The 185,542-nt window shown below is 46.6% G+C and carries 179 protein-coding genes; 122 read left to right on the forward strand and 57 right to left on the reverse strand.

The annotated features are described in order from the left end of the window. Positions 1-340 precede the first annotated feature (340 nt). Entirely contained in the window at positions 341-1,411 is a 1,071-nt protein-coding gene (locus A8708_RS17455; protein ID WP_068665705.1) for a branched-chain amino acid aminotransferase, read from the reverse strand. A 131-nt stretch (positions 1,412-1,542) separates the two neighbouring features. Between A8708_RS17455 and A8708_RS17460 the strand changes: the two genes are divergently transcribed. Then, the gene (locus A8708_RS17460; RefSeq protein WP_068665707.1) at positions 1,543-2,433 is read left to right on the forward strand and encodes a LysR family transcriptional regulator; all 891 of its coding nucleotides are present in this window, start codon (positions 1,543-1,545) and stop codon (positions 2,431-2,433) included. Between the two features lie 35 nt (positions 2,434-2,468). Continuing rightward, entirely contained in the window at positions 2,469-3,500 is a 1,032-nt protein-coding gene (locus tag A8708_RS17465) for a TRM11 family SAM-dependent methyltransferase (protein ID WP_082927595.1), read from the forward strand. 6 nt (positions 3,501-3,506) lie between these two features. Here the strand turns inward: A8708_RS17465 and A8708_RS17470 are convergent, their stop codons facing one another. The 5 genes from A8708_RS17470 to A8708_RS17485 all read right to left on the reverse strand — a co-directional run bounded on the left by A8708_RS17470 (position 3,507) and on the right by A8708_RS17485 (position 8,230). Beyond that, on the reverse strand, positions 3,507-4,136 hold the full coding sequence (locus A8708_RS17470; protein WP_239696744.1) for a DUF3298 and DUF4163 domain-containing protein: 630 nt from the start codon (positions 4,134-4,136) through the stop codon (positions 3,507-3,509). Between the two features lie 159 nt (positions 4,137-4,295). Beyond that, positions 4,296-4,460, reverse strand: a complete 165-nt coding sequence (locus tag A8708_RS35510) for a hypothetical protein (protein WP_157264846.1) — start codon at positions 4,458-4,460, stop codon at positions 4,296-4,298. Between the two features lie 130 nt (positions 4,461-4,590). Beyond that, complete coding sequence (locus tag A8708_RS17475; protein ID WP_068665709.1) at positions 4,591-5,691, reverse strand: Ger(x)C family spore germination protein; 1,101 nt, start codon at positions 5,689-5,691, stop codon at positions 4,591-4,593. Next, positions 5,688-6,785, reverse strand: a complete 1,098-nt coding sequence (locus tag A8708_RS17480) for a GerAB/ArcD/ProY family transporter (RefSeq protein ID WP_068665711.1) — start codon at positions 6,783-6,785, stop codon at positions 5,688-5,690. Before A8708_RS17480 ends, A8708_RS17475 begins: the two co-directional genes overlap by 4 nt. Beyond that, positions 6,782-8,230, reverse strand: coding sequence for a spore germination protein (locus A8708_RS17485; RefSeq protein ID WP_068665713.1), 1,449 nt, complete (start codon positions 8,228-8,230; stop codon positions 6,782-6,784). The genes A8708_RS17480 and A8708_RS17485 overlap by 4 nt, the downstream gene beginning before the upstream one ends. A 193-nt stretch (positions 8,231-8,423) precedes the next feature. Here A8708_RS17485 and A8708_RS17490 point away from each other — a divergent pair, with 193 nt between their 5' ends. Next, on the forward strand, positions 8,424-8,993 hold the full coding sequence (locus A8708_RS17490) for a pyridoxamine 5'-phosphate oxidase family protein (RefSeq protein WP_068665996.1): 570 nt from the start codon (positions 8,424-8,426) through the stop codon (positions 8,991-8,993). Between the two features lie 60 nt (positions 8,994-9,053). Here A8708_RS17490 and A8708_RS17495 read toward each other — a convergent pair whose 3' ends face one another. Then, on the reverse strand, positions 9,054-9,446 hold the full coding sequence (locus A8708_RS17495; RefSeq protein WP_068665715.1) for an acyl-CoA thioesterase: 393 nt from the start codon (positions 9,444-9,446) through the stop codon (positions 9,054-9,056). A gap of 232 nt (positions 9,447-9,678) precedes the next feature. On the opposite strand from A8708_RS17495, the gene fumC reads away from it, so the two are divergent. Beyond that, the gene (gene fumC / locus A8708_RS17500; RefSeq protein ID WP_068665717.1) at positions 9,679-11,115 is read left to right on the forward strand and encodes a class II fumarate hydratase; all 1,437 of its coding nucleotides are present in this window, start codon (positions 9,679-9,681) and stop codon (positions 11,113-11,115) included. A 411-nt stretch (positions 11,116-11,526) separates the two neighbouring features. Here fumC and A8708_RS17505 read toward each other — a convergent pair whose 3' ends face one another. Both A8708_RS17505 and A8708_RS17510 read right to left on the reverse strand, forming a co-directional pair. Continuing rightward, the gene (locus A8708_RS17505; protein ID WP_068665719.1) at positions 11,527-11,940 is read right to left on the reverse strand and encodes a hypothetical protein; all 414 of its coding nucleotides are present in this window, start codon (positions 11,938-11,940) and stop codon (positions 11,527-11,529) included. 47 nt (positions 11,941-11,987) lie between these two features. Then, positions 11,988-12,311, reverse strand: coding sequence for a YtxH domain-containing protein (locus A8708_RS17510; RefSeq protein ID WP_068665722.1), 324 nt, complete (start codon positions 12,309-12,311; stop codon positions 11,988-11,990). Between the two features lie 260 nt (positions 12,312-12,571). Here A8708_RS17510 and A8708_RS17515 point away from each other — a divergent pair, with 260 nt between their 5' ends. From A8708_RS17515 to rsbW (A8708_RS17525), 3 genes are all read left to right on the forward strand, one after another. Continuing rightward, complete coding sequence (locus A8708_RS17515) at positions 12,572-13,717, forward strand: PP2C family protein-serine/threonine phosphatase (RefSeq protein ID WP_068665724.1); 1,146 nt, start codon at positions 12,572-12,574, stop codon at positions 13,715-13,717. A 69-nt stretch (positions 13,718-13,786) separates the two neighbouring features. Continuing rightward, positions 13,787-14,119 (forward strand): STAS domain-containing protein, encoded by a 333-nt coding sequence (locus tag A8708_RS17520; RefSeq protein ID WP_068665726.1) that lies wholly within the window; start codon positions 13,787-13,789, stop codon positions 14,117-14,119. After that, complete coding sequence (rsbW, locus tag A8708_RS17525) at positions 14,116-14,559, forward strand: anti-sigma B factor RsbW (RefSeq protein WP_068665728.1); 444 nt, start codon at positions 14,116-14,118, stop codon at positions 14,557-14,559. The genes A8708_RS17520 and rsbW (A8708_RS17525) overlap by 4 nt, the downstream gene beginning before the upstream one ends. Positions 14,560-14,682: 123 nt before the next feature. Here rsbW (A8708_RS17525) and A8708_RS17530 read toward each other — a convergent pair whose 3' ends face one another. Next, on the reverse strand, positions 14,683-15,147 hold the full coding sequence (locus A8708_RS17530; RefSeq protein WP_239696746.1) for a Dps family protein: 465 nt from the start codon (positions 15,145-15,147) through the stop codon (positions 14,683-14,685). Positions 15,148-15,316: 169 nt separating this feature from the next. Between A8708_RS17530 and A8708_RS17535 the strand changes: the two genes are divergently transcribed. From A8708_RS17535 to A8708_RS17565, 8 genes are all read left to right on the forward strand, one after another. Beyond that, positions 15,317-15,775, forward strand: coding sequence for a DUF948 domain-containing protein (locus A8708_RS17535; RefSeq protein ID WP_068665733.1), 459 nt, complete (start codon positions 15,317-15,319; stop codon positions 15,773-15,775). 16 nt (positions 15,776-15,791) lie between these two features. Continuing rightward, positions 15,792-16,163 (forward strand): STAS domain-containing protein, encoded by a 372-nt coding sequence (locus tag A8708_RS17540; protein ID WP_239696748.1) that lies wholly within the window; start codon positions 15,792-15,794, stop codon positions 16,161-16,163. Beyond that, positions 16,160-16,606, forward strand: a complete 447-nt coding sequence (rsbW, locus tag A8708_RS17545) for an anti-sigma B factor RsbW (RefSeq protein WP_068665737.1) — start codon at positions 16,160-16,162, stop codon at positions 16,604-16,606. Before A8708_RS17540 ends, rsbW (A8708_RS17545) begins: the two co-directional genes overlap by 4 nt. After that, entirely contained in the window at positions 16,603-17,376 is a 774-nt protein-coding gene (locus A8708_RS17550) for a sigma-70 family RNA polymerase sigma factor (RefSeq protein ID WP_068665738.1), read from the forward strand. The genes rsbW (A8708_RS17545) and A8708_RS17550 overlap by 4 nt, the downstream gene beginning before the upstream one ends. Positions 17,377-17,473: 97 nt before the next feature. Next, positions 17,474-20,266, forward strand: a complete 2,793-nt coding sequence (locus A8708_RS17555; RefSeq protein WP_068665739.1) for a CHASE3 domain-containing protein — start codon at positions 17,474-17,476, stop codon at positions 20,264-20,266. A gap of 23 nt (positions 20,267-20,289) precedes the next feature. Next, complete coding sequence (locus tag A8708_RS17560) at positions 20,290-21,129, forward strand: CheR family methyltransferase (protein WP_068666000.1); 840 nt, start codon at positions 20,290-20,292, stop codon at positions 21,127-21,129. 645 nt (positions 21,130-21,774) lie between these two features. Continuing rightward, on the forward strand, positions 21,775-21,939 hold the full coding sequence (locus tag A8708_RS34905) for a DUF1328 domain-containing protein (RefSeq protein ID WP_082927597.1): 165 nt from the start codon (positions 21,775-21,777) through the stop codon (positions 21,937-21,939). Between the two features lie 66 nt (positions 21,940-22,005). Next, entirely contained in the window at positions 22,006-22,398 is a 393-nt protein-coding gene (locus A8708_RS17565) for a YflT domain-containing protein (RefSeq protein WP_068665741.1), read from the forward strand. Between the two features lie 79 nt (positions 22,399-22,477). On the opposite strand, the gene A8708_RS34910 is transcribed toward A8708_RS17565, so the two are convergent. From A8708_RS34910 to A8708_RS17590, 6 genes are all read right to left on the reverse strand, one after another. Further along, complete coding sequence (locus tag A8708_RS34910) at positions 22,478-22,678, reverse strand: cold-shock protein (protein WP_081787428.1); 201 nt, start codon at positions 22,676-22,678, stop codon at positions 22,478-22,480. A 65-nt stretch (positions 22,679-22,743) separates the two neighbouring features. Next, positions 22,744-22,944 carry a cold-shock protein gene (locus A8708_RS17570; RefSeq protein ID WP_028555458.1) on the reverse strand — a complete coding sequence of 67 codons (201 nt, stop codon included), beginning with the start codon at positions 22,942-22,944 and terminating at the stop codon, positions 22,744-22,746. A 173-nt stretch (positions 22,945-23,117) separates the two neighbouring features. Further along, positions 23,118-24,713 (reverse strand): copper amine oxidase N-terminal domain-containing protein, encoded by a 1,596-nt coding sequence (locus A8708_RS17575; RefSeq protein WP_068665745.1) that lies wholly within the window; start codon positions 24,711-24,713, stop codon positions 23,118-23,120. A 165-nt stretch (positions 24,714-24,878) separates the two neighbouring features. After that, positions 24,879-25,232: a hypothetical protein gene (locus A8708_RS17580; protein ID WP_082927598.1), complete on the reverse strand. Its 354-nt coding sequence runs from the start codon at positions 25,230-25,232 to the stop codon at positions 24,879-24,881. Between the two features lie 111 nt (positions 25,233-25,343). Next, entirely contained in the window at positions 25,344-26,858 is a 1,515-nt protein-coding gene (locus tag A8708_RS17585) for a copper amine oxidase N-terminal domain-containing protein (RefSeq protein WP_068665747.1), read from the reverse strand. 97 nt (positions 26,859-26,955) lie between these two features. Continuing rightward, entirely contained in the window at positions 26,956-28,722 is a 1,767-nt protein-coding gene (locus A8708_RS17590; protein WP_068665749.1) for an O-antigen ligase family protein, read from the reverse strand. Between the two features lie 164 nt (positions 28,723-28,886). On the opposite strand from A8708_RS17590, the gene A8708_RS17595 reads away from it, so the two are divergent. The 4 genes from A8708_RS17595 to A8708_RS17620 all read left to right on the forward strand — a co-directional run bounded on the left by A8708_RS17595 (position 28,887) and on the right by A8708_RS17620 (position 36,762). Next, entirely contained in the window at positions 28,887-32,252 is a 3,366-nt protein-coding gene (locus A8708_RS17595; protein ID WP_068665750.1) for an S-layer homology domain-containing protein, read from the forward strand. A gap of 105 nt (positions 32,253-32,357) precedes the next feature. Then, the gene (locus A8708_RS17600) at positions 32,358-32,903 is read left to right on the forward strand and encodes an NfeD family protein (RefSeq protein ID WP_068665751.1); all 546 of its coding nucleotides are present in this window, start codon (positions 32,358-32,360) and stop codon (positions 32,901-32,903) included. A gap of 51 nt (positions 32,904-32,954) precedes the next feature. Continuing rightward, entirely contained in the window at positions 32,955-34,400 is a 1,446-nt protein-coding gene (locus tag A8708_RS17605; protein ID WP_068665752.1) for a flotillin family protein, read from the forward strand. An 871-nt stretch (positions 34,401-35,271) separates the two neighbouring features. Then, positions 35,272-36,762: an HD domain-containing phosphohydrolase gene (locus A8708_RS17620; protein ID WP_068665758.1), complete on the forward strand. Its 1,491-nt coding sequence runs from the start codon at positions 35,272-35,274 to the stop codon at positions 36,760-36,762. Between the two features lie 684 nt (positions 36,763-37,446). Here the strand turns inward: A8708_RS17620 and A8708_RS17625 are convergent. Beyond that, positions 37,447-38,784: a hypothetical protein gene (locus tag A8708_RS17625; RefSeq protein ID WP_068665761.1), complete on the reverse strand. Its 1,338-nt coding sequence runs from the start codon at positions 38,782-38,784 to the stop codon at positions 37,447-37,449. Then, the gene (locus A8708_RS17630; protein WP_068665764.1) at positions 38,771-39,337 is read right to left on the reverse strand and encodes an RNA polymerase sigma factor; all 567 of its coding nucleotides are present in this window, start codon (positions 39,335-39,337) and stop codon (positions 38,771-38,773) included. The genes A8708_RS17625 and A8708_RS17630 overlap by 14 nt, the downstream gene beginning before the upstream one ends. Before the next feature lie 291 nt (positions 39,338-39,628). Here A8708_RS17630 and A8708_RS17635 point away from each other — a divergent pair, with 291 nt between their 5' ends. From A8708_RS17635 to A8708_RS17645, 3 genes are all read left to right on the forward strand, one after another. Further along, positions 39,629-40,078 carry a hypothetical protein gene (locus A8708_RS17635; protein WP_239696749.1) on the forward strand — a complete coding sequence of 150 codons (450 nt, stop codon included), beginning with the start codon at positions 39,629-39,631 and terminating at the stop codon, positions 40,076-40,078. 208 nt (positions 40,079-40,286) lie between these two features. Continuing rightward, the gene (locus tag A8708_RS17640; protein WP_157264848.1) at positions 40,287-41,516 is read left to right on the forward strand and encodes an S-layer homology domain-containing protein; all 1,230 of its coding nucleotides are present in this window, start codon (positions 40,287-40,289) and stop codon (positions 41,514-41,516) included. Between the two features lie 212 nt (positions 41,517-41,728). After that, positions 41,729-42,220, forward strand: a complete 492-nt coding sequence (locus tag A8708_RS17645) for a GAF domain-containing protein (RefSeq protein ID WP_068665772.1) — start codon at positions 41,729-41,731, stop codon at positions 42,218-42,220. Positions 42,221-43,067: 847 nt separating this feature from the next. On the opposite strand, the gene A8708_RS17650 is transcribed toward A8708_RS17645, so the two are convergent. The 3 genes from A8708_RS17650 to A8708_RS17660 form a co-directional block, all read right to left on the reverse strand. Further along, positions 43,068-43,349, reverse strand: a complete 282-nt coding sequence (locus tag A8708_RS17650; RefSeq protein WP_068665774.1) for a helix-turn-helix domain-containing protein — start codon at positions 43,347-43,349, stop codon at positions 43,068-43,070. A 142-nt stretch (positions 43,350-43,491) separates the two neighbouring features. After that, the gene (locus A8708_RS17655) at positions 43,492-44,127 is read right to left on the reverse strand and encodes a thiamine diphosphokinase (protein ID WP_068665776.1); all 636 of its coding nucleotides are present in this window, start codon (positions 44,125-44,127) and stop codon (positions 43,492-43,494) included. 123 nt (positions 44,128-44,250) lie between these two features. After that, positions 44,251-44,487 carry a hypothetical protein gene (locus A8708_RS17660; RefSeq protein ID WP_057311376.1) on the reverse strand — a complete coding sequence of 79 codons (237 nt, stop codon included), beginning with the start codon at positions 44,485-44,487 and terminating at the stop codon, positions 44,251-44,253. Between the two features lie 116 nt (positions 44,488-44,603). Between A8708_RS17660 and A8708_RS17665 the strand changes: the two genes are divergently transcribed. Continuing rightward, entirely contained in the window at positions 44,604-45,338 is a 735-nt protein-coding gene (locus A8708_RS17665) for a DUF554 domain-containing protein (RefSeq protein WP_068665778.1), read from the forward strand. A gap of 3 nt (positions 45,339-45,341) precedes the next feature. Here the strand turns inward: A8708_RS17665 and A8708_RS17670 are convergent, their stop codons facing one another. Together A8708_RS17670 and A8708_RS17675 are read right to left on the reverse strand one after the other, a co-directional pair. Next, the gene (locus tag A8708_RS17670; RefSeq protein WP_068665780.1) at positions 45,342-46,043 is read right to left on the reverse strand and encodes a response regulator transcription factor; all 702 of its coding nucleotides are present in this window, start codon (positions 46,041-46,043) and stop codon (positions 45,342-45,344) included. A 236-nt stretch (positions 46,044-46,279) separates the two neighbouring features. Further along, complete coding sequence (locus A8708_RS17675) at positions 46,280-47,740, reverse strand: alpha/beta fold hydrolase (protein ID WP_068665781.1); 1,461 nt, start codon at positions 47,738-47,740, stop codon at positions 46,280-46,282. A gap of 124 nt (positions 47,741-47,864) precedes the next feature. On the opposite strand from A8708_RS17675, the gene A8708_RS17680 reads away from it, so the two are divergent. The 3 genes from A8708_RS17680 (at position 47,865) to A8708_RS34920 (ending at position 56,967) form a co-directional block, all read left to right on the forward strand. After that, complete coding sequence (locus A8708_RS17680) at positions 47,865-55,157, forward strand: S-layer homology domain-containing protein (RefSeq protein ID WP_068665783.1); 7,293 nt, start codon at positions 47,865-47,867, stop codon at positions 55,155-55,157. Positions 55,158-55,337: 180 nt separating this feature from the next. After that, complete coding sequence (locus tag A8708_RS34915; RefSeq protein WP_082927599.1) at positions 55,338-56,264, forward strand: glycosyl hydrolase family 18 protein; 927 nt, start codon at positions 55,338-55,340, stop codon at positions 56,262-56,264. After that, positions 56,227-56,967, forward strand: coding sequence for an S-layer homology domain-containing protein (locus tag A8708_RS34920; RefSeq protein ID WP_204787581.1), 741 nt, complete (start codon positions 56,227-56,229; stop codon positions 56,965-56,967). Before A8708_RS34915 ends, A8708_RS34920 begins: the two co-directional genes overlap by 38 nt. Positions 56,968-57,275: 308 nt before the next feature. On the opposite strand, the gene A8708_RS17690 is transcribed toward A8708_RS34920, so the two are convergent. The 5 genes from A8708_RS17690 to A8708_RS17710 are packed head-to-tail and all read right to left on the reverse strand — an operon-like array spanning position 57,276 to position 59,264. Further along, positions 57,276-57,794, reverse strand: a complete 519-nt coding sequence (locus A8708_RS17690; RefSeq protein ID WP_068665788.1) for a spore germination protein GerPE — start codon at positions 57,792-57,794, stop codon at positions 57,276-57,278. Between the two features lie 2 nt (positions 57,795-57,796). Beyond that, entirely contained in the window at positions 57,797-57,979 is a 183-nt protein-coding gene (locus A8708_RS17695; RefSeq protein WP_068665790.1) for a spore gernimation protein GerPD, read from the reverse strand. A 47-nt stretch (positions 57,980-58,026) separates the two neighbouring features. Further along, complete coding sequence (gene gerPC, locus A8708_RS17700; RefSeq protein ID WP_068665792.1) at positions 58,027-58,737, reverse strand: spore germination protein GerPC; 711 nt, start codon at positions 58,735-58,737, stop codon at positions 58,027-58,029. A gap of 58 nt (positions 58,738-58,795) precedes the next feature. Further along, positions 58,796-59,005 carry a spore germination protein GerPB gene (locus A8708_RS17705; protein WP_068665793.1) on the reverse strand — a complete coding sequence of 70 codons (210 nt, stop codon included), beginning with the start codon at positions 59,003-59,005 and terminating at the stop codon, positions 58,796-58,798. A gap of 34 nt (positions 59,006-59,039) precedes the next feature. After that, complete coding sequence (locus A8708_RS17710) at positions 59,040-59,264, reverse strand: spore germination protein (RefSeq protein WP_056610720.1); 225 nt, start codon at positions 59,262-59,264, stop codon at positions 59,040-59,042. Positions 59,265-59,393: 129 nt separating this feature from the next. Here A8708_RS17710 and A8708_RS17715 point away from each other — a divergent pair, with 129 nt between their 5' ends. Then, positions 59,394-59,852 carry a hypothetical protein gene (locus A8708_RS17715; protein WP_068665794.1) on the forward strand — a complete coding sequence of 153 codons (459 nt, stop codon included), beginning with the start codon at positions 59,394-59,396 and terminating at the stop codon, positions 59,850-59,852. 105 nt (positions 59,853-59,957) lie between these two features. Here A8708_RS17715 and A8708_RS17720 read toward each other — a convergent pair whose 3' ends face one another. Continuing rightward, entirely contained in the window at positions 59,958-60,386 is a 429-nt protein-coding gene (locus tag A8708_RS17720) for an SRPBCC family protein (protein WP_068665795.1), read from the reverse strand. 50 nt (positions 60,387-60,436) lie between these two features. Then, a complete protein-coding gene (locus A8708_RS17725; RefSeq protein WP_068665796.1) occupies positions 60,437-61,432 on the reverse strand; it encodes an acrylyl-CoA reductase family protein in 996 nt (331 codons plus the stop codon). Between the two features lie 131 nt (positions 61,433-61,563). On the opposite strand from A8708_RS17725, the gene A8708_RS17730 reads away from it, so the two are divergent. Next, entirely contained in the window at positions 61,564-62,451 is an 888-nt protein-coding gene (locus A8708_RS17730) for a LysR family transcriptional regulator (protein ID WP_068665798.1), read from the forward strand. A gap of 343 nt (positions 62,452-62,794) precedes the next feature. Here A8708_RS17730 and A8708_RS17735 read toward each other — a convergent pair whose 3' ends face one another. The 8 genes from A8708_RS17735 to A8708_RS17770 all read right to left on the reverse strand — a co-directional run bounded on the left by A8708_RS17735 (position 62,795) and on the right by A8708_RS17770 (position 70,626). Further along, a complete protein-coding gene (locus tag A8708_RS17735; protein ID WP_068665799.1) occupies positions 62,795-63,337 on the reverse strand; it encodes a C40 family peptidase in 543 nt (180 codons plus the stop codon). A gap of 272 nt (positions 63,338-63,609) precedes the next feature. Beyond that, a complete protein-coding gene (locus A8708_RS17740) occupies positions 63,610-64,974 on the reverse strand; it encodes a sensor histidine kinase (RefSeq protein WP_068665800.1) in 1,365 nt (454 codons plus the stop codon). Then, on the reverse strand, positions 64,971-65,714 hold the full coding sequence (locus A8708_RS17745) for a response regulator transcription factor (RefSeq protein WP_068665805.1): 744 nt from the start codon (positions 65,712-65,714) through the stop codon (positions 64,971-64,973). Before A8708_RS17745 ends, A8708_RS17740 begins: the two co-directional genes overlap by 4 nt. Before the next feature lie 45 nt (positions 65,715-65,759). Further along, the gene (locus A8708_RS17750; RefSeq protein ID WP_082927602.1) at positions 65,760-66,653 is read right to left on the reverse strand and encodes a PIG-L deacetylase family protein; all 894 of its coding nucleotides are present in this window, start codon (positions 66,651-66,653) and stop codon (positions 65,760-65,762) included. A 49-nt stretch (positions 66,654-66,702) separates the two neighbouring features. Continuing rightward, positions 66,703-66,912 (reverse strand): hypothetical protein, encoded by a 210-nt coding sequence (locus A8708_RS17755; protein ID WP_068665809.1) that lies wholly within the window; start codon positions 66,910-66,912, stop codon positions 66,703-66,705. Then, complete coding sequence (locus A8708_RS17760; RefSeq protein ID WP_068665811.1) at positions 66,912-68,081, reverse strand: Ger(x)C family spore germination protein; 1,170 nt, start codon at positions 68,079-68,081, stop codon at positions 66,912-66,914. Before A8708_RS17760 ends, A8708_RS17755 begins: the two co-directional genes overlap by 1 nt. Continuing rightward, positions 68,081-69,517 carry a spore germination protein gene (locus A8708_RS17765; RefSeq protein WP_068665812.1) on the reverse strand — a complete coding sequence of 479 codons (1,437 nt, stop codon included), beginning with the start codon at positions 69,515-69,517 and terminating at the stop codon, positions 68,081-68,083. The genes A8708_RS17760 and A8708_RS17765 overlap by 1 nt, the downstream gene beginning before the upstream one ends. Positions 69,518-69,531: 14 nt before the next feature. Next, a complete protein-coding gene (locus A8708_RS17770; protein WP_068665814.1) occupies positions 69,532-70,626 on the reverse strand; it encodes a GerAB/ArcD/ProY family transporter in 1,095 nt (364 codons plus the stop codon). 212 nt (positions 70,627-70,838) lie between these two features. Here A8708_RS17770 and A8708_RS17775 point away from each other — a divergent pair, with 212 nt between their 5' ends. Further along, complete coding sequence (locus A8708_RS17775) at positions 70,839-71,138, forward strand: hypothetical protein (protein WP_204787583.1); 300 nt, start codon at positions 70,839-70,841, stop codon at positions 71,136-71,138. Between the two features lie 92 nt (positions 71,139-71,230). Here the strand turns inward: A8708_RS17775 and A8708_RS17780 are convergent, their stop codons facing one another. Then, positions 71,231-72,196, reverse strand: coding sequence for an aldolase catalytic domain-containing protein (locus A8708_RS17780; RefSeq protein WP_068665819.1), 966 nt, complete (start codon positions 72,194-72,196; stop codon positions 71,231-71,233). 168 nt (positions 72,197-72,364) lie between these two features. On the opposite strand from A8708_RS17780, the gene A8708_RS17785 reads away from it, so the two are divergent. The 11 genes from A8708_RS17785 (at position 72,365) to A8708_RS17840 (ending at position 84,979) form a co-directional block, all read left to right on the forward strand. Further along, complete coding sequence (locus A8708_RS17785; RefSeq protein WP_068665821.1) at positions 72,365-73,216, forward strand: inositol monophosphatase family protein; 852 nt, start codon at positions 72,365-72,367, stop codon at positions 73,214-73,216. A 193-nt stretch (positions 73,217-73,409) separates the two neighbouring features. Next, complete coding sequence (locus A8708_RS17790; RefSeq protein ID WP_068665822.1) at positions 73,410-73,826, forward strand: BRCT domain-containing protein; 417 nt, start codon at positions 73,410-73,412, stop codon at positions 73,824-73,826. A gap of 59 nt (positions 73,827-73,885) precedes the next feature. Next, a complete protein-coding gene (locus A8708_RS17795) occupies positions 73,886-74,077 on the forward strand; it encodes a hypothetical protein (RefSeq protein WP_068665824.1) in 192 nt (63 codons plus the stop codon). Between the two features lie 627 nt (positions 74,078-74,704). Next, positions 74,705-75,496: a hypothetical protein gene (locus A8708_RS35515; RefSeq protein WP_157264853.1), complete on the forward strand. Its 792-nt coding sequence runs from the start codon at positions 74,705-74,707 to the stop codon at positions 75,494-75,496. 130 nt (positions 75,497-75,626) lie between these two features. After that, positions 75,627-77,330 (forward strand): cache domain-containing sensor histidine kinase, encoded by a 1,704-nt coding sequence (locus A8708_RS17810; protein ID WP_068665829.1) that lies wholly within the window; start codon positions 75,627-75,629, stop codon positions 77,328-77,330. A gap of 4 nt (positions 77,331-77,334) precedes the next feature. Next, the gene (locus A8708_RS17815) at positions 77,335-78,894 is read left to right on the forward strand and encodes a response regulator transcription factor (RefSeq protein WP_068665830.1); all 1,560 of its coding nucleotides are present in this window, start codon (positions 77,335-77,337) and stop codon (positions 78,892-78,894) included. A gap of 146 nt (positions 78,895-79,040) precedes the next feature. Next, positions 79,041-80,210: an acyl-CoA dehydrogenase family protein gene (locus A8708_RS17820; protein ID WP_068665831.1), complete on the forward strand. Its 1,170-nt coding sequence runs from the start codon at positions 79,041-79,043 to the stop codon at positions 80,208-80,210. Positions 80,211-80,237: 27 nt separating this feature from the next. Beyond that, positions 80,238-81,587 carry an ABC transporter substrate-binding protein gene (locus tag A8708_RS17825; protein WP_068665832.1) on the forward strand — a complete coding sequence of 450 codons (1,350 nt, stop codon included), beginning with the start codon at positions 80,238-80,240 and terminating at the stop codon, positions 81,585-81,587. A gap of 81 nt (positions 81,588-81,668) precedes the next feature. Next, complete coding sequence (locus A8708_RS17830) at positions 81,669-82,583, forward strand: carbohydrate ABC transporter permease (RefSeq protein ID WP_068665833.1); 915 nt, start codon at positions 81,669-81,671, stop codon at positions 82,581-82,583. Between the two features lie 5 nt (positions 82,584-82,588). Continuing rightward, a complete protein-coding gene (locus A8708_RS17835) occupies positions 82,589-83,437 on the forward strand; it encodes a carbohydrate ABC transporter permease (RefSeq protein WP_239696751.1) in 849 nt (282 codons plus the stop codon). Between the two features lie 186 nt (positions 83,438-83,623). Further along, a complete protein-coding gene (locus tag A8708_RS17840) occupies positions 83,624-84,979 on the forward strand; it encodes a dicarboxylate/amino acid:cation symporter (RefSeq protein ID WP_068665835.1) in 1,356 nt (451 codons plus the stop codon). 73 nt (positions 84,980-85,052) lie between these two features. On the opposite strand, the gene A8708_RS35880 is transcribed toward A8708_RS17840, so the two are convergent. The 4 genes from A8708_RS35880 to A8708_RS17855 all read right to left on the reverse strand — a co-directional run bounded on the left by A8708_RS35880 (position 85,053) and on the right by A8708_RS17855 (position 89,102). Next, positions 85,053-85,211 (reverse strand): hypothetical protein, encoded by a 159-nt coding sequence (locus tag A8708_RS35880; RefSeq protein WP_167355901.1) that lies wholly within the window; start codon positions 85,209-85,211, stop codon positions 85,053-85,055. 410 nt (positions 85,212-85,621) lie between these two features. Then, positions 85,622-86,881, reverse strand: coding sequence for a BaiN/RdsA family NAD(P)/FAD-dependent oxidoreductase (locus A8708_RS17845; protein WP_068665837.1), 1,260 nt, complete (start codon positions 86,879-86,881; stop codon positions 85,622-85,624). Positions 86,882-87,255: 374 nt separating this feature from the next. After that, positions 87,256-87,606, reverse strand: coding sequence for a hypothetical protein (locus A8708_RS17850; RefSeq protein ID WP_068665839.1), 351 nt, complete (start codon positions 87,604-87,606; stop codon positions 87,256-87,258). Between the two features lie 566 nt (positions 87,607-88,172). Continuing rightward, complete coding sequence (locus A8708_RS17855) at positions 88,173-89,102, reverse strand: FAD:protein FMN transferase (RefSeq protein ID WP_068665841.1); 930 nt, start codon at positions 89,100-89,102, stop codon at positions 88,173-88,175. A gap of 212 nt (positions 89,103-89,314) precedes the next feature. On the opposite strand from A8708_RS17855, the gene A8708_RS17860 reads away from it, so the two are divergent. Genes A8708_RS17860 through A8708_RS36160 form a run of 3 tightly spaced genes read left to right on the forward strand, consistent with a single transcriptional unit; the run spans position 89,315 to position 91,736 of the window. Further along, positions 89,315-89,998, forward strand: a complete 684-nt coding sequence (locus A8708_RS17860; protein WP_068665843.1) for a response regulator transcription factor — start codon at positions 89,315-89,317, stop codon at positions 89,996-89,998. Then, complete coding sequence (locus A8708_RS17865) at positions 89,995-91,509, forward strand: sensor histidine kinase (RefSeq protein ID WP_068665845.1); 1,515 nt, start codon at positions 89,995-89,997, stop codon at positions 91,507-91,509. The genes A8708_RS17860 and A8708_RS17865 overlap by 4 nt, the downstream gene beginning before the upstream one ends. A 53-nt stretch (positions 91,510-91,562) precedes the next feature. Beyond that, positions 91,563-91,736: a hypothetical protein gene (locus A8708_RS36160; protein WP_204787585.1), complete on the forward strand. Its 174-nt coding sequence runs from the start codon at positions 91,563-91,565 to the stop codon at positions 91,734-91,736. 427 nt (positions 91,737-92,163) lie between these two features. On the opposite strand, the gene A8708_RS17870 is transcribed toward A8708_RS36160, so the two are convergent. Further along, complete coding sequence (locus A8708_RS17870) at positions 92,164-92,556, reverse strand: DoxX family protein (RefSeq protein ID WP_068665847.1); 393 nt, start codon at positions 92,554-92,556, stop codon at positions 92,164-92,166. Between the two features lie 240 nt (positions 92,557-92,796). On the opposite strand from A8708_RS17870, the gene A8708_RS17875 reads away from it, so the two are divergent. The 5 genes from A8708_RS17875 to A8708_RS17895 all read left to right on the forward strand — a co-directional run bounded on the left by A8708_RS17875 (position 92,797) and on the right by A8708_RS17895 (position 100,105). Then, positions 92,797-93,615 carry a hypothetical protein gene (locus A8708_RS17875; protein WP_068665849.1) on the forward strand — a complete coding sequence of 273 codons (819 nt, stop codon included), beginning with the start codon at positions 92,797-92,799 and terminating at the stop codon, positions 93,613-93,615. A 626-nt stretch (positions 93,616-94,241) separates the two neighbouring features. Further along, positions 94,242-95,936, forward strand: coding sequence for an efflux RND transporter periplasmic adaptor subunit (locus A8708_RS17880; protein WP_068665850.1), 1,695 nt, complete (start codon positions 94,242-94,244; stop codon positions 95,934-95,936). Between the two features lie 32 nt (positions 95,937-95,968). After that, entirely contained in the window at positions 95,969-96,694 is a 726-nt protein-coding gene (locus A8708_RS17885; RefSeq protein ID WP_068665852.1) for an ABC transporter ATP-binding protein, read from the forward strand. Continuing rightward, positions 96,691-97,866: an ABC transporter permease gene (locus A8708_RS17890; RefSeq protein WP_068665854.1), complete on the forward strand. Its 1,176-nt coding sequence runs from the start codon at positions 96,691-96,693 to the stop codon at positions 97,864-97,866. Before A8708_RS17885 ends, A8708_RS17890 begins: the two co-directional genes overlap by 4 nt. Positions 97,867-97,885: 19 nt before the next feature. Beyond that, positions 97,886-100,105, forward strand: a complete 2,220-nt coding sequence (locus A8708_RS17895) for a hypothetical protein (RefSeq protein WP_068665856.1) — start codon at positions 97,886-97,888, stop codon at positions 100,103-100,105. A gap of 56 nt (positions 100,106-100,161) precedes the next feature. Here A8708_RS17895 and A8708_RS17900 read toward each other — a convergent pair whose 3' ends face one another. Continuing rightward, a complete protein-coding gene (locus tag A8708_RS17900; protein ID WP_068665858.1) occupies positions 100,162-100,524 on the reverse strand; it encodes a hypothetical protein in 363 nt (120 codons plus the stop codon). Positions 100,525-100,663: 139 nt separating this feature from the next. Between A8708_RS17900 and A8708_RS17905 the strand changes: the two genes are divergently transcribed. The 7 genes from A8708_RS17905 to A8708_RS17935 all read left to right on the forward strand — a co-directional run bounded on the left by A8708_RS17905 (position 100,664) and on the right by A8708_RS17935 (position 108,167). Continuing rightward, positions 100,664-100,972, forward strand: coding sequence for a hypothetical protein (locus A8708_RS17905; RefSeq protein ID WP_068665860.1), 309 nt, complete (start codon positions 100,664-100,666; stop codon positions 100,970-100,972). 123 nt (positions 100,973-101,095) lie between these two features. Continuing rightward, on the forward strand, positions 101,096-101,863 hold the full coding sequence (locus A8708_RS17910; RefSeq protein WP_239696752.1) for a response regulator transcription factor: 768 nt from the start codon (positions 101,096-101,098) through the stop codon (positions 101,861-101,863). Between the two features lie 43 nt (positions 101,864-101,906). Then, positions 101,907-103,658 (forward strand): sensor histidine kinase, encoded by a 1,752-nt coding sequence (locus tag A8708_RS17915; RefSeq protein ID WP_239696754.1) that lies wholly within the window; start codon positions 101,907-101,909, stop codon positions 103,656-103,658. Between the two features lie 134 nt (positions 103,659-103,792). Further along, positions 103,793-104,749, forward strand: coding sequence for an ABC transporter permease (locus A8708_RS17920; protein WP_157264871.1), 957 nt, complete (start codon positions 103,793-103,795; stop codon positions 104,747-104,749). Then, positions 104,743-105,603 (forward strand): carbohydrate ABC transporter permease, encoded by an 861-nt coding sequence (locus A8708_RS17925; protein ID WP_068665868.1) that lies wholly within the window; start codon positions 104,743-104,745, stop codon positions 105,601-105,603. The genes A8708_RS17920 and A8708_RS17925 overlap by 7 nt, the downstream gene beginning before the upstream one ends. Positions 105,604-105,697: 94 nt before the next feature. Beyond that, positions 105,698-107,236 carry an extracellular solute-binding protein gene (locus A8708_RS17930; RefSeq protein ID WP_068665869.1) on the forward strand — a complete coding sequence of 513 codons (1,539 nt, stop codon included), beginning with the start codon at positions 105,698-105,700 and terminating at the stop codon, positions 107,234-107,236. Between the two features lie 103 nt (positions 107,237-107,339). After that, positions 107,340-108,167 carry a phytanoyl-CoA dioxygenase family protein gene (locus tag A8708_RS17935; RefSeq protein ID WP_068665871.1) on the forward strand — a complete coding sequence of 276 codons (828 nt, stop codon included), beginning with the start codon at positions 107,340-107,342 and terminating at the stop codon, positions 108,165-108,167. Between the two features lie 30 nt (positions 108,168-108,197). Here A8708_RS17935 and A8708_RS17940 read toward each other — a convergent pair whose 3' ends face one another. Beyond that, entirely contained in the window at positions 108,198-109,178 is a 981-nt protein-coding gene (locus A8708_RS17940; protein ID WP_068665873.1) for a hypothetical protein, read from the reverse strand. A gap of 309 nt (positions 109,179-109,487) precedes the next feature. Between A8708_RS17940 and A8708_RS36495 the strand changes: the two genes are divergently transcribed. From A8708_RS36495 to A8708_RS17965, 5 genes are all read left to right on the forward strand, one after another. After that, positions 109,488-110,381, forward strand: coding sequence for a shikimate kinase (locus A8708_RS36495; RefSeq protein WP_239696755.1), 894 nt, complete (start codon positions 109,488-109,490; stop codon positions 110,379-110,381). Positions 110,382-110,739: 358 nt separating this feature from the next. Then, on the forward strand, positions 110,740-111,198 hold the full coding sequence (locus tag A8708_RS17950) for a hypothetical protein (protein ID WP_068665875.1): 459 nt from the start codon (positions 110,740-110,742) through the stop codon (positions 111,196-111,198). A 77-nt stretch (positions 111,199-111,275) separates the two neighbouring features. Beyond that, a complete protein-coding gene (locus A8708_RS17955) occupies positions 111,276-111,551 on the forward strand; it encodes a hypothetical protein (RefSeq protein ID WP_068665877.1) in 276 nt (91 codons plus the stop codon). A gap of 194 nt (positions 111,552-111,745) precedes the next feature. Next, positions 111,746-112,828: a CHAP domain-containing protein gene (locus A8708_RS17960; RefSeq protein WP_239696756.1), complete on the forward strand. Its 1,083-nt coding sequence runs from the start codon at positions 111,746-111,748 to the stop codon at positions 112,826-112,828. Between the two features lie 39 nt (positions 112,829-112,867). Beyond that, on the forward strand, positions 112,868-113,098 hold the full coding sequence (locus tag A8708_RS17965) for a hypothetical protein (protein WP_068665879.1): 231 nt from the start codon (positions 112,868-112,870) through the stop codon (positions 113,096-113,098). Positions 113,099-113,771: 673 nt separating this feature from the next. Here A8708_RS17965 and A8708_RS17970 read toward each other — a convergent pair. Continuing rightward, positions 113,772-114,785 (reverse strand): metallophosphoesterase family protein, encoded by a 1,014-nt coding sequence (locus A8708_RS17970; protein ID WP_068665881.1) that lies wholly within the window; start codon positions 114,783-114,785, stop codon positions 113,772-113,774. A 408-nt stretch (positions 114,786-115,193) separates the two neighbouring features. Here A8708_RS17970 and A8708_RS17975 point away from each other — a divergent pair, with 408 nt between their 5' ends. From A8708_RS17975 to A8708_RS17985, 3 genes are read left to right on the forward strand one after another with little or no spacing between them, the layout of a single operon-like run. Continuing rightward, positions 115,194-115,553: a GntR family transcriptional regulator gene (locus A8708_RS17975; RefSeq protein WP_420848574.1), complete on the forward strand. Its 360-nt coding sequence runs from the start codon at positions 115,194-115,196 to the stop codon at positions 115,551-115,553. Next, on the forward strand, positions 115,553-116,449 hold the full coding sequence (locus A8708_RS17980; RefSeq protein ID WP_068665883.1) for an ABC transporter ATP-binding protein: 897 nt from the start codon (positions 115,553-115,555) through the stop codon (positions 116,447-116,449). The genes A8708_RS17975 and A8708_RS17980 overlap by 1 nt, the downstream gene beginning before the upstream one ends. Continuing rightward, the gene (locus A8708_RS17985) at positions 116,446-117,129 is read left to right on the forward strand and encodes a hypothetical protein (protein ID WP_068665885.1); all 684 of its coding nucleotides are present in this window, start codon (positions 116,446-116,448) and stop codon (positions 117,127-117,129) included. The genes A8708_RS17980 and A8708_RS17985 overlap by 4 nt, the downstream gene beginning before the upstream one ends. A 147-nt stretch (positions 117,130-117,276) precedes the next feature. Here A8708_RS17985 and A8708_RS17990 read toward each other — a convergent pair whose 3' ends face one another. After that, entirely contained in the window at positions 117,277-117,807 is a 531-nt protein-coding gene (locus A8708_RS17990) for an SRPBCC family protein (RefSeq protein ID WP_239696757.1), read from the reverse strand. 48 nt (positions 117,808-117,855) lie between these two features. Beyond that, positions 117,856-118,188 carry an ArsR/SmtB family transcription factor gene (locus A8708_RS17995; RefSeq protein ID WP_068665887.1) on the reverse strand — a complete coding sequence of 111 codons (333 nt, stop codon included), beginning with the start codon at positions 118,186-118,188 and terminating at the stop codon, positions 117,856-117,858. 275 nt (positions 118,189-118,463) lie between these two features. On the opposite strand from A8708_RS17995, the gene A8708_RS18000 reads away from it, so the two are divergent. From A8708_RS18000 to A8708_RS35885, 19 genes are all read left to right on the forward strand, one after another. Beyond that, positions 118,464-119,171 carry a 3D domain-containing protein gene (locus A8708_RS18000; protein ID WP_068665888.1) on the forward strand — a complete coding sequence of 236 codons (708 nt, stop codon included), beginning with the start codon at positions 118,464-118,466 and terminating at the stop codon, positions 119,169-119,171. Between the two features lie 223 nt (positions 119,172-119,394). Further along, positions 119,395-119,691 (forward strand): LiaF transmembrane domain-containing protein, encoded by a 297-nt coding sequence (locus tag A8708_RS18005; protein ID WP_068666014.1) that lies wholly within the window; start codon positions 119,395-119,397, stop codon positions 119,689-119,691. Positions 119,692-119,741: 50 nt separating this feature from the next. Then, complete coding sequence (locus A8708_RS18010; RefSeq protein WP_068665890.1) at positions 119,742-120,437, forward strand: PspA/IM30 family protein; 696 nt, start codon at positions 119,742-119,744, stop codon at positions 120,435-120,437. Next, on the forward strand, positions 120,406-120,900 hold the full coding sequence (locus A8708_RS18015; RefSeq protein WP_068665892.1) for a PspC domain-containing protein: 495 nt from the start codon (positions 120,406-120,408) through the stop codon (positions 120,898-120,900). The genes A8708_RS18010 and A8708_RS18015 overlap by 32 nt, the downstream gene beginning before the upstream one ends. Positions 120,901-120,903: 3 nt before the next feature. Beyond that, positions 120,904-121,590: a PspA/IM30 family protein gene (locus A8708_RS18020; protein WP_068665894.1), complete on the forward strand. Its 687-nt coding sequence runs from the start codon at positions 120,904-120,906 to the stop codon at positions 121,588-121,590. 177 nt (positions 121,591-121,767) lie between these two features. Beyond that, the gene (locus A8708_RS18025) at positions 121,768-123,318 is read left to right on the forward strand and encodes a response regulator transcription factor (protein ID WP_068665896.1); all 1,551 of its coding nucleotides are present in this window, start codon (positions 121,768-121,770) and stop codon (positions 123,316-123,318) included. Between the two features lie 2 nt (positions 123,319-123,320). Further along, positions 123,321-125,120 carry a sensor histidine kinase gene (locus A8708_RS18030; protein ID WP_068666016.1) on the forward strand — a complete coding sequence of 600 codons (1,800 nt, stop codon included), beginning with the start codon at positions 123,321-123,323 and terminating at the stop codon, positions 125,118-125,120. 180 nt (positions 125,121-125,300) lie between these two features. Then, on the forward strand, positions 125,301-126,608 hold the full coding sequence (locus tag A8708_RS18035) for an ABC transporter substrate-binding protein (protein WP_068665898.1): 1,308 nt from the start codon (positions 125,301-125,303) through the stop codon (positions 126,606-126,608). A 124-nt stretch (positions 126,609-126,732) separates the two neighbouring features. After that, the gene (locus A8708_RS18040) at positions 126,733-127,599 is read left to right on the forward strand and encodes a carbohydrate ABC transporter permease (RefSeq protein ID WP_420848575.1); all 867 of its coding nucleotides are present in this window, start codon (positions 126,733-126,735) and stop codon (positions 127,597-127,599) included. Then, positions 127,596-128,420 carry a carbohydrate ABC transporter permease gene (locus tag A8708_RS18045; RefSeq protein ID WP_068665901.1) on the forward strand — a complete coding sequence of 275 codons (825 nt, stop codon included), beginning with the start codon at positions 127,596-127,598 and terminating at the stop codon, positions 128,418-128,420. Before A8708_RS18040 ends, A8708_RS18045 begins: the two co-directional genes overlap by 4 nt. 51 nt (positions 128,421-128,471) lie before the next feature. Further along, positions 128,472-131,528: a beta-galactosidase, LacZ type gene (lacZ, locus tag A8708_RS18050; RefSeq protein WP_068665903.1), complete on the forward strand. Its 3,057-nt coding sequence runs from the start codon at positions 128,472-128,474 to the stop codon at positions 131,526-131,528. 680 nt (positions 131,529-132,208) lie between these two features. Then, positions 132,209-133,222, forward strand: a complete 1,014-nt coding sequence (locus A8708_RS18055) for a prolipoprotein diacylglyceryl transferase (RefSeq protein WP_068665905.1) — start codon at positions 132,209-132,211, stop codon at positions 133,220-133,222. Further along, positions 133,219-133,608, forward strand: coding sequence for a DUF3905 domain-containing protein (locus tag A8708_RS18060; RefSeq protein WP_068665907.1), 390 nt, complete (start codon positions 133,219-133,221; stop codon positions 133,606-133,608). Before A8708_RS18055 ends, A8708_RS18060 begins: the two co-directional genes overlap by 4 nt. Before the next feature lie 130 nt (positions 133,609-133,738). After that, the gene (locus A8708_RS18065; protein ID WP_068665909.1) at positions 133,739-134,176 is read left to right on the forward strand and encodes a BrxA/BrxB family bacilliredoxin; all 438 of its coding nucleotides are present in this window, start codon (positions 133,739-133,741) and stop codon (positions 134,174-134,176) included. Positions 134,177-134,247: 71 nt separating this feature from the next. Next, positions 134,248-134,718, forward strand: coding sequence for a hypothetical protein (locus tag A8708_RS18070; protein WP_157264857.1), 471 nt, complete (start codon positions 134,248-134,250; stop codon positions 134,716-134,718). An 18-nt stretch (positions 134,719-134,736) separates the two neighbouring features. After that, complete coding sequence (gene nadE / locus A8708_RS18075; protein ID WP_068665913.1) at positions 134,737-135,546, forward strand: ammonia-dependent NAD(+) synthetase; 810 nt, start codon at positions 134,737-134,739, stop codon at positions 135,544-135,546. A gap of 183 nt (positions 135,547-135,729) precedes the next feature. Then, entirely contained in the window at positions 135,730-136,062 is a 333-nt protein-coding gene (locus A8708_RS18080; protein ID WP_420848579.1) for a BlaI/MecI/CopY family transcriptional regulator, read from the forward strand. A 75-nt stretch (positions 136,063-136,137) separates the two neighbouring features. Further along, positions 136,138-137,592 (forward strand): M56 family metallopeptidase, encoded by a 1,455-nt coding sequence (locus A8708_RS18085; protein ID WP_204787587.1) that lies wholly within the window; start codon positions 136,138-136,140, stop codon positions 137,590-137,592. A gap of 414 nt (positions 137,593-138,006) precedes the next feature. After that, positions 138,007-138,144, forward strand: coding sequence for a hypothetical protein (locus tag A8708_RS35885; protein ID WP_167355902.1), 138 nt, complete (start codon positions 138,007-138,009; stop codon positions 138,142-138,144). A 104-nt stretch (positions 138,145-138,248) separates the two neighbouring features. Here the strand turns inward: A8708_RS35885 and A8708_RS18090 are convergent, their stop codons facing one another. Next, positions 138,249-139,226, reverse strand: a complete 978-nt coding sequence (locus tag A8708_RS18090; protein WP_068665918.1) for an aldo/keto reductase — start codon at positions 139,224-139,226, stop codon at positions 138,249-138,251. A gap of 201 nt (positions 139,227-139,427) precedes the next feature. On the opposite strand from A8708_RS18090, the gene acpS reads away from it, so the two are divergent. From acpS to A8708_RS18135, 10 genes are all read left to right on the forward strand, one after another. After that, complete coding sequence (gene acpS / locus A8708_RS18095) at positions 139,428-139,814, forward strand: holo-ACP synthase (RefSeq protein ID WP_068665920.1); 387 nt, start codon at positions 139,428-139,430, stop codon at positions 139,812-139,814. Between the two features lie 309 nt (positions 139,815-140,123). Continuing rightward, positions 140,124-144,995, forward strand: a complete 4,872-nt coding sequence (locus A8708_RS18100; protein WP_068665922.1) for a fibronectin type III domain-containing protein — start codon at positions 140,124-140,126, stop codon at positions 144,993-144,995. Between the two features lie 102 nt (positions 144,996-145,097). After that, a complete protein-coding gene (locus tag A8708_RS18105) occupies positions 145,098-146,129 on the forward strand; it encodes a glycoside hydrolase family 88/105 protein (protein ID WP_068665924.1) in 1,032 nt (343 codons plus the stop codon). 916 nt (positions 146,130-147,045) lie between these two features. Continuing rightward, entirely contained in the window at positions 147,046-148,632 is a 1,587-nt protein-coding gene (locus A8708_RS18110) for a helix-turn-helix domain-containing protein (protein ID WP_239696758.1), read from the forward strand. Between the two features lie 235 nt (positions 148,633-148,867). Beyond that, positions 148,868-149,848, forward strand: a complete 981-nt coding sequence (locus A8708_RS18115) for an ABC transporter permease (protein ID WP_239696759.1) — start codon at positions 148,868-148,870, stop codon at positions 149,846-149,848. A 19-nt stretch (positions 149,849-149,867) separates the two neighbouring features. Next, the gene (locus tag A8708_RS18120) at positions 149,868-150,743 is read left to right on the forward strand and encodes a carbohydrate ABC transporter permease (protein ID WP_082927609.1); all 876 of its coding nucleotides are present in this window, start codon (positions 149,868-149,870) and stop codon (positions 150,741-150,743) included. Positions 150,744-150,811: 68 nt separating this feature from the next. Then, a complete protein-coding gene (locus A8708_RS18125) occupies positions 150,812-152,380 on the forward strand; it encodes an extracellular solute-binding protein (protein ID WP_068665930.1) in 1,569 nt (522 codons plus the stop codon). A gap of 205 nt (positions 152,381-152,585) precedes the next feature. Beyond that, the gene (locus A8708_RS35520; protein ID WP_157264859.1) at positions 152,586-152,762 is read left to right on the forward strand and encodes a hypothetical protein; all 177 of its coding nucleotides are present in this window, start codon (positions 152,586-152,588) and stop codon (positions 152,760-152,762) included. Positions 152,763-153,607: 845 nt separating this feature from the next. Then, entirely contained in the window at positions 153,608-156,295 is a 2,688-nt protein-coding gene (locus A8708_RS18130) for a fibronectin type III domain-containing protein (RefSeq protein WP_157264861.1), read from the forward strand. 15 nt (positions 156,296-156,310) lie between these two features. Continuing rightward, positions 156,311-157,180 carry an alpha/beta hydrolase gene (locus tag A8708_RS18135; protein ID WP_068665934.1) on the forward strand — a complete coding sequence of 290 codons (870 nt, stop codon included), beginning with the start codon at positions 156,311-156,313 and terminating at the stop codon, positions 157,178-157,180. Positions 157,181-157,761: 581 nt separating this feature from the next. Here the strand turns inward: A8708_RS18135 and A8708_RS18140 are convergent. After that, complete coding sequence (locus tag A8708_RS18140) at positions 157,762-158,334, reverse strand: hypothetical protein (RefSeq protein WP_239696760.1); 573 nt, start codon at positions 158,332-158,334, stop codon at positions 157,762-157,764. A 104-nt stretch (positions 158,335-158,438) separates the two neighbouring features. On the opposite strand from A8708_RS18140, the gene mutY reads away from it, so the two are divergent. Next, the gene (mutY, locus tag A8708_RS18145) at positions 158,439-159,563 is read left to right on the forward strand and encodes an A/G-specific adenine glycosylase (protein WP_068665936.1); all 1,125 of its coding nucleotides are present in this window, start codon (positions 158,439-158,441) and stop codon (positions 159,561-159,563) included. Between the two features lie 22 nt (positions 159,564-159,585). Here mutY and A8708_RS18150 read toward each other — a convergent pair whose 3' ends face one another. Further along, positions 159,586-160,269 (reverse strand): Crp/Fnr family transcriptional regulator, encoded by a 684-nt coding sequence (locus tag A8708_RS18150; protein WP_068665938.1) that lies wholly within the window; start codon positions 160,267-160,269, stop codon positions 159,586-159,588. A gap of 179 nt (positions 160,270-160,448) precedes the next feature. Between A8708_RS18150 and A8708_RS18155 the strand changes: the two genes are divergently transcribed. Together A8708_RS18155 and A8708_RS18160 are read left to right on the forward strand one after the other, a co-directional pair. Next, the gene (locus A8708_RS18155) at positions 160,449-160,793 is read left to right on the forward strand and encodes a DUF805 domain-containing protein (RefSeq protein WP_068665940.1); all 345 of its coding nucleotides are present in this window, start codon (positions 160,449-160,451) and stop codon (positions 160,791-160,793) included. A 136-nt stretch (positions 160,794-160,929) separates the two neighbouring features. Next, on the forward strand, positions 160,930-161,865 hold the full coding sequence (locus A8708_RS18160) for an NPCBM/NEW2 domain-containing protein (RefSeq protein ID WP_068665942.1): 936 nt from the start codon (positions 160,930-160,932) through the stop codon (positions 161,863-161,865). A gap of 39 nt (positions 161,866-161,904) precedes the next feature. On the opposite strand, the gene A8708_RS18165 is transcribed toward A8708_RS18160, so the two are convergent. Together A8708_RS18165 and A8708_RS18170 are read right to left on the reverse strand one after the other, a co-directional pair. Next, positions 161,905-162,516 carry a superoxide dismutase gene (locus A8708_RS18165; RefSeq protein WP_028555379.1) on the reverse strand — a complete coding sequence of 204 codons (612 nt, stop codon included), beginning with the start codon at positions 162,514-162,516 and terminating at the stop codon, positions 161,905-161,907. A gap of 96 nt (positions 162,517-162,612) precedes the next feature. Next, positions 162,613-162,837, reverse strand: a complete 225-nt coding sequence (locus A8708_RS18170; RefSeq protein WP_068665944.1) for a hypothetical protein — start codon at positions 162,835-162,837, stop codon at positions 162,613-162,615. Between the two features lie 541 nt (positions 162,838-163,378). Here A8708_RS18170 and A8708_RS18175 point away from each other — a divergent pair. The 9 genes from A8708_RS18175 to A8708_RS18215 all read left to right on the forward strand — a co-directional run bounded on the left by A8708_RS18175 (position 163,379) and on the right by A8708_RS18215 (position 170,542). Next, entirely contained in the window at positions 163,379-163,810 is a 432-nt protein-coding gene (locus tag A8708_RS18175; protein WP_068665946.1) for a GNAT family N-acetyltransferase, read from the forward strand. Between the two features lie 142 nt (positions 163,811-163,952). Next, on the forward strand, positions 163,953-164,507 hold the full coding sequence (locus A8708_RS18180) for a DUF402 domain-containing protein (protein ID WP_068665948.1): 555 nt from the start codon (positions 163,953-163,955) through the stop codon (positions 164,505-164,507). After that, positions 164,508-165,107: a signal peptidase I gene (lepB, locus tag A8708_RS18185; protein ID WP_068665949.1), complete on the forward strand. Its 600-nt coding sequence runs from the start codon at positions 164,508-164,510 to the stop codon at positions 165,105-165,107. A 31-nt stretch (positions 165,108-165,138) separates the two neighbouring features. Further along, complete coding sequence (gene queG / locus A8708_RS18190; RefSeq protein ID WP_082927610.1) at positions 165,139-166,329, forward strand: tRNA epoxyqueuosine(34) reductase QueG; 1,191 nt, start codon at positions 165,139-165,141, stop codon at positions 166,327-166,329. Position 166,330: 1 nt separating this feature from the next. Continuing rightward, the gene (locus A8708_RS18195; protein WP_068665953.1) at positions 166,331-166,867 is read left to right on the forward strand and encodes a methylated-DNA--[protein]-cysteine S-methyltransferase; all 537 of its coding nucleotides are present in this window, start codon (positions 166,331-166,333) and stop codon (positions 166,865-166,867) included. A 34-nt stretch (positions 166,868-166,901) separates the two neighbouring features. Beyond that, entirely contained in the window at positions 166,902-167,933 is a 1,032-nt protein-coding gene (locus A8708_RS18200; RefSeq protein ID WP_068665955.1) for an HD-GYP domain-containing protein, read from the forward strand. Positions 167,934-168,102: 169 nt separating this feature from the next. Beyond that, positions 168,103-168,324 carry a YneF family protein gene (locus tag A8708_RS18205; RefSeq protein WP_028555371.1) on the forward strand — a complete coding sequence of 74 codons (222 nt, stop codon included), beginning with the start codon at positions 168,103-168,105 and terminating at the stop codon, positions 168,322-168,324. Positions 168,325-168,368: 44 nt separating this feature from the next. Next, entirely contained in the window at positions 168,369-168,956 is a 588-nt protein-coding gene (gene folE, locus A8708_RS18210) for a GTP cyclohydrolase I FolE (protein ID WP_056617551.1), read from the forward strand. A gap of 236 nt (positions 168,957-169,192) precedes the next feature. Then, on the forward strand, positions 169,193-170,542 hold the full coding sequence (locus tag A8708_RS18215) for a deoxyguanosinetriphosphate triphosphohydrolase family protein (RefSeq protein WP_420848576.1): 1,350 nt from the start codon (positions 169,193-169,195) through the stop codon (positions 170,540-170,542). A 1,216-nt stretch (positions 170,543-171,758) separates the two neighbouring features. Here the strand turns inward: A8708_RS18215 and A8708_RS18220 are convergent. The 3 genes from A8708_RS18220 to A8708_RS18230 all read right to left on the reverse strand — a co-directional run bounded on the left by A8708_RS18220 (position 171,759) and on the right by A8708_RS18230 (position 175,020). Further along, positions 171,759-172,787, reverse strand: coding sequence for an alpha/beta hydrolase (locus A8708_RS18220; protein ID WP_068665959.1), 1,029 nt, complete (start codon positions 172,785-172,787; stop codon positions 171,759-171,761). Positions 172,788-173,122: 335 nt separating this feature from the next. Further along, on the reverse strand, positions 173,123-174,337 hold the full coding sequence (locus A8708_RS18225) for a tyrosine-type recombinase/integrase (RefSeq protein ID WP_068665961.1): 1,215 nt from the start codon (positions 174,335-174,337) through the stop codon (positions 173,123-173,125). Between the two features lie 11 nt (positions 174,338-174,348). After that, positions 174,349-175,020: a LexA family protein gene (locus A8708_RS18230; protein ID WP_068665963.1), complete on the reverse strand. Its 672-nt coding sequence runs from the start codon at positions 175,018-175,020 to the stop codon at positions 174,349-174,351. 160 nt (positions 175,021-175,180) lie between these two features. On the opposite strand from A8708_RS18230, the gene A8708_RS18235 reads away from it, so the two are divergent. The 18 genes from A8708_RS18235 to A8708_RS18315 all read left to right on the forward strand — a co-directional run. Beyond that, the gene (locus A8708_RS18235) at positions 175,181-175,450 is read left to right on the forward strand and encodes a helix-turn-helix domain-containing protein (RefSeq protein WP_239696762.1); all 270 of its coding nucleotides are present in this window, start codon (positions 175,181-175,183) and stop codon (positions 175,448-175,450) included. A 35-nt stretch (positions 175,451-175,485) separates the two neighbouring features. Continuing rightward, entirely contained in the window at positions 175,486-175,710 is a 225-nt protein-coding gene (locus A8708_RS18240; protein WP_239696764.1) for a helix-turn-helix domain-containing protein, read from the forward strand. 138 nt (positions 175,711-175,848) lie between these two features. Continuing rightward, positions 175,849-175,980 (forward strand): hypothetical protein, encoded by a 132-nt coding sequence (locus A8708_RS36860; RefSeq protein ID WP_275667909.1) that lies wholly within the window; start codon positions 175,849-175,851, stop codon positions 175,978-175,980. 233 nt (positions 175,981-176,213) lie between these two features. Continuing rightward, on the forward strand, positions 176,214-176,573 hold the full coding sequence (locus A8708_RS18245) for a hypothetical protein (protein ID WP_068665966.1): 360 nt from the start codon (positions 176,214-176,216) through the stop codon (positions 176,571-176,573). Next, a complete protein-coding gene (locus A8708_RS18250; RefSeq protein WP_068665968.1) occupies positions 176,563-176,772 on the forward strand; it encodes a hypothetical protein in 210 nt (69 codons plus the stop codon). The genes A8708_RS18245 and A8708_RS18250 overlap by 11 nt, the downstream gene beginning before the upstream one ends. A gap of 10 nt (positions 176,773-176,782) precedes the next feature. Next, entirely contained in the window at positions 176,783-177,730 is a 948-nt protein-coding gene (locus tag A8708_RS36505; RefSeq protein WP_068665970.1) for a hypothetical protein, read from the forward strand. Positions 177,731-177,743: 13 nt separating this feature from the next. Beyond that, a complete protein-coding gene (locus tag A8708_RS18260) occupies positions 177,744-178,430 on the forward strand; it encodes an ATP-binding protein (protein WP_239696765.1) in 687 nt (228 codons plus the stop codon). A gap of 3 nt (positions 178,431-178,433) precedes the next feature. Continuing rightward, positions 178,434-179,177: a hypothetical protein gene (locus A8708_RS18265; protein WP_068665972.1), complete on the forward strand. Its 744-nt coding sequence runs from the start codon at positions 178,434-178,436 to the stop codon at positions 179,175-179,177. A 105-nt stretch (positions 179,178-179,282) separates the two neighbouring features. Further along, positions 179,283-179,471 (forward strand): hypothetical protein, encoded by a 189-nt coding sequence (locus A8708_RS18270; protein WP_068665974.1) that lies wholly within the window; start codon positions 179,283-179,285, stop codon positions 179,469-179,471. Then, positions 179,471-180,139, forward strand: coding sequence for a hypothetical protein (locus tag A8708_RS18275; RefSeq protein ID WP_068665976.1), 669 nt, complete (start codon positions 179,471-179,473; stop codon positions 180,137-180,139). Before A8708_RS18270 ends, A8708_RS18275 begins: the two co-directional genes overlap by 1 nt. A gap of 46 nt (positions 180,140-180,185) precedes the next feature. Next, a complete protein-coding gene (locus A8708_RS18280) occupies positions 180,186-180,743 on the forward strand; it encodes a stalk domain-containing protein (protein WP_068665978.1) in 558 nt (185 codons plus the stop codon). A gap of 129 nt (positions 180,744-180,872) precedes the next feature. Further along, the gene (locus tag A8708_RS18285) at positions 180,873-181,442 is read left to right on the forward strand and encodes a tyrosine-type recombinase/integrase (RefSeq protein ID WP_068665980.1); all 570 of its coding nucleotides are present in this window, start codon (positions 180,873-180,875) and stop codon (positions 181,440-181,442) included. Positions 181,443-181,457: 15 nt separating this feature from the next. Then, entirely contained in the window at positions 181,458-182,009 is a 552-nt protein-coding gene (locus A8708_RS18290; RefSeq protein WP_068665982.1) for a site-specific integrase, read from the forward strand. A 411-nt stretch (positions 182,010-182,420) separates the two neighbouring features. Then, positions 182,421-182,753, forward strand: a complete 333-nt coding sequence (locus A8708_RS18295; RefSeq protein ID WP_068665984.1) for a hypothetical protein — start codon at positions 182,421-182,423, stop codon at positions 182,751-182,753. Further along, a complete protein-coding gene (locus A8708_RS18300) occupies positions 182,747-182,974 on the forward strand; it encodes a hypothetical protein (protein WP_068665986.1) in 228 nt (75 codons plus the stop codon). Before A8708_RS18295 ends, A8708_RS18300 begins: the two co-directional genes overlap by 7 nt. Before the next feature lie 255 nt (positions 182,975-183,229). After that, the gene (locus A8708_RS18305) at positions 183,230-183,787 is read left to right on the forward strand and encodes a recombinase family protein (protein ID WP_068665988.1); all 558 of its coding nucleotides are present in this window, start codon (positions 183,230-183,232) and stop codon (positions 183,785-183,787) included. A 212-nt stretch (positions 183,788-183,999) separates the two neighbouring features. After that, positions 184,000-185,091 (forward strand): hypothetical protein, encoded by a 1,092-nt coding sequence (locus A8708_RS18310; protein ID WP_068665990.1) that lies wholly within the window; start codon positions 184,000-184,002, stop codon positions 185,089-185,091. 27 nt (positions 185,092-185,118) lie between these two features. After that, on the forward strand, positions 185,119-185,542 hold a 424-nt coding region (locus A8708_RS18315), incomplete at its 3' end, for a hypothetical protein (protein WP_157264865.1).

The raw sequence follows: 185,542 nt of genomic DNA on the forward strand, positions 1-185,542 counted from the left end.
ACACTACACTACACTACACTACACTACACTACACTACACTACACTACACTACACTACACTACACTACTCTACTCAACACTACACTACACTACTCTACTCTACTCAACACTACTCTACTCTACTCTACTCTACTCTACTCTACTCACTCACCTTACCCCAACTCAGCTTTACACCCCAACTCAACTCCCCCCCCAACCACAGACATGAAACATTAATTTGTTTACAAGCCAACCTGCGCACATACAGCCTGGATGCCAAAAACCGACGAATTGGCATATTCGTCGGTCTGTGATTGCACATTTAGTTAGTTTGGTAATTTGAATTTCACGATGATCCGGACTTAAACCTTTAACAACCAATCGAAAGTGTCTGGCAGTTTACCGCATTGAATTCCTGTAATCGTTGTATACAGTCGCTCCACAAGCTGGCCAATCTCACCATGGTTCACAACCATCGGTGTACCGTTCCACAGCAGGCTGCCAATTGGTGAGACAACTGCAGCGGTGCCGGTGCCGAAAGCCTCTTCCAACGTTCCATCTGCATGAGCTTGAACGATGTCATCGATTGAAATTTTTCGCTCAGAAACGGAGATACCCCATTCTTTCAGCAGGTGGATGATACTTCCACGCGTGATTCCTTCCAGAATGCTGCCGCTGAGGCTAGGCGTGACGACTTCTCCATTAATTTTGAAAAAGACATTCATACTGCCGACTTCTTCTAAATACTTCTTCTCAATCGCGTCGAGCCATAGCACTTGAGCACAGTTATGTTCTTTTGCCAGCGTTTGTGCCTTTAAGCTAGCGGCATAATTGCCGGCTACTTTGGCATTGCCTGTTCCACCTTGCACGGATCGAGCATAGTAACTTTCTACAAGGATGTTAATCGGCTGTAGACCCTCATCATAGTAAGCATCAACAGGTGACATAATGATGATAAAGGAATACTTCATAGATGGGCGGACACCTAGAATCGCTTCTGTTGCAATAATGAAAGGACGAATGTATAAGGATGAGCCCTTTTTCTTCGGCACCCAAGCCGCATCAACACGAACTAATTCCTGAATGGCGCGGACAACGAATTCTTCATCCATTTGCGGGATGCTCAGACGTTCGCTAGAGCGGTTCAATCGTTTAGCATTTTGATCGGGGCGAAATAAAACGACTTCATCGTTCTCGGTGCGAAATGCCTTCATGCCCTCGAAAACAGCTTGCCCATAATGGAAAACCATTGCCGCGGGATCATGGGAGATCGGACCGTAAGGAATGATGCGCGGATCATGCCAGCCTTGGCCTTCTTCATAATCCATCATAAACATATGATTGGTAAAAAGTTTTCCAAACCCCAGATTTTCGTCTAAATTGGGCAGGGGCTTGCTATGCAAATTGGGTTCAATGCGAATGCTTCCGTACATATATTTGTGCCACCTTTCAGGTTGAGGTTCTCACAATCTTTTACCCTTAACTATAGAAAATCCGCAATCATTGATCAATTGCGATTTATCAATTACTATCATAGTTAATAGCTATGATCGGGGGGCTTCAGGTGGATTATCGGTTATTGGTGTATTTTTTGGCGGTGTGCGAGGAGCTGCACTTCACCAAAGCGGCAGAAAGGCTGGGTATTAGTCAGCCTACACTGAGTCAACAGATCCGGTTACTTGAGGATCGAGTGGGTTCCCCACTTTTTCAACGCATCGGCAAAAAGATTTATGTCACGGAAGCGGGCGAGATTTTGCGCAAGCATAGCCGTAATATTTTTCATGAGCTGGAGCAAGCGCAGACGGCGATGAATGAGCTCCAAGGGATGCAGCGCGGGCGATTGCGAATCGGTTGTTCAGGGAATCATTTGCTGACAGCGACGATCATGACGTTTCATGCCAAATACCCCAAAATCGAGCTGTCGGTGATGGAGCTGGCAACGGAGGAGACGAAAGAAAAGCTGCTGAGCAATGAGTTGGATGTGGGTGTGGTTTTTTTGCCAGAAGAGGACGAGCAGCTGCGGTGTATGCCGTTGTACCAAGAGAAGCTCCAGCTCGTGGTATCGACTCAGCATGCATTTGCCCAAGCGCAGGTAAAGGAGATCCGATTGGCGGAGTTGACAAATATTCCTATTGCAATGCTGCAGCAGAAGTTCTATGTTCGGCAAATGATGGATAACTGCTGCACGCAGATCGGTCTTGCTTGGAAGCCCATTGTGGAACTATCCACACTTGAATCCCTGTTGCAAATGGCGAGGCATCATGTGTGTGGCGCGATTTTGCCTCAATCCTATGTAGCTGGTATGGGCGATCAGATGCGTGAGCAGAAGCTGTGCGCGATTCCTATTATTGATCCCATTCCGCAGAAGGAAGTGGGTATTGTGTATCGGAAGGATATGTTTCTGTGTAAAACGATGGATACGTTCGTGAAGCAGGTTATCCAAGAATTTGCTTAGCGTGAGGGAATAGTGAGGGTTTGGAGTTGATGAGTATGGAAGGTAAAAGCACAGAACTTAGAAGTGCAGAAGAAAAGAGAATAGAACCTAAGAGTCCAGAGGAAAAAAGCGGGAAATATGTGTATGTATTTGCCTGTCATGAAGATGAACAGGCGTTGTGTCAATTGGAGCTGCGCACATTGCTGGGCGCAGAGGCTGTCATCGGCGCGCGCTACGCGGTCAGCGCGCACAAGGTAGAGCCGAGCCGCAGCCCGTTTCTGAAGCTGCGGCTGGATGTTGCCTTCGAGGCCGACAGCCTAACGGAGCTGGCCTCGGAACTGGAGACGTTGACCGTGCGCGGCGCAACGTTCAAGGTCGTGTTCGCGGAGACGGACACGGCGGTCAGCTATGACCGCCAGCGAAGCGTCGAGCGTGAACTAGGGCTGGGGCTGCGCGGCAAGGCCGAGATGCGCAGGCCAGAGCAATATTTCGCCGTGACGGAGCTGGACAGCCGGTGGCTGTTCGGCGAATGTCGCTACGGCGAAGCCGTGTGGCTTCAGCATCAGTCGAAGCCACAGAACTACTCCACCGCCCTTGGTACGCGTCTCGCGCGGGCGGTGGTGAACATTGCCGTGCCCGAAGTCGCGGGCACGCGGGTCATTGACCCGTGCTGCGGCATCGGCACGGTGCTGGTGGAGGCGATGTCGATGGGGATCGACATCGTGGGTTACGACATCAACCCGCTGGCCGTGCGCGGCGCGCGGGTGAATTTGGACCACTTCGGCATGCCGGACGTGGTCCAGATCGCCGACATGCGGACGCTCGTTCCGCATTCTACAGCCCTGCAGGGCAGCCCAGAGCCGATCTACGATGCGCTCATTCTGGACATGCCGTACAATCTTTGTTCCGTTCTGCCGGAGTCAGAGAAGCTGGAGAAGCTGCAAACCGCTCGACGATTAGCGCGGCGTGCGGTCATTATTACAACTGAGCAGATGGACCCGCTGCTATCGGAAGCCGGGTTTCATATCGACGCACGCTGCACCGTGAACAAAGGCAATTTCAGTCGGCAAATTATCGTCTGCGTCTAGCCTGGTTTAGTACATCATTTTCCCGAGCGGACCGTCTTCAGCAATGATATCCTGGAGCGCGTACACCGAAATCGGGAAGTACAGGAACCCATACACATAAGCGGCTAGCTCATACAGTTGGAAATAGATAACAAGGGATTTATCTGCCACATAGAAATCTTGATCAGGGCGAATACTTGTAAATTCGACTAACAAAGGAATCTCACGCCGCTTAATTTCGTCAGCAATCATGGCGCTAAGTCTGGCAACATAATCGCTGCCAGGCTTAAATAACTCGCTCAGCGTATAGTTTTTACCCGTTTCAGTACTGAACGTTAATGATTTCTGTATCGTGTTGCCATGTGCGCCGCCAGAGAAAGCATAATTGATCAAAGATAAACTAAGTACGCGGCGTTCATTTGTTTTAATCTCGTAGTAGGCCGTTACATCCGTTGATGGGTTATGCGGGTAGCCTTGATCGTGTAACTGCTGGTTCACGGCATCGACAATCGTAGTGTTAATGGTATGCTGCACCTTAGGCGAATTCATATGAATCACAGCCGGGTACAACAGGTTTAATTTGCTCTTTAGCACTTTATAGGTTTGTATACTAACGGGTTGGTGTTCCAATTCTAAGTCCTGGTCCATGTCTCTCATGTTTCATCATCCCTACGTTTTTGCTACACCATATTCCAAAGATGGGCGTTTGGTTCAATGAATGAGACCAATTCGTGCCATTGTCAAAGAAAAAGAGCTTCCCCTGCATCGCGATTAGCGTGAGGGAAAGCTCTTTATTTGATACGGAACTGAACCGAATTATTCCTGTGAGGTGTTTTCCTCATCACTAGCATCGGATGTTGCACTTTGCAGGGCAGCAGACAATTCCTCTACCTGTTGTTGGGATTGGCTGTCTTCAGCATTTGCCTGAGCCGCATTAATTGCATGACTTACTACGTCGTCATTACTGTTAGTTGTTGACATGGTACAATCACCTCCTTCGCGTTTTCGCCAGAAATCCGGCGTCGTAAACATAAGCTAAGATTCAACCAACTAAGTATTCTTCGAATAGAGGAAAAATATGCAAAGGGAATAGAAGTTTTTCTCACTGACGTTACTCCAAAATACCTGTATTCAGAATCTTGACCTTCACTTGTGGTTGAATGGGGAGGGTTGGATACTGCTCGCGCCACCAGTGGATACCGCCAAACAGCTTGGGATGATAGGCGGACACTTCATGTCCAAGCTGCAGATAATCGCAATTCGTCTTCTGCAGGGTTGCAATTACGTTAGTTGCCTTTGGTAGGAGATCAGCTGTAATTTGCTTTTCGAGCTCGGCGAGCATGTCTTTCGTATGTCGTTTACTCTCTAATCCAGCTTCAATGAGTTTCAGATCCAAATCTAACGAGATTGCAATGTCATGAAGGCGGCCATCCTTAGCGTTAATATGGAAATCGCGATGAGCGTTCTGTACTAAAGCAGTGTAGTGCTTGTCGTTCACCTTACCTGTGATGAGTTGATTTTTACCGGATGTACCGTCCAGCAGCATGGCTAAGAGGGTATTATCATCATCGAGATTGACGCCTGTATACCTTCCGTCTCGAAATAAAGCCGTACCTGCGAGACGAACGCCATTCTCGAAAGGCTCCAACCGATTAAGTGCAAAGTCGTTAAGGAAACCTGCGCCTCCGAGGATATATTGAACTATTTTATTCAAGGGGATTTTCCCCCTCTTTTTATCATCTTCCAATAAACCTACAAGAAATTCCGACAAGGTCTGATCATTTATTTTTTTCTTACGCAGCAGTTTAGTTAGATCGCCGTCATACACGGCTAGATAGCCATACAAAGGATTGGCGATGAATTGGCTGATACTATTGAGGTAGTTCAGCGGCTGATCTTTGGCGAATGCGGTGCTTATCAGAAATAACCGGGTTTCTAGCACAGTAAGAATGCCAGGAAATTCTTTATTTGTTTTACTCACAGCATCATAAATCGTATCACCTGTCGACTCCACGAATACGTTGTTGGGATTGCCTCCCCCTAGATTAGCATTCTGAAGAGAGGAAATGACACAGCTGACCTGGAGCTCCTTGCTGTCACCTGAGTAATCTACGCCGATGACATCGACGAAGAGCAGTTTCTTCAGTTGCGACTGATCCCAACAACCTGTCAGCAGTAAACAGATAAGAAGTGCCGCTACCGATTTCTTCATGTTTCATTCCTCCTCGTGCCACGCAGCCCAGAAATGATGAGCAGAACAACTGGCAGAGCAACCACCAACGCAATCGACATAATATCCTGTATCGTACCGATCTGCAGAATGTCGTTACGCTTCGTTAAGAAGAAACCTCCAAGCAGACAGAGAGCGACTGTCATCCATACCCAAAAATACTGTTTACCCAAGCCACGGCCGCGTAAGTGCAGGAATGCTTTGGCAGCCATGAAGAAATAGGTATAAATCGTTGCCGATACAATACATACATAGAAAATCAAGAACAAGATATCAATGCTCTGCAAAATATCAACGCGATAATTTTTTAATATAAAAATAATAGGTTCCGGAATAACTTCCAGTTGTTTTAAGTTGAACTTCATGGAGCAGATCAGGCAAACGGCAATATAAAATACGGCAGTAGCAGCATTCGCTAATGTCATCGAAAGCAGCACCTTTTTTTTACTGTCAGACTGTACATAGGGGTAAGCATAAAGAAGCAGCTCATAACCAACATAAGAACTAAAAGCAGAGTAGGCACCTTTCAGAAGCGGGTACCATCCATTGAGTAGAACAGGCAACAAATTTCTCGCATCAAGACCGTAGATTCCGCTAAATACGATGAGCAAAAAGCTGATGTAAGCGAAGATCATGAAGGTTTGGGATATATTGGCCAACTGCCTGAGTGTTGACGTAGCTGCATAGCCGCACACGAGGAGAAGCATAAGAATAAGAACCCATCTCGGCGTGAGCAGAAAGAGCCATCTTTTTAAGATGTCACTATACAGTAGTGTTAACAGTAGTCCCGAAAAGGCGTAATAGCATCCCAGCAACAAATTGATGCTGGCTCCAATTGGTTTCCCTACAATAAGAGGGATGTAGGCGTAGAAGTTGAGCTTGGGGTAGCGACTGCCAAGCCACCAGAGCAGCGTGATGCCTGCTTGTGAGGCTAATGCAGCTAGCAAGACAGCCAGCCATGTATCATGGCCTGCTGATCCTGCTTCGACATGTGGCAGAGACAGTACCTCAATTCCGAGCTGAACCATAATAACTAGCGAAATCAGCTGTCTTCTTGTGATGGTTTCTTCTTTCATGGGCGTTTCCAACTCCTTGGATTCCTTAACCTAGTGCGATTGCTCGAAATCGTTTCAATGGGGCGTTTAAGCAATCTCCAAATGGGAACCCGAAATAGCGTATCCTTCGTATCAGTTAAGGAGAACGGCGGTGTAAAGTAAGGGAGTCCCATGGTTGTCATTTGGCATAGATGTATACAAAGCATCATGAAGAAGAACGCAAGGCCGAACAAGCCGAACAACGCGGAAAGAAGGAGCGCAGGATAGCTTAACAAGCGAACTGCACTACTCATCTCGTAAGAAGGCAGGACGAAGGAAGCCAAGCCTGTTAGGGCAGTAACGATAACGATTGTATTGGAAACCAAGTTGGCTTGCACGACAACCGTTCCGATCACGATCCCCCCAACGACGCCAATGGTTTGGCCGACAGGACTCGCTAGTCTAATGGTTGCTTCTCTTAATATCTCAAGCATGAACATCATGGAAAGCGCCTCTAGAACGGGCGGAAACGTGACGTATTTCAGAGAGCTCTGGAGTGTATTGACGAAGTTGATTGGTAACAGCTGTGGGTTAAAGGCGCTGACAGCCACATACAAGGCGGGCAGGCCAATCGTAACGAAAAGGCAGCATATGCGCAAAAGGCGAAAGAATGTACCTATCAGCCAGCTTACTTGATAATCATCAGGACTTTGCAGGAAGGACCAAAACGTTACAGGCATAATGATGACATCTGGTGACCCTGCCGTTCCGATGACGACCTTACCCTCCATCAGATAGGAGCGCGCGCGATCAGGCCGTTCCGTAATGAGCAGTTGTGGAAATAGACTGAACTTCTTCTCTCGGATCAATTCGTCGACAAATCCTGGCGCCTCGACATAGTCAATGTCAATGCTAGCAAGCCTTCTCTCCAGCTCAGTGACGATCGCTGTTGTGGCAGCCGACTTGATGTACATGACAGCGACCTTCGTCCGCGAAAGGCGTCCAATCGTGTATGTTTTTACAACGAATTCTGTAGAATTGATTAATTTGCGCATCAAATTAATGTTGGTATCTAAATTCTCAATGAAAGCTTCGTTCGCACCGCGAAGAACTCGTTCATTGATCGGGATATTAATGGAACGCTCCTTCTTCAAATCGACGCCGAGTAGGTACAGTTTACTTTCTCCGTTTTGATAGAGTACAACTTTACCGTACAATAGGGCTTGAACGGCTTCCTCCCAATGATCTGTTTCAGCATAGTCGAGAATCGACACTACTTGGCGAATACCATCCTGAGGGCGGAGAAGCAGCGGCTTTAGAATGAAATCTTGAACAAGGTTCAAATCGACAAGCGATTCGAAATAAAACAGTTTAAATAATGCTCCTCCCATGAGCAATTCTTTCGATTGAAAGTCGCTTTGTTCGGAGAAAATTTGGTTGAAATAGGCCTCTGCTGTTTCGATCGTCGGATTTTGTTTCACGCGCATTCCCTCCCTTATCATCAGTTCTCCTTACTCTTTCCTGTAATGCCAGAAATATGTAACTTCATGGGGGGAGTGATAGAGAGAGGGTTCATATTTATCTATAGGTATTACCTATAACTAACATGTAATTTATGTATTTTACAAATAGACCTAAGGGGTACATAATAGAAGAAAATGGGAAGTGAGTGAGTACGAAATGGGGAAATCATTCGAGGCACTGCTGCCGGAACACGAGGCGTTCATCGCTAAGCAACACATCTTTTTCGTAGGATCAGCTCCGCTAACTGCGGAAGGACATGTGAATATTTCGCCAAAGGGGCACGATGTGCTGCGGATTCTATCGGCCAATCAAGTGGCCTATCTGGATTTAACGGGGAGTGGGAATGAAACTAGCGCTCACCTTGCGGAGAATGGCCGTATTACCATCATGTTCATGGCTATCGAGGGGCCGCCACAGATTATCAGGCTTTATGGCAAAGGCCGTGTGATACTTCCTGGATCCGACGAGTGGGATCAATTGGCGCCGAAGTTCGAGTTACTGCCAGGGGGGCGGCAAATCATGGTTATTGATATTCATGAGGTGAAGTCATCCTGCGGGTTTAGTGTACCTTTCTACACGTATGAGGGGGAACGGAATACGCTGCAGAATTGGGCAACGAAGCAAGGAGAGGAAGGTTTGCACGCCTATTGGGAGAAGAAGAACATGACGAGTATGGACGGACTACTGACACCAATTGGCCAAAAGTTATCCACAGAGAATAGATGAAGCGGCCGCGCCGCCACTCGGTAACTGTCCCCTAACACGGCCTTCCCTTATGAGGAACGATTAGACGAAATATGCTCGTAATGCTGCCGGGGCTTCCCGGCTTTTGCGCGTCACGCTGTCCATCGTCACGCTGGTCACAAGCGCATCTGCACACAGTTCACCTTGCCCATTGCGAATCTCCTGGCGCAGTACATAGCTGGTGTTGCCGATCTTCTCCGGGCGACAGCTCACCGTTAAGTGCTCGCCTTGCTTGCATTCTTTCCGATAATTGATGTTGATATTGACGGTTACGGTTTGAATATCGAGCGCACCAAAAGCCTCGTAAGACAATTCACAAGCCTCATACCACTCCTCGCGACCCCATTCGAGGTACTCCAAATATTTGGCATTATTCACATGCCCGTTCACATCGATTTCAGTGGAACGGACGATAATCGCTAATTTCGTTTCCATATGTGTAATCTCCTTTGTTCGAGTTTGAATGTGCAGGTAGCCACGATCCTTCATTATTATAGCTTTATTATAGCTTTTCTGCTGCTGGGATAACCAGTCGCGACTCATAAGGATCCAACATTTGGGGACACTATGCGATGCGTGTTTATGTGTTTCCAAGTATGGGTAGTAGTGGGTACGGTCCTCAGTAAAATAGAAGTAGTTAGTTGGCATGATCAAGGAGGGAATTGAGATGACGGAATATCGCATAGAACGGGATACCATGGGGGAAATCAGAGTACCTGTGGATAAGTTGTGGGGAGCACAGACACAGCGCAGCTTCGAGAATTTCAAAATCGGTACGGAGCGAATGCCGCCACGCTTGATAAGCGCCTTCGCGCTGCTCAAAAAAGCAGCCGCCCACGTTAACCGCGATCTCGGCGGATTGTCGGCGGATAAAGCGGAGGCGATCGCCCAAGCGGCCGATGAAATCGTGCAAGGCCGCTGGGACGACGAGTTTCCGCTGGTCGTATGGCAGACTGGGAGCGGGACGCAGTCGAACATGAACGTCAACGAGGTGATCGCCCACCGTGGCAGCGAACTGCTCGCGGATGGCGCTTCGCGGATCCATCCCAATGATGACGTGAATCGTTCGCAGAGCTCGAACGATACGTTCCCGACCGCGATGCACGTGGCCGGTGTCATCGCGGTAGAGCAAGAGCTGCTGCCTGCCCTGGAGGGGCTGCAGGCGACGCTTCACACCAAGATGTCGGCCTTCGCCGACATCGTCAAGATCGGCCGCACCCACCTGCAGGACGCGACCCCGCTGACGCTGGGTCAGGAGATCAGCGGGTGGTGGGCGATGCTGGACACGGCGTCGCGCATGGTGCGCAGCGCCGTGGATACGATGCGCGAGCTCGCAATCGGCGGGACCGCCGTCGGCACGGGGCTGAACGCGCATCCCGAATTCGGCGCCCGCGTCGCCGAAGCCCTGACTCGCGAGACGGGCACGCGCTTCGTCACGGCTGAGAACAAGTATCATGCGCTGACCAGCCATGATCAGATCGTTTACGCCCACGGCGCGCTCAAGGCGCTCGCGGCGAACTTAATGAAGATAGCCAACGATGTTCGGTGGCTATCGAGCGGTCCCCGCTGCGGAATCGGAGAAATTACGATTCCGGAGAACGAGCCCGGCAGCTCGATTATGCCGGGCAAGGTCAACCCCACGCAGAGCGAAGCGATGACGATGGTCGTGTGCCAGGTGATGGGCAACGATGCGGCCATCGGCTTCGCCGCTAGTCAGGGGAATTTCGAGCTGAACGTGTTCAAGCCCGTTATCATCCACTGCTTCTTGCAGTCTGTACGCCTGCTGGCGGACAGCATGCGCTCGTTTAATGACCATTGCCTCGCAGGCATGGAACCCAATCGCGCGGTGATTCAGCGCAACCTCGAGCAATCGCTGATGCTGGTAACGGCACTCAACCCGTATATCGGGTATGAGAAGGCGGCCAGCATCGCGAAGCAGGCGCATAAGGAAGGGCTGACGTTGAAGGAGTCGGCGGTACGCAGCGGCTACTTAACCGCTGAACAATTCGACAGCTACGTGAAGCCAGCGGATATGGTACATCCGACTGAAAACAGCAGGGCGCAGCTTGGATTTAACGTCATTAGTGATGAAAAACATCACTAATGATCGAAAACAGCAGGGCGCAGCTTGGATTCAACGTCATTAGTGATGAAAAACATCACTAATGATCGAAAACAGCAGGGCGCAGCCAGGATTCAACGTCATTAGTGATGAAAAACATCACTAATGACCGAAAACAGCAGGGAGCAGCTTGGATTCAACGTCATTAGTGATGAAAAACATCACTAATGACCGAAAACAGCAGGGCGCAGCTTGGATTCAACGTCATTAGTGATGAAAAACATCACTAATGACCGAATCATCGGAGCGCAGCCTGGATTCAAGGATATGGTACATCCGAAGGCATAAGCCAGAACGAACAGAAGAGGGTATCCCACAGCCACCTATGTGACGGGATACCCTCTTCTGTTGTCTATCTTCCGATTGTGGTTTCTCTCCACCCTCACCAATCCACTACGGCATCGGATCAGGAACTAGATTATTCTCTATGAGCTCGCTATTGGTTTTCATGTGTTTCATTTCATTTCCGAGCTTCTTCATTTCATCCATGTCCTGAGCCATAGAGCCATTGTTGGCTTCTTCAAGGGATTTCCCAGTCGATCCGTTACAGATCTGCTCAAGCTCAATTAATTTATCCAACGCGGCCCGGCGAACTTGCAGAGGGACGAATTGGTTGTCAATGAAATCAGCCTCATGGAAATGCACGGTTGTATTCCCGAGTTCGGAAGTTATCGTGGTTAACGTCAACGGATAAGCTGCTGAGGTGGCATCGTTATAAATATCAATGCGGTACACAGACTTCTCGACGTATTCTATACGTTCAAGTCCGCGGTCAGTTAACTGTTGGTGCAGAACATGTTTGTCCATCGTAAAGCACTCCTTTAAGTAGGGGGTACCCCCCAGTACAACTAGGATTAATTATTTTGAAAAGTCGTTTTGGCTGCCTGAATCGTGTCAGTCACACGATGCTGACTTTCTTTGGCTGTTTCTTTCGCTGTATCGACAAGATCCTCTGTCTTTTGGCTAACGCTTTCCGCAATGGCTTTGGAGCCCTCGCTGACGGAAGTGGCGATTTCTTTCGTTTTTTCCTGCCAAGTCCGATAAGTGTTCATAAGGTCTTCGCGCAGCTTATTCCCCGCTTTAGGGGCAATTAACAATGAGGTGATCGCGCCGACAGCACCACCAATCATTAGACCTAACCATAATCCGCCTTTGTTCGTCTCGACTACTTCACTCATACGTCATCTCTCCTTTAATTTGGGGTTTAGGTGTTTCATGTCCATACTTGGATGTACCCGTCTAGAGAAAAAGTGAAACAGGTGGAAGAGAAAAATGTTAATCATATAGGTTTCTGATACCATACGTAACAGGGATATTATAGTTAATTTTGTGAAGTTTCTTCATTACCTGATTGAAAAGTCTGCAATAGGGTTATAGGATATATAGTAGATTATACATAGGGAAATCTGTTCCTATTTACCCGAAAGGGGTTAGCGTGATGAGTATTGTTATTGTGGATGATAATAAGACCAATTTGTTAATTATTGAAAAAATTCTGGAAAAAGCGGGCTACACGGAATTAATATCGCTATCTTCAGCCAGAGAGCTCTATCACTTACTTGGTATGAATACACCCGATCAAGCGAAAATAACGGTTGATCTCATTCTTATGGATATGATGATGCCGGAAATAGATGGGGTAGAAGCGTGTCGGACAGTACAAGCTGATGAGCGCTTAAGAGATATTCCGATTATTTTCGTAACGGCGATGGGGGATTCCAATAAGTTGGCAGAGGCTTTGGACGCAGGAGCGTTGGATTATGTCATGAAACCGATTAATAAGGTGGAGCTTCTAGCCCGGATTCGCTCTACACTTCGTTTGAAATACGAGAAGGATTGGCATAAAGAGCGTGATAAACGAATCAAGTATGAGCTTGATTTGGCTAAACAGGTCCAGCTTAGTGTGCTTAGCCATCCACTGAAGAATGAGAATATCGAGATTTCGGCGGTGTATCGGCCTTCGTCAGAACTGGCAGGTGATTTCTATGCGTGGTACCCAATCGGACCGCATCAATATGGCATTATTTTGCTCGATATGATGGGGCATGGTATTTCTTCATCCTTAGTGTGTATGTATATTTACTCGGCTTTGAAGGATACCATTACGACGATAGGCGATCCAGAGTTGGTGATGCAGGAACTCAATAGGCGAATGAATCAGCTCCATGTCACAGATAGTCTTATTAATTATTACTTTACCGCGATCTATCTCGTACTTGATACCGAGAAGCGCACCATAGAATATGTGAATGCCGGCCATCCGGCTGGTGTTGCTGTGCTTGATGGCGAAGTGCAACTGCTCTCTGAAGGGTGCTGTGCAATTGGCTTTTTTGAAGGGATTGAAGTTACCAAAGGGTTCGCGACTTACGAGAAAAGGGCTCAAATTGTCTTGTATACCGATGGATTGACGGAATGGATCTCAGATGAGGAGCATGATGGTTTGGCTGAAATCAAGAACAACGTCATAGATCGGAATGGGCATGACCCGGAAGGATTAGTCGAAAGGCTGGCTGCTACCACGAAGAACAGCCCTTCGCAGGATGATATGTGCTTAGTCATGATCTCTGCCTCTAGATTTGTGTAATTTCGTGAAACTTGTATACGAGCAGTGGTCTTGGTACGATACAACAATAATGACGAAGGAGTGTGGCTTATGTCCTCAGAAAGATTTGAAGTTACTCTTGAAGAATCAGAGAAGTCAATACAGCTCATTATTCGTGGGGAGCTTGATTTGGCAGCAGCGAAAGCTTTCCGCCAAGCACTTGAGGCCGTCGTTCATCGTGAAGACAAAGCATTAATTCTTAATTTAAAGGATTTAAACTATATCGATAGTACAGGCATCGGCATCGTGGTATCTACCTTGAAGATCCGCGATGAAATCAAATCGCCGTTCGCCGTCCATGATATTCCGCCAGGGATCAGGAAACTGTTTGATTTGACAGGGATTACTGGATTTCTGAATGAAGGGATCGAAGGCAGCGTATGAATGTCATTCGCCTACATATCCCAGCAGCAGCGGAGCATTTGGAAATCGTGAGACTTAGCTTGTATGGTGTAGCAACGAAACTGGGTTTCTCGTATGAAGACATTGAAGACATGAAGGTGGCTGTATCTGAAGCTTGTAATAATGCCATTCTGCATGCGAACCCTGGAGATACCGGCGGTCACATCGACATTAGCTATGAACTTAGTGATGATGCTCTCCGAGTGAAAGTGAAGGATAACGGGACTAGCTACGGGGCATCTAGTGAAAGCCGGCAAACGGGTCCTTTCACAGGGACGATGCCAAGCGAGCTTACAAGTGGTGGTCTGGGCATTTATCTGATGGAAGCGTTGATGGATGAAGTTCTGGTCGACACAACGAGTGGCACTGAGGTTACTTTAGTTAAATATATGGACAATAAAAACCACGGAATGACGGATTAACCGCCAAACCGTGGTTTTTCTTAAAATATCAGAATTTATAAGTTTTACTTACTAATTATGCTGAATTTCTAGATAAACGCTCCTGTCCTTCAAAGGACGGTGCAGCCGTTTATTTTGCTTGTCCTATTTGCCGAGATAAGCTGCCAGCATCCAACTGTGCTTCTCCAAGGAGGAGCGGATGGCAATCAGCATGTCCGCTGTTGGCTGATCCTTGTTATCTTCAGCCAATTCAATTCCTTCGGTCAACTCGGCGCATATCATCGTGAAATCATCGACGAGCTGTTTTACCATGGAACTAGCATCACTTTCAGTCTTCTTGGCTTCTTTAATTGAAGCCATCTGCAGATGCTCTTTCAGGGTAGCAGTCGGAACTGCACGCAGGGAAAGCATTCTCTCTGCTATCGTATCCAAATGGAGTGTGGCCTCCGTGTACAGTTCTTCGAATTTAATATGTAGGGTGAAGAAATTCTCACCTTTCACATACCAATGATAATTATGCAACTTCATATAGAGTACCGAGAAGTTGGCGACTTGTTTATCGAGCATCTCTGTTAGCGGGCTAGCCTTCGTTATCGTTGAATTAACCATGATCATTCCTCCACTTAAATTAATTTAGTTGTGTCTACAAGAAATAAGTACCCTTGCTGGAGCAAAGTGAAACAGTCATTTAGGAAACGCATATTTCTTATGAAAGGTGATTCAACTTTCTCTACCATGGGTAACTACGTAATAACAAGGCAAAATAGGAGGGATTCCCATGTTGCTTCAAATTAGTGTATGTGTTGTAGCCGTAGCGTTTGTATTTCTGGTGTTTTATTTGATCCAAACCTTAAAATCATTAAAGCATTCCCTTGATGAGATCACCTCAACAATGGGGCAGATGAAAACTGAAGTGACGGAGATCAGTTCTGATGTGAAGGATGTCATTCTCAATACGAATGAGGTTGCGATCGATATGCGAATGAAACTTTCCACACTTAATCATCTATTTGGAACTGTGCAGGATGTTGGTCAAGTACTTCATGAGCTATCGTCTTCTGTTAAACAATCAGCTTCAAGCCTGATCGCTTCTGTGAAACCAACAGAGGTATCCAAGAAAACATCCCCGTTAAATGGGAAGTTAAAGGCTATTCTGCAAGGAGCAACTATGACGCTCGAGATTTGGGATAAAATTAAAGTAAAGAAGTCATCACCGCAAACCGGTTCGATGAAATAGAGAGGGGTCATCAGGCGTGAACGCAATACGTAAATTTATGTTTTATAAACAATCGAATGGGAAAGAAAATAGGATATATTTAAGTGGAGAGCTAGATCTTTCAGCAGCGTCTTCACTAGCGAATGTGCTGGATTCTGTTGTCAGAAATGAGGAAGAAACGCTTATCTTAGATTTAAAGGAATTGAAATATATAGACAGCACGGGAATTGGGCTCATCGTCTCTGCAATTAAAGTGAGGGCTGCCATGAACGCAGCTTTCCAGATCGACCATATCCCAGCTAAAGTTAGACGGTTATTCGACATTACAGGTGTTTCTAGTTATTTGCATAGCAATGGCAGCTTAAGAGAAAATCAACGTGTACTTGAAAGGAAAGAAGAGATCATATGAGCCCATACATTGGTTTGACCATACCTGCACAAGCAGAATATTTGGATATTGTTCGACTCACATTATACGGCGTTGCAACCAAAGCGGGCTTCTCCTTTGAGGACATTGAAGATATGAAGGTTGCTGTCGCAGAAGCTTGCAACAACGCCATTCTTCATGCGTACGAAGAGGGAAATCCAGGCATAGTAGAGGTTCAATTTGAGCCTAGCGAGGGTTATATGAAAATAACGGTGAAGGATGAAGGCGATAGCTTTCATTATATTCAAACGGATCCAGAAGAAGTGACGCTGCACCATAAATCGATTCAAGAAGCGAATGTTGGAGGACTCGGTCTCTTCCTGATGCAAGCACTCATGGATGATGTTAAGGTGCTTGCACGCGGTGGCCAAGGAACTGAGGTCATTCTGACTAAGCAGGTGTATAGAAAAGAGGAGATTGTATGAATGCGAAGGGAACGGTCTCTTCCTCCGATCCTTTATATGAGATCTATGAAAAGAAGAAGATTTATAAAGAAACCGGATGTCCAGAGGCGGCTACGGCATTGCTCTTGCATTACGAACCGATAGTTCGAATGGCCGTAAACAAAATGTCGCGAAGCCGCCCTGATCTCTATGAGGATCTCTTTCAAGTCGGACAGATGTCGATGCTCCGATTATTTACACAGTATGATCATGCCATGGAAGTACCTTTTGAAGGTTATGCGATGAAAAGCCTCATCGGTCATCTCAAAAATTATTTGCGTGATAAATCATGGTACATACAAGTTCCCAGACGCATTAAGGAAAAAGGTGCCCAGATGGGACGTGCATTGGATGAGCTGACGGCTAAGCTGGAGCGCTCGCCGAATGTGGATGAAATTGCTGCTTATTTGGAATTGAGCCCAGAAGAAACGATTGAAATCTTAGCTGGACGTGATTATTATCACTACACATCGCTAGACACCCCGCTTACAAGCGAGGGGGATGGGGCCACGATTGGGGATATGATAGCAGGTTCCTCTGATGACTATCAAGCCGTCGAACGACGCATGGATCTAGCGGAAGCGATGGATTGTTTGAAGGATGAGGAACGTACTGTCATTGCGATGATCTACCAGGAGGGGCAGTCTCAACGCCATATTGCAGATCAGCTTGGCATCTCTCAAATGAGTGTATCCCGTATTCAGAAGCGGGCCATGTCGAAATTGAAAACAGCCTTAACACCTAGCGTATAAAGGTTAGTTACCTGTTATGGGCTGAAAATGTGGTATAGTAGATTAGTATAATGTTAATCTTACATTTGCTACCAACTGTACCAGGAGGCACTTTCTTATGTTTAATTCCATTCTACTTAAGATTAAACCCAAGATTATGCTGGGATATATCTTAATTCTTGTCTGTTTGGGTCTATCGTTATTAGTCGTAAGTAGTCGCGTTACGGATCTACAGAAAGAAGTCAGCTTCATTTCTTCTCATGATATGGAAGTACATGATCAGCTTAATGAATTGCAGAAAAAAATGCTCGATATGGAGACAGGCATGCGCGGCTTTGTCATCACAGGCGATGAGCAGTATCTAGATCCATATAATGAAAGCAGTCGAACGTGGCAAGAAACGTGGAATAAAGTTAAACAACTTGTTAGCGATAATCCCCCCCAAGTGCAAAGCTTAGAGTCTATTAAAGAGTCGATTCAGGCTTGGTTGAAAACAGGCGGGGACAATGTTATTCGTTTGAAAAAGGAAAACAATACGACAGCTCTTAATGACTATTTTAAACTGAATGCAGGCAAAAAGGTGATGGATCAGTTGCGTACGCAATTTGATTCTTTTCTCACGACAGAGAAAAACCTAACAGCGTTAAGAGTGCAGCAAATTGCCAAAAGCAATTATAATTTAAAAATCGTTCTCTTTACTGTTCTAGGTATTATTTCCATTATCGCGGTAGTTGTGGCACTCATTCTATCGAATTCGATAACGAACACAATTAAACAAGTTACTCAGAAGATTCGTGATATTACTGCATCGGAAGGCAATCTTTCCTCTCGGATTGAAGTGAAGACGAATGATGAAATCCGTATGTTGGCTGAGGCAACGAATGATCTCTTAGCGAATTTAGAGAAACAGAGTTGGATTCAGTCTGGCATTACTGAGGTTGCGACACTGTATCAAGGCATACGTGACATCACATTGCTGAGTGAAGCCTTTATCCATAAACTGGCTCCTATGTTGGATGCTAGTTATGGTGTTATTTATTTGAGGCATAACGAAGAGAGCGAACCTACGTATGTGAAAATTGCAGGATATGCAGCGTCTGGACAGGTTCATGCCCCTACCCAGTTTCAATTAGGCGAAGGATTAGTGGGACAATGTGCAGTCGATAAACGAATTTTCTTATTGGATAATTTGCCTGATAATCATGTGAAAATAACATCGGGGTTAGGGATTTCAACACCTCGCAGCCTGCTATTGGCCCCGATTCTTGTAGATGGAAAAACGGAAGCCGTCATTGAGTTGGCCTCTATTCACCAATTTCAGTCGAAGCATCTGACGTTGATTGATTCCTTGCAAGAGAAGTTCGGAACCGCGATTACGAGCGTGCGCAGCCGGATGGAAGTGGAGCGTCTCCTCTCCGAGTCGCAAGTTCTGACAGAGGAATTGCAAACGCAATCCGAGGAGCTTCAGACACAGTCTGAAGAACTGCAAATGCAGCAGGAGCAATTGCGGATGACGAATGAATTTCTGGAGGAGCAGAACCAATTTGCTGAGCAGAAAGCAACGGAGCTTGAGAAGGCCAAAGATGAGCTGGAAGAGTACTCGTTGCAGTTGAAGACAAGTTCTCAGTACAAAACCGACTTCTTGGCTAATATGTCTCATGAATTGCGTACACCGCTGAATAGCATCATGATTCTTTCGCAAATGCTAGTGGAGAGCAGCGGAGACATGCAAATGTCCGAGGTTGTGGAGTATTCACGTGTGGTGAATACGGCGGGGCATGATTTACTGTCATTAATTGATGATATTCTGGATTTATCCAAGGTTGAAGCTGGAAAAATAGAGATCATGCAGGACGAAGTTAATGTGACTGAGATTCCACAGTCCATGGAGTTAATGTTTGCACCAGTGGCCGCGAAAAAGGCATTAGATTTCCATGTTATGCTGGATTCAGATGTGCCGTCCGTCATTGTGACAGATGGTCAACGATTGCAGCAAATTCTGAAAAACCTGCTGTCAAACGCTTTTAAATTTACCGAAACAGGCTCTGTTACAATGAGAATAGCGCTCGCTGATTCATCACGTATTAGAGAACTTCTTCATCGAGGTCCTAATGAAACGATTCTGGCGATCTCCATTAAGGATACAGGTATCGGGATTCCGATTGATAAGCAACATATTATTTTCGAGGCGTTCCAACAAGTGGACGGCACAACGAATCGTCAGTATGGCGGGACGGGGCTCGGTTTATCAATCTGTCGCGAGTTTACCCGTTTGCTTGGAGGCACGATTGTTGTGAAGAGTGAGGTGCAGGTAGGCAGTACGTTTACGTTGTATATTCCCACTAGCCCAGAAGATCGTGGTCACCATGACGGCAGCTCGGCACATAATCAGATCGCCGCTTCTAGTGAGCAGTTGATTCCTCATATAGGAGTAGGAGGAACTCCCTATCCGAATAGTTTCCTTAGCGATGCTGAGCTATCTTCGGATGTGCCTATGACTATTCATGCAGATGCACACCTATTTGAAGGAAAGCGAGTTCTGCTTGTTGATGATGACGCCCGTAACGTATTCGCACTCGTTAGTGCCTTAGAAATAAAAGGCGTAACGGTTGTAGTAGCCGAGAATGGTAGAGAAGCCATCGACCTATTGACCAAGGAGTCAGATTACGACCTGATATTAATGGATATCATGATGCCAGTAATGGATGGTTACGATGCCATGAAGGAGATTCGCGGTGGATTGGAGTTACGCCACTTGCCCATCATTGCATTGACAGCCAAAGCGATGAAGAGCGAGAAAGAGAAATGTCTTGAAGCAGGAGCATCAGACTATATTACGAAGCCGCTGCAGATGGAACAACTTTTCTCGTTGATGCGTGTGTGGCTCACAAAGCAGGTGAAGAAGCATTGATACATGATCCACTGGATGGATGGATGGAGCACGAAGAGCCTCCTGTCGACGAGAGGGAGAATATTGAGATTAATCTGCTCTTGGAGGGCATATACCAAATGTACGGATTTGATTTCCGACATTATGTGCGCTCCTCTTTACGCAGAAGAATTCTAAATCGAATGAAAATGGAAAAGCTGCCAACGATTTCAGCGGTTCTGGAAAAAGTGCTGCATGAGCCGCTATTCGTGGACAAGCTGCTGGGAGACATGTCGATTCGAGTGACAGAAATGTTCCGAGATCCCAGTTTCTTCACTGCCTTCCGAACGCAAGTCGTCCCCACGTTGCGGGACTATCCAGAGATTCGAATCTGGCACGCAGGCTGCGCTACAGGGGAAGAAGCCTATGCCATGGCTATTCTCATGCAAGAAGAGGGCTTGGCACAGAAGACGCGAATCTATGCCACGGATATGAATGAGCAGGCTATAGAGGCGGCGCAGAGAGGCGCTTACCCGCTGAAGCAGATGCAGCTCTATACCACGAATTATTTGGAGTCTGGCGGCTCCAAAGCGTTCTCGGAGTATTATACGACGGATCATCAGTATGCTTATTTTAAACCGCACCTGAAAGAGAATATGATGTTTGCCCAACATAATCTGGTGACAGACGGTTCTTTTAACGAGTTTCACGTTATCCTCTGCCGGAATGTGATGATTTATTTCAATCCGAAGCTGCAGCATCAAGTGCACAGTCTGTTCTACAGCAGCTTAACCCGGCAAGGCATCTTGGGTCTAGGGAAGAAAGAGTATATTCTCCACGTGCCTGATGGTGTGCAATATGATGATTTTGTGCCACATGAACGAATATACCGTAAGAGATCGTAGCAGATGTTGGTGAAGAGGTGCCCCAAATCCATGTGAGTGGAGGGGCGCCTTTTTACTTTTCGGTGTTAAAAATGAGGGAATAACTGGAAAAAATACAGCTATTTATGCGAAATTCTCTCGAAAATTCAATTTAACTGTAAAACATGTAGGTAAAACGGCTTCTTTTTATCAAATTGAGTAAAATGGGTGGAGAATTAACTACAGGTTTTCCATCTATTCATCGTTTGATCAGGAAATCTCTTGATTTACCTGTATAAAATCCATCTATTCATCTGGCACACAGGGGGAGTTAGCTCACCTTTTCTCATACTTCTACCGCTATTATCACTGCTACTATACGTACTTCTACCTCCAGCTCCACCTCTACTTCTACTTCTACCCCAACTCTCTCACTCTAGCCCTGCTCACAACCAGCTTTTCACACATCCGGCCGTATTCAATAAGAGTAAGATTCAGTTACCCCTGGGCCACAAATACATACGCGATATTATGGCATACCTCTAAAATAGCGTACACATTCTTAGTTAACGGCATAGTCGCTTTTGATCAACTTACGTTAAGGCCTGTTTCAACCCTAGGTGGCATGGGTAATAGATAACATAGCAAGATCAACAATATTGAAAAAGAAAAAGTGAGGTGTTGGGCATGCTAGGATGGGCTATGACGTTTCTAGTAATTGCGTTAGTTGCAGGTGTATTTGGATTCTTTGGGATTGTCTCAGCGGCAGTAGGTATCGCCAAAATCTTGTTCTTCGTCTTCCTTATTATGTTCGTCGTATCACTGATTTTCGGCAGACGCCGAAGCATTTAGCACATAATAGCTAACTCGAGGTACGCGAATACACGCTATAAATCCCATTGACGAGGAGGAATTACCATGAGTACGTATACCAGAGTAAGTGTGACATCAAGTCTTGAGGATACGCAGAATAAGGTGCAACAGCTGCATTCCGAAGGGTTTAAAAAAGATCATATTTATGTTCTGACACACAGTGCTGAAGGTACAGAATACGTTGCGGAGTTTACGGGTGCAGAGCAGATTTCAATGGCCGAAGAGGGGCTGTTCGCGTCAATCGCCAATCTCTTCCGATCACGCAGTGAGGAACTGAGAGTGAAGATCATGGCACTCGGAGTGCCGGAAGCTGAGGCGGACAGTCTCATTACTGAGCTGGAGTGGGGGAAAATCCTCGTGTTAGCTACGCCACATATGAGCGATGAAGATACCTTGTTAATGTATCAAGGAGAAGCCTTTCAGCGAACTATCATATAAGTGAATAAGGATGCGAACTCGTACTCCTATTCTATGCAAAAGCCCTTGTCTCCATGGGAGACAAGGGCTTTTGTCGGATTCATCGCCTGCTGCTTGTGTTCGATAAGGTTGGGAGCATCTTTAAATCCTTGACCATGGATGAATTGCAAATCGGGCATGCGGGACTATCCGCGAACGAAAAGTTATCTCTCATCCAGCAAGAGCACTGATCAGTACTGCAGGTCCAGATGCTGGTTTGTTCCTCCGGTACTGGTTCCAATGATTTTTTTGAAAAGTACAATCGAACTCCTCCTTGTCATGATTGACTCTGACGCGCAAGCAGTTAAAGCAATATGTGATGAAGGACTACAGCTTGACTACATTTTCAGCTTGCGGTCCGCGGTTACCTTGAACAACTTCGAATTGCACACGTTGGCCTTCATCCAAGCTTTTGAAACCTTCTCCTGTAATGGCGCTGAAATGAACGAATACGTCATTGCCGCCTTCCATTTCGATAAATCCAAATCCTTTTTCTGCGTTAAACCATTTTACTGTACCTGTTTCCATGTCTTCATAAACCTCCAACAATAATTTGTGCCTGCGATTCTCAACGGCGGAATCAACTCGTTCCGAAGAGCTTGTAAATCATTAACGCAGCTTTGATAATATATCCATTAATCAGGAAGCTTATTCCACTTTTCTGAAAAAACATCAAAGTTATTTTCAGACTTCCTGAACAACTATTCTCTGGTAATGGTTACACTTCTTGTTTCGCCATTGAAACTAACCTTACCGTCCAGCTGCTCGGTGATAAAACGCAGCGGCACGAACGTAGAACCATTCTTCAGGATGGCTGGACTCTGCATCTGAACGGAAGTGCCGTTCACGATTGCTGCGCGGCTGCCGATGGTCATCACGATTGTTTTTTCGCTAAGCGCATCAATAATCGTGATCTGTTGTTTAGCGCCATTCCAAGCTACTTCAGCGCCGAAGCGCTCTGAGATAAAGCGAAGAGGCAGCATAGCAACCTGCTCCTCATTGATGAAAGGTTGCGTAGCACTAGAAGGATGCAAGTCAGCAGGTGTGCTGAGCAAAAGGTGAACCTCTTTCTTCGCGATCTTCAAATCCTTTCTTAGAAGGGAATAAGCCTTGGAGCTCTTATCGAATAGGGCTAGAAACGCCCCCTCTTTGATCGTATTCATCGCTGCCATATCTTGTGTGCCTTTAGAAATATCAATCGTTGCAGCTGTCACTGGCTGATTGATCTGCGAGAGCTCCGAGTTAAGTGTTAAGCGGACGCCCTCAATGCCTGAACTGATATCCGTAACAGGGAGGGTTAACTCCAAATTGAGCTTGCGAATTTGGTTATCTCCATCGATCATAATGTCCGTTTTGAGCGAAGTTTTATCACTGAACAGTGCCTCTGTCTGAGGATTTACCTTGGGGGAAGATGGACTATTACCTTGTTCTTCCCAGTCATTCAGTGCTTTTCCAAGCAACTCTTGAATCTTCGTGTAGTAGTATTCGACAGTTTCCGTTTTGTTTTCAAAATTAGGCGCGTTCGGATCAACAAAGACGTTCGTGTTGGAATTGTTGTTGGGCGTCGACAACGATTTCATTTGTTCTTGCATCAGTGGAACAAATACATCATAGAGCTGACCGATCAATTCCTTTAGGCCTTTTTCGTCAGCGAGGATATTGTTCAGGAATTTCTTAAGAAGTCCTTCAATTTCATTGCCATAAATTTCGATATGGGCTTTCTTCAGCCCGAGTGGTTCATTGTGTATCATATCGGTTACGGATGAAACAGTGAAATGCTCCGGATTAGGTGCGTTATTTAGAAAGAACTTGATGACAGCTGGCGCCAGTTGTTTTGCTTTCTGGGTGAACTGCTCATCACGGTTTGCCGTAGCTGCTGTTGGCCTTGCAGTCTTCGTTGACGAGAGATCAAACGAGATTGGTTTCTTGGCCCCTTCGATGTGAATGACCAACATGGCATCCTGTACCGCGATCTTAAAGGGAATCGTACCGCCAGCATAGGAGAGCGCTCCCTCGATGGAGACGTGTTCCTCATCTTGTAAGAGGATGTTCGTGAAATCTACTTTCATATCTTTCAAAATGTCTAGTAATCGTTTCTCTTCAGCAGTCAAACTTCCTGTGGAACTAGTAAGAAAGTCCAATTTCATAGAACCGCTAGCCTTAACAGATTTAATTGATGCACTGTTTTGCAGGGCTTGCGCAATATCGAAACCCTGAATTGCCTGACAACCCGTTAAGGTTATGAGCAAGATGACAAGCAGGGTAGCAACCCACCCTATTCCAATCTTTCTAAGCATGATCAAATCTACTCCTTCTATGTATAGTAGCTAGTAAAAAATAGCAGCGATAGAATATACGCTTGGAAAAAGGAAAAGATGCGCTTGACTGGTGGTTTTTTACAAAAAGGCAAAGAAAAGCTCGCTACCCTTAGCCGCGTGGCATGAAGGAGCGAGCTTTCTGTGTTAGGCGAGCAGGAGAATAACCAAGAGTTCATAAAGTACAAGTGTCATAATCTGATTATATTGTGCTGGTGTGTAGATCGGTCTGTGATGACCTTGTTGGTGACCGTGATGTGGGTCCATATTCAGATACACGTGATGACCATCTGCATTGATGAGAACACCTTCGTGTGTATGCCCATCAATTGTCGTGACACGAATCTTACGGCCCATGTGTGGGTGCAGGGCGTGCATGACAGCGTCTCTTTTGTGCTTCATCATGTGTTGCCAGTTGGGCTCTGATTGGTACACCATATGAGGTCCTTGGTGCCCTTGATGACCATGTGGTCCTTGTGGGTGCATAGGGTTCGTATACATAAACGTTCACTCCTTCTCGTTCAACTGCGCGCTCGCAGCAGGCTTTCTGCCTAGGTTCATTACTAGACTATTCAGCTATACGAAAAGGGTGATCGCCTATATAGAAATTACTTAGTCACGGTGAATTGTGACGACACGCGTCTCATTGTTGAATGAAACTACGCAGCCAAGTTGCTCGGCAATGAAGCGAATAGGAACAAATGTTGAGTTATCGGACAATGTAGCAGCACTTTCCAGTGCAGGAACAGCTGAACCGTTCACAGTTGCATTGGTGCTATCCAACGTTAATAGAAGTGTTTTCCCTGTGAGGAAATCGGTAATCGTTACTTGGCGTAGATCGCCATTCCAGCCAACTTCAGCACCTAACTGTTCCGAAACGAAGCGAACCGGTACCATCGTTGTGCCATTCGCATTAATGAATGGTTGAGGCGTGTCGTCCTTAGCCCCTGACCCGTCAGTAACCATGTTGATATCTTTTTTCGTTACTTGAAAATCATTTTTAAGCATTTTGTACAGCGTAGATTGCTTATCGAGTGCTGCTAGCACCTTGAAGATTGCTGTAGCATCTGGTTTAAGCTGAAGCGCGCCGGACGTATCTACTTTGCTAGCCGTAACCGGTTTATTCAAATTCCAAGTTTCACTCACAAAGGAAACCTTAATCGCGGAAGCGCCATTGTTGGATTCTGTCATTGGCATATTGATCGCGATGTTCTGCTTGCGAATTTGATTGTCATTATCGATGTAAACATCTGCTTGAAGCGATGCTTTGCTGCTAAACATATCCTTCGTTGGATCAATGGAATCCGCTAATTTCGCTAGATAATCATGGATCGGGGCGTACACAAAGCCAAGTGTCAGATCCTTATTCGTTAGAAGACTCAACGTAATGCTCTTATCTCCACCTGCGATCTGTTCTTGGATGACAGGAGCAAGGGCATCATACAATTGGCTAAGCACTTTTTTGAGGCCAGCTTCGTCGGCAAGAACGTTAGCTAGCAGCTTTTGCAGAAGGGCAGCTAATTCAGTGCCGCTAAGCTCTACATGTGCTTTGCGCAACGAAAGCGATTCATTATTCACTTTGTCCGTTACCGAAGTAATTGCTAGGGAAGTAGGATCTGTCATATTCGCTACAATAAGTTCAATAAGTCCTGATTTAATCTCAAGTAATTTATTTCCGAATTGTTCTTGGATAGCTTTAGGTAAGAAACTTAAGAAGGAAATATCCGTCCCGCCCAAAAGATCGATAACAATCGGTTGTTTCGAACCCTCGATGCTAAGGTTAATCTTCGTACCTTCCATAGCAACGTTGAAAGGGATAGTCCCTTTACTGTAAACAATCTTGCCTTCGGCAGATAGATGCTGGCTATCCTGCGTTGTAACAGCAAGCTCAACCTTTACATCCTTCAAAGCAGCAAGTGCGGCTTTCTCATCCGCAGAGAGCTTAGAAGTATCGCCTGGGACAAGTTCGAACTGCAAAGTACCTTTTGACTCGGAAGACTTCACATTCGCGTCATTCTGAACGGCTTTCGCCAGTTCCAAGCCTTGTATGGATTGACAACCTGTTAGTGTCAACATCATGATTACCAGCACTGCCGAAATTAACCAAGTCCATTTTTTTGAATGCATGGGATAATCTACTCCTTTTGTTTTAATAGATTTAACGATAAGTCATCGAATGATTATACGCAAGTTGTACGAGAAGGATGCGCTGTGCGGGTAAAAATTAACGAGTGTGTTTCCATTTTTCGAGTTCCGCTTGAATATCTGCTCGAAAGGGGAATTGCTGCTGAAGCTTTTGCAGCTCTAAGGTCGCTTGTGCACGCTCCCCTTGCGCATACTGGATTTGGCATCGAAGGAATAGGACGTGTACGTCGAGTGGGCTCATGGAATAAGCTTTATGGATCTCGATCGCGGCGCGGGTAAGATGAGCTGGATTTGTTGTTTCTAGGTAGTTTTTTAGCAAGAGATAGGCGATGTTATAGTGTTGATTTGCTGGTACGAAAGTAAGAGTTGAACTTCGTTCAAGAAGTTTAATGGCTTCCGTATAACTAGGTGTGTGCTCTGCCTTTGTGGATAACGCCTCCGAGAAGCTGAGACGGATAGATACCATCGAAAATAAGATAAGTGCCAATGAGAATAGGATGCGTAGAGGCATCTTTAATTTATTGGCGGTGTTTAACTCTGCTGACGAAGTGTTACTAAATATGCCAAATATAACCCAAAGACCAAATAGCAAAGGATATTCAAACGTAAAATCAACTGTACTATGAATCAGAAGACAACCGAATACAGCAAGGCAACTAGCTACCCAAATTTTCGTTGGATCATCTGATTTTAGGTAAGAAGACAAGCCCCTCCAAATAAACATAATTACAATAGTTGTGAATAGTAGGACACCAATCAATCCGGTCTCAATCCACGTTTCCAACCAATGATTATGTAAATATAGGACCGTATATGCAGCTGTTTGATAGTGATATTGTAAAATGTTCCATGCACCGCCGCCGTAACCTAGCATAGGGGAGTCGATAATCATTTGCCAAGCGTCCCTGTAATAACCAATCCTACTTGTCCATTCTGATGCGTGGGGAGTTAGCTGAAATAAACGTTTAAGTGAGGAAGTTTGATTACTGTATAGCATTGCACCAACCATTAATAGAAGAATTGGAATCATCGTTAAGCTTATTGTTCTAGTCCGAATATTAGGCATCACATAGAGAACGAGTAAGGCGACGACGAGAATAGAACCTAGAAATACCCATTTTGAAAATGGATAGGCGACAGCGCTAGCAACTCCGGCACAAATAGCTAACGTTACAGAAGGGATGGTTTTTCGATAATCTTTTCCAAATGCCCAGTATTGTAGTGGGACAATGATTACGAAAAGTATAAGAACTGTTCGTGAACCGGTCAGAATGATTCCTGATGATAAAAGAGAACTAAGCCAGATATAGTTAGTTTTGTTTTCTAAAGTGGCTAACATATTGGATAAAAGCAAGGCAGTAAGTAGTAATACCCCCCACGCATTCGCATATTCTAAGGGTCCTTCAAAACGTCCCTCTCGAAATTGGTCCATAAGAACACCAAAAATGATCCCAACCGAACACAAATAAACGAACACTTTTATTAGAATTACTCTATGTGCTTGGGTAAGCTGTGCAGCGATAAGAAATAGAGGTATGACAAGTGCGATACGAAACGATGTTGCTAGAGACTCCTGTTTAGAAATAGCGCTAAATGTAAGTGTAAAGTAAAGAAAGACAAAGACTGTAAATAGATAGAAGACAGGATTGAAAGGCATTTTACGCCTAAATAAAATGAGACCTGCTGAAACATAGAGACAGCCTGAAATCAGTAAGTACTCAGGCTTAAATAATAAACCGTGCCGGAATAGAGAGATACTGAAGAAGACGATAAGCAATATTAGTGAAAAAGATGAAATCCAGTTACTTGTAACTTCTGATATATTCTGTTTTTTTCTTGGACTCACGTTAAGTGTTTTCACTCCATTTCATGAAATTAAGCAAAATTTAATGTTATGTTCCTATTTTCCATTATAAGGAATAGGACTTTAGTCTTGTTGAATTTCTTGTTATCTTTTATTATTTAGTAGGTAATAGAAGATCGGTAGAAACAACCTGAGGAGGAACTATTTTGCATTTTAGTAATAAGGTAACGGGATCGTTAAAGCGAAGGGCCTCTGCGGCACTCGTGCTATTATTTTTGGTGAATGCATGCATGCCAATTATAGCATCTGCAACAAGTTTGTTTAATCTCCAGTTTGATCCTGTATCAGGAACGGTGTATGGGTATATTTATTCAGACAAGGCAGCGTTATCGGTCAGTGTGAATGATGAGACATATGGGACTAAAGCAGTGACTTCAAGTAGTATAAACTTTACATACCCTTATATTAATGGATTTTATTATGAGTTGAATGGCGTGGGAAGCGAGGAGCTTAAAGGACTTAAGCCAGTTACAGCAGTTGTTTATGAAGGTAGTACGCCTGTTTACTCAACCGTTAATAATGTGAGCAGTAATGTATATACCTATAGCGGAAGTAATGTCAATCTGACTCCCCCTACTAATCTTGTGGCAAATTTTGAACATGGGTACTGGCGAATTAAATGGGATTCGCTTGATAATCTACCCTTTATCTATGGTGTCAAAGCATATAGGAATGGGACATTCAATAGATCTTCCCAAGGTTATGTTCCATTTGAATGGGGGGAGCAGTATGAGTTTAATGCACCGCCTGTCGATCTTCAATTAAGTGTAACAGATATATTCGGTAACGAATCAGCGTTAAGTGATAAGGTTACACTCGTAAGTGCAACAGGACCTGAAGCCTATCATTATGCAGGTTACGTTTATTTAAATGGCGTTGCAGCAGCAAATACGAAGTTTGAAGTTAAAGATGCAGATGGTGTTGTTGTTGAAAGTTTTACGTATACGAATCAAGAAATCAAGGGCCAATCAGAACTTGGTCGTTACTGGATTAACATCGTTCAAACTGACTATGATTTTGTGGCTCCGTACTTAAGATATTATTTCGATTTACCAGGAAGCAATTATTCAGTAACCATTACGAATTCGGAAAATAAAACTTTTCAACCCGCATCTTCTGTTTCTAATAATGTAGCGTATGTTGACTACGGGGGTCTATTTGCTGAAGTAGATCAATCTGCAATTTTTATGAACGGTAATTTTAAGGCTACCCCAGTATTGTTTGCAAACAAAGAAGCAGGCCATTGGTACGCACCTAATGAAGAAATTGTAAGATTCTCACCTACAAATGGTACTGGGAATCGTCTGGATATCGAATTTCCTTACGATAGTTGGCCATTGAATGGAGTGGGGGCGCATAATACAACAACTATTAAAAATGCTAATTTAATGGGTTCAGACCTGCAATTAATTAAAGTTTCGGATCAATCTGAGGTCGGTATTACGGGTTTAATTCATAATCCTTATTTCCCCAATGAAGTAGTTAATGGTACTTCAGTAGTAAATGGCAGTGGTGGTGGCGGAGGCGGCGGGAGTCCTGCAGGTCCGGTAGTTACTAGTAATGGTAACAGTTACGCACGACCTCAATTACTATCACTTGTACTCAGTACAGCTCTGCTACCCAATGAACAATATGTTCTGAAAATGTCCTCTTCAAGCGGGTCTGATGAAATTAGAATGCCGCTATGGGGAGGAAATGGATTCAGTGCTGCAGTATCACTCTCAGTAAACAACTTTTCTTATTCATATGTATATTCACCTAACCTAATCGACCAATATTCAACTGACCGAACAATTAAGATTCTGCCTCCTAATACGCAAGATGCAGATGCGGCTGCGGCTGTAACGGCCAAGATCACAGCTCTGCCAGCGGCTGCAAACATAGTATTAACAAATGAAACAGCAGTTAATGAGGCTAAAGCAGCGTTTGACTTACTTACAACGCCACAGAAAAGTTTAGTGAATTCAGGGAATCAAACCAAACTTACAGATGCAATCGCCAAGATAGCGGAATTAAGAGCAGCTGTCGTAACGGCCAAGATCACAGCTCTGCCAGCGGCTGCAAACATAGCATTAACAAATGAAACAGCAGTAAATGAGGCTAAAGCAGCGTTTGACTTACTTACAACGGCTCAAAAGGCGTTGGTAAGCCCAACAAACCAAACCAAGCTTACGGATGCCGTGGCTAAGATAGCGGAATTAAAACCTAAGAATCAAAGCGGATGTTGTGGTGGCGGTTTCGCTCCTCCAAGTTCAGCCAAACCATCCGACGATGGCGCCAAGGTGGATACGAACAATTATTTGACAAAAGAAAAAGGTTCAGACGGCAAAGAGGTTTCACGCGTCAAACTGGACTCGGATGTATTCACGAAGGCGCTTGATGTAATCAAAAACAACGATAATAACCGCCAAACGATTACTTTGGATGCGACGGGCACGCAAGCTGGGGCCAAAATCGACATTCCAGCAGCATCTTTGGCGGAAGCTTTGAAATCCAATTCGAATATCGTAATCTCGATTCAGTCAGATGCTGGTACGTATTCAGTACCCGTTAGCATTTTTAAAGACATCGCTAAGCAATTAAACAAGGACATTAAAGATGTGAAAGTAACGATTTCCGTGACACAGGCGTCAGAGAAGTCTTACGAGGCACTTCAGCAAGCGAATCCAACGATTACGACGTTGCTTGCCAATCCAATAGAATTTACCATTACAGCAGAATCTGGTTCTACGAAGGTAGAACTGAACGACTTTTCAGGAACTTATGTGGAACGGAAGATTATTGTACCTTCTACAGTGGATACTGATGCTACAACCGTTGTTTCATTCGACCCTGTTACAGGTAAAATGACATTCATTCCTGCTGTTTTCTCCCATGTGAATGGCAAAAGCGAAATCACCATTAAATCGCCGCATAACAGCATATACACACTGGTGAAATTGGACAAGCCTTTTACTGATATCACCGCACATTGGGCTAAAAAAGACATCGAATTGTTAGCATCTAAGTTCGTTGTGCAAGGCATGACTGAGACTACTTTTGCTCCTGATCAGCGAGTGACCCGTGCGCAATTCGCCTCCATGCTGGTAACCGCACTAGCATTACAACCAGATGCTGCTAAGTCGTCTATGTTTACAGATGTGACAAGTGATGATTGGTTTGCGGGGGCTGTAGGGACGGCAGCTAAATTAGGACTTGTTGAAGGAAATAATGCGGGAGAATTTGCACCTAATGCTGATATTACCAGAGAGCAAATGGCTGTCATGATTTCTAGGGCATTGAGGCTTTCGGGTAAAGAAGTACAATCATCACATGCGCAAGACAAGCTTGCTAGTTTTGTTGATAGCAACACAATCAGTGCATGGGCTACATCGGCTGTAGTTCAATCACTTGCTGCTAATATTGTAAATGGTCTGACAGACCAATCGTTTGGGCCTAATGAGAGTGCAACTAGAGCGCAAGCAACGGTTATGCTAAAAAGGTTCTTACAATTTGCAGCATTCATAAACTAATAGTAAGTATAATTTCCTCCTACTCTTGTAGGAGGTTTTTTTATAAATAGTAAGCGAAACCTTTTATTCCCAATTTCGTCTACATCTATGTGGGAGGTAAAGCTGATGATGACGATGTTTCTGATTTGCTTTTTTGTAGGTCTCGTACTTACGCTGCTCATTACAATTTTCGGAGTGGATAGTTTTGAAATGCATGGTGATACAAGCGGTGCACATGGTCATGGACAGGGGCATATCGGCCCATCTTGGTTCAATATGTCCTCGTTGCTCGCAGGGGTGACGGTGTTCGGCGGTGTGGGGTATATCCTTAACAAAGTAGGCATGACAAGCGGCTTGTTGATTCTTCTCTTTGCCGTTGCGGCAGGGCTTGTGATGGCGTGGCTCTTCTTTCTTTTGTACGCGAAGGTGATTTATAAGCATGATGACAGTATGAAGGAGAGCGATTTCCAGCTCGGCGGTCAGTTAGGTAAGCTGACAGTTCCGATTATTGGAAAAGGCATGGGTGAAATGGTGTATGTGCTCCAAGGCACTACGCGCTCCATCAGTGTTCGTTCGGAGAACGGTGAGTCCCTGGCGAAAGGGACGAAGGTTGTTATTTTGAATATGAGTAAAGGTGTTGCAACGGTGACGGCATTTAGTGAATACGACTAGTCCGTTCTAGGTTTAAACCATAGTGAGGAATGACTGGGAGGTAGGAGAGAGATGATGTATTCAGTGCTTATTATGGTAGCAGCTATTGTGGTTGTTGTTTTCATCTTACTAGCTTCAATTGTAAAAGCTTACAAGAAAGTGCCGCCGAATGAAGCGATGATCGTATTTGGTTTAGGGGGCAAAAGAGTCGTGCAAGGCGGAGGGACGTTCGTTATCCCCGGTTTTCAGAGCTACAAAACCATCTCGATGATGCTCACTAGCTTTGATGTGAAACCCGACCAACCGATGTTCTCTCTGCAAGGGATTCGTCTCAAAATTGAAGCTGTCGCTCAAATTAAGATTCAAAGTGATCCCATCGCGATCGCAACTGCTTCCGAGCAGTTCCTTGACCATTCGATGGCGGAGCGGGAAGCGATGATTCTACACTCTGTAGAAGGACATTTGCGGGGATTAGTCGGGCAATTGACGGTGGAATCCATCTTGAAGAATCCGGATGAGCTCAACAGTAAGATGAGGGAGACGTGTTCGGAGGATTTGGATAAAATGGGGCTCAATCTCATTTCCTTCGTGCTGAAAAGAGTAGCGGACGATCAAGGTTACATTGAGAACTTAGGTGTACCTGAAGTCGAGCGGATTCGTAAAAGCGCGAGTATCGCCAAAGCGGAAGTCGAGCGAGATATTCAAATCCGGCAGGCGGATACGGAGAAGGAGTCGGCCATTCGCAGGGCAGAAGCTCATCAATTGAAGATTGAAGCGGAGAGTGCGGCATCCGCGAAGGAAGCCCAGTATCGCAAGGAGCTCAGCATGAAGGAAGCGGAGTTCAAGCAGGAGACGACGAGTCGTCAGGCGGAAGCGGATTTAGCCTATGAATTGAAGCAAAAGCAAATTCAACAGCAGCTCGTAACGGAGCAGGTACGGATCCGTCAGATGGAAGCAGAGGCGAACAAGACGGTTCGCCAGATCGAGGTTGATCTGAAGCAGAAGGAGCTCGAGGCTTCTGTTATTAAGCCAGCCGAAGCGGAGAAGCTGGCGGCGATCATGCGAGCCGAGGTGAGCAAGCAGCGGCAAATCCTTGAAGCCGAGGCGGAAGCGGAGTCCACGAGAAAGCGCGGCGAAGCCACGGCGGAAGCGGAGCTCGCCAAAGGGAAGGCGAACGCCGAAGTCGTGCGTCTAGCGGGGCTTGCAGAAGCGGAGGCACTGGAGAAGAAGGCCGAAGCTTACAAGCAGTACACGCAGGCGGCTGTGACGGTGGAAATTCTGCGCATCCTGCCGGAGCTGGCTGAGAAAATTGCGGCACCGCTGAGCAACGTCGATAAGATCACCGTAATCTCCCAGGACGGCTCGGCGTCTGGCGTCAACCGGATCACCGGTGATATCGCCAAAATGATCGCGCAGGTGCCGGAAATCACGCAGACGCTCACGGGGAAAAGTGTGACCGACTTAGCGCGCGCGTTCCTAGGGTCGGATGCTGACCCGATCTTGAAGCGGGAAGAATAGGGGGCGACGCGCGGGCCGCGGTTAAGGCCCCAAAAGGGCGCTAAAGCCGCGCGGTGTTGCCCGCGGGCGCCGGTAGGGCCCGAAAAGGGCCTTAAAGTCTCGGCGGAAGAGGCACAGGAGTGCCTTTCGCCCGGTTAAGGCCCCAAAAGGGCGCTAAAGCCGCGCGGTGTTGCCCGCGGGCGCCGGTAGGGCCCGAAAAGGGCCTTAAAGTCTCGGCGGAAGAGGCACAGGAGTGCCTTTCGCCCGGTTAAGGCCCCAAAAGGGCGCTAAAGCCGCGCGGTGTTGCCCGCGGGCGCCGGTAGGGCCCGAAAAGGGCCTTAAAGTCTCGGCGGAAGAGGCACCAGAGTGCCGTTCGCCTGGTTAAGGCCCCAGAAGGGCGCTAAAGCCGCGCGGTGTTGCCCGCGGGCGTGGATAGGGCCCGAAAAGGGCCTTAAAGTCTCGGCGGAAGAGGCACAGGAGTGCCTTTCGCCTGGTTAAGGCCCCAAAAGGGCGCTAAAGCCGCGCGGTGTTGCCCGCGGGCGCCGGTAGGGCCCGAAAAGGGCCTTAAAGTCTCGGCGGAAGAGGCACAGGAGTGCCTTTCGCCTGGTTATGGCCCCAAAAGGGCGCTAAAGCCGCGCGGTGTTGCCCGCGGGCGCCGGTAGGGCCCGAAAAGGGCCTTAAAGTCTCGGCGGAAGAGGCACAGGAGTGCCTTTCGCCCGAATAAGGCCCCAAGCCACACTCTTAACAATGGAGTGTGGCTTTTTTCTTTTGCCTAAACTAGTCGGTTCTACGAGAGATATCAAGCGGAGTTTACTAGATTACGATACAATAGAAGGGAGGGATGCGAGACTTCATCGCAGTATGCATAGTTTGGATAGAGGCGGGGAGAGGTATGCTGGTATATAGAAAATTTCTACGTGATCTTTTACGAAATTATATGATGGGTTCGGGTATTGCTGTTCTTGTTGTGGGTGGGGTTATTATTTCGACAACGCTCACGATTACGGGAACCGAAATGCTCCGAGTGTTTATTATTATGATTTTATCACTATGCGTCATGATGTTTGCGGAGTTCCTAATATTTCGGAGGCACATAAGACCCATTCGGGAAATGATGAGGCACAAAAAGCCATCACTAGAGACGATTCGTGCAGCCTACTTACAGACACATCGTTTTCCTGCCTTATCAGTGATGCGGATTATGGGGCCGCACTTCTTGGGGCTATCCATTCCTGCCATGACTATGGCAAGCTTGGGAGTTGCGTGGGGGTGGTTGACTCTGCCTGCTTTTTATATTGGGCTGGCGGGGATAGGGGCGATACTGATTGCTAGTATGCATGCTTTGCTTGAGTTTTTTACAACGGCGCAAGCCATTCGGCCCATGCTGATACATATACGTGAGTTAGGCCAACAGATTCATGGGGAAGACGTCTCGTTAGATGGACGCGTTATCGTCTCGATTCAGCGGAAGTTTCAGTTAAGTGCGTTTCTGATTGGCACGATGCCGCTATTTCTTTTTAGCTTAGCAACACAGATTCGGTTGAGTACAAGCGTGGACTCCTCCCAGTTGATTGCTGATTATTGGAAGTGGGCGGCAATTATTCTTTTGCTGGGCGTTGGCTTCTCTTCCTTGGGCGCACGCCTGCTGGCCAGTGATATTCAACAGCCAATTGAAGATTTACACCGTGTGATGAAGCAGGTACAGTCTGGTGATCTCAAAGTAAGAGCCTCTGACTTATATTCGGATGAGTTTTCGCGGTTGATTGCGGGTTTTAACCACATGGTGAAGGGGCTCGATGCCCGTGAAAAAATGAACAATCTCCTCCTGCAGAGCTATTATGCTACGCTTGCGGCAGCGCTTGATGCGCGAGATGCTTACACAGCAGGGCACTCAACACGCGTCGCGAAGTACTCCTTGTTAATTGGTCAATCGGTTAATTTGAGCGAGCAGGAACTTGACTGGTTGTACAAAACAGCGCTGCTGCACGATATCGGTAAAATCGGCGTGCGCGATGCGGTGCTGTTAAAGGAGGGGCGACTAACCGACGAGGAGTTCGAGCAGATCAAGCGTCACCCGGACCTAGGGGAGTCGATTTTGAAACAAATTGAGCCTGCCGAGGCGATGGCTCCATTGCTTCCAGGGGTGCGCTCGCATCATGAGCGCTACGACGGTGCCGGATATCCAGACGGCCTGAAGGGCGAGGATATCCCTGTGTTCGGCCGCATCATTGCGGTAGCTGATGCATTTGATGCGATGACATCCGATCGTCCGTATCGGAAGGGCATGCCCGTAGAGAAGGCGATGGCCATTCTCGCAGACGGGAAGGGGAGCCAGTGGGATCCTCGTTTTGTCCAAGGATTCATGGATGCGTATAAAGCCTAATGGGTTGAGAGTGGTTGTTAGGGGCTGACAAGGGGAGCAGTACAGTAGAAGTTATAGGCTGGGGAGTAGCAATTAGTAACAAGTAGCAGTACTAGTAATAGTACTAGTAATAGTAATAGTAATAGTAATAGTAATAGTAATAGTAATAGTAATAGTAATAGTAATAGTAATAGTTAAAGTAGAATCGCAGTTGTAGAAGTAAATAGAGATAGATGCAGTGCATCTGGCGAGTTATGTGGTGAACTAAATGGAAAACATACAGCTATTTCAACAGAATTGTATTGAATTAGACGAATAGATGGAAAAAGTACAGCTAATATAGCCAGAACCGGTGATAACTCAGGTTTGGGGAGGAATTAACTGTAGAAAATCCAGCTATTCTCTCAAATGAGTGAAAATCAACCAATATAGCTACATAAAATCCAGTTAAATTAGTTAAGTGGCGGAGACGTTAGGAGCGTTGGGGTAGCAGTAGCAGTAGCAGTAGTAGTAGTAGTAGTAGTAGTAGTAGTAGTAGTAGTAGCAGTAGCAGTAGCAGTAGCAGTAGTAGCAGTAGCAGTAGCATCAGAAGCAAAAGAAGACGTAGCAGTAACAGCAGCAATAACGATTGCTCGGACACACCAGCGCAGCCGAAACAACAAACAACCCGCCCCGTCCAAAAGGACCAGCGGGTTGTTTGTATTTCTAGTGGGGTTTGGTTTGTGTTTCTGTTTGCAGTCCTACAGCAGAACCAATGGCGCCCAGGGGTTTGGAATCTATATCCGTGGACAGGTACCGCCCGACTTTGTCGATCCACTCCTGGACGTAGTGATCTGTGGCCCACTGTGCCATGACAAGCTGTTCACCGGGCTCTAGATCTAAGGTAAGCTGGGGAATGCTGCCCGGTGGTTGACCGTAGGAGTAGAATTTGAGCGTATCTCCCTCGAAGATGACGAGCATATCGTCCAAGGGGGAGGTTAACGCATCCGTAGCCTTCGGCCACGAGGACTTAATGTTGCTCCAAGAGCAACAGATATCATCGTGATTAACGACTTTATCCGGTAACTGGCGCGGGAAATCACGCAGTACGTAAGAGTCCGGTTTGGATAAACTGGATTTAGGTGTTTCAGCCACTTTGCCAACCCATTGTCCGGGCTCACGTTGTACGGTCCAACTCTGTCCTGAGACTTCGCTCAAAGCATTGTCGCCCATGCTCGACATCCTTGCAAGATCGGTACTCGTGCTTGCGCCAAAGATATCCATTAAGGATACATGGTTCTTGTCCACAGGTTTTTTGTAAAATTGCATGGTTCGAGCTTCTTTCAATTGCGGAAGTGTACGCACCCAAATGCGATCTGCAACATAGGGGGCATTGCCATTCCAAGCGGCCTCTGACTCGGCAATAGAGACGTATTGGTTACCTGCAAACAAGAGTGTTTCTACACGATTAAACTCTTGATCTTCTGGCTCGGTAAGGCGTTCTTGTTTGACAGGTTGATCGGCCAAATGAGCAGTCAAATAGTGAGACTCACCCTTGTTGGTTATATGTGCGAGGGAGTCGATTTTCCAGAAATTTTGCTTATACGGCATCAAAATGCCAGTGCCCTCGGAGGTTTTCTGCAACTGCCCGCGAACGGGTGCAACAAGCATCGTCCGATAGGTACTATAGCGAAGCGGCGATAGCGTGCGCCCTTGACCACCGTTAGTGCCAGGCTCATGCTCAGTCCGTAAACCAATAAGCAAGGCGGTGTTGATGGGTGCAGGAGGGGGCGTGGAAACAGTAACTGCATCCGCCATCATTTTGCTTTCAATAGCAGCAGCTTCACTCTGCGTATGCATCGTATGCCATGGGAAAAGAACTACAACAGCCAAGACTGTACCTAAACCAGCAACACAGAGGAGAGGCTTTACCTTAGATTTATTGCGTTCTTTCTTTTGAATCGTTTGCTCAATGTCCTGTTGAAGCTTGGAGGTGAACCCCTTCTGCACGAGAGGCCCATCTTCCAATTGCTTCTGGAAGTCATCCGGCTCAGGAGTGTTCAAGCGCTTCACGCTCCTTCAGATTAAGAACCTTCAGTCTGGCGTGGTGAAGTCTGGATTTAACGGTTCCTTCCGAAATATCCAGAATCGCTGCCATTTCCTTAGTTGTCATCTGATAATGTGCGTGAAGAATTAATATTTCTCTATATTTTGCGGATAAAGACATGACCTTCTGCCAAATTTCACTTGCATATAAATTCTCAACGGCTTCGGTTTCAGCTGAGCTTGCGGTGCCGCCGGATTGTACGAATCCAACCAGAGTCACCTTGCGCCAGAACGCTTTGCGCATATGATCATAAGCCGTATTGCGGGTTATAGTAAGCAACCAAGTTTTGACCGCAGCTTCACCACGGAAAGTTGTCAGGTTGCGATATACTTTTAAGAAAGCATCCTGTGCAATATCGTCGGCTGCATCTTTATTACGACAAATACTGAAGGCATAATTCCACACATCATTCCCGTAGGTTTCCATTAAATTACGAAGGATTACCTTCTGATCTGTTGTTTCTGCGATGTACTTCAAATAATCAAATACATGGACACCGGTCGTTTCCAATTCTCTCACCTCTCCTATATAGACGCATCTATTGCTGAAAAGTTCACTATCCGAAATAAAAACTTTACTTACATCTTTCGTAAGACATTGCCCCTTTGTGCCTCATCAGAGCGTATTCTTGGGAGAAACGCTTCATGCCCAATAACTAGATCGTGATCGGCAGGAAAATATACCTAGGAAAGAGAAACAATAACAGAGTAAAACTAGAACGTATGCGGACTTGCTTGACAACGGAGCGATTTTGCACGCAATATGAAGGAAGGACTAGATCCTTCGGAGAGGAAGAACAGCATGAATTTCGTTGAGCACATTGCAGATCATTTGCGATCCGGTCAAATCAGCAATTATCCGCAGCCGATTGCCCTGAACTTAGGCTTAGTGTACACTGTGAAGCTAGAAGACAAGAAGACAAATTTAATTTGGCTTCCTTATGAATATACAGGCTTAGCCTACATAGACATGGGTCTGCAGGTGAATGTTTACCCCTATTATCGAGGTACAATTATTGAAGAAATCGAGCTTTCCCGAGGAACGGATCTGTATAAGCCACAGACGGAAGAAGCGTTCACTAAGACGCTCTATACGAAGGCATATGAGTTGCATCAACTGCTGCAGGATGAGTCTTACAGCCATTTACAGGGAAGTGCACCCGATTATTTAGCTAAAATGATGTATATTGTCGATTGGATGCGCTATTATAATTCAGCCAAAGCAGTAGCAGGGGCCAAAAAGAAAATATAATTGCATATACCCTATCGGATCTTGCTTTCTACCTAGTGGAGAGTAGGGTCTTTTTGGTCTTTATATGGCTATAGACCCAGTTAAGGTGGGCTAACATTGCTTTAATGAATGGGCTTTTTAGCATGTTCTCAAAGGCTAGTAGAAGGCTTATCCTAGAGAATGGCAGTTGTTGGTGCCGAAATTTAGCACAGAAGCGGAGAAATTGGCGATGAAACGATGGAATAAATGGCTGACCATAGCGACGATCGGTTGTCTATTAACAATAGGTGGTCTGCAAGGTAGAAGTGAGGCAGCGGGCTTTAAGGATATCGGGGGACATTGGGCAGAGCAGACGATTGATCAAATGGCACAGCAGGGCTTATTGGATGGCTTTCCAGATGGAACATTCCGACCGGACGAGACCGTTACCGCAGACCAATTTGTGAAAATTGTACTGCTAGCCTTTACAGATAAGTTCCCGAATGGGGAACGGAAGTGGAAGACTAGCTTTTTACAAACGCTGAGCGCCGGTAATCAAAATATTTTAACGCAAGACTACCGAGATTTCACGTTTAAGCCGAACACGGTTGGTTATTGGGCGAAACCGTATTTGGATCTGGCAAGTGATCTTCATTTTATTAGCAAAGGGCAATTCAGTGATTATAAAACTTCCCTGAAGCGTGAAGATGTTGCGGAGATTTTGTACTATTTATTGAAGGAAACGGAGTACTTGGAGGACGAAACGTATAGTCTTAGCGCAGCATCTCATTTCGGGGATTTACAGAGCGCAACGAGCAGGCAGCAGAAATTTATTGGAGAGTCGATGACGAAGGGAATCATGGAAGGGTATCCGAATGGCTATTTCGGGGTAGGCCAATATGTGACACGCGCGGAAGCATTGCAAATCATTACACGTTTGCAGACGAAGTCGAAGCGCATCTCCGTAAAGAACGATAATAATGCCTTCATTAAAGTCGTGCCGACCAAGGATGGCAGCTACAAGAAGTTGGTATTCCCAGATGAGCGCATGCTGCAAGCTTACGAGGTAATGGAGCAGGCGGGCAAGCTGCGTGGCACGAATTACGATCTGCAAGAGACGACACTCCGTCTATTCCGGAATGCAGAAGCCAAAGCTCAGTCGCTGAGCGGGGCAACGGTGGAAGCGCGCAATAGCAATGAAGCTTCGCTCTGGTTAGATCCACAGTTTGCAACGTATGGCGTCACTGTGCGACTAGAGGATGGCGTCCTTGCTCGTAATACGGAGAGTATACGTAAGTTTACGGATTTCCTTTTTGGATATGATGCGGACATCTTCTATCGCCAATTTACAGATGCATGCGCGCGTGCAACGGCGAAAGGTATTCTCGAAACGACGACAACACAAATCGGCAACTACTCGGTAGAAACACGATTGGAGTCGGATGGGAAAACGATCGTTTTCTCTATTATTCATGCTTAGTGCGAGGGACTAACCCTTGCTAGAGCAGCATCTCCTAAGAAAGCACAGAGCGAACGCCAATTAGGGGGCAAAAATAAGCGTAATCCAGGACAATTGGCTGAAATAGCTGATTGTCCTTTGTTGTGTGTAACCTCATTGGGGGCACACCTTTGGCGGTAGGCCATTCATTTGGTATGATGAGAAGTAGACTAGGCAGAAGAGGATGATGACAGATGTTTGCGAAATCGAATTACAGTGGAACAAGAGAAGAACAATATACCTTGCTGATTGGGCAAGTTCACGCGTTAATACAGGATGAACCGAATCGTATTGCGAATCTGGCGAATGCATCCGCCTTGCTGGGGCAATTCTTAGAGGACATCAACTGGGTAGGATTCTACTTGGTGGATGAGCAACTGGAGCGGAAGGAGCTTGTGCTTGGACCTTTCCAGGGATTACCGGCTTGTGTGCGAATTCCTTTTGGAAAAGGGGTGTGCGGTACAGCTGCTGAGCGCATGGAAACTGTGCTTGTTCCTGATGTCCACGCTTTTCCGGGACATATCGCTTGTGATGCAGCTTCGCAATCGGAGATCGTGATCCCAATTGTGGTGGGAACTAAACTTGTCGGAGTGCTGGATATCGACAGCCCAAGCCTCAATCGGTTCGATGACGTTGATCAACGCTATCTGGAGCAGTTTGTGCAGAAGCTTGCTGCTGCGTTGTAGTCGTAGACATCTAATGGGTACGCTCGCATAAGTCGGAGTCGAGTAACGATGGATGGGATGCTGGTTGGAATTATGTCGACGCGAGTGGTCGGTAGTGAACAGGGAATAGTTGGGTTTCAAAGTAAATGGAGAATAGTGGTAGTAAAGGTGAGCGGTAAACAGTCACAGCGGAGAATGATAGTAGAGAGTAACGGTAGAGAGTAACAGTAAACAGTGACAGTAGAGAGTAACAGTAGAGAGTGACAGTAAACAGTAACAGTAAACAGTGGAAGTAGAGAGTAACAGTAGAGAGTAAATAGTAAATAGCAACCAGCAACGGTAACATCCAATAACAAATAACCATTCAATAACCAATAGCAACACCCTGCGCCGAATAGTGAATAGATGGAAAAAGTACAGCTATTTCTCGCTAATTCAATGATCTAAAGTGAATAGATGGAAAATATACAGTTAAATTCTAGTATTTAGCTTCAAAACGGCGGAGAAGTCTGGATTAACTGTAGGTTTTCCATCTATTTCGCGTTTTCAGCGAAAATGAGCTGAATTAGCTGTAGTTTTTACAGCTAGTAGGCTCGGCATGGTGAGACAAGGCACGGTACTCATCGGTATGGCCGCACCCAGCCGCACCGAGCATTGCTGCCCGTCGCCGCGAAAGGCTCTACCCCGCCGCGCACCGATGCATCCTACCCGCTGCGCCGCACCCCGCTGCCGTATCTAGCCTGCATCGCTAGCCTGCCGCGCTGGAGTACACCCCGCGCCTGCTCGCGCGATAACCCGTGCACCGTCGCAACGCACTATAGTACAAAGAACCGCTAGCTGCTTAAGCAGTCGGCGGTTCTTTGTTTCATTATGAAGGATACGCGTCGGTGCTAATAATAGCTGCTAGAAGTTTGCGCATTGATCGAGTTCCGACTTTATCCATGATTTTCTCGATGTGGACTTTGACTGTTTTCTCACTGATAAAGCAATAATCTGCGATTTCTCGGTTGCTATAACCGCGCAAAGCAATAAGGCTAATAATTTCGGCTTCACGGGTAGTAAGGACATGGCGAGATGCAAAGTGTGTGATGACAGAAGGTAATTTGGCAGGAAGAAGATTTCTTACAAGATTCTCTTGAACAGGGGGCATGCTTAAACGACCTCAATATCTCAAAAAATGTAACTAGCGTATTCTTGATTGTAACATAGTTAGATATCCTATGGCAGGCAAGGGCGTGTCGAATTTCCAAATTTTAATCTGTATTTTAATTCGACTGCGAGGCTGAGCGGCCCTAATCCTTACTCTGAACCACAAGCAGCAGCCCTGAGGATAGTTCGATAAGACCTTCTGGCTCTAGGAGAATATTACTGATGCCAAGCGACATCCCAATCTCAAGCGTTGCTTGATGAAGAGGATATTGGAAGCCATGCAGTGTGATCCCCGTGACCTCTAGGCTGAGCGGAAGCAGAGAAGCATGTGTGTAGGGACCTTTTTGAATGCGAGTAGATCGATCAATCACCATGATCAAATTATTGGCATCCATAATGGCACAGGGAATGCCGTGTCGTATACCTTTGCGAAGCAAATGCACATTAGCAAGGGAATGATCGAACCGTGTGCCTAGCGCGCCGACGAGCAGGACTTGGCTTGGCTTTTGATCCAACGCCCAATTGAAAGCCATTTCCGTATCCGTTAAATCCTTATAAATCGGATCACAATCAATGAATTCTTTGCTTGAAGCGCGAATAAGGGCAAGCTCCTCGGCAGAGACGGAGTCGAAATCGCCCATTGAAATATGAGGTAGGTGGCCATTTTGAATGAGAAAAAGAGCCCCGCGATCGGAACCAACCAAGATATCATCCGCGCGAATCTCCTCTAGTGCCCAATCGCCAAGCGTGCCGCCTGTAATTATCATTATGCGTGTCATTTAGGAATCCCCCGGGGAAATAGTAACGAGTGTTTCTCCCTAGTATAGCACAGAAGACTGAAAAACCGAGAAGCCCTAGTGGCCGCTCGGTTTCTTTTGCCTGCATCACACGCTTAAAAAAGCTTAGGTTCTTGCATCTACACGTTTACGCATGGGGTTAAGCTCCGACTGATCATGATCAATCTCAGCCTCATCGGCAAAGCCTTGCAGTTCATAGGTACTGCGGCCAAGTACAAGATCGGCGGGGAACTCATCACCTCGTTTAAGTGTGACCTCTTGCCCAGCCTCATTGGCATAAATACCGTCGGTTTCGACCGTATCACCTGTCATGGGATCCATGGATTTGTTCTTCTTCGACATTCAACATGCCTCCTTTCCTGTTGCTTATCCTTACCATTTCCAAGGTTGCAGGAAATTATGAGGAGAATCATGTAGAATGAGAAGGTCATCATCGCATACAGAGAGGAATGAAAGGCATGGCACTATGGGGGACGATTGTGAACGCAGTTGCGATAATTATCGGCGGATTATTAGGCGTGCTGCTGCCCCGCATTTCAGAAAGCATCAAAAACACAGTGCTGCAGGGCCTAGGCCTCGCTATCACTGTGTTAGGTATTACCATGGCACTCAAATCAGATCAAATTGTGCTTGTCATCATGAGTCTTGTCATTGGTGGTATTCTCGGCGAGCTCATGCGGATCGAAGCAAATCTCACCAAGCTTGGCGATTGGCTGCAGAGTAAGATGAGCAAGCAACCGACGGCTCACCCAGCCGCGCCAACTAGCATATCGGAAGGCTTCGTCACCTGTACACTCGTCTATTGCATCGGTGCTATGGCGATATTAGGTCCATTGGATGGCGGGCTGCGGCATAATCACGATATTTTATACACCAAGTCGTTGCTCGATGGGTTCTTATCCATCATATTCGCTTCCACCTTAGGGATTGGCGTTATCTTCTCAGCCGCATCTGTGTTTGTCCTGCAAGGAACGATTGCCTTGTTGGCAACTGTGATTGCCATGGCGTTTAGCCAAGCGTCGCTGGATGCTATGATTGTTCAAATTACCGCGGTAGGCGGAGTGTTGGTCATTGGTGTCGGCATCAATATTTTGCAAATAAGAAAAATCAATGTAGCCAACATGCTGCCTGCACTTGTCATTGCCGCAGCAGCCGTGCCTATTCAGCAGTTGATTACGGAGTGGCTTCGTTAGATTTTATCCAGTAGAACCGTTGAATTTGTAGCCAACGCCTCGTACCGTAATAATGTAGCGGGGCTCAGCTGGATTAAGTTCAATTTTTTTGCGTAGATTGCTAATATGTACAATAAGTGTGCGTGGATCGCCCATGCTATCCAAGCTCCAGATAAGTTCAAAGAGGTGTTCAATTTTATATACGCGGTTAGGTGTCTTGGCCATTAGGGAGAGCAGGTCGAATTCTTTGGCTGAAAGAGAGATCGTTTGTCCATTCGCACGAACGATGTGGCTCACGAGATCGATTTCTAAACCAGGGAATTTCACCAGTTGGGGATCGTCTTGATGCTGCTCACGTATCGAGTTACGGCGAAGAAGTGCTTTGACCCGGGCTACAAGCTGACTTGGGCTGAACGGTTTCGTCATATAATCGTCGCCACCCATGCTAAGGCCAAGAATGATGTCAATATCCTCACTTTTGCATGAAATAAATAGAATCGGCGTATTGCTCGTTTTGCGGAGCTGACGACACACCTCTATACCATCAAGTCCTGGCAGCAAAATATCCAGAATAATGAGATCAGGCTTATGTTCTCTAACAATGCCAAACACATCATGTCCATTATTGGCACTGATTACTTTGTAACCTTCACGCACCAAGTAGAGTTGAATTAACTGGACAATTTCTTGCTCGTCATCAACGACTAAAATGGTTTCTCCTGCCATGTATGAAATCCCCCTCAGTGATGAAACAACTCCTAAAGTAAGAAGGGTGTTTCCCTCTCTCAAATATTACATATATTACCTCCATTATAGAACGATTCTCCTACTAATTTCTATCCATTTATTAACAATGAGAGGGTTCTCGCATACAAAAAATTCACATTTAGGTGCAGAGATGGCATGGATTCTTTAAAAATGGGAAGGGGTCGACAATAATCGTTAATTTTCGACTTTTGCTCTTATTCATGCTCAAGCAGGAAACTTCGTATTGCGACATGATTGAAATGGATCGGGATGCTAGTGTCATTCCCATTTTCATTCATCCAGTGTGCCAAAGCTGTGAGCTGCCACTCTATTTTGTCTCTGGTTCCGAGGATCCAATCGTCGACGTAGCCTGATAGAAGATGACGAGGGAGGTTATCCCATATCTGAAGAATACTGGCTGCCTTCACTTCCATATTCTGTTCATCCATCGCTACTTTCAAGTTATGTATCAAGTCGAGCAAATCACAGCGTATATTCCCTTGTAGAGTGACATGTTCTCGGTCAATACGCAGAAATTCAGTCCCCTCGGAATGCTGCTCAAGTAAAGATTTCAAATGACTTAGGCAGACGCGTAAGTAGTTTTGTGCTTTCCTCAGTTCGTAATTTGGCCATAAATCGTCGTACATTTGTTGTCGAGTTGCATTGGGGAAGAGCAACAAATACAGCAGCAGTTGCTTGGCGAGTCGTTTGTTCCAGCCTGTAGGAAGCTCAACGCCATTAACGCAAATTCGGAATGAATGTAGGAATTGAATGTCCAATTCAGGGCCACTCCCAGGGCCACTCTGCAAGAGATGCTGTCCAGATTGAATGACTTTATGCAAGGAAATCGTAGTATCGGGTATAGTGTTGTCTGTTTCCATGGGATTAGAAGACAATGTGTCAATATGTTTACAAACCCAATAAGCTGTCCACTTCGGCTGATCTAGGAAAATAAGGTTCGCGGCGCCAGAAATGACCTGGAAGCGTCCTTGTGGAATATAGCTGGCACTTATGGCCGATAGCACAGGCGTATAAACGGGATCTTGCTCTCCGCCCAAAAGGATGGTAGGTGTACCCAAACTTTTTAAATCAGCAATCGTATCGTTGTCACGGAATAACTGTAAGAGTTGGAGGTATTTCCCTTTATGAACATGTTGATAGGCTTGAGAGATACGTGAGCGTATTTCATCTGATTTATGCTGAACCGTCAATACAGGCAGGATTTGTGTAATAAAGCGGGTACGATCACTACTAAGCATAAGCTTGATTCTATCTTCAATGCCTTGCTTTAAATATTCGGATGGAATAAATCCTGGTAAGGAAAGCAAGCTGAGCGATTGTATCCGTAATGGGACTCGGCCAGCTACTTTAACGGCGAGGTTGGCACCTAGGCCATGGCCAATGAGATGAACGGTGTCTAATCGGTTAATGTCCAAAAAAGCGACAAACTGGTCGCATAAATCAGGCCAAGTGAAGGGAAGGGAGTGCATATGGTCATTCCCGTGACCTGGTAAGTCATAAGTTTTAATGTAATATTTATCATACAAATAAGGCGTCAAAGTTGCCCATAATGCGCTATTCAGCCCTAAACCATGAATAAGCACGACGGTTTGTTTAGGTCCTTCTAACCTGCTTGAAGGGGGATCTGGATCGAAAAAATCAGGAATAGGACGCATGACAAACTCCTTAATGTGTCTAAAGTGCTAACGTGTAATGCTATTGTAATTCCTTGTTTAGTAAGATGGAAGTCGAAATACTAGAAATTTTGTTAAATTATGTATAAGGAAGGGTTGGAAGGAAATGAGTAAAAAGGCGTCATTGCGTTGGTTACAGCTCGCACTTGCCATTGTGTTGTTGTTTGGCAGCAGCTTACCAGCTTTCGCAGAGGTTCAGGAAGTCAATGGTGTGATTGCCCAGGTCGAGAATGACACGGGGGCACCTATGCAAGATGGAGATGTGTATCTCTATGCCTACATGCACTATTCCTCAAACGGGGTGCAGCAGTATTATACGAACCAGACATTCACGACCAAGGTTCGTAACGGGGAGTTCTTCATTCCTAATGCCTTTATATTACAAGGTAAGCAATATGATCTTGATGTGAGAGGCGTGTCTTCCACTGGTGAAGCCATTGTTTACCATTATAACTTTATTGGTGGAGATATAAGCAACTTGAATTTCGGTAAAAGTCAATTGAAGAGACTTACATTCACACATGATAAGGTCGCATCAGGACGTTTGCTGTTGATGCCCACAGATATGTATGGCAAGACAGATAAAGTCTCCTTTCCTATGTATACCCGTTCATTCAATGAGCAAGGTCAAACAACAGCGTGGGTAGCTACCAACGTAGGATTTAAAGCATATGCGTCTCTAGTGACACAAGGAAATACAGCAACCTATTTGCTAGAAGCAAACATTCCTGCCGATGTGCAAAGCGGGCAATCCATTTCATTCGGCGGTGAGACAGTTAAGGTTACACCACCGACGGGTTATGAGAACTCAGGGATAGGGCTTGGCCTGCAAAACATGGGATCAGAATCGCAGGCTCAAGTAGGTTATGTAACTAAAGGCGTGTTAGGCAGTGTTAATTTCAGTGTGTTAAAAGATAATACAAGATATCTTTTTTCAAGAGGTGATATGTCGTTTACTGAAGACGTAACGCTGCAACTGGACAGCGCATTTCGAGGGACTGCACCTTACTCATACAGCAACGGGAATGGCGGCTACAACTTATATACGTATTACTTAGATAAATACAACAATCAATTGCAATTCGTAGATACCGTATCAGCGAGTGCTTTCAGCATGTCCATGCAAGAGAAGGGACTTTGGAATGAGACGTTAGGCACGAACGGAACGCCAGTTCGATCATCACTTAACAGTGAAGGGACTAGCATTGATCCGAGTGGCAGTGTACAAGCACTTAATTGGGATGACCCCGCATTAGAGTATCAACTTAGCCAGAATGGCACAGGTTTGAGGACTATTTCAGGTATAAGACAAATCTCGTATCCGATTCCAATCAATAATGTAACTCCAGGCACTTACCGTCTTAAATTAAATAGGCAGTTGTTTCCTAGCACTGTCGTGTCATTATCCTTGGATCAGTCTATTCAGATCGGTCAAAACAGCAGCTCAAAGTCAATTGGTGCTCAATTACCTTCCGGTTATACAACAAGTAATTTAATTAGAGGGGCAATAATTGAACTCGACGGCAGTCGTGTGACAGCTAGTTCCACAATGTCTGGCGGCAATCTTGAATTTTATAATGAGATTAATCCACAGCGGCAATACCGGATCGTGGCTGCGTATCTAATTTCTAGTACCACTGGGAGTCCAACTGCCAGTTATCTGGTAGACCAGACTTTCACAGGTGAGCAAATGAGAAGTCTTCAATCGCTACCGGTGCAAAGCGGACTTGTTCGGACGATATTCTCCCTAGACGGAACATCCATTACTCAAATGGCAAATGCGGTCTTGTCTCTACCCCTAGCACCTTTGAATGACCAACTATCATTCTCAGCGCCAGGTGTACTATTAAGTACGCCACTTACAGTGGACGTATCGCTGGTTGGTACAGATGGTTCAACGAATGCGTACCACTACAATAAGTCGGTTACGATTCCCGCACAAGAGCAGAACCTCATAAGCTTCGCAGAGTTGGCGAACAGCCTCATTGCGGTGGAATTGAAGAATGGTCAAACTACTGTCCCTTTCGAAATGGTCAGTGTGTTGAAATCCAATTATACTTACTCATCTAGCGTGCCATCCAGCTCTATAACAGAAGAGAATAAGCTAAAGAAATTGTATACAACGCCAGGGGAATATCGCTTCCAATTTTCTCAAATTAAGAAAGCGGACTACGAAACGCCATGGCGCTACATATGGAGCTCTGAACGAAAAGTGTTCTCACAGGCTACTAGCTTGAGCTTTAGTGAGGACATGCAAGGCGTGTTTGGGCCTATTCAGTCTTATGATTATACCAATCCTGATCGCACGTTGCTGTACACATCAGCTATCATCAAAGCTGGCGACTTGAGTCTTAATCAAGTGTTCGTTAAGCAAGGCAACAGCTATCAAGCTTTTAGCACAGCAATTATCGGAAGAGGTCCTTATGACGCTGGAAGTTACTCCTACTATAATTCTGTTCCGGCGACACTTACGGTAAAAGATCTGAGCGGCAAAGTGATAATGAAATCAGATTCTTCTTATTCGGATTCGGTTTATGCAGAGGTTCCTGACAAAAACGGCAATTATCTCTTGACCTACCAATTGCCTATTGGGCCTGGACAAGAAATCGTAATTTCCCAGTCTTACTCTGCTGGTGATCCGAATGCTCCTCCTGGCAAGCCAGATCCGAAAGCAACTTTCGCAGGTCAAGGACTTAAGTTGACTTGGGAAGCTGTTTCTGGAGCATCGTATTACGATATTTATGCGGCAGAGCAAGGGCAAACTTTGGTCAAAATCAAAGGCAATGTTACAGGCACAACCTTCATGTATGCTGAGGCACAACCTGGAAAAACTTACGATCTTAAGGTCGTTGCGGTAAATGGTAAGGGCATCAGCACGGAATCTAGCGTCATACATTTCGCTGTTCCAGCATTTGCTGTATCACAGCTGGATGTGAAAGCATCCACCGTGCAAAGCTCAGCAGGATTTCTCAAAATTGGCAGCCAATTGCCTATCGAATTGACCGGATCGATCGGGGAAGGAATTAGTGCGAAAGCGGTGGTTTCGTTCAAGAAAACCGGTACGGAAACTTTCGCGGAGGAAGTCGTTCTGTCTCCTGGGCAAGGCAAGTATACAGGTGCATTTGAGATTAAAGCAGGTATGACCGATGTTGTTTCGGTTAAAGCATTTTTGACGAGAGACGGAACGAACTCGGATGAGAAGAAAATAGACTTAAATAAGAAAGTTGGCGCAACGCTGGAAGGTACCATTAGGCAGCGCGATGTAGCCGTTACAGACAAACCAGTCATAGAATTTATCATTGATGGCCAGTACGTAAGAGCAGATGTGGATAAGAACGGGAACTTTACGGCAGAGGGTCTGCCAGCAGGGTTCGTTAAAAGTAATGTGAAAAGTATCACCGAGAGCTACTTAGATGTGGTTCAGGGAATTACAACTGAGCTTGGCGTTAAACAGACAGGTCTTATTGTTAAATTGCCAGTGGTACAGAATGTGAAGCTTCGTTTGGTAGAACAAGGAACGCAGGTGCCAGTAGCGAGAGCGCTGCACGTTTCGATCACAGGCGCTGTCAACAAAGAAGGGTATATTGGACAGGATGGTTATTTCGTGACCTACTCGGGTGATTCGGAGCTTAAGCGATTAAAGCCAGGTAGCTACACTGTTTCCATTACGGGCGATAGTTTATATGAAAAAAAGGAAACAACATTTAACGTAGATGACGTTTCCAATTACATTACGAATCCGGTAACGATCTCTGTTGCCAAAAAAATTAAAGAAATAGCCAATGTGACGTTAAAGCTCTTCATGCCAGAGGGAGCTCAAACGAGCCAGTTGGAATCTTATTATCTGTCCAGTTACACAGCTGCGCAGTCATTCGGTTGGGAGTCAGGCTATGTCTACGGCTACAATCAATCAATGACTGTATCCGATCGAGTCTATGTACCGAATCCTGTGCTTGTGCTGGAAGGTGCAGATCCAACGGTTACGCAAAAAGTATACGGTTATTATGGCACGCTAACGTTACCGGGAATTGCGGCTGCAAATGACTACACGCTTAACGTATCCATACCTGGTCTACAACCTGTGAACAAGTCTCAGGTATCGGTTGCTACAGGAACATCGACGCTTGAAGTTGCACTTCAGCCATCGGTTGTATATACCGGTCGAATTGTAGATGAAGCTGGCCGTCCAGTAGGAGGGGCAGATGTATCTGCTTATGCCGGATCTTCTTACGCCTATGCACGTACCGATGCAGATGGTGCCTATAGGCTAGATCGATTGGGTGAAACGAATCAAATTCAGATCTCGGTGCACGCTGTTGGCTTTACGGATAACACAGCGTTGCAACAGGTGACGGATCATCAAATTCCGGCGATTACGCTGGAGAATGATCAATTCATACACGGGAAAGTTGTCGATAAAGACAATCGTCCATTGAAATATGTGAGTGTATTTGCAAGTAATAACAAGAACAGCGGATGGGCAAGAACAGATGCGGATGGTTATTTCAAAATCCGTGGCTTATCTGCAGGAACATACAACTTTTCTGCGTCATTGGATGGTTACCCGAGCTATGTGAGTAATCTCTCAACTAGCGCAGATCAACGAACCATCGTTCTACAGTCTCAAGGTGGACACTTCTTCGGAGAAGGGAATAGCTTTGCTCCGTCTGTGGCTACAGTGGTATTGGGGAAAGAATTTAGCTACAGTTTGAAATATAAGAATAATGGTACAACGCCATCGAGCAGCACGATATGGCATTTTGAACTACCGTCCAATGTGAAGTTGGTTAATGGTTCTGTAGAATTGAATGGCAAATTAGTAAATGTAACGGCTACAAACGGCGTACTTCAAGTTCCAGCAGGAGATGTTGTTGCAGGGGGAAGCGGTGAGATTAGCTTTAAGGCTCTCGTCGAGCAAGCGGATGAAGCCGCGATTCGGACATCTGTTTACCCAATCGTTAATGGGAACAAAGAAGAACCAACACAGATCGCTACGTCAAATGTCTTGTATGTGACGTTGAATGCACCAGCAGTAACTGGGGATAAGAAGATCAAAGTATATGGAGCGACGAAGCCAGGGTCTACGGTGGAAATTTATGCAGGTTCCATAAGTTTGGGACGTGTGACAGCGGAAGGTCGCTGGTGGTATGCGGATGTTGTATTACCAGTAGCCGCTGATACAGATGAAGCTGAACTTCGACTGACTGCTCAAGTTGTAGAAAATAATCAAACGCAATCTTCGGCAGCTGCGAATGTGAAGTATAAGTCTGGCGTACCGGGGATTGAAGAAGCTAGAATTACAGCGGGTTGGAACGTAGATGTGAAGCTGAATCCGAAAGTTTCGGTAGCTACATTTGCGGTTACGGAGAAAACACCGATTTCAACCAAAGTTGTATTTAAAGAGGCTGTCGATCAGGCGTCCATTTCCTTTATTGGAAGTACGTATCAACTGAGCAAAGCTAGTGACGGGAAAACCTTTACAGGCGAAGTGCCTTATGGCTGGAGCTCCTACGGTGAGCAAATGCTTACGCTCACTTATGTAAAGAATGGGATAAGTGTTACTGTGCCTCTGATGGAGGTTATCGTTCTTATTGATCCATCTGGTTATGTATTTGAAGGCAGTATGGATAACCGCGTATCTGGTGTGACAGCTGTCGTACAACAGCAGAATAACACGCAATGGAGTAGCTGGGATGCCGACAATTATGGTCAAATCAACCCGCAAACCACGGATGTGGAAGGTCGCTACGGTTGGGATGTCATGCAAGGCAACTGGCGTGTATTATTTAGCAAAGCAGGCTACGAAGATTATACGTCCCGTACGGTAGTTGTACCACCAGCAGAAACACAGTTGAATGTACCGCTAGTTCGTACAACAACGCCAGAAATTGCATCTATCACACCTACGAACAATGCCCTGGATGTCAATGTAAGTTCGAATGTGGATATTGTCTTTGATCGTCCAATGGATGAAACAAGTTTGAATGGGGATGTTATTCAGCTTGTGAAGGTCGATGGAGAGCAAAAGACCGCGATTGATATTACATTTGAGTACCAGCACATGAAGGGGTATAAAGAAGATTTATCATTGCGAGATGCTCAACTGCTGGATGGCAACAACCAGAGTGGTTGGTTCATTGAAGATGATGCTAAGAAATTAAGCAAGAAGCTAACACTGAAACCGCGCACTGCGCTTGCGTCAGGATCCACATATCAAGTGATCATCAAAGGCAGTTTGCTTGACTATAGCGGCAGCAACGTACTCGTGGCTGACACAAGCTATACGTTTAAGACAGCAACTTCTACACCGCCGACTCAACCTGGTGGTAGTGGTGGCGGTGGAGGCGGAGGCGGAGGTGGCGGTAGCTCCGTTGCTTCTAATGAAGTAGAACTTGATTACGTAATGTTAAACAAATCCGTGGCTGACAATGAAGTGATTGTAACGTTGGGTGACAAACAAGACACACTTCTCGTCCAAGGAAATGTATGGAATGCGATTCAATCCAAAGGCTACACCGTCAAGTTGCAGCACAAAGATGCTGAGGTTAAGATTCCAGCTAAAGCGTTTGTTTTGAAAGACGACGAAACGTTGGAACTGGTATTGCAACCGAGTAAAGTAACTTATCCTGCCGGTTATACAGCTTCAAGCCAAACGCTGCAAGTTAGCTTGGGCAAGAAGAATAACGGCAAGAAAGAAGAGCTTACAACTGCTGAGCCATTGACCTTGAGGCTTCCAGCTACGCCTTCGAATGAACCTGAGTTACTAGGTGCATACGGATTTGTTAATGGTATGCCAGACTATCTGGGAAGAGAAATCACGGTATCCTTCTCTGCATCAGGAACATTTGGATTGGCTGCATTCGAACGCAAATTTACAGATGTAGTTAGTCACTGGGCAATTCAAGATATTCGATATCTAGTGTCTCATCACATCGTAGATGGTATTACGGATACGGAATTTGATCCTGCAGGTACAACGACACGTGGGCAAATTGCCAAATTGTTTGCACAAATGCTGCAATTGAAGAATTCAGATACAGCATCTTCCTTCTCCGATGTGTCAGCAGATGCTTGGTATGCGGATGCCGTAGCTGCTGTAGAGAAAGCAGGTATCTTCCAAGGCGCAAATGGACAATTCCGTCCTGATGCGGCAATTAGCCGACAAGAGCTGGCTGTTGTGATTTCACGGTTGGTGAAGCAGGCGGATCAGACGGCAAATAAATCATTCGCGGATCAAACTCAGATTGCGGATTGGGCAATTGCAGGAGTGAATGCTGTTGTTAACCTAGGTATTATCCAAGGGGATGAAGCAGGCAAGTTCCTACCGCAAGCTAATGCAACTCGCGCAGAGGCAGCGGCGATGATTCATCGTTTGATCCAAGCTTTAGACAAAGAGTAAATAGTTAGAACTTGCGGTGACTAACCGTAAGAAGACTGGTTATTCGACCTTTACGGCAGCGTGGAAACACGCTGTTGTAAAGGTTTTTTGACGTATCCCCAGTATTTACTCGTAGCGATTCTGGCAGCTTTCTAGGATGATAGAAGGAATCATAACGAATCGAATAGGGGATGAGACAAGATGAAATCCAAACATGGATGGCGAAGGCTTGTTGTGGCCCTAGTCGTCGTCGGTGCAATGTGTCAGGTTAGTTTTGTGTACAAGAATGAGGTGTATGCAGGGGCAACAACGGCTCAAGGGAAGTTCAATATGTCCTATTTATTCAGTGGAGCTCCGAGCACCTATACGTCACAAGTAAATAAGAGCGGAGATACCTTAGACGTGGTGTCGCCGAGTTATTATCATGTAAACGAAGAGGGTCGTTTAGAAGTCACAGATCTGCAGGCTTCCTTCATTACGGAGATGCATAGGCAAGGGAAGCGGGTTGTCCCTTTTCTAAGTAACGATTTCGATAGAACGCTTGGTGAGAAAGCGATTGAGGCACGCGAAACACTAGTTAAAGAACTTGTTGCAAGTATCAGGGCTAATCAGCTGGATGGTATCCAATTGGATATCGAAAATGTAGGGGCTGCATACCGCGATGAATATACGGATTTCGTTGAAATGCTGCGCGCGGAACTGCCGAGCACAATGGAGGTTTCTGTAGCTGTCGCCGCGAACCCGACAGGTTCGATAGCGAACTGGATCGGTCTGTATGACTACAATGCACTGGCAGCGGTTAGCGATTATCTGATGGTCATGACTTATGATGAGAGCTATCCTGGGGATCCTACACCAGGTCCTGTTGCTAGTCTGCCCTTCGTCGAGAAATCCATTCAATATGCCTTGTCTCAGGCACCAGCGAATAAAATCGTACTGGGCATGCCGTTATATGGCCGCTATTGGAACCAAGATCCTGCATCCGATGGGGCGGGGATCGCTGCTAGAAGCGTTCAAAAATTGGTAGATCAATATAACGGTACAATCCGTTACGATGGGGCAAGCCAGTCGCCTGTAGCCACCTTCACGATTGGATCAACGGATGGTGAAGGCAACCGTGAATGGTAAAGAGCTAGCAGCCGGTAATTATACGGTGTGGTTCGATAACGAGCAATCTATGAAAGCTAAGCTGAAATTAGTTGGGAAATATCAGTTGAAAGGAACTGGCAGCTGGAGCTTGAATCAGGAAGCTGACGATACTTGGAGTTACTATCAGCTGTGGGCGGATGGTTTCTACTTCACGGATGTGCAAAAGCACTGGGCACAAACCGATGTTCTGAACGCCGCGAATCGCGGCTGGATGCTCGGCACAGCCGCAGACACCTTCGCGCCCGACGCGGCGCTCACAAGGGCAGAAGCCGCGACGATTATCGTGCGCGCGCTTGGGTTAGAGAGCGCGGCGGCCGCCAGCGCCGCGTTCAAGGATGTGCCTGCGACCCACTGGGCGTCGCAGGCGATCGGGCTCGCGCAGCTGAAGGGGCTGATGCAAGGCATCAGCGACGATCGCTTCGCGCCCGATCAGAGCATGACGCGGGAGCAGGTAAGTGCGCTGCTCTCCCGCGCTCTCAAGCTGACCACGCCGGTGAGCGGCGCGGTGAAGCCCTTCACGGACGTGCCAGCGGGCAGCTGGTCGGCAGAGGCCATTGCTGCGATGAGCAGCAGGGGCCTTGTCGACGGCTTCGACGGCGGCACGTTCCGCCCGCTCGCGTCCTTAACGCGAGCGCAGATGGCTGCGCTGCTGAGCCGCGCGCAGCCGCTGCTCACGCAGTAGAGAAAAAGGATCCTGAGCCATGTGTATGGCGAGGGACCCTTTTTCTTTTGTAGAATCCATCTACGAAGTATGCAAAAGTGCATACGAGCAACCTTTTTCATCGTAGCGACCTCTCACTACCGAAATAATTGCAAATAAGCAACTATTTCTGCCTCGGAACCTCATTTTTGCGGTTTTAGGTGTAAAAAGATGCCTTTTTGCACGTATTCCCTATTTTTGAGGGGCAGATGCCGGAAATAAGTGTATTATTGCAACTTTGACCAGTTGTACCTGTCCGCGCTGCCCGGCTTAGCTCCCTGTTCTTTCCCTTACGTTGGTTTAGACTGTTGTTGTTGCGTGACGAACACCATACCTGGGGGCTTTTTCTCAGCGGTTGTTGTCGGACTCGGATTAGGTGGGACATCGCCAATGGCATCGTCTGTCCCTGTGTACACGAACGTCTTTTGTCCTTTTGGACCTGGTTTGTCCGTCACGAATTGGCGGATATTTTTGATACGGGTTTCAGAGGTCGTGACGCGATTGCTGCCGATTTGAAAAAGTGACGATGCCGCAATTCCGAGTATACGAATATTACGAACGGTTATATAACTCCCTAAGTTATCCACACACATTGTGAACGGTTCGGGAGGTTGAGGAACGGGAAAAGGTCGCTGATAGAAAGGATAAGCCGCAAAGCTACCTTCATTTCCATAATAAATGGGCACTTCACGCTGTACAGCAAAAACACGGTTCTGCAGAGCGGTATACCTATTATCTCCCGCATGCATCGTGCTGGATGAACCTATGCTGTTGATATAAATGTTGCCAACAATCGATAGTCGTGCCATTGCTATCCCTCCGAAGGAAGTGGAACGAAAGGCGAGATAATGACCGATTCCGGTGGGGTGTCAAACATCGAGGACAAGGAGATGACCTCTGTATCCCCTATCAAGAAAACGGATGCACTGGAAACCCCGACGATACGGATATCGCCAACACAGATTTGTTTGTTTTCTACATGTAAATGAAACATGTTCAGCCCTTCTTTCCTAATAATTGTTGATCTAGGTGCACCCATTTTTATTTCGGCAGACTGGATATGTAAGTCTCAATGGCTGTAAGGATGTCTTGCTTTGTTTTGTCCATAATGTTGTTGGTTACAGCTTCCAAAGGTTCTTTGAACCCAACACCGCGGTATTGATTCACATAATGTTGAATGCGCGTATCCAACTGTTTTCGAATATCATCGATGATTAAATCTTTGTAATCCTCATCGAGAGGATGCTGATATTTATGTTCAAGGTTGTTGATATCACTCTGTACGCCAAACTGTAGATACTGCTCAATGCCGCTAGCCACATCTGCCCCAATGTCTTTTCCTTGCTTTGCTGCTGCTTCGCGCACGGCTTCTTGACCTGCGCCGATCCCTCCGCTGGGTCCTGTTCCCTGATATTGCCCGCCTTGGTAAAAAGGATTCATATCCATCGGTGCCATACCGCCACCGTTAGTCTCCTTGTTCAGGGAGTTTCCATTCACGCTGAAATCTTCGATCTGATCCATCGCGCTCGGACTGATGCCGATCGTGAGCGTCCCATCTAGCTTTTCAACCTTAAGCTGATCGAAATTATATTCTATTTTATCAATGTGAATGCGCTTCTCGTCCTTCAGGGCTTTCAGATCCGCCTGCAGCTTAGTTACGGTTTGCTCTAATGTATCGATGCGCTGTTTCTGCATTTCGAGACAGGCGTTGATCTGCTGGGCCCATTGCTGCCACGTGATCGCATTATTCATTCGGACATGCACCTCCTTCCGCATCACTTCAAAGGACTGCCTGGTTAATCTCGAAGCATTATGTCGGTGCCGGCAGAGGAACAAGGGCTACAGGATTAACTTCACTTGTACCGAGCTCAGGAGCAGGCTCTACGAAACCGCCTGTATTATATAGATTAGACATGGAACGAATCGATCCCGCTGTGCCAATTTGGAGGACGGATGAGTTGGCGACGGAATTTACTTTAAGCTGCTGAATCATAATGGTTTGATGGATGGTCCAGTTCATTTCCGTGGAACACCTCGCTCTAGGCTGACGATTGTCAGAGGATATTACCGCTCGCATTCGCATCAATAAAGTCAGAATCATTAGTGACCGTCGTACTGTACGTATTATAGACACGCGGGAAATCCCCGGTGTTAAATGAACCGGCCCCAGCAAAAGTCTTGGAAGAGCTAGTTGGTGAAATAATAAAGGAATCGCCGAAATGAACGACAGAACTGGAACCGACACTAATAATTTTCACATTCCCGACGATAGCTGGCATAATCCGATCCCCCTTGCGTTATCACACCTACAGTATATGAGGTATCCGCCTAGAGGTGCTCTGAATTTTCTGAAGGGTGTCACATCGGGACGTAGGCACATATACTGTTAGCAAAATGAGGTGATAGGCTTGAGCGGATTTAATCGCCATCCTTGGCTGAAGTGGGAACAGGTAGAGAAGTTTCTTGGACAGAAGCTGCCATTCGCTGAAAAAGGGCAGACCTTTCTAGATAATATGACGTGGGCTGAAGGATATGTACAGGACATGCTGAAAAAAGCGATGCCAGGCATGGATGCCAGTATTTCATCTTCTGGAACTATCGGTACAGAGATTTTTGAAACACATGAACATGTCATCGTTAAGGTGAAAATTGCGAAGGAAGAAGATCCGAGATCACTCCAAGTGTTCGTCAAATCGAATCAAATTAAGCTGACAGGATTCACGAATAATAAGAATCGAATCGTAAAGGTGCCAACATTAGTGCTGCCGAGAACCGCCAATGTGACCTATAAGCAGCGAGTATTGGAGATCAAGATTCGCAAGCGGGGGTTGAAGGAGAGCTATCATGAGGCGTATATCCGGTACTAGTCACCGCGAAGTAACGGAAAGAACCCCTTTAGGCCGTATGGCTGAGGGGGTTCTTTCGGTTTTGGGGGTGCAGGGGCAAACCCCCAGAAATTCGAGGGACATCTATCAGTCTGAATGCTGACTTTCCTTCTTTGCCGCGGCTTCGATTGTATGTTTCATAACCTCTGAAACGCGATCTACTTGATCTTGAATCATTTTGCCTAGTTCCTCAGGAAGAAAATCAGTTGTCCAAACGAGAGTACTGCTATTTGTTTCGTTAGGGAATACCTGAAATGAGGCGTTGTGATGAAGAAGCGGCATTCGTCCTTCCTTAACTGCGAAGACCATACGGCGTTCATTGTCATCAACGGCTACTATTAATTCTCGAACAGAATCTCCGTTAGGTAAAATCAGCGTTCTCACATTACCCTCTAAAAGCGTATTCTCCGTGTAGCCTGGGACAAGACGAAGATGGAATGCACCGACATCTTTAACGGCATCCCATACGTGTTCGGGTGAGACATTAAGCGCTATTTCTTTGCGAATGGTTGTCATATAACTTCTCTCCTCCCATGAATTATTCCGTATTGTTGAATGACAGTCGACTAGGACAGCGCGACGATGGAACGTCCGCGCATGCGTCCTTGTAACACTTGAGTGATCGCTTCTGGAAGCTCAGAGAGCGAAATCTCCTTCACGATAGAGTCTAGAAGAACTTCATCTGGCTTCCATTCGGTGGCGATTCTGTTCCACACTGCTCGTCGAACGTCCATGGGGCACAGTACCGAATCGATACCGAGCAAATTAACGCCTCGTAAGATAAATGGGAGAACCGTGGAGACCAATTCTGATCCTCCCGTGAAGCCACTAAGTGTAACGGATCCGCCATATCGGACCGAATTCAAGATGTGTGTCAGGTAAGGTCCTCCCACGGGATCAACAGCTCCCGCCCAACGTTCCCGGTAGAGTGACTTCGCTTCTGGTATTTCCAGCTCCGCTGGAGAGATCGTCTCCCGTGCACCGAGTTTCTTCAAATATTCGATCTCGGAACTCTTCCGGGTGCTTGCTGTCACCTCATAGCCCGACTGCGCAAGCATGGTTACAGCCCAGCTTCCGACGCCTCCGGTGGCTCCGCTCACCAGAATAGGGCCTTGATTCGGTTTCAAGCCATTCTCCTCCATGCGGTGCACGGATAAAGCGGCAGTGAAGCCTGCGGTGCCGATAGCCATCGCGGACTTCGCGGTCAGTCCGGGCGGCATGGGCACGACCCACGCTGCGGGTACACGCGCGAACTCGCTAAACCCGCCTGGATGGGATGCCCCCAGGCCGTATCCGGTAATGAGAACCTCATCCCCTACTTGGAAAGCGGGATCTGACGAAGTGACCACCGTGCCTGCAAGATCGATACCGGGAACGTGCGGATACTGACTTATGATGCCAGCCCCTGGTATCGTACTTAAACCATCTTTGTAATTAATGCTGGAATAGGCAACTCGTATCGTTACCTCTCCACTAGGCAGATCATCCATGGCATACTCGCGGATATCTGATTTTAAGTTCGATCCTTCCCAATCTACGGTTAGAGCTCGATAAGTTCCCATAGTAGTTGTCCCCCTTTAAGTAGATGTAGTACTACGTGTAATCCTAATCTTGTTTCATCCATACGTCTAATTTATAATAGTTATATAATTAATGACTTTTTGTTATCTGTTTTTAGAGAGAGGGGTAAGTTATGGAGTGGCAGCAGATTGAATATTTCATCGCGGTAGCGAAGTCGCAACATATGACGAATACGGCGAAAGAACTGTCTCTCACACAGCCTGCGTTAAGTCGTTCTATCGCTACATTGGAGAAGGAATTCGGCGTGGAGTTGTTTGAACGGCGAGGACGCAATCTCGTGTTGAACCGTTATGGACAACTCTTCTTGGATCGGGCACAGACGGCATTGAGGGAGATCGAGAAGGCCAAGCAAGAGATTGCGAATCAAATCAACCCATGGTCGGGAATTCTATCGATAGGTTTTCCTCATATCCTTGGTGCGGAACTCTTCCCTGGTATGCTTGGTGCATTCCGAGATCGATACGCGGATATCCGCTTCGAACTGAATCAATGCACGTTGGATGAGCTGGTTTTGCGAATTTCCAATAACGACTGTGACTTTGGGATAACAACGTGGGAATCTGTTAATGAGGGGTTTCATTGGCATCTAATAGGTAAATCCGAACTTTATCTGGCTGTGCCTCTACAGCATCCTTGGGCGAACAGGAGCAGCATCCGCTTGGAAGAGCTCGGTGGGGAACCTTATGTCGGGTTGAAACCATCTTGCGCGTTAAGCTTTACGGTTGAGGATCTGCTGGCTAATTCTAGTGTAGAACCAAACACCGTATATCGTGTGGATGAATTGGATATGGTCGCCGGATTGGTTTCAGCAGGTCTAGGGGTCTCTTTGTTGCCTAAGACGTTAGGTGTCAGTAATTACCCGATGGCTTGGGTTTCAATCGAAGACTGCCCAAGTGAGCTTACGGTCGGAGTTGTATGGAAGAAGGATAGGCAGTTGACTCCAGTGTCCGAAGTTTTCTTGGATTTCATTCGGGGGAGGTACCCCCGAATTTCGGAGTAGAAGGGGATTGAAATACTGAAGAATGGACATACGAGTAGATTCTTGCTAAACGACACAATACCTCCCTCGGATAAATTTCTGCCGCTATCTCACCGCACAAATATGCCGTGTATGAAAATAGATGGATTTCCTGTAGTTATTTCCGCGGGAAATACGCCGATAATGAAAGTAAAGGGATTTTATGTAGCTAAAATCAGCGTTTGCACCTCAATTCGATGAATGAGCCGATATTAACTGGTGAAAATCCAGCTAGTTGGATTTTCACGCAAAAAGAGCCGAAGTAGATGGAGGTTTTCCATCTATTTCGGCTTCAATCAATTATTATGTGATTGCAGTTATCCTACTATAGCACGCGACGTGCTGTCATATAACGGGAAGACCACGTGCCGCTGTGAATATCAGTGATACGAACGCCGCCGGCGCCGTAAGTTTGAAGAAGTTTGTTATTGCCCATATAGATGGCTACATGGTGAATGACGCCCGGTTTACCTGGGATCGAGAAAAACACCAAATCGCCGACACGCAAGTTGCTGCGGGATACATATTTACCTACACGAGCTTGTTGCTGAGAGGTACGCGGCAAGTTAACGCCTACTTTTTTAAATACATATTGTGTGAAGGAAGAACAGTCAAAGTTACGTGTTTGACCGGCAGTGGCTCCGAATTTATAAGGTGTTCCTAAATATCGTTTACCTATAGAGATGACTTGGCTGCCTCTCGAAGTGGAGGTTGCAGACGCTGTAAGCGCTGTAGCATTGGTTACTTCGGAAGATGTAGCCGCTTCCACTTTCCCTGGTGCACCTGCTGCAAGTATTGATAATCCTATAGAAGCGGACAATGCCGTAACGACTAATTTTTTGTACCAAGTTTTTTGTGGGTTTTTCATGGGGGTTGCCTCCTTAGAGTTTTCGCTGAGTTATCGTCAATCTATCTTGCATTGAAGATGTGGTAAGCTTCAATTTGATGATTTGCTTTGCAAGTATAGAATCTTGGTCAGTTGACTCTTAATTTGAGTAACCTTGCGATGTGTTGTCCACTTGAGACTCAGTATACCAGATGAAAATTGCCCTAAGATTTACCATGCAACCTTTGAAACAGCGCTATATCAAGGGGAAAGCCCAATTCTGAGAGAATGATGAGAATCCCCTTATAATGTTCTTATTGACAGGATTGTGGAAGCGTTACAACGGCCGTGGAGCCTAGTCCTAGACTGCTTTGAAGTTCGATATGTCCGTGATGTTTAAGCACGATATGCTGGGCAATAGCAAGCCCAAGACCGGCTCCTCCTTGTTTACGGTTTCTAGCTTTATCAGATCGATAGAAGCGGTCAAAGACGTGAGGAAGATCCTCCTCCGCGATGCCAATACCTTGATCCATGACTTTAATGATCACCTGTTTGTCTTGCAAACAGACCCGAATATCGACGATCTTCTGACTATATTTTAAGGCATTATCTATTAAAATAATAAGCAATTGCCTGATCTGATAGGGATCACCTGTCATCGCCAGTTCCTTCATATTGTGTTCAGTCTGTACCCGAATCTCACGGAAAGAAGTAACGCGGAGAGAAGCAGCGGTTTGCTCTACCAGCTGGATCAGATCGAAATCGATATTCTGCTCGCAGTTGGTACGGTTGGTATTCGTAAGCGATAGTAGATTTTGCGTGAGAAGCTTTAGCTGGGCAGACTCAGAGACGATGGCTTCAAGTGCCTCTTCTCGCAATTGATCATTGCTGGAGGCCCATCTTCGCAGAAGACTTGCGTAGCTTTCAATGATGGTGAGGGGGGTTCTAAGCTCGTGAGACGCATCGGCGAGGAATTGCTCCTGTTTACGAAACATATCTTGCAGCCTGTCGATCATGCGATTAAAGGTGTTGCCAAGCATCATCAGTTCATCATTGGCTTGATTGGCAGGCAGCGTGATATGACGGAATGACCCGCTTTCCTCGATATTTTGCATGGTCGTGATGAATTGTTTGAGCGGTCGAAACAGCACATTCGTATAAAAATAACCCCCAATTAGAACCAGTATGAGCGCACCAATGGAAGTTAGGACAAGAATGGAAATCAACATTTCGGAATATGTGCCAAGTCTCCGCAGGCTGCGTCCGATTTCTAAGAGGGCTACTTGTTTCCCGTCTTTGAATACAGGCGTTCGAACGAATAATAGGATGCCATCCGCATCAGTGAATAGCGCCTCAGACGCCTTAGTCGAATAGCTTGCGGGGTAACTGGCAAGATTCGTATCCGAATAAATCTGATGAGCGACCTTCGAGTCGGGTGTAATATAGCGCAGCATTTCTTGGGGGATGAGGAGTTCATCCATCTGCATGTTATCTTTCCAATACTCAGGATGGTTAGGAAGATCCCTCAGCAGCAACGCGCTGGCTTTATCCTTCAATAGGTCAATTTCACCCTTCGTTGTCACGCGGATAAACATGTAATAGACGAAGGTAAAGCTGAAGAATAGGACTACCATCAATCCGATCGATACCCATAACGTAATTTTCAGCCGTAGACTCATTCGGACTCCTGACCATCAGGAAGAGGGGAATTGCCTTCTAATTCTGTCTTGTCACATTTAATTAAATAACCGATCCCGCGAATCGTCTGAATCAGTTTGGTTGAGAAGGGTTTGTCCACTTTCTGACGCAGGTAACGGATATACACATCCACTACATTGGTATCCCCGATAAAATCATAGCCCCACACCTCGGTGATAATTTGTTCGCGCGACATGACCTCATTCTGATGCTGAATCAGGAAACGCAGCAACTCAAACTCCGTTGGCGTCAGTTCAATGGCAGTGCCCTCACGGGAGACTGCGCGGCTCTTCAAATCCATCGATAGATCATCAATTCTTAGCAAATGATCCTGTTCGGGCGTCTGCTCTTGCAGACTCTTCTGCCGGAGCAGACTGCGTATACGAGCTAGCAACTCGACAGTGGCAAAAGGCTTCGTGACATAGTCGTTGGCACCCTGATCCAGCCCGCTGACGCGATCAGGAATGGCATCGCGTGCCGTCAGCAGAATCACGGGCAGAGAGGCATTGACTTGCCGGAGGCGTCTTAGAACCTCAAGTCCATTGAGTTCAGGGAGCATAACGTCAAGAAGGATGAGATCCCATCCTTCTTCGCTTAAGGCAGCTTGAAGTCCAGATCGCCCATCCCCACAAATTAGTACCTCGTAGCCCTCATGCTCAAGCTCAAGCTGCAACACGCGGGCAATTCGTTCTTCATCTTCAATTAGCAAAATGCGGCTCATAACGGCTCGTATTCACTCCCAAAGCCGTGCCTACAGGCAGCGGCATTATTTGTAAGGATTCGGTATCCAGAAAATCTCTTCGCTTTTGATAAAAGATTGCAGAAATTCCGGTTCAACAAGAATCTGCGAACGGTAAGCGAGCAGCGCCTGCCACTTGCAATAAGCCTGAGCGAGTGTCAGGGGCCGTCGAATCGGCGGCGGCCAGGGTACGTTCAACGGAACGCGTTGTCCCTCTACAAGGTGCGCCTCGAAAGGAAGTTCCGGCGTGATACCACGTGGCCATGGCCACTGAGATTCCGCACCGCTATGGATCACATACGTGTAAACCGCACCGGTATACCCCGTCTGCTGGACGGCTTCCATGACGAATGCATGGGCCGCCGCATGATCGAGATGGGTATCGGCAGCATCCGTAACATAGATTTCCCGCGGCTGCAGCATCGTAAGCAATGCCATGGTGTCACTGAGGGCACAAGCCTTCCGGTAAGGTGCAGGGCATCCGTAGTACATCGAGTGAAAATCAGGCACGAGTCCGACATAAGTCGCCTGCCGCTGCGTAAAGCGCTGCTGAAAGGTTGGCATCGCGCCCGTAGTGGCCAATACGCGGTCCAGTCCAGCATCTGGATAGCCGAGGAATGTCAGATCCTGCGGGCGAAGCCCGATCAGTGCCGCGGCGGCTAGCGTCTCATGCTGGCGTATGCGCGCCAGCTCCAAATAATGCGCAGGCCCTAGCTCCTCAGGAGGCTTGCCGAATAAAAGGGAAGCCGCTTCGGGGTATCCATCCCCATTGGTGAAGAATACAACATGAACTTTCTTGCCACAGGCAACGGCGTCCATGATGGTGCCAGCTGTCCCGAGTATTTCATCATCGGGATGTGGCGCAAATATAAGCAAATCAACCGGATATACGTTCACACACGATTCCTCCCACGAGCACATTAATCCATGAAATTAATGTATGTGGGCAGAAGCGGAAGCGTGTTTCGATCTATTTCCAGCCGGGGAATAGCGGTTTGGTTGGTTCAGGAAGACGGAATCCGCCGATAAAGGCGCATCCGATCCCCCAAGCAATAATCATCCAGACGAGAAAGATCATGGCTTGTTTACGGTTTCCCTTACCCTGTTTCGTCCAATAGGACATTTGCTGGATGGCGATGAGGATGGATGGAATCGTAAGAGCGGTTATTTTGAGCCACATTATTGACTAATCTCATCCTCCTTTAAGTAATAGGGAGCGCCTTGAACACCCATTTGAAAAATGTTGGCCTCAACTTTGAATTGAACGTCCACTTTAGGAAAAATAGTATCCCAATCTTTCTCGATTTTTTTCCACAACTTAGGATACTTCCGATAAACGGATTGTCCAAGACCTGCGGTGTCCGTTTGGTAGGTTGTTTGCAGCGTGTGAAACAGCTCCTGATACACTTGCGTTACTTGGTCTTGGAAGGATGCGTTAAGTTTCTCCATAACAGCCGGATCACTTGGATCTAACTTCGAGAGATTACCCATGATACGGCCCGCGGCCCTAATGTCGATAATGAAATGTGGTTGTTCACCGGAGACTTCAACTCGTTTCTTCGCTTTTAAAGTAGTGACGCGTACAGATAATTTACCTTCCTGATCAGGGAGAGATACTTCCACGTCACCGAAAGGTTTTTTGCCTAACAGGCTTGTAAGTGCGACCGCTTGCATATCATCCACATAGCCGACCAAAGTGGCTTTATTAAACAAGGCGATGCTGTTCAATAGAATCTTATCGTCCTTATCTTTGGAGAACGCTGCTGCAATGGGCTCAATGCCAGTAGCAGCGGAGGAGGCATAGAAATTGCGAAGCATGGAAGGAATCTGCATTTTACGCACAATGATTTCACGCAAGGCTTCTTCCTTCGTGGCTTCCAAGGGATACTCTGTCTCAACGAGACTTTTGGCATCGGTACCCCGAGCGACAATCAGATAGGTGCGCAATCGGTTCTTGGGATTTCTTGAAATCAAATCAAGCAAAGGCGCCATATTTTGTCGAGCTAATGATTCTCCGACTATGAAAACCCGCCGATGTGAAGGTAACACATCTCGGGAAAGCTTACGCTCTAGCCTGATTGTCATGGCTTCAATATTTTCTCCATAATCGACGAGTGGCATGTACGTCTTCTGTTGTGTGCCGCCACTTGTGGTTAATTGGCCTGCACCAATCGATTTGGGAATTGCAACTTGCACATAGCCGCGGTACTTGCCTTTGTCTGTATCAGGCATGAGATCGAATGCGGAAAGCTGAATAATGGCAATATCATTAATTTCTTTTCGATCCCAGCATCCCGTCAATAGGAGAAGAATCATCGTATACACCATCAGTTGATTCACTTTTCTCATCAGTCGTGCCTCTTCTTACTTGGCTTTGGTGGTGTAGAGACCAGATCTCGGTCGAGCAGCCAGTGCGGGGAACGGATTAGAAAGTCCCGCAGTCCTTTTAATCTCAAAGGAGCAATCGGAGATAAGTAAGGAACGCCAACGGAGCGAATTCCCGTCAAATAGAGGGCTAGAGTAAATAGCCCAAGCAGGATGCCGACGAAGCCGAGCGTACCAGCGAGCAAGAGCAGCAATAACCGCATAATCCGAATGGAGAAGGTCATGTTATAGCGCGGAATCATGAAAGAAGCGATCCCCGTCACGGAAACAACGATAACCATGGGGGTCGACACGATCCCCGCCTGCACAACGGCTTGTCCGATGACGAGAGCACCGACGATACTGACAGTCTGTCCCATGATGCGAGGTAACCGAAGTATCGCTTCGCGAAGTGCTTCGAAAGTGATTTCCATGATGAGTGCTTCGACCATTGCAGGGAAAGGAGAAGCTTCACGTGCGCCTGCAACAGCAAGGAGCAAGTTCGTCGGCAGCATTTCAGGATGGAAAGTTGTAATGGCCACATAGAGTGAGGGCAGGAGAAGAGCCAGAATGATAGACAAAGAGCGAATAAACCGGATGAAAGTGGCACTGCTGAACATCAAATAGTAGTCTTCACTGGACTGAAAAGCCGACCAGAATTGAAAGGGAGCAATGAGTACGAAAGGCGTATTATTGGTGAAAATAGATACTTTGCCTTCCAAGAGAGCCCCTGCTACCACATCCGGCCTTTCTGTGTATTCCATGGTTGGGAAAATACTGAAGGGATGATCCCGTGTCAGTTCTTCGATATAGCTGCTTTCCAGTACGGCATCAATATCAATAGCAGATAATCTTTTTGTTAGTTCATTCACAATTTCTTGATCTGCGATGCCTTCCAAATAAATGAGCCGTACTTCTGTTTGGCTGAGTGCGCCGATTTGCCAGGTTTTGATCCGTATTTTGTCGGTTTTCAAACGACGACGCAATAAGGCAACATTGGTTTCCATATGTTCTGTAAAGCCTTCTCTAGGGCCGCGGACACCAGATTCGGTTTGAGGTTGCTCAATATTACGATGTGGGAGGCAGGCCAAATTGGCCAATAGCACCTGCATCTCCCCTTGCTCAGCAACCATAACAAAGCCAACAAGCAAGCTATCGATCAACGTTTCAAAAAGATGGGTTCGTTTCACTTCAGGTGACAGAATATGAGAAGAGATGGGTTCTGTTGTTGGTTTTGCTTCGGATAGGGGTTTAGTGATCTCGCGTTCAATTCGGTCTGCGTCAACCAAGCCTGAGATATAGGCGATCAGTGTAGTACGAAGACGCACAAAGACTAAATCGGGATCGTGATCCAACTGCTGATTGATATCGGCTTGTAGTTGAGTAATATCAATGGCTTCATCAACAGGCGTTTGTTGCATCCGTTGCTCCCTCCTTAGCGCTCTATGTTACGTTTTCTGAATAACGCGTTGCCGATGAAAATAACGAATGGGACTATAACGAATAAAGGGAGTTCGATAATCCACGGCACAATTTTCAGACCTACAAAGATATGGCTGGCTATATTTTTGGCGGTATAGATGGAAATAAACCAAATCAGCAAAGCGACCGGGATAATGACCGTGCGATGATTTTCCGTTTTCCACTGCATGGTGATCATTGTGCATGCCGCGTAGGCGTACAGAATGATTTTGAACAAGCCGCCTGTAATAAATGTTGTTACGACAAAGGGATCCAAATTATCGATGAAATCGGCAATCCGGATCAATTGAAAGCTGGTTAGCAGCGGGTATAAGGAACGATAGAACAGGTCTGGTCCCAGTGTACTAACGGCAATGAGATCAAGCACGACAAAAACAGCGCCGACGAGTAGGGAAGAGTACAGGGCTGCTTTGCGAAACTTCTTTGGGCTGACGGTCAATTTCCAGAATACAGCGAAAATGATTACTTCACCGAAGGTCGTCGTTAAGCCTAGTGGGAAGACGGTGGTACCAATGCTCCTCCAATCTGATGCAACAGGCAGCAGCCACGATAAGTCAATGGCATCGGAGAAGAGAAGCAGAATGAGCTGGATGCAGGTAAATAGGAAAACGATGATAATACTAAGTTCAGCTAAACGAGCAATGCGTTCTATTCCAGCATAGCAAGCATAAGCAACCAATGTGACAAGAAGCAGCATCAAGAATGGAGCCGGTGTCGTTGGGAGTAGAAAAGTGCCCATCAATTCGCCTAAATCCCTGAGAATACGTGCTGATTCGTAAATAAAAGCAAAAATATAAATGGCGGTTAACAGGTGTCCGATGTACTTGCCGAAGGTTATTTGTAGCAGGGAAACTAAGGTTTCGCCTGGATTGCGTTCATATATACGAGTAAACATTCCTACGATGCTTATTCCTATCATGGCACTAAGCAGGGCAGCTAGCCAAGCGTCCTGCTTAGCACCGCCAGCGAAACCGAAAACAATCGTGGTACCTAGCTGGAATAAAAACAACAGACAGAATGTTTGCCATGTCGAGAGCACTTGAATCACACAGAACCCCCCTGACGTGCGAATGATCTTACTATTTTCAAATTAGGGAAAAAATATCCTTCCTTCCCTTTAAACACCTAACTCTGGCCTCACACAGAATAGCGTAGTGAAATCGTCCATTAGCCTAGTCCACATGACCCGATACCGACATAAAATAAATCCATAGACGTAATGAAGGAGTAGAACCTATGAGCATATCTCCCAAAAAGAAGGTGCGCATCAAAGTTAAACACAAGGTAGCGATTTTACTCCAAGATCGTGATGCTACAGCGAAAGTTTACATGGAGATTCTTGGAGATTTAAAATCACGGGAAGTCATAACCGAAGCTATAAAACGCTTAGAAGATGGGTTAATCTATACGGACGAGAAGTGCACGATGCTAATTGATAGTGATTATATTGAGGTGGTTCCGAGAAGGAGTCTCAGTCGTAAAGAAGGGGAGGACTTCATTTTCTTAATCGATCGGGCTTACGCAGAGAATTATGTGGTTTCGGCAAAAATTATCAAATAAGGGCTGGCATGGAGTGCAAAAAACCCCTAGTCGAGCAGTCAGGAGATACGCTTTCCTGAACTGAGCGAATAGGGGTTATTGACGTTACGTTATTATTTCTTGCTTGCGGATGGGAATGTCTCTACGGAAGTCAAACGATCGTAGAAATCAGTGAAATTATTTCTCTCAGCCGAGTCAAGCAATGCCATTGCTGTGCGAGGGTGCTCGTCTAGTGCTCCGACGATCATGTATGGAATGAGGTAGCCCCAGTCCCATTTCTCACGCATTGCGATCATATGCTTCTCAATGATTTCAAGTACAGGACGTACGTCGTAGCGTGCTCCCTTAAGGTGGCTGAGCAACAATTCAGTTGTACAGTTACCAGCAGCGCGACCCATACCGTACACGGATGAATCCAAGAACGTTACACCTTTGGATGCTCCTGTGATTGTGTTTGCGAAAGCAAGCTGCATGTTGTTGTGCATATGCAAGCCTAGCTCCTTCTCAGGAAGTAAGCGTTGGAATTTGGATACGAGGTAGTCGATATCTTTGCTGCCCATGCTGCCGTAAGAATCCACGACGTAAACGACGTCAACTGCGCTTTTGTTGATTTCTTCAAAAGCTTCTGTTAATTCGTTCTCCATTACGTGGGAAAGCGCCATGATGTTCAGGGATGTTTCGTAACCCATGTCATGGAATTTCTGAACAAGCTCAAGACCTTTATCAACATCCTTGATATAACAAGCTACGCGGATCAGGTCAAGCAAGCTGTCTTCACGAGGCAAAATGTCTTTCTCATCCACACGTCCGATATCAACAAGAGCGGATAGTTTTGTATCTGTTTTTTTGGTGATAACATCGCGCAAGAAGGATTCGTTTAGAAATCTCCAAGGGCCGGATGATCCGCCTTTAAGCAGCTTTTCTGAATTCTTGTAACCAATTTCCATATATTCTACGCCGGCAGCGCTTAAGCCGCGATACATATCTTGGACAAACTCCACGCTGAAATCCCAATCGTTCACTAAACCGCCGTCTCGAATCGTACAATCCAAAATCTTGTGTTGATGATGCTTTACCATACTCGCAAATGCCCCTTTCGACAGCTCTTGTCGCCTTCTGATTTTGCTATATTATCACTTATGAAGAGGTGGCTTGTCAATGCAAGCGTAGGCTTCTGTACAACTTTTCTAGGCAGGATATGGTAATATGGAGTGGACAGAAGTGATCAAGCGAGGGGGAAGCACGGAATGAATCGGAACGAATGGACCTTAGCAAGAGAAGTGGCTGTAGGCGCGGCTGTGAAAGCAGGGGAATTGGCCAGGAAACGTTTCGGTGGTCAATTCATTCTTGCGCACAAAGATGATCGCGGCGATCTCGTGACAGAGGTGGATGTGGAGGCGGATCGTCTCATCGTGGACGACATCTTGAGCGTGTTTCCGACTCATCGCATCTATAGTGAAGAAGCGGGTGAAGGTGGCATAGCGAGCGACTGGGTATGGCATGTTGATCCCTTGGATGGAACGAACAATTACGCATTGGGCCTTCCCTTGTACGGTGTATCCATTTCATTGAGCTATCAAGGCCGGATTGTACTAGGAGTCGTGCAGGATTCGGCCATGGAACTCACTTATGTGGCGGTTCAAGATGAAGGGGCTTGGCAAGGTGATAGAAGGCTGTTAGCGAGGCCTAGCGGTGCGTTGACGAAGTCCAGCGTTTCATGGATTCAAGGGCATGCGGTCACGAAAGACGATCAGCGGGCCTTAACGCTTCGACATCATCTGGAGTATTCAGTCAAAAGAGTGATGCGTCTATGGGCCCCGTCCCTTGTCTGGGCGATGCTGGCCAGAGGTGATCTGCACGGGGTGGTTCTGTACAACTCCGAAGGGGAAGATCTCTATGCGGGCTTGTTGCTTGCGCAGGAGGCTGGTGTGAAAATAACGGATTTCGCGGGTAATCCGGTTGCTTTGCTCGGTGGCACGGCAGTCGAGCAGAATGCCGTCGCTGACGGAGCCATCTATCTGGTCGCTGCAGTGCCTGCCTTTCATGCAGAGCTGCTCCAGCTCGTTCAAGATGCACTGCTGACGACGGTGGCGGAATAGGGTTCGAATAGGATTGGAACAATTGGTCAAACCTAAGGGCAGACTTTCCATTTGAGCAAAATAAACGGCTACTCCGTGTTCTGCGATTCACCTATGTGAAGCATAAGTGAATTGTGAAAACATGCGGAGATCTATAGCCGGTTTATGCTGTGAAATGAATACATTCTTGTTAGGCAAGAGAGGATGCTGTTAGATGAAGGACTTTGTTCCAATCTTTTTTGAATTTGGTCAAACACGAGATGCGTTGCTGGCATTAGACACGCTAGAAGAGCTTGGCTATAAGCCGGAGCTGCTGGAAGGGGAGCGCGCAACCCTGCATATTCATCTCGATGAGCAGGAAATTACCTCGGCGATCGAAATTGCGCAGTCCCACGGCGGGCGACTCGTGGATCGTCCGCAGGTGCCCTCCGAGCAAGCCACCTTCGCAATGGCGTATGACCTGGAGGGCTCCATCCGCATACCGGCTCATACGGTGAATGAGGATTGGTCCGACAGCTATGCCGCATCCGCGGTGGGATCGGATCGCGATGCAGTGCCGAGCGATGATGAGGCGGCCTTCGATCCGTCGGCGGATGATTATAATCACTTTAGCGCCGGTATTCGTATTTAACCGGCGGTTGAGGCGAAGCGGGGTAGAGGCTGCGCAGGGTAGGGGCGAGGACTGCTGCTGTGCGTGCTGCTCTGGGCGAGAGCGCAGGAGATGCGCAGGTTGCTGGGCGAAGCGCGGTGGCTAAGCGTTGGCCGCGTGCGGAAGGGGCTTGGATAGAGCGCGGCGCGGCTAGCGCGAGAATTGGGCTGGGTGTAAAGATTCATGAGCTCGAGGTTGATCCTCGGGCTTTTTGGGGTTTGTATATGGAATAGATGTATTTTCTACAGCTAATTCCAGTGTTTTTCCTCCAAAAACCAGGATAAATGGATTTCATACAGTTAATTTCAGCGATTTGCGCCCGAATGCTCAAATATAGAGGAATTAACTGTATGTTTTCCATCTAAACTTAATATGGAAGGGAAATCTGCAGAAATAGCTGTAGGTTTTCCAGTTATTTCTTGCTACTCACTCAAAACTAGCGTGCCCCAACCATTCCCCTCGCCCCCAAAAACTAGCTTGTCCTATCAACTCTGCATCCTCCCCAAGCTAGCGTGTCCCAAAAGCTCCCCCTCGACTCCAAAAACTAACTTGTCACAAAAACCTTCCTCCTCGCCCCCACAATCCAACTTATCCCAACTACCCCTCATCTCCCGACGAAAACATGAAGTGACTCTTATGGCTAGTGTCGATTGCTTAACGTTGTTATTGTTATTGTTATTGTTATTGTTATTGTTATTGTCATTGTCATAGTAGAAATAAATATCAAAACGTGGATGGCTAGTTAAAGCGGAGTAAGCAATAGGTGAAAAATTTCTTGATATGTTGAAAATAAAGTAACCTTTCACTCCCCAATTACGTTTGGAGTAATATGGAAGCATATAAAAGAAGGAGTGGTTATCATGGGATGTAGGAGAAAGGTTGCCATTGCTCTGGCGGTGGTCAGTTTGGCCGGCGCATTGGCAGGTTGCAGCGCAAGACCAGCCAATCACGGGGGCACCAGCACAAGCTCTAGCCCGAGCCCGAGTCCCTCACTACAACCAACCGCGAGCGTTACTTCGTCGCCCTCTCCAGCACCAACGTTGGCAGGGTCACCTGTGCCCACAACGGCAACCCCACAACCCTCGGCGACGCCGAAGCCTTCGCCAAGCTCGAAGCCGTCTAGCTTCACTACTGCGGAAGATGCGAAGAAGGTCATCGAAGCCCGTTCCCAAGAAGTGATAGCCGTACTGAAGGAGAAGAACATCGAGAAGCTTGCCACGCTGGTGCATCCGAAGAAGGGTGTACAATTCTCACCCTATTCCAATATTCATACAGCGACAGACATTCAAGTGCAAAGCGGCAACCTTGCGACGCTATGGGCTAGCTCGAGTCTTACGAATTGGGGAACGTTCGATGGGTCAGGTGACCCGATTGACCTTACTTTCCCGAATTACTGGGCTGAATTTGTATATAACGCCAACTTTGCCGCTGCTCCACAGATTAGCTATAACACCATAATTGGCAAAGGCAACATGATCAACAATGTGTTCAGCATCTATCCTGCGGCCTCCTATATCACCGTTGAATATCATTTCCCTGGCTTCGATCCGCAGTATCAAGGTATGGATTGGACCAGTTTGCGACTAGTGTATGAATACACAGGATCACAATGGTACTTAGTTGCTATCGTCCATGACCAGCATACGATGTAAAAAGACAAAGACGAACGACACCATTTGGTGTGCGTTTGTCTTTTTTTCGTTGGTGCTATTCGGATTAATCCCACAGACACCGATAGGAATAGGTGGTATAATCTGCATAGGCGAGGAGTAGTGGGATTTGATGAAGAATTGGAAAATCAAACATAAACTTTTTATATTTATTTTAGGTGGCGTATTGGCTTCGAGCGGGTTGGCATGGCTCTTTGTTCAACAGTCACATCAGTTGTACGAACAGATTATTTATCGCGAAGCGAGCGACAAGTTTTACTTATTTTCAGAAAGGATGGAAGAAAAACTGAGAGAGGTCGATAAGCTATCGATTTCAATTTTGTCAGATCCGGAAGTGCAAGGTGATTTAAAGAAAATGAAAATGTCTCCTTCGGCCTATGAAGCCTTCGATGCCGCGAATAAGCTGAAACGCAAGCTGCTTACCTATCATCAGACCGATTTCTCCGTTTCTTCCATTACGATTCTAGATGCCAACGGTAATTTACTTAGTGCTGGATTCAATGCGTCGAGCATCAATGATAGGAATAAAGAACGATATCGACAACTTGCGAATGAAGGGAACGGGGCGAGCATCTGGGTCGGTGGAGAAGAAGAGGAAGAGGCGTTCTATACGGTTAGGGATATCCGGGAAATTGCAGATTTGAATCTTGAACGTCTGGGCACATTGATGATCGGTATCCAGGCGTCGAAGGTGATGTATGCCTCAAGTGAGCGGCATGGTAACTACGATTCCATGTTAATGGTAGCTACTGGCGATCAAGTACTGTATGCAAGCAATCGGGATTTGCCGTTGCCGGCTGTCCGAAAGAATGGCTCCAGTATTGTTGAAATAGATGGCAAAAACTACTTATGCGCGCAGTTTACATTAATGTATACAGGTTGGACGTTCGTTCATTTTATTCCGTATGATGCGGTGTTCAGCCATGTCAAAATGATGAAGAATTGGCTGCTGGGGTTATACGTCTTTCTAGCGATTGTATTGTTATGGCTCGGTATGCGCTTCTCGCTCAGTATGACGCGTCCGCTCGAAGCGTTAACACAACGTATCAGTTCGGTTGAGAAAGGAAATTTTGTCTTAAGTGAACCTTTTAACCGAGTAAATAGGGATGAATTTAGTGTTTTAAATCGTAATTTTGATAAAATGACAGAACGACTTGATGTACTTATTAAAGAAAACTATGTGAAACAAATTCAACTCAAGGAAGCGGAATACGAGGCACTGAAATCCAAGGTAAATCCACATTTTTTATATAACACGCTAGATTCTATTCATTGGATGGCCAAAGGCTACGGTTACACGGATATGGCTCGAATGGTTAAGGCGCTCGGCGATATGCTGCGCAACGCGATTAGGCAGAAGGAATTTGTTACGTTGCGCGAGGAATTGGCTCATTTACACAACTACATTACGATTCAACAAATCCGTTTTGAAGAGCGGTTGGTATATGGTACGGACATAGAGGAGCATACGCTTGATCTCTATCTGCCTTGGATGATTGTGCAGCCAATCGTAGAGAATTGTTTGAAGTACGGCGTTGACGCAGAGACAGGACGTTGTGAGATTCGTTTAACCGTGCAGATCCAAACGGAACGTCTGGTGTTGACTGTACAGGACAAAGGACCAGGCATTCACGCGCAACTGGATAAAGGCGATTCTACGGGGATAGGTCTATCTAATATTCATGAGCGTATTCAATTATGGTTCGGTGAACCATACGGGATTGAAATGGAACGGGGACATGTTCAGGGAGCTGTCATTCGCGTGGTGTTGCCGATTTTGCCGAGTATGCCAAGAGAGAAGAGAAGCCAGGGGTGAAACGATGAGTACTTACAGAATTTTATTAGTAGATGATGAAAGAATTATTCGGGAGGCCATTGCCAGAACAGTGGACTGGGAGGGGCTTGGACTCCAGTTGATTGGGACAGCGGCAGATGGGCTTCAAGCATGGGAGCAAATCGAGGCGTTGAGACCGGATATCATTCTGACCGATATTAAAATGCCACGTCTGGATGGTTTGGAACTCATCCGTCGGACGAAAGAGCAACAGCCCGAGGCGCGATTCGCGGTGCTGTCAGGTTATGATGAATTCGATCTTGCTGTAGGGGCGATGAGCATGGGCGTGAAACATTATCTGCTCAAGCCGTGCGACGAGCAAGAGATTGGTAGAGCATTGGGCGAACTCGTCCGTGAATTGGACGAAACACGTCGCCGTGACCAGCTGATCGTTGCCGCTCGTAAAGCGGACGAGTCAAGAGCGTCAGAACGCGAGCCGCTGCTCGCGCTACTGCTGGAGGAGCCTCTAGCCGAGGACGCTGCTGAGCGTCTGCGGCTAACGCTGCAGCTGCAACGCCAGACGAGGCTTCGCCTCATCTTCGTGCAGTGGGAGAAGATCACCGCGTGCCAGGAGCTGCGCGTTCGTGAAATCGCCGCAGCGCAGAGCGGGCCTGGCCGGCCGCTGGGGCTAAGCGCAGTAGCGGGGAATCGGCTGCTTGCGGCCGTGGCAGATGCGGGGCTTGCGGAAGCCGTGGCAGCGGGATCTCGGCTGCGCGATGAGCTTCAAAGCCGCTGCCCAGGCTTGCAGCTCACAATGGCGGTCAGCGATGCGGGATCAGTAGATGAGCTATCGCAGCTATACCACGATGTGCAGTCCTATGCGGCTTTGGCTTTTTATCTTGGCGCAGGCGGCATAGCAACGCGAGAGCTTGTTGAGCCGCAGCGGGCAAGGAACGCTGTGCCTGAAGCGGCAAGTGGGGAATTAATCGCAGCCGCACTGCGTATGGGGGACATGGAGGGGGCGCGCTACGAATTGGCAGTTTTCTTCCAATCGCTTGCCGCTGCCCGCAACGAACGTCACACGTCACTCAGTTTATGCTTGCAACTGTTGACCATATTGTTCAAGGAAGTCCCTGTGGAGGAGCTGCAAGGGAAGATAGCCAAATTGCTGAGCCTGCCTACACTGGGTGATATTGAAACTTACGTTGCATCCGAAATGGAGCAATGGGGAGAACGCTTCGGCGAGACGCAGCGAAATAAAGGAACAGCCATTGTGCTGCGCATGAAGAGGCTGATTGCCTACCACTTAGCCAGCGAGGACTTGTCGCTGCAATGGTTGTCACAACAACATATGTTTATGAACGCGGAGTATTTGGGGCGTTTGTTCCGCAAGGAGACAGGCGAGAAATTCTCGCAATATTTGACGCGCCAGCGAATTGAGACCTCGAAGAAATTGATTGCCACGGAGACGGAAAGCAAAATGTATGAAATCGCTGCACGTTCTGGCTTTGGCGGCGATCAACAGTATTTCGGCAACGTATTCAAAAAGTATACAGGCTATTCGCCGCTTGAATATAGAAAGAGCCTCACAGAGAGGGATCACTAGTTTACGTTAGTGTACGTTGATTTCTCTCGGATTTTCACAAAAAAAGTATCGGATTTTTCTATATGGGTTTGACGAGATCAGGTATATACTCATTTTAATTCATAGTATTCACATATGTTTTTACGTAAAAAGAGAGGGAGAAGGAGATGGCGAAGGACGGATGGATTCGGAATCAACGCGAAGAAGAGATTGCGGACCGATCGGATCGATTGGCTGCGCATTTCGCAGAACGGTCAGCTCAGCATGACGCAGAGGGCAGTTTCCCCTTTGCCAATTTCGCGGATCTACATGATGCAGGCTATTTGCGGCTGACACTGCCCCGGATATATGGCGGAGAAGAGGCAAGCCTTTACGAGCTTGTGCTTGCACAGGAGCGACTAGCACGCGGCGACGGATCGACGGCACTGGCTGTTGGCTGGCACGTCGGGCAATTGTTGCAACTTCGTACTACGCATGCTTGGCCAGAGGCGCTGTTTGCATGGTTTTGTAGAGAATCGGCCACCAATGGGACGTTGATTAATCACTTGGCGTCGGAGCGGGCAACAGGGAGCCCAAGCCGTGGTGGAAGACCGGAGACGAAGGCAGTTGCCACGGATAAGGGGTGGCTGCTGAGCGGGCGTAAGACGTATAGCACACTAAGCCCTATTCTCACGTGCTTTACGGTTTCGGCGGCGATAGAAGGGACAGAGGAAACCGGCGAGTTTTTCGTGCATACCGGGCCAGGGGTTCGTGTGGAAGAAACATGGAATACCTTAGGCATGCGTGCGACAGGGAGTCATGACGTCGTGCTGGAGAACGTATTCGTGCCAGATGAGAAGCTAGTGAGCCGTTCGGGATCACCACGCAAGGAGAGGTTGCCCGATGCTGGGGGATGGCTGCTGCATATACCTGCTTGTTATATTGGGATTGCCCATGCTGCCAGGGATTTTGCGATCCGTTTCGCGCTGAATCATCGGCCGAACAGCTTACCCGGGCCGATTGCAGATCTGCCGAATATCAGGCGTCAAATCGGCGAAATGGAAGTTTCGCTGATGACGGCACGGACCCTGCTGTATGCTGTTGCAGACCGCTGGGACCGAGAGCCAGAGCAGCGAGCATCCCTCAAGCCAGAGCTTGGATTGGCCAAATATGTGGCCACCAACCAGGCCATCTCCATTGTGGATACCGCGATGCGCATTGTCGGTGCTGCGAGTTTATCCCGTGCGCTGCCACTGGAACGCATGTACCGCGATGTACGGGCAGGGCTGCACAATCCGCCAATGGACGATTCTGTGATAAGTGGGCTAGCCCAACAGGCATTGAACGACTGTAAATAATTTTATAAAAGGATGGGGATTCCGACGATGACTCGAAAAATAACAGGTTTAACATTCGCTTTGACTGCTGTAGTAGCCTTAGCAGGCTGCGCCAACGGTGGCTCTAGCAGTTCTAGTGCTCCTGCTGCCACAACGGCTGCCGCAACTGCGGCAACGGCTGGGGCTACGCAGGCAACGGTTTCTAAAGATCCGGTTACCTTGCGCATGACCTATTGGGCAGGCTCGCAGCTGACGGTAGACCGGAATAATGCCGTTGTGCAATTGTTCCAGAAGGCGTATCCGAATATTAAAGTCGAGGCGGAATATTATGCTGGCGATGCCTATTGGGACAAAATGAGCGTGCTTGCGGCTTCAAATAATTTGCCCGATGTGATCAGGATGGACTACTCCAAAATTACGAATTTCGTTAACAAAAACTTACTATTGCCCCTTGATGACTACCTGAAGGACAAAACGATTAATCTTGATGGCGTCAACCCGATACATAACGCGGGTGGTCGTTTCAACGATAAGCAATATGGCATCAACATTGGCAATAATGCACTGGTTATGTTCTACAACCCGGAGCTGCTTGAGAAAGCTGGCGTCAAACCGCCAGGGGATAACTATACGTGGGAGCAATATGAGAAGGATTTGCGTACGTTCAAAGACAAGCTCGGTATTTTCGGCGACACGCACCTGACCCAATCGCACTTCAGTGTCTGGCTTCGCCAGCATAATAAGTCGCTTTTCAGCAAGGGGCAAGATGCGCTTGGATATGAGGACGATCAGCTCTTCATCGATTTCTTCAAGCAGCAGCTTCGTTGGCAAAAGGATGGGCTCGTTACACCGCTTGGCACAGAGCTTGAGGTGAAGAGCTTGGAGGATGGCACTTTCACGAAGGGGCAGACTGCATTCGGCGGCTTCGCATATTGGAGCAATCATGTCGATATCATGGAGAAACAATTGAAGAAGGATGTCGGGTTAGCACCGTATCCGGGCGATGGCAAAGGCATGTATATTAAACCGTCCTTCTTCCATTCCATTTCCAAATCTTCCAAGCATCCGAAAGAGGCGGCGCTCTTCATAGATTTCTACACGAATAACATTGATGCAGCCAAATCACTGAATGCCTACTTCGGTATGCCGTATAATCCTAAGGTCATTCAAGGTATCCAAGATACGTTCACAGAGACACAGAAGCGCGTCGTTACCTACCTAACGAATGTTGAGAAAACGGCCTCAACTATTGATGCTCCGGAGCCTGCGGCTGGTGCGGAAGTGAATAAGGTGTACAAAAACATCAGTGACGAAATCCTGTTTGAGAAAACAACGCCAGAAGAAGGCGCAAAGCGATTCCGTAAAGAAGCGAATGCGATTCTGGCAAAAGGGAAGTAACAATGAACAGTGGAGAGAAGCGCGGGGGAGCTAACGTACTCCCTGCGTTTTCGCTTTGTACAGAAGAAGGGGGAAAGTAATATGGTGCAACCTGCGCGAAGAAGGAAGCTGCGGGATTATAACAATGCTGCGGGTTACGCGTTCATTTCGCCATGGCTGATTGGATTCATCCTGTTTTCCGTCGCACCGATGATCGTTTCGCTTGCGCTCGCATTTACCCAGTATGATATCTTATCACCGCCTGAATGGGTGGGGCTTCGTAATTTCAAGGAAATGTTCACGGAGGATCCGCGGTATTGGAAATCGGTGACAGCGACACTCCTGTTCGTGTTTATTGCTGTTCCGCTACGGTTGTTGTTCGCGCTCGCTGTGGCGCTGCTGTTAAACACAAACTTAAAGTTTCCTGCCCTGTTCCGATCGGCCTTTTATTTGCCAACGCTGATTGGCGGAAGTGTCGCCGTTGCGGTGATGTGGCGTCAATTGTTCGGCGCTCAGGGCGCGGTGAATTCGCTGCTGACAGCGGTAACCGGTCATGCTTTTCAAACCTCATGGATTACGCATCCCTCAACAGCGATAGTCTCGCTTATTTTGCTTGCCCTATGGCAGTTCGGTTCGGCCATGCTCATCTTTCTAGCGGGGCTCAAACAGGTACCGAAGGAGCTGTATGAGGCAGTAACTGTGGATGGAGCAGGAACGTGGCAGCGATTCCGCTGGATTACCCTGCCCTTATTAACGCCCGTTATTTTTTTTAATCTAGTGATGGGGATTATTAACGGCTTTAAAGTATTTACAGAGGGGATGCTCGTTACGGGCGGAGGACCTTTCGATAAAACGTTGTTCTATGCCCTATATGTGTATGAGAAATCATTCCGTTATTACGAGATGGGCTACGGGTCAGCCATGTCCTGGGTGCTGCTTACCGTGATCGCTTGTTTCACCGCTGCGCTGTTCGCCACATCCCGCAATTGGGTGCACTATGAAACGAGAGGGGAGTAAGCCACATGCTGATGAAACGAGGTAAACACGTGTACACAGTTCTCAGGTATGCCTTCACATCCATCTTTGCTCTAGGCATGATGTACCCACTGTTATGGATGGTGTCCAGCTCTCTGAAAGATACTAGCGAGATCTTCATTCATGCGCATCAACTGATTCCATCCCAATTCAAATTCGCCAATTACACGAACGGGATCAAAGGATTCGCAGGAATCTCATTCGTTGTTTTTTTCAAAAACTCCATCATCATCACGTTCTTCTCCGTCATCGGAGCTGTCCTTTCATCCCTCTTGACCGCTTATGGATTTGCTCGGATTCGGTTTCGCGGAGCTGCCATTTGGTTCGCATGCATGATGACAACGATGATGCTGCCGCATGAGGTCCTAACAATTCCGCAATATATCCTGTTTCAGAAGTTAGGGTGGATCAATACGTTCAAACCGTTAATCATTCCCTCTTTTTTCGGCGGGGCCTTCTTCATTTTCCTGCTTATTCAATTCATGCGTGGCATACCGAAGGAGTTAGATGAGTCGGGCAAAATCGATGGGTGCGGCGTTTTCGGAATTCTAATACGAATCCTTCTTCCGCTGCTGGTATCTCCAATTATTACGGTATCGATCTTTAAATTCTATTGGACATGGGACGATTTCTTCAGCCCCTTGCTATACCTCAATTCACCGAAGCTCGCTACGGTGGCGTTAGCCCTCAAAAACTTCTCAGACCCTACGATGCAAACCGATTGGGGAGCCTTATTCGCCATGTCAGTCCTGTCGCTTATCCCCATACTGCTCGTATTCGCCTTCTTTCAGAAGTATATGGTTGAGGGGATCAGTACGACGGGGTTGAAAGGATAAGCTGGATGGATGTATGCGAAATTTCATGGATAAAGATCTAAAACCGAATCGACCCTCGTATAAATAGAGGGAATGTTCGGTTTTTCGTGATAATTGGAAATTGATACCATTGACAGCTAATGTGAGTTGTCATATATTTATCACAATTAAACCGAGTTATCTTATAGGGATTAGGAGATGTCGATCATGCAAAACAACTTAGTAAGCGCATTTCAGACTAACTGGGTCAGTTTAGTTGTCTCATTAGTCGTGATTGGTTTTATCTATTTTTTGGGTAGAAAGAAAGTTAGTTTCGGGAACCGCGTATTCATCGGTTTGGGACTTGGTATCATCGCAGGGGTTATTTTCAATCAGGCAGGTCTGCAATTCAAGAGTGTTAGCACGATCGGAACGATTTACGTCAACCTGATTAAGATGCTAGTTATGCCACTGGTATTTATTCTTGTTATTAATAGTATTTCGTCGTTGTCCAACATGGCTCAACTTCGTAAATTAGGTTTCAAAACGATTGGTTGGTTCCTACTTACAACGGGAATCGCAGCTTTGATCGGTCTACTTGTAGCATTAGCGATTGATCCAGGTAATGGCATCGCACAAGCAGTTCCGAAGGATTTTAAAGCCAAAGAAATTCCAACGTTCTCCCAAGTTATCTTGGATCTCGTACCATCCAATCCAATTAGCGACATGGCGAGTGGTAAAGTTGTACCGGTTCTCATCTTCGCGATTTTCGTAGCTGTAGCGATCGTATCCGTAGGTTCCAAGAAACCTGAGGCTGTAGCATCTGTGAAGGCGTTCATTTCCTCAGCTGCGGCTGTTATGCATCAAGTTGTTAAGTACGTAATTCGTTTGACACCTTATGGGGTGTATGCGTTGATCGCGGCGATGGCAGCTAAATATGGTTGGGAAACGTTAGAGCCATTAGCTAAAATCATTCTGACTTCCTACGTGGCATTGATCATCCACTTCGTCTTGGTATTCGGTGGTCTTGTACTGTTGGTTGCGAAAGTGAATCCGATCAAATTCTTCAAAAAGGCGTATCCAACGATTGCTGTTGCCTTTACAACACGTAGCAGCTATGCAACACTTCCTGTGAACTTGGAAGTTATCACGAAACGCCTTCGCGTATCACCGCGTATCGCAAGCTTCGTGGCACCGCTTGGGGCGACGATGAACTTCAACGGATGCGGCGGGGTTTGGCCGGCGGTTGTAGCGATTTTCGTAGCCAAAGTATATAATCTTCCACTTGGTATCTCTGAGTATCTATTGTTGATTCTAGTAGCTGTCATCTCCTCCATCGGGGTAGCTGGTGTACCAGGTCCTGCATCCATTTCGACAACGGTTGTATTGACTGCACTTGGCTTGCCGCTTGAAGGTATGGGTCTAGTATTAGGCGTAGAAGCATTGATCGACATGGGTCGTACAGCAGTAAATGCAACTGGAACAACTGTAACAGCATTGCTTGTAGCAGAATCCGAAGGCGAATTCGACCGCGCTGCGTTCGATCGTGACGAGGAAGAAGAATTGGAATTAGCAACTGCTTAATCCATAGACATGAAGAAAGACGAACAGCACCTTGGGTGCGTGTTCGTCTTTTTGGTTTGTTTGGATATAGGTACTACAGCCGCGGAAATACATAGCGAACCAAGAAATACAGCAGTCCGAAAATGATAATGATGTATGCTGCATATTTGATAAAGGTTGATGCGACGAGTCCCTTGTCGTATTTTTGCTCAATTCGCTTCTGCTCAATGTCTACGCTTTTTGTAGGCTCCATTGTGTTCAGCTCCCTTGAATGGTATGGGTGATCTCTATACCAAGTAATACCCGTGCGGGTGGAGAATGAATCACCGGGGACCTCGACATTTTTGCACATTCTAGTTGCACTTTCTAGTGCATGTTCTAGCTCCCCTAGGGGGGGGGCCAGCATCATTAGATGGAAAATCTACAGTTAAACGGGCTGATTTTACTCGATATCTCCATTTAAATGGAAAAACTCCAGCTAATTCCGCATCATTCGTCCATTTCGACGATGATATGCATAATTAGCTGGAGGAAATCCAGTTATTCTAGATAACTGGCGTTTCTTGAATGAAATAGCTGTAGTTTTTCCAGTTAATGAAGTTCAAGAGAGAGTGCGTCAGGAAGTGGGGGGTTCAGTAGGAGTTAGGAGTACTAGGAGTACACCTAGTCCTGCATCGCCGCATGCGTCCCCGCCATATAGCCTGTGGAGAATGCTGCCGTGATGTTATACCCACCCGTGTATCCGTGGATATCGAGGATTTCCCCACAGAAGTAGAGTCCTTGAACCAGCTTCGACTGCATCGTGCTCGGGTCCACTTCTTTGAGCTGAATGCCGCCGCCGGTTACGAACGCTTCTTCCAAAGATAGCGTCCCCTTGACGATAACAGGGAAGGCTTTCATCAGCTTGCACAAGTCCAACCATCTCTGCTTCGGAATGTTGTCATAAGTCAATTGCTCATCCAGCTCCGACTTCGCAAGCAGCAGCGGAATGAGTCGCTCGGAGAGCAGGGGCTTTAGCACGTTTTTGATCGCTTTCTTCGCGTCGCTCTTCGCGAGCGCCATGCTCTGGCTGTACACCTCGTCGGTGCTCTGCTCAGGGAAGAAATCGACCGTAACGAGCACTTCTTTGCGCTCGGATTTGTTCAGTTCCTTCACGACGAACTGGCTGCAGCGCAGCGCGATCGGCCCAGACAGGCCGAAGTGGGTGAACAGCATATCACCGCGATGCGCGATGATCGGCTTCCCCTTCGCGTTCAGCACGCTGAGCGTCACGTCGCGCAAGGAGAGTCCTTGCAGCTCGCGGCTGCGGATGAAGGGCTCCTTCGAGGTTAGCGGAACCTCGGTCGGAAACAGCGGCGTGATCGTGTGCCCGCCGGCCTCAGCCCACGCATACCCGTCTCCGGTGGAGCCGGTATGCGGCACGGAGCATCCGCCGGAGGCGACGATCACAGCGCGGCTGGTGATGGTCTCTCCGCCCTGCAGCTGAACGCCGCTTACGGCGCCGTCTGCATACAAGACCTTTTTGACCGGACTGTTGGTCCGAATCTCCACACCCTGGCGCCGTACTTGGCCGATCAACGCGTCGACGACGGTTTTGGCCTTGTCGCTGATGGGAAACATCCGACCGTTGTCCTCTTCTTTGAGATGGATGCCGAGGTTTTCAAAGAATGCAATAATATCCTTATTCCCAAAATGGGTGAATGCACTATAAAGGAAGCGCCCGTTGCCGGGGATGTGCTTGATTAATTCATCCATGTCTTTGTTGTTCGTCACGTTACATCTGCCGCCACCCGAAATGCCGAGCTTGCGCCCCAGCTTATCTCCTTTATCGACGAGCAGCACATTTGCGCCGTCCCTGCTTGCAGCAATACTAGCCATGAGGCCAGCGGAACCGCCGCCAATTACAATTACATCGTATGCCATACCAAACTCCTTGACTCATTTTTGCAAATTGTATCATTAATTAGAGGAATATAGAAGCACTCCTATCGCCGCCCTCAGCAATCGAAGCGGCCTGCCTTTCTGTACACTTTGATTATTTATAGTTAATAATCCACCGAATAAATGCTATCACTAAGAGTATCAAGCCAATCCCAATTAGAGATATTCCCACTATAGCTTGTGGTAATCCAGAGAAATCTGGTCCATTTGGTCGAGTAGCCCAGGTTACTGCACCAATAATAATTGACATTAATCCTACTATTGTTATCTTCATACCTCTGATTACCATCCTCTTACTTACCATTTAAATAATAGGGGAGAGCCCGATTCCAAAGTGCTAAATACCAGCCAACCCCCTATTTTATTTTTTTTATTACTGTAGCTGAATTGTTTGGGCCGTTTAGTATTAAATCCCTCGTTCCAGTATTTAAAAAAACTCGATACTGTTCTCCGTCACAACCTTTTACTTCATAAAAAACGCCATTTGTATAGCCAGCGATCCATGAACCAATATGATATTCGTAAATATCTTCAATTGTGTAAGAGCATTTCAATTTATTGAAATATTCTTCAACGGCCGTTTTCCCCTTCTTTTTATCTAATTTATAGCTTAAATGGCCGTACAGTTTATAAGAAAGGATAGGCAATAAGATTATTAACAGCAATACTAATATCAAAATCATTAAAGTTTTCATTGTTTTACTCATTTGCTACCTCTCTTTTATCAGTTAAATAATGGAAAGTGCTTATTTAATGTACTGTATTTCTTTAATATTATAAATATATATTTGCTTTGGGATGGTCAGACTCTTTGCTCAGCTTCATGAATTCACAGATTAACAGAATCGGGGGGAGAATCAATAAACGCACAACTGGATACAAGCGGCGGCTGTTACCTTGCAACATTAGTCGAATTAATTCAGGAGGTAGCGACAAAAACTGAAAAGAAATTCACAACAATCTCTTTTGGCAATTTAAGAAGTTAGTTATTGAGACAAAAAAAAGACCCCCATGAGTAAGCAAGAGCCCAATTAACAGGAGAGAATAGAGATGTAATACTAATAATGAAGAGATGTCTGACTTTATAAACTCCGAAATCCGATCACCGCGATGTGCGATGAACGCAAGATACACACAAGACGTGGATAACTTGTTGATAAAACAGCCCTTTTCGTGGATAACCGGCCATCAGTTTGTGGATAATCGCAGGTGGATTGTGGATAACCTGCGTATTTTCCTAATTTCATCCACAAACGAGCCTCGATACAAATTTTTAGTTAAAACTATCAACATCCCCCTTACCTTGCTCATCCCTAAAATGATAATGATCCACGTGGAGATCTAACCAACGATGTCTGAGGGAAGTTTCCCGTCCGAAGTAGTGAAGCTCATTCTGTTTGGTAAGCACGATGGCTTCGCAAGTGTCACTGCGTTTGGCGAGAAGGGACAGGCCAGCCTCTAGGCCAAGTGAGCCTAACAAGCGTGCCCATACATGGCAGGCCACGAGATCCTGACCAGCGACGGTACACTGCAGTACATCGCTGCTGGAGTCCCCATCTTTGTAATCTTCGAAGGGACTGTACGTAGACAGAGCTCCCTCTGGCATCACAATCGCACCTAACTTGGTGTCTTCGTTCCACGGATTTTGGATCCCGATCATCCATGGCTCCTGCTCGGCGCTAGATGGTCCCCATACGGTTACATCGCCCTGAGACAGCAAGCGCCCCCGCGAAATCGATAAGGTTTTCTTCAAATAGTCCGTTAACCGTTTCAGCGACCAGCTTTTGTCGAGTCCTTGCAAATGAATAGTGGTATGCTCGGGAAGCATAACGGATTTGGTTGTCGGATTTACCCGCCAACATTGCGTTGCAGGAGCAGGCGAGTGTGTTAGTGTTGTTTCTCCTTTATATAGAAGAGGTGTATAGTTACCGTCTGTGAGGGCTTGGTACATTTCTGCAAGGAAGAGCACCTCTAGCATCGCGTTGGATACAAGGCAACTTTCGCCAGCTAATGTATTTAAAAGGTTAATTTCACTGTCCGGGTGTCTGTGGCTGAATCGCCTCTCTTCGCGCCCGAACCATTCGTTGCCGATCTCATGAATGCGCAGCTGTTGTTGCTGCTCACCCAGGGGAAGAAGAAGTTCAATTGCCGAGTCCATGGTTTGAAAGTGAAAAGGGAGGAACGCGTTTGTTGGCATTGTCATCAGAAATTCCTCTTTTCTGTCGGATCCATACTTTGTATGAGATCAGTATATGAGGGATAGCTGAGATGGAATTGACCATTTGCTGAAAAATAGCTGAAGATGCTAACTTTCAGCTAGCATTCAGCCGCTGCTCAGATTGCTTTTAGGCAGGATATGGGATACTAACTGTAGAAGTCGTGTACGAATGAATTTCTCGGGGGAGACGATTGCAGATGCGCCAATTAAAAGGGATCAAAATATTACTCGTCGATGACGAACCGCATATCTTAGAATTTCTTGAACTAGGTTTAACGAACGAAGGTTTTGAAGTGATGACGGCGCAGGATGGTATCAGTGCGATTACAGCTTGCAATAAATTTCAGCCGCATATTGCGATTCTGGATGTTATGATGCCAGGCATGGATGGTTTCGAAGTGTGTCGCATGATCAAAAAGACGGACAATGTCGCGGTTATTATGCTGACTGCCAAAGATGAAATCGATGATCGGGTGAAGGGGCTAACGCTCGGAGCCGACGATTACATGATCAAACCGTTCAGCTTTGAGGAGCTGCTGGCGCGGATTTATGCTCGGATTCGAAACCATTTTCCAAACTTGTTCGGAGAAGTCATTATTGGGCCGCTTCGCATGGACGATCGCCGCAAAGAAATCAGCATGCATGATCGGATTCTAGAGCTGTCGCCAACGGAATACGAATTGCTGAAATTTATGGCCATCAATCACGGGCTCGTGCTGAGTAAGACGATGATTCTGGATAAAGTGTGGGGGTATGATTTTGGCGGTGAGGAAAATATTGTGGAAGTGTACATACGTTCCCTGCGTGACAAGTTAGGAGACAAGGAGCACAAGTTGATTCGCACCATTCGCGGCGCGGGGTATCGGATGGATTTGACATGAAGACGCGCGCTTGGTTCGCGGCTGTCTTTGAGACGAGATCCTTAAAGTTTCAAATTTTATCTCGCACCTTACTGGTCATGTCAGCACTCTTGCTGTTAATCGGCGTGTTTCAATATGTGTTCATGCAGCAGTTTATGTTTCAAAATAAAGCAGAGACGATTCGCAATCAGCTTGCAGCGCTGCCGCCAAACGTGTGGATTCGGGCTGAGTTGGGGGGAGATAAGGGGACGAGCCCTTTCTTGCCTAGGCAGGATTTCATGCGCAACAATCGGCAGGATAATTTCGGTGAAGGTCCGCGGATTTTCGTCCCGGATTTAACCATTGCCCTCATTGATGATAAAGGTGCCTACAAACTCGTTTCCTCCCAGGATGAACAGTCGACGTTGGAGCTGGACAAGGAAGAGTATATGAGAATCCTGCAAAAACGCACGAAGAAACAGGATCACCTGATCATGAAAGACAGCAAAGGCAACGAGCAATTAGTTGTTTTTCATCAAATCGGGGGAGGGGAACCGGATCGTCCCCGCGGCTTTCAAGCGCTCATTCAAGCAAGCACTAACACAGCACCGATTAAGGATGTTCTTCTAAGGCAGCTGCTTACGTTCTTGTTTCTATCCATGCTGGCGATGGTCATCGGGTTGCTAGGCTTCCTGCCTGTGCTGCGGCGGACACTTGTGCCCCTGTCTAATTTGGTCGATACGGTAAAAAGCATTGACTCGGGTAACTTGAATGAACGGTTTCCTGACCATCAAGGGCAGGCGGAGATGGATCGCTTGGCAACTTCCTTCAATAGTATGTTGGAGCGCTTGGAATTTTCGTTTGAGGCGGAAAAGGAAGCGAAAGAGCAGATGCGGCGTTTTGCTGCGGATGCTTCGCATGAGCTTCGCACGCCGTTGACCTCCATTCATGGCTTCCTGGAGGTGCTGCTGCGAGGAGCGTATCAACAGCCCGAACCGCTGTTGAAAGCGTTGAAAAGCATGCATGGCGAATCCGTCCGCATTAACAAATTAGTAGAAGACCTGCTGCTGCTGGCACGGTTGGACCGAACGCCGTCTTTCCAGAAGACGGAGGTGGACATGGAAGATGTGCTTCATGAAATGGAGCATCAGCTGCGTCTGCTTGCAGGGGAGAGGGAGGTCACCTTCCTCTTGGAGCCAGAGGCACAGTGTCAGTGTGACCCGGACAAAATCAAGCAAGTTATTCTCAATTTGTTCCATAATGCGGTCCAGCATACACATCCGGAGACAGGTGAGGTGCGAGTCTCACTTACGAAAAAGGATGCAGGCGTTGAGATTGCGGTACGCGATAATGGTCCTGGGATTGCGCCAGAACATATCGCGCATTTGTTTGATCGGTTTTACCGCATCGACTCCTCGCGGGCAAGACGCAGCGGCGGAGCGGGCTTAGGCCTGTCGATAACGCGCTCCATCGTGGAGCTGCATGGCGGAACCATCCATGTGGAGAGCAGCGTTGGCGAGGGAAGCGCGTTTATCGTGCGGCTGCCGCGATAGGTAGGTAGAAGAAGAGGCTGACGCTGAGGCGTTGGCCTCTTTGGTTGTTGGGGATGTGGCATGGAGAGGAACATGCAGATCAAAGTGGGGGTTGCCGCTGGGTGGATGCCGAGAATTCACCCTCGGCGGCGGAAATAGATGGATTTCATACAGGTAAACTGTATGGAAATCGCTGTTTTGAGCAAATAGATGGATTTCCTGTAGCTAATTTCAGCCTATATGGCTGATTTTACTGAAATCGTCAGAAATAGATGGAGGAAATCCAGTAAAACGTAAATACTAGGAGATTCTGCGGGAATTAACTGTACTTTTTACAGTTAATGGTCGTGGGGGATTATTCCCGCGCGCCCTCAACCCCTCGTACCCCCCAACAACCTAGCAGCCCAATTCACAAGTTATAGCTATCTACGATAGACAAGCTACTCCAACACCCGTGCCCCACTAACATAGCATCTAAACGCACAACGTAATCGCCACCCGCTAAGACAAGCTACTCCAACACCCGTGCCCCGCTAACATAGCATCTCAACGCACAAAGTCACCGCCTCAATCCCGCAACAAGCTACTCTGTACCATCCTACTATGTGATAGCAAAGCTTTTCCCGCACATAAACATCAAAGAGGTCAACCCTAAACGGTCGACCTCTTAGACATCTACAGCGATGAGACAAGCTTACGGCTTTTGGGGCGAAGTGCCCATGAAGCCATGACGAGCGCTAGGAATAGCAGCGGTTGGACGGCAAGCGCGAAGCTGTCGCCATTCAGAAGATGCGAAGCGGCAGCACCCGAGAGCTCGAAGAAAAAGCCTGCGTAGGCCCACTCTTTCAGTCGCGGAAAACGCGGGATTAGAATGGCGATGACAGCCATCAGCTTCCAGAAGCCAAGGATAGTTAAGATATATTCGGGATATCCGAGCCCAGTCAACGTAGTGATTTGCTGCTCACCATGGGTAATGAAGAAGAATCCGCCGATGACGAAACTTGCAGGCCCCAGGATGGTGGTCACCCAGTAAGCGATTAACCTATTACGCTCTTTGCGATAAGACATTAGACAGAGTCCCCCTCTTTCAGAAATGCGCTCATATCATCCTTATTCTACCATAACCCGAACAAAAAGCGAACACCAGTACGCAAAAAATACATATAAAATTTCCCTTGGTATTTTCAGCCAATTCTCAGATAGCTCTCAACCAACCTTCAGTTTACGCTCAGATGGATTTCAGGTAAGGGGTCTATACTTGGTTTTGTAAGGGAAACACACAAATCCAAAGATGAGGTGGAATACATTATGAAAAAAATTAGCAAAAAAATTCTCGCAGGTTCACTAGTAGCATCTTTTGTCATCGGAGTAGGCTTAGTAGGAGCCTTACATAATGAAGCGTTCGCAGATACAGTAGTAGGCAATTCCACGAGCACGGCGGCATCTAAAGCAGGACAGGGTGGCAAAGGTTTTAACGATAAAGGCCGTGGACAAATGGGAGATCGCGGTGGCTTCCGTGGCGGCAACGTCATCAAAGAAACGGCAACGATTCTAGGCGTTGAAGAAAGCGCCGTGCAGGAAGCACTGAAGGCTGATAAAACATTAGCAGCTTTTGCCGTGGAAAAAGGTCTAACAAAAGAAGATTACTTGTCCAAACTCGTTGCAGCTGAGACAGCTAAGATTACAGCTGAAGTAACCGCTGGTAAGCTTACACAAGAGAAGGCAGATGAGAGAATCAAAGGTTTGAGCGACCAACTAACGAAGCAAATTGACAGCACGGGTTTTAAGGGTGGTTTCCCAGGTGGTCCTGGGGGTAAAGGTGGCCCAGGGGGCTTCGGTGGCGGACACTTCGGCAACCCAGAAGTTATCACGACCATTCTAGGTCTTACGCAAGATGAGTTGAGAACAGAGTTGGAATCAGGCAAATCCCTTGTAGATATCGCAACAGCGAAAGGGATTAGCGAAGATGATTTGATCAGCAAAATCAAAGACGGTATGACAGATTCGATTAAGAAAGCTGTAGAGGAGAAAGGCACGGCTCACCAGCGTCCTGAGGGTGGTCAAGGCCGTCCAGATCGCAAGGCGTCCGCACAATCAGCAACACCAGCCCCGACAGCTAACAATTAAGGGAATGCTAGAGGATGTTACAGGAAGCTGCTCACGATGTGAGTGGCTTTTTGTGCTTGGCGTGGAAGGTTAGGTGTGGAAGGTTCGCTGTAAAGTAGCTAGATGGAGGGGGATCTTAAAGTAGCTAATCTTTATAAATGGAAAATATACAGTTAATTACGTGATAATTATGGAATTATTTCAATTAACTGTAAAAAGTACAGCTAATTTCGAACTATTAGGCAGAAAACGTTATAAAGCGCAGAAATAGATGGAGTTTTTCCATTTAATTTCAAAATTTGATAGGAAAATACGAAGATTAGATGGAGTTTTTCCAGTTATTTGTGTGGAGGCGGACGGGAAGTGGTCTTAAGGTGTGCGGAAGGTGGAGGGAAGGAAGCCTGGGGATGACGGGAGCGGACAGGAAGTGGTCTTAGGAGCACAGAAGCGGACGTAAGGCAGTCTCGGGAGTCTGGAGGCGGCCCCCGCCACGCCTCACCTTTTTCAGCAAACACTCAGCATTCGTTCAACTTACTTTCAGCTTACACTCAGACAGGTTTCAGTCGCTCCTAGTAGACTACTTCTTGTGAAGATTGTACGACCTAGGCAACGAGTGTTTAGGTAAACCGGGAGAGGGGTTATGACGGATGAAAGCAGGCAGTAAAAAAAGGTGGCTTATTGTAGCCCTGGCAGCCATCCTGTGTGGGGCAGGTACATACTATTATGTACATAATAATGCGAAGCCAGCTGCAACGGCAGCACAACAAACGACAATGAAAGTGACCAAGGGCGCCATTTCGATGGCTGTATCTGGTACCTCCCAATTGGACGCTAAGGATAAGCAGAACATCGTGATTCCGATCGAAGGGATCATCAAAACGATGAATCTAACCCAGAACCAAGCGGTCAAAAAAGGTGATGTGCTCGTCGAGCTTTCTGTTCCTTCAACGGAAACGAATCTCAAGGAAGCGCAAGTGACTTTGGGACAGCTGGAGAGTGATTTGGCTGAGCTCAAGTCTGAACAAGGAAATATGAGCGTATCCGCTCCGATGTCAGGCAAGATTACGTTGAATGCTAATTTCGATGTTGGCAGTCAAGTGAATAAAACGACGAAGATCGGTACGATTTCAGATACAACGCAGTTTAAGGTGAAGTTGCCATTCTCCTTGCAAGAAGCTGTTCAATTGAAAAAAGGTGACCCTGTAGAGCTCAGCGTAGACGGCTACTTGTTATCGAAGGTCGGTGCAGTTGATACGATTGGTCACGAAATCAGCGCCGACGCGAATGGGAATAAAGTCGTACTTGTCGATGTGCTTGTCGATAATGACGGAACACTATCGGCAGGATTGAAAGTCAAAGGCAGCATCGGCAGCGGCACGACTAAGATAGCGTCTTCTGATCAGGCTGAGCTGGCTTATGTGCGGACGGCATCTATTTTCTCCGAAGCTAGCGGAACCGTGAAAACGTTGAAATTCAAAGATGGTGACACGATTAAACAAGGCGATCTGATTGTGACCCTTTTTAACGACGACCTCCAAAAAAATGTTGTTGCCAAACAATCCGCCATTGAAAGTCAGAAAATTCGTGTCAGCGATGCCCAGCAAAAGGTGGATCAATTAACGATCAAAGCACCGTTTGATGGCGTGTTTTCGGCGGATTTTGCCAACAGTAAAAATAACGTCCTTCGCAATTACCCGGTTGGCGCCCAAATTAATGCAAACACCACGCTCGGTGCAGTGGCAAGCCTAAGTACAATGCAGCTCGCAATTGCTGTGGATGAGCTTGATCTAACGAGCGTGAAGGTCGGGCAGAAAGTTAACGTAAAAGTCGATGCAATTGCAGGAAAAACGTTTACAGGCGAAGTAACATCTGTATCCAATGTGGGTACAACGACGAATGGCGTGACCACGTATGATGCGGTTGTGGCGATCCCGAATACAGCACAGAACGATTTGAAATATGCAATGACGGCGACGGCTGAAATCCTCATCCAAGATAAGAAAGATATCCTCGTTCTTCCGATCCAAGTAGTAACTACAACAAGAGGCAAGTCGACGGTTACGGTGAAGAAGGCCGATGGTACAACCGAAGAGCGAGAGTTAAAAGTTGGCATTCGAAGCAAAACGCAAGTTGAAGTGCTCGATGGCGTAAAAGAAGGCGATGAGGTTGTCATGCCGGTTCGCCGAGCAACAACGACGACGAACCAACAAGGGCAAGGCTTCCCGGGCGGCGGTGCCTTCCCAGGTGGAGCTGGCGGTTTCCAAGGCGGTGCAGGCGGAGCTGGCGGCGGTGGTTTCCAAGGTGGCGGTAATGCTGGCGGTGCGGTAAGAGCGCGTGAATAGGAGCTAATCTCGCCCGGAAAGGAGTTAATGGGATGAATATCATTGAGCTAAATGAAATCACGAAGAGTTACACCCGTGGTGCAGAGGAATTGCAGATTTTGCGCGGCATTACTTTGCATATTGCGGAAGGGGATTTTGTCGCGATTATTGGTCCCAGCGGATCGGGGAAATCGACGCTGATGAATACGATTGGGCTGCTCGACAGCCCGACGTCGGGTTCATATACATTAGATGGCGTAGCGACTGAGAAAATGTCAGACAACGGACTTGCTCAGCTGCGCAATCGGAAGATTGGTTTTATTTTTCAACAGTTTAACCTGTTGCCAAGGCTGACAGCGACGGAGAATGTCGAGCTGCCGATGATTTATGCGGGAATCCCTGCGAAACAGCGAAGAGAGCAAGCCCAGCATATGCTCGAGAAGCTTGGGATGGGGGCACGTGGACATCACAAGCCAAGTGAGCTTTCGGGTGGACAGCAGCAGCGGGTTGCGATTGCGCGAGCATTGGCCATTTCACCGTCGCTCATTCTAGCGGATGAACCGACTGGTGCATTGGATTCGAAAACGGGCATCGAGGTGCTTGAATTAATTAAAGAGTTGAATCAGCAAGGCAATACGATTGTGTTAATCACGCATGATCATCATATCGCAGACAATGCGAAGCGTGTGGTGGCACTGCGGGATGGCGAGATTATCAGCGATATACGCAATGAAGCTTGGTCGGTTGAAGTGCCTAAGCTAGAGGAGGCGCATTCATGAGAATTTGGGAGCTTTTCCAAATGGCGATGAGTACGATTCGCTCGAATCCGCTACGAACGATACTGACCATGCTTGGCGTTATTATCGGGGTTGCTTCGGTGATCACGCTTGTATCGATCGGTCAAGGAACATCCAAAGCCATCGAAAAGCAATATGAAGGACTGGGAACGAATCTCCTGACAGTTAACCTGATGGGAAACGGGCGCGCCACACAGTTGAATTACGATGAATTCATGACCCTAGAGGGCACATCCGGTATCTCGTCCATTGCACCCACAATGACACAGAATAGCTCCATTAAATTCGACCGCACAACGGAGAGCTACAATGTGATCGGAACGAATGACCGTTATTTGGAGTTGCAAAAAGGGAAGATGGCCAGCGGACGTTTCCTCGCGCAAGCGGATCTGGATTTCCGCAATCACGTTGCGGTTATCGGGAGTGAAGTGGCTGCGAAGTTTTTTGGCAAGGAAGATCCGATCGACGAAGAAATTAATGTGAAAGGCTACATGTACACGATTATTGGTGTTCTTCAAACGAAGGGCTCGAATACGAGCGGAACCTCTTTGGATAGCTCGGTGTTGGTGCCGCTGCCGACGATGAGTCGGGATTTCAAGCTAGGCAACATCCGAACCGCCTATGTGGAAGCATCCTCTGGTGATCTCGTTAGCCGTGCACAATTAGCCGTTGAAGCTTACCTATATCAGAAATTTAAAAGCACGACTGGCTACAATATTTTGAACTCATCCGAACTCATTAGCGCGAGACAAACGGCGTCTAGTACATTGACGAATCAATTGGTTGCTGTGGCAGCGATATCCCTGCTTGTCGGCGGGATCGGAATTATGAATATTATGCTCGTCACCGTGAGTGAGCGAACGAGGGAGATCGGGATTCGGAAGTCGATTGGGGCGAAGCGGAGAAATATTTTGCTGCAATTCCTAGTCGAAGCTACCTTGATTAGCGGGATGGGCGGGTTGATCGGTTTAGTGGTCGGAGTCGGCTTATCACTGGCCTGGCCGTATATCAATCCAAGCCAAGAGACGAGCCTATCGCTCGATGTTGGGTTCTACGCGTTCTTATTCTCAGCACTTGTTGGTGTCATTTTCGGTTTATATCCAGCGAATAAAGCATCGAAACTAAAACCTATCGACGCACTGCGTTACGATTAGGCAACAGGAGGTTCTTACCATGATTCGTCAACTAACATCGATTGGAATTACATTTAAAATGAAACAAACAAGTCTGGCTGTGCTGCTCACAGGAAGTTTGCTAGCTGCCTCATGGGCAGCTCCGGCGCCTTCCGCGCACGCGGCTTCTGAGGGTGTTTTCATCTCGAAGGATTCTTATTTTATGCTAAATAGAGCGGCACTTTCGTCTTCGTCTTTGCAATTCTCAGTCCTGTTCCATAATGGCGAAAATCAGGCGTTGGATTTTAACAAGTATGGTGTACGCGTAACAGATCGTGCTGGACAAAGCTACACGGCTAATTTGAGTGAGAAGAAGAGCGGCATCGTAAATGGTGGGCAAGAAGAAAGCTTCCGTTTCTACGCCAACTTGCCAGCTGGTGAGAATGCCGCTGATCTCAAAGTGGATGTATTCCGCTGGGATTACAATAAATCCGATTTCATGAACCATCTCGGCGAGCTGCCGGTTGCCTCCGTTATCCAAGAAGGGCAGCTGGAAGCGCCAGAGGAAATCATCAGCTTGCGCACGCTGGACAGTACACTTGCGAGTGACTCGTCCCTTGCTTTTAGGTTGGGTCAGAGCGTACGTGTGACGGAGAATGGCAAATGGTATATGTACACGCAAGTCGCAGCGAAGAACTTAGGGTCTAGCAGCGTGAAAGTACCAGCAACCTTGCTGGCTAGGCTTGTGGATGCCAATGGCATGAAATACACGGCGACGGTTGCGAGCGGGGCGGATACGGCTATTCTGCCTAATCAGTCCGATACTTTGACGCTCAAGACGCTTATTTCCAAAGGCACGCCAACAAGCGGTCTGACGTTGGAATATTATTACCTCAATCAAAGCGAAGATGTTTCACTGGGAACATTGGGAATGAATTCATCGCTGAATACGGTAGCTTTGGGCGTCAAACAGAGCTATGCGGGACAGCAAGATGGTGAGAACGTTACAGCGAAGGCAACCTCGTCTACGTATTCGGTTCAAGCGGATGGTGTCCACGTGCAAACGGTGGTTACACTAAGTAACGATGGGGAAGTAGTTGCACCTATTCCTGCGTTGACAGCTTCCTACCAATTCGGGGATTCAGGTTCGTCCGTTTCATCGACGGATAATACTTCGCGTAACGGGTTTCTAGCACCGAAGGAGACGGCGACGTATTACTTCAATGCGACGTTGCCAACGGGCGTCGATCCGAATGCGGCACAGCTTGTGCTGTGGCAGAAAGCTGCGGCGAGCACGGGAAGCACGACGGGGAGCGGGACAACGACCGGAACAGGAAACAGTGGCGCCACGACAGGCAGCGGTGCCTCGACAACAGGTAACAGTGGGACTTCGACTGGAACAACAGGAACAACAGGAACAACAGGGACAACAGGGCAACAGCCTGTAGCTGTGTTCCTGCTCAAAGGTGCTAGCGAAGCCCAAAACGGCTTCACTACGGCAGTAAATTATGAGCTTGGCACAAAGCTTGCTTTGGGCAGCAGCGTTGTAAATCCGAATCTCGATGTATCACTCATTGAGCTTCATGCACATGAGAATGACGATCTTGGTTACAAAACCGCGATCGCCAAATACAAAATCACGAACAACGGCACGAGCACACTCGCGCTGCCTGCTCTTCAGAACGAGCTCATCGATAATAAAGGCAATGCGTATACGGGGTCTCGCCAAAGTGCGGCGGCTACGCAAATCACACCAGGAAGCTCCTATGTGGTCAGCTACTCCTACTTGCTGCCTAATAAGGGAAGGGATGACGAGGATCAGTCTTTTGCACTGAATGTGTATGATGATAAGTCTGTGTCGGAAGGCAATGTGTCCGCAGGGACGTTCAAAGTGGCTCTACAGGGCGAAGAAACGGGAGATACCATTGCGATCTATCCATTCTCGCTTAAAGTGAATGACTACTCGATTGGCTGGACGTATAGCGGCGGAACTTATTCGTATGTTCTTCAACTAGATATGGATATTACCCATGAAGATCAAGTCATTATTGATTCTAATTTCTCCAAAATCCAATTCGAAATGGTCGACTCTCTCGGTCGTATCGTTGGCACCCAAGATGCTTCACTCATGGGCACGGGCAAACTAACGAGCGGCATCCAACGAGTAAGTATTTCCGGTTTGAAAAACGAGCAAGTGCAAACTGGCGTCATCGTCAATATGTATGAAGTCATTGACACGCCGAACGGTACGGCGAAGCGCCTTCTGAAGAAATTTAAGTAAAAGAGAAACAGCCCGCCCCTTGGATTTGCTGGGGGTTGGGCTGTTTTTTTTGCGTATTAGCCGATAAATACGAAAGCAGAAATACCAGAACGAACCGTACGTGTACGGAAGATGACGCCGTCTGCATCAAATGTTCTAAGCACTAAAGTACGAGTAGTAGGGGTGCCAATTGTACGGAATACGGCAGTTCCAAATGCATCAAAGCGAGCAGTTGCAAGGCGTGTTCCATTTAAAGTACGAGCCTCACAGAAAAAGCCTGAAGTGACGAAAGGAACGCCGGCGTTATCTACCCAAAGGATAGTAAGTCGTCTAAGTGTTTGTGTAGGACCAAAGTTTTTGCCGAGCGGGACGCGCGTGTATGACTTACCTAGCTTGCCAGAGTCTCTGAGAGTAGGGATGCTACGTTTTGCGTTTGACATGTTTGTTTCACCTCCTTCTCTCTATCTGCTTATAGTAGATGTGGAAGGAGGCATGCCCGTTAACTAGATTTACCTATGTAAGAGAAAATGTGTGAATAGACTGTGAGTTTAGCAGATTTCAGATTCGGTGGTTGTGCAAATGGGCACATCAATAAACGTTGTTAATTCCATCCAAGCGAATAACGGCAGGATAAAGTATGATCTGTCTTGGACTTGTCTGCTTCTGCGCATCTATGTGAGCGAAAGCAAGAGTCTAACCTTTTTATACAAATATCAAGAAGAAATTTCCATAGCGACAGTGGAATTGGAAATCTTTGAAGCCCTTGCCTGCTTGAGATGGCTGTTGCTCGACCGAGTTGCTGGAGTACCCAAACATGCGGATACAATGAAGAGGGTAAGGAAAATCGTCAGGGATAATCGGTTTTTAAATGAGCGTGCGCTTCTGTAACTGTGTATAAGTTATCAATTATTGGAAGGTAGCGTTACACACAAAAACTGCTATAATTGTCCTTATTATTCAAACCAATTCAATGATAGGGTGGTGCTTGATGTGTCTGCTACGCCGATAAAGGTGTTAATCATTGATGATGAACAGCCGTTAAGACATGAACTTAGGACGATGCCGTGGCATTCGTTCGGAGCCGAACTTGCAGGGGAAGCTGAGAATGGCGAAGAGGCTTTGGCGCTGTGCGAAATCTTGAAGCCTGATCTTGTTATATCGGATATCACGATGCCCATAATGGACGGATTAGAACTTTTTCGCATAGTAAGAAAGAGATTTCCGCTTATTCAGTTCGCACTGTTAACCTGTCATAGCGATTTTCATTATGCTCAAGAAGCGCTGAAGCTCGGAGCCTTGGACTATTTCACCAAGCTTGCCTTTGACGAAGAGGACATGAAAGCGCTGGTTGTAAAGGCAAGAGAAGCGATTAGGCGTGAGGTCGATCTTAAGCAATATGAACAAGAACGAATGAAACGGGAGATATCCAGTCCGCCAGAGTCCGAAGCAAGCGACGTTCGAAAGATTAGAAGAGAAGTACTACTTGCTCAAAAAGTCATTGAGAATAGGCTGGGGGAGCCCATCACGTTAGTTTCTGTATCGGCGGAGGTTGGTCTGAGCTCGTACTATCTTAGCCGACTGTTTCGGGAAGAAACAGGGGAATCCTTCAACGATTATGTTACCAGGCTGCGTATGGAGAAAGCCATGATCCTGCTTCAGACCACACAGCTTAAAGTGTACGAAGTTGCGGAACAGGTAGGCATACCCAGCTATCGGTATTTCTCACAGCTTTTCCGGACTTGGTCCGGTGTAGCACCAACAGACTATAAAAAGGGCTGATGACAATATGAAAGCGCTTATCTCATGGTTCAGTGGTTGGAGCATGTTGGCCAAACATTTTCTTTTCTTATCCTTAGGAACACTAGTTCTGCTAGGGGGGCTTGCCTGGATCAACTTGCGCGAAGCAGAGGACTTGTTTCGGAAGCAAGTCGTTTCGGATGCCCAAATTATTATTGATCGAACGAATCTCTATATGAATGCCTATTTGGACAATGTGCAAAACATTCTTCTGCTCATCTCTACCCGTGAAGATTTGCTAAATGTAGGTATGGAGAAGGAAGCTTCGGAGAACTTGCGTGCCTATGCGAAAATGAACAGTACGCTATATAAGTCGCTCTATTTGGTTCGTGAAGATGGCACTATCATCTCGAACTCTCAAACCACTTTTGATATTATTGGAAATCCCCAAATCCCCATGTTGCTTACAAAAGCCAAAGAAACTTACGGAATGTTCATTTCCGAACCGTATCAATCCTCCATGTCGGGAAAAACAGTCGCCTTCGTTCTGCCAATCCAATCTTCTTCGACCAAGTCATTCAAAGGAATGGCTGTCGTGGAAATCGATCTCGTTCAGTTAACAAGTTTGATTGCCCAATTCATGAATACGAAAAATCAAACATTCTCGATCATCACGAATAAAAGGAACGTTGTTCATGCCTTTGATGCTAGTCTTCCTCTAAGTTCCTATCGATTGCTTCCGTACAACACGAGTGTTTTTCCGCCAGAACTGAATGCAGGTTTCGTTGACCAAATAGCGGAGCTTCCACTTGGCGCGTCAGAGATGCAAGGAGCAGAAGGTGACTTAGTCGCTGTAAAATCAGGAATGAACAAGCTCGGTTGGTATTTTGTGGCCTTCTATGAGAATAGTTTTTTCTATCATAATATTAGCAGTCTCTACCGTACGTTCAGTACGGCGGGAGCTTTTTGGATTCTCCTTGTATTGGTTAGTACGTATATGATAAGTCGCTACATTACATTGCCTGTGCGTACGTTAGTTGCGAAGATGGACCGGGTTCGTGATATGGAGGTGCTGCACACCATTCATGTGACTGGGAATGACGAGATTGGCCGGATGGCACGCAGTTATAACGCTATGATGGAGCGTATTCATCATTTGCTGCATGAGACCAAGGAAGCAGAACGGCGGAAGAAGCAGTTTGAGCTGAAAATGCTCCAGAGCCAAATTGCCCCGCACTTTCTGTATAACACCCTGGCTTGCATTAGCTCTTTGGCTAAACAGCACAAAATCAACGAAGTACGAGAAGCAATCAAGACGCTTGTCGGCTTATTGTCTTTCAGTTTTGACAAAACCACGGAGTTCGTTACCTTAAACGATGAGCTAGAAGGGCTGCGAATGTATGCTTACATTCAGAAAGTCCGGTATGGCGATAAATTCACAATGGAAATCGAAGCTGCACCTGAAACGCAATCCAAAACGATTCTGAAATTAACCCTGCAGCCACTTGTAGAGAATGCCATTTTTCATGGAATCGTCCCGTTAAAGCGGACGGGAACCATTCGAATTCGGACAAAATGCCTCAAAGATAAACTGATTATTACAGTCAGAGACAATGGGCTGGGCATGGATTCCGAGCAGTTGGACGGTTTATTTGCGGAGAGGCACAAAGCACCGAGCAAACATAGATTTACTGGAATCGGAATTATGAATGTTCATGAGAGAATTGGCCTGCATTTTGGCCCTGAATACGGCCTGACCATTTTCTCTATTCCGGAAGTTGGTACATTGATCCGTATCGAGCTTCCATCTGTCGAACATACAGAAAAACAAAAATAAAACGTTTGCAAGAATTCGCACATTTTCGCAGGATCACTGTATATTTTCCAAAGAAAGCGCTTGCTATACTAAACGTAACCCGTTGGAAGCGAGTACAGAGATGGAAAAGAGGTGTCCTCATGGAACAGCAAATCATGATTGAACAGCAAACAAAGGCGGGGAACAAGGTAAAGGAATCCAGGTTTAAACTATCTGCTAGGCAGGTTTGGGCCTTCCGTGCATTTTACCTCATGCTGTTACCCGGTGTTGCTTACTACATTATATTCCGCTACATTCCCATGTACGGTGTAATCATTGCGTTTAAAGATTTTCAAATATTGGATGGCATTCTCGGCAGTGGTTGGGCGGATCCATGGTACAAACATTTTCAAACGTTTTTTAATTCTCCCTATTTCGGACAGCTCATGGTCAACACGTTCGTCATTAGCATTTATAAGCTGCTGTTCGGTATGGCTCCACCAATTATTATGGCGCTGCTGCTCAATGAATGCAGGCTTCGTTGGTTCAGAACTGTTGTCCAGACGCTAACGTACATGCCGCACTTCTTATCTTGGGTCATTATCTATGGGATTCTAATGGCGCTTCTATCGCAAAACTCCGGTATCGTCAATCGCTGGATCGAAGATGCTGGCGGACAATCTATTGGATTCATGACATCGATTGATTACTTCCGTACGATTCTTGTAAGTTCGGAAGTTTGGAAAGATCTAGGCTGGGGGGCCATTATCTACTTGGCTGCAATGACTGCAATTGATCCGACCTTGTACGAGGCAGCTCGAGTTGATGGTGCAAGCCGTCTTCGGATGACTTGGCACATTACGCTTCCAGGCATTCGAAATGTCATTGTGCTTTTGCTCATTCTGAAACTTGGACATATTATGGATGCCGGCTTTGATCAAATCTATATTCTGTATAACATTCAAGTGTATCAAGTTGCAGATATATTGGATACCTGGGTATTCCGAACAGGACTGCAGCAGCTTAACTTCAGCTTAGGGGCTGCAGTCGGATTGTTCAAATCCGTAATCGGGCTCGTGCTGGTCCTTGGTTCCAATCAATTATCGAAGAAGTGGGGTGAGGGCATATGGTAAGAGGCTGGGAAGACCGGATCGTGAATACGATCGTCATTATCATTCTCGGACTTGCTGCGCTAGCGGCAATTCTACCGCTGATGTATGTAATCGCCGTATCCATTACGCCATTCTCTGAGGTATTGAAAAACGGAGGCTTCATCCTCATTCCGAAATCCATCACCTTCAGCGCGTATCACAAGCTTTTCACCGAAACGAATATACCAAAGGCTTTCTGGGTAACAATCTTCATTACCGTTGTAGGTACGCTGGTAAACCTGATATTGACATCTCTAATGGCTTATCCACTAAGTCGCCGCAATCTGCCAGGCAGAAGCTTGTTCCTTCTCATGGTTGTCTTTACGATGTTGTTCAGCGGGGGACTCATTCCAACGTATTTAGTTGTAAAGTCTCTAGGGCTCTTGGATTCCGTCTGGTCTATGATATTACCGAATGCGATTTGGAGTTTTAATATCCTGATTATGAAAAGTTTTTTTGAAAGCCTTCCTGAAGAGTTGTTTGAATCCGCACGGATGGATGGCGCAAAGGAATTCCGCATTTTATGGCAAATCGTATTGCCGCTCTCAATGCCATCTATGCTCACGATTGGTTTGTTTTATATGGTTGGCCATTGGAATGAATTCTTCCAGGCGATTATGTATGTAACAGACCGCAGTTTATTTCCTTTGCAAGTCGTTATTCGTGAAATTCTCATGCTTACCCAGCAACCGCTGGAAAATGCTGAAAATATGCTGCCTACTGAAACGATGCAAATGGCATCTGTTGTCGCTGCAAGCCTACCTATTATTCTTGTATATCCGTTTATCCAGAAGCATTTCACCAAAGGTATGCTAATGGGCTCAGTTAAGGGTTGACCCCGTATGCCAGATGATCAGGACTGCAGCCTGAGATTCAGGTAACGGCGACATATTGCAACATCATTAACTTTGAAAGAAAGAAGGGGTATCTATGAAAAGGAAATTGCTCGTACCTATGCTTCTCGCTATGACTTTCACCGGTGGAACACTAATTGCCGGCTGCGGTGGAGCACCTGCTGCAGATAAACCCGCTGACAAACCAGCGGAGAGCACCAAAGCGGTAGCTAGCTCTAAACCAGTTAAGCTCGATATCATTGAAACCGGCAGCGGTCTTCCTTCTCCAGATCAAGACATTATTAAGCAAGAGATAGATAAGGTGTTGAACACAGATCTCAATCTAACCGTATATGCATCAGGCGATGATTATAAAAATCAGTTGAATGTACGTATGTCTTCTGCAAATTTCCCGGACTTGTTCGCTGTAGACCGTCAGCAATTAAAGCAATTCACCGATCAAGGACTTCTTCTTGACCTGACGCCTTATTTAGACAAACTGAAGCCGACCAAAGACTTTATTGGCGAGGACAGCTTGAAGAAAGGAATGCTAGCTGGTAAAACATATGCAATTTCGAAGTCACCGCAGGTTCCCTACAATACGTATTGGATTCGTCAGGATTGGTTGGATAAGTTGAACCTGAAGGTTCCTACTACACCGGATGAGTTGCTTGAAGTCGCCAAAGCATTTACAGAGAAGGATCCGGACAGCAATGGGAAGAAAGATACGTATGGCCTAACAGGCGGTAAAGCGGGTGCATTTGATACCGTTTTCGGAGCCTTTGGCGTTGGTCAAGACGGTGGCTACCCGAGCATTTATGTTAGAGATAATAAAATGGTGAACGCGCTGTATGACCCTGGAATGAAAGATGCGCTTGCTTTTGTTCAGAAAATGATTGCTTCTGGATCTGTGGATCCTGAGCTTCTGGCCAATACAGGCCTTCAGCATCAACAAAAGGCTATTAAAGGGCAAGCCGGTATCGTTTATCTGGATTGGCCGAATATGACGAAGGACCAATTCGTTGAACAAATGAAAGCGGTTAATCCGAATGCCAAATGGGTGCAAGTCGATGCGTTGAAAGGTCCAGGCGGTAAATATGCAAGCGTCTACGACATTGGGAAGTCAGCAGCGATGTATGCGATTCCGAAGTCGCTTGAAAAAAATCCGGAGAAGCTGCAAAAGGTCATCGATTTACTTAATTATGTTTCATCGAAAGATGGTTCCATGCTGGTACAATACGGCGTGAAGGGCAAGCACTACAATCTCGAAGGAACTAAAGTGGTACCGACCGATCTGATGGGCAAAGAAGGTGGTTACTTCTGGTTGTATCAATTCGCAGGTCGACCGGAAATGGAGTATTTGACAGTGAAATTCGGTCCACAGGCTAAGTTTATGGAATTTGCAAGTAAACAGCCGCATATAGATGGATTGGCAGGTTTCGTTGACATGCCAACCGGCTATAATGCCGCAGACGCGAGCCGTTACATTGAAGAGGAGTTTTCCAAATTCCTGTATGGCAAACGTCCGCTTAGCGAATATGACAGCTTCCTCAAAACATTGGAAAGTTCCATGAATTATAAAGCGTATTTGGATGCAGCGGAGAAAAGAATTAAAGAGCTCGGCTACTTGAAGTAAAACGGTGAGGAAAGGAAGGAGAGGGTGCTTCCTTTCCTCGCTTTAACACTATAATTTACTCGTGTAAATAGTATAATTACACATTATAAAGGAGCGAATCGCTATGACTACAAATAAGCTGGACATTCCTGCTTTAATCCAACGATTTAATGAGGACGGTTACTTGATCTTACCTGGCATTTTATCGGAAGATAAGGTCAATCGGTTGAATGCCGCCATTGATAGGATCGTTGCCGAGGAGCCGGAATCCTTAGCCTATAACATTTATAACAGTGTGGAGCGTGACGATGAAATTGCTTCGCTGATCGACGAGCCCTCATTGCTCCCGTTAATGGTCAATCTGCTGGGCTTTAACATTCAACTGCATATCTCGCATTTGACCATTCGGAAGCCTAATCCGAACGATGTGAAAACGGAGTCACACAGCTTCATTAACTGGCATCAAGACGGACCGCATCCGCAGTTCCCGCAGCAAAACGGCATCACCTCTACGTATTACATCAAAACGTGCTACATCCTAAGCGACATGTCACAGCCTGACCGCGGCAATACGAAAGTGATACCAGGTTCTCATAATAAGTCGTTTCATCCCGGCAGTCAGGACGTGAATGGTCAAGTGGCTGGCGAAGTGCAAGTCTGTGGTAAACCTGGGGATGTATTTATTTTCCCGCAAAATTTATGGCATGCTGGGGCGCCTAACCGCTCGGAGTTCACACGCAGGCAATTATTTCTAGGTTACAGTCCGATTTGGATGAGACCCATCGATTACCGCAATGCATCTGATCGGTTGTTGGAAAATGCGTCACCTGAGCGTAAGCAGTTATTGGGCGTTATTGACAAAGATCCGTTTAAATACTACGTACCACAGGAAGCCATGGTACCTTTGAAGGCGCTATACGTGCAGGATGCTGGGAAAAGTGTCTATAAGTAAGCTCGGCAGGGTAAAACATTGGGTTCCCATCTATAGCGGCTTATCCGGCTGAACCCACATATCCCCGGCCCAAGTATGAATATGGTACCACCGTTCACCTTGCGGATCGATCCATCTTTCGAAGGCATCAACGGTTTGAGCGGATAGCACCCCGAAGGTTGGAAAAGGCATTGTTGGAAACAGATAGAGCCTAACGTCCTTCAATAGCGTGAGCCGTTCATTGATTGTTTCAGAGCCTACAGGTTCCGCATACTCAGGCTGAATCCAAAAAGTATTGCCATCCTGAGACCGAACATGGTAGACGCCATTCTCTGTTTTTTCCAAGGCAAATACTTTCTGCGGGGGAATCATCTTGACATCCGAGGGACGTTGCAGACGATTCGACGTATCATAGTTCTCCATGTACAAGGTATCGGTCGGTAAATCCATTTCCTGATTCACAATCTCCATATTTAGTAACATTTGAGATTGAGAGACAACCCACATATCTCCTAGCCAAGAAGTCTCAATGCGATAAGAGTTGGTTAAGTACGATGCAGGCGATTCAAATATGGCATTCGCGTGCACTGTTTGCGGGGCGAGTACAGCATCCGTTCTCGTAGATAGAGATGGCTGCGTATACAGATAGGAGTCCCAGAGCAGTGCAATGTTCGTATCGAGCGGCTTGACGATGCCAATTCTGTCATAATCCAGGTGCATCCAGAGATCACCGGCCCACGTCGTGTTAATTTTAATCCAAACTTTTTCTCCACGCTGTTTGGTGTACCAATCTTGCTCGGCTTCAATGGTAGTCACATCTTGAGGCGTAAGTGCCGCAAATGGTTTGCGCGATTCGTCTGTTGTGACGTAGAGCGACGTCTGCTCGAGTAAGGTGATGACCGGTGGGATTGTAGGCGGAAGAAATTCTTTGCGCGGCGGTGATGCAGCAGTTGCCTGTAAAGTGCTAATAAGCGTGATTGACAAGACAGAGACGAGAGCAATGACATGCGAGATTCGTGTTTTGAATTGCATATACGGTTATCACCTCAATTTCCTAATCTTGTAAATATAGACTTGGCAAAGAGCTGATTTGTTGCGGAAGGCATCGAATTTCTTCGGAATAATTTAGTCCTTGACACACAATAAAATAATGGTTAATATTACCATAATCTTAGTGGGATGGGGTAACGCTATTCGCGTTTTCCATCCCTGTGATCTATAACGCGCAGGCCCTGGGTCTAGCGCGTTTTTTTGATTGGGCATGGAGGGCGGCGCCTAATGGCAATCATACAGATACGAAGGGGAATGTGTAGGGCAGACGTGAATTAGGGGGAGAGATTTTTGTACATCAGATATCATGGAAATTATACTAGTCCTAAGACGAAACAGCCTTATGGTATTTTTGTTGTTATTTATCACTTATACCGTGACGGGAAGCTCTCAGAAAGTGACATCAAGTGTTACCTAGACACGAAGGAATGGTTTGAACAGAATTTGCCCAATCCGCCTTTCTACGACGATAACAACTCAGTACATGCAGTGACATGGTTTAAGGATGCTAATCAGACGCCAGAGATAAGATTCCACTTGCAGTCATTCATTGAAATTGCTAAGAAATACAACGTCGAAATTATAAAATCCATTTCCAAAGAGCTTCCTGGTGTACAAATTTATGAAGATGAATATCAGATTGGCATAATTTCCCGTGAACCTAACGAGTTAGTGAGGAAGAATATGAATATCGTTCTTATTGGTATGTCTGGAGCAGGGAAGAGCACCTTAGGCGTTTTACTTGCAAAAGCGTTAGGAATGGACTTCGTGGATACAGATATTGTTATACAAAAACGTGAAGGTAAATTGTTACAAGAGATTATTGATCATGATGGCATCGAAAGGTTTTTGGCTATCGAAGAAAGTACTGTGTCCGAATTGCAACTGAAGGATTGCGTTATATCTACAGGTGGAAGTGTTATCTATTCAGATAAGGCTATGAATATCCTTCAACAACATGGTCAGATTATTTACTTACATGTCCCTTATGAAGAAATTCAGAGGAGACTAATCAACGTAACCACCAGAGGCATTGTTATAAAAAAGGGAAATACACTTAAAGATGTTTACGAGGAGAGAGTCCCTTTATACACTAAATTTAGCGATATTACTATTGATTGCTCTAATAAGGACATAGAACAATGTATTAGTGAGATGATAAAGAAGGTACAAGGAAGACATTAATTAGATTATTTTAAGCTATTAAAAAATCAAAGGTGAAAAATGAACAAGAAAATATCAATATTTTATTTTATCTTAGCATCATTTTTATATGGCGGAACCATATATCTATTCAAGAGTATTTTTTGGACTTTATTCTTTTTAATATTTATAGGTTCTGTCTTAACTATTAAGATATCAGATGAAAAAAGAAGTTTCGGGAAACAAATGTTTAGTGCATGTCTAGGTCTTTTCATTTTTGGATGGCTCGCCAGTCTGATCATTGTGTTAATTACAATATTAATTAGTTACTTATATGCCTCGTTATTTTAATCTACAAAATAACCAAAGTGTGTTCCATATTTTCTCGGAGGTGCTACTCATGGGATTAGGTGATTATCAATTTATTTTGTATCCATTCGGAAATGAACCAAACATGACCGAAGATGAAATTGAATTTGTTGGGTTCAATAATTTTGACTTTGCTCAAGCAGTCGAAGAGCTCCAAAACTCGATTTACATAATAAATGACCCATCATCAAAATCTTATTTTTCTTTTGATAATGAATGTTATTTTATCTACAATGATGGAACTTACAAAGTTGAAATTGAGTTGAATTCAGGAACGCTGGCTGAAAAAGCGGAAGACATATCAGTTAGAACTAATATTTATAAAGAAGAAGGTAATATCACTGAAGCACTACGAATATGCAGGTTGCTATGCGATTCCTTAAATTTATGTTGTTGGAGTATGAAGCTTAGAAGAACAATCGACTTAAATAATGTCAACGATGTAGTAAATGTAGTGAGCCACTACAATAAATTAAGTAACAGGAGCTAATTTATCCACCCAAAAAACCAAACTCGTATAGTTTTTGTGGGATAGTTGTTATAAACAAGAGGAACGAGGCTTATGAAATGGCTATTTGTTTAGAATTTAAATTAGTGGCAGTAAGGGGAACTGTTGCTGAGTATAGCTATGGAAATTGCTTGAGGGAGTTAGATGGGGCATTTGAAGTTGACCTCCATAAGTTAGTTAGTGGCGAAACTTCTATGAATACTCCGATGGATGAAGTAGTCAAACGAAAGAACGATAACCAATCACAATCTATGGCGAATAGGGTATTCGGAAAGATATACAAGCATTATCTTGAACATTATGAGTACCTTTCTAAGGGCGGGTACTATGCTTAGTTGATAACCTAACGGTGGCCGATAGGCCTGGACTATGAAATATTGTTCTCGTTGCGGATTTCAAGTGAGATACGATGATTTACTTCGAAGAAAAATAATAGCAACCTATTTGCAACGTCCTAATATTTAGGATAGGTAAAAAGATAAGGATATAAATATGAGAAACCTCATTTTATGTTCAAGGAGGCCACTAATTGATCATAGAGTGGAAGAAGAATACTCGGCTTGACAGTATTAAAATACTTGTTAACGAAATGTTATTTTCCATTGAAAGTATGGTTAAAAGACAGGAAGCAGCAGTCTACCTGTATGGCGTATCTACATTTTCTTCAATGCTCGCCATGAAGCGAGGACATAATCAAGAACTAGCAGCGATTGCTGGACTGCTTCATGATTATTATTTTTTCAAAACTGGAATCGTTGAGTTTCCTGGTCCTAATAGTGCTGAAACAGCGAGAGTAATATTACGGGATACAGGGATGTTCACCAAAGAAGAGCAGCTTACGGTACTTCGGTCTATCTTCTACCAGCAAGATAACAGTCGAAGCTATGATCCCTATGAAGAAATGATTAAGGATGCGATTACACTTCAGTTGTATTTTCAAAGTACCGTCTGCAAATTATCTCGAACGGATGTAAAACGCTTAGAAAAGCTACTTAGTGAACTTGGTTTTCTTGGTGAGTCACTAGAGGAGATGATGATCCTTGCCGATGAGGAAACGAGATCGCGACCAAACGATGAGAAACGTCGAAAGTTGGCCGACATTGCAGAGATGCTTGCAGGGGAAGAAATAGTCGGGGTACCAGGGGATAAGCGATATCAGGAAATTTGTAAATATTGGCCGGATCCGAATATATATACGGTTCTGAGGAATAGTTGGTGTGCCTCTTTTGTATACCATGTATGTAGGTTGGCTGGATTTCTTTTGCCTATTCGGTATCCGAATGCGATCCATAGGTTTGCTGGCGTAGGTGCATGGCTGGAGTGGTCTCAATTACCCGAAACCGGGTTCTTCCATCGTGACGAGCAGGCTGGGTTTACGCCTCAACGCGGTGACATCGTCATATACGATAAGCTTCTATCGGACCGAGCACATGATCATATTGGGATTGTTCTTGCTGTCACCGAAAAAGAAATTTTGGTTGCTGAAGGCAACAGGGATAATGCTAATTACTCCAGCATTTTTTACAGGGATAGAAGGCATTGTATTCTAGGCTATATCCGAATCGACAATAACTATCAATATCGCTTTAGTGGGGACTACAATCCTTTTTAAGCATTATCGCATATACATGAGGTTGAGAGGGGATATGAAATGAGTGAAACTAAAATCCACGAGACCCAGCCGGAGAAGTTGAAAATGTATAACAACGATAATTTTGTTGATGAGAATCTTCGTTCTATCCAAAATGTTGAAGGTGGAGGACCAATTGGGAAAATTGATCTCCATACAATGCCGCGTCCTCTGAAAGCATTCGGATATGTATTCTTCTCACTATTAATGGTATTTGGTGCGATAATCGTCGTCGTCAGTCTTTTACGTTAAATCCGATAGGATAGGATAGGGCAAGTACAAAAAGGGGAGCAGTTCAGTCACAGTGAACTGTTCCCTTTTGTTATTTTAAAACCAGTGCATTCCCAAAAGCCGGAATATCTTGTTCTTGTGCAGCTTGCTCATCGATCACATGGAAAGTTAAAAGCACCATGAATAACAAACGCAATGGAGGCTTCTGCTTCTGTTGATGCTTCTTCAGTTCGTGTACGAACGGTGCTAGCTAGGCTGTGGACAGGGCTCGAAGAAATAGTCAGGAAAAACCCACTTAAAATAGCCTAGTCGGCCCTAAAAGCTATTTTAGTCCGATTATACCAAACTAATTTGCCAATTACGGCGGTGAAACCTGGATATGGGTGGTTTAAGTGGGCAAAGTCGGACTAAATCAATTAAATACCATCATCATTCGGAATTAAGTGGGTAAAGTCTGACTAAATCAACTAAACCCTGTCAACACGCGGCTTAAGTGGGAAAATCGGACTAAAGTAGCCAAACACCGTCAACATGCAGAGTTAAGCGGGCAAAATCGGGTTACTTCAGCCAAACACTCCCAGCACTCCCTACAGTCCCAGCACCAGCACAACACTCCCAGACTTCCAGAATTCCGATTAAGTTGACAGCCGACCAGTTCGAAATGATGATGGCGTAGCGCTGAGGAAACTCATCGCTACTTCACGTCGTACCCCTTCGCGATGGATGGTTCGATCCATCGCTTCTCCGTATGCTCGCGGCGCAGAAGGACGACGCGTTCGGGGTAGACGTCGACGATCAGGCTCTGGCTGAGCGCCTGCGTCTCAGGCTCGTTCTTGGCGCTCCATACCTCGCGGACGGAGGCGCTGGAAGCGGCAAGGAACTTCAGCTGCTTCACTTGGCTGGTCGTTTCCACGTTCCAGTGGGTGTGCCCACTGAACAAAATAACGTTCGGGTGCGCGTCAAGCAGCGCACGCAGTTCCTTGTGCTGGACGACGCCCAGCTCCTGATCGGTCCCATCCAGCGTCTGCGGCAGCGGCTGGTGGAGGAACACGAACACGGGCTTGCCGGCATCCGCCGAGCTCGCCGCTGTGAGCCGCTCGCTCAGCCAGCTGAGCTGCTCGGGTGAGAGATACGCATCCTCGTTGATGGATGCGTCCACATCTCTATACGCTTCCCCGCTAAGGAATAGGAAGCGGTAGCCCTCCACGACAAGCTCGTGATACGGCTTGTCATATCCCATCATGCGGTCGAACAACGCGACCGCATCACGGCTTGTCCACGAAGTGTTCATCTTCGTGTAATCCATCTTGCCGTCCGGCGCGCGGTACACGCCGTAGTACTCATGGTTGCCCATGGTCGCCTGCACAGGGGCATGAGGCTGGCGGCTAAGCAGCCCCAGCAAGCTGCGGTAATCGCTCTCACTACCATTCGTGAGATCTCCGTTCAGGACAAGCAGCTTGCTATCCGGGCGCAGCTCATGGTGATCCGCGAGCGCTTGCCGCAGAAGCAGTTGGGAAGACGAGTTCGTCGAGATAACATGAACGTCGCTCATCACCGAGAAGGAAAACAGCGGTGCAGCGGTTTTCATCTCGCCTTGAGCAACGGTCTGCAGCTCTCCTTGTGTAGCCGCGCTTTGCAGCTCTCCCTGGGCATTATCGGTTGGCGCCTCCCCTTGCGCAGCAGGAAGTTGTGAATCCTCATGTGCCATCGCGGTTTGCGACGCCTCTTCTATAGGAGCATGCTGTGACGCACGAGAAGACTTTGTACCTTGCCCAAGGGGGTTAATTAACGCCAGCCCCAACATAACAACGAGACTACTCCGTATGATAGATAGGAACATAGAATACCAACCTTTCTCATGGGAATTACCGTAATTAATTTGCTGTATGTCTTCTCTTTAACCATAACACTCGTCTCTGTAACCATTGTGTGCCCATAATCTTGCCTCTTCCGGCTCCTACCCCGCGCCCTACTGGTATTCCCCCGAAAAAAAGAAATTATTTACCCCCCCAATTTTTGTAATTCGCTTGACTTCAATGTTAATTGGTTGTATGGTTAATTACATGAGTAACTAACCAATGTAGTGACGAAAGTGGTGGTGAGAATTGTGGGATTTATGATGGATGATAGCCGCCCGATTTTTGTGCAAATCGCAGAGCAGATTGAAGATGATATTATCGAATCACGCATGCCGGAAGAATCGCAGGTTCCTTCTACGAATCAATTTGCAGCCTTTTATCAGATCAATCCGGCAACGGCAGCGAAGGGTGTTAACCTGCTGGTAGACCAAGGGATTTTATACAAGAAGCGTGGCATTGGGATGTTTGTAGCGGAGGGAGCGAGGGCTAAGCTGATGGAGAAACGGAAAGAACTCTTTTATGAGCAGTATGTCGTGACGATGGTGAGAGAAGCCGAGAAGCTGGGCATAACGGTAGAGCAATTAACGGAGATGCTGCGGAGAGGGGAGAAAGCATAATGACGAACGTTGTCGAGGTAAAAGGACTGACGAAGTCCTATGGTAAAGTGACGGCTGTGGACCATGTAAGCTTTAAGATTGAGCCTAACAAAATTTATGGCTTACTCGGCAGAAATGGCGCAGGCAAAACGACGATCATGCATATGATCTCCGCCCAGCAGTTTGCGACTAGCGGAGAGCTTAAAGTGTTCGGCGAGGAGCCTTTTGAGAATAGTAAGGTGCTGAATCAAATTTGTTTTATTAAAGAGAGTCAGAAATATCCGGACACGTTTCGCATTATAGATGTCATGGCAGTGGCCAAATCGTTATATCCGAACTGGGACGAAGCCTATGCCAACTCACTAATTGAAGATTTCCGACTTCCGATCAAACGGAAAATAAAAAAGCTGTCCCGAGGCATGCTGTCCTCCGTAGGAATTGTCGTAGGGCTTGCAAGCCGCGCGCCATTGACGATCTTTGATGAGCCGTATCTCGGTTTGGATGCAGTTGCGCGAGTACTTTTCTACGATCGCTTGCTGGCTGACTACGCAGAATACCCGCGTACAGTCATTCTTTCTACACATCTGATTGATGAAGTGAGTCGTCTGTTGGAGCATGTGCTCGTGATCGATAATGGGAGATTAATTCTGGATGAGGATGCCGATGCGTTACGCGGCCGTGCTTGTACAGTATCTGGTTTGAAATCGGCCGTAGACGCGTTCACTCGGGGAAAAGAAGTATTGGAGCGATCCGCAATCGGTTCTGCTGCAACAGCGACGATCATCGGTGCTCTTTCCGTGGAAGATCGTAAATACGCCGAAGAATTAGGACTCGAATTTACGCCGGTTTCCATCCAAGAGTTAATCGTTAATCTGACACGCACGCAAGTGGCGGGAAAGGGGGCTGAATCTTTATGAACCGAGTCAACCAAGTCGTAAAGATGCATCTGAGGAACAAGTTTACGTGGTTTCTAATTCCATGGGCCATTCTAGGCGTTAATTTCCTGGTGAATGCTGTAATTGCTACCTCATTGAATGATGGCGAGGTTATTAATACGGGTGCGCTTGCGTCTATCTTTGTCTATACATTGATTACAGGCACGCTTACGCTCAAAGAAACGTTCCCATTCGCGATCGGTCTTAGCATTCGGAGAAAAGATTATTTCTTCGGTACAGCTTTAGCTGTCCTGTTAGTAAATGTGATTTCTGGGACTGCGATAACCATACTCTCCGTCATTGAGCAAGCAACGGATGGCTGGAATGTGAATTTGCATTTATTTGAAATTAAGTTTCTGGGTGATCTACCGTTCATCGGCATACTGGGAATTAATATCATCCTGTTGATTACTTTGTACTTCATTGGATTTACCATTTCGAGCTTGCATCGCCGTTTTGGCGCCGTATCCATGTACATCTTTTTTCCAGCGGTTCTGCTGCTAGGGACAATCACGTCCTATACGATGACGCATTTCGGACTATGGGTCGAAGTCGCCCATTGGATAGCCAATAACTATATGGACTTATTCTGGTGGATGATCCCGATGGTTGGCGTCTGCATGGTCATTTCCTACGGATTGCTGCGCAGAGCAGCTGTATAAAAGTACACGAAAAGAGCCTCAGAAGATTTACTTCTGAAGGCTCTTTGTTTAAATATCAGAATTGATAAGTTTTACTTACTAATTATGCTGAATTTCTAGATAAACGCTCCTGTCCTTCAAGGACGGAGTATTTGTTTATTTTGTCTATTAAGCTGTCAACTTCGCCAGGTAGTCATCCAATTGTTTGAATGTTCCGCCGAAGCCTTGCTCCATGGAACCTTTCATCGAAGCGTAGAATTGAATTTCTTCTTCTGTCGCGTTGATCGGGCCGCCCTTCATGGTGATAATGGTATGGCCGTCTTCTTCAGTCATTGTTAATTCAGTTATGATTTCTAGTGGGAAAACAGGGCTGAATGGTGCACGAATGATATTCCCCTCGCTATCTGCAAACGAAGTGACATAAACCAATTTCGTAGGAGCTTCTACTTCGCGATAGGAGAATCTTCCGAACATTTCGAAGCCTTCAGGGCTCTTCATCCCATAATGGAATAGGCCCCCTGGACGAACGTCCAACGCTTTCACGGTCAACTCCATACCTGTCGGCCCCCACCATGCTGCCAGATGCTCCGGCTGTGTCCATACACTGTAAACAAGCTCAAGCGGTGCTTTCACGATACGTGTAATCTCCAGTTGAACCTCATTACCATTCCCTGTCATTTCAAAAGCATTTTGTTTCATAATGACCATTCCTCCATCGTTAAAATGTGTTATTCAGTTCAGGACCGACTATTCGTCAGTCGGCTTCGATTCTTTGGCTTGCAGCGCCTGTAAATAGGCTTCCATGCGATCAAACTGTGTTTCCCATAGGCGACGGAAGGAACCTAGCCAGTTCTCCATGTCTTGAAGGGACTGCGGTCGAAGTTTATAGACCCTTCGATTGGCTATGGGCTGTACATCTACAAGTCCTGCCTCACTAAGGACGCGCAGGTGCTTGGAGACTTGCGGCTGGCTTAGGCCGAGCCGCCCTGCGATCTCCCCTACAGTTAGGGGGCCGTCTCGCAAAAGCTCAACCATGTGCAGCCGATGTGGTTCGGCAAGAGCACTGAATATCTTATTCATGTATTGAATATAACCGAAATGGAATATTCCTGTCAAGGAATATTTAAGAAGGGAAATGTGTCATATCGAACGCATCTATGGCTTGTCGACATCAAGTATAGGTTTACTATCGTGAACAGAATCGGGTGGAAATATACGGGGATAACCCTCGTTCTTCTCTCGTCATGGTTCTATGTATCTATCATTAATTTCATAGGAAATGTATAGAAACCTTGCTTTTAGCCGAGTCTAGTAGCTATAACTCTATTAATTTTTTTCTAGGAGGAGCTATAACTATGACCTTTCGTAAACTATGTATATCGACCTTATCCCTCATCGTGTTGCTTGGTTTGTGGTTTATGCAATCCAAGGCGTATTCGTATCCGTCGAGCTTTGATGATATGTCTATGTCACCTGTCTACGTGGCCTCGTCAAATGAAAGCTTGGATACTTCAACAGCTGAAGCTCCAATTGCCGCTGCAGTCGAGCTGGCAACGACAACGTACAAAGTGAGCCGAGGAGATACCCTGTTCAAGATAGCCAAAAGTTTTGAAATCGCTGTCGATGACCTCATTTCTGCCAATGCTATATCGAATCCGAATCAATTGACGGTTGGGCAAAGTCTAACTATTCCATCTGTCTCTTTAGCTTCTACCTCATCCGAGACACAGCCCAAAATTATCAAGAAAGTCATTAACACAACGCTAACCGCGTACACTGCGGGCTTCGAGTCTACAGGCAAAAAAGCCTCTCACCCTACATACGGCATCACTTATAGTGGTATCAAAGCTAAGGAGGGACGTACGATTGCTGTAGATCCAGCCGTTATTCCCTTAGGATCAACAGTATTCATCGAAGGCATTGGTATCCGAAAAGCGGAAGATATCGGATCAGCGATTCGCGGCTCTCGCATAGATGTCTTCATGAATGATTTGGGCCAAGCACAGGAGTTTGGCGTGAAAAAGAACGTGAAGGTGTACGTGTTAGATAGGGAAACCGTGTAAGGTTGAATGCGCTGGATGAAAGGAGTTGCCCATGGGCAGCTCCTTTTTTGCATAGTAACAGCGTTCAGATAAGAGGATGCCCGTCTATCACAGGTCGTAGACCCACCCCGACTAAGGTCTAGGAGCAAATACCGTCCACGGTCCGTTTTGGAAAGATGCGATTTTACCTAAAATAAAGACATGAAGAAGACGACGACAAACAATGAAAGGCGGTGACGAAACGATGAAAAGAAATACAGGTTTAGCCGCTCTGCTAATCGCATTCGGCGCACTGATTTTATTCAATAAGCTAGGCTTTCACTTAGGAGACTTTATTGGATCGGTGATGGGATATGTGATCCCCCTCATCTTGGTTGGACTGGGTTACGTAGGGATTAAGAATGATAAGAAAATAGGATGGGTCATTGCCGGTATCGGGATCATCATTCTAGTAAGCAAGCTGGCAGGTTGGATTATTATCCTTCTAGCAATCGGGTTAATCGGATATGGATTTTCTATGTTAAAAGGAAGAACAGCTTAATGTAAGCCGTACAAGAGTCGAATACAGAGTGTGAAAAAGGTGGAGTGAAGATGAGCCTATTTAGGCGGATGAGAGATATAACCGTGGCAACTTTGAATGAGCATTTAGAGAAGTCGGAAGATCCAGTACGCTTGATTGACCAGTACTTAGCGAACCAACGTGAGCAGCTTGTGCAGTCTGAAAGGCTGTATCAGCAATGCGTAAGTCACGCAGCATCACTTCGGCAGCAATATTTAACCGCATTAGAAACGAAAGAAAAGCGCGAGCATCAAGCGCTGCTGGCTCTGAAGGCTGGCGAAGAACATATGGCACGCATCGTGCTGCAAGAGAAATTGCAAGCCGAAGAGAAGAGTGCGCAATACCATGAACTGTATGAGCAGGCGAAGCAGTCCATCCTGGAACTGGATGAGGAGCTGCAACAACTGAAGGCAGATTACAAAGAAGTCGCAGACAAACGAAGCTACTACTTGGCTCGTATGGAGTCCGCTCGCTTGCAGCAGCGAATGCATGCTCGCAGCAATGTCGCACAAGATGGGGCACCGCGGATGTTCGGCCGATTGGAAGAGCGCGTATCCGATATGGAGCTGCATGCCAGAACGCTTCGCGATGTTAGGAAGATGGGTCGCGAAAGCTTCTACAGTGGGGGCAACCCGGCTGTAGATGCGGAAATGGAAGCACTTCGCAATAGACTGAAACAGGAGGGAACACAGGATCATGAACAAACTATACCGCTCACGAAGAGATAAGAAATTAACGGGCCTATGCGGGGGACTTGCAGAAGCCATGAATGTAGATGTCACATTGTTACGTTTACTAGTCGTGATCACCACGTTTTTCACCGGAGGCACCGTCATTTTCGTCTACTTTGTAGCGGCGATTGTTATTCCGAAGGAACCCGGGTTTGATCAGCCCCCATTTGACCCCTATGCAAGTTCGTATGATCGTCACAACTATACAGGGGGAGCATGGAATCATAAATCCCATAGCCACCATAACCACAATAACCACCATAATCATCATAACCACCGCCAAGCTCCACAGCCGACTAGCAAGTATGCTTCTTATGAAGCTAGCCAACCAACGAATAACATCGATGAAATGATGAAGGACATTGAGAAGAAAGCCCTTCAAAGAGAAGTTGATGAACTAAGAGCCAAAGTCGCTCGGTTTGAAAAACAAACATTGGATAGTAAAAAAGGAGACGTGTAAACCATGGGTGTATTCACAAGAATGAAAGATATGACGAAAGCTTCAATTCACGAGGTATTAGATAAAATCGAGGATCCAATCGTAATGTTGAACCAATATCTTCGCGATATGGAGCAAGAAATTGCTCAAGCTGAAGTAACGGTTGCTCGCCAAATCGCAAGTGAGCGCAAGCTGAAGCAACGCCTAGAGGAATCCGTTCGCTTAGTAGCTGACCGCGAAGCGAAAGCATCCGCAGCGATCAAGAACGGTCAAGAAGCGATTGCTCGCCAAGCTGTTGAAGAGAAATTGTACCACGAAGATAAAATTGTTGAGTACACAGATCTACATGCTTCTGCGAAAGCACATGCAGATGAGTTGACACAGCAATTACACGAAATGAAAGACGAGTTCTACAAAATGCGCAACAAACGTAACGAACTTGTATCCCGTGCTCAATTAGCGAAAGCTAAGAAACAAATGGCACAAGTATCTTACAACGGTGTAATCGAAAGCGGCAATGCATCCCGCGGTTTCCAACGGATGGAAGAGAAGATCATCCAGCTTGAAGTTGAGGCCGAGATCGCTCGCAAGCCATATGTACCTGCGGGTGGAGTTGGCAGCTATACGCCAATTGACACAGCGAAGCAAGCGAAAGTAGATGAGCAATTGAACCTGCTCAAAGAGAAATTAAACGGTCCGACTGCTGAATAGCAGCTTGGATAGTGAAGTGCGGAAAGCCCCTCCTGGTGAGGGGCTTTTTCCTGTGTACGGGCAGATTGTTGCTTCAAGCTCGTTAACGTGTACAATTAACTATAAAATCCGACAGAGACCGATACATTGTTCAATCCAGAAGTGGGAAGCTATGTATAGTCCACAAAGGAGTCAGTCATGGAGACGTATTGCAAGGTATTAATAGTTGATGATGAGATGCTAGTACGTCAAGGAATCAGGCACCTGCTCGATTGGGAAAGCGAAGGATTCCAGATCGTCGGTGAAGCTTCTAACGGCCAGGATGCACTTGACATGGTCAAGCGACTCGAACCCAATTTGATCCTGACGGATATTGTTATGCCGGTCATGAGTGGAGAGGAATTGGTCCGAGTTGTGAAAGGCCTATATCCGGAGATCGAAATCGTAGTGCTCAGTTCCTACGGTGAATTTGAGTATGTCCGCTCTACGTTTCAGAACGGTGTAGCTGATTATTTATTAAAGCCTAAATTAGACGCGAACTCGCTGTTAGCTGTATTGAAGAAGACTGTACAGGGGATGCCGGCCTTTCGACACATGGAATTTAGGAATGATAAGGGGCAGTCTGTCGATTACGTATTGGACAAGCTGATTTCTGGCTATGCCATGGAGATAGATAGTGCGGAGATGGGCACGCAATTCCCATATCCTTGTTTTATTTTATTCGTTGCAGATATACAAGAGAGCTCATCCTCTTCGTTGATGAAGCGAAACGAGGAATGGATCGAAACCTTGCTGAAAGGATTGGTTCAGGATGCGGGGCAGCCATTTATCATTCGTCGTCTTTCCCATCAAGACAGCCATATCCGGTTTTTGCTGAATACAGAGGATGCTGGCAGAATGGATGCCATTCATGTAGGTGAACAAGTGGTGGATGCTGGCGTGAGAGGGGGCTCCTCATTCTATGTGGCGCTTAGTCAAAGCTTCAAGAGAGTCGAAGAGCTTCATGACGTGTATACGCAGGATATTCTCAAAGTGCTGGATCATCGATTCTTTCTATCGGATCAACAACTGCTCTTCGCTGATGAACTGATGGAACAGGAAGAGAATAGTGATACGTTTGATTCAGAAGCATTTGCGGCCGAACTGAATCATCAAGATTTTCAAGAAGCTTTTGAGCGTCTTAGCCGTTATGTAGCGTCCATGCCTGGCAGGTTGGATACGGATATGTTCGAGTTTAAATCTTTTCTAGGCCACAGCCTATTTAATATTATTGTCGCTTTACTGCACTTTCACTATGAGGCTAGGACGCTGGATGAAGCGAAGTATGAGTATTTCCGTGCCATTCATGAAGCCAAGCATATCGGGGAAGTGCGTGCTCTTCTAGCTAAGTTTCTCAATGAGGCGACAGACTGTGTGACAGGCAACAAAACGAGCGCTCCAGGTATACAAAAGATTCTAATGTATTTGGATGAACATTTTACGGAACCGCTGACGTTGACAGAAGTAGCCAAACAGTTTCATTTCAACCCTTCTTACCTATCCAATTATTTCACCATTCATAATAAAGAAGGCTTCAATGAGTATTTGAATCGTATTCGGATTGAGCGTGCGTGTGAATTACTAAGAGATACCTCGCAGATGTCGATTTCAGAAATCAGCGCGCTTGTTGGCTACTCCGATCATAGTTACTTCACGAAGGTGTTTCGCAAGTTGATGGGGACTTCACCAAGCCACTATCGCAAAAAATGAAGATGAAGGGAATCATAGGACGTATGGGGGCATGGTTAAGAAAAATCGCCGATCAAAGTTTATTCAGTAAGTTGTTCCTTGTCATGGTACTCAGCATGATTACGGTTACGGTGGCTACCTCGTGGGTTACCGTACAAATGTCAGAGAAGCTATTCGTACATACCTTTAGTATCACGAATTCCAAAATCATTGAACAGATTAAAAGCGGTCTGGAATCCATTCATTATTCGAATGTAAATATTGTCATTAACGCCGCCCAAAGTGGGGCGATTAAACGATTTCTAACGGAAGGAGATACCGATTCGGTAACCAACTACAAAGTGACCTTCGACATGAGTGAACAGATGAGAAGAATCCAGTTGGGGATCGGTGCCAAGAACATCGGGATGATCATTTCGGGTGTCAATGGCAAAAGCTATATAAGTGACCGTACCTACTGGTCCGGTTCTTTGGCAGATTTAGAGGGAAATCCGGTTACACGAGCGTCGCGTGAGCAGCAAGGACGGTTGTTGTACAGCTACTTGGGTGAAGCAGCGCCGAGTAGTGGAGATCAAGGTGTGGTTGCCACGAAAGCGCTGATCGATCCTGTCAGTCAAGAGGGGTACGGCCAGCTGTATATCATCCAGAAAGAAAGCGATGTAAGATCCATCTATGCTAGTTTTACAAGTGATGGGAATGATGTGATGATCTTGGATCGTCAGGGGCTGATCGTTTCAAGCAATCGAGTCGAGCTGATCGGTACGACATCGAAAGAGCTCTTAGGCAGTGCCCAGAAGATTCAGCAGCAGGGCCTGGCTCAGGATGAAATGAAGATGTTCGATAAGGACGTCATCGTGTTAGCCGGAGATTTGCCCTTGTATGACTTTTACATCATGAATGTCATTGATAAAAAATTGACACTAGGTCAAATGCTTAATCGAAAAGCGATTTTCTTCATTGTCGCGGGCATCGTGATTATTGCCGTGCTCATTGTATATGTGATCACCCGGCGATTAACGCTTTCGTTGCGAAGGCTTGTTAAGAAAATGTCTACAGTGACGAAGGAGAACTTCCACAATTATATGGCGGTAACGGGGACCTACGAGACAAGGGAACTTAGTAGATCTTTCAATTTTATGCTCGATGAATTAAATGATTATATTAGCCAGCTTGTGGATACGCAGAAAGAGCAGCGTAAGGCAGAACTAGCCGCGCTGCAGCAGCAGATTAACCCGCATTTTCTATATAACACGCTGGCCTCTGTGAACATTCTTGTCAAGCGAGGGAGCCAAGAGACGGCCACCCAAACGATTCATGCGCTCATTTCTCTCCTGCAGAATACCATCAGCAATGTCAAAGAAACGATTCCTGTTGTGCAGGAATTGGTGAATTTAAAACATTATGTGTTCATTAATCAGATTCGTTATGGCCAAGGGATTAAGGTCGATTACTTTATTTCACCGGACTGCATGCCTGCACAAGTGCCTAATTTGATGCTGCAACCTTTTATCGAGAATGCTTTTTTTCATGCTTTTAATAAGAAAGGCACAGGATATATCTATGTCATCATCACGAAGGAGAGGGATACGCTGCTCTGTGAAGTTGTTGATAATGGGGATGGCATGGAACTTTCGAGTCAGGAAGATGAGATACCGAATCCCACAAGCGCAAGGCAATTGTTCACAGGAATTGGTATTCGTAATGTGCACGATCGCTTAGTTCTTTTGTACGGAGAAGAATACGGAGTTGCCATAACAAGCACGTTGGGACAAGGAACCAAAATATCGATTACCCTTCCATGGCGGACAGAACAATACACATAGAAGTATAAAAAACTAAAATAAATACAAAATATAAAAATAATACAAATGACCAAGGGAGGAAGGGATTGCAGATACAATAAAAACGCTAATTTCAGTAAATATCGTTCTAACAAGACGATTTGCCCAAATGATATTATCTATAAGTAAGCACTTACAAATTCAAATCATCAGGGGGATCATATGAAGAAGCAAATTTCTACGGTTTTACTTGCAAGTTTTATGCTTTTGGCGGCATGTTCAAGTAATTCGTCAGATACATCATCGACGACTACGCCTAGCGGCGGTGCTGCTAGCACGAGTAAAGAAATTACGGTTTGGGCTTGGGATAAGAACTTTAATATCGCGGCTATGAACTTAGCGAAAGACGCTTATGCGAAAGATCATCCTGATGTGAAAATCAATGTTGTCGAATATGCACAAGATGACATTATTCAAAAGATGAACACGGGTTTGAACTCCGGTTCAAAGTCAGGCCTGCCTAACGTTGTATTGATTGAAGATTACCGTGCACAGAGCTTCTTGAAAACATATCCAGATGCATTCGCTGATATGTCCGCATCCATTAAAGCTTCGGATTTCGCTGAGTACAAGTTAGGTCCAACAAGTTTGAACGGTAAACAATACGGTGTACCGTTTGACTCCGGTGTAACTGGTCTATATGTACGCAGAGATTATTTGGAACAAGCTGGCTATAAAGTCGATGATCTGAAAAATATTGACTGGCAGAAATTCATTGAAGTCGGTAAAGCGGTTAAAGCCAAAACAGGGAAAGACTTGCTCACACAAGATCCTAATGACCTTGGTTTAATCCGTATGATGATTCAATCGGGTGGCGCTTGGTATCTGAAAAGTGATGGTACAACACCCGATCTGAAAGATAACGCAGTATTGAAAGAAGCTTTTGAGACATACAAAGAAATCATGAACGCGAACATTGTTAAAATCAATTCGGATTGGAATTCCTTCCTAGCTGGTTTCAACAGCGGCGCAGTTGCTTCTGTTCCGACAGGTAACTGGATTACACCTTCGATTAAGTCACAAGCGGATCAATCCGGTAAATGGGCAGTTGTTCCTTTTCCTAAGTTGAAGAATACTGCTACTTCCGTTAATGCATCTAACCTTGGGGGAAGCTCCTGGTATGTATTGAACTCCACTGGTAAAGATACAGCAGCTGATTTCCTTGGTAAAACACTTGGTTCTGATGTGAATTTGTATCAGAAATTAGTGACTGACGTAGGGGTTGTCGGTACTTATAAACCTGCTGCGCAAGGTGAAGCTTATACGAAAGCCGACGATTTCTTCGGAGGTCAAAAGGTGATTTCTGATTTCGCAACATGGACGGCTCAAATTCCTAAAGTCAACTATGGTCTGCATACGTATGCGATTGAAGATATTCTCAAAGTTGAGATGCAAAACTACCTGAAGGGCAAAGACATCGCGAAAGTATTCAGTGATGCTCAATCCCAAGCGGAATCCCAACTTAAGTAAGTTTCTCTTCCCATTACCCTATGGAACGCTGACCTCTGAATTGCGAAATATGCAAAGCAGGGGGACAGCGTTTCGATTTTTCATCGTAAATAATGGAAGGATTTGAAATCTAATGAATTACTCGATGCGTAGCCGTGCAAAGCTTACGGGATGGCTGTTTATCGCTATTGCCGTATTGATGATATGTTTGTTTTACTTCTATCCCATGATTCAGGCATTGCTGCTATCCTTTAAGACAGGCGCGGGTGCTAATCTACATTTCAACGGGATCAGCAACTATAAGCGGCTCTTTAGCGATAAGACCTTCCTGACCGCCGTTAAGAATACGTTTATCTATTTGATTATCCAAGTGCCGGTCATGATCATTCTGTCGATGATGATTTCCGTATTGTTAAATGATAGCAAGCTTCGTTTCAAAGGTTTTTTCCGTACAGCGATTTTCTTGCCTTGCGTAACTTCACTTGTTGCCTACTCGGTTGTTTTCAAATACTTGTTTGGCAACGATGGTCTAATCAATATGGCTTTAATTAAGATTCACCTGATTTCACAGCCTATCGCATGGATTTCCGATCCTTTCTGGGCGAAAATTACGATTATCCTTGCCATTACATGGCGCTGGACTGGATATAATATGATTTTCTTCCTTTCCGCTTTGCAGAATATTGATAGCTCGATTTATGAAGCAGCTCGTATTGATGGAGCTTCTCCGGTTAAACAGTTTTTCCATATTACGTTCCCAATGCTTAAACCCATTGTTCTCTTCACGTCCATTACTTCGACAATTGGTACTTTGCAATTGTTCGACGAGATTATGAATATTACGAAGGGTGGACCAGGTAATGCTACCCTCTCCATATCGCAATACATCTACAATCTTTCCTTTAAGTACACACCTGATTTTGGCTATGCAGCAACAGTGTCCTACTCGGTTGTTGTCATGATCATTGTGTTATCTGTCCTTCAAATCAAATTGGCGGGTGATAAAAAATGATAGCTCTAAGACGTACAATCATCTATGTTTTCCTTACGGCTGTGGCGATAATATCCATCTTCCCATTCCTGTGGATGGTTATCAGTTCCACGAATCTGTCTGTCGACGTTACGCAGGGCCGGATGCTGCCAGGATCGCATTTCATGGATAATTTTCATAAATTAACAGAATCAATTAATCTCATTCCTGCACTGTGGAATTCCCTGAAGATCTCGTTAACGACAACCATCTTAGCCTTATTAGTGGCTTCGCTGGCGGGCTATGCCTTCGAAATTTATCAAAGCAAAGCTAAGGACATCGTGTTCAATCTGCTGCTGGTTTCCATGATGATTCCGTTCGCGGCGTTGATGGTTCCGCTTTACCAAATGTTTTCTAGCCTATCTAGTGCAGTACCCATTATTGGGATCAACACGATGAACGCAGTCGTCCTGCCGACTTTTACAACAGCGTTTCTGATTTTCTTCTTCCGTCAAAGCACGAAAATGTTTGCGAGGGAGCTGCTGGAAGCTGGGCGTATTGATGGATTGACAGAGTTAGGGTTGTTCTTCCGTGTGTACATGCCAACGATGAAAACAACATATTCAGCTGCCGCTATCATTACCTTCATGTCGAGCTGGAACAATTACTTGTGGCCGCTGATTGTCTTGCAAACACCAGAGAAACGAACTATCCCATTGCTAATATCCAACTTGGGATCAAGTTACTCACCGGATTTCGGGGTGATCATGACCGCTATTGTGATCTCAACACTGCCGACGGCGCTCGTATTTTTCTTAATGCAGAAACAATTTGTTGCCGGTATGGTAGGTTCTGTAAAATAGTATGCAATTAGAGACCCTTCGTGGGTCTTATTTTTTGGGAGGCATAGAGACATGAAACATTCAGAACCAAGCCTTGATTGGCTGCAAGATGTACGAGTATTCAAAGTAAACCGGTTGGAAGCCCATTCGGATCATCGCTATTATCATACAATGGCATCTGCAGAGGCAGGTGCACCGATGGACATGCGGCACAGCTTGAACGGGCGCTGGCAATTCAGTTATGCGGTTAACCCCGCAAGTCGTGTGCAATCATTTTATCAACTGGATTATAACTGCAACAGCTGGGAACATATCCAAGTCCCTGGTCATATCCAGCTGCAAGGCTGGGGGCAGCCGCAATATGTTAACACGATGTATCCGTGGGATGGTGTCGAGGCGCTTCGTCCTCCTCATATTTCACAAGAGCATAATCCAGTTGGCTCCTATGTGAAAAAATTTGATTTGCCAGATACGATGGTTGGCAAGCCTGTCTATATTTCGTTTCAAGGCGTCGAATCGGCCTTCTATGTCTGGTTGAACGGCAAATTTATCGGTTATAGCGAGGATAGCTTTACGCCTGCCGAGTTTGACTTAACCCCTCACATTCATGAAGGGGAGAATAAACTGGCTGTTGAGGTCTATCAGCGCAGCACTGGAAGCTGGTTGGAAGATCAGGATTTCTGGCGGATGTCGGGTATTTTCCGCGAGGTCTATTTGTACACGGTGCCTAACGTGCATGTCTGGGATATGCGTGTGAAGGCCGATTTGGATGATGCTTATGAGCAGGGGCTGCTGGAGATTGAACTCAAGCTTCGCAATGAACATGCGCAATCCGTTCGTGCTCAGCTTGACTTAAAGGATGCAGAAGGGCGTGTGATTCTCTCAGAAGAAGGGGAGTTTCGTGGAGGAAACTTAACGTTCAACCTTTCAGCAGGTTCTGTTCAGCCTTGGAGTGCGGAAATTCCTTATTTATACGCCGCTTGTATCTCGATCTACGATGAGAGCGGACACGTAGTGGAAGCCATTGTCCAGAAGGTAGGTTTCCGCCGTTTTGAAATGAAAGATAAGCTGATGTGCATTAATGGGAAACGTATTGTTTTCAAAGGTGTCAATCGACATGAATTTAACTCTCGCAGCGGGCGAGCGATTACGAAGCAGGATATGCTGTGGGATATTCAAACGCTGAAGCGCAGTAACATAAATTCAGTGAGGACGTCTCACTATCCCAATCAGACGCTTTGGTATGAGCTTTGTGACGAGTACGGGGTCTATGTTATTGATGAAATGAATTTAGAGACGCATGGCTCATGGCAAAAGATGGGCGCTATTGAGCCGTCCTGGAATATTCCAGGTAACGATATGCAGTGGCAAGACATCGTCATGGATCGCGCGATTTCGATGGTGGAGCGGGATAAGAATCATCCGTCGATTCTCATTTGGTCATGTGGGAATGAGTCCTATGCGGGGCAAGTTATTCTTAATGTGTCTAACTATTTCCGCGAGACAGATCCTACGCGATTGGTTCACTACGAAGGAGTTTTCTACGATCGTAATTATGGGGCGACCAGCGATATGGAAAGTCGCATGTATGCGAAGCCAGCGGATATTGAGGCCTATCTCAATAGTCAGCCTGATAAGCCGTATCTGAGCTGCGAATACATGCATGCCATGGGGAATTCCGTCGGCGGCCTTCATAAATACACGGAGCTTGAGAACAAATACCCGATGTATCAAGGTGGCTTTATTTGGGATTATATCGACCAGGCAATTGTAAAAAAGGATCGGAACGGCCGTGAATTTTTGGCATATGGCGGTGATTTCAAGGATCGTCCAACCGATTACAGCTTCTGTGGCAATGGTCTTGTCTTTGCTGATCGTCAAATCACACCTAAAATGCAGGAAGTCAAATTCCTGTATCAGAATATCAAGCTAGAACCAACGCGTACTCATATTCGTATCGTGAACGAGAATTTATTTGCGAATACAGATGATGTGGTACTGCTGTACCGTCTTTTCCACGAGGGGAAAGAGATTGCTTCTGGGCAAGCGAATATCGAAGTCGAGGCGCAGAGTGAATTCAGCCTGCCGATTGAATTGCCGAATGCTGAAGGCACGCCGGGTGAGTACTGCATTCAAGCTTCTTTGGTGCTAAGAGAGGCTACGTTATGGGCTGATGCGGGATTAGAGATGGCTTTTGGAGAAACGACGTTCATGGTTGGGGCAAGTCGTCTGCATGAACGGCCATCTGGCGAAGTCATCGTCGTTGAGGGTGATGTTAATATGAGCGTGACAGGGAAAGGTTTCATCGCTATTTTCTCAAAACAAGTAGGATCGCTCGTTTCGCTTCAATACGAGGGCCGCGAAATGATCGCGACGCCGCCCGCGCCTTTATTTTGGCGGGCAACGACGGATAATGATAAGGGCACAGCAATGAGCTTTACGGCCGGAGCTTGGTATGCTGCCAGTCTGGCGCGCAAATGCGTCAATTGGGAGATACGCCAAGAACAAGATTCTGCAACGGTTACTTTCGATTACAAGTTCAGCATTCACACGGATGTGTCCGTTCGCATCGCGTACACCGTATTAGCCAATGGCACGATTCGCGTGAATACGCAGTACAAGGGTGCCGCGGGTCTGCCCAATTTGCCGATACTCGCTGTATCGTTCAAGATGTCTGCGGATTACAGTCAATCCGAGTGGTATGCGATGGGGCCAGAAGAAAACTATATCGACCGCAATTTCGGAGCTCGCTTAGGCGTATTCAGCCGGCAAGTAGAGCAATTGCCTACGCCTTACCTGGTTCCACAGGAATCTGGCAATCGTACGGGTGTCCGCCGCGTGAATGTGACGGATGTGTCTGGCATCGGATTGTCGATTCAATCAGATCCATTAGCACCTGTAGAGTGCAATTTGTCTCCGTATACGGCATTTGAACTGGAGCATGCGGATCATGCTTTCGAGTTGCCGGACGTTCATTACACAGTTGTTACCGTTGCGGGCAAACAAATGGGTGTTGGCGGCGATGACAGCTGGGGCGCACCAGTTCACCCTGAATATCAGATTTCAGCGGATCAAGAGCTGCAGTTTGAGTTCTTCTTGTCTAGTCGAAGCGTACCTACAGAAGCATAGAATGAGTGAAAGAGCTGCCATTTGGCGGCCTTTTTGGCGCATCGAAGGGCAAGAGCGAGGAGTTAACGGCCCAAAAGGGGCGTTAACTGGTCGTGCCTGGCGCCGAGAGCGCAGTTAAGGCCCGAAAGGGGCCTTAAAGCGCCGCGCCGCGTCGCCACGGAGCAAGAGCGTGGAGTTAACGGCCCGAAAGGGCGTTAACTGGTCGTGCCTTGCGCCGAGAGCGCAGATAAGGCCCGAAAGGGGCCTTAAAGCGCCGCGCCGCGTCGCCGCGGAGCAAGAGCGTGGAGTTAACGGCCCGAAAGGGCGTTAACTGGTCGTGCCTTGCGCCGAGAGCGCAGATAAGGCCCGAAAGGGGCCTTAAAGCGCCGCGCCAGGTCGCCGCCGAGCAAGAACGCGGAGTTAACGGCCCGAAAGGGCGTTAACTAGGCGTGTCTTGCGACTCTGCTAACAGTCGATTAATGTGCACGCCTTTTTTTGCATAGTAGCTGCTAAGAGTAAGATAAGTATGATGATCCACCGACGATGATTTTCATGTAGAATTGTGGTAGATCACCAGTAATTTCGAGGGAATAGGACAAACGTTTACGCTCTTATGACAATTTCCCAGGAAATAGTAAGCTCCTTGTCGAAAGTTAAGTGCATGAATATTTCGTATAGGTAACAAGAGTTGGAGGTTATTTATGCCTGAAGTGGTATCCATCGGACCGTTGCAATTACAGGGGAAATTAGTTGCTTTGTTACTGGCGTGTGTGCTCGGATTTTGGCTGATGAGGCGTGTATTGCGGCGTTGGAATGGGGTAGTGGGAGAACGCGGAGAAGCTGGAGTGCGTGAAGAGTCTGATGTGCTTGAAGAGTGTGGAGAGCGTGGAGTAAGTGATGTGCATGAATTACCTAAAGTGTGTGAAGCGTGCGAAGTACATAAAGAGCCTGAGGTTGCTCGGGTACCTGTAAGAGGTTTGGATGATGTGATCTTAAATGCGGTCTTGATCGTGTTCTTTACTTGGCGCTTGGGCAGTCTGCTGACGCAGCCTTCCTTGTTATGGGAGAGCCCGATGAAGCTGCTTCTGACAGCGGGCTCTAAGATGGAGATCCTGTTAGGTATCGTGCTAGCCTATATCTATCTATCGTATCAGGTGCGTAAACACGGTATGGCTTGGCGAGTTTTACTTGATTTGCTGGCGGTCGGTGCCGCGTTAGCCATATTCCTTTATGCGGCATTAACACCTTCCTTCGGACTGCCAACCTCGTTGCCTTGGGGGATTGGCGTAGAAGGCACGGTATCGAGGTTTCATCCCCATCATGCGTATCTGGCCATTCTATTAGTACCATTACTGGTATGGCAGCAACTTTGGGTAGCGCGTTCGACAACGGTTCTAGGAACAGGCATGTTGTTGAAACACACCTTGTTCTATGGGGGGGCAGCGGGGATGATTGCGAGCTTTTTTGCTTTGGCGGAGCCTACTGCGGTATATCTTACTACAGGGCAGTTATTGAACTTACTCATGATGATTATTGGAATGAACCTCCCTATTTTGTCACATACTACGGGCAGAAGGGAGCTGATGGATATGAGTCAGAACGATTCCAAAACGCAAATCCAGCAAGAACAGCAAAATCAAGAACGCAATAAAAAACCTGCAAGTAAAGAGGGCTATGATAAAAAGTTGGATGGCCCCAACCGCCCATCCACATGAGTAAGGATCAGAAGAAGTCGACCACATCCAAGGATCAGAGTGAGCTTGATCCCTACGAGATTGAATTCCTGCCTCAATTTGAGCAGGGAAGAGGTCCACGAGCCCCATTTGTGAATGAGTTTGGGGTAACCATCGGAGATCATGATTATGAATCCGAGAACTCCCCTTTGGAGCAGTGGACATCGAGTACGAATCCCGAGGATATGGCGGGAGACCAATGGGTGCATCCCTTTAAGGATGTTGGCTTTCAAAGCGCCCAGAATCGGGAGATTTTTGAAGAGGGCGTCGCGCCGCAAGGTGGTATTTTTACCCATGCAGATAAGAATGTGTCCTCTGTGACGGCTGAAGCAACGACTAGCAAAAAGAATGATGAAGCGGAAGCCTAACAGCTTTCGCTTTATTTCTATGCCAAGCAGTTGGGACATTGGACTTTGCTTTCACCGCTAACGGATGTATAATATAAATTGTAGTCATTACGTTTTAAGAGTAACTATCAAATCCTAAGGGGTGGCACATATGGCAATGTCTTTTGATTCCTACATGAAAGATATGGTTAAACCGATGAGAGAAGATTTGACTCGTCTGGGTATTACGGAGCTTCTGACTCCTGAGCAAGTAGAAGAAGCAATTGAAAAATCCAAGGATGGCACGATGCTGCTTGTCGTGAACTCCGTTTGTGGCTGTGCAGCTGGTCAATGTCGTCCAGGTGTTGCGAAAGCCCTTCAGAACGAAACCGTACCTACGTACACATACACAGTGTTCGCAGGTCAAGAGAAGGATGCTACGGCAAAAGCGCGTGAATTCTTGGCGCCATATCCGCCATCATCCCCATCCATCGCGTTGTTCAAGAATGGTGAGCTAGCTCACTTCATTCAACGTCACCAAATTGAAGATCGTTCCGCAGACATGATTGCTGGCGATTTGATTGGTGCTTTTGAACAATATTGCAAATAATATATGCAAGGACGATAAGGGCCCTACCTGCTGATGAGCAGGTGGGCTCTTTCTTTTTGGGAGCGAGAGTGGTGATAGTCGAAATAATCGACTTACACCAGAGAGCAGGGGCCAATGCAGGAGCGATAGACGGAAGTGTCGACTTACAGAGAGGAAAAGAGCTAGCCTGGCTCCTGCAAGTCGAAAAAATCGACTTACAGAGAGGAAAAGAGCTAGCCTGGCTCCTGCAAGTCAAAAAAATCGACTTACAAAGAGGAAAAGCGCGAGCCTGGCTCCCGCAAGTCGAAAAAATCGACTTACAGAGAGAAAAAGAGCTAGCCTGGCTCCCGCAAGTCGAAATAATCGACTTACAGAGAGGAAAAGAGCTAGCCTGGCTCCCGCAAGTCGAAATAATCGACTATCTCCACGCAAACCAACGCTCCCTCCTCGCCATCGCGGAGGTTCAGCCTCCGTTTTTTGTAATTACTGCAGATTACACTTTGAAATTTGGGAGCCGAAAGTCTATACTAGATCTCAATGAAGGCATCATTCCCAAAATATAGATAAAGGTGGAGAGTTGCATGAGCTTACAAGCTGAAATTATCGCAAAACTTGGCGTTAAACCGGAAATTGACATTGATGAAGAGATTCGCAAGCGTGTGGATTTTCTGAAAAATTACGTGCTGGGCGCCAACGCAAACGGCTTGCTGATTGCAATCAGCGGTGGTATTGACAGCGCGGTGGCGGCAGGGCTATGTAAGCAAGCTACTGACGAGCTAACAGCGGAAAAAGGCAAAGAATACAAAACTATTGGCGTGTTCCAGCCTTATGGCCAGCAAGTGGACATCGAGGATAGCTACGCGGTGGCGAAAGCCTTCGATTTGAAGTATCAAATCGAGAATAACATCGAAGAGTCCGTCGACGAGATTGCCATCGAAGTCGAATACGGACTCAAGCATATCGGCGTTCACCAGCACGTGAGCCGCGGAGGCAAAGGCAATATCAAGGCACGTACACGCATGGTTATGCAGTATGCCTTGGCTTTTGAACTCGGCTTGATCGTCGTGGGCACGGATCATGCTTCAGAGGCGGTCACCGGCTTCTATACGAAGTACGGTGACGGTGCTGTTGATATCACGCCGCTGAGCACGCTGAACAAGCGACAAGTACGCTCGCTTGCGGCGAAGATCGGCGTGCCGCAAAGCGTGCTGGACAAAGCCCCGACAGCTGGGCTTTGGGACGGGCAAACCGACGAGGACGAGCTCGGTATCACCTACGGTGATAACAGCGACTACCTCGAAGGCAAGCAAATTGATCCAGCTGTGCAAGAGAAGCTGGAGAATCAATACAGGAAAACCGAGCATAAGCGTGTGCCGATTCCGGGAATTTAAGCAATACGATAAGAGACCATCCATGTTTAATGGGGATGGTCTCTTTTTATTTCTCCAACGGCAGAGCTTGACAAGGTTGGATTACAGTTGTAATATTCAATGTGTATTACAGTTGTAATCCAACTGAAAGGAGGAAACGAAGTGAAGACGGTCCCACATATTACGGATGCCGAATGGGAAGTCATGAAGGTGCTCTGGAACGAATCACCACGCACGGCGAATGATGTTATTGATGCCATGCAGGAGCGGACAGAATGGAAACCCAAAACAATTCGAACTTTGTTGAACAGGTTAGCGCAGAAGCAAGCCATATCGTTTACGCAAGAGAACAGAGTGTATGCCTACTTCCCTTTAGTGTCTGAGGGGGAGTGTGTGAAGTCGGAGACGCAATCTTTTCTGAAACGGATTTACGGTGGGGCGTTTAAGCCGATGCTCGTTAATTTTTTGAAAGAGGAACAATTGTCGGAGGAAGACATCAAGGAGTTAAGAGATATGCTAGATGGTAAAAGCAAATGATAAGGTACCTTAAATGGGCAGTGCTTCAGCAAGGTTCCACTTCTAGGAATGAAGGGAGGGATGATCGTGAACGCAATGAGTGAATTTTTTACAGGCATTTTTGATAGGATTCTATCCGTGTCGACCATGGCCACCATAACCGTTGTGTTCATCATGCTCATTCAACGCATCCTTCATAATCGGATAAAACCTAGATGGCACTATCTCATGTGGTTGTTGGTGCTCGTAAGACTGCTCCTACCTTGGCGCTTGGAGAGCCATTTCAGCATTTATAATTGGCTATCGTACCCGGAAAGCATTCATGAATTCGATCCAGTTGTCGCTATTGGGATGCATGAAGCAATGGCAGGTCCGGATGCACCATGGAGTTTCTTGTACAAGTATGCTATAGCTATTTGGCTGCTAGGGATCGCCCTATTTGCAATATATACATGCGTGATCAACCACAAATTTTTGCAGAAAATAACGAAAGAAACAAGAACGATAACAGACATCAGCATCACGCAGTTGTTCGCTCAATGTCATCAGTTAATGTCGATACATAAACCTGTCGCGTTAGTCGTATCGGACAAATTGTCGATGCCGACACTATTCGGCTTCTGGAAACCATGCTTAGTTATACCACAGTCGGCCATCAATAGTTTAAATCAAGAGCAATTACGACATGTGTTCCTGCATGAACTGGCCCATTGCAAACGAAATGATATTGGCGTCAATTGGCTTATGCAATTCTTGCTAATCATTCACTGGTTTAATCCTGTACTATGGTACGCTCATCAGCGCATGCGCGAGGATCAAGAGATTGCAAGCGATGCTTTAGCCCTTTCTTATATAGAGCCAGCAAAGAGAGAGGAATATGGACATACACTCATACAATTATTGGAAATCTATGTTCGTCCAGTAAGTGTGCCAGGCAATGTTCATTTATCCGGAAATAAGTCACAGTTAAAGAGGAGAATTTTGATGATAAAACACTTTCAATTTAATTCCTACCGTTGGTCATTCCTTGGTTTGGCTGCCGTTGTCATTATTAGTGGTTGCTCCTTGACGAATGCTAGTGTCGATAAGAAATCAGCTTCTGAATCCCATCCACCAATTGTTGATCAAAAGACAACCGAGACAAGCTCGTTAACAACAGGAACAGATAAAAACAACACAGCAGCAACCGTAAATGAAACTAAGGTTGCTGACGTCTTCGTGACGCCAACCACTCCGACGGTAGAGTCAAGTCCAACGTCAGCACTAACACCAACGCCAACACCTGCGCAAGTAGTGGAGGGATCAAGGTCTGAAGCTGTGACAGCTGAGCGATCAAGAACAGCGCCAGCACCAGTGGAGGGATCAAGAACAGCACCTGCGCAAGCAGTAGAGAGGTCAAAATCAGCACCTGCAGCTGTACCAGCAGTGGAGCGGTCAAGGTCAGAAGCTGCGGCGGCCCAAGCAGCTGAGGGATCGAGACCAGCACCTGCTGCTGTCCCAGCAGTAAGAGAGTTACCGGTAACAGCGACAGTTGCCCCAGTAGCGGAGTAAACATAATCGAAGAAGACCCGAGGCGAAATCATGCCTTGGGTCTTTTTTTCATGTGGCACGCTGGTTGTTCATTGAGCTGGGGGCGTGGGAACTAGAAGTTAGAGTAGAAGTATCAATATCAGTAGCAGTAGCAGTAGCAGTATCAGAAGTAACCGCAGCCGTTGGCAGTGTTTATTTAAGTAGCTGGCTTTCAAATAAATGTAAAATGTACATCTAATTTGCTGTACCGCAGGGGATTTTAGCGAATAGCTGTAAAATGTACAGTTAAATTAAGTGAGATTAGCCGTTTGGTGTGTTATGGCGGAAATTAACTGTAGAAAATCCATCTATTGCTCTGAAATGGAGAAAATCAGCAAGATTAGCTACATAAAATCCATTTAGTTTGTTTGCTCCGGCTGAAAGCCAGATGGAGAAGTGGAGGTTGAGGTAGAAGTTGAATTTGAATTTGAATTTGAAGTAGAGGTAGAGGTAGAGGTTGAAGTTGAGGTAGAAGTTAAAGTTAAAGTTAAAGTTGAAGTTGAGAGATGGAAGGGGTTAGTCCCCAGCGTATAGGGATCTGCGTGAAGTGATCAGCCGAATGTGAAAGAGGCCGCCCTGAAGCAGATTCTTCTACTTCAGGGCGGCCTTATGTGCGTGGGCACGCAGATGCCCAGGATCTACGGCATGCGTACGCCGCGAGAGCTTTCGAGCAGCGCGTACCACTCTTCGCGCGTCATGTTGTCCGCGATGCGAACCGCGTCTTCACAAGCGACGATGCGCTGTGCAGAGGAAGTGCCGATAACCGGCTGAATGCGTGCCGGATGCTTCATGAGCCAGCCGAGCACGATGGCTTCAGGCGTCGTTTCTTTCTCAGCGGCCAGCTTCTGAACGAGTGCGGCTGTTTTCTTAACGGTGTCAGGCGCATCAGAGATGTCGCTGCCTGAGAATTTACCTTTGGCTAGCGGGCCCCAAGCCTGGATTTGAACGTCATTCATTTGGCAATATTCCAGGATGCCATCAGCGAAATTAACGCTGGCGCCAACTTTCTGATTCACCAGAATACCTTGTTCAATCCAGTCCACGCGCGCCAGGCTCATCTCCAGTTGGTTCACGACAAGCGGTTCTGGCAGCGAGTTTTGAATGAAGCGCATTTGCGCAGAGGTCATGTTGGACACGCCGAAATGGCGCACTTTACCCGCGGAACGCAGTGTATTGAAAGCTTCCGCAATTTCTTCTGGCTCCATGAGCGGGTCCGGTCGGTGCAGAAGCAAGATATCGATGTGCTCGATCCCGAGACGGCCAAGAATACCATCGACGGAGCTTAAGATATGATTTTTGCTAAAATCAAAACGCTGCGGATGCTGATCATCTTGGAAGCGAATCCCGCATTTCGATTGCAGAATGATTTGGTCACGCAAATCGGGTCTATTCTTAAGAACCTGACCGAATACGGTCTCGGAGTTCCCTCTTTTATAAATGTCAGCATGATCGAACATCGTAATTCCAATTGATAATGCGGCTTCTACAGCCCTTTCAGCGGTGATATAATCTTCTTTGGTTAGTGGATTCCCTGCCCAGTCTCCGCCTAGTCCCATACATCCGAATACGATTCGGCTATTCGAAATCCCGCGTCTTTCCAGTGGCATGATTTTCACTATGATGGCCTCCCAGCTATAATTTCTAAGCCTAGTATAACGCCTGTTAGAGAATGATATAAGAGCTGAAAATAGAGTTACTTACTTACCTAGACGTAAGCAGTAGCCCTGTTGTGCTTGTATTTCCACTTGACCTTATGCGAGGAATCAGTTAAATTGTACGCAAAAGGCAGTTCTGGATAAAGAGAGGATCGGCTAACGATGATCATTGGGGTCGGAACGGATTTGCTTGAAATAGAGCGGGTACGCAGCATGCTAGAGAGCTCTTCGGGTCATCGATTTATGGAGCGGATTTTAACACCTGCGGAGCGGGATTTGGCGCAGCAGCGCCGTGGAAGACTCGCGGAGTTTGTATCGGGTCGCTTTGCAGCGAAGGAAGCGATTGTGAAAGCTATCGGCTGCGGCATAGGTAAGCAGATTGGTTTCCAAGATCTAGAAGTGCTGCCGGATACGCTGGGTAAACCAGTGTGCACCGTGAGAGATGAGGCTTTGCAGCGATCGGGCCTCCCAAGCAGTTGCCGTATTCATATCAGTATTACGCATACAGGTTCTATGGCTGCGGCGTATGCGATCGTTGAGCAGCTGTAAGATGTTGGTGAGTGTGTGAAAATAATGAAGCAGCTATGGAGGTATCCAGTGTGCTGCAAGCCTAATAGGACCGTTGGGGTGAAAATCCCCGACGGTTTTTTCGTATAGGGAACGAGTACTATTTGCCCTTACATAAAGGTTAAACGGTGCTTACTTGCCAACCGAATTTTTGATGATGTATTTGCAATGAGGGTCTGCCGTAGAATAGGCTTTGCTCGAAGAATAAGAGAGAGGGGAATTTGCGAAACATTGAATCAGAAGGTAGACGCATCTGTACGTACAATTTGAACAAGAAGGAGAGAATTGAAAATGGCTTTGACCCCAAGAACGACGCGGTGGAGTTGGTTTGTTTATTTGTTGATCGCATCGCTGGTATTCAGCAGTATGACGATTGGACCGAAGGTCGCACGCGCATCCACTGCATCATTTGTGGGAATGGATACGTCCACGAAAGGCAATTGGGTGGGTGCCTATGGCAGTGAGGGATATGTGTTGCCCTATTACAGCACAACTATGACGAGTGGCAGAGATAATCCGCTCGCCGCTGACGTTGCTCAGTTGCCGTCGTATGTCAGCGCTTACACAAAAACGGGATCTAATTATTGGGTTTCCGGCAATCAGGCGGACACACGCGGTCTGCAATCACCCGATGGCAGTACGCGCAAACGGTTTACCGTGTATACGTACAACACTATGTCCTTTTCGTTTACGTTATCGGATAGCGCAACACATCAATTCTCCGTGTACACGACAGATTTCGGATTAACCGAGACGAACCAGATGGTCTTCGAATTGCGCGACGCTGGCGGAGCAGTGCTCGATTCCCGCACAATTGCGACGATTAACGGCGGCAAATATGTGACATATCGCGTGCAGGGCAGCTTCAAGTTGGTAGTTACCTTGCAAGCGGGCTCGCAAGCACTTGCGCAGGGCTTTTTCTTCGATGCGCCGGGACCGGTATGGCCTGAAGGAGGCAAAGTTTCAGCATCAAATGTAAGCGCTACCGATGCGACCCTTAGCTGGCCAGCGGCCATTGCTGACGAAGGAGTAACGAGTTATCGCATCTATAAGGATAACACGTTGCTCGATACGGTTAGCGGGTCCGTATACGCCTATAACGTAACGGGATTGTCGCCGGCAACCGCGCACACATTCGCCGTGGAGCCTGGCAATGGCAGCGGGTACTGGGGCAGGAAGCTGACCGTGCCGTTGACGACGGCTGCTGGAATGGATGCGGCGCCGCCAGTATGGCCGGCTGGCAGCGCATTGACCACATCGCAGGAGACGGCGAATGGGGTTCATCTTGCTTGGAACGCCGCAATGGACAATCGTGGCGTGACCAAGTACCGTATCTACCGTGATGGTACGCTGCTTGCAACTGTAGGGAGCAGTGTTTATACCTATGATGTAACGGGTCTTACCTCGGAAACGGGGTACACGTTCCGCGTGCAGGCTGGTGACGCAGCCCAGAACTGGAGCGAGGACGGGCCATCTGCAACGGTCGCGACTACGCCTGATCCCACCTACTATATGGGACAGGATTCGGTCACCAAGGGGAACTGGATCGGCACGTACGGTGGTGACGGCTATATCCTGCCGTTCTTTGCGGCAACGTCCGCATCCGGTAAGGATGCGACGACGCCAGCGCACATCGCCAGCCTTCCCTCCTATGTAAGCTCCTATTCGCTCGGAGGCAGTAACGGTTATAATATCATGCAGAATCCGTCCACCGACGTGCGCGCGCTCAAGATGCCGGACGGCAGCATCCGCAAAATGCTGACAGTCTATACGTACGGGACGCTAACGCATTCGTTTACACTGTCGGATAATAGCCCCCATCAGGTCAGCTTTTATACAACTGACTTCGGGTCGACAGAAGTAAATGTTGAGCAATTTGAACTGTTGGATGGCAGTGGCAATGTGTTGGATATACAGACGATCGATGGGATTAACGGCGGCAAATATGTCTCCTATCTAGTGAGAGGCAGCTTTAAACTGCGGTTTGCGAAGCTTGCTGGAACGCAAGCGAATGTAGAGGCAATTTTCTTCGACACACCACTTGCGCCGTCCGTGTCGAATCTGCAAGCTGCAAACACTGGCACGCGTCAAGTGGCATTGTCATGGACCCGTGCGGGAAGTGACGATGCGATCGTTCTCCGCAAAAAGCAGAGTGATGCTGATTTTGTTCAAATCGCAACGGTAAGTGGAAGTACTGACGAATATATAGATTCCAATCTGGAGCCAGGAATTGTGTATCAATATGGCATTCGCAATATTCGCCAATTCCGCTATTCGGACATTGCAGCGCGCGCATCTGTCTCGATTCCCGCTTATCAGACGACTAGCTTGACCTTTGAAGATGCATCGCTCGTCGTTGAGCATCCGAACGAAACCGTTCAACTTCGCGCCGTCCTGAAGGACAGCACGGGTGCTCCGCTTGTCGGCCAGCCAGTAGCCTTTGAACTGGAAGGTACCTATGTTGGCACCTATATTGCGAGCGATGCCGGTGCTGGCACAACGGATGCAAACGGTGTGGTAACGGTCGATTATACGCCGTTATATGCCGGTTCTTATACGATTAAGGCGGCTTTTGCCGTCAACGATACCCAATTGCTGACGGCGAGCACGGATGCGATTCCGCTGCTTGTGGAGTTAGAGGCTTGGGAGCAGCCACCAGTACTGCTGCGCATATCCGATGCGGTCGTTCCCGGTACGCTATTTACCGTTTCCGGCTACGGTATGAAATCATCCGCCGTTGAAGTCGCCATTGATGACTACGCACAGCTCGGCGGCAGTGCGCCGTCTAGCAGTGCCCGCACACTTGATGTCGTGCAGACGGACGATCAAGGAGCTTTTGTCGTGTCACGATTGCCGGAAGACATGAGTCCAGGCGCGTATGCGGTATGGATTCGCAATGAATACGGCTGGAGCGAAGCGAAGTCGCTGAACGATCCGCGACCGCAGTTTATTTCAGAGCGAGAAGCGTTTGAAGGGCAGCAGATCAAGCTGGTCGGCCGCAATTTCGATGCGCGGGAATTCGGCGGTGGGGCCGCCGAAACGGCGATTAGGTTGAAGAGCGTTACTGGCAGCGTATATGAAATGCCGATCGTCGAGCTGAACCCGTTCGCGGTCACTTTCACAATCGATCAGGCCCCGCCGCAAGCCTATTGGGTCGAGGTGCGCAATCGCGCAGACGGTAATTGGGTGAGGTTGAATAACGGCCAATTGCTGACCATTACGGAATCGGGCGACGATCCGCTCGATCTTGGTGTGGCCTGGGCGAAACATTTCCGCTGGAGCCAGATGTACGATGTGGCGGATTTCGGAGCGTTGGCTGATGGCACAACCGATGATACCGCTTCGGTGCAAAATGCCGTCAATCAGGCGCATGAGGATGGCGGGGGTATCGTATGGTTTTCAGATGGGATCTATCGGATTTCGAAGATTCTACTGCCAGCTGGCGTCGTCTTACTAGGCGAAAGCGAAGAGAACACGGTGCTCGCTTATTCTGGCACGAGCTCCGGTACGCTAATTGTTTCTTCCGGTGACGGCCAAACTGTCGGTCAGGCGGGAGTAGCCCGAATGAAGTTGGATGTCTTTAATCCATCCGTGTATCCCGATTTCTTCATCTGGCTCGGGCACGCATGGGGCGCCGCTGTGACGGACAATTCCCTGCGTACCGCCAGCGAGCTGTTCGTAACGCAAGTCAAGATTGATGCTCCCATGGGAGAGCAAATAGGCCGAGCAAATGGTGTGGCATTTATTGCGAATGAACGCACGTTATTCATCCGCAATTCGTTCAAAGGCAGGGCGGCGACAATTGCGACCGGCTATATTAACGCATACAGCCAGGTACGCAATAACACAATTGAGTATGCAAGCGGAGCAACCAACATGCTAGCCCGTTATGCAATTATTGAAAATAACCAATTGATCGGGCATCCAGAGCAAAATACAGATACGCATGGCATTAACGTTAAATCGGATTATTACGTGTCGAACAACGTAATTCAAGGCATCGGCACGCTGGATCATGTGAACAACGATGGCGAGATGGTGCTGAACGAATCGCCTAGCGGCACCTTCAATTATGGCGAGGTTCTAGGCGCTTCGAGCTTGGAGATGAAGGTAGCGACTGTCGTCCCCCTCAGCGTTGGAGCAACGGTGACTGGCGATGTCTACAGCTACCCTCATCGGTACGGGCGATTGGCAGTCGTTATCATGGCGGGTCGGGGAATTGGGCAAGTACGTGATGTATCGCAAGTTTACGGTAACACGATTTCCGTGGAAATGCCTTGGGCTATCGTACCGGATCGAACGAGTAAGTTTTCGTTCATTGTTCCGAACGCAAGGGGAACGATATACCGCAATATCGGTATGGATAGCGGAGGACCAATCTCGCTGTACGGCAACGCTTATGATAACGTTGTCGCAGATAATGTGCTGACTCATACAGGCGGAGCCGTCACGTTCGGCTTCAATTCACTCGTGCAGCATCGTTTGAACAATACCTACTTCGTCAGGTTTGATAACAATACGATTATCGACGCAGTACCTGGAGCCGTCTTCGGATTGGGCTTGCAGGCTGACAATACCGGCTATGCAGTGCTAGCCTACGGCACCGAATTCCGCAACAATCGCATCGTCGCCGATCAGAATGAGGATGCGTCAGGCTTGTTCATCAGGACTGTGAAGGGCAGCACATTCGATGTGCCGGTTGTTAGAAATACACTGATCGAAAATAACCAGTTCATCGATCTGAAAACCGGTATTTCGTTGACAAAGGCAATCTACGGCCAGGTGTTGAGCGGAAACAGCTTTGTAAACGTTCCAACGCCGATTGTGGATACCGGCTCGCTTAACACGGTGACAACATCGAGCGCGTACGCGGATGTAAGGGCACCCTTTTGGCCAGCAGGCAGTGGAGGTCTGACCGTTACTGACGTCACGTCGACGGAAGCGCAGTTGAGCTGGTCGTCGGCGCTCGATACGTCTGGTACGGCGATATCGTACCGCGTCTATGTAGGTGGTGTACTTCATGGGACTGTAGCGAACGTCACCGATTATGCGCTCGACGACTTGCTGCCGGGAACGGCGTATACATTCCGCGTGGAGGCTGTTGATGCAGCAGGAAATGCAACTCGCGATCCCTTACATGCATCCACCGTCATGCTTCCTTGACCCGAGGGCACGTGCAGGGCAGTTACAAAAAAATGATCATTGAAATGAAATCAAGTCTCGCTTAAGGTTGGAGCCAGACACAAGACTCGAGGAGGAATAGGAATGTCGCGTAATTTGGCTGCAATAAGTAGGCAGGTTTCGCAGGCGACCAGGCGGATGCCGATGTCGGAATGGAACTGGAGCGAAGGCGTGGCGCTGTATGGTTTGGTTTCGTTATGGAAGACAACGAAGGACGAGGCGTTGCTGTTGTATCTAAAAGCGTGGATTGACGAGCAATTAGAGCAAGGGAGAGTGTTCGAAACTGTCAATGCGACGGCGCCGTGTTTTTCGCTAATCGAACTCTATGTCTCTTCTGGTGAGCCGCGTTATGCGGATATCATCAAGTCGAGGATCGATTTTCTTCTGCACCGAGCGGAGAGGCTTGAGAACGGAGCTTTCGAGCATACCCTCGTGGAAACGAGCTTCGGCGGACAGATGTGGGTGGACACCCTCTTTATGGCCGGTCTGTTCCTGGTCAAGGCGGGGCTGCTATTCGAAGATCGGGAGGCGGTTGAAGAAGGACTCAACCAATATTTTCTCCATGTGCGTCATTTGCAGCAGGAGAACGGGCTATATTATCACGGTTGGGACGAGCGCAAGAACGGACCGATTGGTTGTTTATGGGCGCGGGGCAACGCATGGGCGGCCATTGTATCGGCGGAACTGCTTATTCTACTTCCGGACACGGAAATGGCATGGAGCGAGATTAAGGACATCTTGGTCAGGCAAATAGCAGGTTTATCCCAGTATCAGGACATTTCTGGGTTGTGGACGACGGTGATCGATGAGCCAAACACGTATTTGGAAACGTCGGCTGCTGCTGGCATTGCGTATGCAGTGAAGCGTGCGGAGCGCTTCATCAATATAGGCGAAACACATGCGGGAATGGCCGACCGCGCCGCGCGAGCTGCACTTGCGTACGTGGACTGGGAAGGCGTGTTACGCGGCGTATCTGCCGGGACGGGGGTGCAGAAGCACGCCGGTGAGTACCATGTCATAGCGCAGCACCGGGCGGAGGGCTATGGGCAAGGCCTACTGTTGATGCTGCTTTCGGTGATGCTTGCTGAAAGCGGCGACGCATCTGAAAACCAGTGAAGCGAAGTGCAAGGGAATCCGTAAATTGAAACCGGCAAAGGGCCTAGGTTCTCCTAGGTTCTTTGTTTTACCGTCATTTGGCGTGGAAAGGCGATTCCGAAAAGAAGACGATGTAGATGAAAACGTATTTTTGCTATAATAAAGCCGCACAGACCATCCAGATGGAACGAGGAATGGTGAAAAGCCTATGAAACTTGTTCGCAAACTAATTCGACAACGACAAATTGCCTTGCTATTGCTCCTTTCCATCGTGCCGGTGTTCGGTTTCGGGACGTTTAGCTATTACACAAGCCTTCGTCTAATAGAAGCAGAAGTAAAGCGGACGTCCGAGGTGGCAATTGCCCAGATGAAGGAGCAGGTGGACCAGTTACTTCGGCAAATTGAAGAAGTGACGGGACAATTCTCGCTCCAAGCGGGCATGCTTCAATTCGTCAAAACGCAGGAAACTCCGTTACTCGGTACACTACAGATGGTCAATGACATCAGACGCGACCTTGCTAATTTCTCGTCTTCCATTCATGCGGTCGACTCGGTTTATCTTTATCATCGCAAACAACAGCTCGTGCTAACGTCCAATGTGCTATTCGACCTGGACAGTTTTACCGATACGTCGTGGATGCCAACCTTGCGGCAAGCGGCGGTGGAACGTAAATCCAAGTTATGGATTACGCCACGCGCAATGGGTGGTGATGTGGGCAAAGGGGCGGAGGCGCTCACCTACGTCCTTCCGCTGCCATACTTCTACGAGGAGCCAGATGCGGCGCTCATCGTCAATATCAAGACAGGCATCATTGCCGATATGATCCGCTCCTTTCCGTTCGACAGCCGAGGAGGCTTACTCATCTTTTCGCCGGAGGGGCAGACGATTGTGCAGGCTGGCCAACTGCGGGTTGTGAAGCCCAACGCGATCGGTGCAATGCTAGCCGGCGACACGGAGACGGGAGGCAGTCGACCGGTCAAGTTGGACACGGAGGCGGGCGAGATGTACGTGACGACTGAAAGATCAGCGACATATGGCTTCCTCTACGCCATGCTGATTCCTGCGGATGCGGCATCGCGCAACGCTCAGCTGCTCAGAATTTGGATAGTTGCCGCGACGGCGGTGCTATCACTTCTGTCGTTGTTTGTCGCGTATTTCAATGTGCGACGGTTTCAAAGCGGCTTGCGAAGCATCTTCCTTACGCTGCGAGGTAAGGGAGAAGAGGACGGGGAGGAAGCGCAGGAGCCGTTCGACGCAGACTATGCGGAGGGCTTCACCAGGATCGAGAACGGAATTGCCGCGCTGCTCAAAGAAATGGGTGATGTACGCTCACAATGGAGTAGCCAGCTGCCGGTGTTGCGTGACCATTTCCTGCTATCCGCGCTGCTCGGTAACAATGCTGGCATGGACCCGTGGCTGCGTCAGAAGCCAGCAGAGACAGAGCTCTTTCCAGACCCGGTCTTTTGCGTACTTGTGGCAGAGATGGATGCCACTGGCGAGAGTGCCCGCTTTCATAGCGGTGAAGATACACGGCTGTTCCTGTTCGCTGTGGCGAATATCAGCCAGGAATTGATGAGAGACAAGTTTGCCACGGAAACCGTTATTTCCCGGCAGCATGTTGCTGTTATTCTCAATATGCCGCAGCATGAGGCTGATCGTGAGACTGTTCGTGCGGCGGAGTCGATTCGCTACGCAGTTTCTTCATACTTGAAGCAGTCGGTGACAATTGCCGTCGGCAGGCCGTCCACTGATTTCAGCGAGCTCTCCGTCTCGTACCAAGACGCGCTGCATGCGCTGCAGGAAAATTGGCCGAAAGCGGGCAATGAAGTGGTGCGCGGAGGCCGAGAGACAGAAGCGCCTATCTCTGTGCCGTATCCGGCGGAGTGCGAAAGCGCACTGCTAGCGGCTATCCGTGAGGGCAATCGGGGCCAGGCAGCTCGGGAGCTCTCTGCTTTCTTCGATGGGCTGAACGGCAGCCGACTTCCGTTTGCACTTATTAAAACATATGCGATGCAACTGCTGGTTTCTGTCATCCGATTGCTGCAAGAGTATGACCCCGACCTGACGCTGACGTTCCCCGGAAGGAGTCTATACGCCGAATTCGCTCAGTTAAATGCGTCACCATCTATATGTGATTGGTTCAGCGAAACGGTCATTGAACAGGGAATCGACTTTCTGAATGGGCTGAAGCGGCTGCGAATGGAAACGATTATGGAGCGTACCAAGAAACTCATCGAAGAACGGTACGCGCAAGATCTGTCGCTCCAACTCGCGGCCGATCAGCTCGGCATCTCCCCTTCTTATTTAAGCGAATTAATTAAGCAGCACTGGGGGGAGACATTCATTGCATACGTCACACGGTACCGAATCGGCAAAGCGAAAAACCTGCTGCTCAAAACTGAACTGAACATCGCCGATATTGCCGTCGAGATTGGTTATGGCAATGCCACGCATCTCATTCGGGTATTCAAAAAATCGGAAGGCATGACGCCGGGCGAATTTCGTCTGCGGAGTCGATCCTGATTGCCACAAATGCGCCGCAGCCGTCAAGGCTTCGGCGCATTTTACGTTGAAATGGCGACGAAAATGTGATGATTGCGTTGATATCGGAAGCGGCCGTAAGCTGATGACATCGGCAATCGACAGCTCCAATCGGTGAGGTGTGGACCCAAATGTCCATACTTGGCATTTCGGGCCGTACGATGAACGAAAGGACATCGCAAGACCGCAGGTTATTCATAAAGGAGGATCAAACGTCATGCAAAAAGGAGGATTGAACAAGATGGAAATACGGCGCGTGATTCCGAAAACCAGTGATCTAGGAAGGACAACCAGATGGCATCGGCAATGGCGCGTTTACAAGCAGCACCGTGCACTTATAGCAATGCTGTTACCAGGCCTAGCGTTATTTCTACTGTTCAGTTACGTGCCGATGTACGGCATTGTCATCGCGTTCAAGCACTTTCAGATTACGGAGGGCATTCTCAGAAGCCCATGGGCTGGTTTGGAGAATTTCGAAAGGCTGTTCATGGGAAATGGTTTCATGAATGCGTTGCGCCATTCGGTGCTGATTGCTTTCCTGAAAATGGTGTTTGTATTTCCCTCGCCAATTGTACTGGCGCTGCTGCTCAATGAGCTTCGGCTGACCTGGTTTAGGAGAACGATCCAAACCGTGACGTATTTACCGCATTTTTTTTCGTGGGTTGTACTCGCGGGTATCTTGTTTCCGTTTCTCGGCAGCGATGGCGGTTTCAACAAGCTGCTGAGCCTGTTTGGTATTTCACAGCAGTTGTGGTTGCTTGAGCCGGACTATTTTTATGGCACGGTAGTCCTGACCGACATATGGCAATCCGCAGGATGGGGATCCATCGTCTACTTTGCGGTGCTGGCTTCCATTGATCCGAGTCTCTACGAGGCAGCGATTGCCGACGGGGCAAGCCGCTGGAGGCGCATCTGGCATATCAGCCTGCCGTCGCTCGCACCGACCGTTATCATCATGTACTTGTTATCGATGGGTCATTTCTTATCGGTCGGCTTTGATCAAATATATAACTTGATGACGCCGCCAACCTCAGGAGTAGGGGAAATCCTTGATACGTACGTGCTGCGCCGATTGTTAACGATGGATTATGAGCTCGGAACCGCAGCAGGTTTGTTTAACTCGATCATTGGATTGACACTGGTATTAATTGCTAATTCGCTCGTCAAACTGTACGACAAGGAGCGAGGATTATGGTAGTGGGAAGGAGGTGGCGTGTGTGAAAATAACTTGGGGTGAGCGGACATTCGACGTGTTGAATGCCACTTTCTTAACGATCTTCGGGCTAACGACACTGTATCCATTGTTATACATTTTTACACTTTCGTTCAGCACGCCGGCCGATGCGCTAGCGATGAATTTTTACTGGTTTCCACTTCATCCGACGCTGATGTCGTACGAGAAGGTACTGGCGCATCCGGATCTGTTGTTGGCTTACGTGAATACCGTGATCCGGACCATTGTCGGGATCGCAATTTCACTAACCATGACAGCGATAATTGCGTACCCATTGTCGAGGCGGACGTTTCCACATCGGAAACTGATTATGAAGCTGTTCGTCTTCAGCATGCTGTTCAGTGGCGGTACGATTCCGATGTTTTTGTTAGTGAAAAATCTTGGCTTGCTCAATACACTTTGGGCTCTTGTGTTGCCTGGTGCGGTGTCGGCGTTCAATATGATTGTAATGCGCAACTTCTTCGAGGGTATTCCGACCGAAATTATCGAGTCGGCACGCATCGACGGTGCATCGGAAATGCGGGTGCTAATGCGCATTGTATTGCCATTGTCCGTGCCAGTAATGGCCGTTATGGCACTCTGGGTGGGCGTCGCGCACTGGAATCACTGGTTTGATGCGTTGATCTACACGCAGGACAATCGGTGGCAGGTCCTGCAGCTGTTCTTGCGCAGAACCGTCGTCGATGCGACAGTGTCACTGACACCTGGCGAGGACATTAACCGGATTCGCGAGGAATATACGCCGGAGTCACTTAAGGCGGCTACAATCATGGCGGTGACACTGCCGATTCTGTTTCTATACCCGTTTATCCAGCGGTATTTCGTCAAAGGGATCATGCTAGGTTCGGTCAAAGGTTAGGCACAAGCGACTATCGATACGGAACCGGCATTCCGAAATAAAACCATATCCATATAGGAGGTTACGAGATGTTAGCAAAAAGAGGGGGAAAAGGGTGGGCAGCGTTAGTTGTAGTCTGCTCACTGACACTTACGGCATGTTCAAACGGAGGGGAAGACGGCACATCGTCTACGACTTCGCCTAGCGCGACAAATGCGGAACAGAGCAAACCGATTGAAATCAAATGGATGGTGCCTACGGCGGATTTAACGGCTAATTCCCGAACTGTGCAGGTGTTGCAGGAGAAATTCAACGTCAAAATCAACTATTATTCAATTCCGCAGGCCGACTATGTACAAAAGCAGCAAATTTTACTCACATCTGGCGACGTGCCTGACGTCATGTTCATTTACGATCCGAATCAATTGTTCAAATACGCAAGTCAGGGCCTGATCGCCGAGATGCCGGTGAAATCTATTGAGCAGAACGCACCCAAAACCAAAAGCGTGCTGGACAGCTTTGCCAAGCAGGGATGGTTCTATACGAACTTGAACGGCAAAAACTACGGTTTGCCAACCACTTATTACACGGGTCAATTCAACGCGAAGCAAGGCTGGAGAATGGATCTGTTGAAAAAAGCAGGCGTTGACAAGATTCCAGAAACGATTGATGAAATGACGGCTGCTTTCGCCAAACTGAAGCAAATTGGCGTCTACGGGATGTCCACCAATGGCAACTCCTACTACTTTCAATTCTGGTCGATATTCGGTGCTTATGGCGTCATGCCGACGCAATGGATGCTGAAAGACGGTAAGGTGGTTAACGGCGCGATTGTGTCGGAAGCGAAGGAAGCGCTAACATTATTGGCGGACTGGTATGCTAAGGGTTACATTGATCCAGAATTCGTCACGGGTAAAGATCTGGATAAGAAGCTGGTTGAAGGCAAAGTTGCCTACACGCACAGTACGTCAATGGCTGCCTTCGATGCGAGTAACCCGCAATCAGCGCTTTCTTCGATGAAGAAAATTACCCCGAATGCGGAATTTCAAGTAGCTCCTCTGCCGAAGGGACCGCGTGGTCAGCAGGGCGGTTGGGCCTGGGGAACGGCTGGCAGCGTGTTCGCATTCGGCAAGCAGATGGAACAACAGCCAGAGAAGGTCAAGAAAGTGTTTGAAATTATGGAAGCGATGCGTAATGACGAGCAGGTATTTCTGGATGCTGGCGTAGGCATTAAGGGAACGCATTGGGACTACAACACACCTTCAGACTCGCAGAGTGGTATCAAATTCCTGCCTCCTTACGACGATAGCGCCAAGCTAGCGACCGACGGGCTGAAGAACAATTTCGACACACTGTTTGCTGGCGGTCCAGCTCCAACGATTTTCGAGAAGGCCCTTGGCAAATCGAGCGTTGAGCTGCTAAATCGGTACAATAAACCAGTGTGGGACATCTTCGGTAAATCCGACGTGCTGCCGTCATCAGGCAAATATTGGGCAGACCTGACGAAGCTTAAGTTGGATGTTTACGCACAGATCATCCGCGGAGATAAGCCTTTAACGTATTTCGACGACTTCGTTAAACAGTGGAATGACATGGGCGGTACACAGCTGGAGAAGGAAGCGAATGAGCTATATAAATCGGTGCTTGGCAGCAAATAATGAACGTTAAATAATGAACGCCTATAACAGCGGCGCACGGCGGTGCGCCGCTGTTTACGTTCTCCGAAAGGACAGAGCCTAAGCACAAGTGGGAGGATGAATATGATGGAATGCAAGCAAATAGTAATCGAGGATCATTTGAGGAAAATTGGATACGCATGGCCGCCTACGCTGCTTGGCTTCGTCCGGCCAGATGAAGAAGTGAATGCGGAGTCAGTCTGGCTCGCAGACAATAACGGCGATGCTGTTCCATTCCAATGGCGTCGGACGGATACAGAGACACGGTTATGTCTGGTTGCCGATCTGCCGACAGGAGCCGAGAGGCGATTCGAATGGCGCAACGGAGCGGCGCCTGCACTGGGAACGAAGTACGAGCGGTTGAAGGTCTTGCGGGAGAGTGAAGGCGTGCAGGCAGATAACGGCCGGCTGACTGTACGGTTCACCGAGAGTCCACTCGCGAACGGCGAGCTGTTTGCGCTAAGCCTAGCCGGTTTTGCTGCGGAGGGCGTCGCCCGTATTGACGGCGGCGGCCGCAAGCTGCTTGCCGTAGAAAGTACGGTAACGACGGAAGGGCCGGTATTTGCCGAATGCGAGTTCGTATGTCTCTTCGAGGGCGATGCGGAGTATCGTGCGATCGTAAGGGTTACCGCAGGTATGGACTATATCGAACTGCGTGAGTGGATGTCGGGATTTGCCGTTGGAGAAGATGCAATGCTTGTGATAGAGTGGCGTACGTTTGCGCCAAAGCGCCGGTATACCAAGCCGCGCAGTGCAGAGCCGATCGATCGTTACTTGAATGGAAACGGAGAGCTGCCGTTCAGGGTGAAGCCGTACGATAATGCAGTATGCTGGCAACAGGCGAAAGCTGCAGCATTTGCCGACGAAACAGTCGAGGCTGCTGTATTTGTCAAAGACAGCGGCTTCTGGGATGACGGCGAGTACGCGTTATGGGGCTCGCCGCAGACGCTGGCGCTCCGTTTCCGTTGGTCGCGCCGCCGCCAGGCACTCAGCTGGGAGTACCCGCTGGCTGTGGGAACTCGCTGTACGGCGATTGCGCTATATCGGGCGCAGCAGGAAGTTGCCGCGCCGATTGAATCGTACGTCGACGAGCTGTGGCTGTGGCATGAGTTCCTCTCGCTCGACAAGGTAAAAGACTGGAAGCTGACATGGGAGGAGCAGCAGTCGGACTATCCGCGTCTGTTTCGCGAGGAGTGGCTGCCGCAGCGGATGCATACTTGGTTCGGCAACAGCACAGTTAAGCCGACACCAGGAGATATGGAAGCCATTGTCGGGCATTTATCGTTTTGCCTGCATAGGCCAGGCGATCTAAGTCCGGTGGCAGCACGGGAATTTTATACCTGGACATCGACGTTCGACTTGGCAGCGTCGGCGATGACACCCGCCCAATTCGACCGGCTGAAAGCTGTCTGGGCGTTTATGGCATACGCGCACAACGAGGAGTGCTTCATGCCGGTGGTCAATATGCTTGCCGGACATCCTAACTTTCTTGTTGATGTGAGAAGCGTTCCCGCATTAATGGCCGCCCTTTTTCCAGCTCATCCCGATGCGCGCAAGTGGAAGGAAGATTTCGAACGGGCCATGGCGCTGAACGCCAAGTACCATGTTCGGCCTGATGTGTCCTCTTGGGGGACTAAGGGAGGGAGACATACAGAAAATTTGGCTTGCTATACACTGTATAACTTAAAAGCGATGCTAAATCCGATCATGGCGCTTCAACGGGTATGGGGCGAACATACCGTTGCTTATCCGAACTACGCCAAGTGGCTAACGTGGCTGCTTAATGCGCTTTCGGCTCCTGTCGAAGGTACGCGTCATGTACCGTCGCAAGGCGCTCACGCTGGCGGACACGTCGACGATTATGCGGCACCGTTGACACTGCGCTCTGCCGCCTTCGGATTGCGTGCCATTGAGCCGCTGCTAGCGGAGCATCTGCTCCGTGTAAGCCCGGCTGCTGCGCGTGGCTACGCAGAGCGCGAGCGAAATACGGAAATTTGGCGCGCAGTTGACGCTGCGCCGCACGATGGCAATACAGGCACGAGACCGCCACTTCGCTCATCGGCATATACCGGTTACGGCTTCGTCCTGCGGGCTGCGGTTGGCGAACCAGCGGAAGCTTCGGTTCACTTGCAGCAGATTGACGAAGGCCCGAACTACCGCTGGGGGCGCGCGGGGCAAGGCGGATGCGGTGTCATCAGCTACTATGCGGCTGGCAAGCGGCTCAGTTTCAACCGTAAGGAGGATGTCGGCGACGACAACATGGGGGACGTACAGGCTTGCTGCAATTTTGGCGTCTTGAACGGACATGAGTTTCGCAGTGTTGGGCGCGGCGAACTGACTGAGCCCCTGCGGGACCTCGGCTTCGCTCAGTTCGCACGCGTGCTTGCGGGACCTTACGCTAGTCCGGCTTATCATTCTCGCAGCGTGCTGATGTCTGGGAGCGACTATATTGTCATCTACGATCAGGTCGGTGACATGCGGGTCAGAGGCCGATTCGCTTGGTTCGTGCAGGAGAATGATCCGTTCCCGACGATTTGCCAGCTGAAACCGGGTGTATCCGGTTACGAAGCTGCACCAGGCATTCCAGCTGAACTTGGACCTGGTGCTTACCGAAACGTCAATGATGAGTCTAAGGGGAAGTATTACGACGGGAATGGTCACTTCCTGACGCTCGTTTCCCCTCACGGCAAGGGCGACTACGGTTACTTGCTGGAAGTTGAGGCGACGGTGTACGGAGCTGCTGTGGTGCTGAACGATCGACGTGATTTCGTGTTCCGAGACGAATCTGCCATTGCGTTCGAAGAAGATGGTGTTTTATTCGACGGACATGCTGGTATAGTCCGCCAATACAGCGCAGAGAAAGCTGAAGCCGCGCTGTTCGTCGGCTCCCGAATTGGCGCCGCTGGCGTTGTTTTGGAGGTAGCCGCCGCTGCTACAACCGAGGAATCGAATGATGAAGGACTGCCAGTGAGCTTCTCCTTTGTTCGCAACGGCAACGAGCTAAGCGGTGGGTATGCCAGCGGCAGCGGAGCCGTCATGACACTGACGCTGCCAGAATCACTGAGCGACACGTCGTATCGTCTGTACATTGACGGTATTTCATTGGAGCCGCAGGTGAGCGGACATTGCGTCTCTTTCAATCTGCCAGCGGGGCGCGGTCAGTGGGAGTGGACAGAACGGCTGTCGACCCCCGCTGCTGTGCAGTTCGCAGGGTACCGAGCTACCACTGGTATAGCAGAGCTGATCTGGGAGCCGGCCGAAGGGGCAGAAAGTTACGAGATTGCCGTCAGTGACGACGGTGGATCGAACTGGACTGCCGCGGCGTCGGGCATATCTGGCGAGCTGGATACAACGCTTCAATTATGTTGGCGGCTTACGGGGACGAACGGCACGAAGCGCCATGTTCGCATACAGGCCGTCAACCGCGACCGAAAAGGGCCGTGGAGCGAGGATTATCCCGTCTACTTCACGGGAGAATCTCCAGAGCGAGCGGACGGGCTGCGGATCGCACGGACGAAGCGCGGTTTTCAGTTGACTTGGGGCTGGCAGCTCGGTGCGACGGGCTACCGGTTGTACCGTCGGGAGTATGGCGAGGGCAGCTTTGCCGTCATTTATGAAGGGGATCGGCCCGTATACGATGACGAGGCCGCTGATCCAGCGTGTATCTACGAATACTGCGTTGCAGTCTGCAACGGCAATGGCGAAGGTCTTGCGTCGCCGCCGAGGGACACAGTTCCCGGAGGTCTAACCGACTGGGATCCTAAACCAGCCGAGAAGTTTCGCCGCTACACACGCAGCCACGAATATGGCTACCACGGGTTTGACCATTGGGAGAACGACAGCAAGCCAGTGCTTTCGTACCCGCGGTCGGGTAATTATGCTCCGCAGAGTGAATAGAGGTGAACGATCATCATGGATGCAGGCATTTCACATGAATCGATTGTATATAAAGAAGGGGCTGGATATAAGCTCCGGCTGTTAATTTGCCGGCCAGAAGATTGGCATGCAACTGACGCAAGACCAGCTATCGTCTGGATTCACGGCGGTGGCTGGCGGGGAGGTCAGCCAGAAATGTTCCTGCGCCATTGCCATCTATTCGCGGCGCGCGGCGCGGTGACCGTTAGTGTAGAGTACCGGCTCATGCCAAGAGAAGGCCATGATGTGGAACGAGGCCATGCGGCAGGCATCGAAACGTGCCTCGAAGATTGCCGCTCTGCCATGCGCTATATTCGTCGCCATGCAGCAGAACTCGGCATCGATCCACAACGCATCGCGGTTGTAGGAGACTCCGCCGGCGGTCATCTGGCTGTAAGCCTCGCCACACTCGACAACTACGATGTTGACGGTGAAGATGCAACCGTATCTGCGATGCCGAACGTAATTATTAACTGCAATGGCATCGTTGATTTCACAGGCCGTTGGAAAGAGATGGTACCTGTTATAGATATGGAAAAGGTCGATAGTGATCCAGTGCATGCCTGGTTGATACGCCACAAGCTCGCGAAGGCGCTGTCGCCACTCTATCAAGTGCGCGTGGGGCAGCCGCCGATGCTAATTATGCATGGGTTGCAGGACACAACCGTCGTACCCGAGGATGCGATACGCTTCTACGAAGCGTATTCCGCTGCAGGCAACAAGGTTGAGCTCTTGCTGTATCCTCATCTAGCTCACGCGTTCGTGCTGTTCGATTACAAGACCGAGGAGGAGGAAGTCTTGAAAGTCATCGCGAGTATAGACGAATATCTGATGGGATTCGGGTATTTGTCGAAACCTGCTCTATAAGATTTAGTGGTAGATCTGCGCTAACGGAAGAATTGCTTGCGATCGTCGTTTATTTGGCTATTGCAAGCAGTTGCATCCACGACAAAACATATACAATTACCTGCTGTTCAATCCGAAGTATATAGTTGAGCAGTTTGATCTTCCATGACGGTTTATTTATGTTGAGACTCTCACATAAGTCGCATTAGCGGCTCAAATAACTGCATTTTCTACAGTTAAACAGACGAAATTCCAGCATTTAAAGCAAATAGATGGATTTTCTGCCGTTAATTCAGCCGATTGAGCTAAACTAGCTCGATCCGGCGAAAATAGATGCAGAAAATCCATCTAATCGTTGAAAAACGTGAATTTCTCGCCAAATAACGGGAGGTTTTCCAGTTATTTGGCGTCGGCGCTAGTGTTGTTGTTGTTGTTGTTGTTGCTGTTGTTGTTGTTGTTGTTGAACTTGAACTTGAACTTGAACTTGATCTTGATCTTGATCTTGATCTTGATCTTGATCTTGATCTTAATCTGATCTTGATCTTGGTATTAAAGCTAATGCTAATGTTGCTCCCCGATGGTGTTGCTCACCCGTAGACTTCCTACCGCGCCCAAACGCGGAGCATATACCCACTAACCAACAGGCTAATACCGCCCATTCCCTCGAGAATTACATCGGAATACCCCAAATACCCGACGCCCATTATCACGGTTAACGCGAATAACCACAAGCCTAGATAAATAAGGGACCTGCCGAGCAGAAGTCCAACTTGGACGAACCCGATGGCGAGCAAGAAAGCTCGCAAAATCGGAGCAAATAGCTGATTCACCGCGCCAATCGCTTCTAATAAAGCCACGGCAGCAACGAGCATAGCCCCTGGCAGTACAACGAATATTGGACGCCCCCATCCGGTACGTTCCGTATCTTCATTGGCCTGTCCAGTGTTTTTTCGCATCCCCCAGATTTGGATCAAACTGGCAACCACAGCCGTAACGAAAGCCGCTTGCTTCAGCCAATCCAGATCGCGCCAGTACAGGGCGAAATCAACCGCAGCACTAAACACCCATTCCGCACCCCAAATGAACAACAGGGGGATTAAGCCATGAGCTTCGCGCAGCCAATCTTTTCTTTTATTGTCGAGTTGCTGTTGGTTTTGCGTTACTTTGTTTTGCATACATTCACCTCTAGTTTTATGTTCCACACTTCTCGTATAATGGTACCATGTCCATTCATTCATCCATTATAACTTGAACACGGCCTATAGAGAAGGAGAGCAGCATGTACAGCGAAGAACAGCAATTGTATTTCTCCAAGAACTTGTTGGAGTGGTACCAGACACATAAACGTGATTTACCTTGGCGCAGAAGTAAGAACCCTTATTATATATGGATTTCCGAAGTCATGCTGCAGCAAACACGCGTAGATACGGTGATTCCGTATTTCCATCGATTTGTTGACCAATTTCCAACCGTAGAAGCATTAGCAACGGCACCGGAAGAGAATGTACTTAAAGCGTGGGAAGGACTCGGCTACTATTCGAGAGCTAGGAACCTTCAATCAGCAGTTAGAGAAGTTCATGAACGTTATGAAGGCGTTGTCCCGCAAAATAAAGCCGACATCTCCGCCCTCAAAGGCGTCGGTCCTTACACTTCAGGGGCGATCCTGAGTATCGCCTACAACAAGCCAGAGCCTGCTGTCGATGGCAATGTGATGCGCGTGCTTTCGCGCTATTTTCTCATCGAAGAAGATATTATGAAGCCGTCGACTCGGACGATTATGGAGAAGCTCGCACGCGAGCTCATACTGGAAGGTACCGCCAGCGACTTCAATCAAGCCCTAATGGAATTGGGGGCCATGGTATGTACCCCCAGGTCGCCGCACTGCTTGACATGCCCCGTCATGGCGCACTGTTCGGCACGTGAAGCGGGCATGGAAGAGGCGCTTCCGATCAAAAAGAAGGCCAAACCGCCTCGTCCTGAATTGCGTGCTGTGGCGTTCGTCGAAGGTACGGGTGAGAACGCAGGCAAATGGTTGATCAGACAGCGTCCGCAGGAGGGCTTGCTAGCCCGCATGTGGGAGCTGCCCCATGTGGAATGGCCGTCATCCGGATGGCAGTCCGACGAGGAGAATATGTCCGAGCTTCGCCAAGCCCTTGCCGAGCAGGAGCTGATCGGAATTCAGCCCGATGAGTGGTTTATGGATACGGAGCATATTTTTAGCCATATCGTGTGGAAAATGAAAGTATACCGTGCCAAGCTGGGTGACGCGAATCGTCAAAGCACGGGGGAAGAATGGATTCCGTTCCATTATCGTTGGGTAGGGCCGGAGGATCTCCAGAATTATGCATTCCCCAATGTATTCGTACGAATCATGAGAGAATGGCAGGAGCAATGCGAAGAATAGCGCCATGCAGCTGAGGGCAATTTTAACGAATCTCGGCTTGAATGCCTTCAATATTTGTTAAGGTGATGAGCTTTTTATCTATGAGAATAAGTTCATCATCCAGCAGTTCCTGCAGAACTTTAGTGACGGATTCCCTCACCGTACCGACTAAGTTGGCAAGCTGCTGATGAGTCAGTTTAATATCAATAAGTAGACCGTCTGGCGTAGTGATACCGTGCTGTTCAGACAAGCGAAGAATCGTTTTAATAATACGTGAACGTACGCCAAGGAACGTCAAATCATAGATTTGATCATTGGCATGTCGTAATCGTTGCATCGTCGTTTCCAGGAGCTTTAGGCATAGCCTAGGGCTCTTTTCCATGAACGAAGTGAAGGCAGTTCGACTAAGCACATACATCGTGCTGGCTGCCATGGTTTCTGCTGTTGCCGATCGGGTCATGCCATTACTGAGCAAAGACATTTCTCCGAAGAAATCTCCGTCCCGGAATAGAGCTAATGTGACCTCTTTCGCCTCGTCCAAACGATATATTTTCACAACACCTGAATGGATCAAGAATAGTTCCTTGCCAATTTCGCCTTCTTTAAAAAGGATAGTTCCCTTTGTTACTTTCTTAATTGTAAAAAGTGGTGCAATCCCGACTAGATCTTCTTCCGTAAGCTCTTGAAAGAGGGGGATGTTGTGAAGTAATGGAACAATGGATTTCAAGGAATTGTCACCTCATTTCCGCGTTGAGTTATTAACTTCATGGTACAACGAGGCTCCATGCACGTAAAGGGAAATCACTAATTAACACTTGATGTCATGAGATTCATCTTCCTGGAATATCAATGGGAGTAGAATTCATGCTGCTGTTCGTTGATAACAGGCAAAGGAGTCGATGCTGGGTGGAATGGTATGTCAAGGTGTTATCGAATTATGTAGGATTTTCAGGAAGAGCAAGTCGGAAGGAATATTGGATGTTCGTTTTGTTCAATATTATTATTTCGATCGGGTTAGGTATTGTGGAGGCTATTATTGGGTTGGATCAAGTCTTGTCCGGCCTATATTCGCTATTTATCCTTTTACCGTCTCTAGCTGTAGCCTTTCGAAGATTACATGACACGGGTAAAAGTGGGTGGTGGATACTGCTCGGCATCATTCCGTTGATTGGGTTTATCATTCTGCTCGTGTTTTTCTGCCAAGATAGTGACGTCAACGATAATCAATATGGTCCCAATCCGAAGGGATAGCTAATCGCATATCGCTGTTCCCAAGAGCTTTAGGCATACCTAGGGCTCTTTCCATTTTTACTAATACATGAGAAGGGTTTTCAAGTACAATAGATATAAGCATAGTTAAAACTAAGAGATCTATTTGGAGGATTCAATGAAAAAAATGGCAGTATCTGTTCTCGCGACAGCAACACTAGGTATGGGGATCGGGATCGGTGCGTATGCACAATCCAATATCGAAACGATTCAAGCATTTATAAACCATGAAATAAAGTTCACTTTGAATGGACAAGCTTGGGCACCGAAAGACCCGGATGGCAAGCAATTGAACGCTCTCATCTATGAAGGTTCATCCTATGTACCCCTTAGAGCGGTTGGAGAGGTCTCCGGACTCAAAGTAAATTGGAATGATGCCACCAAGACAATTGAATTGCAAGGTGCTGGTTCTGTTCCATCCGATGGAATACCATATAAGGATTCACAAAATTACGGCAACCAAACGGGGGCGCCTTCGATTAATGATTCCGAACTGCAATTGCCTTCGGCTTCCAATGATTCCGAGACGACATATTCAACGTTTAATGTTCACACCGATACTTCAACGGCTGCTTACAAAGCAGATCAAGAGGAATCTGCAAGACGTAATGGCATCGCTTTAACAGATTTGAAATATGAAAGAATTATCGGTACCAATGTTTTGAAACGAGTGAACATCGATGCCAGTTTCAGAGACGAGAAATTACATCCGCTTCTCAGAGATGGGGTTGAATATGCAAGAGGTATCAGTGCCATGCTGGATTCTAATGCAACAAGTCAGAAGATTATTTATAACTTGGATGGAAAATACGCAGCCTTTAATACGTACTATGATGTTGACGATTACACCAAAAACTCCCCTGAAAAACCTCAAATCAAATTTTATGTGGATGGTCGATTAATCGCAACGGGAGGCGTGTACGTTGGGTCTGATCAGTTCGTTTTCTTTGACGTTACAGGCGTTAAGAAGTTAGAAATTAGCTTTGAAGTTTCTTCTCCTAACTACGCAGCTGTCGCAGCCCTATATGCGCCAAGGTTATATAAAAATAGGTAATAAAAAAAGCGACCCTCAGGGTCGCTTTTCTATTCCGTATTACTTCGCTGCGTCGTAACGTTTGCCAACTTCGTTCCAGTTAACAACGTTCCAGAAAGCTGCGATGTAGTCAGGACGTTTGTTTTGGTAGTTCAGGTAGTAAGCATGCTCCCAAACATCAAGACCAAGAACCGGCGTTTCGCCTTCCATGATCGGGCTGTCTTGGTTCGGCAAGCTGTATACTTTCAATTTACCAGCTTTGTCAACAGCTAGGAAAGCCCAGCCAGAGCCAAAACGTGTAGTTGCAGCAGCAGCGAAATCTGCTTTGAATTTATCAAAGCCGCCAAGCTCGCTGTCAATTGCAGCTGCTAGTGCGCCAGTAGGTGCACCGCCAGCTTCTGGTCCGATTGTTTCCCAGAATAGGGAGTGGTTAGCATGTCCGCCACCATTGTTACGAACAGCAGTACGGATATCTTCAGGAAGGCTGTTAAGGTCAGCGATCAGGTCGTTAAGGGATTTGTCATGCAGAGCTGGGTGTTTGTCCAAAGCTGCATTCAAGTTAGTTACATAAGCGTTATGGTGACGATCATGGTGAATCTCCATCGTTTTTGCATCGATGTGCGGCTCAAGAGCCTCGTTAGCGTACGGAAGAGCTGGTAGTTGATGTGCCATTGAATAAATACCTCCTAAAAATTATGTAGTTTCAATTTCATTATGAAGGAACGCAGCTAATAAAGCAACATTTGTGTTTACTAAGTCGCCAATCCCTTAAATGCCACGTCTTTCCATTTCCCGTGTAATTTGATTGTGCATGGCTGTATCTTGCTCATGAAGATAGGGAGATAAGTCGCCCATCGTACGATGGAGCTGTAGCAGCTCGATTTCAGTCCATTCTTCAGGTTTCTTCGTGCTTAAGAACTGGAAATCTGGAATATTACGGGGATATTCGTGCGCTGTAAGTTCATGATCGAGTTCATTCTTGTGATCTGACATAGGTTTCACCTCTTTCTTAATGAAATATCCTCCTATAAGATGGTGTTTTTTGATCCATCTCATACATGCTTTATAAGGCCGACCACTAGCTCTTTAATCTTAAGCTCTCGGCTGGAGATGTAGCGGCGAATTATCGCAATATTTTGACTACCCGTTTCGACAAATCATGTGGTTTTGAAGGGCGTGCGAAATGCAGCCTTCAATCATCGACGGATCAATTCCATTTGCAACCATCCCATATATTCTCAATTTCATGGTTCTGTTTTACATTGTTCCTTGGCGGTTTGCATTTTATGCGTCTAAATGGCTAGGTCATATTGAATCCCAAGGAGGTAAAAAGAACTAGAATAATCAGCTTTTATGCAGGCTAAATTAATGAAAACGCTTGCATTTAAGCGCTTTCAAGAGATAAATCGAAAAAAACAAAGTTTTTTGTGAATTTCAACACATTTTCAGCAGGATTTCGTGTTTTTTTGTCGTATTTACTTCTTTACCAGAAAATTAATCTCTACAAATTAATATAGAATTGGGAGAGAACCGTATGCATGTTCGTTCATTTCAACTTGGTGATACCTCTTCGGTTAAAGAACTTCTAGAAGACGTTCTGTCGGAAACCTGCTATGAAGAGACGATTGAAGCCTTCGCTCGTCAGCTTTCGTGGGACACGGAGCTTGTTTTAATCGCTCAAGAAGAAGAGCAAGTCGTAGGCATGATTATCGGCACGATCGATAACAACAATGGCTACTACTACAGGATCGCAGTCGCAACAGCATATCAACGTAAGGGTATCGGCAAAGCTTTGATCGAGGCAATGAAGCAGCGGTTTCTCGGGCGGAATGTGAAGAAAATTATGGTGACAGTAGATGTGCACAATGAAATGGTGCTGCCTGTGTATGAGTCTGCTGGCTACAGTTCAGATGACTTTTCCAGAACCGCTCATCGACTTAGCATTGTGAAAAAAGTAAGCGTGTAGGCTTTACTTGCTACGGGTAGGGAAATAATTAAGTTAGCTTATAGGGAGCATATCTGTGCCGCCATTGCAATTGGGGGTCAGATATGCTTTTCTAGTATAATAAGGTGACGTTTCGGCAGCAATTTACAGAGGAGCTTGGAACATGGATAATTTCACGCCGTATGTGATAAAAAGCTTCAAACACGACGGGCATCTCCACCGCATGTGGTTGACCAATTGGCAAGTTCCTGCAAGTATGCTCCATGAAGAGCATCAGAAACAGGGCATGCTTGTGTTCATTAATAGTCAGACTAAGATTCAAGAAGCGGATGGTAAAGAGTGGGTTAGCCGTGTTCCTGGGGTTTCTTTTTTTATTCCAAGAATGTGGTTTAATATCGTTGCGCTCATGGAGGAAACCGGCGTGCGCTACTACTGTAATGTGGCTTCTCCTTTGTATGTAAATGGCAACATCTTAACGTATATCGATTATGACTTGGACGTGATTCGGTTACCGGATCGCACCGTACATATTGTCGATCAGGATGAATATGAGCGTCATAAGCTTGCTTACCATTACTCGGCCCTTGTCGAAACGAAGGTGAAGGAGGGGCTCGCAACACTGCTGACATTAGTGAATGAGGACAAGCCCCCTTTCCAGGACGACATGGTGATCTACTATTATGAGCAATGGGAAAAGTATAAGAGCGGAGGCAGTTGAATGAGCTTCTTAGTCAGGCGAGAGGATTCGAAAAGGCAAGTTTCTGCGCAAGGGTATGTTCAAGAATCGAAAAGCTTCGCGCACGAGTTGTGGGATTGGACCAAATCCATTCTCGTAGCTCTTCTTGTTGTTATCCTTGTTCATCAATTCGGCTTTAATCTATCTACGGTGCGCGGTCACTCGATGGATCCAACGCTCCACGAAGGTGAGTGGCTATTCGTGAACAAAGCGATCACCTACTTGAAAGCGCCGAGCCGCGGTGAAATTGTTATTCTCGAAGAACCGGAGAAGTTAGCGTTACCGCAGCACCCCTTGTTGGTCAAAAGAGTCATTGCTATCGCAGGCGATGAGGTGCAGGGCCGCCAAGGAGATCTTTATGTAAATGGCGATAAAGTCTCGGAGACATACACGGATACGCCCATACAAGATGGGGACTTCGGACCGACTGAAGTCGGACCCGGTGAAATCTTCGTCATGGGCGATAATCGGCACCTAGCAGCAAGTGCAGACAGCCGTCTGTTCGGAGTCATACCAATCAATCTCGTTCAAGGACGAGCGGACTTCGTGTTATGGCCGTTAGACATGGCGGGAAAGCTGTAACTATAACGTATAGATGATATAAACAGAGAGGGTGAGCGAATTGGCGGTTTCCCATGCAGAGACAACAGACTGGCGCAAGTTACAACAAGAGATCGTGGAAGCCGCATCCTCTCTTGGCATAGATAAGATCGGCTTCACGTCCGCGGAGCCGTTCCACGCATTGAAAGACATCCTTCTCCGTCATAGGGAGAAGGGCTTCGAATCCGGCTTCGAGGAGCCGGATATCGAGAAGCGGGTACACCCGGAGCTGAGCTTCGAGGCGCCGCGCTCGATCATCTCGATCGCCGTCGCGTACCCGTCGAAGCTGAAGAACCCGCCCCGATCGGAGCCTGGGGCGTATCGAGGCATGATCTCGCGCTCCTCGTGGGGGAGCGACTACCACGACGTGCTTCGCGACCGGCTCGCGAAGCTGGAGGCCTTCATCGCCGAACGCGTGCCGGAGGCGAGGCTGATGAGCATGGTCGACACCGGTGCCCTCGTCGACCGCGCCGTCGCCGAACGTGCCGGTATCGGCTGGAGCGGCAAGAACTGCGCCGTCATCACCCCCGAATGGGGATCGTGGGTATATTTGGGCGAAATGATCACGAACATCCCATTCGAATCCGATATAGGTATTATGGATCAATGCGGGGACTGTACGATATGCATCGATGCTTGTCCCACAGGGGCGCTAGTCGGCCCTGGGCAGCTCAATTCGAGCCGCTGCATCTCCTTCATCACCCAGACCAAGGGGTACGTGGATGATGAATACAAACGCAAGATCGGCAACCGACTCTACGGCTGTGATACGTGCCAGGTCGTCTGCCCGAAGAACAAGGGGATGAACTGGACGCATCATCCCGAGCTTACGCCTGACCCTGAGAAGGTCAAGCCGCTCCTTATTCCCTTGCTCACGATGTCGAACAAGGATTTCAAAGAGCAGTATGGGCGCATCGCCGCATCCTGGCGCGGCAAGAAGCCCATCCAGCGCAATGCGATCATTGCGCTTGGCAATTTCAAGGACGGCACCGCGGTGCCGGTCCTGACAGAGCTGCTGCGGAGCGATCCTCGCCCGGAGATCCGGGCTACCGCAGCGTGGGCGCTCGGGCGCATCGGCGGCGAGGAAGCGTTCGCGGCTTTACGTAAAGCCGCTGCGGCTGAGCAAGAGCCGCAAGTCCAAGCAGACATCGAGAAAGCCATAGCTGGGCAGAACAGTCAAGCAGTGGCCGTACAGGAGGGATAAGATGAAACAGCCGCAGGAGACAGTCTTGCTGACCTATACGGAGATCGATTCACCCATCGGTTCCCTTGTGCTTGTGGCATCCCCACAAGGCCTCTGCAAGGTCGAGTTCGGTACGTATGAGCAGAATCGAGAACAACGTGAGCGATGGGCAGAGCGTTGGTATGGGGCGTTTGAACTGAACGAGAATGCGGAGCAGCTCGCGCCCGTCGCGGAGCAGTTAACGCAGTATTTTAAGAGAGAACGAGAGAGCTTTGAAGGGGATCTGGATCTACAAGGGACGGAGTTCCAGAAGCGTGTATGGCTGGCCTTGCAGACGATCCCTTATGGGGAGACCGCATCGTATAAACATATAGCGGAAGCGATTGGCTCGCCTAAAGCGGTTCGAGCAGTAGGGGGAGCGAACAATCAGAATCCGATTCCTGTCATCATCCCCTGTCACCGGATCATTGGAGCTGGCGGCGATCTCGTGGGTTATGGCGGTGGGCTTCCGACCAAAGTGCACTTATTAGATTTGGAACAACGAACACTGTTCTCCTAGAAGTTCAACAATTACAACATGTGGAGTGAATCCTATGAAATATGTGCATTTGGATTCGGTGGAGGCTGGCCACTACCTGGGACGCACGATATATGCCAGCAATGGAGCTATTTTGCTATCTGAGGATGTGCAGCTAACCGTATTTATGATTAATACACTGAATCGCATTGGTGTGACGATGATTTACATCAAAGACCCGAACCTGGCCGATGTAGAAGTTCCGGAGATCCTGTCGGACGAAACGAAGCGGCTTGTGATGACCCAGATGGGGCAGACGTTCGCAGCGATTCAGTCGGGCAAAGAGTTCAACTCGCGCAACGTCAGCTTGTCGATCAACACACTATTAGATGAAATTATGAAGAATCGTGATGTCCTCGTACAACTGAGCGATATCCGGACACAGGACAATCAAATGTACATCCATGCGATGAACGTGTGTATGATGTCCGTGCTCATCGGGATGAATATGGGGATGAATGCGACGCAATTGAAAGATCTGGCCATGGGGGCCTTGCTCCACGATATCGGCAAAGTGGAGCTGCTCACAGACGACGAATCCGATGATCCGAGGCGGCACCATACGTGGCGTGGATTTGAGCTCCTGAAGAGTAAGCGTGAGTTTAATCTGCTCATAGCCCATGTTGCCTTCCAGCATCATGAGACATTGAATGGAGAAGGCGTTCCGAGAGGAATTACGGGCGAAGAAATTCATCTCTATGCCAAAATAACCGCCGTCGCTAACATGTACGACAACTTGTTGTTTGATATGTCTGCAGGACGCCGTAAACTGCCGCATGAAGCTTGTGAGTATATGCTGGCGCTGGCGGAGACGAAGCTAGACTTGGATGTGTTGATTCAATTTATGAAAATTGTCTCGATTTATCCGACAGGTACTTCGGTTCGGTTGACCAATCGCGAGACTGGCGTTGTCGTCGGACAGCACAGAGGGCTTCCGACTCGCCCGATTATTCGAATTGTGAAGCAGGACGCCTCAGATAAATTGCTGGAGATCAAAGAAATCGATCTGGCCAAGGAAACAACTGTTTTCATTGAACAAGTTCTTTAAAATATAGGAATATATGTTTCACTCGATAAATCGGCTATATTTCTCCATAAACGCACTCGTCCTTAATGGACGATGCAGTCGTTTATTTTGTTTGTAAACCGTGGAACAGTAATGATATGATAGAACAAGCATTCTATTCTAAACTTTGTACAAGCAGGGGGCACAGATTATGTGGAGTTATCTTATTCCCATTCTCACATTGATTGTTGGTTTGGTCGGCGGTTTCTTTATTGGTGTATTCTATCTGAAGAGACAGCTGGAATCCATGCAGAACAATCCTGAGATGCTAGCCAAAATGGCGAAGCAAATGGGTTACAACATGAATAAACAACAATTGAATAAAGCACAACAAATGATGAAAAATCAAAATTTCAATCAAAAACGGAAGTAAAATACATTCTTAATTTTAAGAACTAGGGTGGAGTGATAGAGAAGATGGCATCCATCGATTATAAAAACGGTCTAGTCGCGGAGAATCGCGAGCAGATTGAAAGTCATGTCCGTGAAATTTTGCGACTGATTGGTGAAGATGTAGATCGGGAAGGGCTTCTAGATACGCCAGCTCGTGTAACGCGTATGTATGAAGAAATTTTTGCAGGGTATGCAGCAGATCCTCGCGAAGTGCTCGGCGTTACGTTTGATGAACAGCATGAAGAGCTTGTTATTATCAAAGATATCGTGTATTACAGCCAGTGTGAGCACCATATGGCACCTTTCTTCGGCAAAGTTCATGTGGGTTACTTACCAAGCGGTAAAGTGGCTGGTCTCAGCAAATTTGCTCGTTTGGTTGATGTGGTTACACGCAAGTTGCAGGTGCAAGAACGGATTACCTCTGAAATTGCTGATATCTTATTCGATGTACTTAAGCCGCATGGCGTCATGGTTGTCGTTGAAGGTGAGCATATGTGCATGTGCGCAAGAGGTGTGAAGAAATACGGCAGTCAAACCGTAACATCGGCTGTGCGCGGATCCTTCCGTAAGGATGCAACACTGCGTTCGGAATTTCTATCCTTATTAAAATAAGAAGAGAACCGGGGAATGTGCATGAAGACAATGGTCTTGTGCATCATTCCCTTTTTTTAAATGTGCATCAGGTTAGACTTGTTGGGGGATGGAGAATATAGTATTCTTTTTTAAATATAATCCTTCTGCATCAGGGGGTCGGATGGTGACTATTGTACATGCTCTCGCATAAACTGTTAGCAGTGTGTGCAATCGTTTGAGGGGCAGAATACATGTGAGATCGGCGCCTTACGCGCATGAGGGCTAGAGGAGGCAAACATATGAACAACATACGGAAATATCGGCCTGGTGAGGCAGCTTCCTCGAAATGGAGTGAAGAACGAGATGAATTTGAACGGGATTACGCAAGATTGATTCAGTCACCGACCTTTCGGCGTTTACAGGGCAAATCTCAGGTGTTCGGAGCAGGCTCTGGCGATTACTATAGGACACGTCTAACGCACTCCTTGGAGGTTGCACAGATCGCACGGGAAGTGGCGAAGCGTTTAGAGCGGACGAATCCCTTTTTGAGCAAAAGAGAACATCCAGGCCTGATCATCGATCCGACCGTGGTCGAGTGTGCATCCATTGCGCATGACTTCGGTCATCCGCCTTTCGGACATAAGGGTGAAGAGGTACTCAATCATATCCTCTTGAAGGATCACGGCTTGAAATATGAGGGCAACGCGCAAAACTTCCGTATCCTCATGTTTCTGGAAAAACGAGCGGGCAGCGAGAGTGGCCTAGATCTGACGGCAGCTGTGCTTCTCGGCATCAATAAGTATCCTTTTCTAATTGAAGAAGAGGGGCGCTTGAAGGGTGTTTACGGGGCAGAGTGGGACGTTATTCAGGAGCTGCGGGACATCTGGAAGATGCCTGCGGGTTGTTCCACGCTGGAAGCACAATTGATGGACCTGTGCGATGATATTGCGTATTCTACGCATGATATCGAGGATGGCATTCGGGCAGGCAAAATTCAAATGAACGCTACCTTTTTCGAGGATCAGCGCTTAATTCGACATCTCGTGATGGAGATATTGAATGATCCCAACCAGCACAAGTTCGGGTGGGAGCAAGTCGATATCGAACAGATGGTGCGCCGCGTGCTGCACGATTATTTGGAGCAATGGGAGCTCATATTCGCCGAATGCAACCGTGAGGAATCACGGACGCGCAGAGAGATGAAGGCTCGCTGGGTCAGCTCTTTTGCTTCGCGGCTGGATATTATCGACGACACGGATCGTGGCTGGAAGAAGGTCGCCCTCGTCAGAGACGGCGTAGAGGACATGGATCTGCTGCGGACGATGGAAATCCTCAAGAAATTAGCGTGGGTCACGCTGATCAAGGATTTCCGCGTGCTGCGCCTGCAGAAGCGCAGCGAAATCATCGTCGAGCGCCTCTGGGACAGCTTCATCCATAAGGATAAAGGACAATGGATTATCCCGCCCGACTGGATTGACAGCTACGAGCGACGCAGCATCAACAGCAATTGGAGCTGGCCGCGCTTCGTCGCGGATTACATCTCGGGCATGACCGACGCCTACGCCGAGAAGGTGTATGCGGAGCTGTTCGCGAGTAAATCGGGCTCGATTTATGAGATGGATTGAGAAGTGTGAGTAGCTGTAAGTAACTGTGAGTGACTGTGAGTGACTATGAGTGACTATGAGTGACTATAGGTAACTGTAGGTAACTAACTGCGGGTACACCTTCCGGGCGATTTATAAGCCAGTTATCAACCTCCCTCTACCGCTGGCGCTAGTGAGAACGCGAATAACTGGATTTTATACAGCTAATTTGGGCTGTTTAGGCACCTTTTAGATGAATAGATGGATTTCCTGTAGTTAATTTGATGGTTATAACGGGAAATAGCGAAAAGTGCAGCATTTAGCTGTACTTTTTCCATTTAAATTGGAAAATCAACGAAATAAGCTGGAAATAGCTGTAGGTTTTCCAGTTAAGTTCGTTGCAACAGAGTTGAGTGGTACTGGTGATTAAGTGGAGAGCGCACAATGCCCAAGTGCAGGATCCCAAGATCCCAGATTCAAAGATCTAAGATCTAAGATCTAAGATCTCAAGAGCTAAGCTACTTAAACTACTATCCACAATGACTGCAACAGACAGCGGCCACCAGACATTCTTCAACTATTACCTAACATAAGCCAGCAATCAACATACCCAGCCTCGAGCATCAGTCAGCAACCAAGTAACATAACCAGACTCAAATAGCAGTCAGCAGTAGAGTAACATAACCAGCCCCAAGCAACAGTCAGCAGCCAAGTAACAAAAACGAGCCACAAGCATTGATTACCAGCCAAGTACCATAAACCATACCAACAGTAGTCATCCAGCCAAGTACCATAACCAGCCCAAAGCAACAGTCAGCATCCAAGTATCATAAACCGCCACCAAACAAGTAGCTATTTTATCTTTCAGGTCCTCACGTGCCAGTACCAGCAGCATGGCAAGCAAAATCGGCGCGAGCCTCACCGCCAACGCGAATAACTGGATTTTATACAGCTAATTTGGGCTGTTTTGGCACCCTTTAGATGAATAGATGGATTTCCTGTAGTTAATTTGATGGTTATAACGGGAAATAGCGAATAGTGCAGCATTTAGCTGTACTTTTCCCATTTAAATTGGAAAATCAACGAAATAAGCTGGAAATAGCTGTAGGTTTTCCAGTTAAGTTGCGACGCAGGAGGATTGGGTTGAGAGGATTGCTGATTTTGGAGTAGAAGGGTAGGCGCGGGCTTACGTCTTATTCGTCTGGGCATGCAAGCGGGCAAAACGGCAAAAAAATACCGACCTCATCAGAGGTCGATTTTATAGGGAGGAGGGAATACCAGCGTTAACGTGCTCGGATGTGGCCAATGGTTCAATACTGTTAAGGAAGTCCATTGTGCGGGTCACATACGTTTTGGGCTCAGCACGATACAGAAGTTCATGCTGTGCATTAGGGAGAATCCATAGCTTAGAGGCGGTGTTGTGCTGCTGCTTGAACATGGCCTCGACGAGAACATGAGGTGCTTTGTTATCATTGGTGCCATGAATCATGAAGATCGGCATCTCATAGGATGTTGTTGTCACCTTGGTAAAGGGCACGTCATGCAAGCTCACGCCATTCAGTATTGGGAAGAATAAACGAACAAGCGGTAGAGAAGGGTACTTTGGCAAACGCACGACTTGATTCATATTTTGATAAAGGGTGTCCGAGTTCAGTAGAAAGGTGCTGTCTAGGATCATCCCTGAAATATCTCCGTTTTGTTGCAGAGCTGTCTGTAAGGCAGTACCTGCCCCCATAGAGAAGCCCCAAATAAAGATCGAACCGCCAGTAGACTGTTTGACGTAATCGATGGCCCCAAGCAGTTCCTGGGATTCCTGAACGCCGCCGGTCATGAGGCGACTACTCGTAGGATTCACATAGCCATAGTCAAACATGAGAACGTTGTATTGCTTTTTATGAAGCTCGCGGGCCAAGGTGTATAAAGGCACCCATTCTTCTTCACGATTACCACCATAGCCATGTGAGAAAATGACCGTTTTACTCGAGCTAGCAGCCGGGATGAACCAACCATCTAAGTTGGATGCACCATTGTGACTGGGGAAGGAGATGTTCGTGTATGGAAGTCGGACAGCTTTCATCGGATTCGAATGCAGAGGCTCAATATGTGGTCTAGCCAAGGTCCAAGCAATGTAAGCGTGGAAGATAAGAACAACGGACGTACATACAATCAATAAGGCCAAAAGAGTCGTAACAATGAGCTTTCTTCTACGTAGAAATGGTTGTGTAATAACCTGATCAAGTGTGGGCTGAAGCGATCCTGCAACAGGGTTTAGAGTAGTTGTAGACATCTGATAAGCCTCCCTCCATGAAGATGTGTGTATGTGAAATGCTGCTAGGTAGTGTGAAACATGAGTGGGAGGTTTAATTGTTTAAATATTCTGATAAGTGTTGTTGTACTTTAATATTATTCTGAATGCGCTTACAAGTCAATGTGGATGCGGCATTTGTAAGCCTACTGTAACGGTCCTGTAATAATGGGAAAAAGAGATGTTCGACCTTTACGGTTCCATCTTGTTTCGTTATACTGGACATAACTTAGAATGTTATATAAACCCTTGTATATCAAGGGATTTTTTTATGGGGAAAATTATTTACCCACATTTTGCCCACATAGGGCCTCTGATTAAAGGCTTCTCATGAGTTCAGCGAACTTTTGGGAAGCCTCTTTTTTCTTAGACTTTGTTACATGAAGATAGACGCTTTTTGTTACTGAGTCATTATTGTGACCTAGTCGATCCATTATTGTTTCTAGTGCTACTCCGGCCTCAGCAAGAAGTGAGGTATGCGTATGCCTTAGCGAATGGGGAGTTAAAGATTCATTGAGATTTGATAATTTTAGTAGTCTCTTCATTCGATCTCTTACGTTAATGCTGATTTCAGGATAGCCAGGATATCGACTAGCGTTGGCAAATACAAAATCATTATCGTAGTATTTATTACGGTGCTTCATACGAATCAGTTTTTGCCATGATCTATGTTTATCTAGTTCAGCAATCACTGCAGATTCAACCTCAATTATTCGAATAGACTTAATTGTTTTTGGCGTTAATAATTTATAATCCTTAACGTTTCCATCTCCATGATATACCGTTTTTGTGATGCTAATTGTATGCTCATTAAAGTCTATGTCTTTCCATTTCAGGGCACAAAGCTCACCTACTCTCATACCCGTATAAGCCAATGTAATGAAAATGGGGTAATCACGATCTAGGCCGTCTTCAATGGCAGTTTTAAGGAAAGTTCTCAATTCATTTTTTTCGAGAAACTTCGGTAATTTTTCTTCTCGTTCAAGTTCTTCAACGGTTTGTTGTGTCTTCGGTAACTCAGCGTATTCAGTTGGATCTCGTTTAATAATGCCTTTTTCTACCGCTTTTTTGAAAATCATACTGCCTGTTGCATGAATGCCAGATAAGCTACTATCTGCACTGCCGGCGAATTTTAAAGCATTTAATATATTTTGATACATCCCAGTAGTAATATCTTTCATTTTGATTCGAGCCAGATAACATTTTAGTTTTTTTAGAGCAAAACTTCTTGCTCTAATCGTACTTGGCTTCACTTTTCCGCTAAGTTGATAAGTTTCTAACCATGTTTTGGAGAATTCGTCGAACGTAATATCCTTTCCCTCAACAAAATTTCCTTGTATTAATTCAGTGTGTATCTGTTTGGCAGCAGCCTCAGCCTCAGCCTTTGTTGCAAATCCACCCTTTTCTCGTTGTCGGCGCTCGCCAGTTTTAGGATCCGGACCGATATCAAATCGGAAATACCACTTAGCCCCACAGGTACATTTTTTCTTTTTACACGTGCAGCCGCGGCGACGAAAAGAACCTATTGCCATATAGTTAGCTCCTATTCATGAATATCAACTGTTTTAAAATGTCCCATATAGATACCGCATATCTGCACTTGATTGGGTAAGACTTCAATTGCATCAAAGTCCGGATTCTCAGGGAGCAGTTGTATTTTGTTAGAACCCTCGGACCATTTCATGCGTTTTAATGTGCCTAATTCATTATCATTTATTAGAGCAGCAACAATCTGTCCACTATAATCAGCCCATTCGGCTTGTCGCATGTAAACAATATCACCGTCCTCAATACCAATGCTGCTCATGCTGGTGCCCTTCACTTTAAGAGCGTAATTTGGTTGGGGCTTGTTTAAATAAGGATAGTAAACGTATCCTTCTATATTTTGATTAGCTAAAAGTCCATCCCCAGCACAGATAGTACCAATGAGAGGAATAGCCTTTGGTAGAGCATCAAATGGGGTGGGAGTAGCGTCAGCAAAACTTGGATCAATCCTGTCTTTTGAAACTTTTAAAGCAAACGCTATCTTTTGTATGTTACCTGGTACTGCTAAGGATTTTGAATTTAGGTAGTCAGAAATAGTGCTGGTAGGAATCCCAGTCTGTAAACTTAATTCTCTTTGAGTCATTCGATTATCATTCAATAATGTTTTTAGATTTTTTGCGATGCTTTCTCTGAGCTTTAATTCAAATTCGGTATGCTTACCTCGTTCCATTCTTCATACGCTCCTATAACAGACATCTTTTAATTTCATTATATCCGAATAAAACCGAAAAAGAAAGAAAATAATCCGAATTTATTCGGTTGACTATCCGAAAATAATCGGATAAGATGGGGACATGCATTCGAGAATACATGAAAGGCGGCTATAGTTTATGACGGTTGTTGAGGTTCAAGTTGCAGAAGAGGACATTGCCGGAATGGTTACACTTGAAGCTGCGAGAGTAAATTGTGGTTATAGTCTCGTCGAGGCTGCTGACCTTTTCGGGATCCATCGAGACACACTTTGGAAATATGAGCAGGATTCTACTCGTGTCTCAAGAACATTTATGATTAAAGTACAAGAGGTTTATGGATTTAAGCAAAATCAAATTTTTTTTGGCGTTAAATCCGATTTTTTTCGGATAAAAAGGAATGCTTCATAACTTAAAAATATTGATAAAAGTAAAGGAGGTAGCAAATGTCTGAAGATAAAAATCTCATGTTGGATGAGTTGCCCGAAATGTTAACGGTTCAGCAAACTGCGGATCTACTGGGTGTATGTCGAAACACAGTATATACGCTATGTAAGCGAGCGCAAGGAGAAGGAGGGCTTCCAAGTTTCAAATCAGGAAATACACGACGTATCCGTAAAATGGCGCTACTTGGATGGATTGAATCACGTGAAAAAGCACAAACAAGCTAACTAGATATTTATCGGATTAACTATGCACGAATTGCGAAAATTGACTGATAATGCTGAATCACGTTGTCAAATATTACGGATTAGACATGTCTATTCAATAGGCAAATTAGTATGTAAGTAGCGAAAGGGGGGAATAAAATGCGCGAACAAATTCTTCGTAGTGCAGCCTATTGGGTGCAGGTGAAGGAGATAGCGAAGGAAGGGGCGGTGAAACGGTACGCTCAGCTCAAATATGAGCGCTACATGAATGCTGTGACCTCGGGGAGGTAATTAACATGTTGTTTAAAAAAGAAAGTGCTGCAAAGCTTGAATCACATTACGCAATAGCTAATCCAAATATGCTTGTTAAAACATAAAAATCACCTTCCCCATCCGCCAAGATAGTAAGGTGATTTCACGAAAAATAACTGAGTCAAACTTCTCTTGTTTGCTATTATACATTTGCCTTATTCATAGCGCAAGAGCATGAAGAGCCTCAGATGCCAATTAAGGAGGCGAATAGTATGAAACATAGGATTGTATTGGACAGAAAGATTAATCCGAGTATGAACGTTCTGGGGGCTATCGTAGCAAATCAAGAGCACATATCGGACTTACCGATTTACTGTCATGAACCACTTCTAGAGCGATACTCGCACATTCGCAATTTATTGCTGCGCTTGGAAGGGTTAAACATTGAGGAAATATTAATCGTAAAAGAATTAACTTTATTGCTCGCTAGTCAAGAACAACAATCCGAACCTGACACGATAAGTGATTTCTTTGAATATGTTTTCAACTTACAAATTCGTTCCAAAGAACAGAAAGTAAGTATATATCAGCTGCATATGCTTGAGAACGGAGGCGGCGTGAGTGGATTCTAAAAAATATGAACTTGTGGAAATTATGTGCGATCTATGTAAAGGCATGTCTCGCGAAGAGCTGTTGGAATGGAAGCAGAAAGCTAATGCCTTGCCTGAGGTTAAAAATTCAAATGTATTGAATTTATTTAACGACATGATTAATGTTTTCATCTGTCCAGTAGGATCCAGTGCAGTTCCTAACATGTCATGCGATCAATAAGGCGGTTTTCATGGAAGGATGGATAAAGCTACATCGGAAAATACGAAATAATCCTATATTTAATGATTTCCATTTGTATAGGCTCTGGTCAATTTGTCTACTAGAAGCTTCTCATAAATCACATGAGCAAATTGTTGGAAAGCAGCTCGTGAAACTGAAGCCAGGACAATTTATAACAGGCAGATTCGACATAGCTGAAACTTTCAATTCAGGATTAAAACAGAAAGATAAGATTAAAGGTGATAAGACGGTTTACAGGTGGTTGGAAACGTTAGAATTAGGCGGTTATTTGTCCATTGAAAAGACCAACAAATATAGCATTGTAACTCTTGTGAATTGGGAGTTTTATCAGGGTGATGTCAACAAAGATGACCATCAAATTGACCGACAAGAGACCAACAAGAGACCATCAAAAGACCAACAAATGACCACAAACAAGAATGTAAAGAATGATAAGAATGTAAAAAATGATAAGAAAGAAGATCCAAATACTTCTTCTCGGCAACCAAAAGCTTATGCCGAGGATAGCCTGTATTACAAAATGGCAAAGCATCTTCATGGGCTTATTATGGCATATGCTGAATCTTTGAGCTTGGGTCATTTAGTCAGAGATGCAAAGCTACAGAGTTGGGCAGATGACTGCCGAAAAATGATAGGGATTGATAAACGTGATAAAGACGAAGTCCGCAAGGTTATGGAATGGACAGCCAAGGATATGTTTTGGCGAAAGCAAATTCTTTCAGCGGACAAGCTTAGAAAAAAGTATGAAAGGCTTTGTTTTGAAATGGCAGCGGATCAAGCGAAGAAAGGTGGCGACAAAAGTGACAATGCGAAGGATGATCGAGAAAACGGACAAGGCAGCCCTGATAAACAAACTAATTCAATTACGGGCAATCAAACCGGATGGATTCGAACCAGAGACAACGCCGAAGCCCAAATGCAGAATTTGCAAGGATGAAGAAGGGATCACGATTAAAGTACCTCATAAAACGTTCACAGTAAGCGGTGAAGAAGTCATTCACGATATTGACGTTTGGAAGGATTGTGAATGCAAGGATCAGCGACGCATAGACCGGGCGTTTGATTCGAGTAAAATCACATGGGAGTTCCAGAAAAAAACGTTCGATAACTTCTCTCTAGGCAACCGTCCAGAAGCTGTAAGGGATGCATACCATTGCGCCAGAGACTATAAGGTTAGGTTTCCTAAGTTACTAATAAGTAGGCACAATAGCATTGCATTGCTGGGGAGACCAGGTAGCGGAAAAACGCACTTACTCATGGCGGTATCAAACGAGCTTATGAGCCAGGGCTACAAGGTACTGTACTTCCCTTGGGTAGAGGGATTCAGTGAGATTAAGGACGATCTAAGTATGACGGAGGAACGGACGCGGCGTATGCAGGAAGTGGATGTACTCTATATAGACGATATGTTCAAGGGGCGCGAGAAGCTTACTCCGTTCCAACTCGAAGTTGCTTTTGCTGTTATCAATCATCGGTATATGGAGAAGAAGCCCATATTAGTATCCTCGGAACGCGACATCGATCAGATATGTGACTTGGACGAGGGATTAGGAAGCAGGATCAATGAAATGTGTAAAAACTATCTCGTACTCCTTAAAGGCGGCAAAGAGTTTAATTACAGACTAAGCAACGACTAAACAATGGAGTGGAACGAGGGGAGTGAAGGGAAGTTGAGCAAAGCAATTACAAAAGAAGAGATGCAGAATACAAAGGCATTTCTCTTAAATCACAAGCAGGATAGTATCCTTACACAGAATTATGAAAAAAATGAAGATAAAAGAGTGGTAACAAGTGAGCAGAAAGAAGAGTACGAGGCCGCAAAAAAAAGAATTGAAGTTATAGAAACCGTGTTATCTCTCATTACAGACGACGATACGAGGCAGATAATCGAATACCGATACGTGAAAGGACTTTCAAGAAAATACGTAAATGCCCGCATCAACTATGTTGAAAGAACGATAGATAGAAGGGCAGAGCTTGGCATAAAGTTGATTATCCAAAATCTAAAGCGGTTAGGGTTTGCAGGATATATATATCCAGGTAATCCTTTAATGGAATATTTACATGCAGCTAAGAAGATTTTAGATGATTACCCAAAATCGAAGCTTATTGTAAAAGACTATGAGGAACATAAGGAGACTTCAACTGAACTACAAAGGAAAGTGTACGAGCAAAGCAAACTAAACGTAGAAATTGCTGAAAGAGCAGTTTCAGTAATTGCTGATAGCGAAACTAGGAAATTAGTAGAATTCAGGTTCATCAAAGGAAACACACGTAAGCTCACTGTACTTCGCTTCACCGGAAGCATATCGGAATCAACGATTGATCGAAGGTTGGAAGAAGGCATACGGCAGATAGCCGATACGTTGGCATCTTGGGTCTAGTACATCTATTGAAAACAACAATCTATAGTGGCGTACCTCCATAACAAGAACTAATCTCTCAGCTCACAATTAAACAAAATCATTAATGAAATTGGAGGAAAGAAAATGAATATTTCACAGGAATTAAAGGACCAGCTGAAAGAGAATCGGTTAGACCAGTATCGAGCTAGGATCTTCAATTTACAAATGGACTTAGCATTATACGAATCGGCTAACGATAAAGAGATGATCGATAAAACCCAAAAAGCACTAGAAACTGGAATGCAGGCATATGCAGTAGTGGAGGCGATGTAATGGGTAACATTAGCCTTCCAAGACCTGAAGAAGGAATGTCCAATGAAGATATAATGGATCTCTTCGCTAAGATGTCCAAGACAGTAGAATGGTTAGCCAATGGTAGAATTGATTCGGTGAACGTTAGGGAAATCGGTGGATTCAACGTGTCGAAGGATACCCTAAAACATAGCTCGGGCATCGTGGGTATGAGTTCGGATGGTACTGATGATTTGAGTATTCGTTTTTGGGCTGGTAGTGCAGATCCAACCACTGCTCCGTTCCGCGTGCAACAGGATGGGAGCATGTACAGCACAAAGGGAAACATTGGTGGTTTTGTAATTGGACAAAAGTCGCTGACAGATGTGGCCGGAACATTTGGGCTTTCTTCCGTGGTTACGTCTGGAAATGATCTTAGATATTGGGCAGGAAGCGCAACGGCTGGTTCAGCTCCCTTCCGTGTTTATGAGGATGGAACCGTTCATGCCTCAAATCTAAATATTACAGGGGGTTCAATAAACGCTGGATTTGATGTAACCATTGGAAATAAGCTTCATATGAACCAGTATAGCTTTGGGAACGGCATAGACTGGGGTTCAATTCAGATTTATATTGATCCAGCCGCAGCCTCACTAAGATTTGTTGCTCCTAGTGGAATCTATGCAAATGGCAAACGGATAGATGTATAATTGCATATTATGGTATAATGTCCCAAATTGTATTTGGAGGCTAACCATGAAAAAATTAGTCGTTGGTTTCATAGCAGGATTTATATTAGCTACTGCAAGTGCTGTATATGCTGATGAAGGCTTGCAAAAAGTAGAGGCTTACTTACGGCCTTCATTACCAATATCGTTAAATGGTAAAACCATTACACTTGATAGTCCGCCAGCAATGATTGACGGATCAACTTATTTAAAATTACGCGATGTTTCCAAATTGACAGGTTTGGTAGTGAATTGGAACGAAAATAATCAAACTGTTGAACTCGGAACATCTAGCTCAGGGGTGACAAATATGACAACTAATTCTACTCCGTCAAGTTCTATTCAAGAAACGAAATTTAAAGACTTAAGAGCTATTTATGTTAATGGAACAACGTACTTCAGTCCAGCTGATTATAATATGGCAGCAAAAGATGGGGAAGTTTGGGGATTTGATTCTATTACAAGAAGCACTCACATCAAGAAAAAGGATGGAACTTCAATCAATATTAACGTGGACGACCTATCTGCAGTGCAGTTTTTTAACGGCGAAACTTATATCAACATTGAATATTATCCGGGTGATTGATTCAAAAGATAAACCTGCACTTATTATTATTGCGAATGATTGAAAGGATAAGGCAGTAAATGCATCCCAATAGGTTGCTTACTGCCTTTTTATTTACAAAAAAGAAAAGAGAGAGGTGCTGATGACACAATGAATTTTGTTCAGCCGATTAGGGATGTTGAAGCTATTGTGGAGATAAAAAATTATTTAAAAGATACCAACGAAAGAGACTACGTCCTATTTGTCGCTGGTATTAATGCAGGTTTACACATATCTGATTTACTATCACTCAGAGTAGGAGATGTTAAGGGGACGCATATCGAATTTTTAGAGAAAGAAACAGGTAAGCTGCAACGAAGGGCAATAAATAATACGCTGAAAAAAGCATTGAATGAGTTTGTTACCGGGAAACCAGACGGAGAATACTTATTTAAATGCGATCAGAACGGGAAGAGATCAAGCACTGGGAACTCCCCCATGGATATAAAGATGGTATTTATAATGCTTAATAGAGTAGCCCGTAGGTTAGGTATAACAGATAACATAGGAACCGAGACTTTGAGGAAGACATTCGGCTATCACCTATATAAGCAGCAACAACATAGTTTATGGATGATGAAAGAGTGGTTTCATCTTAAAAGTGAACTTGAGGTCTTAAGATATATCGGAGCTATTGATGATTTAGAACGTAATAAGCATGATTATGTACTTGATCTATAAAAGGCGGGGGAGTTAATGAATTTTGTACAACCCATCCGTGATGAAGATAAACTCGTCGATATTCAGAGATATTTAATGGCAACTAATGAAAGAAATTACATTCTATTTGTTCTAGGCACCTACACTGGACTTCGTATCTCAGATATACTTAGGCTCCAGGTTGGTATGGTCAAAGGCAGCCAGATTAGTATCCGCGAGAAGAAGACAGGGAAAAAGAGATTGATCCCAATCAATCCGGATCTAAAAATGGATCTAAAAAAGTACATTGTTGGTAGGCCGGACGATGAATACTTATTCAAAAGTAAAAGCAAAAATGCACCTATCACCCGGGACGCGGCATACAAAATGCTTAACACGGTAGCTCGGAAGTTTGAACTAAGTGAAATTGGAACACACACTCTTCGGAAAACCTTTGGCTACCATTTTTACTCCAAAACAAAGGATATTGCATTGTTAATGGAGATATTCAATCATAGTCATCCCTCAATAACCCTCCGCTATATAGGGATTAATCAGGAAACGATTGATAATTCTATGAATGAATTTAGGTACAGAAATTGGAGATAATCAAATGAAAACGTTACTAATAGAACATACCCTAAGACACTCACTTTAGTAACGTGAGTGTCTTTTTTAGTAACGCTAAACAATCCAATTATAGGATATATTTGAAATATATAGATAAAAAACTATTCATATTTAACCTATGAATAGTTTTTTATGAAAAGCATAATTTTAGGTTGAAAACATAGGGTTTTCGGGATTTAAAAAACTATTCACTTTATATGTTATGAATACGTAATTTTCTAAATTATGGATAAATAATTATAGATGTGGATAATTTATGGTTAACCTCTCACTTAACACCTGAAAGTAATTCGAATTTTTCGTTCAAACCAACTCGAATAAGTTTGCATAAGAGGTGCATACAAACAAAAGAGCAGTTCACTCAGGAAACGAATTAGGAGGAATTTTACAATGGAAAGTAATTCTTTATTGCAAAATGTTAAGAAAAGTGATGTGACATTCAGCGATTCTAGGGGTCCTAAACAAGAGTGCAATACTGACATTTCCAAGAAAGGAATTGAACCAATAACAGAAATCGAGTCCAGACTAGGTCATTTGTCGAGGACACTGGAAGAATCAAGCTTGGAAGAAATTAAAACAATTAAGGAACACCTGATACAGCATGTAAAGCAAGGGGGTTATATAGAACCCGATGAAGCTTTAATTTTAATTGTGTACTTCTTCGATCTGCATATCCATGCGAAAGAACATAAAACAATGAGAGAGGAGTTGTTGGCATGGTGAGCAAGCAAACGTCCAAAGCGTTACTAGCGTCAACGGATGATAATGAATATGACCTTATACATTATATCTGGGATTTATGCAAAGGCATGTCATGCTCTGAGCTTAAGAATTGGAAGTCTAAAGCTAACGCTCTGCCAGATGTAGATGGTTCAAAAGTTAAAGACTTATTTAACGAGCTGATTGACCTTCATATTCAAGCGGCAGAAGCGTTAGTTATTTGATTGTAAGTTGATATTTCTAATACAAAACTAGTAATTCTAAAATCAGCCAAAACAATAATAGCGTATGGTTAGTAATCGTTTTGTGTGGCATAAGTTTCAAAAACCTTCGTATTTGGAACGATTGATGAAATAGAGGAAAAGAATCCGTATTAGAGGGGAAAATAGTTCCTAAAGTCGTTCCTAATTCTATGTTGCATAAACGTACGAGAATATGATACGATATGTAATATAAATGGCTATAAGGAGCGATACTGGATGAAAATAGGGTATGCGAGAGTTTCAACAATTGATCAATCACTTGATATGCAAATTGATGCTTTAAATGGTGCAGGATGTGAACGCCTATATACCGAGAAAGCAAGCGGTGCTAAAGATGATCGGAAAGAACTTGAGCGTGCTTTAGATTCATTAAGGCAGGGAGATGTCTTTGTCGTGTACAAACTGGATCGATTGGCACGTTCTACTAAGAAGCTAATCGAAGTTTATGAAAGACTAGCTGAACTAGGTGTAGAGCTAGTAAGTATATGTGATGGATTAGATACTACCACACCAACTGGCAGAGCAATGTTTAAGATGATAGGAGTTATAGCTGAGCTAGAGAGGGAAATGATTGTTGAACGTACGAGGGCTGGACTAGCGGCTTCCAGAGCAAGAGGGCGTAATGGTGGAAGACCAAAGACAGATACTAAGAAGGTTGAGCGCGCAATTAAGTTATATGACACGCAGAAACATTCGATTACAGAGATTGAGGAAATGACAGGTATCAAGAAAGCAACTCTTTATAGAGCATTGAAGGCACGTAGTAGTTTTTAATAGTGCCTAGTTATCCGAAATATTAGCCACGCAGAAACAGCGAAGCCCGAGGAATAGCCCTTGGGCTTTTTTGTTGCGTCATGTTGTATTCAATAAAAAGGAATATATTTCTATTAAAAGTTGAGTTTTGGAATCTACTGTTCTATAATTGCTGAGTTGTCTCGAACAGATCATTGAGTGAGGTTGTTTCATATTGTATTAGGAGGGGTACTTTGCTTACAGTACAGAATATTGCATTAATTAGTGATCTTGTGAGGCTGCCTAAGGATGTTTTGAGAGATGTTTGTACAAATATTAACCTCCCATCTGACGGCACAATGGAAGAACTTGCTGAGCGTATTTGGACAAGAATCTCCAAAGATAGGCACTTGCAGGATGATGCATTGGAAGCTTGCAAAGGACGTCTTTTTGGTGGTAAGACTGCGATTTGCTGGTACACACTTGATACTGATGGACAATTGACAGGATTAAAAAAATTGATGGTTGATAACTTAGGTTACAATCCTTTCGAACAGCAGAAGTTCCCACACAACGATGACATCACGACCACACCTGTGCTGATTAGTGGGGCACCAGGGAATTCAGAAGGAGAATATTTCTTAAGATTTATTCATAAAACAGGAGTAGTTCGTAATTTCTACGGCACAGAAATGACTTTACGACCTAAAACTAGTATTACCACCATGTATGTTAACGAAACTACTAAGTGTTTAGAGATCCGTAGTGATCCAAAGACAGCGGATAAAGTGGCAAAGAGTTTTGCTACCCTAATTAATCAGACAATTGCACTGGGTCAAAATGATATTATGGCTCCATTTGGCCACAGCGCTGAGAAGATTGCTGATACATTAGGTGGAGAATTATTCGACGCAGACGCAAAGCCTGAGTATATCCTAGCTAACTTTTCGGAAGAACAGGCACAGGCGGTTGTTCAGATACTGGGTACGCTTGATAACTATTTCGCTGATGATAACGTCACTGTACTTCAGGAAGGACTAGAACAAGCAAAGGAAAACTTTGGGACAGAACATTTAGCTGTTCCATTTACAGCATTAATATTAAATGGATTGGACAAAATAGGAATGGGTGTAAATGGGCGAGATCTTCGTGGCCTGCCACTCTATGACTTCTTAAAACCATATCTTCAACCTCAAGGTGGTCATATTAAGTTCTCTATGAATGAAGATGGAATAAGCACCGACCATACGATAAGGGTTGGTCTAAAGACTAATAGCATCGTGTTTGCAACTCCAGCCACGGAGAGCGTAATTGGCTATGTACGGGATCGACTTGTGAATATATAATTAGGAATAAAGGGAGGTGTAATTGCTATGGGTACAGTATGGGATATCGACAAATGGGTAGATGATGCATCAGGAACTTCTATTTTGAGATTTTATCCAACAGCTGTTTCCAAAGCGACTGACCTGCCTATTCCTGTTGTATTTAAACAGCTTCTTAAACTTGTTGATTCACAGAAAATTAATCTTCTATGGGAAGTACGCTGCCCAGAATGCTTTTCTACTGTAAAGATATTAAGCAAAAAGGATGCCGTACTAAATGTAGAATTAGATTGCCAATATGGGCATGAGTTCGAGGTTTCGGCAGACTATATCTTCCCTGTCTTCGAAATCGCTTCTGAATATAAAGAATACATTCAGTCGCTAAAAAAAACTACGACTGACCAATCGACTAACAAGGATTTCCAGATACCTCTGTTGAAGTATATAAGACATACTTTGATGGGGGTTTTCT

The organism is Paenibacillus oryzisoli (genome assembly GCF_001653565.1).
Classification (GTDB): Bacteria; Bacillota; Bacilli; order Paenibacillales; family NBRC-103111; genus Paenibacillus_E; species Paenibacillus_E oryzisoli.

What these genes read in the sequence shown, in the direction of transcription:
- A8708_RS17735 (WP_068665799.1), bottom strand. Translation starts at nt 63,337, where the DNA reads ATGAAAAACCCACAAAAAACTTGGTACAAAAAATTAGTCGTTACGGCA.
- A8708_RS17670 (WP_068665780.1), bottom strand. Translation starts at nt 46,043, where the DNA reads ATGGCAGGAGAAACCATTTTAGTCGTTGATGACGAGCAAGAAATTGTC.
- A8708_RS17785 (WP_068665821.1), top strand. Translation starts at nt 72,365, where the DNA reads ATGAATCGGAACGAATGGACCTTAGCAAGAGAAGTGGCTGTAGGCGCG.
- A8708_RS17875 (WP_068665849.1), top strand. Translation starts at nt 92,797, where the DNA reads ATGAAAAAAATTAGCAAAAAAATTCTCGCAGGTTCACTAGTAGCATCT.
- A8708_RS35515 (WP_157264853.1), top strand. Translation starts at nt 74,705, where the DNA reads ATGGGATGTAGGAGAAAGGTTGCCATTGCTCTGGCGGTGGTCAGTTTG.
- A8708_RS17650 (WP_068665774.1), bottom strand. Translation starts at nt 43,349, where the DNA reads ATGCCCCCTGTTCAAGAGAATCTTGTAAGAAATCTTCTTCCTGCCAAA.
- A8708_RS17765 (WP_068665812.1), bottom strand. Translation starts at nt 69,517, where the DNA reads ATGCAACAAACGCCTGTTGATGAAGCCATTGATATTACTCAACTACAA.
- lacZ (WP_068665903.1), top strand. Translation starts at nt 128,472, where the DNA reads ATGAAACATTCAGAACCAAGCCTTGATTGGCTGCAAGATGTACGAGTA.
- A8708_RS17860 (WP_068665843.1), top strand. Translation starts at nt 89,315, where the DNA reads ATGCGCCAATTAAAAGGGATCAAAATATTACTCGTCGATGACGAACCG.
- A8708_RS18220 (WP_068665959.1), bottom strand. Translation starts at nt 172,787, where the DNA reads ATGTCTACAACTACTCTAAACCCTGTTGCAGGATCGCTTCAGCCCACA.
- A8708_RS36160 (WP_204787585.1), top strand. Translation starts at nt 91,563, where the DNA reads ATGTGGCATGGAGAGGAACATGCAGATCAAAGTGGGGGTTGCCGCTGG.
- folE (WP_056617551.1), top strand. Translation starts at nt 168,369, where the DNA reads ATGGCATCCATCGATTATAAAAACGGTCTAGTCGCGGAGAATCGCGAG.
- A8708_RS17560 (WP_068666000.1), top strand. Translation starts at nt 20,290, where the DNA reads ATGGAGCACGAAGAGCCTCCTGTCGACGAGAGGGAGAATATTGAGATT.
- A8708_RS18280 (WP_068665978.1), top strand. Translation starts at nt 180,186, where the DNA reads ATGAAAAAATTAGTCGTTGGTTTCATAGCAGGATTTATATTAGCTACT.
- fumC (WP_068665717.1), top strand. Translation starts at nt 9,679, where the DNA reads ATGACGGAATATCGCATAGAACGGGATACCATGGGGGAAATCAGAGTA.
- A8708_RS17660 (WP_057311376.1), bottom strand. Translation starts at nt 44,487, where the DNA reads ATGTCGAAGAAGAACAAATCCATGGATCCCATGACAGGTGATACGGTC.
- A8708_RS17490 (WP_068665996.1), top strand. Translation starts at nt 8,424, where the DNA reads ATGGGGAAATCATTCGAGGCACTGCTGCCGGAACACGAGGCGTTCATC.
- A8708_RS35880 (WP_167355901.1), bottom strand. Translation starts at nt 85,211, where the DNA reads ATGGAGCCTACAAAAAGCGTAGACATTGAGCAGAAGCGAATTGAGCAA.
- A8708_RS17635 (WP_239696749.1), top strand. Translation starts at nt 39,629, where the DNA reads ATGAATTTCGTTGAGCACATTGCAGATCATTTGCGATCCGGTCAAATC.
- A8708_RS17725 (WP_068665796.1), bottom strand. Translation starts at nt 61,432, where the DNA reads ATGGGAACTTATCGAGCTCTAACCGTAGATTGGGAAGGATCGAACTTA.
- A8708_RS17740 (WP_068665800.1), bottom strand. Translation starts at nt 64,974, where the DNA reads ATGAGTCTACGGCTGAAAATTACGTTATGGGTATCGATCGGATTGATG.
- A8708_RS36860 (WP_275667909.1), top strand. Translation starts at nt 175,849, where the DNA reads ATGCGCGAACAAATTCTTCGTAGTGCAGCCTATTGGGTGCAGGTGAAG.
- A8708_RS18285 (WP_068665980.1), top strand. Translation starts at nt 180,873, where the DNA reads ATGAATTTTGTTCAGCCGATTAGGGATGTTGAAGCTATTGTGGAGATA.
- A8708_RS17830 (WP_068665833.1), top strand. Translation starts at nt 81,669, where the DNA reads ATGGTGCAACCTGCGCGAAGAAGGAAGCTGCGGGATTATAACAATGCT.
- A8708_RS17510 (WP_068665722.1), bottom strand. Translation starts at nt 12,311, where the DNA reads ATGAGTGAAGTAGTCGAGACGAACAAAGGCGGATTATGGTTAGGTCTA.
- A8708_RS17640 (WP_157264848.1), top strand. Translation starts at nt 40,287, where the DNA reads ATGAAACGATGGAATAAATGGCTGACCATAGCGACGATCGGTTGTCTA.
- gerPC (WP_068665792.1), bottom strand. Translation starts at nt 58,737, where the DNA reads ATGAATAATGCGATCACGTGGCAGCAATGGGCCCAGCAGATCAACGCC.
- A8708_RS17585 (WP_068665747.1), bottom strand. Translation starts at nt 26,858, where the DNA reads ATGCATTCAAAAAAATGGACTTGGTTAATTTCGGCAGTGCTGGTAATC.
- A8708_RS17465 (WP_082927595.1), top strand. Translation starts at nt 2,469, where the DNA reads ATGGAAGGTAAAAGCACAGAACTTAGAAGTGCAGAAGAAAAGAGAATA.
- A8708_RS17665 (WP_068665778.1), top strand. Translation starts at nt 44,604, where the DNA reads ATGGCACTATGGGGGACGATTGTGAACGCAGTTGCGATAATTATCGGC.
- A8708_RS17480 (WP_068665711.1), bottom strand. Translation starts at nt 6,785, where the DNA reads ATGAAAGAAGAAACCATCACAAGAAGACAGCTGATTTCGCTAGTTATT.
- A8708_RS17530 (WP_239696746.1), bottom strand. Translation starts at nt 15,147, where the DNA reads ATGGTTAATTCAACGATAACGAAGGCTAGCCCGCTAACAGAGATGCTC.
- A8708_RS18135 (WP_068665934.1), top strand. Translation starts at nt 156,311, where the DNA reads ATGGATGCAGGCATTTCACATGAATCGATTGTATATAAAGAAGGGGCT.
- A8708_RS17920 (WP_157264871.1), top strand. Translation starts at nt 103,793, where the DNA reads ATGATTGAACAGCAAACAAAGGCGGGGAACAAGGTAAAGGAATCCAGG.
- rsbW (WP_068665737.1), top strand. Translation starts at nt 16,160, where the DNA reads ATGAGCCCATACATTGGTTTGACCATACCTGCACAAGCAGAATATTTG.
- A8708_RS36505 (WP_068665970.1), top strand. Translation starts at nt 176,783, where the DNA reads ATGGAAGGATGGATAAAGCTACATCGGAAAATACGAAATAATCCTATA.
- A8708_RS17565 (WP_068665741.1), top strand. Translation starts at nt 22,006, where the DNA reads ATGAGTACGTATACCAGAGTAAGTGTGACATCAAGTCTTGAGGATACG.
- A8708_RS18205 (WP_028555371.1), top strand. Translation starts at nt 168,103, where the DNA reads ATGTGGAGTTATCTTATTCCCATTCTCACATTGATTGTTGGTTTGGTC.
- A8708_RS17695 (WP_068665790.1), bottom strand. Translation starts at nt 57,979, where the DNA reads ATGTTTCATTTACATGTAGAAAACAAACAAATCTGTGTTGGCGATATC.
- A8708_RS18115 (WP_239696759.1), top strand. Translation starts at nt 148,868, where the DNA reads ATGCAAAAAGGAGGATTGAACAAGATGGAAATACGGCGCGTGATTCCG.
- A8708_RS17855 (WP_068665841.1), bottom strand. Translation starts at nt 89,102, where the DNA reads ATGACAATGCCAACAAACGCGTTCCTCCCTTTTCACTTTCAAACCATG.
- A8708_RS17870 (WP_068665847.1), bottom strand. Translation starts at nt 92,556, where the DNA reads ATGTCTTATCGCAAAGAGCGTAATAGGTTAATCGCTTACTGGGTGACC.
- A8708_RS18130 (WP_157264861.1), top strand. Translation starts at nt 153,608, where the DNA reads ATGCATACTTGGTTCGGCAACAGCACAGTTAAGCCGACACCAGGAGAT.
- A8708_RS18180 (WP_068665948.1), top strand. Translation starts at nt 163,953, where the DNA reads ATGGATAATTTCACGCCGTATGTGATAAAAAGCTTCAAACACGACGGG.
- A8708_RS17990 (WP_239696757.1), bottom strand. Translation starts at nt 117,807, where the DNA reads ATGAAACAAAATGCTTTTGAAATGACAGGGAATGGTAATGAGGTTCAA.
- A8708_RS18065 (WP_068665909.1), top strand. Translation starts at nt 133,739, where the DNA reads ATGGCAATGTCTTTTGATTCCTACATGAAAGATATGGTTAAACCGATG.
- A8708_RS18175 (WP_068665946.1), top strand. Translation starts at nt 163,379, where the DNA reads ATGCATGTTCGTTCATTTCAACTTGGTGATACCTCTTCGGTTAAAGAA.
- A8708_RS18045 (WP_068665901.1), top strand. Translation starts at nt 127,596, where the DNA reads ATGATAGCTCTAAGACGTACAATCATCTATGTTTTCCTTACGGCTGTG.
- A8708_RS35510 (WP_157264846.1), bottom strand. Translation starts at nt 4,460, where the DNA reads ATGTCAACAACTAACAGTAATGACGACGTAGTAAGTCATGCAATTAAT.
- A8708_RS18100 (WP_068665922.1), top strand. Translation starts at nt 140,124, where the DNA reads ATGGCTTTGACCCCAAGAACGACGCGGTGGAGTTGGTTTGTTTATTTG.
- A8708_RS17655 (WP_068665776.1), bottom strand. Translation starts at nt 44,127, where the DNA reads ATGACACGCATAATGATAATTACAGGCGGCACGCTTGGCGATTGGGCA.
- A8708_RS18200 (WP_068665955.1), top strand. Translation starts at nt 166,902, where the DNA reads ATGAAATATGTGCATTTGGATTCGGTGGAGGCTGGCCACTACCTGGGA.
- A8708_RS17620 (WP_068665758.1), top strand. Translation starts at nt 35,272, where the DNA reads ATGCTGGTATATAGAAAATTTCTACGTGATCTTTTACGAAATTATATG.
- A8708_RS17935 (WP_068665871.1), top strand. Translation starts at nt 107,340, where the DNA reads ATGACTACAAATAAGCTGGACATTCCTGCTTTAATCCAACGATTTAAT.
- A8708_RS18010 (WP_068665890.1), top strand. Translation starts at nt 119,742, where the DNA reads ATGAGCCTATTTAGGCGGATGAGAGATATAACCGTGGCAACTTTGAAT.
- A8708_RS17930 (WP_068665869.1), top strand. Translation starts at nt 105,698, where the DNA reads ATGAAAAGGAAATTGCTCGTACCTATGCTTCTCGCTATGACTTTCACC.
- A8708_RS18005 (WP_068666014.1), top strand. Translation starts at nt 119,395, where the DNA reads ATGAAAAGAAATACAGGTTTAGCCGCTCTGCTAATCGCATTCGGCGCA.
- A8708_RS17940 (WP_068665873.1), bottom strand. Translation starts at nt 109,178, where the DNA reads ATGCAATTCAAAACACGAATCTCGCATGTCATTGCTCTCGTCTCTGTC.
- A8708_RS17890 (WP_068665854.1), top strand. Translation starts at nt 96,691, where the DNA reads ATGAGAATTTGGGAGCTTTTCCAAATGGCGATGAGTACGATTCGCTCG.
- acpS (WP_068665920.1), top strand. Translation starts at nt 139,428, where the DNA reads ATGATCATTGGGGTCGGAACGGATTTGCTTGAAATAGAGCGGGTACGC.
- nadE (WP_068665913.1), top strand. Translation starts at nt 134,737, where the DNA reads ATGAGCTTACAAGCTGAAATTATCGCAAAACTTGGCGTTAAACCGGAA.
- A8708_RS17705 (WP_068665793.1), bottom strand. Translation starts at nt 59,005, where the DNA reads ATGAACTGGACCATCCATCAAACCATTATGATTCAGCAGCTTAAAGTA.
- A8708_RS18265 (WP_068665972.1), top strand. Translation starts at nt 178,434, where the DNA reads ATGGAGTGGAACGAGGGGAGTGAAGGGAAGTTGAGCAAAGCAATTACA.
- A8708_RS17675 (WP_068665781.1), bottom strand. Translation starts at nt 47,740, where the DNA reads ATGCGTCCTATTCCTGATTTTTTCGATCCAGATCCCCCTTCAAGCAGG.
- A8708_RS18300 (WP_068665986.1), top strand. Translation starts at nt 182,747, where the DNA reads ATGGTGAGCAAGCAAACGTCCAAAGCGTTACTAGCGTCAACGGATGAT.
- A8708_RS17710 (WP_056610720.1), bottom strand. Translation starts at nt 59,264, where the DNA reads ATGCCAGCTATCGTCGGGAATGTGAAAATTATTAGTGTCGGTTCCAGT.
- A8708_RS17520 (WP_068665726.1), top strand. Translation starts at nt 13,787, where the DNA reads ATGTCCTCAGAAAGATTTGAAGTTACTCTTGAAGAATCAGAGAAGTCA.
- A8708_RS17845 (WP_068665837.1), bottom strand. Translation starts at nt 86,881, where the DNA reads ATGGCATACGATGTAATTGTAATTGGCGGCGGTTCCGCTGGCCTCATG.
- A8708_RS17810 (WP_068665829.1), top strand. Translation starts at nt 75,627, where the DNA reads ATGAAGAATTGGAAAATCAAACATAAACTTTTTATATTTATTTTAGGT.
- A8708_RS17580 (WP_082927598.1), bottom strand. Translation starts at nt 25,232, where the DNA reads ATGTATACGAACCCTATGCACCCACAAGGACCACATGGTCATCAAGGG.
- A8708_RS18110 (WP_239696758.1), top strand. Translation starts at nt 147,046, where the DNA reads ATGCTAGCCGGCGACACGGAGACGGGAGGCAGTCGACCGGTCAAGTTG.
- A8708_RS18055 (WP_068665905.1), top strand. Translation starts at nt 132,209, where the DNA reads ATGCCTGAAGTGGTATCCATCGGACCGTTGCAATTACAGGGGAAATTA.
- A8708_RS18125 (WP_068665930.1), top strand. Translation starts at nt 150,812, where the DNA reads ATGTTAGCAAAAAGAGGGGGAAAAGGGTGGGCAGCGTTAGTTGTAGTC.
- A8708_RS34905 (WP_082927597.1), top strand. Translation starts at nt 21,775, where the DNA reads ATGCTAGGATGGGCTATGACGTTTCTAGTAATTGCGTTAGTTGCAGGT.
- A8708_RS17885 (WP_068665852.1), top strand. Translation starts at nt 95,969, where the DNA reads ATGAATATCATTGAGCTAAATGAAATCACGAAGAGTTACACCCGTGGT.
- A8708_RS18030 (WP_068666016.1), top strand. Translation starts at nt 123,321, where the DNA reads ATGAAGGGAATCATAGGACGTATGGGGGCATGGTTAAGAAAAATCGCC.
- A8708_RS17815 (WP_068665830.1), top strand. Translation starts at nt 77,335, where the DNA reads ATGAGTACTTACAGAATTTTATTAGTAGATGATGAAAGAATTATTCGG.
- A8708_RS17505 (WP_068665719.1), bottom strand. Translation starts at nt 11,940, where the DNA reads ATGGACAAACATGTTCTGCACCAACAGTTAACTGACCGCGGACTTGAA.
- A8708_RS17495 (WP_068665715.1), bottom strand. Translation starts at nt 9,446, where the DNA reads ATGGAAACGAAATTAGCGATTATCGTCCGTTCCACTGAAATCGATGTG.
- A8708_RS18020 (WP_068665894.1), top strand. Translation starts at nt 120,904, where the DNA reads ATGGGTGTATTCACAAGAATGAAAGATATGACGAAAGCTTCAATTCAC.
- A8708_RS17475 (WP_068665709.1), bottom strand. Translation starts at nt 5,691, where the DNA reads ATGAAGAAATCGGTAGCGGCACTTCTTATCTGTTTACTGCTGACAGGT.
- rsbW (WP_068665728.1), top strand. Translation starts at nt 14,116, where the DNA reads ATGAATGTCATTCGCCTACATATCCCAGCAGCAGCGGAGCATTTGGAA.
- A8708_RS18240 (WP_239696764.1), top strand. Translation starts at nt 175,486, where the DNA reads ATGTCTGAAGATAAAAATCTCATGTTGGATGAGTTGCCCGAAATGTTA.
- A8708_RS18275 (WP_068665976.1), top strand. Translation starts at nt 179,471, where the DNA reads ATGGGTAACATTAGCCTTCCAAGACCTGAAGAAGGAATGTCCAATGAA.
- A8708_RS17980 (WP_068665883.1), top strand. Translation starts at nt 115,553, where the DNA reads ATGACGAACGTTGTCGAGGTAAAAGGACTGACGAAGTCCTATGGTAAA.
- A8708_RS18305 (WP_068665988.1), top strand. Translation starts at nt 183,230, where the DNA reads ATGAAAATAGGGTATGCGAGAGTTTCAACAATTGATCAATCACTTGAT.
- A8708_RS17915 (WP_239696754.1), top strand. Translation starts at nt 101,907, where the DNA reads ATGTTGGCCAAACATTTTCTTTTCTTATCCTTAGGAACACTAGTTCTG.
- A8708_RS18015 (WP_068665892.1), top strand. Translation starts at nt 120,406, where the DNA reads ATGAACAAACTATACCGCTCACGAAGAGATAAGAAATTAACGGGCCTA.
- A8708_RS17905 (WP_068665860.1), top strand. Translation starts at nt 100,664, where the DNA reads ATGGGCACATCAATAAACGTTGTTAATTCCATCCAAGCGAATAACGGC.
- A8708_RS17820 (WP_068665831.1), top strand. Translation starts at nt 79,041, where the DNA reads ATGGCGAAGGACGGATGGATTCGGAATCAACGCGAAGAAGAGATTGCG.
- A8708_RS18165 (WP_028555379.1), bottom strand. Translation starts at nt 162,516, where the DNA reads ATGGCACATCAACTACCAGCTCTTCCGTACGCTAACGAGGCTCTTGAG.
- A8708_RS17755 (WP_068665809.1), bottom strand. Translation starts at nt 66,912, where the DNA reads ATGTGGCTCAAAATAACCGCTCTTACGATTCCATCCATCCTCATCGCC.
- A8708_RS18040 (WP_420848575.1), top strand. Translation starts at nt 126,733, where the DNA reads ATGCGTAGCCGTGCAAAGCTTACGGGATGGCTGTTTATCGCTATTGCC.
- A8708_RS18215 (WP_420848576.1), top strand. Translation starts at nt 169,193, where the DNA reads ATGAGGGCTAGAGGAGGCAAACATATGAACAACATACGGAAATATCGG.
- A8708_RS17955 (WP_068665877.1), top strand. Translation starts at nt 111,276, where the DNA reads ATGGCTATTTGTTTAGAATTTAAATTAGTGGCAGTAAGGGGAACTGTT.
- A8708_RS17825 (WP_068665832.1), top strand. Translation starts at nt 80,238, where the DNA reads ATGACTCGAAAAATAACAGGTTTAACATTCGCTTTGACTGCTGTAGTA.
- mutY (WP_068665936.1), top strand. Translation starts at nt 158,439, where the DNA reads ATGTACAGCGAAGAACAGCAATTGTATTTCTCCAAGAACTTGTTGGAG.
- A8708_RS17850 (WP_068665839.1), bottom strand. Translation starts at nt 87,606, where the DNA reads ATGAGTAAAACAATGAAAACTTTAATGATTTTGATATTAGTATTGCTG.
- A8708_RS17950 (WP_068665875.1), top strand. Translation starts at nt 110,740, where the DNA reads ATGGGATTAGGTGATTATCAATTTATTTTGTATCCATTCGGAAATGAA.
- A8708_RS17985 (WP_068665885.1), top strand. Translation starts at nt 116,446, where the DNA reads ATGAACCGAGTCAACCAAGTCGTAAAGATGCATCTGAGGAACAAGTTT.
- A8708_RS35520 (WP_157264859.1), top strand. Translation starts at nt 152,586, where the DNA reads ATGCGGAGTCAGTCTGGCTCGCAGACAATAACGGCGATGCTGTTCCAT.
- A8708_RS17455 (WP_068665705.1), bottom strand. Translation starts at nt 1,411, where the DNA reads ATGTACGGAAGCATTCGCATTGAACCCAATTTGCATAGCAAGCCCCTG.
- A8708_RS18270 (WP_068665974.1), top strand. Translation starts at nt 179,283, where the DNA reads ATGAATATTTCACAGGAATTAAAGGACCAGCTGAAAGAGAATCGGTTA.
- A8708_RS17760 (WP_068665811.1), bottom strand. Translation starts at nt 68,081, where the DNA reads ATGAGAAAAGTGAATCAACTGATGGTGTATACGATGATTCTTCTCCTA.
- A8708_RS17605 (WP_068665752.1), top strand. Translation starts at nt 32,955, where the DNA reads ATGATGTATTCAGTGCTTATTATGGTAGCAGCTATTGTGGTTGTTGTT.
- A8708_RS17840 (WP_068665835.1), top strand. Translation starts at nt 83,624, where the DNA reads ATGCAAAACAACTTAGTAAGCGCATTTCAGACTAACTGGGTCAGTTTA.
- A8708_RS18035 (WP_068665898.1), top strand. Translation starts at nt 125,301, where the DNA reads ATGAAGAAGCAAATTTCTACGGTTTTACTTGCAAGTTTTATGCTTTTG.
- lepB (WP_068665949.1), top strand. Translation starts at nt 164,508, where the DNA reads ATGAGCTTCTTAGTCAGGCGAGAGGATTCGAAAAGGCAAGTTTCTGCG.
- A8708_RS17900 (WP_068665858.1), bottom strand. Translation starts at nt 100,524, where the DNA reads ATGTCAAACGCAAAACGTAGCATCCCTACTCTCAGAGACTCTGGCAAG.
- A8708_RS18245 (WP_068665966.1), top strand. Translation starts at nt 176,214, where the DNA reads ATGAAACATAGGATTGTATTGGACAGAAAGATTAATCCGAGTATGAAC.
- A8708_RS17925 (WP_068665868.1), top strand. Translation starts at nt 104,743, where the DNA reads ATGGTAAGAGGCTGGGAAGACCGGATCGTGAATACGATCGTCATTATC.
- A8708_RS17790 (WP_068665822.1), top strand. Translation starts at nt 73,410, where the DNA reads ATGAAGGACTTTGTTCCAATCTTTTTTGAATTTGGTCAAACACGAGAT.
- A8708_RS17750 (WP_082927602.1), bottom strand. Translation starts at nt 66,653, where the DNA reads ATGTGCTCGTGGGAGGAATCGTGTGTGAACGTATATCCGGTTGATTTG.
- A8708_RS17690 (WP_068665788.1), bottom strand. Translation starts at nt 57,794, where the DNA reads ATGGCACGACTATCGATTGTTGGCAACATTTATATCAACAGCATAGGT.
- A8708_RS17965 (WP_068665879.1), top strand. Translation starts at nt 112,868, where the DNA reads ATGAGTGAAACTAAAATCCACGAGACCCAGCCGGAGAAGTTGAAAATG.
- A8708_RS17895 (WP_068665856.1), top strand. Translation starts at nt 97,886, where the DNA reads ATGATTCGTCAACTAACATCGATTGGAATTACATTTAAAATGAAACAA.
- A8708_RS17470 (WP_239696744.1), bottom strand. Translation starts at nt 4,136, where the DNA reads ATGAGAGACATGGACCAGGACTTAGAATTGGAACACCAACCCGTTAGT.
- A8708_RS18085 (WP_204787587.1), top strand. Translation starts at nt 136,138, where the DNA reads ATGAGTGAATTTTTTACAGGCATTTTTGATAGGATTCTATCCGTGTCG.
- A8708_RS17780 (WP_068665819.1), bottom strand. Translation starts at nt 72,196, where the DNA reads ATGGTAAAGCATCATCAACACAAGATTTTGGATTGTACGATTCGAGAC.
- A8708_RS17975 (WP_420848574.1), top strand. Translation starts at nt 115,194, where the DNA reads ATGATGGATGATAGCCGCCCGATTTTTGTGCAAATCGCAGAGCAGATT.
- A8708_RS17575 (WP_068665745.1), bottom strand. Translation starts at nt 24,713, where the DNA reads ATGCTTAGAAAGATTGGAATAGGGTGGGTTGCTACCCTGCTTGTCATC.
- A8708_RS17730 (WP_068665798.1), top strand. Translation starts at nt 61,564, where the DNA reads ATGGAGTGGCAGCAGATTGAATATTTCATCGCGGTAGCGAAGTCGCAA.
- A8708_RS17550 (WP_068665738.1), top strand. Translation starts at nt 16,603, where the DNA reads ATGAATGCGAAGGGAACGGTCTCTTCCTCCGATCCTTTATATGAGATC.
- A8708_RS17995 (WP_068665887.1), bottom strand. Translation starts at nt 118,188, where the DNA reads ATGAATAAGATATTCAGTGCTCTTGCCGAACCACATCGGCTGCACATG.
- A8708_RS18060 (WP_068665907.1), top strand. Translation starts at nt 133,219, where the DNA reads ATGAGTAAGGATCAGAAGAAGTCGACCACATCCAAGGATCAGAGTGAG.
- A8708_RS34915 (WP_082927599.1), top strand. Translation starts at nt 55,338, where the DNA reads ATGAAATCCAAACATGGATGGCGAAGGCTTGTTGTGGCCCTAGTCGTC.
- A8708_RS18000 (WP_068665888.1), top strand. Translation starts at nt 118,464, where the DNA reads ATGACCTTTCGTAAACTATGTATATCGACCTTATCCCTCATCGTGTTG.
- A8708_RS17515 (WP_068665724.1), top strand. Translation starts at nt 12,572, where the DNA reads ATGAGTATTGTTATTGTGGATGATAATAAGACCAATTTGTTAATTATT.
- A8708_RS18160 (WP_068665942.1), top strand. Translation starts at nt 160,930, where the DNA reads ATGAAAAAAATGGCAGTATCTGTTCTCGCGACAGCAACACTAGGTATG.
- A8708_RS17570 (WP_028555458.1), bottom strand. Translation starts at nt 22,944, where the DNA reads ATGGAAACAGGTACAGTAAAATGGTTTAACGCAGAAAAAGGATTTGGA.
- A8708_RS18295 (WP_068665984.1), top strand. Translation starts at nt 182,421, where the DNA reads ATGGAAAGTAATTCTTTATTGCAAAATGTTAAGAAAAGTGATGTGACA.
- A8708_RS17555 (WP_068665739.1), top strand. Translation starts at nt 17,474, where the DNA reads ATGTTTAATTCCATTCTACTTAAGATTAAACCCAAGATTATGCTGGGA.
- A8708_RS17535 (WP_068665733.1), top strand. Translation starts at nt 15,317, where the DNA reads ATGTTGCTTCAAATTAGTGTATGTGTTGTAGCCGTAGCGTTTGTATTT.
- A8708_RS17865 (WP_068665845.1), top strand. Translation starts at nt 89,995, where the DNA reads ATGAAGACGCGCGCTTGGTTCGCGGCTGTCTTTGAGACGAGATCCTTA.
- A8708_RS17600 (WP_068665751.1), top strand. Translation starts at nt 32,358, where the DNA reads ATGATGACGATGTTTCTGATTTGCTTTTTTGTAGGTCTCGTACTTACG.
- A8708_RS18290 (WP_068665982.1), top strand. Translation starts at nt 181,458, where the DNA reads ATGAATTTTGTACAACCCATCCGTGATGAAGATAAACTCGTCGATATT.
- A8708_RS18235 (WP_239696762.1), top strand. Translation starts at nt 175,181, where the DNA reads ATGACGGTTGTTGAGGTTCAAGTTGCAGAAGAGGACATTGCCGGAATG.
- A8708_RS17880 (WP_068665850.1), top strand. Translation starts at nt 94,242, where the DNA reads ATGAAAGCAGGCAGTAAAAAAAGGTGGCTTATTGTAGCCCTGGCAGCC.
- A8708_RS18080 (WP_420848579.1), top strand. Translation starts at nt 135,730, where the DNA reads ATGAAGGTGCTCTGGAACGAATCACCACGCACGGCGAATGATGTTATT.
- A8708_RS17835 (WP_239696751.1), top strand. Translation starts at nt 82,589, where the DNA reads ATGCTGATGAAACGAGGTAAACACGTGTACACAGTTCTCAGGTATGCC.
- A8708_RS18140 (WP_239696760.1), bottom strand. Translation starts at nt 158,334, where the DNA reads ATGCAAAACAAAGTAACGCAAAACCAACAGCAACTCGACAATAAAAGA.
- A8708_RS18025 (WP_068665896.1), top strand. Translation starts at nt 121,768, where the DNA reads ATGGAGACGTATTGCAAGGTATTAATAGTTGATGATGAGATGCTAGTA.
- A8708_RS17680 (WP_068665783.1), top strand. Translation starts at nt 47,865, where the DNA reads ATGAGTAAAAAGGCGTCATTGCGTTGGTTACAGCTCGCACTTGCCATT.
- A8708_RS17970 (WP_068665881.1), bottom strand. Translation starts at nt 114,785, where the DNA reads ATGGCACATGAGGATTCACAACTTCCTGCTGCGCAAGGGGAGGCGCCA.
- A8708_RS17485 (WP_068665713.1), bottom strand. Translation starts at nt 8,230, where the DNA reads ATGCGCGTGAAACAAAATCCGACGATCGAAACAGCAGAGGCCTATTTC.
- A8708_RS18230 (WP_068665963.1), bottom strand. Translation starts at nt 175,020, where the DNA reads ATGGAACGAGGTAAGCATACCGAATTTGAATTAAAGCTCAGAGAAAGC.
- A8708_RS18195 (WP_068665953.1), top strand. Translation starts at nt 166,331, where the DNA reads ATGAAACAGCCGCAGGAGACAGTCTTGCTGACCTATACGGAGATCGAT.
- A8708_RS17720 (WP_068665795.1), bottom strand. Translation starts at nt 60,386, where the DNA reads ATGACAACCATTCGCAAAGAAATAGCGCTTAATGTCTCACCCGAACAC.
- A8708_RS17645 (WP_068665772.1), top strand. Translation starts at nt 41,729, where the DNA reads ATGTTTGCGAAATCGAATTACAGTGGAACAAGAGAAGAACAATATACC.
- A8708_RS18225 (WP_068665961.1), bottom strand. Translation starts at nt 174,337, where the DNA reads ATGGCAATAGGTTCTTTTCGTCGCCGCGGCTGCACGTGTAAAAAGAAA.
- A8708_RS17745 (WP_068665805.1), bottom strand. Translation starts at nt 65,714, where the DNA reads ATGAGCCGCATTTTGCTAATTGAAGATGAAGAACGAATTGCCCGCGTG.
- A8708_RS18105 (WP_068665924.1), top strand. Translation starts at nt 145,098, where the DNA reads ATGTCGCGTAATTTGGCTGCAATAAGTAGGCAGGTTTCGCAGGCGACC.
- A8708_RS18170 (WP_068665944.1), bottom strand. Translation starts at nt 162,837, where the DNA reads ATGTCAGATCACAAGAATGAACTCGATCATGAACTTACAGCGCACGAA.